The organism is Sphingomonas sp. CFBP 13714, assembly GCF_014842205.1.
Classification (GTDB): domain Bacteria; phylum Pseudomonadota; class Alphaproteobacteria; order Sphingomonadales; family Sphingomonadaceae; genus Sphingomonas; species Sphingomonas aerolata.
Window position 1 is genome coordinate 287,561 of the sequence record NZ_JACYVG010000003.1, and the last position, 230,686, is coordinate 518,246.

The window sequence follows — 230,686 nt, forward strand, 5'->3', positions numbered from 1 at the left end:
GCTAGCGCGTCGTCGATCACGACGTCATACTGTCCGACGATCCCGACATTGTCGGTGTGCCGCCGCCCTGTGAAGACGAACTCCGAAGGGACCGGACTAAGCGTCTGAAATTCCTCACGCTCGACATCGACTGCGGCGGTCAGCCGATGCCGGATGCGATCGGTGCCGAACCGGAAGGCGCTTTCGAACGATCCCTTGTACCGGCGTCCCTTGTTGCCGAAGCTCAAGGCATCGTCGACCAGCGCCCGGCGTGTCGTATCGGCAAACTGGCCGCTGAGCGCATTCGTCCAGCGGCCATCCGCCAGCGCGAGTTCGGCGCGAACCAGCCCGTAATATGCCTCGACCGTGCTGCGCGCGCCTGGCGTATCGACGATCGTGCCGAACTGCGGGCCGCTCAATGCCGTGTCGTTGCTGTCGGCATCGGTATAGCTGTAGCGCCCGACGCCCGTGACCTTCAGCGTGTCGGTCGGCGACCAGCTGAGCTTGCCCGTCGCGCCGACGCTCTTCGCGCCGATGTCGCGCGATCCGCCCCGTGCGGTCGGCGTGCCGTCGGTGAGGTAGGTCGAGCTCGATAGCGCGTAATCGAGATTGCCCGCTACGCCCGCGACCCGGGCGCCTCCCGAAAACGTGCCGAACGATCCCCCTTCGGCCCGTAGTGATACGCCCGGGGCCTCCGCGCCGCTCAGCGTGAGATACTGGATGACGCCGCCGATCGCGTCGGACCCGTACAGCGCCGATTGCTGGCCGCGCAGCACCTCGACCCGTGCCGCCTCGTCGGCAATCAGCGTGCCGAAGTCATATTCGCCCTGATAGGGATCGGACACTTCGATCCCGTCGATCAGCACGAGCACGTGATTGCCCTCCGATCCGCGGATTCGGACCTGCGTCGTCCCCCCGACCGCGCCGGTCCGGCTGACCGCCAGTCCGGGAACGTCGCGCAGCACGTCGGACACGATCCGGGTCTGCCGCTGGTCGAGCGTGGCGGCGTCGAGCACCGTCACCGACGCCCCGAGCTGATCGGCGGGAACCGCGTCCCCCGATCGCGATGCGGTGATCACCAGCTCGGCGCCGCCCCCTGCCGCCTCGCCCGTCGCCGCAGTAACCGGATCAGGCTCGGCCGCGGCCGGCGATGCAAAGGCCGTGGCGGTGGCGAGCGCCACAAGCGAAACGAAAATTCTGGTCATGAAACGATACCCCCGGCGTCACGAGCGACCGGCCGGGGCCTGCCGTCCGATGCTACGGACAGCCGGCGCAACGCTTGGGGTGTACGCCGAACCGCACCCGCCACGCGCACCGATGCGGCCCCCGCCGCATGGTTCGTCGCTCAGACGGAGTACCGTGCCGCAGTCATCCCCTGGACCATGGCAAGAGCGACCGAGCGCCGGCAGGTCTCCTGGCTCGCGGGTCGACGCCCGGTACGCGACCTTCCCGGGCCCTGCGCTTGCGCTCAGGCCTAGTGGTCGTCCCCTCGTGACGAAGGAACATGCGCACCGCACTCACCGCTTACAGTTGCAGGGACAGCCGCGGCATGAGGAGGATCGCCTCCCGCACCGCATTCCCTTTGAAGCCCCGAGGGGCACCGACGCAATCTGCGACCCCGGCCTTCACCGGTCTCGCAGGGCGACGGTAGCGCAGAAATTTCCTGCCGCCAATGGGCCTAGAGCCGCGCGAGGATCGCCCGCGCCTGACGTAAGTGCGGCGCATCGATCATCCGCCCATCAAGCTGCAGCGCGCCCACCTCGGGAGCCGCTGCAAACGCAGCGACGACGGCGTGCGCATGTGCAACGGTCGCCGCATCCGGCGTGAACGCGGCGTTGATCGTGGCGACTTGCGACGGATGAATCGCCATCATGCCGGTAAAGCCGTCACGGCTGCCGCGCGCGGCATAGGCTGCCAGCCCGTCAATGTCCGCGATTGCAGGATAGACCGTCTCGATCGCCGCGACGTCCGCCGCATGCGCGCCGAACAGCAGCAGCGATCGGACGAGCTTATAGGGCTCGGTATAGGACCCGTCGTCCTCCCGACTGGTCGCCGCGCCGATCGCCGCGGGCAGGTCTTCGGCGCCCCAGGTCAGGCCGCATAACCGGCCGTTGACCCGCGCATATTCGCCCAGTGTGAAGATCGCGGCGGGCACTTCGGTCGCGATCGGCAGGATCGGCGGACAGTCATCGCCATAAGCCTCGACCAGCGCGAGGACGGTCGCGGGTCCGGTCGCCTTGGGCAGCATGATCGCATCGGCGCCCCTCGCCGCAGCGATATCGTCGTCCAGCCACCCCGAGTCGACGGGATTGATCCGGACCATCCGCACGACGTCGGTGTGGTCCTGCAACGCGGCCCGGACCGCCTCGCGGGCAACAGCCTTGCGGGAGAGCGAGACCGAATCCTCCAGATCGAGGATGATGGCATCGGCCCCGCTCGCTGCGGCCTTCGCAAAACGCTCGGGCCGGTCTGCGGGCACGAATAGCAGCGAGCGCAACCTCATGCCGACGTCCGCAGCAGCAGCGCCGAGCGAAGGCACTGACAGACGATCTCGTCACGCTGGTTGATCAGCTGGTGCATGAATGTGACGATCCCGGCGTTCGGGCGCGACCGGCTGGGCTTGAGCTCGGCGACCTCGGTCTCGGCGCGCATCGTGTCGCCGATAAAGACGGGTTTTGGATGCACGAGCTTGTCGTAACCGAGATTGGCGACGAGCGTCCCGAGCGTCGTGTCCCCCACCGACAGGCCGACCATCAGCGCGAAGGTGAAGGTGCCGTTGACGAGGATCTGGCCGAATTCGCTCGCCTTCGCCGCCTCCGCATCGAGGTGCAGCGGCTGCGGATTGTGCGTCATCGTCGAAAACAGGAGGTTGTCCGTCTCCGTGACAGTGCGGCGGATCTCATGGACGATCCGGTCGCCGATCGCCCATTGGTCGAAATAGCGGCCGGCCATCAATCATCCTTCTCGATACGTGCGAGCACCATGCCATCGCTCACCTGCCCGCCGTCGATCGCGGTCAGTTCGGCAACCGTCCCGTCGAATGGCGCGACGAGCGAATGCTCCATCTTCATCGCCTCAAGCGTCACGAGCTTCTGCCCCTTTGCGACACGGTCCCCGATAGCCACGTCGACCGCGATGATGCGTCCCGGCATTGGTGACAAGATCGCGCCATCCGCTGCCGCCCCCAGCGCCGCGCCAGACGCACGCCAGGGCCGCAACTGCCAGGTCTGCCCGGCATCGGAAACGAGGGTGGCATCGACCGGTGCATCGACGCCGCGACCGTCGAGATCGATCGTCACCGCGTCGTCGTCGAGCAGGAACCGCGCGGCCTTCAAAGGGGCCGCGTTGAGACGAAAACCCGCCATCGGCTCGGCGCGTACGACCGTGCGCGCGGCGTCGATCAGTGCTTCCTCGCTGGGCTGCGCCGGGGGCATCAGCGCCGCCCCCTCGCGCGCAATCAGCCCGGTATCTAGCGTTGCGGCGACGAAATCCGGGTGATCGAGTGCCTGAACGAGAAACCCCGCATTCGACCGGACCGGCCAGACGACCGCCTTGTCCAGCGCCTCCGCCAACGTCTCGCGCGCGGCTTCACGCGTGTCGCCCCAGGCAATCACCTTGGCGATCATCGGGTCGTAATAGGGCGAAATGTCCGCCCCCTGTTCGACACCCGTATCGACCCGCGTCGCATCACCCAGATCGAACGCCTCGAGCCGCCCGATCGACGGCAGGAACCCCTTGGCGGGATCCTCCGCATAGAGCCGCGCCTCGATCGCCCAGCCGCGGATAGCAAGATCATGCTGCTGCAGCGGCAACGCCTCGCCGCTGGCAATCCGCAGCTGCCACTCGACAAGGTCCTGTCCCGTGATTTCCTCGGTGACGGGATGCTCGACCTGCAACCGGGTGTTCATTTCCATGAACCAGATCCGATCGGCGCGCACGCCTTCGCTCGCATCGGCGATGAACTCGATCGTACCCGCGCCGACATAGTTCACGGCCTGTGCCGCGCGCACCGCCGCCGCGCAGATCGCCGCGCGCGTCGCATCATCCATGCCGGGGGCCGGGGCCTCCTCGATCACCTTCTGATGCCGGCGCTGCAACGAACAGTCGCGTTCGAACAAATGGACGACGTTGCCTTGCCGATCGCCGAACACCTGCACCTCGATATGCCGCGGCGAGAGGATATATTTCTCGATCAGCACGTCGGTATTGCCGAACGACGCAGAGGCTTCGCGCTGGCACGACGCGAGCGCGTCGGCAAAGTCGGCGGACGCATCGACGCGGCGCATACCCTTGCCGCCGCCGCCCGCAACGGCCTTGATCAGGACGGGGTAGCCGATGGCATCCGCCTCGCGCTGGAGCCGATCAGGCGACTGGTCTTCCCCCAGATAGCCCGGTGTCACCGGGACGCCGGCCGCCATCATCCGCTGCTTTGCGGTATCCTTCAGCCCCATCGCGCGGATGCTGTCGGGATCGGGGCCAACCCACAGGATCCCTGCGTCGAGCACCGCCTGCGCGAAGTCCGCATTCTCGGACAGGAACCCGTACCCCGGATGGATGGCCTCAGCGCCGGTTGCGCGCGCGGCGGCGATGATCCGTTCTCCGACCAGATAGCTCTCGCGCGCCGGGCTCGCACCGATATGCACCGCCTCGTCCGCGTGCCGGACATGCAGCGCGCCCGCATCGGCATCGGAATAGACCGCGATCGTGCGGATTCCCAACGCCCGAGCTGTGCGTATGATTCGGCAGGCGATCTCGCCGCGATTGGCGATGAGCAGTGATTCGATCATTGCGCGGGGCATCCGGTGGTCCGCTTGGACCAAGTGATGTTGAGGATCTTCCACCGGCCCGCTTCGCGCACCATGTCGAAATGGTCGATCCCGCAATGCGCGATCCGGCCGTCGATGGTGAAGACATAGGGCGACCATACCATCGCGATATCGCCATCGATATCCACGGCGGGATCCGTCAGGCGTTCCGCATATCGCTCCGGTCCGGGCTTCAGACCGGAGGCGAAGTCGGACCAGGCGGTCCGGCGGATGATGCGCGTGCCGTCGGCCTTTTCTTCCACGGCCGTAGCACCCCCATCGGGGCGCACCTGGGCGAGCAGTGCCTGGCCATCGCGGGCGGCCAACGCGGCGAACATCGCGTCGATCGGCACCATGACGCCGGCCTCCTCAGTCACCACGGCTGGCGGCAGGCCGGTGCCCTTGACGATCGGCTGGACCGGCGTGACCTGACCCGCGGCTAGCAGAAACGATAGCAGGATCATCGGCTTACATCCTGAACACACCGAACGCGGGGCGTTCGGCGATGGGAGCGTTGAGCGTCGCGGCGAGCGCGAGGCCGAGCACGTCGCGGGTCTGCGCGGGATCGATGATCCCGTCGTCCCACAGCCGCGCCGTCGCGTACCAGGGATTCCCCTCGTCCTCATATTTCTGACGAACCGGCGCCTTGAACGCTTCGGCCTCCTCCGCCGTCCAGTCGTCCGCGTCGCGGTGAACGGTGGCGAGGACAGAGGCCGCCTGTTCGCCGCCCATCACGCTGATCCGGCTGTTCGGCCAGCTGAACAGGAAACGTGGCGAATAGGCGCGTCCGCACATGCCGTAATTGCCGGCGCCGAAACTGCCGCCGATCAGCACCGTGATCTTCGGCACGGTCGCGGTCGCGACTGCCGTCACGAGCTTTGCACCATGTTTGGCAATGCCTTCCGCCTCATACTTCCCGCCGACCATGAAACCCGAGATGTTCTGGAGGAACAGCAGCGGTACCTTGCGCTGGCAGGCGAGCTCGATGAAATGCGCCCCCTTCTGAGCGCTTTCGCTGAACAGGACGCCGTTGTTGGCAAGGATCGCGACGGGGATCCCGTGGATATGCGCGAACCCGCACACCAGCGACGTACCATAAAGCGCCTTGAACGCATGGAATTCGCTGCCATCGACCAGCCGTGCGATCACTTCGTGCACGTCATACGGTGCCCGGACGTCGGACGGCACGACACCGTAAAGCCCCTCGGCGTCGTATTTCGGAGGGCGCGCCGGTTGCTGGTTCACCGTGACAGGGACCTGTGGCGGCAAGGTCGAGACGATGTCGCGAACGATCGTCAGCGCGTGGTCGTCCGACTCCGCGACATGATCGACGACGCCAGACCTGCGCCCATGCGTATCCGCACCGCCGAGGTCCTCCGCAGAAATTACCTCGCCCGTCGCCGCCTTGACCAGCGGCGGCCCAGCAAGGAAGATCGTGCCCTGCCCGCGGACGATGATCGTCTCGTCGGACATGGCCGGGACATAGGCGCCGCCCGCGGTGCAGCTTCCCATCACGCAGGCAATCTGCGGAATCCCCAGCGCCGACATCTGCGCCTGGTTGTAGAAAATCCGGCCGAAATGCTCGCGATCGGGAAACACCTCCGCCTGATGGGGCAGGTTCGCCCCGCCACTATCTACGAGATAGATGCACGGCAGGCGATTTTCCTGTGCGATTTCCTGCGCTCGCAGGTGTTTCTTGACAGTCAGCGGGAAATAGGTCCCCCCCTTCACCGTCGCATCATTGCACAGGATCATGCACTGGCGCCCGGCCACGCGGCCGATCCCCGCAATTACCCCTGCGCCGGGCACCGCGTCGTCATACAGGCCATTGGCGACGAGCTGGCCGATCTCGAGAAACGGCGAACCCGGATCGAGCAAGCGCTCGACCCGGTCGCGAGGAAGCAGCTTGCCACGTGCAACGTGCCGGTCGCGCGACCGGGCGTCCCCGCCGAGCGCGACGCGCGCAACGTCGTCGCGCAGGCGCTGGGCGAGTGCACGGTTGTGCGCTGCATTCGCCTGGAACGTCTCGGCGTCGACCGACAGCTTCGTATCGAGGACGGGACCGCTCACCGCTCACCCCGCCCCGATGTAAGCCGCGCGCTCATTGCATCACCTTGGGCGCGGCACCGATCAGTTCGCGTCCGATCAGCATCCGGCGGATCTCGTTCGTTCCCGCGCCGATGTCGAGCAGCTTGGCGTCGCGCATGAAGCGCTCGACCGGCCAGTCCTTGGTATACCCCGCGCCACCCAGGGCCTGGATCGATTCCAGCGAGACCTTCACCGCGCTCTCGCTCGCCAGCAGGATCGCGCCCGCCGCGTCGAACCGCGTCGTCTTGCCCGCATCGCACGACCGCGCGACGGCATAGACATAGGCGCGCGCGGAACTCAACGCGACATACATGTCGGCGACCTTGGCCTGGATCAGCTGGAATTGCCCGATCGCGGTCCCGAACTGCCTGCGTTCACGGACATAGGGGATGACCACGTCGAGACAGGCCTGCATGATGCCGAGCTGAATGCCCGCGAGCACCGCGCGCTCATAGTCGAGGCCCGACATCAGCACGCCGACGCCGCCATTCTCCGGTCCCATCACCGCGTCGAACGGCACGTGGCAATCGGTGAAGACGAGCTCGGCAGTCGGGGAGCCCCGCATGCCCATCTTGTCGATCTTCTGCCCGATCGCGAAACCCGGCATGCCCTTCTCGATCAGGAAGGCGGTGATCCCCTTCGATCCCTCGCCCGTCTTCGCATAGACGACGAGCGTATCCGCATAGGCCGCGTTGGTGATCCAGAACTTGGTGCCGTTCAGGACATAGCCGCTCTCGGTCTTCACCGCCTTCAGCTTCATCGACACGACGTCGGAACCCGCCCCGGCCTCGGACATCGCGAGGCTTCCGACATGCTCGCCCGACACCAGCTTGGGCAGATATTTCGCCTTTTGCTCGGCATTGCCCCAGCGGCGGATCTGATTGACGCACAGATTGGAATGCGCGCCATAGCTCAAGCCGATCGACGCCGATGCGCGCGATACTTCCTCGACCGCGACAACATGCTCGAGATAGCCGAGCCCGAGCCCGCCATACTCTTCCTCGACGGTGATGCCGTGCAGCCCCAGCTCGCCCATCGCCGGCCAGAGCTCGCGGGGAAACCAATCCTCCGCATCGATCTTAGCCGCCAACGGAGCGATCTTCTCCTTCGCAAAACGCTGCGTCGTCTCGCGGATCATGTCCGCGGCTTCGCCCAGCGCGAAGTCGAAATCTGGCGTCACGAAACTCTCCTTATCATTCTATCCCCGTGGCTTGCCGGGCTATTCTCATTATCGTTCGCGCGTGGCGCTCAGCGGGGGTCAGGGACCGCGGCTGTCGCACCAAGCGTCGTGATCACGCCGTCTACGACCGTGATCGGCCAGACCGCAAGCGCTTGCCCCATGCAGGGACCGCCGACGCAGCGGCCATCGTCGATCCTGAACAGTGCGGAATGCCACCCACAGACGATCAGGTCGCCATTCGGGCTCAGATAGTCGTCGAGGGTGCGCGCCAGTGGCAGTCCAGCGTGCGGGCAGCGGTCGACATAGCCGACGACCCCGTCACCGCGCCGAACCGCAAAACCGTGGAACCGCCCCGCGCGCATCTGCACGACATAGCCTCGCGACTGGCCGGGTGCGATCGCCTCGATCGACCCGAGCGCGATACCGGCCGGCGTGGCGAACAGCCGCGCCGATGACGGCGCATCGCTCACGACACTGTCGTCGCCCCGCTGGCCCTGCATGTCCGTCACGATGTCGTCACGCGTCGACCGTGATCACCCCACGCCGGATCTGGTCTAGTTCGATCGATTCGTACAGCGCCTGGAAGTTGCCGTTGCCGAACCCCTCATTGCCCTTGCGCTGGATGACCTCGAAAAAGATCGGCCCGAACAGCGGCTCGGTGAAGATCTGAAGCAGCAGCCCCTCCTCACCGACATTGCCGTCGAGCAGGATCCGGTTACGCCGCAGCCGCTCGAGATCTTCGCCATGGTTCGGCACACGCTTGTCGACCAGTTCGTAATAGGTCTCGATCGTGTCCTGCAACCGGACGCCGCGAGCCCGCAGTTTCTCGACGGTCGTGTAGATATCGTCGGTGGTCAGCGCGAGATGCTGGATGCCTTCGCCGTTGTAATCTCGGATGAACTCCTCGATCTGGCTGTGATCGTCCTGGCTCTCGTTCAGCGGAATCCGGATCGCGCGATCGGGCGCGATCATCGCCTGGCTGAACAGGCCCGTCGCCTTGCCCTTGATGTCGAAATATTTCTGCTCTTCGAACCCGAAAATCTGGCCGTAAAAATTTGACCAGGTCCGCATCTGGCCGCGCTTTACGTTGTGCGTGAGATGGTCGAGCAGATCGAGACCGACCGAATTCTCCGCCTCGGCCTCCGCCGCACCCGGGATCTGATCCCAGGCATCGTACAGGCTGCCAGCGCCGCCATGACGGTCGACAAGATAGAGCAACGATCCGCCGATCCCCTCCAGCGCGTAGCTCTCGTCGCCCAGCGCGCCGCGCGACGCATCGGCCGCCTTCGCGCCGCGTGCCAGCGCAGCGTCGAAGGCCGCCTTGGCGTCCGCAACACGGAACGCCATGCCGTTCGCCGAAGGACCATGGTCAGCGCGGAACGTCGCGGCCTGCCCCGTCGGCTCGGCGTTTAGCAAGAGGTTGATGCGACCCTGTTTGTACCGGGTCACTGCCTTGGTCGGATGCCGGGACGCGGGCACGAAACCCAATTGCTCGAACTGTTTGCCCATCGCCGCCGGATCGGGCGATGTGAACTCGCAGAACTCGAAACCATCCAACCCCATCGGGTTGACGTCCATATGCTCCATGATGCGACAGCCTCTCACAGCTTTATAGTATCGTTGGATACCAACTGCGCGTTTGCGCAGATCGTGTCAACTGATACTATCCCGTGCCATGACCGCTTCATCCGACCGCCCACTGCTGCTCGACGACTTCATCCCATTCCGGCTGTCGTTCACGTCGAACCTCGTCAGCGACACGATCGCGCGCAGCTATGAATCGCTGTTCGGTCTCTCGATCCCCGAATGGCGGCTGGTCGCCGTCATCGCCGAAACCGGCGGCATCACCCAGGCGGAAATCGGTCATCGTACGCGCATGGACAAGGTTACGGTAAGCCGCGCGGCCATCGCGCTGGTCGAGCGCGGCCTTCTCGAACGGCGCGCCAATGCCAGCGACCGTCGCTCGCACCTGTTGATGCTCAGCGATGCCGGGCGCACGCTTTACGCTGCGGTCGCACCCAAGGCACGCGATCTGGAGGCGCGGATCTTTGCACCGTTCGACCCGGCCGAAGTCGCCGCGTTCACGGCGATGCTCCGTCGGATCGACGCGGTGACCAGCGCGCTCGATCAGCCGGCCCAGGGCGGTGACGGTGTCCACAACGTCCGCAAATAGTCGAGCAGCGCGACAACCGACGACGGCACTGCACCGCGCGGGTGCAGCGCGAAGATCCCGACATCCGCGCTCCCCTCGATTGCCGGCAGGACGCGAACGAGCCGCCCCGCCGCCAGATCGCTGCTGACGTCCCACAGCGACCGCAGCGCGATCCCCATGCCCGACAGCGCGAGTTCTCTCACGACCTCGCTCGAATTCGTGCGCACGTGGCTCGCGGCATCGATCGTGAAATCGCCGTCAGACCCCGTCAGCCGCCACGGCATCTGCCCGCGCGCCGCGAGCAGCCGATGGTCACCCAGCGCCGCCGCGCTGCCGGGAATGCCCGCCGTTTCGAGATAAGCGGGTGCGGCGCACAGGACCCGGCGGCTGTCGCCCAGCCGGTGCGCGTCAAAACCCGGCTCTACCGTCGGCGCGATCCGGATCGCAAGGTCGATCCCCTCGCCGAGCAGGTCCGAAAAACCGTCGGACAGATTCAGTTCGAACGCGATGTCAGGGTGCGCGTCAAGAAAGGGCTTGAGCCGGGGTGCGATGTGCAAGCGCCCGAACGACGTCGGTGCGCTGACGCGGAGCGGACCGCTCGGCCCGGCGGCCCGGTCGCCGACCCGCCCCTCGGCCTCCCGGATCGCGGCAAGGATCGCGACCATGTCCGCGTGATACCGTTCCCCTCGCGCCGTCGGCTCGAGCCGCCGTGTCGTACGATTGAGCAGGCGCACCCCGAGCCGCGTCTCGAGCCGGACGATCCGTTTCGATACCATCGCCGGAGAGACGCCGCGCAAGCGGGCAGCTCCGCTCAGGCTTCCGGCCGCGACAACGTCGACGAACAAGGCGGCATCCGGATCCATTCATTCCCCCAGTGATCGACAGCTTCAACACTTGATCGTCTACCGAACAGCCTGGCGGTCGTATAGGATAATCGTCAGATAGGGAGAGAGCGATGACCGCGACGTCAGACGGCATGATCGACAAGGCGGGGCTGCGTGTAGCCGCACCGCTGGCACGGTTTCTCGAAGACCAGGCGCTGCCCGGCACGGGGGTCGACCCGTCCGCCTTCTGGTCCGGAATGGCTGACATCTACGCCCGCTTCGCACCCGAAAATCGCGATCTGCTTGCTCGCCGTGGCGCGCTGCAAGTGAAAATCGACGCCTGGTACGGCGCGCTTGCCGGCCGCCCCGTCGATCCGGACGCACAGGCGCGCTTCCTTCGCGAGATCGGTTATCTCGTCGAGGAGCCTGCGCCGTTCGTCGCGACCTCGACCCGCGTCGATGACGAGGTGGCACGGCTGGCAGGCCCGCAACTCGTCGTGCCGATCCTCAATGCCCGGTTCGTCCTCAACGCCGCAAACGCACGCTGGGGCAGTCTGTACGACGCGCTCTACGGCACCGACGTGATCCCCGGAACGCCGTCGGGTCGGGGTTATGATCCGGACCGCGGTGCACAGGTGATCGCCTGGGCCAAGGCGTTCCTTGATTCGAGCGTGCCGCTTGCGACGGGCTCATGGACCGATTGGGACGGCAGCCCGCCCGTGATGGCACGACCGGAGCAGCTCCGCGGCCATGCCGGCAGCACGATTCTGTTGCGCCACAATGGCCTGCATATCGAACTCGTCATCGATCGCGACCATCCGATCGGCGCATCCGACCCCGCCGGACTTGCCGATGTCCGGCTCGAATCCGCGCTGACGACGATCGTCGACCTCGAGGATTCGGTCGCGGCGGTCGACGCCGACGACAAGGTCGCGGCCTATGCCAATTGGCTGGGCCTGATGAAGGGCGATCTGGAGGCGCAGTTCGGCAAGGGAGGCCAGACGCTGACCCGGTCGCTGGAGCACGACCGGCGCTACACCGCGCAGGATGGTTCCGAAATCGTCCTGCCGGGACGAAGCCTATTGTTCGTCCGCAATGTCGGCCATCTGATGACCACGCCTGCCATCCGTCTGCCCGATGGGACAGAGGCGCCCGAGGGCATTCTCGACGGGATCGTGACCGCACTGATCGCGCTGCACGATCTGAACGGCACCGGCCGCTTCAGGAACAGCCGCCAGGGTTCGATCTACATCGTCAAGCCGAAGATGCACGGCCCCGACGAAGCGGGCTTCACCAATCGGCTGTTCGACGCGGTCGAGGATCTGCTCGGCCTCGACCGCCACACGATCAAGGTCGGCGTGATGGACGAGGAACGCCGCACTTCGGCCAATCTGGCTGCCTGTATCGCCGCGGTGAAGGACCGCATCGTGTTCATCAACACGGGCTTCCTCGATCGCACGGGCGACGAGATGCACACCGCGATGCGCGCCGGACCCATGATCCGCAAGAGCGAGATGAAGGCCAGCGCCTGGATCGCCGCCTATGAGGATCGCAATGTCCAGATCGGCCTCGCCTGTGGCCTCAGCGGTCGCGCTCAGATCGGCAAAGGCATGTGGGCCGCGCCCGATCGCATGGCGGACATGCTCGACCAGAAGATCGCGCACCCGATGACCGGCGCCAACACCGCCTGGGTCCCCTCACCCACCGCGGCGACGCTCCACGCGACGCATTACCACCGCGTTGACGTCTTCGCGCGGCAGGCGGCACGACAGTGCGAGCCCGTCACGCCGCTCGAGAAGCTGCTGACGATCCCGCTGGCACACGGCCATAACTGGTCCCCCGACGAGATCCGCGACGAGCTCGAGAACAATGCGCAGGGCATTCTCGGCTATGTCGTGCGCTGGATCAACCAGGGCGTCGGCTGCTCGAAGGTGCCGGACATTCATGACATCGGCCTGATGGAAGATCGCGCGACTCTGCGGATCAGCTCGCAACATATGGCGAACTGGATGCTCCACGGCATCGCGACGCCCGCCGAGGTCGATGCCGCCTTCGTGAAGATGGCGGCCAAGGTCGATGCGCAGAATGCTTCCGATCCGCACTATCAGCCGATGGCAGGGCGCGACGCGACCAACCTTGCGTATCGCGCCGCGCGCGCGCTCGTCTTCGAAGGGCTTGATCAGCCGAACGGCTATACCGAACCCCTGCTCCACCGCTACCGGCAGGAGGCGAAAGCGGCACAAACTGGTAACAGTTGACACCATATTAGCCGGGGGCCATCGTCCTTCTTGAAACCCCCGGCCCCCGCGGCACGTCGAACAGGGGTGCGCGAGGAGAGTGTTACGATGGCCAATGACCCGGCCGCCACCGGCTATATTTCGGGTTTCGGCAACCATGTCGCGACCGAGGCCGTCGCAGGCGCGCTGCCCGTCGGCCGCAATGCGCCACAACGGCCCCCCTTCGGGCTTTACACCGAGCAGCTGTCAGGCACGGCCTTCACCGCACCGCGTCACGAGAACCGGCGGAGCTGGCTGTACCGCATGCGCCCCACCGCCGAACATCCGCCCTATGTCCGATATGACGGCGCCGCCCGCTTTGCCGCGGGCGCGCAGGACGCTCCACTGGCGCCCAACCGGCTGCGCTGGGATCCGATCGCGCCACCCTCCCCGGGCACCGACCTGATCGACGGCATGACGACGATGCTTGCCACCCGCGATCCTGCGGATCTGGAGGGCGTCGCGGTCCACCTCTATGCCGCCAACCGCGATATGACCGCGCGGGTCTTTGTCGATGCCGATGGCGAATTGCTCTTCATCCCCCAGGCGGGGCGGCTCGAACTCCTGACCGAGCTCGGGCGGATCATGGTCGCGCCCGGCCAGATCGCGCTCATCCCGCGCGGTGTTCGTTTCCGGGCTTTGCTACCCGATGGGCAAGCAACGGGATATGTCGCGGAAAACCATGGCGCGCTGTTCCGTCTGCCCGATCTAGGTCCGATCGGCGCGAACGGGCTAGCCAATCCGCGCGATTTCGAAACGCCGGTCGCCTGGTTCGAGGATCGCGACACGCGGTTCGAGGTGATCCAGAAATTCATGGGCTCGCTGTGGTGCACGACGCTCGGGCACAGTCCGCTCGACGTCGTGGCGTGGCACGGCAATCTGGCGCCGTGGCGCTATGATCTTGCGCGCTTCAACACAATCAACACGGTGAGCTTCGACCATCCCGATCCGTCGATCTTCACCGTCCTGACCTCGCCCTCCGACGTACCCGGTCGCGCCAATGCCGATTTCGTCGTCTTCCCGCCGCGCTGGATGGTCGCCGAGGACACGTTCCGCCCGCCCTGGTTCCACCGCAACGTCATGTCGGAGGCGATGGGTCTGATCCACGGCGCCTATGACGCCAAGGCGGCCGGCTTCACGCCCGGCGGTCTGAGCCTGCACAATCTGATGGCAGGCCACGGCCCCGATCTCGACAGCTGGACCGCCGCAACCAACGCCGATCTCAAGCCGTACAAGATCGACGGGACCATGGCCTTCATGGTCGAGAGCTGCTGGCCCTACCGACCGACGCCGCATGCGCTGGAACATGCCCAGCTCGATTATGACGCTGTCTGGGCCGATTTCCCCAAGGCGGTGCTGCCGGCATGATCCTGCACGGCTATTGGCGGTCGACAACCTCCTACCGCGTGCGGATCGCGCTGAACCTGAAGCAGTGCTCCTATGAGCAGCGCACGCACGATCTCAGGACCGGCGCGCAGCGTGACGCGCGCTATCTCGCGCTTAACCTGCAAGGGCTGGTGCCCGCGCTGGACATTGGCGACGGCACGATCCTGACGCAGTCGCCTGCCATCCTCGAATGGCTCGACGCGACCTATCCAGCGCCGCCGCTATTGCCCGCCGATCCGACCAAGGCCGCGATCGTGCGCGGCATTGCGGCGACGATCGGGTGCGACATTCATCCGGTCAACAACCTGCGGATCCTTGATGCACTCAGGACAGATTTCGCCGCGACGCTCGATCAGGTATCGGCCTGGATCGCGCGGTGGATGACCGCGGGATTCGATGCGATCGAGCCACAGATCGCTCGTCATGGCGGCGGCTATGCCTTTGGCGCCACGCCGACGCTGGCCGACTGCTATCTCGTGCCGCAAGTCTATGCGGCCGGACGCTTCGCCGTCGATCTCTCACGCTACCCCTGTCTGGCCACCGCCGCCGCGAACGCCGCGACCCTGCCGGCCTTCGCCGCTGCACATCCCGACATGCAGTCTGACCGTGACCCGCTATAGTATTGATATAGATTAGCACAAACCCGGTCCGAGTAGCGGACATAAAAGCCGAATTGATGCGTTTCTCACTGAATCGACGCGACTTAGATCGCGATCGCTGGTGAAGGGGTCGGAATGCGAATCGCGATTATTGCGCATCTCAAATATGCCATCCGCGAGCCTTTTGCCGGTGGCCTCGAGATGCATACGCACTTGTTGGCGACCGCGTTACGCCGACGTGGACATGCGGTCACAGTATTCGCATCGATGAAATCCGATCCGGCAATGGGGCTCGAGGCAATCTGCGACGAAACCTCGCTTCTCGAAACCGGCACCGCCGAAGCGCAGGACGTGACGTTCTTTCGCGAACACCATGCCTATCTGCGGCTGATGAGCATGCTGAGAAATCGACGGTTCGACGTCATCCACAACAACTCGCTCCACTATCTTCCCGTCTCGATGGCGGAAACGCTCGATACGCCGATGGTCACGACGCTGCACACACCCCCGTTCTGCTGGCTGGAAAGCGGCATCCGCCTCTGCAAGTCACCATCGATGCGCTTCGTTGCCGTATCCGATACGATCCGCGGTCTGTGGAGCCACGTGACGCCGATCGACCGGACGATCCCGAACGGTATCGACCTTGCGAGTTTCCCCTTCCAACCTGCCGCAAGTCCCGACCGCTATCTCGTTTGGTATGGGCGGATCGTTGCCGAAAAGGGCCTTCATCTGGCGATCGACGCGGCGAGGCTGGCAGGCTATCCGCTCCGCATCGCCGGACCGATCTCCGATCCGGATTACTATGCGGCCGAGATCCTGCCGCGGCTCGGCGCCGACGTCACGCATGTCGGCCATCTCGAGCATGCAGCACTAGGCGCGCTCGTCGGCGGCGCGAGTGCGTTTCTCTGCACGCCCCGCTGGGAGGAGCCGTTCGGGCTGGTGGTCGCCGAAGCCCTCGCGTCGGGGACGCCCGTCGCCGCCTTTGCGCGCGGCGCGATTCCGGCGCTCCTCGACGAGTCCTGTGGCACGCTCGCACGCGCGGACGATGTCGCATCGCTCGCCGATGCCGCGCGGCGGGCGGTGCTGCTCGACCGCCCCGCCTGCCGCCTGCGCGCGGAGGCGATCTGCGACGCCGACGTCATGATCGACCGCTATGAGGATTTATACGAAGAGATGATCCAGCCGACACGCCACGCCGCACGGGGCCGCGCGTCTGACTATCCGATCACGTTGGCGGGGGCGGCATGACGGACGCCCGCTTTTGCGTGTGCGTGCCCGCGCGTGACGAGGCAGACCGCCTGCCAATTCTGCTCGACGCCCTTGCGCGGCAGGACGTAGATGGACCGATCCGCGTCTCGATCTTGATCAATAACACCGTCGATGACAGCGTCGCCGCGGTGGCCCGGGCACAGGCCGCCTGGGGCGAGCGACTGCATCTCGCCGTAGCGTGCCACGATCTTCCGCCCGAGCGTGCGCACGCCGGCACCGCACGACGCCTGGCTATGGAGGCTGGCTTGGCACGCATCGATCCGGATCGCGGCGTTCTCATCTCCACCGATGCCGATACCCGGCCGCCGTCCGACTGGATCTCGGCGATGCTTCGCGCCATCGACGCGGGGCTCGATATCGTTGGCGGCCGGATCGTCGTCGACGATGCCGAACCGCTCGCGGCGGACATGGATGCGATGCAGGTCAAGCTCGACCGCTACTGGGCGTGTGTTCGCGCGATCGAGGACGACATCGATCCGTGCCGCTGGGATCCGGCGCCCCGTCACGGCGATCATACCGGCGCGAGCCTGGCGATTCTTGCCCCGCTCTACCGTGCGGCGGGCGGTGTCCCCGCTATCCCCGCCGGGGAAGACCGCGCACTGGTCGAGGCGGCGGTCGCGGCAGGTGGTCGGCTCGGTCATCCGATAAGTGTGTGGACCCGCGTGTCCGCGCGCACCATCGGTCGCGCGACCGGGGGCATGGCGGACCATATGCAGGCGCTGTCCGATCGCGTGGCGCGCGGCGAGCCCACGTTTCTGCCGTCGTTCGATCAGTGGCGCGCACGCGCGGCGTGGCGACGGATGCGCCGCGACCAGCCGGGTGGTGATGGAGGAGTCGCGCGCGATGAACCCCTGCTCCCGCCGATGCGCTGCGACATGCCGCTGGGGCTCGACCGATGAGTGGCCCGACTGCACGGCCGGCCCCCGCGACGCGGTCCCTCGACCTCGTCGAGACGCTCGCGTCCTGCGGGGAGCGTTATGATGCCGCCCCGATGTTTCCCGCGGACAGCATGGCCGCACTGGTCCGCCACGGCCTGCACCGGCGGTTCGCCCCGCGTGCACTGGGCGGCCAGGCCAATGGTGCGCCGGATGAACTGCTCGATGCGCTGCGGACGGTCGGACGCGGCGACCTCAGCGTCGGGCGGCTGTTCGAAGGCCATGTCAACGCGCTCGCGCTGTTCGACTGGTATGCATCGGCGGATCAACTTGCCTGGCTCGATACCGAACTCGACCGCGGTGCATGGTTCGGCGTCTGGGCGACCGAACCTCCTCCCGGCGTCGCGGTGGTCGACAGTCCCGACGGCCCCGTGCTCGATGGGGCGAAGCACTTCGCAAGCGGTGCCGGGGGTATCGATTACGCGATCGTCACTGCGCGTCCGGCGGCGGGGCAGCGTCCGATCGTCGTCATCCAGGCCAATGATCCCATGCGCACCGACGCGTCCCGCTGGCGCGTGCGCGGCATGCGCGCGAGCATGAGCGGTCGCTACGAATGTTCGGGCTATCCAGCCGGCGCCATGCAGACGCTGGGCGCACCGGGCGACTATGACCGCGAACCCCGGTTCACCGCGGGGGCATGGCGGTTCCTGGCAGTCCAGCTTGGCGGCATGGAGGGGCTGCTGACCGAGACCCGGCGAGCCTTGTCCGATACTGCACGCGGCGATCCCGTCCAGCGTGCGCGCTTCGCCGAGGCGGTCGTTGCCGCGCGCACCGCCTATCTGTGGATCCGCGAGGCTGCGGGACGTGCCGCGCGTGAGGAGGCCGACGCCACGATCTTCGTCCAGATGACTCGCGGGGTCGTCGAACGTGCCGCGCTTGACGTCATGGAAGCCACCGCGCGTCTGCTTGGTACGCGCAGCGCGTTTGATGGTGAGCGTGCGGACAAGATCAGCCGCGACCTTAGCCTCTATCTGCGTCAGGCAGGCCCTGATTATGCGCGCGATCAGGCGGCGCTCGCCTGGCTCGACCGCGACGTCTGGGGCGCGGACGACCGCTTGTGGTGATCGCCGCGACGGCGCTGAGCCGAAGTCCGTGGCGCAGCGCGCGGTGGCTGGTGCTGGCGCCGCACGCCGATGACGAGACGCTCGGTACAGGGGCATTGATCGCGGATACGGCAGCGCGCAATAGCCTTGCCGGTGTGATGATCCTGACCGACGGATCGGGTTCGCATCCCTGCCCGACGCCGGCGGACCGTAGCGCGCTCATCCGGCGACGACGCGGTGAGGCACGGCATGCCGTCGCGCTGCTGACCGGCGAACGGCGGATCGTCCCGCGGTTTCTCGACTGGCACGATGCAAACCCCCACCGCCCCGGAAGCGCCGCGTTCCGTCGGTCCGTCCGGCAACTGGCGGGTGTGTTGCGCCGGTACGCGGTCGACGCGATCGCGACTACGGCGGCAGGCGAGCCGCATTGCGATCATGCCGCGTGCTTCACGCTTGCGGTGCAGGCCGCGCACGCGGCGCGCAGGCCGGTCGCGATCTTCGAATATGCCGTCTGGGGCGAACGCCCCGAAGGGAAGCGCGTCCTCCGCACCGCGGCAATGCCGACCGGCCGGCGCAGCGCCGCGCTCCGCACGCACCGCAGCCAGCTGACCGGATTGATGGGCGACGGCTTTCGCCTGCCGCGCGCGCAGCAGCGGATGCCGGGAACGGACCTCCTCTATCTGGCGAACCGACATGCGACCCGACCATAGCCTCGACGCGCGCTATTTCGACGACGTCTTCACCGGCGACGATGATCCCTGGTCGCTCGCCTCGAGCCCGTATGAAGCCGCAAAGTTCGATGCGACGATCGCCGCGATCGACGATCGGCGCTATCGTTCGGCCTTGGAGATCGGCTGCGCCCACGGCGTGCTGACCGCTCGGCTTGCGCCTTTGTGCGATACCCTGACCTCGATCGACATTAGCCTGCGCGCGGTCGAGCTTGCCCAATCGCGCTGCGCCGCATTGCCCAATGTCACGATCACCCGCTGTAGCTTTCCGGCCGAGTCACCCGACGGCGCGTTCGATCTCGTCGTGCTGTCGGAGGTCGTCTATTACTGGGACGACGCGGATATCGAGCGCGCAGCCGCCGCGATCCACGCCAGCGCTACGCCCGATTGCCGGATCATACTCGTGCATTGGACAGGCGATACCGACTATCCACAGACCGGCGACGCAGCCGTCACCAAGCTACGGGATCGGCTCGGCGGCGTCGCGGTCGAGCGCGCCGAACGAAAAGACGCGTACCGCCTCGACCTGTGGTCCCTGCGATGACGCCGCTCTCCGTCCTGACCCTCGTGAAGGACCGCGAACCCCATCTGATCCAGCTGATCGAGGGCCTGAAACGGAGCGCGGTCGCCCCCGCCGAACTGATCGTCGTCGACATGAGCAGCACCCCGGTCGCGCAGCCGGAGGCGCCCTTCCCCGTCTACGTCCATCGGCTGCAGACCGGCACCCTCGCGCTTGCCGCCGCGCGCAACCTTGCAGCACGGCACGCGACATCCGCACATCTGCTGTTTCTCGACGTCGACTGTATCCCGATGGCGCAGTGCCTCGGCAGGATGGGTGCGGTACTCGATGAGGACGATGCGTTGCTCTGCGCGGATATCCGCTATCTCGGACCCGACGACGCGCGTTCGACGTGGAACGAAGAGGTCCTGCTGGCGACCGGGCGGCGACATCCGGTGCGCAGTTTTCCCGCAACGGGCACGCGGCGCGAAACCAATCCCGGCCTGTTCTGGTCGCTAGCGTTCGCGATCCGCCGGTCGCGGTTCGAGGAACTGGGCGGCTTCGACGAGGCTTTCGTCGGCTATGGCGCGGAAGACACCGATTTCGGCTTTCGTGCCGAACGTGCACAAACCCCGCTGATCTTCGTCGGCGGTGCGATCGCCTGTCATCAATATCACGACAGCTATGATCCGCCCGTCCAGCATCTCGACGACATCGTCCGCAACGCGACGATATTCCATGCGCGCTGGGGCTGGTGGCCGATGCAGGGCTGGCTCGACGCCTTTGTCGCGATGGGGCTGGTCGACTATCGCGACGACGGCATCCGCATCCTGCGCCGTCCAAACGCCGCGGACCTGATCGCCGCGCATGTGGTCTAATCCTAGACGGCAGCACTAATCGGCAATGTGACCGACGCGCAAAGCCCGCCGCCCGCGGCATCGTCGAGGACCAGCACGCCGCCATACAGCGCCGCGAGCTCGCGCGCGATCGCAAGGCCGAACCCATGGCCGTCCTCACGTTCGTCGAGCCGCACGCCAGCGTCCGTCGCCCGCTGACGGTCCGCCAGCGCGATGCCCGGTCCATCGTCGACGATGCTGAGCCGGATCATGCCCTGATCGACCCTCGCGGCGACACGCACCGTCGTTCGCGCATGCCGCGCGGCATTGTCGATTAGATTGCCCGCCATCTCGTCGAGATCCGCGGCATCGACCGCGACGTGCAGCTCGGGATCGATCGCCGCATCGATCACGACGCCGCGTTCCATCCTCAGCCGCCGGATAGTCGACACCAGATCGGCGATCGCGGGGGCGAGTGCGGTGCTGCTCGCATAACCGCCGGCGATGTTGCGTGCCCGGGCAAGATGATGCCGGATCGTTGCGTCGATCCGGGCAAGCTGCGCCGCCTGGGCGGGATCGTCACGCACCGTTAGCGCAAGCGTCGCGACCGGGGTTTTCAGCGCATGCGCCAGATTAGCCGCCGACGCGCGCGCGGTCGCGAGCGCCGACGCGTTGTCCCGCGCGAGTGCGTTCAGTTCGATCGCGAGCGGACGAAGCTCGTCGGGCTGCGCTTCGGACACACTGGTGGCCCCTCTGCGCATCGCGGCTACACCGTCGCGCAACGCGCGCAGCGGTCGCAACCCGATCCGCACCTGCACCAGCGTCGCAACGCCCAGCAGGATGCCAAGGATGCCAAGCGTCGCAAGCAACGGCACCACCGCCGCCTGGATCGGTCGGGCGACGACGTCGCGCGGTGCCGCTGCGGTCAGCACCACAGGCCCCGCGTCCGTCGCGATCGAAATCTGTCGAGCATGGACCCCGTCGCGTCCCTCCAGGGGTTGCGGACGCTCCTCCCCTTCTCTGCGCAGCGCGTCTCGCGGTGCCGGGCCGGGCGTCCGCAGCGCCGGAAACTCGGCGGAACTTACGGTCTGCACCGGGCCGCTGATCTGCCATTGCCAGCCGGGGCCGGCATCGAGCAGGCCACGAAGCCGTGTCAGTCGCACCCGGTCGATCCGCCCATCGCCATCGACCGCACCGGCAAGCAGCGACAATTCGGCATCGAGCCGCTGGTCGAGCCCCTGGGTGACGAACCGCTGCAGCACGCCGGCGATCGCCGCACCCGCGACCAAAAGTGCAACGAGGGTGGCAAGCAGTGAAAGGCCAAGCATCCGCCCATGGATCGACCGCGGGATCAGCGTCATCGGGGTGCCGGCGTCGCGAGCCGGTAACCCCGGCCGCGGACGGTATCGATCAGCGATGCGCCGATCTTCTTGCGCAGGCGACCTACGATCACCTCGAGGCTGTTCGAATCGACGTCCGCATCGCCCTCATAGACACGCTCCATCAGCGCCAGGCGCTCGATCACCGCGTCCTTCGACAGCATCAGCGCCGACAGCACCCGCCATTCGAGCGCAGTCAGCTTGATCGGCAAGCCGTCGAGCTCGAACTGGCCGGTCTGCGTCTCGAACGCGAGCGGACCGCATTCGAGCCGCGTGGCGCCATGCCCCGCCGCCCGGCGCACCAGCGCACGCAGCCGCATGACCAATTCCTCGACGCGGAACGGCTTGGTCATGAAGTCATCGGCCCCCGCCTTGAACCCCGCCACCTTGTCCGACCATCCGTCGCGCGCGGTGAGGATCAGCACGGGAAGGTCGCGCCCCGCCGCCCGCCAGTCCCGCAGGATCGTGACGCCGTCCCGGCCCGGCAGGCCAAGATCCAGCACGGCGGCGTCATAGGCCTCGGTGTCGCCCAGATGCCCCGCATCGACGCCGTTTGCGGCAAGATCGACCGCGCAATTCTCGCCTCGCAAGGCCTTGGCGAGCGCGGGGCCGAGATCGGGATCGTCCTCGACGAGCAATATACGCATGACGACCTCGCTAGCTGTGAACGCTAAACCCAAACTGAACGGGGAAGTTCAGCGGGGCGTGGGGAACCGGCGCCTAGAAGCCGGGCATCGACACGAAGAGGAGACGATGAATGCCCCGTTTGATGGACACACTGAACCGCGGAACGCGGATGAAGCTCGCCGCTGCCGCCCTGCTCGCAGTGGGCGTGGCAGGCGGCGCCGGCGCCGTATCGCTGACGCGGCCCGGCATCGAGATGGCACCCACCACGCCGACCGCGATCGCCCGACTGTCGGCTACCAGCGGCGTGGTGACGGTAAAGGGCCGTGTGGTCGAGATCTTCGGTGACCGCTTCGTCCTTCAGGACGCGACCGGGCGGACGATGATCGATGCGGGTCGCAACGGCGATGGCGTCACCGCCGGTGCGACGATGACGGTACAGGGGCGCTACGACAACGGACAGCTGCGCGCGTCCTATCTGGTCGATCCGAATGGGCGGATCGTCGCCGCCGGCCCCGCGGGCGGGCCGCCGCCGCATGGCCCCGGTGGTCCTCGCGGCCCTGGCGGTCCCGGTGCGCCTGGCCGCGATGGTCCGCCGCCCCCGCCACCGGGCGGCGCGAACTTGGCCCCTCCCGGTGCAATGGCGCCGGCCACGGTTCCCGGCTGCGCCCCATCCGCGAGCGGTGTCACCCCGCCACCGGCACCCGCCGCCCAACCGTCACCCCGCGCACCCGCTGCGGCGGTGAACCGCTAGGATGGTTGCGATCCGCCACGACGTTGGCGGATCGAGCCCTCAGGCTGATCGCTAATGACTGGCACCCTCCGTACCGCTTTCGCCGTCAGGCCGAAGCGGTACGGTGTTCGTCTTTCGAAGGTCGTAGGGCACGCGCCATGCCAAGGATCAGGACGACGGGCCTAAGCATGAACATAGGCGCGACCGACAGCGTGCCGACCATGATGACCGCCGCGATCGAGCCGCCACCCAGAAACCGCACGACGCGTTCGCCGCTGACCGGCGCCCCGCACCGCAGGAACGCCAGCGTCAGCGCGGCGGCGGCGGCGATCCGCAACAGCCGGATCGTCCCGGGCGCGGTGATCCCGAGATCCCGGCGATAGCGAAACGCGGAGGCCGCGAGCAGCATCCAGCCCGCCAGTGTGACGATGATCGTTTCAAGCATGAACCACTCCACGGGCAGGACGTCGTACCGGAGCCGCCGGACGAAGATGCGCGACACGCCATGCTGCCATCCCCAGCACGGTGGCGATCGCGAGCATGGTCAGGTCGAACCCGGCAAATACCGGGTCGTCGCCACGCAATGAGGCCGGCAGACCGCGCGCGGTCGTGACGGCATTGATGACCGGAATTGCGGCAAAGGCGATGGCGCCGATCGCGAAGCCCTCGATCCAAGCGCGCCGCGGCGATCGGGCCAGCTGCATGACTGCGACCGCGCCCCAGGCCCAGAACATCGCGGCGACTTCGCCATCCGCGCGCCCGACTGCATCGGCGGGAAGCACCCGGTTCGCCAGGAGATACGCCGCCATTCCGACCGGCAGCCCGGCAATCACCGCGATGTTCAACCGCTCGACGAGTGTCAGCCCCGGGAACGGCGCCGCGCCCGGCCGCCGCCGCTTGGTCGTCCAGAGCAACAGGCCCGTACCGACCATTGCGGCGCCGGTCAGGCCGAGCAGGCAATAGGCCCAGCGCAGCCCGGTACCCGCATAGCTCGCGACGTGCAGACCGAGCATCACCCCCGCGGTCATCAGCGCGGGCCCGGTGCCGCCCGATCGCTCGAGCAACTGCCCGGTGCTTCCCGAATAGGTCACCGATGGCAGCCGCGCATTGATCGACACGCCGGCATGTCGATAGACGGTCACCGTTGCCGCGCGGTCGTTGGGATGGCGCACCACGACCCGGGTCGCGGGCGCGCCGAGCACCGCTTCGGCCTTCTCGATCATCGGCCCGATCGGCAACAGCGGGGCGGCAATACCGGTCGCGGCGCGTTCGGTCGGAATGCCGAATGCGACCGCCCCGTAGTCGAGCGGCGTCTTGTAATTTACCATCGCCGGCCACGGCATGTACATCGCCACCAGCGTGATCAGCCCGGTATAGGTGATCATCGCGTGATAGGGCAGCGCGAGCACGGCCGAGACGTTATGCGCATCGAGCCAGCTCCGCTGTCCCTTGTTCCAGCGCAGCGTGAAGAAATCGGCAAAGATCCGCTTGTGCGTGATCACCCCCGACACGATCGCTGCCAGCATCACCATCGCACACAGCCCGGCCAGCCAGCGCCCCCAGGGATAGGGCAGCTGAAGCTGGAAGTGGAACCGATAGAAATGCTCGCCGCCGCGCGTTTCGCGCGCACGGACCGGCTCCCCGCTGCGGGGATCGAGCGTGAGTTCGGCGGGACGTGGCGGTGCCGTCGACGTCGGACTCCGCTGCTCGAACACGCGCGTCACCGCCGAGCGGGCATCGGGAAGATAGAGGAACCACTGGACGTCGTCACCCGCGCCGATCCCCTGGAGATAGGTCATCGCGCCTTGCGCGGCCTGCGCGGGCGACACTGTGCTCGCGGGGATTTCCGGTTGCATCCACTGGGTGATCTCGGGCCGGAAATAGCTTGCCGTCCCCGTCAGGAACATCGCGAACAACAGCCATCCCGCGAGCAACCCCAGCCACCCATGGATCCACGCCATGCTCTGCCGTAGCGGCAACGCAGCCGTCATGAGCGGACGCCGAGCAAGGCCAGTACCAGACCGATCGCCACACTGCCGCCCCAGATGCCGAGCATGACGCGCATCACGCGGGGCTCGTGAAAGCTCCAGAGCACGGCGATTGCGTAGACCAGGAACGAGAGGATCATTCCCCAGCTGGTGGCCTCGGCACGGTCCACCGGCAGCAGGCGTGCGATCAGCGTCGCAACCGCGGAGGCCAGGACATAGCCGCCGACCAGCGCGGTCCCGATCCGGGCAATCATCGGCACGACCGCAGGACGCAACCGACGCCGCGGCGACGTTGCCGTTCGCCCTAGGTCCGGCGTGCGCTGCGGGGTGGCCTGCATGGTCATGCCCTACAGAAGTTTGCGAGTGGTTATCAATAGCAAAGTTGTTGGACGATTTCCGGTCAGGTCCGAGAGCAGCAGGTCACAGGGAAATCCGCCGCGGCGATGCGATCCATGGATATAAACGCGCGGTCTATCGCTGAACGGGGCAAGGGTGTGCGCATGCAGGACGCCGCCCGATGAAAGGTCCGCGCATGGAAGCTGCCAACGTCTTCAAGAAGCTTGAGATCGAACTCAAGCCCGATCCTTCGCGAACGGTAATCCGCCCGTTCAGCTTCAGCTATCCCGAGGCATTTGCGGCCGATCGTCCATCGCGCGCGCAAACGGTGGCGCAGCGGGTGATGGCACTCGACCCCGCGCTGCGCAAACGCATGGTCGAACTGCTGGCGAAACCGATGGAGGAGCGGCATCGCAATGCCGATGACGTCTTCCGCCGCCGCTTTGCCGAGGTTCAAGACGAGCTTGATATCGGCGACATCGACGCCGACGAGGCGCTGCTGCTGGGCGCCTATTTCAGTCAGGAATATGCGTTCGAGTCGGCGGCCCTTTTCAATCCGAGCATCGCGCGGATCGACGACGAACCCGCATCGGCCACGGGCAGCGTCAAGTTCGTGCTGTCGTTGCGCGGTATCGGCGAAGGACATATCTCCTCGGTCACGTTCCGCACCGGCGAATGGGGACCCGACGATCGCCTCGTGATCGATCCCGCGAGCCCGCATGGTGTGCCGCCACGAATCGACCGCAACCAAGATGGCTGGGTCCGGCTCTTGTGTGACGACAGCCAGGATGCGTCGGAAACGGTCATCTTTCCCGTCCTGCCCAGCCAGCGCCAGGGGGTCGAGGATCTGCGCCTCGTCAATTTTACCGATCATGACGGTGTTCGCAGCATCATCGGGACCTATACCGCGTTCGACGGACGCAAGGTTCAGCAGGAAATGCTCCGCGGCGTCGACATGCGGACCTTCGAAATGCGCCCCCTCGCCGGCGCCATGACCGGCTACAAGGGCATGGCGCTGTTCCCGCGCCGGATCGATGGCCAGTTCGTGATGCTCGGGCGGCAGGACAGCGAGACGATCTGGCTGCTCCGCTCGGACGATCTTTACACCTGGGAGCGCGGGACGCCGATCATGGCACCGAAATATCCGTGGGAATTCGTGCAGCTCGGCAATTGCGGATCCCCGATCGAGATCGACGAGGGCTGGCTGGTCTTCACCCACGGCGTCGGCATGGTCCGCGGCTATTGCATCGGCGCGTGCCTGCTCGACAAGGCGGACCCCAGCCGCGTGCTGGCGCGCACGCCCTCCCCGCTCCTGTTCCCGAGCGCGGAGCAGCGTGGCGGCTATGTGCCCAACGTCACCTATAGCTGCGGCGGCCTGCTGCAGGGGCGCCGCATCCTGCTGCCCTATGCGATCGGCGACGAATATACCGCGTTCGCCACCGCACAGGTCGATGATATCCTGTCGGTCATGGCACCCGCCTGACGCACAGGCAGGTTCGGGCGCGGCCGCCGAGCGCCGCGCCCGATCTCGTCAGAAGGTAATATTGAAGCGCGCGTAATAATAGCCGCCGTTGATGCCGTAGGGACTGAACGTCAGCGGCCCGTCGAGAACATTGGCGTCGTTGACCAGCGAGTTGGTCGACCCCGGCACCAGCCCGACGGTCGGCGGCCGCTTGTTGAACAGGTTGTTTGCACCGACCGACAGCTTGAGTGCGGCGGTCAGATCGTAGTTGAGTTCGACGTCGCCGATGAACGCCGACCCGACGGTCTGCTTGTAATATGCGCCGCCATCCGGGGTCAGATACGCCGTCGTCTTGCCGTAGACGGTCCCGCGCAGCGTCGCACCGAACTTGTCGAGCGCATAGACGATCGAACCGATCACCTTGGTCTTGGGCGACGCCGTCTCGAGATAGCTGATCGCCTCCTGGTCGAAAAGCGGGATGCCGCCGAGCGTCGCAGGCGCCGCATTCAGCCTGAGAGCCTTGGTCTCGTTATAGTTGCCCGACAGCATCCAGTTCACTTTGCCATAGTCGGCAAGATCGGTGACGTAGCTCGCCACCAGATCGATGCCGCGCGTCCGCGTGTCCGCGCCGTTGGTGAAGATGTTGATCCCGGTCTGATTGACGGTCGGGTCGAGGATGTTGCCGTTCGCCCGAATGGCCGCGGTCACGATCGGGAAGTTGGTCGCACCACCGCTGCCGTACAGAGAGCCGGTCCCGAGGATGCGGTCGCGGATCTTGACCTGATAGGCGTCGAGCGTGATCGTCAGGCGTGGCGCCGGACGCAGCACGGTACCCAGGCTGAAATTGGTCGATTTCTCCGGCTTGAGATTGGCAAACCCCAGGAGCTTGGCCGCGGCGGAATTGGCCGGCACCTGCACGAACGCAGACGTCGGCGAGACATTGGTCGCGGAATAATAGGATTCCGCGAGCGTCGGCGCCCGGAACCCGGTCGAGACCGTGCCGCGAAGTGCGAACGCGTCCGAAAAGTCGTAGCGGCTCGTCCCCTTGTAGATGAACTTGCTGCCGAAATCGGAATAATGTTCATAGCGTCCGGCAACATCGACCTTCAGCCCGTCGATCGGCATCATCGCGACATCGACATAGGCCGCCTGGCTGTTGCGGCCGTTCACGCCTGCATCGGATGGCCGAAACCCGGGATAGGATTGCCCGCCCTCCTTGTAGATCGATGCGGCATCGCCCGAGCCGATCTCGTACACGTTCTTCCGATACTCCGCGCCGAATGCGAGGTTCAGCGGGGCCGCCATGCCCACCGCGATCTCGCGGGTGACATCGGCGTTCGCGGTGAACTCGGTCGCCTTGAAGAAGCCGTTATAGAAGCTCGTCGGCGTAAATCCGGTATCCGCGTAGAGCGAGGCGTTGGCGGAATCGACGGTGTAGATCAGGTTCTTGTCCTGCCCGAAACTGGTCGACAGGTCGTAATTGAAACCGCTCAGCAGTCCGCGAACCCCGCCGGTAAACGCCATGTCGTCCTCGCGGATCTTCTCGCGCGGTGAAAAGCCGTTGACCGGGCTGTCGCCGTCAGGATCGAAATAGGTCGTGACCCCGCCGACCGTCCGCGAGACCCGCGTCGGTACGCGCAGGTTTTCGTACGCGCTGGCGATCCGCTTCGAATAGGTGCCGAAACTGTAAACCTCCGCCGCGCCGAAGTCGTAGGCGCTGTTAAATTGCAGGTTGGTAAGGCGGGATTGCGCATCACCGTTGATCCGATTGACGTACGGGAAGCCCGAAATATTCGGGTAGAGCTGCTGTTGCAGGGGGCTGAGCGCCGGCGACGTCGTGCCGGTCAGCAACTTGCCATCACCGTCCGTCACCCGCCGGTCGAGCCCGCCGACCTGCGTGAAATCGTGATAGCGGTGAAAGGCCGTCACGTTGAGGAACCCGTCCTCGCCGATCTTCGTCGCGAGATGCAGCGTCCCGGCATAGGTCCGCCCGCCCGTCTGGTAGTTCTCGCCCACGGTCGCATAGCCATCGCCGCCCGTATCGCCGTCCTTGAGGATGATGTTGATCACCCCGGCGATCGCATCCGAGCCATATTGGGCCGCCGCGCCGTCTTCCAGAACCTCGATCCGCTTGATCGACGAGGGGCAGATCAGGTCGAGATCCGCGGTCGCGGCCCCCTGATAGGGCCCGCCGAGCACCGCGAGGTTGGCGGTGCCATGCCGGCGCTTGCCGTTGACGAGCACGAGCGTGTGGTTGAGGCTCAACCCGCGCAACCGCGCGGACAGCGTCAGGTTCGCGGTGTCGCCGCCAAATGCCTGCGCGGTGAAGGACGGGACCAGCTGCGTCAGGATCTGGTTCAGATTGGGCTGGCCGACATGGCTCATCATGTCGGCATCAAGCACCTTGATCGGCGCCGCGCTTTCGGCAGCAGTAATGCCGGTCGCACGCGTCCCCGTCACGATGATGTCGTCGGGGATGTCGTCGGACGCATCACTTGTCGGCGGGCTGGCCGATCCTACCGTGGCGGGGTTTGTCGTCTGGGCAAGCTCTTGGGCACTGGCGGAAACATGCCCTCCAGCGGCAAGGGCGACGATCAAGGCGTGACGCGAGATATGATGAGCGATCTTCATTAGGCTACCCCCGAATGGTGAGCGCCTTTTCGGATCCTTCCCCCAAGTCAATCGACGATTTACGTCGTTTGCTCACGCAATACTGGCCGTGCCGAAATCAATCCTTTGTCATGGCCCCGGGATGTTGCCGGGATCCGTTGTGCATGCTCGGGTCTCCAAATTTTGAATGCAACCGATTCAGGGTAACGAGATCGTATTCGCGCGCGTTTTCGGACCGAAAATTCGGACTTGTTACATTTCTGCAACGATCCGGTCAGACCGCTCCCAAGTTGAATTCCGCGATTCCGCCGCGTCACTTGCCGCCGGAACGCGTTGAGGCCTCGACCTTCCCCCCTTTCGAGACCCGGAGACGCCCGATGCCCAAGACCCTGATCGCCGACCTGTTCGTCGAGACGCTCGAGCTTGCCGGTGTCGAGCGCATCTATGGCGTGGTCGGCGATAGCCTGAACGGTCTCACCGAAGCGCTCAGGCGGCGCGGAACGATCGAATGGGTGCACGTCCGCAACGAGGAAGCGGCGGCTTTCGCGGCCGGCGCCGAAGCGCAACTCACCGGCAAGCTCGCCGTCTGCGCCGGCTCCTGCGGGCCGGGCAACCTGCATCTGATCAACGGGCTGTACGACTGCAACCGGACCCGCGTCCCCGTGCTCGCAATTGCGGCGCAGATACCGAGCGCCGAAATCGGCTCCAACTATTTCCAGGAAACCCGTCCCGAAGCGCTGTTCCGCGAATGCAGCGTCTATTGCGAGACGATCTCCGATGCCGATCAGATGCCGCGCACGCTCGATACCGCGATCCGTGCCGCGGTCGGCCATCGTGGCGTCGCGGTCGTCGCGATGCCGGGTGATGTCGCATTGCGCACGACCACGGGCCTTATCGCCCGATCCCGCACCGCGTTGCTGCCCGAAGCGGCCACGATCATCCCCGATCAGGACTCGCTCGCCCGCCTTGCCGCGCTGCTGAACGACGCCGGCAAGGTGACGATCCTCGCGGGTCGCGGCTGTCGGGGGGCGCATGCGCAACTCGTCGCGCTTGCCGGCGTGCTCCAGGCACCGGTTGTCCATGCACTCGGCGGCAAGGAATTCGTCGAATATGACAATCCTTATGATGTCGGCATGACCGGGCTGATCGGTTTCTCGTCGGGGTATGACGCGATGATGGCGTGCGACACGCTGCTGATGCTCGGCACCGATTTTCCCTATCGCCAATTCTATCCGGAGAAGGCGAAGGTGGCGCAGATCGACCTGCGGCCCGAAAATCTCGGGCGCCGTACCGCGATCGACCTCGGCTTGGTCGGCGACGTCGGCGCGACGATCGACCATGTCCTGCCGCTGCTGACACGCGAGCGCGACGGCGCCTTCCTGCGCGACGCACGCGAAGACTACGCCAAGTCGCGCAAGGGCCTGGACGAGCTCGCGACCGGTACCGCAGGCAGCGGCGTGATCCACCCGCAGCATGTCGCACGCATCGTCAGCAACCTGGCAAGCGACGACGCCATCTTCGCGTGCGATGTCGGCACCCCTACCGTCTGGGCAGCGCGCTACCTCGAGATGAACGGCCGCCGCCGGCTGATCGGGTCATTCAACCATGGCTCGATGGCAAACGCCCTGCCTCAGGCGATCGGCGCGCAGGCCGCCTATCCCGGCCGTCAGATCGTCAGCCTGTCGGGCGATGGCGGCCTGGCGATGCTGATGGGTGAATTGCTGACCGTTCGGCAGCTCGGTTTGCCGGTGAAGATCATCGTCTTCAACAACGGCACGCTCGGCTTTGTCGAAATGGAGATGAAGGCGGCGGGGATGATCGAGACCGGCGTCGCGCTCGACAATCCCGATTTCGCCGCGATGGCGCGCGCGATCGGTCTGCACGGGGTTCGCGTCACCGACCCTGGCGACGTCGAAGCCGGCGTACGCGAGGTTCTCGCGCATCCGGGCCCCGCGCTGCTCGATGCCGTTACCGCGCGCACCGAATTGTCGATGCCGCCCAAGATCACGCTCGAACAGATGAAGGGCTTCACGCTCTATATGGCGAAAGCGGTGATGAGTGGTCGTGGGGATTCGATCGTCGAGCTCGGCAAGACCAATGCCGGACTGTTCAAGACGCTGTTCTGAAACAGGTCCGGGGTGCGGCGGCTGCCGCACCCCGGGACTGCTCGATACTACCGTTCAGCCGTGCAGCGAGCGGCGGAACGTCTCGGGCAGGAAGACCAGACCGACCAATGCGGTGACCGCACAGGCCAGGATCGGGTACCAGAGCCCGTAATAGATGTCCCCGGTTGCCGCGACCATCGCAAAGGCCGCAGTCGGCAGGAAGCCGCCGAACCAGCCATTGCCGATATGATAGGGCAGCGACATCGACGTGTAGCGGATCCGCGTCGGGAACAATTCGACCAGCAGCGCGGCGATCGGGCCATAGACCATCGTCACGTACAGCACGAGCAGGACGAGGATCGCGACGACCATCGGCTTGTTGATCTGTGCCGGGTCCGCCTTTTCGGGATAGCCGACCGCGGTCAGTGCGGTCTTCACCTCGGCCCCGAACGCCTTGATCGCTGCAGTACGATCGGCCCCTGTCACGATCGCCGGATTGACGACCGGAATGGTCGCGCCGCCGATATGGATCTGTGCGACCGTCCCCGCCGGTGCGACGACATTGGTGTAGGAAATGCCCGCTTTGGCCAGATACGACTTGGCGATGTCGCACGAGCTGCTGTCGAACTTGTTCTTGCCGACCGGATCGAACTGCACCGAGCATTCGTCGGGGTTGGCGACGACGCTGACTGGCGACGACAGCTGTGCCGCATAGAGTGCGGGGTTGGCTGCCTTCGACAGCGCGTGGAACAGCGGCATATAGGTCAGTGCGGCGAGCGCACAGCCGGTCAGGATGATCCATTTCCTCCCGACCTTGTCCGAAAGCCAGCCGAAGAAGATGAACGCGGGGGTCGCGATCAGCAGCGCGATTGCGATCAGGATGTTCGTCGTCGGCCCGTCGACACGGAGGTTCTTTTCGAGGAAGAACAGCGCGTAGAACTGGCTGGTGTAGAACACGACGCCCTGCCCCACGACCGCACCGAACAGCGCGATCAGCACGATCTTGAGGTTGCCCCATTTGGCGAACGCCTCGGTCAGCGGTGCCTTGGAGGTCTTGCCCTCCTCCTTCATCTTCTGGAACACCGGGCTCTCTTCGAGCTGCATCCGGATCCAGAGCGACACCGCGAGCAGCGCGATCGAGACGATGAACGGGATACGCCAGCCCCAGGCCGCGAACGCCTCCTCGCCGACGAGCGTGCGCACGCCGATGACGATCAGCAGGGCGGCGAACAGACCGAGCGACGCCGTGGTCTGGATGAAGCTGGTGAACAGCCCACGCTTCTTGTCGGGCGCATGCTCGGCGACATAGGTCGCAGCACCGCCATATTCGCCGCCGAGCGCGAGGCCCTGCAGCAGCCGCAGCACGACCAGCGCGATCGGCGCGGCGACGCCGACCGAGGCATAGCTCGGGAGCAGACCGACGAGGAAGGTCGACAGGCCCATGATCGCCATGGTCACGAGGAAGGTGTTCTTGCGCCCGACGACATCGCCGATCCGCCCGAACACCAGCGCACCGAACGGCCGCACTGCGAACCCGGCCGCGAACGCCGCGAGCGCGAAGATGAAACCGGTCGTCTCGTTGACGCCCGAGAAGAACTGCGCGGTGATGATCGTCGCGAGCAGCCCGTACAGATAAAAGTCATACCATTCGAACACCGCGCCGAGCGACGACGCGATAATGATCAGTGGCTGGCTCTGCTTCACGTGACCAAGGGGCGATGCGTCCCCTGTTGTCGTTGCCATGGCGGTATCCTCTCAAGTGGAGCGGTGGTGATTTTGGAACGTCGGGCGATCAGAACCCGTATTTGAAGGCGAATTCCATGCGGTCGAGCGCACCGGTGTCACCCGAGACCAGTTCGCGGACGGCGTGGCGATATTCCACGCCGATGTCGAAGCCCTTGCCGGGCGACCAGAACAGGTTGGCAGCACCGCCATAGGACTTGGCATTGGCCAGCCCCGTGACGATCACGCCGGCCGGATAATCGGCCGATTGGTAGCTGCCCATCAGCGTCGAGTGGATCGCATCGGTCCAGCCGATACGCAGTGCCGCGAAGCCCGCGAAATTGTCGATCCGCTCGAGCTGCGTCGCGGTGCCGCCGTAGATCGCGTCGGGGACATATCCCAATCCCAGATACCGGCCGATGCCCTGGCCGTAGGTCGCCATGAAGCGCAGGTCGTGACGCTTGCCGATCGGGATCTTGCCGGACCCGGAAACACCCCAGCCAAAGGCGGTATCGCCGCGGCCCAGCGTATCGGTGCGCAATTCGCGCGCTATGCCGGCCAGTGCGAAATCGCCCAGTGTCGACTTCCAGTTCAGCCGTGCCACCACGTCAGGCAGGCGGTCGTCATCCGTGTCGACCAGCGCCGCATTGGCGGGCAGCGCCGTTTCCGTTTCGGGATTCTCGACCGCGACCTGCAACGTCAGCCCGGTTCGCAAGGGGATGGAGTAGCGGATCAGCGCCTGACGGTTGAACACCGTGCCGTCCAGCGGGCCGACGAAATCGGTCGTTTCGGGCAGCACCGCGATGTTCTGGAAGGTGGACCATTCCTGCCCGACCAGCAGATTGCCATATTCGATGAAGCCACGGCGGAAAGTGGGCGTGTAGGGGTTGGTCGCGCGCTGGGCACCGACCGGCGCCGTCGCGAGCGCGAAATCGAACTCCACCAGCGTCTTTATGTCGGTACCGTTCATCGGAGTTGCCGTGCTGAACTGCAGGCGGGTCTGGCGCGCCGAGAGCAACAGGTCCTGGCTGGAGAACCCGCCGCCGACCGGGATCTGCTGCGGCAGGAAGAACTCCTTGCCCAGCCCCCCGACCGCGACCTCGCCACCGCTGTAGCGGCTGGCAATGGCGTTGAGGCGAACGAAACCGCCCAGCTTGACCGTCGTGTTCCCCATGCGGAAACCGTCGGTCGGTGCCGAATTTGTCGCGACAGCCTTGGCCTGGGCCACATTGGTCGCGCCGGGCGATCCGCCGGGCGATGCGGCCGGCGCCGTCACCTGCGACGCAGCGACGGCGGTCTGTGGGGGCACAGTCGGGGCCGCGGCGGCGGTTGCACGCGCTGCGGTCAACTCACCGCGAAGGTCCTGGACCGCTGCTTCGAGCGCCTTGAGCCGTGCTTCGAGTTCCGCCTCTCGCGCGGTCTGGCCAAAGGCGGCGCCCGGCATCAGCCCGGCAAGGGCCGTGCCCAGCAGCAACGTCGTGAATACCGATCGTCTCATCCCAACCTCCTGGTTGCTCCACCGGTCTGACGCGTAGATGCAAGCAACACGACGATGGCGGATCGCCCGGGCGGGATCATCCCTGACTTTGGTTGGGGGTGCCGCGTGCCGCGCGACCGTCTAGAACGGCGGCAAAAGGAGAGTGTGATGACCGAGGCCAGCTATCCCGTTCCCGCAGCATGGGCCAAGGACGCACGGATAGATGCCGCCGCCTATGACCGGATGTATGCCGAGGCCGCGAGTGATCCCGATGCCTTCTGGGCGAAAGAGGCGCAGCGGCTCGACTGGCTCGTTTCCCCGACCAAGATCAAGGACACGTCATTCGACGAGGCCGATTTCCGCATCCGCTGGTTCGAGGACGGTCAGCTCAACGTCGCCGCCAATTGCGTCGATCGCCACGCCGATGCACGCCCCGATGCGACCGCGATCCTGTGGGAAGGCGACGACCCCGCCGACTCGCGCACGATCAGCTACGCCGAACTGCGTGACGAAGTGTCCCGGCTCGCCAATGGGCTGAAGGCGCGCGGCGTCGCGAAGGGGGACCGCGTCACGATCTATCTGCCGATGATCCCCGAAGCCGCGTTCGCGATGCTCGCCTGTGCGCGGATCGGCGCGATCCATTCGGTTGTGTTCGGCGGCTTCTCCCCCGACAGCCTGTGCAACCGGATCCACGATTGCGACAGCCGCGTCGTCATCACCGCGGACGAAGGGCTGCGCGGCGGCAAGACGATTCCGCTGAAGGCCAATGTCGATGCCGCGCTCGATCAGGGCGATCTCGGCGTCGAGACGGTCATCGTTGTCCGCCGCACCGGCGGCGACATCGCAATGACCGACGGCCGTGATTGCTGGTATCACGAGTGCGTCGCGGACCAGTCGACCGACTGCGCGCCCGAGCCAATGAACGCCGAGGATCCGCTGTTCATCCTCTACACCAGCGGATCGACCGGCCAGCCCAAGGGCGTGCTCCACACCACCGGCGGCTATCTCGTCTGGGCGTCGATGACGCATGAATATGTGTTCGACTACCGGGAAGGCGACGTCTTCTGGTGCGCCGCCGATGTCGGCTGGGTCACGGGGCACACCTATTCGCTGTACGGCGCGCTCGCCAACGGCGCGACGACGGTGATGTTCGAGGGCGTCCCCAATTACCCCGACCACAGCCGCTTCTGGCAAATCGTCGACAAATATCAGGTCAGCACGCTCTACACAGCACCCACCGCGCTGCGCGCGCTAATGCGCGAGGGCGACGACTGGGTCACGCGGACCAGCCGCAAGTCGCTTCGCCTGCTCGGGTCGGTCGGCGAGCCGATCAACCCGGAGGCCTGGAACTGGTATCACAATGTCGTCGGTGAAGGCCGCTGCCCGATCGTCGACACCTGGTGGCAGACCGAGACCGGCGGACACATGATCAGCCCGCTCCCCGGCGCGACCGCGCTCAAGCCCGGCAGCGCGACCAAGCCGCTGTTTGGCGTGAAGCCTGAACTGGTCGATGCCGACGGCAAGGTGCTCGACGGCGCGGTCGAGGGCAATCTCGTGATCGCCGACAGCTGGCCCGGGCAGATGCGGACCGTGTGGAACGATCATGCGCGCTTCTTCCAGACCTATTTCTCGACCTATCCGGGCAAGTATTTCACCGGTGACGGCTGCCGCCGCGACGCGGATGGCTATTACTGGATCACCGGCCGCGTCGACGACGTGATCAACGTCAGCGGCCACCGCATGGGCACCGCCGAGGTCGAGAGCGCGCTGGTCGCGCATTCGAAGGTTGCCGAAGCCGCGGTCGTCGGCATGCCGCACGACGTGAAGGGCCAAGGCATCTATGCCTATGTCATGCTCAACGCGAATGCCGAACCGAGCGAGGAGCTGCGCAAGGAACTCGTCCAATGGGTCCGCCGCGAGATCGGCCCGATCGCGACGCCTGATGTCCTGCAGTTCGCCCGCGGCCTGCCCAAGACGCGCTCGGGCAAGATCATGCGCCGGATCCTGCGCAAGATCGCCGAGAACCAGCTCGACGGTCTGGGCGATACCTCGACGCTCGCCGACCCGACGGTCGTTGACGCGCTGATCACGGGTCGCGAAAAGGCCACCGCCGCCTTCGCATGACCGCGCGCACGATCCTGATCGCCGACGACCACCCGCTGTTTCGCCAGGCGTTGAAGCTGGCGGTCGGTCGCGCGGCCCCCGATGCGACGATCCTCGAGGCGGGGCAGCTCGGCGAGGCGATCGAGGCGGCGCGCGGCGCCGCCCGCCTCGATCTCATCCTGCTCGATCTGCGGATGCCGGGGTCGGAGGGCTTTGCGGGTGTCGCCCTGCTGCATGCCGAGCGCCCCGACACGCCGATCGTCGTCATCTCGTCCGCCGACGAGGCGGAGGCCGCGCCGCGCGCGCGCGCCTATGGCGCGGTCGGCTTCGTGTCGAAGACCGCCGATCTCGCCACGCTCGAAAATGCGGTCGCGCGCGCGCTGGCGGGCGACCGCGACGCCCCCGTCGCCGCCCTGCCGGCCGATGACATCTCCAATCGCGTCGCCAGCCTGACCCCGACCGAATTGAAGGTATTGCTCGGCGTTCTCGCGGGGCGACTCAACAAGCAGATCGCGTTCGATCTCGGCGTTTCGGAGGCGACCGTAAAGGGCCACATGACCGCGATCCTGCGAAAGCTCGGCGTCCAGAACCGCACCCAGGCGGTGCTTGCCGCGCGCGCGCTCGACATTCGCTTCGCCGACTAACCGACCGCCTCCCACTTGCGAGACCACCCGCACGGCAATCGACGTCTTGCGACACCCTCTTGCGCGGTCTAGGCGACCGTCAATGGCTTCGACGTCCTACCTGTCCGCGTCGAACCGATCGCGCCAGCCGCTCTGGCGGCGCGCGCGTTCATTTTTGCTGGCGATCGCCGCGCATGTCGTCGTCATTCTCCTGCTGCTGCGGCTCGCGCCAACGCCGACCAAGCCCGAGCCGACGCCCCCGCCCAGCAGCTTCCGCCTGTTACCCGACCGCGAGACGAAACCCGAGACCCCGCAACGCCCGGTGATCGAAAAGGCGAAGAAGGTCGCCGGCGGCGCCTCGCCAAGATCGCCCCGCCCGCCATCGACCGCGCCGGCGTCGGACCCGCGCCCCGTCACGCCTGCCCCGGCCTTCCCCAAGATGCTGGCGGGCGGCATGGAGTTGTTCGATTCGGCGGACATATCCAAGATCCCGTCGCACCCGGGCGATCGCCAGGCGGGCGGTTCCGACACCGATGGCGCGGGCGCTGGCAAGGACAGCGGCTCTGCCTACGGCCCGGGCGAAGGTCCAAGCGGCGAGCGGCTCTACAATGCCGAATGGTATACCGAACCGAGCCATGCCGAACTTGCAGGCTATGTTCCCAATGGCGCACCCCCGGGCAGCTGGGCACTGATCGCCTGCCGGACCGCGGAGAACTACAGGGTCGAGAATTGCCGGTCGCTCGGCGAATCCCCGGTCGGCTCGGGGCTGGCCCGCGCAATGCGCCAGGCCGCATGGCAGTTCCGCGTGCTGCCGCCCCGGGTCGGCGGCAAGAAGATGATCGGCGCCTGGGTCCGCATCAAGATCGACTTCACCAGCGCGCCGGCCAAATAGGCGCGCTGGGTCAGCACCTCAAACCGCAGCCGCCGCCGCTGATGCCTGTTCGAGGAATGCCCATAGCTCGCCTGGCACCACCGGCTTGTTCAAGACGGTAATCCCGGCACAGCGCGGATCGTCCGCTGCGCTGCGGTCCGCGGTGACCAGTGCGATCGCGGGCGCCGGCGTCATCGCCGACAGCTGGCTTGCGACATCCAGCCCGTCCTGTGCCACCTCGAGATGGAAATCGATCAGCGCGACGTCGGGCTCCTCGTCCGCCGCCAGCGTCATCGCCTCCTCGATCGTCGCCGCCAGCAGCGGGACGCAGCGCCGCGACCGGAGCGCCGCGTCGAGCGCCGCGAGAATGGCGGCATCATTGTCGAGGCACAGCACGCGCAGCCCCGGCGGCAGGTCGCGCAGGACCGGGGTCGTCCTGGCGCGGTCGGGCAGCGTCGCATGCGCCGCCAGCGGAACGCGGACGGCGAAGGTCGACCCCGCACCCGGCTGCGACCGCAATTCGATCCGCAGGTCGAGCAGTTGCGCGATCCGCTGGACGATCGCCAGCCCCAGTCCGACACCGCCGCCCGCGCTGCCCTTGCTCTCCACCCGCTCGAACTCGGCAAAGATCCGTTCACGGTCACCCGCCGCGATACCCGGTCCGCTGTCCCGCACCTCGACCAAGACGTCACCGCCGCGCCGCCGCGCGCCGATCCAGATCCGCCCCGACGGCGTGTAGCGTACCGCGTTCGACAGGAAGTTCTGCAGGATCGAGCGCAGCAGCGACCGGTCGGTCGCGACGATCTGCGCCCCCGGGTGCGAGGCGAGGATCAACGCGCGTTCGCCGGCAAGCGGCCGGAACTCGGCGGCCAGTTCCTCGATCAGGTCTCCGAGCACGAACTGCTCGATCTTCGGCACGACCCCGCCCGCATCGAGCCGCGACACGTCGAGCAAGGCCCGCAGCAGCGTATCCGCCGACCCGATCGCGCCATCGATTGCGCGGACCAGATCGGCTTGGTGCGGCGCCTTGCCCTCGTCGAGCGCCGCGCAGAAGAGCCGGGCGGCGTGAAGCGGCTGGAGCAGGTCATGGCTTGCCGCGGCAAGGAACCGGGTCTTGTCGCGCGTCGCGGTCTCGGCATGCCGCCGCGCCTCGTCGAGCATCGTATTCGTTTGGGCCAGATCATGCGTCCGCGCCTCGACCCGGGCCTCAAGTTCCGCCTGCGCGGTCTTCTCCGCGGTGATGTCGGTGAAGCTCTGGACATAGCCGCCGCCCGGCATGGCCTGACCCACTGTCTTGATCCACCGCCCCGACGGTCGAAGCCGCTCGAAACTGTGCGGAAGGCCGCGTTCGAGATGTGCGAGCCTGCGCGACACATGCGCTTCGACGCCACCCGGCCCGCATTCGCCGCGCTCGGCATTGTAGCGGATCAGATCGGCGATCGGCCGTCCGGCGATCACATAGTCCTCGGGATAGTCGAACATCTCGACATAGCGCGGATTCCACGCGACCAGCCTCAGATTGGCGTCGATCACGCTGACGCCCGGGTCGATTGTCTCCAGCGTTGCCGACAGCAGCGACCGCGAGAAGCGCAGGCTGCGCCCCCGCTGATCGAGCAGCCGGACGACGTCGCCTACGTCCATCGCCGAACCCGCGAGACTCGACGTCACGATCAGCCGCGCCGAGGGTGCGCCGATCACGCCCGCGATCATCCGTTCCGCCTGACGGGCGGCGCGTCCGTCGATCGGCGCGCCCGGATCGCGTGACAGCGGGTCCAGCCCCTCTGCGGCTTCGGCATCGCCGACGAAGCGCGCAACCAGGATCTTGAGTTCGCCAAAGGTCGTGACGTGATCCAGCACACTGTGCCGCCCCCCGAAGACCCGCCGCCGCGCCGCGTACAGGTGCAGCCCCGCCATCAGCGCGATATTCACGCCCAGGCTCCAGACCGTGCCGTTGACCAGCGGCGATCCGAGCGCGACCCGCATCAGCGCATCGGGGTCGAGCAGTCCCCCGCTGGCTTTCGCAAGACTGGCGCCGAAACCACCCAATACCGAGGGCATCAACAGGCAATAGGCCCAGACGACGACGCCGCCGATCAAGCCGCCGCGTGCCGCCCGGGTATCGGCGAAGCCCCAGCCGACGGTGGCGATCAGCGCTGGCGCGAACTGCGCGACGCCGGCGAACGCGATCAGCCCGATCGATGCGAGCGACAGCTCGTCGCCAATGCTCGTGCCGTACCACAAAGCAGCGGCGACGATCGCGGCGATGATCACGCGTCGGACACGCAGCAGCCGCCGCCCCAGATCGCCCTCCCCGCCATCGGTCTGCCGCCGCAGCAGCAATGGGGCCAGCAGGTCGTTGGTCGCCATCGTCGACAGCGCGATCGTCTCTGCGACGACCATCGCGGTCGCGGCGGAAAACCCGCCGATGAACGCGAGCAATGCCATCGGATCGTTGTCGAGCGCCAGCGGGACCGCCAGCACATAGAGGTCGGGTCGCGTATCGGCGGGCAACACCGCCAGCCCCGCCAGCACGAGCGGCAGGACCATCACCGAGATCACCGCGAGATAGGCGATGAACGGCCAGCGCGCGCGCCGCACCGCCGCCGGGCCGCTCGCTTCGAGGATCCCGACATAGAATTGACGCGGCAGGCACAGGATCGCGCAGGCGGATAACAGCGTGCGGACGAAGAAATCGGGGGTCAGCGCGCCGGGCGCGAAGCCCTCCACGAACCCGGTCAGCGGCGGCGTGATCCGCGCGGCCGGCATCGTCGCAAGCAGCGTCAGCGCGAATCCGCCGAGCGCCACGAAGCACAGCAGCTTGATCAGCGATTCCGCCGCGATCGCCGCGACCACGCCGGTATTGCCCCCCGCCACTTCATAGCGTCGCGCGCCGAAGCTGATCGCGAACGTCGCCAGCAGCAGCGCGACGAGCGGCCCGACCAGCACCGATCCGCCGATCCCGACCAGCGCGCCGAAGCTTAGCGTCACCGATCGCAGCTGCAGCGCGATATAGGGGATCGACGCGACCAGCGCGGTTCCCGCGACGATCGCCGCGGTACTCCGGCTGCGACCATAACGCGCCGAGATGAAGTCGGCGATCGAGCTCGACCCTTCGTCGCGCGCCAGCCGGACGAGCTTGGTCAGGAATCCCGGCGCGAGCAGAAACACCAGCGCCGGGCCGAGATAGATCGACAGATAATCCCAGCCGCGCGTCGCCGCGGTGCCGACGCCGCCGAAGAACGTCCAGCTGCTGCAATAGACGGCCAGCGACAAGGGATAGGCGATCCGTGCCATGCGCGGCGAAAGCCCGCGCCGATCGACGACCCAGGCGATCCCGAACAACGCGGTGCCATAGGCAAGCATCGCGGCGATGACGACGGCGCTGTTGATCGGCTGGCTCCCTAGTTGCCGGATGCCGATACCGTGCAGTCCGGACCGTCCCAGGGCAAGGCCTGCACGGTCAGCGCTTCGATACCACAGCTCATGGCGAAACCCCGCGGCCCGCGTTACAGGGCCCCATGCTCCGCATCACCGAACTCAAGCTGCCGCTCAACCATGCCGACGAAGCGATCCCCGCCGCGGTCTGCAAGCGGCTGCGCATCACCCCCCGCGAACTGATCCGCTACACCGTCGCCCGGCGCGCGCACGACGCGCGCGACAAGCTGGACATCCAGCTCGTCTATTCGATCGACGTCACCGCGAAGAACGAGGCGACGATCCTCGCGCGGTTCCGCAAGGACCGTCACGTCAACACGACCCCCGATACCGGCTATCGCCACGTCGCCAAGGCACCCGAGACGCCGGGCGCGCGTCGCCCGGTCGTCGTGGGAACAGGGCCGTGCGGCCTGTTCGCCGGCCTCATCCTCGCGCAGATGGGCTTCCGCCCGATCATCCTCGACCGCGGCAAGCTGGTCCGCGAACGCACCAAGGACACCTGGGGCCTGTGGCGTCGCAACGTCCTGAACCCTGAATCCAACGTCCAGTTCGGCGAAGGCGGCGCCGGCACCTTCTCCGACGGCAAGCTGTGGAGCCAGATCAAGGATCCGCGCCATCTCGGTCGCAAGGTCATCACCGAGTTCGTCAAGGCGGGCGCTCCCCCCGAGATCCTGACCGAGGCGCATCCGCATATCGGCACGTTCCGGCTGGTGACGATGGTCGAGGCGATGCGCGCGACGATCGAGTCGCTCGGCGGCGAATATCGCTTCGAACACCGCGTCGACGATCTCGACATCGCTGTCGATGCGGACGGCACGCGCCGCATCCGCGGGCTGCACCTGCATACCGGCGACTATCTCGAGGCGGATCATGTCGTGCTCGCGGTGGGGCACAGTGCGCGCGACACCTTCCACATGCTGCACGATCGCGGCGTATTCCTGGAGGCGAAGCCCTTCTCGATCGGCGTGCGCATCGAACATCCGCAATCCTGGATCGACGAGGCGCGGTTCGGCCCCTGTGCCGGCCACCCCGATCTCGGCGCAGCGGCGTACAGCCTGTCGCATCACTGCACGAACGGGCGCACCGTCTACAGCTTCTGCATGTGCCCGGGCGGTACCGTCGTCGCGGCGACGTCCGAGGAAGGCCGCGTCGCCACCAACGGCATGAGCCAATATTCGCGCAACGAGCGCAACGCGAATTCGGGACTCGTCGTCGGCATCGACCCTGCGCGTGACTATCCCGGCAATCCACTGGCGGGCATCGAATTGCAGCGCCACTGGGAGTCGCGCGCCTATGTCGCGGGCGGATCCGATTATAAGGCCCCCGCGCAGCGTCTCGGCGATTTCCTCGCCGGCCGCCCGTCGAGCGCACTCGGCACGGTCATCCCGTCCTACCGCCCCGGCGTCCACCTCACCGACCTCGCCGAATGCCTTCCCGAATTCGCGGTCACCGCGATGCGCGAGGCGCTGCCGGTATTTGGTCGCGACATTCCCGGCTATGATCACCCCGACGCGGTCCTGACCGGCGTCGAGACGCGTACCTCGTCCCCCGTCCGGATCACGCGCGGCGACGATTTTCAGAGCCTGAACACGATCGGCCTGTTCCCCGCCGGCGAGGGCGCGGGCTATGCCGGCGGCATCCTCTCTGCGGGCGTCGACGGCATCAAGGTCGCCGAGGCGGTCGGGCTGAGCCTCGTTGGTGCCACGCCGGGGGCTTAACCACTATCTAACATCCGGGTGGTACGCGCAGGCTTCCTGTCACGACGCGCGATTTACCCCATGCTCAAGAGAACAGTGCTCGGTTTCGCCGCGATCGCCGCCAGTACCTCGTGCGTTCCCCCGTCGACGCGCGTGGCTGCACCGACGGCCAGCGTCCCGGTCCGCGACGCAGCAGAAGCGCGCAGCCTGCTCGCCGGGCTCGCGCTCGAGGCGCCCGCCGAACCGCTCGACCGCGCCTTTGCAGCCTCTGCCGCCTCCGCCGACGACACCCCGCGCGCCATTGCAGCAGCACCCGCCTTTCCCGGCGCCGCGCAGAGTGACGACGACCGCCAGCGCGCAATCGCCTGCCTGACCGCCGCGGTCTATTACGAGGCACGCTCCGAACCGACCGATGGCCAGCGCGCCGTCGCACAGGTCGTGCTCAACCGCGTTCGCGATCGCGCCTTTCCGCACAGCGTCTGCGGCGTCGTCTATCAGGGGTCGACACGGCGCACCGGCTGCCAGTTCAGCTTCACCTGCGACGGTTCGATGAACCACCCCCGCGATGGTGCCGCCTGGGCAAGGGCCGCATCGGTCGCGCGCGCCGCGTTCGACGGCAGCGTCTTCGCGCCGGTCGGCGCCTCGACCTCCTACCACGCCGCTTCGATCCTGCCCTGGTGGGCGCCAAGCCTCAGCCGGGTCGGCGCAGTCGGTGCGCATATCTTCTATCGCTGGCGCGGCGCGATGGAGCGCGCGCTGAGCTTCCGCCAGACCTATGCGGGCGTCGAACCGACCCGCGTTGCGGCGCCCGATACGATCCTCGCCGCGTCCCCGTCCACCTCTACCGAACCCGGTACGGCGGGATCCGGCGTCACCGTCCATCGCGGCCGGACCATGCCGGGGGTGGAGACTGCGATGTCGGCACCATCTGAGTCCTCCGCCGCAACACCACGCGTGCATCTGGCGTCGGGTGTCCGCATTCATATCGGTTCGGCACATGCCGGCCCGGTCCTTGGCGGGGGCGCCCCGCTGCCGGTCGTTTCGATTTCCGAGGAAAGCGATCCGACCTGATCGCCCTTTGGGGGGTGCCACATCGCGACGGGCGCGGTATCGCCGGCCCCATGCTGCTCCACCTGCCCTGCCCAATGACCCGTTTCGGACCCCGATGCTGACCGCCAGCGAATTGCGCGATCGGCTCGTGACGGTGCTGACCCGCGACCATCTCGGCGACCGGCGTCGCTGGCGCATGGCGGTCGGCGAGGTCCGGGTCTATTCGACCGACACGCACGCGCATTGCAACTGGTCGGTCACGCCCTCGGGCAGCGCTGAGGACATCGACCGGATCGAGACGCTCGTCGACCGGTTTCGCGAGGAATTCCCGATCATCCGCTGATTGGCGCGCCGCGCGACCGACAAGCTCGGCTATCCCGGCAAGGACAGCGTCTTCGTTGCACCGCACCATGCAGAAGCTGTATTTCGTTCGGTTCATACGGGACAGCGGCCATGCAGACATTACGGCGATCGTTCGGATTACAGGTTCTGATCGGGATGATCGCCGGGCTCGCGCTCGGCTTCGTCGCGCGCGGGACCGGCGCGGGATCTGGCCTCGCGGAAACGCTGCGCATCGTCGGCGAGATCTTCGTTCAGTTGCTGAAAACTCTTGTCGTCCCGCTCGTCTTCACCGCGATCATCGCGTCGATCGCCGCGCTGCGCGATCTCGACAATGCGCGGCGGCTGGTCATCAGCACGCTCGCCTGGTTCGCAATCACCGCGCTGATCGCGGTGTCGATCGGCATCGTCCTTGCGCTGGTGATCCAGCCCGGCGTGACCGCGGGGGTCAGTGCCGCCAGCGCGGTCGCGCCGACGACCGCCGGGTCGTGGCTCGACTTCCTGCGCGGGCTCGTCCCTGCCAATATTCTCGGGCTCGAGGCGTCGACCAAGCTGACCGACGAGACTGCGCGGACCGCGCTGTCGTTTAACGTCCTGCAAATCATCGTCATCGCGATCACGATCGGAATCGCAGCGGTCCGGATCGGTGATGCGGGCGCGCCGTTCCTCGCCTTCAACGCATCGGCGCTCGCGCTTTTCCGCCGCATCCTGCGCTGGGTGATACGGTTGACGCCGATCGGTACGGGCGCGCTGCTCGGCAACGCGATCGTGCGCTATGGCTGGCAGTCGCTCTCGGCGCTCGGCGCGTTCAGCATCGCGGTCTATGCCGGACTCGCGATTGTCCTTTTCGTGGTCTATCCATTGCTCCTGCTTGCCAACGGGCTCAGCCCGCGGCGGTTCTTCGCCGCTGCCTGGCCCGCAATCCAGCTCGGCTTCGTGTCGCGCTCGTCGATCGCCGCGCTGCCGGTGACCGAGGATGTCGTCGAACGCGGCCTCGGCGTCCCCCGCACCTATGCAGCCTTCGCCGTACCGCTCGCCGCCACGACCAAGATGGACGGGTGCGCCGCGATCTACCCCGCGGTCTCGGCGATCTTCGTCGCGCAATATTACGGTATCCCGCTGCATGCCGCCGACTATGTGCTGATCGTGCTCGTGTCCGTGCTCGGGTCGTCCGCCACCGCAGGGCTAACTGGCGCGGTCGTCATGCTGACGCTCACGCTGTCGACGCTCGGCCTCCCGCTCGAGGGCGCAGGCCTGCTGCTCGCGATTGACCCGATCCTCGACATGGGCCGCACCGCGGTCAACGTTGCCGGGCAGGCGCTTGTCCCGACGATCGTCGCCAAGCGGCAGGGTCTGCTCGATCCGGCACTACACGACGCCGGCACCGCGCAGGCCGCCACGGCATAACAGCGCGCTGTCACAAACGTGACAACGAGACTCAGCCGGACGCAGGAGTTTGACAGCGCGACGCTGTGGCCATCGGTTCGACCCGGGCGATTCGTTGTCATGTTGTGTACCGATCCGTCATCAAATGCGGAACGAGGATGCAGCATGACCTTCCAGACCGACCTTACCCAGATCGACCAGCTGATCGCCGCGCGGAACGGCACCTGGGACGGAATTTCCGCCGAATCGGTCGCCCGGATGCGCGCACAGAACCGCTTCCGCTCGGGTCTCGATATCGCCCGCTACACCGCGGGGATCATGCGTCGCGACATGGCCGCCTATGACGCCGACCCGGCGAACTACACCCAGTCGCTCGGCTGCTGGCACGGATTCATCGCGCAGCAGAAGATGATCAGCATCAAGAAGCATTTCGGCACCACCGACCGCCGTTACCTCTATCTCTCAGGCTGGATGGTTGCCGCGCTCCGGAGCGAATTCGGGCCCCTTCCCGACCAGTCGATGCACGAGAAGACGAGCGTCCCCGCGCTGATCGAAGAGCTCTACACCTTCCTGCGTCAGGCCGATGCGCGCGAGCTCGGCATGCTGTTCCGCGACGTCGATACGGCGCGCGAAGCGGGCAACGCGATCGAGGAAAAGCGCCTGCTCAACGCGATCGAGAACCACCAGACTCACGTCGTCCCCGTCATCGCCGATATCGACGCAGGCTTCGGCAATGCCGAGGCGACATACCTGCTCGCGCGCAAGATGATCGAAGCGGGCGCCTGCGCACTCCAGATCGAGAACCAGGTCAGCGACGAGAAGCAGTGCGGGCATCAGGACGGCAAGGTCACCGTCCCGCACGAGGACTTTCTCGCCAAGGTCCGTGCCTGCCGCTACGCCTTCCTCGAGCTCGGCGTCGAGGACGGCATCATCGTCACGCGCACCGACTCGCTCGGTGCGGGCCTTACCAAGCAGATCGCGGTCAGCAAGACGCCCGGCGATCTCGGCGACCAGTATAACTCCTATCTCGATTGCGAAGAGATCGACCCCGCCACCGCGCAGAATGGCGACGTCATCCTCAACCGCGACGGCAAGCTGCTCCGCCCGAAGCGCCTGCCCTCCAACCTGTTCCAGTTCCGTGCCGGCAGCGGCGAGGATCGCTGCGTCATGGACTGTATCGCAAGCCTGCAGAACGGCGCCGACCTGCTCTGGATCGAGACCGAGAAGCCGCACATCGAACAGATTGCCGGGATGGTCGACCGCATCCGCGAGGTCGTGCCCACCGCGAAGCTTGTCTACAACAACTCACCCAGCTTCAACTGGACGCTGAACTTCCGCCAGCAGGTCTTCGATGCGTGGAGCGAAGCAGGTCGCGACGTGTCGGCCTATGACCGGACGCGCCTGATGAGTGTCGACTATGACGGCACGCCGCTCGGCGACGCGGCGGACGAGCGCATCCGCACCTTCCAGGCGGATTCGGCAAAGCGCGCCGGCATCTTCCACCACCTCATCACGCTGCCGACCTATCACACCGCGGCGCTCTCGACCGACAATCTCGCCAAGGAGTATTTCGGCGATGCAGGCATGCTCGGCTATGTGAAGGGCGTCCAGCGCAAGGAAATCCGAGAGGGCATCGCCTGTGTGAAGCACCAGAACATGTCGGGCTCCGACCTGGGCGACGACCACAAGGAGTATTTCGCCGGCGAGGCGGCGCTGAAGGCCGGCGGCGTCCACAACACGATGAACCAGTTCGCGGCCTGACGCCAAGCCGGAGCGCAAGCTCCGGCGCGGACCAGCGTCAGGCCCGGCCGGCGGGGCCAAAAGCCCCGTCCGACGCCGCGGCTTCGCCGCGGCGCTGGCCTGTTCCAACGCCCAGTAAAGACGCGCATGCCTACCCAAAGACACCTCCCCGGCGAAGGCCGGGGCCCAGTTGGGGGACGGTTATGGCAGGCGTCGCCTTTCGTTACTCCCACCTCTCCAACTGGACCCCGGCCTCCGCCGGGGAGGCGCTATTGAGGGCGCCGCGGGAGCACGCGGCATCGGCCAACCCAAAGCTCACCCCTTCGCAGCCACACCCCCACAAAAACCCGCCCCCAAAACAACCCATGGCAACCCCGCCGCCCTGTCCCCCGGCCCCGCGCCGTGGCATGAGCCTCAGATGCACGACCGCGCCCTCCTCCGCGTCACCGCGCTCGAAAAGTCGGTCTCCGGCGGCCGCCAGCTCTTCCGCGGGCTCGACCTCACCGCGCGCGCCGGCCAGCTGATCGCGATCGTCGGCGAAAGCGGCGTCGGCAAATCGACGCTGCTCAACATCCTTGCCGGGCTCGACGCGCCAGACGCAGGGCATGTCGCGATCGAGGACACGATCCTCGACACACTCGACGAAGCCGCGCTGACCCGGCTGCGCGCGACGCGGATCGGGTTCGTGTTCCAGGCCTTCCACGTCCTGCCCTATCTGACCCTGCGCCAGAACGTCGCGCTCCCGCTCGCGCTGGTGTCCACCGACCGCCGCGCGATCGCCGACCAGGCACAGGCGATGCTTGCGCGGGTCGGGCTCGGCACGCGCGGCGACGGCTATGCGCGCGACCTGTCGGGCGGCGAACTGCAGCGCGTCGCGATCGCGCGCGCGCTCGTCCACCGTCCCGCGCTGATCCTCGCCGACGAGCCGACGGGCAATCTCGACCCCGACACCGCCGCGAAGATCCTGACGCTGTTTTCCGACGCGGTCCGCGAACAGGGCGTCGCCGCGATCATCGTCACCCATTCGGCGGCGGCCGCCGCGATCGCCGACGATGTTCTGACGCTGACCGCAAACGGGCTGGAACACGCGCGATGAGCATCCTGTCGGCGCGGCTTGCGCTGGGCTGGATGATCGGTGGCGAGTGGCGCGCCCATCCCGCGCGGCTCGCCCTCACCGCGATCGCGATCGCCATCGGTGTCGCCCTCGGCTTCGCGGTCCACCTCGTCAACGGATCGGCGCTGTCGTCGTTCGAAGGCGCATTGCGCACCGTCAAGGGTAGCGCGGACCTTCAGGTCAACGCGACCAGCCCGCTCGGCTTCGACGAGGCGCTCTATCCCAGAGTCGCGACCGCGGCCGGAGTCGCGGACGCGAGCCCGGTCGTTATCCTGCGCGCGACGATCGGGAGGCGGCCAGTCACCCTGCTCGGTCTCGACGTGATCCGCGCGGCACAGGTCACGCCGTCGTTGGTCGGCGTCGCCCCCGCCGGGATCGACCGCCGGGGCGACGCGGCGTTCGACGACGCCGCGCTCTATCTGTCCGCCGCGGCGATACGCAACGTGAATGCCCGTCCGGGCGCGATGCTCGTCGTCACCGCGAACGGGCGAACCGCCACGATGCGCGTCGCCGGCCGGTTGCCGGGTGTGGCCGAGGGCGAGGCGATCGGCGTGATCGACATCGCCGCGGCGCAGTGGCGCTTCGACCGGCTCGGCCGCCTCGACCGGATCGACGTGAAACAGCAGGACGGCGCCGCCCCTCTACGCCTTGCCACCATCCTACCGCGCGATGCGACGATCGGCAGCGACGCGAGTGATGCGACCCGTAGCGACGCCCTGTCACGCGCTTATCGCGTCAATCTCGACATGCTCGCGCTGGTCGCATTGCTGACCGGCGGGTTCCTCGTCTTTTCCGCGCAGTCGCTGTCAGTGGCACGCCGGTTGCGGGCCTTTGCGCTTGTCCGCACGCTCGGCCTGCCGCGCAACGGGATCGTCGCAACCGTCGCGCTGGAGGGGCTGGCGATCGGCGTGATTGGCGCCGCGCTCGGTCTGCTGCTCGGCTATGCGCTGGCCTATGCCGCGCTCGCCCGGTTCGGCGCGGACCTTGGCGCAGGCTATTTCGCCGATGGCCGCGTCCGGCTGGCCTTCGCGCCCGCCGCCGCGATCGGCTTCTTCGCGCTCGGCCTGCTGGCCGCGGTTGCGGGCAGCGTCCTGCCGGCGCGGATCGCAGCGCGGGCGGCCCCCGCCGCGGCGCTGCGCAACGCGGGGGACGTCATCGACCCCCGGACCCCCATGCCCGTCCGCCCCGCCGCCATCCTGATGCTGCTCGGCGGTGGCGCGGCGCTGCTCCCGGCGATCGGCGGCCTGCCGCTGTTCGGGTTTGCGAGCATGGCGCTGATACTCGCAGGCGGCATCGCCGGCATGCCCTGGCTCGCGCGCACGCTGCTCGCGCCGCTCAGCCGCGGTGCCGGGCGGTCCGTCCCCGTCGACCTCGCCATCCGCCACCTCCACGGTGCCCCCGCCCAGGCCGCCACCGCGCTGTGCGGGATCGTCGCGAGCACCGCGCTGATGATCGCGATGGCGGTGATGGTCACCAGCTTTCGCGGCGCGGTCGACGAATGGCTGGGTCAGGTCCTCTCGGACGATCTTTATCTCCGGGTCGAGGGTGGCACCGGGCTCGATCCCGCGGCGCAGGCTCGGTTGCGCGCCGTGCCCGGCATCGCGGCGATCGCGTATAGCCGGCAGATCCCGCTGACGCTGGCGCCGGACCGGCCACCCGTCTCGCTGATCGCGCGCCCGGTTGTGACCGATGGACCCGACCCTAGCCTCGTGCTGCTCGAAAGCGGACGCGCCCGCCCCGCCGGCACCGCGCCGATCTGGATTTCGGAACCCGCAGCGCGGCTCTATGGCTGGTCGGTCGGCGACAGCGTCACGTTGCCGATCGCGGGCCGGTACGTCGTCGCAGGGATCTGGCGCGACTATGCCCGCCAGCAGGGCGCGATCATCGTCCGCGACACCGACTATACGCGCGCCACCGGCGACCGCACGCGGACCGAGGCGGCGATCACGCTTGCCCGCGGCGCGGATCCCCGCACCGTCGAGCGCGCGCTGACCGCGGCGGCGCCCCCGGCGCTGACCAGCCTCGTCTCGATCGCGCGCCCGGCCACGCTGCGCCGCTATGCCCTCGAACTCTTCGATCGCAGTTTCGCCGTCACCTATCTGCTCGAGGGGGTGGCGATCCTCGTCGGGCTGGCGGGCGTCGCCGCCACGATGTCCGCGCAGACGATCGCCCGCACGCGCGAATTCGGCATGCTCCGCCATATCGGCGTCGCAAAGCGGCAGATCGTCGCGATGCTGGCGACCGAGGGGGCATTGCTCGGTCTCGTCGGGGGTATCGCCGGGATCACGCTTGGCGGGGTGATGGCACAGGTGCTCGTCCACGTGATCAATCCGCAGTCGTTCAACTGGACGATGGCGACGCGCATACCCTGGGGCAGCGTCGGCGGAGTCGCACTCGCGCTGATCGTTGCTGCGGCGGGTACCGCGGTGCTCGCCGGCCGGCGCGCGATCGCCGCCGATGCGGTCCGCATGGTCAGGGAGGACTGGTGATGCGCCCAGTGTTTACGTTCGCAGCGCTGGCGCTGACCGCCGCGACGCCGGCCGCTACCGGCTATCCCGTCGTCCGTCCGGGACCCTCCTTCACCTTCCCGCGCGAACACGGCGCGCACCCGGCCTTCCGCACCGAATGGTGGTATGTCACCGGTCTGCTGAAGACGCAGGACGGACGCAATCTCGGCTTCCAGATCACCTTCTTCCGGACCACCCCGGGCACCGACGCGGCGAACCCCAGCCGCTTTGCCCCCAAGCAGATCCTGTTCGCGCACGCAGCGCTCTCCGACCCGAAGCTCGGCCATCTTCTGCACGGGGAGCGGGCGGCACGGGCGGGGTTCGGTCTGGCCCAGGCGCGCATCGGCGATACCGACGTCACCCTCAAGGACTGGCATATCCGCAGGCGACCCGACGGCCGGTTCACGACCAGCGTCACCACGGGCGATTTCGCGCTGACGCTGACGCTGACACCGCGCCAGCCGCCCCTGCTTCAGGGCAAGGCCGGTTACAGCCAGAAGGGCCCGAAGCCCGAACAGGCGAGCTATTACTACTCGATCCCGCACCTCGCGGTAACGGGGCAGCTGGTGCGGAACGGCACGCCGCAACGCGTCACCGGACAGGCGTGGCTCGACCGCGAATGGTCGTCCGACTATCTCGGCGGCGGCGCGGTAGGATGGGACTGGACCGGGCTCAATCTCGACGACGGGGGGGCGCTGATGGCGTTCCGCATTCGTGGCCGCGACGGCAAGCCGCTCTGGGCTGGGGGATCGCTGCGCCGCGCGGATGGCCGCGTCGTCCGTTTCGCGCCCGCCGACGTCCGGTTCGATCCGCTCCGCCAGTGGCGTTCGCCGCGCACGGGGGCGCTCTACCCCGTGACGCAACGCCTCACCGTACGCCTCCCGGAAGGCGTCCGCCGCTTCCGCCTCGATCCGCTGTTCGCCGATCAGGAGCTCGACGCGCGGCGCAGCGGTATGCCCGTCTATTGGGAAGGTGCTGTCCGCACGGCGGGCGGCGGCGGCTATCTCGAGCTCACCGGCTATGCCGATCCGCTGCAGATGTGACACCTGCCGGATACCCAGGCTTTGGCATGGCCAAGCTTTGCGGCTATTCCCCACCACTACCGACGCGATAGGGATTACGCGAACCGGAGGGACTGGATGAGACTGAACCGCACGCATATCGGCCTGGCGCTTGCTGCGATCGTCGCGGGCTGCTCGTCGCCCTCGAGCACGGGCAAGGACGGATCGGTCGAGTTGCTCAACGTCAGCTACGATCCGACCCGCGAACTCTACAAGGCGGTGAACACCGCGTTCGCCGCCAAGTGGAAGCAGGACACAGGCCAGACGGTGCGGTTCAACATGAGCCATGGCGGATCGGGCAAGCAGTCGCGCGCGGTGATCGACGGCCTGGGCGCCGACGTCGTCACGCTGGCGCTCGCCTATGATGTCGATGCGATTGCCGAGCGTGCGAAGCTGCTGCCCGCCAACTGGGAAACGCGCCTGCCCGACAACAGCGCGCCCTATACGTCGACGATCGTGTTCCTGGTTCGCAAGGGCAATCCCAAGCAGATCCGCGACTGGAGCGATCTGGTGAAACCCGGCGTCCAGGTGATCACGCCCAACCCGAAGACCAGCGGCGGTGCACGCTGGAATTTCCTCGCGGCCTGGGCCTATGGGAAAAAGGCCGGGGGCGGGTCCGACGCCGCTGCGCAGGCCTATGTCTCGCAGCTCTACGGCCATGTCCCGGTCCTCGATTCGGGCGCACGCGGCGCCACCACCACCTTCGTCGAGCGCGGACTCGGCGACGTGCTGATCGCCTGGGAGAACGAGGCGTTCCTGTCCGAAAAGGAACTCGGCACCGGCAAGTTCGACATCGTCGTGCCGTCGATCTCGGTGCTTGCCGAACCGTCGGTCGCGGTCGTCGATGCCAATGCCAAGGCGCACGGTACCGAGAAGGTCGCTGAGGCCTATCTCCGGTTCCTCTACACGCCCGAGGGCCAGGACATCGTCGCCAAGAACTATTATCGCCCCCGCGATCCTGCGGTGCTCGCGCGCTATGCGACGCTGTTCCCGAAGATCGAGATGCGCACCATCCGCGATTTCGGCGGGTGGAAGGTCGCGCAGGCCCGCTTCTTTGCAGACGGCGGCGTATTCGACCGGATCTATTCGGGTCCGAAGCGCTGATCGGGAATGCGATCGTCCGGATCCCCACCAATGGCTGACGTCGGACGCCCCGGCCCCGGCCCCGGCCCCGGCCGCGCTCGCCGCGCGCGACGGTCGGTCATTCCCGGGTTCGGGCTGACGATGGGGCTGACGATCGTCTGGCTATGCCTGATCGTGCTCATCCCGCTGTCGACGATCTTCCTGCGCGCGGCGGGGCTTGGCTGGGACGGGTTCGTCGCAGTCGGTCTCTCGGCGCGCGCGCTGTCGGCCTACAAGCTCAGCTTCGGCACCGCCCTGCTCGCTGCGTCGGTCAATGCGGTATTCGGCCTGCTGATCGCTTGGATCCTCGCGCGCTACGAATTTCCGGGCAAGAAGTTCGTCGACGCCGCGGTCGACCTGCCCTTTGCACTGCCGACCGCGGTCGCGGGCATCGCGCTGGTGTCGCTCTATGCCGAAAACGGCTGGATCGGGTCGCTGCTGGCACCGCTAGGCATCCGCGTCGCCTACACCCCGCTCGGCGTCGTCGTCGCGCTCATTTTCATCGGCCTGCCGTTCATCGTGCGCTCGGTCCAGCCCGTGCTCGCCGATCTCGGCGCGGATGTCGAGGAGGCCGCCGCGACGCTTGGAGCAACGCGGTGGCAGACGTTCAGCCGGGTGATCCTGCCCGCCATCGCACCCGCGCTCCTGACCGGCTTCGCGCTCGCCTTTGCGCGCGGCGTCGGCGAATATGGCTCGGTCATCTTCATCGCGGGCAACATGCCGTACAAGTCGGAGATCGCGCCGTTGCTGATCGTCACCCAGCTCGAACAGTTCGACTATCCCGGCGCAACCGCGATCGCGTGCGTCATGCTGGTCGCCTCGTTCTCGATGCTGCTGCTCGTCAATCTGCTCCAGGCGTGGCGTGCGAAGCGGAGCGCGAAATGACCCGCGCCGCCTCCAGCGAGAGCCCCGTCGCCCGGCGTATCCTGATCGGCGTCGGTCTCCTCTTCCTCGCGCTCTTCCTCGCGTTGCCGCTCGTCGTCGTGTTCGTTCAGGCCTTTGCCAAGGGCTGGCCGATGTTCGTCGACGCGATCGGCCAGCCCGATGCGCGTGCGGCGATCCGGCTCACCCTGCTGGTTGCGGCGATTTCGGTGCCGCTCAACTGCGTGTTCGGCGTCGTCGCGTCCTGGGCAATCACCAAGTTCGACTTCCGTGGGAAAAGCCTGCTGATCTCGCTCATCGACCTGCCCTTCTCGGTGTCGCCCGTCGTCGCCGGCCTCATTTTCGTGCTGATGTTCGGCGCACAGGGCTGGTTCGGGCCGTGGCTGATCGCGCACAACTGGAAGGTCATCTTCGCGGTGCCGGGCATCGTCCTTGCCACCGTGTTCGTCACCTTCCCGTTCGTCGCGCGCGAGATCATCCCGCTGATGGCCGAGCAGGGCCGCGACGACGAGGAGGCCGCGGTGTCGCTCGGCGCGTCGGGGTGGCAGACCTTCTGGCACGTCACCCTGCCCAATATCCGCTGGGGCCTGCTCTACGGCGTGCTGCTCTGCAACGCGCGCGCGATGGGCGAGTTCGGCGCGGTGTCGGTGGTGTCGGGCCATATCCGCGGCCTGACCAACACCATGCCGCTCCACGTCGAGATCCTGTACAATGAATATGATTTCGTCGGCGCGTTTGCGGTGGCATCGCTGCTCGCGTCGCTCGCGCTCGTCACGCTCGTGCTGAAGAGCCTGCTCGAATGGCGGTTCGGCTATCATCAGGCAAGGAGTGCGCATTGAGTATCGTCATCGACGCCGTATCGAAACGGTTCGGCCAGTTCGCCGCGCTGAACGACGTCAGCCTGGAAGCGCGTCCCGGCGAGTTCCTCGCGCTGCTGGGGCCGTCGGGCTCGGGCAAGACGACGCTGCTCCGCATGATCGCGGGGCTCGACTTCCCCGATAGCGGCCATGTCCTTTTCGACGGTGCCGACATGACCGGGACGCCTGCGGCCGAACGCCAGATCGGCTTCGTGTTCCAGAACTACGCGCTGTTCCGTCACATGACGGTCGCCGACAACATCGCGTTCGGCCTGACTGTCCGTGCCCGCCGCGATCGCCCGGCCAAGGCAGACATCCGCGCGCGCGTCGCCGAGTTGCTCGACCTGATCCAGCTGCCCGATCTGGGCCATCGCTATCCAGCACAACTCTCGGGCGGTCAGCGCCAGCGTGTCGCGCTGGCGCGGGCGCTCGCGGTCGAGCCCCGCCTGCTGCTGCTCGACGAACCCTTTGGCGCGCTCGATGCCAAGGTCCGCAAGGACCTGCGCCGCTGGCTGCGCGAGCTGCACGACCGGCTTGGCCTGACCTCGGTGTTCGTCACGCATGACCAGGAGGAGGCGCTCGAGCTTGCCGACCGCGTCGTCATCATGAACCGCGGTGTCATCGAACAGATCGGGACCCCGCGCGAGGTCTATGACATGCCCGCCACGCCGTTCGTCTCCGAATTCGTCGGCGAGACCAACCGCATCCCGGTGACGGTCGCCGATGGCCGCGTCCTGCATCACGGACAGGCGCTCGACGTTTCGCCGAAGGCGCTCGCCAACGGCCCGGCCGAACTGCATTTCCGCCCGCACGAAGCGCTATTGGGGGATGACACTTCCGGTGCGCTGCCGATCGTCGTCGGCGCCGTGCACAAGCGGGGCGGTACGTGGCGCGTCGAGGCGCGTGTCGACGACATTGCGGTCGAGATCGACACGAGCGGTCCCTTGCCCGAGCATGGCGCTCGTGCGGGGCTTCGCTTCGACGATGTTCAGATATTTCCGGTCGCTTGACTGTGGAGCCGGGCAGGCCTGTTTCGGTCGCCCGGCTTGGTAAGCATTAAAGGTGGTGCGGGTGGCCGGGGTCGAACCGGCACTCCTTTCGGAACAGGATTTTGAGTCCAGCGCGTCTACCAATTCCACCACACCCGCACGGCCGCCCTGCAGGCTTCAAGCCCCGGGCAGCGGCGGTTTCGCTAGACCATGCGATCCACGCCCGCAAGCACGAACCCGCCTCTCCATCGCCGAACGCGCGCATAAAAAAAGGCCCACCGTTTCCGGCGGGCCTTGAGGTGGGGGTACGGGATCAGAACCTGACGGTAGCACCAACCGCCAGGTTGCGACCAAGCGAGTCGTAGCGCTGCGGGATCGTGTTGGTCCGTGCCAGCGCAACATTGTAGGAATCGGGGACGATCGGCGCGCTCTTGTCGAGCAGGTTGTTCGCGATCAGGCGCAGCGAGAATGCCTTGTCGATGGCGAAGTTGAGCGCGAGATCGAAGTAGCTCTTCGGCGAGACGCGGAAATAGCTGGTCCGCTCGCGCTCGGGCGTGCCGCCGATCGCCGGATCACCCGAATTGTCCGCATTCGTCAGCGAACCGACATAGCGCCAGTTGAACGACGCGCTGAACCCCTTGTCGACCGTCGTATAGGTCGCGCGCAGGCCGTGCGACCATTTCGGGATCAACTGACCGCAGCCATTGCCGTAATAGCCTGCACAGTTGCGGGTCGGCTGGACCGGTGAGTCCTGACCACCTGCAAAGGTCGTCAGCGAGCCGTTGAAGTTCCAGTCGATCTTGCCGACGCTGGCAAGATCGAGCGTGTACTGCGCCTGGAAGTCATAGCCGCGGGCGATCGACTTGTAGAAGTTGGTCGTGCCCTGGCGGATGAAGCCGGTCGTCGGGTTGCTCGCCGCGTTCGAGTAGAGCGTGCCGGTGCCGGGATTGCGGACGATGCCCTGACAGAAGAACGCGTCGCCGTTCGAACGCTGACAGCCATCGGTGTAATAGCTGAAATCGTTATAGCCGAGCGAGTCGTCGATCTTGATCTTGTAGCGATCGACCGAGAAGACCAGCCCGGGCACGAAGCGAGGCTTCACGATCAGGCCATAGGTCTGGGTATAGGCCGTTTCGGGATCGGCTTCGAAACCGCCCGAGCGAACCGTACATCCGGTCGCTCCTGTCGACGCATCCCCCGGACAGATCAGCGTCGGGCTGCCGTACAGCGCGTCGGACAGGCCGGTCGCGCGGCAGACCTCACGCGAGGCGACAGGCGTGCCATAGGTCACGCCGCCAGCGGCGTTGGTCGTCACGGTCGGTGCGCAGAAATCGTTGAACGTGCCCGATCCGCCACGGGCGAAATCGACATTGGTCGCCTGCCGGATCTCGGTCACAGTCGGCGCGCGCTGCGCCTTGTTGAACGAGGCGCGGAACGTCAGGTCGCTGACGGGTGCGTAGATGCCCTCGATCTTCCACGTGTTGAAGCTGCTCGAATTGCTGCTGTACTTCGAAACGCGATAGCCACCATTGGCCTGCAGCAGTTCCGCGAACGGCTTGTGCTCGATCAGCGGCGCCTGGACCTCGATATTGGCCTCCCAGACGTCCTGCTTGAGATAGGTGTCATTGCCACCAAGACCGGCGCGGTAGACGCTGTCGGCGGTCGATTTCAGCGTATCCTTGCGATATTCCGTGCCGAGCGCGATTGCGACGCCCTGCTCGGCGAACGGCGAGGTGACACCATACTTGCCGAGATCGCCGGTGATGTTCGCCTGCACGTCATACAGCGTACCGATCGTGGTCGACGTGCCGCGGTCGTAGAGATAGTCGATCAGCGCCGGATTGGTGTTGCCCGCGCTGAACGCGTCGAACGGCACGCAGGCGGCGTCGGTGGTCCCTGCGCAGGTCGGTGCCGCGAGCGTCCCGCCCACGTTCAGCGAATTCCGCAGATTGGCCGCGTTGACGAAGCTCGGCGTGTAGTCCTGCTTGTTGCGCGCGTAGACGCCGCCAATGTCATAGGTCCATGCATCGCCGGCCTTGCCCCGCAGACCGCCGGTCAGGCGCAGACCGGTGTTCAGATAGCTGTCCGGCTGGTCGTTGCCCTCGCCGAGACGATAGCGGATGTCGATCGGCGCAAACGCCGCGGTACCCGCTGCCGCACCGCAGATCGTGCTGGCCTGCGAAGCCGACAGGAACGGATTGTTGCAGTTCACCTGGACGTTGCCGCCCGCGATCGCCGGGTAGTTGTTATACGACTTGTCGCGGAACCAGATGCCCGTTGCATAGACTTCGGCGTCCGGCGCGACGTCGAGGCTGACGAAGCCGCCCGCATTCACGCGCTCGGACGGGCGCTGATAGGCGTAGTTGCTGAAATAGTTCGACGCATTGCCCGCGCCGGTGCCGAACGGCACGAAGGTGCGCGTGCCATTGGGGTTGTTGACATACTGCCCCGTCGCAACGCCCTTGCTGTCGTGCGGCGAAATCAGGCCGCTCGTCGAGCTGCTCGGCGTCAGGCCGCACGAGATCGGCGCGTTGAGGCTCGTCTGCGTGAGGTAGCAGCCCGAGTTCGACCGCTCGGACAGCAGGACCTCGTCCGTATGCTTGTAGTTGACGAAGCCGTTGATCCGCAGCGCACCGTCGAAGAACTTCTTGCCCGCGGTCAGCGTGACGTCGGCACGGCCGCCATCGTTGGTCAGGCCGCGCGGGCTGTTGAAGCCGGCTGCGCGTGCCAGCGACGAGACCACCGTGTCCTTGTTGTTGTGGTTGTAGAAATTATAGTTGCCGTCGAGCTGGATGCCTTCGAAATCCTTCTTCAGGACGAAGTTGACGACGCCGGCGACGGCATCGGACCCGTAGACCGACGACGCACCACCGGTGAGGACGTCGACCCGCTCGAGCAACGACGGCGGGATGATGCCCACGTCCTGCCCGTTCTGCGTGCCGAGGCGCTTGCCGTCGATCAGCACGAGCGTCCGCTCGAACCCGAGGCTGCGCAGCTTGATCCGCTGCCGGCCGTCCGAATCATTATAGGTCTGCTGGCTGTCGGGCGCGACCTGCGGGAGGCGGTTGAGGACGTCCTCGACATTGACCGCAGCCTGGGCGCGGATGTCCTGCGAGGTGACCGAGGTGATCGGTGCGGCGGAGGTCATGTTCGGACGCTGGATGCGCGATCCGGTCACGACGATGTCGCCCCCGCCAGCGCGGTCTTCGGCAGGCGGCGCGTCGATGGCGCTGGTCGCGGTCGCCGCATCCGCCTCGACTTTGGCCTCCGCGGGCGTGGTAGCCTCGGCCTGTGCCGGCGTGACCTGTCCAATCGCCGGGGTCGCGGACACCATCAGTGCCCCCGCAAGCGCCATATAAGACGCCGAATTACGCACGTTCATACTAAAAACCCTTGTTTGGGCCAGCGTTGTCGCCTGCCCCCGTCTCCTTCGTAAGGTTTTGGTCATAATCGGGTCTCAGTCAATACCTTAGTAAGACCACTGTGTAACGTTTCGGACCGGATGTTGTAAAATGGCCATACGACTGGTCGACCGCCGTGACTTGCGATACGACTGGGCGCCAGGGTGACAACAGGGGGCTGCTGATGAAGACGAGACGATCGTTGCTGACCGCGTTTGGTGGTATTGGAGCGACCCTGCCCTTTGTTGCGCCGATCGCCCGCGCGCGCGCCGCAACCGGCGGCGCAGCGCCCGCGCTGATCGTATCGACCTGGGATTTCGGTGCTGCAGCCAATGCCGCGGCCTTTGCCCGCAAACGCGCCGGCGGATCGCTGATCGATTCGGTCGAGGCCGGCGCGATGGTCCCCGAAGCCGATCCGGACAATCACAGCGTCGGCTATTCGGGCTATCCCGACCGCGACGGCCATGTCACGCTCGATGCGGTCATCATGGATGATGCAGGCGGCGTCGGCGCAGTCGCAGCGCTCGAGAACACGATGCACGCGATCTCCGTCGCGCGGCGGGTGATGGAGCGGACACCGCACACCATGCTCGTCGGCGAAGGCGCGACGCGGTTCGCGCGTGACCAGGGCTTTAAGCAACAGTCGTTGCTGACGCCCGAGGCGGAAAAGGCGTGGCGCGACTGGCTGAAGACCGCGGATTATCGCCCCGAAGCCAATAGCGAGAACCGCATCACGCGGACGCCCGGTGGCGCGCTCGACCATGACACGATCGGCCTGCTGATGCGCGATCCGACGGGGCGGATGGCCGGCGCCTGCACCACATCGGGCATGGCGTTCAAGATGCGCGGCCGGGTCGGTGATTCGCCACAGGTCGGATCGGGACTCTATGTAGAGGCCGGCGTCGGCGGCGCGACCTCGACCGGGCTGGGCGAGGAGGTCACGCGTGTCGCAGGGTCGGCGCGCGTCGTCGCATCGATGCGCGCGGGCGCGTCACCGCAACAGGCCTGCGAAGAGGTGGTCCGCCATATCGCGCGGCTGCGCGGCGACGCGATACGCGGCGTGCAGGTCGGTTTCCTCGCGCTCGATACGAAGGGCGCGGTCGGGGCCTTCTGCCTGTTGCCGGGCTTTACCTACGCCGTCACCGACGCGCGCGGCAGCACCACGGTGCTGAAGGCGCGCGCCTTGTTCGCGAGCTGACCACATGATGCGCGACGCCATGACGCTCGAAGTCTGTGTCGAGGATCTCGACGGCATCGATGCCGCGGTGGAGGGCGGCGCCGACCGGATCGAGCTGTGCGCCGCGCTCGCAGTCGGCGGCTTGACGCCGCCTGCGTCGCTGATCCGCGCGGCGGCGCAGGCGCCCCTCCCCGCGCACCTGCTCGTACGCCCGCGTGAGGGCGGCTTCGCCTACACCCCGCGTGAGATCGCGTTGATCGCCGACGATATCGTCACCGCTGCGCACGCCGGTCTCGCGGGCATCGTGATCGGCGCAACCCTGGCCGACCACCGGCTCGATGCGACAACCTTGGCCATGCTGATCGCGCACGCACGGATGCTCGGCAGCGAGCGCGGCAGACCGCTGTCGCTGACGCTGCACCGCGCCTTCGATGTGTGCTCCGATCTTGGCGCCGCGCTCGACACCGCGATCGAACTCGGCTTCGACCGGGTTCTCACCTCGGGTGGGACGCCCAAGGCGATCGACGGGGTCGAGGCAGTGGCTGACCTGCATCGCCAAGCCGCCGGACGCATCGTCATCCTCGCGGGCAGCGGCGTCTCCCCGCAATCGCTGCCTGCACTGCTGCGCACCGGCATCACCGAAGTCCACGCGTCGTGCCGTCAGCCGATCGCCGGCGGTGCCGACCCGGTGGACGTGCGATTCGGTTTCGCCGCGCCGAACCGCACCGCGACCAGTACGGACCGCATCCGCCAGCTGTCACATATGCTTACGCAGAAACACACGCTTGAATAAGACCAATCTATAACTTACGCTTGGCGTAATCCAACGACGAAGGCCGCCATACGGTCACCGTGCAAGATCCTGAGAGCGAGCTGTCATGAACAACGCCCCCCCCGCCCCCTTGGCGGCACGCGACCCGGAAGCCACGCTGATGTTCAGCGAAGCCGCGGAATCGGGTGCCGCGGTTGCCCGGCTGCTCGCGGCCAATGCCGAAGCCTTTGCAACACTCGGCGCAACGCTGCGGGCCGCACCGCCCGCGGTGGTCGTGACCTGCGCCCGCGGATCGTCCGATCATGCCGCGGTTTACGGCAAATACCTGATCTGGACGAAGACCGGCATCCCGGTTGCGGCCGCCGCCCCCTCGGTCGTGTCGCTGTATGGTGCAGAGCTGTCCGCGCAGACGACCCTGTGCATCGCCATTTCGCAGAGCGGCCGCAGCCCCGATCTGCTCGCGACCGTCGCCTCGATGAAAGCGGGCGGCGCGCATGTCGTCGCGCTGGTCAATGACGAGACGTCGCCGCTCGCCGCCGCCGCTGACACGCTGATCGCGCTCAAGGCCGGTCCCGAGCGCTCCGTCGCTGCGACCAAATCCTATATCTGCGCGCTCGCAGCACTGGCGGCACTCACCGCGGAATGGGCCGACGACGATGCGTTGCGCGACGCGGTGGCGGCACTTCCCGCCGACCTAGAGCGCGCCTGGGCGCTCGACTGGTCCAGCGCGATCGCGCCGTTGCGCACTGCTACCAACCTCTTTGTCATCGCGCGCGGACCGGGCTTCGGCATCGCCAACGAGGCGGCGCTGAAGATGAAGGAAACCTGCGCGCTTCACGCCGAAAGCTTCAGCTCGGCCGAGGTGCGCCACGGCCCGATGCAGCTCGTCGAGGACGGTTTTCCCCTGCTCGCGCTGGCGACGTCCGACGCGGCCGGCGACGGCGTGCGCGATGCCGCGGCCGAATTTGCGGGGCGCGGCGCCTGCGTCCTGCTGGCCGATGCCGCACGCGACGCGCAGGCCGGCGACGCGACGCTGCCCGCGCTCACCGCGCATCCGGCGATCGAGCCGGTCCTGATGATCCAGAGCTTCTACAAGCTCGTCAACGCCCTTTCCGTGGCGCGCGGGTTCGATCCCGACGCGCCCTCGCATCTTGCCAAGGTCACGCGCACGCTATGACGACTTTCCGGTTTTCCAACGGCCATATCGTCACGCCGGCCGCTGTCCTCACCGACGCGACGATGGTCGTCGAAGACGGCCGGATCGTCAGCCTCGACGCGGCGCCCGCTACGGGCACGGCCGCGGAAACGATCGACCTCGACGGGGGCTGGATCATGCCCGGCTTCGTCGACACGCAGGTCAATGGCGGCGGCGGCGTGCTGTTCAACGATGCCACCACGGTCGAGGGGATCGCCGCCATCGGTGCGGCGCATGCCCGCTACGGCACGACTGCCTTCATGGTAACACTGATCAGCGACACGCCCGACGTGATCGCGCGTGCGCTTGATGCGGTCGACGAAGCGATCGATGCCGGCGTGCCGGGCGTGGTCGGCATTCATGTCGAGGGTCCGGTCATCAGTGCGGCCCGAAAGGGCATTCATGATGCGTCGCGCTTCCAGGATCTCGACGACGATCTGATGGAATTGATGACGCGTCCCCGTCGCGGCCGCGTCATGCTGACGCTCGCGCCCGAACGCGTCACCGCCGATCAGGTCGCCGCGCTCACCGCCGCCGGGGTGTTGGTCAGCATCGGTCACAGCGATGCGAGCTACGCCACCGCCGCCGCGGGCATCGCTGCGGGCATCACCGGCGTCACGCATCTGTTCAACGCGATGTCGCCGCTGATCCACCGCGCGCCCGGCGTGGTCGGCGCAGCGCTCGACGACCAGTCGGTCTATTGCGGGATCATCGTCGACGGCTTTCACGTCGATGACGCCGCGTTGCGGATCGCATTGCGCAGCCGCCCGCATGACCGGTTCATGCTCGTCTCCGACGCGATGCCCTGTGTCGGCGCGGCGGATAAGTCCTTCACGATCCAGGGGCGGCCGATCCATGTCGAGGATGGCCGCTGCGTTGGCGCGGACGGAACGCTGGCAGGATCGGACCTCGACATGACCGGTGCGGTCCGCAATGCGGTCGCCCGGCTCGACCTCGCCCCAGAGGTCGCAGCGGCGATGGCGTCGACCTATCCGGCCGCGTTTCTCGGCCTGTCGGACACGCGCGGGGCGCTTGCCCCCGGGCAGCGCGCCGACTGGGTGCGCCTGACGCACGATCTCCACCCCCTGGGCACCTGGTTCGGCGGCGTTCCGTCCGCCTGACCGCGCCCCGCTTTACCCCCCTTACGGCACCAAGGACGATCCCATGGCTCCCATCCTCCTGAGCGCGCCGATGCAGGGTTGGGCGCTGCCCATCGACCAGGTTCCCGACGCGGTCTTCGCCGACCGCATGCTGGGGGACGGCGTCGCGATCGATCCGACCGGCGACGGGCTCTACGCGCCCTGTGACGCGACCGTGCTCACGCTGCTCGACAGCGGCCATGCGATCACGCTGCGTACCGCGGAAGGCGCGGAGATCCTGATCCATATCGGGCTCGATACCGTCGCGCTCGGCGGTCGCGGTTTCTCGCCGTGCGTCGCGGTCGGCGACAGGGTCGTCACGGGTGCGCCGCTGATCCGCTTCGATCTCGACCTGCTCGTCCGCGAGGCACGCGCCGTCGTCACGCCGATCATCGTCGTAAACCCCGACCGGTTCGCCATCACGCAGTGCACGACAGACCGGCAGGTCGCGCTCGGCGACCTGCTGATGACGATCGAACCGATTGCCGACATCCGGCCCGACGCAGTCGCAGGTGGCGCGGACGCGGGCGACATCCTGACGCGGACGATCACCGTGCCACTTGCGCACGGGATCCACGCGCGCCCCGCCGCGCGGCTCGGGGCGCTCGCGAAACGCTATACCGCCGACGTCACGGTCACGCGCGACGCGAACACGTCCAGCATCCTCAGCCCGATCGGGCTGCTCGCGCTCGGGGTGCGGTACAACGACCCGATCACGCTGGGTGCGCGAGGCCCCGACGCCGCCGACGCGCTCGACGCGATCGCGGCTTTGATCCTCAGCGGCATGGACGAGGCCGCTCCGGCACCCGCCCCGGCCCCGGCAGCAGCCAGCCCGGCGCGTGCGGCGATCGACGGCGCACTGCTCGGCGTGACCGCTGCACCGGGCCTCGCGGTCGGCAAGGCGCGCTGGTTCCGCCATGCCGAGATCGCGGTCCCCGAACAGGGCCAGGGCATCGCCGTCGAGAATGAGCGGTTCGCGAGCGCGATCACGACGCTCGCCGCGCGGCTCGCCGAGCAGACCCGCCATAGCGTGGGCGCGCAGAAGGCGATCGTCGAGGCGCATGCGGCGATGCTCGACGATCCCGTGCTCCGCGACGGGACGCAGGCGCAGATCGCCGCGGGCAAAAGCGCGGGCCACGCCTGGCGCGCCACGATCCGGCCGCTTGCCGACGCGTTGCGTGCCGGCTCCGATGCACGGCTCGCCGAGCGCGCGGACGACATGCTCGACCTCGAACGCCAGCTGTTGGCGGTCCTCGAAGGCGTCGAGACGACCGTCCCGGTATTTCCGCCTGAGACGATCCTGCTCGCCGACGACCTGCTGCCATCCGACATTCTCGCGCTCGACCGCGCGATGGTCATCGGCCTGTGCGTCGCGCGCGGTGGGCCGACGTCGCATGTCGCCATCCTCGCCGCGACGATCGGCCTGCCCGCTTTGGTCGCGGTCGGCCCCGCGCTTGCCCCGCTGGCGGACGGCACGCCCGTCATCCTCGAGGCGAGCGAAGGGCTCATGCGCGTCGATCCCGACGCGGACACGCTCGTCGCCGCGCAGGTCCGGCTTGCCCAGGCCGAGATGCGCCGCGCCGACATGCTCGCCCGCGCCGGCGAGCTTTGCCGCATGGCCGACGGGACGCGAATCGAGGCGTTCGCCAATCTCGGATCGATCGGCGATGCCCGTCTCGCGCGCGACAATGGGGCGGAGGGCTCCGGCCTTCTCCGCACCGAATTCCTGTTCCTCGAACGCGAGTCCGCGCCGAGCGTTGCCGAACAGAGCGCCGATTACCAGGCGATCGCGGATGCGCTCGACGGTCGCCCGCTGATCGTCCGGCTGCTCGATATCGGCGGTGACAAGCCCGCGCCCTATCTGCCGATGGATGCCGAGGAAAATCCAGCGCTGGGCCTGCGCGGCATCCGCGTCGGGCTCGCCTATCCGCAGATGCTCGAGGATCAGGTTCGCGCGATCCTGTCGGTCCGGCCAAGGGGTCAGTGCCGGATCATGGTGCCGATGATCGCCAGCCTCGACGAGCTGCGCGCAGTCCGTGCCGCGGTCGACCGGATCGCCGCCGAGCTCGACCTGCCCGATCGCGTCCCGGTCGGCGTCATGATCGAGACCCCCGCCGCGGCGGTAACCGCGGACCTGATCGCCACCGAAGCGGACTTCCTGTCGGTCGGCACCAATGATCTGACCCAATATACGCTGGCGATGGACCGCGGAAATCCGGCGGTCGCGTCGGGTATCGACGGGCTCCATCCCGCCGTCCTCCGCCTGATCGCGCAGACCTGCAAGGGTGGCGCGGTCCATGGGCGCTGGACCGGCGTGTGCGGGGGGCTGGCCTCCGAACCACTTGCCGTGCCGATCCTGATCGGCCTCGGCGTCACCGAACTCTCCTGCGCACCGGCGATCATTCCGGAGATCAAGGCGCTGGTCGCCACGCTCGGCATGGAGGCGTGCCGCGCGCACGCGACCGCGTGTCTCGCCTGCACCTCCGCTGCCCAAGTCCGAACGCTCGCCCGGGAGTTTGCCGCATGAAGTCGATACTCGAAGCCCTGCAGCCGCTCGGCCGTGCGCTCATGCTGCCGATCGCGGTGCTGCCGATCGCCGGCCTGTTGCTGCGTCTCGGCCAGCCCGACCTGCTCGACATCGCGTTTTTGAGCGCGGCCGGCGACGCGATCTTCTCGCATCTCGGGCTGTTGTTCGCGATCGGTGTCGCGACCGGCTTCGCACGCGACGGCAATGGGGCGGCCTGTCTCGCGGGTGTCGTATGCTTCCTCGTCGCGACCGAAGCGGGCAAGGTGTTCCTAACCGTCCCCGCCGACGTCGTTGCGGGGATAGCGACCCCGACGCTCGAGATTGTCGCCGCCGCCTGGAAGGCGAAGGCGATCGCGCGGCTCGACGTGCCGATCGGAATCTTGTCCGGCCTCGCCGGCGGGCTGCTCTACAACCGGTACTCGGCGATCAAATTGCCGGAATATCTCGCCTTTTTCGGCGGGCGTCGGTTCGTTCCGATCGTCAGCGGGGTTGCCGGGCTGGTTTTCGCGGTCATCTTCGGCGCGGGCTTCGGTATCCTGAACGCGGGCGTCGATCAGCTCAGCCTGGCGGTCAGCGGCAGCGGTGCGATCGGCCTGTTCCTCTTCGGCCTGTTCAACCGGCTGTTGCTCGTCACCGGGCTGCATCATCTGGTCAACAACATCGTCTGGTTCGTCGCAGGCGATTATCACGGCACGACCGGCGATCTGCGGCGCTTCTTCGCGGGCGATCCGAATGCCGGCGCGTTCATGGCGGGGTTCTTCCCGGTCATGATGTTCGGCCTCCCCGCCGCCTGTCTCGCCATGTACCACGCAGCGCTTCCTGAGCGTCGCAAGGCCGTCGGCGGCATGTTGTTCAGCCTCGCGCTGACCTCCGCGCTGACCGGCGTGACCGAGCCGATCGAGTTCAGCTTCATGTTCCTCGCACCGCTTCTCTATGCGGTCCATGCGGTGCTGACCGGGCTGTCGATGGCGTTGATGAACGCGCTGGGCGTGAAGCTCGGCTTCGGCTTCTCGGCGGGACTGCTCGATTATGTCCTCAACTATGGCAAGGCGACGCGGCCGTTGCTGCTGCTCCCCGTCGGTGCGGTCTATTTCGCGCTGTATTACGGGCTGTTCCGTTTCTTCATCCGCAAGTTCGACCTCGCCACCCCGGGCCGGGAAGCAGAGGCCAGCGTTGCGGCTGCCGCACCGGTAGCAGGCGGTCGTGGCGCGGCATTCGCACAGGCGCTTGGCGGCGGCGCGAACCTGACCACGGTCAGCGCCTGCACCACGCGGCTGCGTCTGATCGTCGTCGATCAATCCGCGGTCGACGACGCGGCTCTCAAGGCGCTCGGCGCGCGCGGAATCCTGCGCCCATCGAACGCCGCGCTGCAGGTCGTGCTCGGCCCGATCGCGGATGTGGTCGCGGTCGAGATCCGCGACGCGCTCGCCCTGGGCGGTCCTGCAGTTGTCGCCAGCGCTGCGCCCGCTGCGACCGCCGCACCCGTGCCAGACACCACCGCGGTGCGGCTGTCGGACGCGGCCTTTGCAGCACTCGGAGGCGAGGATAATATCGTCACCGCGAGCCGCCACCCCGGTCGGGTGCGGATCGAACTGGCCGACGCTGCGGCGATCGACGAACCGCGTCTCGCACGTCTCGGGCTCCGCGCCACCGCACGCCCCGCCGCCGGTCAGTTGCACCTGCTCGGGACCGACGCGACGCTCGCGACGTTGATCCACACGCCCGCCTGACGTCTATTCCGCCCGTCCCTTCGGCATCGGCCGAGGGACGGGCGGCACGGCACCGCCCTTGTTATTGTGCGCGCGGTTCCAGCGTCACGCCGCCGACGAGCCCGGACGCGACGCCGGCCGCCGCCTCGACCAGCACCGCGATCGTCCGCACGCCGCCGCCCGGCGGCACCGCCGCCTCCAACGGTCCGACCGATGCGGCGTCCTTGACGGCAAGCCGCGTGCCGTCGACCCAGAGCTCCGCACGCCCGGCAATCCCGGCGAAGCGGATCACGCCCCCCTCCTGCGCAACCCGCCGCCACGGCGTGACCGTCGTGCGGTAAATTCGCCAGCGGCCCGCGCGATCCGGGTCGACCGGCGTCCCGCTGCGCACGAACGCCCAGCTGTTATTGTCGCCATCGACCGGTGCCAGCGCCGGATCGGGTCGCGTCGCCATGGCCGGCGAACGCCGCCACTCGCGGATCGCCATCGTCGCGGGCGTCACAGCGACCTGCGCAGGCGGCGCAAGACCCGCGCGATCGATCGTCAGCCGCGCCGGCTTCATGCCCGGCGCGGTTGCGGTCATCACGATCCGCCCCCGCCCCTCGCCCGCCTGGACGATGACCTGCGCAAGGCCGTTGAACAGCGACCGGGCATTGCCCTTCTCGCTCTCATGGCTGTTCGGATCGCCATTGCCGATCCCGATGATCGCCGCCCCCTCGACCGCGAACCGCGTCGGCAGGTTGGCGGTCGGCACATGGCGTCCTGCCGCATCGACCGCGTCGATCGTCACCGGTTGCGCATCCTCGCCATCGCCCGCCATCACCGTCCGCGCCGGCGTCAGCCGCAGCGCGACCGGCGGACCGGCGGTCTCGTGCGCCGCGCGTGCCACCGGCGAACCACCGCGCCGCGCGATCACCTCGATCCGCCCGGGGGCATAGGGCACGACGAATTCATTCCCCATGATCCGGTCGACCGCCGCCTCGCCGACGACCCGGCCGTTCAGCCGGACCTCGACGCGCTCGGCATTGCTCATCACCAGCAGCGTGACCGGCTGGCCTTCCCGCCCCGGCCAGGTCCAGTGCGGGGTGATGCTCACCACCGGAGCGGCGTCTACCCAGTGCGCGCGGTGGATGTCGAACGCGGTCTTGGGAAAACCGCACAGGTCGAGGATGCCGAAGAAGCTCGAGATCGTCGGCCATTCGTGCGGGGTCGGCTCGCCGTGATAATCGAACCCCGTCCACACGAAGCCGCCCGCGACGAACGGCCGCTCGGCGATCTTCTTCCAGGTGCCGCGATGCGTATCCCCCCAGCTTGCCGCCTCGACGTCATAGGACGACTGGACATGCCGCGCCGGATCGCTGGCAAAGGCCCCACGCGTCTCATAGGCGCTCGTATCCTCCGAGCTCGTAATCGGCTTGGTCGGGTTGAGCTGGTGGAAGCGATCATAATCGCCCTGATAGTAATTGAACCCCGTCACATCGATTTCGCTCGAGACGTTGACGGGATCGAAAAAGGCACCGTTCATCGCCGCGGTCACCGGCCGGCTGTCGTCGAGCGCGTGCGTCGCATGGACCATCCGGCGGAGCATCTCGACGCCGGCCTCCGTCCCCTGCATCGGCTCCTCGTTGAACACCGACCACAGGATCACGCTCGGATGGTTGCGATCGCGCCGCACCATCCATTCGAGCTGCGCCATATAGTCTGGCGCGGGATTGAACTGGCGGTTCTCGTCCATCACGACGAACCCCATCTCGTCGCACAGGTCGAGCAGCTCGGCCGCCGGGGCATTGTGCGAACAGCGGATCGCGTTGCAGCCCATCGCCTTCAGCCGTTCGAGCCGCCAGCGTACCAGCGCGTCGGGGATCGCGGTGCCGACACCCGCATGATCCTGATGCAGGCACACGCCCTTCAGCTTCACCGGCTGCGCGTTCAGGAAGAAGCCCCTGTCCGCATCGAAGCGGATCGTCCGGAACCCCACGCGTGTCCGCCGCTCGTCAATGACGCTGCCGTCTCGCATCACGCGCGTGAGGACAGTGTAAAGCGTCGGGGTCTCGATCGACCACAAGCGGGGCGCCGCCACCGGCATCGTCAGCGTCGTCACCACCGGATCGAGCGGCGCGACGGTCGCCGCCGCGCGTGCCGTCGCAACCGGCTTGCCGTCCGGGTCGAGCAGGATCGTCTCGATCGTCACGCCAACCGCAGCGCGACCGATGCTGCCGATCGTCACCGCGACCGGCACGTGCCAGCCCCCCGTCGCGTCGCGTCGCGGATCGCAGTGCACGCCGTCGGTGACGATCGCGACCGGCGCGCGCCGGATCAGCCAGACATGCCGGTACAGGCCGGCGCCTTCATACCACCAGCCTTCCATCGCGGTGGCGTCGACCCGCACGACGATCATGTTCAGATCGTCGCTGAACCGGGCGAACGGGGTCAGGTCGATCTCGACGCTGTTATAGGCGGACCAGTTGTGCGCGACGACGCTGCCATTGACCCAGATCGTCGCGTTGCTCGCGATCCCGTCGAACCGCAGCGCGATCGTCTTGCCGCGATCGTCCGCCTCCAGCCGCAGCGTCCGACGGTACCAGCCGATGCCGCGCCGGCGATAGCCCTGCGAGATATTCGCATCGCGCTCGAACGGCTGCGCGGACGCCCAGTCGTGCGGCGACCGGACCGGCGCCCAGTCCGAATCGTCGAACGCCATGGCCGCGGCGCCGAGCGCATTGCCCGCCTTCACGCTCAGATAGGTCGCATTATGCCCCTCGGGCGCGGGCGTCGCGACATCGCCTTCATGAAACACCCAGCCGCGTTCGATCCGGGTGCAGGACGGGTCCTGAACATGCATCGCAGGCGGCAGCGTCCGCGACGGCGCGGGCATCGGCAATGCGCCGGCCTCGCCTGCCTGCCGACCTGGGCCAGCCCCGGCAGCGGCAAAGGCGTCGGTCGGTCGGACGACGACGCCGACACCGGCGCCCGCCGTGCCGATGAGGAGCTGGCGTCGGTTCATGGCAGTCTTTCGGTGTGACGGATCAGATGTCGGCCAGTTCGGCGACGAAGTCATAGGCGTCGCCGCGGTAATAAGAGCGCGTGAATTCCGCCGCGCGTCCGTCGCGCAGGAAGCCGCGGCGTTCGATCAGCAGCCCGGCATGACCGGCATCGACCCCCAGCATTCGCGCATGCTCGCCGCCGAACGGCACCGCCCGCAGCCGCTGCAGCGCGCGCACCGGTCGGCTCCCCGCCGCTTCGAGTGCGGCATAGAGCGAGTCCGTCACGCCATCGACCGAGGTCAGGCAATAGCCCGCGATGGTCGAGAATTCGAGCGCCATCGCCTCCTCGTCGGCATAGCGGATGCGGTTGAAGCGGAACACCGGCGCGCCCGGCGACAGGCCGAGCGCCATCGCCTCTTCGGGGTTCACCTGGCCCGCCGATCGCGAGATCCAGGTGCTGCTCGATGTCCGGCCGCGTGCCGCCATGTCCTCGCTGAACGACGACAGTTTCGAGAAGCTCTTTTCGACGCGACCGGCGACGAACGTGCCCGCACCCCGGCGTCGGGTCAGCAGTCCTTCCTCGACGAGCCCGCCAATCGCCTTGCGCACGGTGATGCGCGAGACGTCATATTCGATCGCCAGATCGCGTTCGGCGGGGATCGCATTGCCCTGGACGAGCAGCTTCTCGCCGATCGCGTTGCGGATCAGATCCTGCAACTGAAGATAGAGCGGCGACGGATTGCCCTTGCGAAAGCGTCCGATATCATCGGAAAACGCCATGTACCCCCCTTTGACTGGCAGCCCGAAGCGCGCCACACCCTGTCCTGGCGCGGGAGGATAGCCAAAGCACAGCCGCGCGGCAACCAGACCGGCGCCAAGGATTATATTGGTATTTTCGTCCAAAACGGTTCGATGCGACCAGATCGGCTGAAACACTGGCAAACTTTGCGGCGGCTCGGGACCTGCTTTCGGGACGCCGCCCAATCAACGGCTTGTGTCTGGACCTATATTGGTTACATTCCCGGACCAGCGGCCGTGAGGAGCCGGTTATCGGGAGCAGAAATCATGCGGTTAAACGCACCCCCCCGTTTCGGATGCGCGCTTATCGCGACCGGCATGATGCTCGGCACCACCAGCGCGGCCGATGCGCAGGACCGCCTGCCGCTGGTCCCGCAACCCGCAGCGATGACGCGCGGGACCGGCGCCGTGACGATCGCGGCGGGCAGCACGGTGTCCGCCGATCCCGGCGATGCCGGCACCACCGCCGCCGCCCGTCTGCTCCTCGCCCATGTGAAGACCGAACGTGGCCTGACGCTGGCGACCGGCGCGCGCGGCGTGATCCGCATCGATCGCGACGCGACGATCAAGGGTGCGGAAGCCTATCGCCTGACGGTCGATGCGTCCGGCGTGCGGATCGCGGCGTCGGGCGATGCCGGGCTCGTCTATGGCGCGATGACCCTGGCGCAGCTGATCAGCCCCGATCGCGCGTTCGGCCAACCCGTCCGGATCCCCGCGGTGACGATCGACGACGCCCCCCGCTTCGGCTGGCGCGGGCTGATGATCGATACCGCGCGGCATTTCCAGTCGCTGCCCTCGCTCTATGCGATCGTCGACCAGATGGCGTCGGTGAAGCTCAACACGCTCCATCTCCACCTCACCGACGATCAGGGCTGGCGGTTCGAGGTCAAGGCCTATCCCCGGCTGACCGCGATCGGCAGCGTCCGGACGTCCCCCTCGACCGGCGAGGCGCCCGGTATACAGGTCGGCGGCTTCTACACGCAGGACGAGCTGCGCAAGCTCGTCGCCTATGCGACCGAGCGCGGCATCGTCATCGTCCCCGAGATCGACCTGCCCGGCCACGCGCAGGCGCTCGTCGCCGCGTATCCGGACCTCGGCGTCCTCGGCGACACACCGAAGGTCAGCAGCGACTGGGGCGTGAATCCCTATCTCTTCAACCCCGGCCCCAAGGGCATCGCCTTCGTCAAGACGGTGCTCGACGAGATCATGGCGGTATTCCCGGGCACCTATGTCCATCTCGGCGGCGACGAGGCGGTCAAGGATCAGTGGGAACGCAGTCCCGAAGTCCAGGCGCAGATGGTCAAGCTCGGGATCAAGGACGAGAACGGGCTGCAGAGCTGGATGATCGACCAGTTCGGCGAATATCTTGCCAGCAAGGGCCGCCGCCTGATCGGCTGGGACGAAATTCTCGAAGGCGGCCTCCCCGCCTCCGCATCGGTGATGTCGTGGCGTGGCGAAAAGGGCGCGGTCGAGGCCGCGAACCAGAACCACGACGTCGTCCTCTCGCCCGCACCAACGCTCTACCTCAACAGCCTGCAAAGCGATCGCAGCGACGAACCGCCGGGGCGGATCGATATCCAGTCGCTCGAGACCGTGTACAAGTATGAGCCGATGCCCGCGGGGATCCCCGCCGACAAGGCGCATCACGTGCTCGGCGCACAGGGCAATCTGTGGAGCGAGTACATCGTCACGCCCTATCAGATGCAGCATCTGATCTTCCCACGCGCCGCCGCGCTCGCCGAGATCACCTGGTCGGGCAAGGACAAGCGCGACTTCGGCAGCTTTCTCGAGCGGGTCCAGCCGCAGATCGGCCGTTGGCGCACATCGGGGATGCAGGTCGCGGACAGCGCGTTCGCAGTCGGCTATACGCTCGCTGGCACACGCGGCGATGCGCTGCGCACCAAAAGCGCCAAAATCTCGCTGGCGACGCAGGCGCCCTATGGCACGATCCGCTACACGCTCGACGGCAAGGCCCCCGGCGCACGGTCGCCCGCCTATACGGCACCGCTGTCGATCAAACCTGGGGTCAAGATCCGCGCCGCCGCGTTTGACGCCGCCGGTCAGCAGATCGCCGAGCCACGCCTGTTCGATACCGGCCGTCAGGCACTGCTGACGCGCACTGCCTCCGACATGGTCGCCTGTCCAAAAGGATCGCTCGCGCTACGCGTGCCGCTGACGCCCGAGGCGCAGGCAAATGCACCGGTCTACAATATCGACCTGTTCGACCTGTGCACCGCCTATCCCGCCGCGCCGATGGATGTCGCCAAGGGCTTCACGATCGATATCGCACGACTGCCGCGTCATTATGCGCTGGCGCATGAAGATACCAAGCTTCGCCGGCACTATAACGTCACCCCGCACGGCGAGCTGATCGTGCTCGTCGGCTGCACCGTGGCGGGTGCCAAGCCGGTCGTCGCCGGCACCTTCCCGCTCCCCAATCCGGCAACCGCCACCACCCGGTTCAGCGTCAGGGGCCGCCTTCCCGCGCTGACCGGCGACCGCGACATCTGCCTGCAATTCACCTCCCCCACGTCCGATCCCTATTATGCGGTCGAGCGGATGCAACTCACGGAGACACGCTGATGCGTCGCTGGTTCCTTCTCCCTCTCCTCGCGCTCGCCTCGCCCGCGATCTCGGCCCCGAAGACGGTGGTCACGCTCGACCGCGACTGGCAGGTGCGGATCGATCCGACCGACACGAGCGCGGTCGCCGCGCACAAGCGCGAGGCGAAATGGCTCGCCGCCACGGTGCCGGGCTCGGTCCAGCAGGACCTGATCGCTGCGCGCCGCGTCCCCGATCCCTACAAGGGCATGAACGAGGCGGCGATCCAGTGGGCCGGGCTGACCCGGTGGCAGTTCCGCCGCGTGCTCGACGTCACGCCGGCGATGCTCGCGCGCGACCATCTCGACCTCGTGTTCGACGGTCTCGACACCTTTGCGACCGTCACCGTCAACGGCACGCCGCTGCTCAAGACCGACAACGCGCACCGTCGCTGGCGGGTGGACGCGAAATCGGCGTTGAAGGCTGGCCGCAACGAGGTTCTGGTGACGATCGCCTCGCCGATCCGCACGCTGCAGCCGATGGTGCTCGCCGAGAAGCATCCGCTTCCCGGCGAATATGACAGCGCGTTCGGCGACGAGCCCAAGGGCAAGCAGACCTCGCCTTATATTCGCAAACCCAAATATCATTACAGCTGGGACTGGGGTCCCCGGATCGTCAATATCGGCATCTGGCGCCCGGTCCGTCTCGAGATCTGGGACGAGGCGCGGATCGAGACGTTCCGGGTCGAGCAGGAGGATCTGAGCGACGCCGAGGCGCGGATCGCGGCGAAGCTCGACATCGTCGCCGACACGCCCGGTCGCACCACCGTCCACGCCGTGGTCACGGGTCCCGACGGCAAGACCGTCACGGTCGACCGTAGCGTCACGCTCGCCGCCGGCAGCAACAGCGTCTCGCTGCCGCTGACGATCGCCGCGCCGCAGCGTTGGCAGCCGATCGGCTATGGCGCGCAGCCGCTCTACACCGTCACCGCCTCGCTCGCCGGCGCGCAAGCGACCGCAGAGGACAGTGTCACGCGGCGGATCGGCCTGCGCACGGTCGAACTGATCCGCAAGGACGGCAGCTTCGGCTTTAAGGTCAACGGCACGCCGATCTTCGCCAAGGGCGCGAACCTCATCCCGTTCGACATGTTCCCGTCGCGCGTCACCCCCGCCTATATGCAGACGATCCTGAAGGGCGCGGCGGACGCCAACATGAACATGATCCGCGTCTGGGGTGGCGGCTATTATCTCGACGACGCGTTCTACGACCTGGCCGACCGCATGGGGCTGATGGTGTGGCAGGACTTCATGTTCGGCGGCAGCGTCACGCCGCCCGACGCCGCATTCCGCGAGAATGTCCGGATCGAGGCCGAGCAGCAGGTCGCCCGGATCGGCTCGCATCCCTCGGTCGTGATCTGGGCCGGCGGCAACGAAGTGCTGTCGGGCTGGGAGAACTGGTCCGATCGCAAGGCGTTCAAGAAGGCGGTCGGCGCGGATGAGCAGGAGCGGATCGGTGCGGGCATGGCGGTGCTGTTCGACCGCGTGCTGCGCCAGGCGGTGACGAAATATTCGCCCGGCACCCCCTATTGGCCCGGCTCCCCCTCGACCGATTATGAGGGCCCGACCGACACCGACAAGAACGGCGATCGCCATTTCTGGGATGTCTGGTCAGGCTCCAAACCGGTCGAACGCTATCTCGACAGCTGCCCGCGCTTCATGTCTGAATATGGGTTCCAGGCGATGCCGGACCTCGCGACGATCCGCGCCTTCGCGGGCAAGGGCCCGCTTGCCGCCGACAGCCCGGTGATGAAGGCGCATCAGAAATTCCTCGCCGGCGAGGGCAATGAGCGCCTGCTGATGTATCTGCGCGATCGCCTGCGCCCGGCGAAAGATTTCGCCGATCTCGTCTATCTCACGCAGGTCAACCAGGCCGAGGCGATCCGCATCGCCGCGCTGCATCACCGTGCGTGCCGCCCGGTGACGATGGGATCGCTCTACTGGCAGCTGAACGACGTCTGGCCGTCGATCAGCTGGGCGAGCATCGATCATGACGGCCAGTGGAAGCTGCTGAACTATGCCGCGCGGCGCTTCTTCGCACCCCAGGCAATCGCCGCGGAGCACAAGGATGGCGCGACGCGGATCTCGCTGATCTCCGACGCGACCACGCCAATCGCCGCGCGCTGGCGGGTGCGCGCGATGGACATGGCAGGCACCGTGCTGAACGACACCACCACGCCCGCGACGCTGCCGCCGCTCTCGTCGACGCTCGCCGCCACGCTCCCCGATGCGACGCTGTTCGGCAGTGCCGCGCCGGGGGCCAGCTATGCGGTCGCCGAGCTGATCGTCGGCGACACGGTCGCCAGCCGTGCGATCATCGAACGCGCGTTGCCCAAGGACATGGCCTATCCCGATCCGGGCCTGAGCGTCACCTGGTCGGGCTCGACCGCGACGATCACCGCCAGCCGCTTCGCCCGCGCGGTCATGCTCGATTTCGGGGACGTGGCGGCGCAGCCCGCCGATGACGGGTTCGATCTTCTGCCGGGCGAGACGCGGACCGTCGCCGTTGCGTCGGACGCGTCGCCTGCCACACTGCGCAAAGCGCTCACCTTGAGGACCCTTGCCCGATGATCTGGCTCCTGCTCGCCTCCGCCGATCCCGTCGCCACCGCGGTCGCCACCATGTCGATGGAAGAGAAGGCCGCGCAGCTGCAGAGCACCGCGCCCGCCGATCCGAAGCTCGGCCTGCCCGCCTATGACTGGTGGAACGAGGGGCTGCACGGTCTCGCGCGCAATGGTCATGCGACCGTGTTCCCGCAGGCGATCGGCATGGCTGCGACCTGGGATCCGGCACTCGTCCGCAAGATCGGCGACGTCGTCGCGACCGAGGCACGCGCGCGCTTCAATGCGAAGCCCGCCAATGCCGATCGCCGCATCTATGAGGGGCTGACGATCTGGTCGCCCAACATCAACATCTTCCGCGATCCGCGCTGGGGGCGCGGGCAGGAAACCTATGGCGAGGACCCGTATCTGACCGGGCGGCTCGGCGTTGCGTTCATCGGCGGCCTCCAGGGCCCCGACCCGCTCCACCCCAAGGTCGTCGCCACGCCGAAGCATTTCGCGGTGCATAGCGGCCCCGAGGCCGGGCGCGACAGCTTCGACGTCGACCCCAGCCCGCAGGATCTGGAAGCAACCTACCTGCCCGCCTTCCGCCAGGCGGTGACCGAGGGCAAGGCACTCTCGCTGATGTGCGCGTACAACTCGATCCACGGCGTGCCCGCCTGCGCGTCGTCGCCGCTGATGGTCGACCGGCTGCGGCGCGACTGGGGCTTTACCGGCTTCACCGTCTCGGATTGCGACGCGGTCGGTAATATCAGCACCTATCACCACTACCGGCTCGACACGCCCGGCGCCGCGGCAGCGGCGATCAGGGGCGGCACCGATCTCAATTGCGGCACCGCCTATGCCGGCCTCCCCGCTGCGGTCCGCCAGGGCCTGGTGAGCGAGGCGGAAGTCGACACCGCGCTGACGCGCGCCTTCCGCGCCCGCCGCGCGCTGGGCATCGCGTTCGGCGGCGACAGCCCGTGGAGCAAGATCGGCACTGATCAGGTCGACACCCCCGCGCACCGTGCGCTCGCGCTCGAGGCGGCGCGCAAGTCGATCGTGCTGCTCAAGAACGACGCCAGCCGCCTGCCGCTCAAATCGGGCAGCCGGATCGCGGTGATCGGCACCAATGCCGACGATATCGGCGTGCTTCAGGGCAATTACCACGGCACCGCGGTCGCCCCGGTCACCCCGCTCGACGGCATCCGCAAGCAGTTCGGTGCCGCCAATGTCCGCTATGCCCAGGGCTCGGTGCTCGCCGACGGCGCGCCGGTGGTGGTGCCCGAAACCGTCTTCCCACAGGGGCTGAAGGCGGAGTATTTCGCCGGAACCGGGACGACCAGCGGCACGCCGGTGCTGACGCGCACTGAACGCCGCATCGATGCGGACCTTAACCGCGTCAGTCCGGCGCCCGGGCTTGGCCGCAGCTTCGGCGTCCGCTGGTCGGGCGTCTTCACTCCACCCGCCGCGGGTGACTATACGCTGGTGATCGACGTCCCGGCGTGCTGGAAGGACTGTTCGGTCCATGACGTCGCACGCCTCTGGATCGGCAACCGCCAGCTCACGGCGGGCGAGATCAAGAAGGGCCGCGTCGAGATCCCGGTCTCCAGCGACGGCAAGCCCGCCGCCTTCCGCCTCGAACTCGATCACCGCAGCGACGACGAGGGTATCCGCCTGCTCTGGACGCCGCCCGCCGCGCCGATGCTCGCCGCCGCCGTCGCCGCCGCAAACGCGTCGGACGTCGTCGTCGCGGTGATGGGCCTGTCGCCCGATCTCGAGGGCGAGGCGCTGTCGGTCAGCGTCCCCGGCTTCGTCGGCGGCGACCGCACCGACATCGGGCTTCCGCTCGCGCAACAGGCGCTGCTCAAAGCACTGCGCGCGACCGGCAAACCCGTCATCCTCGTCCTGACCAGCGGCAGCGCGGTGGCGGTCGATCCGTCGCTCGCCGACGCGATCCTGACCGCCTGGTATCCGGGCCAGGCCGGCGGCACCGCGATCGCCGAGACGCTCGCGGGGCTCAACAACCCCTCGGGTCGCCTCCCCGTCACCGTCTACAAGTCCGCCAGCGATCTGCCCGCCTTCATCGACTATACAATGAAGGAGCGCACCTATCGCTACTTCACCGGCAAGCCGCTCTGGGGCTTCGGCCACGGGCTGAGCTATACCAGTTTCGGCTATGCCGCGGCAAAGCCCGGCCTCACCGTCGCCGCCGGCCAGCCGCTCACGCTCGCGGCGAAGGTCTCGAACACCGGCGCACGCGCGGGCGAGGAAGTGGTTCAAGCCTATCTCGTCCCGACCGCGACAACTGGTGGCGGTCCGACCACCGCGGTGCTCCAACGCCAGCTCGTCGGCTTCGACCGCGTCGCACTCAAGCCCGGCCAGTCGCGCACCGTCTCGTTCGCGCTCGATCCCCGCTCGATGAGCAGCGTCGCGCGCGACGGCACGCGGACGATCCAGCCCGGCGCCTATCGCCTCTATGTCGGCGGCGGCCAGCCCGGCGACGGAGAGGGACAATGGACCGACCTGACGATCACCGGCGCAGCGGTGGGGCTGCCCAAATGATCGATCGCCGTTCGTTGATCGCCGGCGGGCTCGCGCTCGTCGGCACCCCTGCCTTCGCCGCCCGCCCGAACCTGCCCTCCAAGCGCCCCGCCGTCGCCGACCGTCTGTTCAAGAGCCGGGCGGTGGAACGCGAGATCGCCCGCGTCTCGGCCCGGATCGCCGATCCGAAGCTGCGCTGGATGTTCGGCAACTGCTATCCCAACACGCTCGATACGACCGTGCGGATGTCGACCATCGGCGGCGCGCCCGACGCATTCGTCATCACCGGCGACATTCCCTGCCTGTGGCTGCGCGACAGCTCGGCGCAGCTCCGCCCCTATCTCCACCTCGTCCGCAACGATCCCGCACTGCGCACCGTGTTCCGCGGGCTGATCGCCCGCCAGTCGCGCTCGATCCTGCTCGATCCCTATGCCAACGCATTTCTCGAGGATCCCGCCGGCAAGACCGAGCTGAGCTGGGCGTTGCATGACCAGACCGAGATGAAACCGGGTGTCGCCGAGCGTAAATGGGAGATCGACTCGCTCTGCTACCCGATGCGTCTCGCTTATGGCTATTGGCAGGCGACGCGCGACGCGACCCCGTTCGACGCGACCTGGGCGGAGGCAGCGCGCACCAGCCTGCGCACCTATCGCGAGCAGCAGCGTAAGGATGGCCGCGGACCCTATAGCTTCCTGCGCGCCTCGAACCGCAATACCGAGACGATGGCGCTCGAGGGCTGGGGCAATCCCGCCAAGCCGAACGGCCTGATCCAATGCGGTTTTCGTCCGTCCGACGATGCCTGCCTCTATCCCTATCTGATCCCGGCCAATCACTTCGCGGTGACGACGCTGCGTGAACTGGCCGTCGTCGCGAAGGAGGCGCGCAACGACACCGCGCTCGCCGCCGATGCCACCGCGCTCGCGGCCGAGGTCGAGACCGCGCTCAACGCGCATGGCAAGATGCGGCTGCGCGACGGCCGCGAGGTCTGGGCCTATGAGGTCGACGGGTTCGGCAACGCGGTCTTCATGGACGACGCCAACGTGCCGTCGCTGTCCGCGCTCGCCTATATGGGCTGCGTTCCCGCCACCGACCCGCTCTGGCGCCGCACCTCGGACGCGGCCTGGAGCGACGCCAATCCCTATTTCTTCAAGGGCACCAAGGCGGAGGGGATCGGCGGCCCGCATGTCGGGCTCGGCCAGATCTGGCCGATGTCGCTGATCATCCGCGCGCTTGCCGGCGCCGACGACGCGACCGTCCGCACCTGCCTCCGGATGCTGCGCGATACCGATGCCGACACCGGCTTCATGCACGAGGCGTTCGACAAGGACGATCCCACCAAGTTCACGCGCAGATGGTTCGCCTGGACGAACGGACTGTTCGGGGAACTGCTTGTCCATCTTGCCGATACCCGCCCCGCGCTGCTGGCGGCGCCGTTATGAGGCTCACGCGACGTACAGTGCTCGGCTCGACCGGTGCGTTGGCGCTGAGCGGCGCGATGCCGGCCTTTGCCGGCCGGTCGCGCGCGGTGCCCGATCTGTGGATCGGGACCGGCGGTGACGGTCATACCTATCCCGGCGCGACCGTGCCGTTCGGCATGGTCCAGGTCAGTCCCGACACGGATACGGAGAACTGGGCGAACTGCTCGGGCTATCATCGCGGTGACCCGTCGATCATGGGCTTTTCGCACACGCATCTGTCGGGTACCGGCATCGCCGACATGATGGACGTGCTCGTCGTGCCCGCCCGCGGCCCGGTCAAGCTGCGCCCCGGCGCGCCCGACCGTCCCGGCGAAGGCTATCGCCAGACCTATGCACAGGAGAGTGCCGAGCCGGGCTATTATGCCTGCACGCTGGGCAACGGCGTCCGCTCCGAACTCACCGCCGAAGCGCGCGTCGGCTGGCAGCGGCACCGCTTTCCCGCCGGCCCCGGGCATCTCCTGATCGACCTCGGCAATTACCGCGACAGCCGCCCGGGCGAAGGCCCGCTGATCGACGACAGCCGGATCGAACTCGAATCGGACGGCATCCTGATCGGCAGCCGCCGCACCTTCCGCTGGGCCAAGGGGCGCCGCATCCACTTCGCGATGCAGGTCTCGCGCAAGCCCGACCGGATCACGCTCCATGCGGGCGACCAGGTCGTCAACGGCGCGATCGCGACCGCCGACCGCGTCCGCGCGGTATTGCACTACGATGATGCGGGCTCCGCCCCGATCGTCGTGCGCACTGCGGTCTCCGCGGTCGACATGGCGGGCGCACGGACTAACCTCGCCGCCTCGGCCTCGCGCGATTTCGATGCGGCGCGGCGTCAGGCGATCGGCGACTGGGCCGATGCGCTCAAGACCGTTAAGATCGACGGTGGCAGCGACGACCAGCGCGTCGTCATGGCGACTGCGCTCTATCACGCGATGCTCGCGCCGACGTTGTTTTCGGATGTCGACGACCGCTATGTCGGGCTCGACCGGCTGGTCCACAGCGTGCCCAAGGGCGAACAGGCCTACAGCACCTATTCGACCTGGGACACCTACCGGACGCTCCACCCGCTACTGACGCTGGTCGCGCCCGATCGCGCGCGGTCGCTCGTCCGTGACTTGGTCCGCCAGACGCAGCAAAGCGCCTATGGCCCGCCCTGCTGGCCGCTCCAGGGGGTGGAGACCGGCACGATGATCGGCTGGCATTCGGTCGCGATCATGGCGGAGGCCGCGGCCAAGGGCATCGACGCAGACTATGCCGCCGCCTGGCCCGCGATCCGCACGCGTGCTTTCGACGCCAAGGCGCCCGACCTCGTCAACAGCCGCGCGCGCGGCACCTATATCGCGCGCGGCTATCTGCCTGCCGATCAGGTCGACGAGTCGGTCAGCCGGACGCAGGAATATGCCTATGACGACTGGGCGATGGCCGCCCTCGCGGCCAGGGCCGGGGCGACCGACGACGCGGCCCGCCTGCGTGAGCGCAGCCGGAACTATCGCAACGTGCTCGACCCGACGATCGGCCTGGCGCGGCCCAAGCTTGCCGATGGCAGCTGGCTGACGCCCTATGACCCGATCCAGCTCGGCCATATCAAGCGCTACCACGACTTCACCGAAGCCAATGGCTGGCAGACGACCTTCCTCAACCAGCATGACCTCTACGGCCAGATCGCGCATTTCGGTGGCGATGCGAAGTTCGCCGCACGCCTCGACGCGCTGTTCGCCGCGCCCTCGACGCTGCCCAGGGACGCACCGCCCGACATATCGGGGCTGATCGGCCAATATGCGCACGGCAACGAACCCGATCAGCACGTGCCCTATCTCTACGCCTATGTCGGCCAGCCCTGGAAGACGCAGGCGCTGGTGCGCAGGATTCTGACGACGATGTACAAGCGCGCGCCCGACGGGATCATCGGCAATGACGATTGCGGCCAGATGAGCGCCTGGTTCGTGATGTCAGCGCTCGGCCTCTACGCGGTCGATCCGGTCGCGGCGGTCTATGTGTTCGGCTCGCCGCTCTTCACCCGCGCCGAACTCAAGGTCGGGGGCAAGCGCAAGGTCGTGATCGAGGCGCCGGGCAACCGGATCGATACGCCCTATGTCACCGCGGTCACTTGGAACGGCAAGCCCTGGACGAAAAGCTGGATCGCGCATGCCGATCTCCTCGCTGGCGGTACGCTGCGCTTCACCATGTCCGCCACCCCCGATCCGGCGTTCGGCGCGAAGCTCGCTGACCGCCCCCCCTCGTTCGGCCGCCCCGCTGCCTGAATTCCCACGGAGACGTTGATGACCGAAGTTTCCCGCCGCCTCCTGCTCGCCTCGGGCCTTGCCGCAACCGCGACGCCTGCGCTCGCAGCGACCCGCGCGGCCGCCCCCAAGCCATGGGGTGCGACGCCGTCGAAGCGCCAGCTCGCCTGGCATGCGCGCGAGCAATATGCCTTTGTCCATTTCTCGATCAACACCTTCACCGATCGCGAATGGGGCTATGGCGACGAGGATCCCAAGCTCTTCGATCCGACCGATTTCGACCCCGACCAGATCGTTGCGGCGGCCAAGGCAGGCGGCATGCGCGGCATCATCCTGACCGCCAAGCATCATGACGGCTTCTGCCTGTGGCCGACGATGCTGACCGAGCATTGCATCCGCAACAGCCCGTACAAGAACGGCAAGGGCGATGTCGTCGGCGAGATGGAGCGCGCAACCAGGCGGGCCGGGCTCGATTTCGGCCTGTACCTCTCGCCCTGGGATCGCAATCACGCGGAATATGGCCGCCCGGCCTATGTCGAGTATTTCCGTAAGCAGGTGGTCGAGCTCTGCACGCGCTACGGCACGCTGTTCGAATTCTGGTTCGACGGCGCCAATGGCGGCGACGGCTATTATGGCGGCGCGCGCGACACGCGGAAGATCGATGCACCGAAATATTACAACTGGCCGTCGATCGTCGCGCTGGTCCATCAGCATCAGCCGATGGCCTGCACCTTCGATCCGCTCGGCGCCGATGTCCGCTGGGTCGGCAATGAGGACGGCGTCGCGGGCGATCCCTGCTGGCCGACCATGCCGAACCATCCCTATGTCCAGAGCGAGGGCAATTCGGGCGTGCGCGGTGCGCCGCTCTGGTGGCCGGCCGAGACCGACGTCTCGATCCGGCCGGGCTGGTTCTATCACGCGGACGAGGATGCGAAGGTCAAGACGCCCGCGCGGCTGGTAAAGCTGTACGACGAGTCGGTCGGTCGCGGTACCAACCTCAACCTCAACCTGCCACCCGACCGGCGCGGCCGCCTCGCCGATATCGACGTCGCCGTGCTGACATCCTTCGGCACCGCGCAGGCCGCCACCTTCGCGCGCGACCTTGCCCAGGGCGCGGTCGCGACCGCCAGCCACAGTCGCGGCGCAGGCTTTTCGCCGGCAAACGTCCTCGACAGTCGCGCCGACAGCTATTGGTCGACCGCCGACGGGATCACGACGCCCACTCTCGTGCTCGACCTTCCCCCCGGCCGAACCTTCGACCTCATCCGCCTGCGCGAATATCTCCCGCTCGGGCTGCGCGTGACGCGGTTTGCGGTCGATGCCGAAGTGGACGGCCGGTGGCGCGAACTGGCGCAGCACGCCTGCATCGGCGCGCAGCGGATCATCCGCCTGCCCGCACCGGTCACGGCCCGCCGCCTGCGTCTGCACATCCTCGAGGCCCCCGCCTGTCCCGCCATCCGCGAGATCGCGCTTTTCCGCCAGGTCGCGCCCGCCGCGGTCGCCACCGTCGTCGCGTCGGACCCGAGCATCGTCGCCACGACGCGCTGGTCGATCGCTGCCGCCTCCGCCCCCGGCGCACAGGCCCTGCTCGACAACGATACCGCGACGAGCTGGGCGCTGCCCGCCCCCAAAGCCAGCGCCCCCGCCTCGGTGACGATCGACCTCGGCGCGACCGAGACGCTTGCCGGGTTCAGCCTGACGCCGTCGCGCGCGGTGATGGCAGACACCGCGCCGCCAAAGGGCTACCGGATCGAGACGAGCACCGACGGCACCGACTGGCAAGAGGCCGGCAAGGGCGAACTGCCCAACATCGCCTATGCGCTCGCGACTCAGCGGATCGCCTTTGCGAGCCCGGTCACCGCCCGTCTGCTCCGCCTCAGCTTTGCCGAGACCGCGATTCCCGCCCGTCGCCTCGCAATCGCCGGAATCGGCGCGTTCCGACCGCGCAGCGGGTGACGCAATGATACGGCCTGTCCCACGCGTGCAATAAATTGCGGGCATACCTCAGGTCGGATCCGGTGCCGCGACGGTGCCGGTCCGGCCGGGGACACGCCATGACAGCGACCGAAACCAGTGCAACGCCGATGACCAGCATGGCAGGGGCCGCCGCGGACGTTGCAGCCGCTGGGCCGGTGATACGATCCGCCTGGCTTGCACCAGGATTCTACCTCGCATTCCTGTTCGGTGCGCTGTTCCTGTTCGCGATCGGCCTGCTTCTGCTCTGGCGGTCGGCGAAAAAACTCCGGCGATTCCGGGCACCTGCTGGAAACGGACACGGTTCGGCGTGGTCCGGGCAACATCCGTCGCCCACGACCTGATCCCCTAACATGAAGCAGGCCGATTCCTTGCCGCCTGCATGGACCCGGTCTGGTGGATCGCACGTTGAGCCCCCGAACTTCGTCCTCGACAGCAAGGATCCGCAATGAGCGACATCGAACAGCGCAACCCCGGCAACGGTGGTGAGACGCATCAGCAGGCAGGCAGCGACGTCCCCGTCCTGACCACCAACCACGGCGTGCCCGTGTCCGACAACCAGAACAGCCTGAAATCCGGCGCGCGTGGTCCCACGCTGCTCGAGGATTTCGTGCTGCGCGAGAAGATCTTCCACTTCGATCATGAGCGGATCCCCGAGCGGATCGTTCACGCACGCGGATCGGGTGCGCACGGCTATTTCGAGGCGACCGACGACATTTCCGACCTGACCAAGGCAGCAGTGTTCAAGAAGGGCACGAAGACCGAGCTCTTCACGCGCTTCTCGACGGTCGCCGGCGGAGCCGGTTCGGTCGACACCCCGCGCGACGTGCGCGGCTTCGCGGTCAAGTTCTACACGACCGAGGGCAACTGGGATCTCGTCGGCAACAACATTCCGGTGTTCTTCATCCAGGACGCGATCAAGTTTCCCGACCTGATCCATTCAGTGAAGATGGAGGCCGACCGTGCCTATCCGCAGGCGGGTTCGGCGCACGACACCTTCTGGGACTGGGCATCGCTGACCCCGGAGTCGACGCATATGCAGATGTGGGCGATGTCCGACCGCACCCTGCCGCGTTCGCTGCGGATGATGGAAGGCTTCGGCGTCCACACGTTCCAGCTCGTGAACGAGGAAGGCAAGTCGAGCTTCGTCAAGTTCCACTGGAAGCCCAAGCTCGGTCTCCAGTCGACGATCTGGGACGAGACGCTCAAGCTCCAGGCCGCGGACAACGACTATCATCGTCGCGACCTGTGGGAAGCGATCGACACCGGCGACTTCCCCGAATGGGAGCTCGGCATTCAAGTGTTCGACAAGGCGTTCGCCGAGGCGCAGCCTTATGACGTGCTCGATTCGACCAAGCTGATCCCCGAGGAGGACGTTCCCGTCCGGATCATCGGCCGGATGGTGCTCGACCGCAATGTCGACAACTTCTTCGCCGAGACCGAGCAGGTCGCGTTCCTGCCGACGAACATCGTCCCCGGGATCGATTTTTCGAACGATCCGCTGCTTCAGGGCCGGCTGTTCAGCTATCTCGACACGCAGAAGTCGCGCCTCGGCACGACCAACTTCCATCAGATCCCGGTCAACGCACCGCGCAGCCCAGCCGGCAATTTCCAGCGTGACGGCATGATGCAGACCAAGGTGCCCAAGGGGCGTGCCAATTACGAGCCGAACAGCCTGTCGGTTGTCGGCGAAGACGGTGGCCCGCGCGAATCGCCGAACGGCTTCGTGACGACCACGAACCCGACCGGTGCGGACGAGCAGGGCGAGAAGCTGCGGATGCGCGCCGAACTGTTCGGCGATCATTACAGCCAAGCGCGGCTGTTCTGGGTGTCGGCGACCGACAATGAGAAGGCGCATATCGCGTCGGCCTTCACCTTCGAGCTGTCGAAGGTCGGTCTCGCGCATGTTCAGGAGCGCACCGTCGCCAACCTGCGCAACGTAAACGAGGAACTGGCGACGCGCGTTGCCGATGGTCTCGGCATCCCCCTGCCGGCAGCCAATCCGGCGTTCCGCGCGCCGGTCGACATGCCACCCAGCCCGGCACTGTCGATCCAGAAAAACATGAAGGAGACGCTCGAGGGCCGTCAGGTCGGGATCCTGATCGCCGACGGGTCGGATGGCGCGGAGATCGACGCGGTCGTTGCAGCGGTCGAGGGTGCAGGCGGCAAGCCGGTGCTCGTCGCCCCCAAGGTCGGTGGCGCCAAGCTTGCCGATGGCAGCATGAAGAAGGCACAGGGCCAGCTTGCCGGCAGCCCGTCGCAAATCTTCGATGCGGTGGCGGTCGTCCTGTCGGCCGACGGGTGCAAGATGCTCCTGAAGGAAGGCGCGGCGGTCCAGTGGGTCATGGATGCGTTCGGTCATCTGAAGGCGATCGGCGCCAGCGATGCGGCCAAGCCGCTTCTCGACAAGGCCGGCGTAGAGCCCGATGCGGGTGTGGTGGTGCTGGCCGACATCGCGACCGCGGGTGCGAAGCGCTATTGGGATCGTGAACCCGGCGTCCGCACGCTCGCCTGATCGGCGGTAGAATGAGACCACGCCGTTCGCGCGTGGTTTCATTCGTCCAACAGAAGAACGGCCGCCCCGCACATCTTGTGCGGGGCGGCCGTTTCGCGTCTGGCCCAGCTGTACGCGTGGACGGTCTAGGAGCGAACGAGTTCGGCGATCTCGAACGCGTGCGACCGCCAGCCGCGTTGGATCGACGCCTCCTCGGCCGCGACGCGCTTCTTCTTCGCCTCGGCCAATGACTTACTGTGCCCCCAGAACACTTCGGTCTTACCGTTGGCGAGCACCGCGACGATCCGCCAGTAATGCGTGAACGCAGTCGCCGTAGGCCCGATCGTCTTCACATAGCCATCGGGCAGCGTCGCGGTGAGATAATGCTTCTTCGCCAAGTGCGCGTCAGTCCGCCGCTGGCGCGGCCGCGGCATCCGTCCTGGCCGCGAGCATGTACCCGAAGACGACGAAGACCAGCCCGCCGACGGTGTTTCCCGCGGTCACAACAACGAGATTGTGCACCGTGCCCGCCAGATCGATCACCGGATGCGGCGCCATGAGGCCGAGCGTGAGCGCGGTCATGTTGGCGACCGAATGCTCGAAACCAGCAGCAACGAAAGCGAGCAGGATCCAGGCCATCGCAATGCACTTGGCCGCATCGCCCTTCATCCGCGCCGCCGTCCAGATCGCGAGACAGACGAGCCAGTTGCACAGGATCGCCCGCGCGAACAACGCGATCCCGTCCGCCTCGACCTTGTGCTGGACATAGGCGTTGAACATCGTGTCGGCATTGGCGAACACGGCCCCGCCGCCGCCGATCGCGAAGATCGCCGATAACAGGACGCCGCCGACCAGATTGCTGAGCCAGACGACAGCCGCCAGCGTGATTGCTTCACCATAGCTGATGGTCCGCTTCGCCAGGCCGAAGCCAAGATACATGACATAGCCGGTGAACAGCTCGGCGCCGGCGAATACCGTCAGGATCAGGCCGATCCCGAACGTCGCGCCCATCACCAGCGGCCGGACGCCGGGGGGAAGCCCCGCCGCCGCGCTGATCGCCAGGATCATCGCGATCCCGATATAGGTTCCCGCCAGAATCGCGCCCGCAAAGAAGCCAACCGGTGAGCGACGCCACGCCGCGGCCTTGGCCGCCGCGAGCGTCGCATAGGTGTCGATCGTCGGCGCGTATCCCGCGCTCATGCCATCGCGGCCTGGCTCTGGCCGACGACCCCCGCGCGCGCCACGCCGCGCTCCGCACCGACATCTCCGCCGGCCCGCCGCACCGTGACCGGCACCGATTTGTAGGACGGGGTGAAGCTCTGCGGATCATGATCCTCGAGTGCGATCAGCGGCTGCGTCTCGGGATAATAGGACGCGATGCACCCGTCCGGCAGCGCGTAGCGGACCAGGGTCAGCTTCTGCACGACGCGATCAGGATGCGCATATTGCAACGCGGTGGCGACATCGACGACATCGCCCTCCGCATAGCCAAGCCGCGCCATGTCCCGCTTGTTCATGAACAGGATATCGCGACGGCCAAAGACACCGCGATACCGGTCGTCGAGGCTGTATACGGTCGTGTTATACTGATCATGCGCACGCAATGTCGTTAGCCGAAGCACGTCCGGCGCGTTTGCGGTCTCGTCTTCCTCGATCCCCTCGGCGACGATGAAGTTGGCTTTGCCGCTGCTCGTCTTCCAGATCCGCATCGCGGCGGAATTGGGCAGATGGAACCCGCCGGGCTTGCGAATGCGCGTGTTGTAATCGGCGAAATCGGGAAACACCGCCTCGATCTTGTCGCGGATCAGGTCGTAATTGGCGACATAGGCATCCCAATCGATATCGCCCTTGCCCTTGAGCGTCGCCTTGGCGATCTCGCCGACGATCCAGATCTCGGACTTCACATTCTCGCCCGGCGGCATCAGGAAGCCGCGCGACGCGTGGACCATCGACATCGAATCCTCGACGGTGACCGACTGCGGGCCACCGGCCTGCGTGTCGAGCTCGGTCCGCCCCAGGCATGGCAGGATATAGGTGTCCTTCGCCATCAACAGCATCGTGCGGTTGAGCTTGGTGGTGATGTGCACCGCCAGGTCGAGATTGCGGAACCCTTCAGCGCACGCCTGCGGATCGGACGACGCGATGGCGAGGTTGCCGCCCAGGCAGACGATCGCCTTGGCCTTGCCGTCGCGCATCGCGGCGATGCTTTCGACCACCGAATGACCATGCTCGCGCGGCGGCTCGAAGTTGAAGACCTTCTTCATCTGATCGAGCAACAGCGGCATCGGGCGTTCGGTGATGCCGACCGTCCGGTCGCCCTGCACGTTGCTATGCCCGCGCAGAGGACAGATCCCGGCGCCGGGGCGGCCCATATTGCCGCGCAGCAGCAACAGGTTCGCAAGCTGCTGGACGTTGCTGGTACCGGTGCGGTGCTGGGTGATCCCCATGCCGTAACAGGCGATCGTCGCCTTGGACGACGCATAGATCCGCGCGACGTCCTCGAGATCCGCCCGGCGCAAACCACTGGCCTGTTCGATATCGGCCCAGTCAGTCCGTGCGAGATCGGCGATATAGGGTTCGAGCCCGTCGGTATGCTCGGCGATGAAAGCATGGTCGAGCGCGGGTTCGCCGCCGCTCGCGCGCGCCGCCTCGTCGAGCGCCACGAGTGCCTTGGCGATACCCTTGAGCGCCGCGGCGTCACCGCCGACCTTCACCTGCAGATAGGAGCTGGCGATCTGGGTCGCCGACATCGTCGCCATCTCGACCACCGACTGCGGCGATTCGAAGCGTTCGAGCGAGCGCTCCTTCAGCGGATTGAACACGATGATCTTGCCACCGCGGCGCGACACCTCGCGCAGCGTTGCCATCATCCGCGGATGATTCGTCCCGGGATTATGACCGATCGACAGGATCAGGTCGGCATGGTCGAAATCCTCGAGACTGACCGTGCCCTTGCCGATCCCGATCGACTTGGGGAGGCCGACCGACGTCGCCTCGTGGCACATGTTCGAACAGTCGGGAAAATTGTTGGTCCCGTACAGCCGCACGAACAGCTGATAGAGGAACGCTGCCTCGTTCGAGCAGCGGCCCGAGGTATAGAATTCGGCCTGGTTCGGATCCGGCACCGCGGCAAGACCCGCACCGATCGCGGACATCGCCTCCGCCCAAGTCACGACCTCATAATGGTCGGTCGCGGCGTTGTAGCGCAGCGGTTCGGTGACGCGACCCTGATCCTCGATCCAGTGATCGCTCTGCTTCCAGATCTCGGCGACGCTGTGCTTGGCGAAGAAGTCGGCGCCGATCAGCTTCGCCGTGGATTCCCATGCCACCGCCTTGGCGCCATTTTCGCAGAATTCGAACGACGAGGTATGCTTGGGGTCGGGCCAGGCGCAGCTCGGACAGTCGAACCCGTCGGGCTGGTTGGACTTCAGCAGCGTCTGCCCGCCCCGCACGACGATCTGCTGGGCCTTCAGCGACGTGGCAACCGCCTTGAGCGCACCCCAGCCACCGGCCGGGCCCGTATAGTCGACGATCCCGTCGGGACGCTTGTTACGCATACTCAAATCTCCAAATCGGGCGTGTCACCGCGGAAATTGCCCGGGTCCATGCAGCCTTAACGTTTGGAGTCGCGATACCGCGCCGCAGCATAAGTGCCAAAACAGGAAAATCGCAGCCGGTGATCGCCTTTATAGGTCAGTACGGCTTTCATTTGACTAGTAATAAGGTTCGACCATCGCGCGCACGTCGACGCGCGCCTTCAGCCGTGCGGCGAGCAGTGCGGTACCGCTGATCTTGCGCTGCACGAACAGCATGTCGGCCGACGGGATATGCCAGGTCGACCGGTCGCGTGCGATCGCCGCTCCCTCGTCCCGCAGCACCGAGACGAAGCTGCGATCGCCGAAGTCGAAAGGCCCCGTCCGGTTCATCTCTGCCAGGATCACGTCGATCATGCGGTCGATCTGCGGCCGATGCCCCACGACCGCGGCCTCGCCCAGAAAGCCCGCCTGAATGGCGGCGTCGCGGACCGCGTCGCGCTGTCCGGCGAGCCCCGCGGCCAGCAGCCGGCGATACCCGTCTGCCACGACCTGCGGCACCGCACGCGCGGCACCGAAGTCGAGCAGGACGATGCGTCCCGTCTCGGCCTGCCAGCGATAATTCGCGAAATTGGGGTCGGTCTGCATCAGCCGCCAGTCGAGCAGTTCGTGCAGCGTGAGCCCGATCAGCCGCTCCATCGCCGCATCGCGGACGTCCTGGGGTGCGGTCTCGAGGCTCTCGATCGGCGTACAGTCGATATACTCCATCGCCAGCACGCGCGGCGTCGACAATGTCGGCTCGAGTTGCGGGACAACCAGCCCCGCATCGTCGCCCACCAGCGCGCGATAGCGTTCCAGCATCTCGCCCTCGCGGACATAATCCGCCTCGTCGTGCAATTGCTGTTTCGCGTCACCGAGCAGCCGCGTGATGTCGAGCTCCTTGGGCAACAGCCCCGACACGCGCAGCAGCGTCGCAACATTGTCGACATCCGCGTCGATGCTGTCCTTCACGCCCGGATATTGCACCTTGATCGCCAGCACGCGTCCGTCGGGGAGCCGTGCCCGGTGCACCTGGCCGATCGATGCGGCCGCGACCGGATGCGCCTGGAAATGCGCGAAGCGGCGACGCCAGTCCTTTCCCCATTCGGCCGTGAGCACCCGGTCGAGCTGCGCGGGCGGCATGTGATGCGCATCGTTGCGCAGCCTGGCGAGGATCGTCGCCAGTTCGGGCGGCAGCATGTCGCCCGCGTCCATCGACACCATCTGGCCGAGCTTCATCGCCGCACCGCGCAGATGCGAAAGCTGGTCCGCGACCCGCACCGCGTTGGCGGGGGTCAGCAGCAGGTCCGACATGCGCGGACGCTCGCCGCTCGCGAGCCGCCGGGCGCCCTCGGCGACCACCCCGCCCGCGACGCCGCCGGCAAGCCGCCCGAACACGCCGAGCCGCGACAGCCGGCCCCGCGGGATCGACCGCCCGCCACGCGATTGCGATCCCGCGTCGAAGCCGGACTCGTTATCAGCTTGTGGATTTTGTTGAGTGCCCGGCTCCGTGCCGGGCATGACAGGATCTTCGCTCGTCGGTTTATCCTCGGTCTGGAGAGCCCCTTGCGCGAGACCGCTTCTTAGATGGTAAGCTGGGGTGGAGGATCAACCATCGGACCGCCATCCATGACGCCACCTGTTTTCAATACCATCACCCGCCGATCATTGCTCTGCGGCATGGCGACCGCGACGCTCGCCACCGGTCTGCGCGCCGCACCGCCATCGCCGCGCGACGCCCGCGTGCTCGTCGGCACCTATGCGCGCGAGGGCGGCAAGGGTCTGTACACGCTGTCGCATGACCGGGCGCGCAATCGCTGGCAGGTCGAGCCGCCGGTCGCCGGGATCGACGACGCGTCGTTTGCGGTGCGGGCACCCCGCACCGGGCTATGGTATGTCCTGCGCGAGCAGGCGAAAGGGTCGGTGACCGGCTTCACGCCCGACTGGAAAGCCCGCGGCACGATGCCGTCGGGTGGCGCCGATCCCTGCCATGCTGCGTTTGACGACGCGTCCGGCTGCCTCGCCATTGCCAATTATTCGAGCGGCAGCGTCGGCTTCTACCGCATCGATCCCGCGACCGGTGCGCCGGGCGAACCGACGATCTTCCGCCATGAGGGGACCGGTCCAGACAAGAGCCGTCAGGAGGGGCCGCATGCGCACTGGGTCGGGTTCAGCCCCGATCGGCACTGGCTGCATTCGGTCGACCTCGGCGCCGACACGATCTTCGCCTATCGGTTCGATCCGGGAGCGCGCAGCCTTGCCGCACCGGTCCCGGCGTGGCGCGCGCCGCCGGGAACGGGACCGCGCCACCTCGTCTGGCATCCCCGCCTGCCACGCGCCTATGTCGTTGCCGAACTCGCCAACACCGTGACCATGCTCGATGCACAGCCGGACGGGCGCTTCACCACCCGCACGCAGCTGTCCACCCTGCCCGATGGCCATGTCGGGTCGTCCCAGGCCGCACACATCGCGATCGATCGCGCCGGCCGGCATCTCTACGTCTCGAACCGCGGCGCTGACAGTATCGCGGTGTTCGCACTAGATCGCGACGGAGTGCCGACCCTCGTCCAGCACATCGCCGCCGGCGGACACTGGCCGCGCATCTTCCTCCTGCTCGAGGACGAGCGGCAGATGCTCATCGCGAACGAGCGGTCGGGCACGATCGCGGTCATGGCGCTTGGCAAGGACGGCCGTCTCACGCCGACCGATCAGACCCTGCGCGTCCCCGGGGCGGTGTTCCTCGCGCCGACTGGCTGACGATTGGCCCGACCGGTGACGCCCCCGCCTTGCCCTTGCACGGGCCGGGGGATCGGGCATGATCGCACCTCGATCATCGTCAAAGGAGCCGTGCTTGCGCCTCACCCTTGCCCTCGCCCTGTTGTCGGCTGCCCCCGCCGTCGCGCAGCAGCAGCCGATCGCGGCCCCGGCCGACGCCCCGACGCGGCGCTTCACCGGCGCCGACCTGTTCGGCCTGTCGATCGCAGCGGACCCGCAGATCAGCCCTGACGGACGCACGATCGTCTATGTCCGCCGCACCGCCGACGTCATGACCGACCGTGTCCAGTCGTCGCTGTGGCTGATCGACGTCGCGACCGGTCGCCAGTCGCCGTTCGCTGCGCAAGGGTCCGACCCGCGCTGGTCCCCCGACGGCACGCGCGTCGCCTATGCCGCGCGCGACGGCGAGCAGTCGCAACTGTTCGTCCGCTGGAACGCGACCGGCACGAGCGCGCGGGTGACGGGCTTTCCCGGCGATCCGCAGGCGCTCGCCTGGTCGCCCGACGGCACCCGGCTCGCCTATGTCGCGACCGTCGCGGGCGAGGCGACGACGCTCGGCAAGGCACCGCCCAAGCCCGAGGGCGCGAAATGGGCCGAGCCGCTGACGGTGATCGACCGCGTCAATTATCGCAACGATGGCCCCGGCTATGTGAAGCCCGGCCGCGATCATCTGTTCGTCGTCGCGGCGGACGGCGGCGCGCCGCAGCAGCTCACCTTCGGTGCGTTCGATGACGGCGGACCCTTGTCATGGACCCCCGACGGCCGCGGGATCGTGTTCGCCGCGATCCGCGGGCCCGATGCCGAGCGGCAGGTGATGAACTCGGATCTCATCGCGGTCGACACGTCGAGCGGCGCGATGCGGACGCTGACGACCCGCGACGGCCCCGATGCGCAGCCGCGGATTTCCCCCGACGGCACGCGGATCGCGTGGCTCGGCTTCGATGACAAGCGGCGCAGTTACGAGAATACCCAGCTCTACCTCGGCGACCGCAACGCCGGCAGTCCCCGCTCGCTGACCGCTGCGCTCGACCGCGGAATCGAGGATGCGGTGTGGTCCGCCGACGGGCGCAGCCTCTATGCGAGCTATGACGATCACGGCCAGCGCCGGATCGCGCGCATCGGCCTCGACGGCCGGACGACGCCGCTGGTCGACAATGTCGCGGGCGGCGGGCTCGACCGACCCTATACCGGGGGCGAGTTCTCCGTCGCGAGAGGCGGGACGATCGCCTATACCGGCGGCGACGGCAGCGCTCCCGCCGATGTCTGGGTCTCGAGCGGTGGCAAGTCCCGGCGGCTGACGCAACTCAACGCGGTGATGACCGGCGCCAAGACGCTCGCGCCGATCCGCAAGATCGCGGTGACCGCGCCCGATGGCCGCGCGATCGACGCGTGGCTCGCAACGCCCGCCAATCGCACGCCCGGCCAGCGCGTGCCGCTGATCCTGGAAATCCATGGTGGCCCCAACAGCGCCTACGGCCCGGGGTTCGCCACCGACATGCAGCTCTATGCCGCGGCGGGCTATGCCGTGCTGTGGACCAATCCGCGCGGCTCGACCTCGTACGGCGAGGAGTTCGCCAACCTGATCGACAAGAAATACCCGTCCGACGATTATGGCGACCTGATCGCCGCGGTCGACGCGGCGATCGCGGACGGGACCGCGGATGCCGACAATCTGTTCGTCACCGGCGGATCGGGCGGCGGCGTCCTGACCGCCTGGATCGTCGGCAAGACTGACCGGTTCAAGGCCGCGGCGACCCAGAAGCCCGTGATCAACTGGGCGAGCGAGGCGCTGACGATGGACAACACGCTGTTCACCTCGCGCTACTGGTTCACCAAGCTGCCATGGGAGGATCCGATGAGCTACTGGAACCGCTCGCCGCTCAGTCTGGTCGGCAACGTCAAGACGCCGACCCTGGTCGTGGTGGGCAGCGACGATTACCGCACGCCCGTTTCGGAATCCGAGCAATATTACGCCGCGTTGCAGATCCGCGGCATACCGACCGCGCTCGTCAAGGTGCCGGGTGCGAGCCATGGCGGCTTCACCGCACGGCCGTCGCAATCCGCGGCAAAGGCCTCCGCGATCATCGCCTGGTTCGATCGCTATCGCGCCAAGCCGAGCGGATCACGCACCGACTGACCGTCCGGTCGTCACCGCCGGGGCGATGCCCAGAGTGCAGTCTCGTTACTGCCGCACGGATCATGCCGATCCGTGCGGCAGTGCTGGTCACGCCAAGGGGCGTAGCCGGCTCATCGTTCGCCCTCGCCACCCTCGTTTTCGCCACCCTCGCCGCGCTCGTTCTCGCCGCCCTCATATTCGCCTTCGCCGCGCTGGCCACGCTGCTGTTGCGCAGCCCGCGCGCGCCGCGGCGACGTCACCGCATGCCGAGCCTTGCCCGACCGGACGACCCGCCGTCCTTCACCTTCACCTTCACCTTCGCCCTCACCTTCACCCTCACCGACCTGCTGAGCCGGCTGCGACAATGGCTTGGCGGCCGCGTCGCCGATCACGGCTTGGCCCGATTGCGCGATCACAAAGGCGCCGACGCCGATCCATAATTTTGTACGCATACTATCTCCTTGGTCCCGACACGTTGGCCGGGAAGGCACTGAACTGTTAGGGGCGCGTCACCCGGCTTCATGCCGGATTTGCGAGATTTCCCATGATGATCATGATTGCCAACGTCCTGGATGCGGACAATCTCCAGTGGCTGCGAGATAATATGCGCAAGACCCGCTATGTCGACGGCCGACGGACGGCGGGGCGCGAGGCACGAACGGTCAAACGCAACGAGCAGGTCGACCGCGGCGACCCGTTGCTCGCCGAGATGCAGGACCTCGTCGTCGACCGGTTGCTCGACAATGCCCTGTTCCGCATGGCGACGCGGCCGCATGTCGTCCGCCCGCCGCTCTTCAGCCGCTATGATGCGGGCATGGCCTATGGCAGCCATGTCGACGATGCGATCATGGGCGGGATGCGGACCGATGTGTCGGTGACGGTCTTCCTCAGCGAGCCTGAGGATTATGACGGCGGCGAACTGGTGATCGAGTCCGCCGCCGGCGAACAGGACGTCAAGCTGCCCGCGGGCTCGGCGGTCTGCTATCCGACGACCTCGCTGCACCGCGTGGCGCCGGTCGTGTCGGGCGAGCGGCTTGCCGCGGTGACCTGGGTCCGGAGCCTCGTTCGGGACGCGGATGCGCGGGAATTGCTGTTCGATCTAGAAACCGCCCGCCACGCGCTGTTCGAGCGGCTGGGGAAGACGCCCGAACTCGACCTGCTTGCCAAGACACAATCCAACCTGCTCCGGCGCTGGGCCGAGGACTGAACGGCGCGACGCGGATCGTCGTCAGCTTGGTCTGTCGATGAGAGCAAGCGTGGCCGTGTCGCTCGTCCCGGCAAACCAGCGATCGAGCGCGGCACCGAACAGCGGATCCGCCCCCGCCTCGCGGAACAGCGTCAGCGACGATCGCAGCTTCATCGCATCGACCTCACCGAAAACGGCCCGGGCACTCGTCCCCGTCAGCGCGTCGAGCGCTTCCACGCACTGCCGCAGACGCGCCCCGAGCACCGGATGCGCAAGATAGGCCCGCGCTTCCTCGAGTGACACGATCGCATAATGCTGCGCCATCGGGCTTCGTCCGAGCCCGGCAATCTGCGGAAAGATGAACCACATCCAGTGACCACGCTTGGCGCCCCCGCGTATCTCGGCAAGCGCAGACTCGTAGACTGCCGCCTGCGCAGTAACGAACCGTTCGAGATCATAAGGATGGGTCATCACTGCCTGCTTTCACTCAATCCTCGGCTCCCCACATATGGCAGATCCGATAGACGCAGGAAGGACTGGCTGGGGCGGCAGGGTTCGAACCTGCGCATGGCGGCATCAAAAGCCGCTGCCTTACCACTTGGCGACGCCCCAGCAGAGGCGGCCTTATAGCGGCGCGCCCCGACGAGAAAAGCCCTATCGCGTCTTAATCGAGTCGATGGACCCACCCATTGGCATCCGGCGCCAGACCGCGCTGGATCGCGACGAGCGAATCGCGGATCCGCAGCGTCATCGCGCCCGGCTCGCCGCCGCCGATCGTGAAGCGGCCCTCGGGCGACGCGACGGTCCCGATCGGGGTCACGACCGCGGCAGTGCCGCAGGCGAACGCCTCGACAAGCTTGCCGCTCGCCGCGTCGGCGCGCCACTGGTCGATCGCATAGGGTTCCTCGCGCACGGTGATCCCCTGCGCCCGCGCGAGCGTCAGGATCGAATCGCGGGTGATGCCGGGCAGGATCGTGCCCGTGAGCGCGGGGGTCGACAGGCTGCCGTCCGCAAACACGAAGAAGACGTTCATGCCGCCGAGTTCCTCGACCCAGCGACGCTCGACCGCATCGAGGAAGACGACTTGGTCACAGCCCTGGCTGATCGCTTCCTTCTGCGCGAGCAGGCTGGCGGCATAATTGCCGCCGCACTTCGCCGCACCCGTGCCGCCCTGTGCCGCGCGCGTGTAATGCTGGCTGACCCAGATCGAGACCGCGGAGGCACCGCCCTTGAAATAGGCACCGACCGACGAGGCGAGCACCATGTAGAGATATTCGGCGCTCGGCTTGACCCCCAGGAACACCTCGCTCGCGAACATGAACGGCCGGAGATACAGCGCGCCACCGTCGCTGTCGGGAATCCAGTCCTGATCCGTCCTGACCAGCCGCTCGACCGATTCGAGGAACAGCGACTCGGGTAGCTCGGGCATCGCCATCCGGCGCGCCGAATCCTGGAAACGCCGCGCATTGGCTTCGGGCCGGAAGAGCGCGGTGCCGCCATCGGCGAGTCGATAGGCCTTCATCCCCTCGAAGATTTCCTGCGCATAGTGCAGAACCGAGGACGCGGGATCCATCATGATCGGCGCGCGCGTCGTGATCCTGGCATCGTGCCAGCCCTTCGCGTCACTGAAGCGGATCATCGCCATATGGTCGGTGAAGACCCGGCCGAAGCCGGGATCGATCAGGCGCTGCGCACGCTCGTTCGCAGCGACCGGATCGCCACACGGTTCGAACGAAAATGTCATGCTCGCGTCTGGGGACGATGAGGCCTGCGACAACGGAGGATGCATTGAATTTTTCTCTCTTTCCACGGCTTGCCGTCGACTAGGACCGAAGACTAAACCGGTCAACATGGCTGCCTCAGCATCACCCGCTTCACCCCTGTTTCTTCGCGAGCCCGAACTGCGTCGCGGCATGGAACTCCTGTACTTCGGTCAGAGCCATCTGGTCCGGTCGATCGATGCGGGGCTCGCGGAGCAGGGGCTGGGGCGCGCGCACCACCGCGCCCTGTATTTCATCGCCCGCAAACCGGACATGACGGTCAGCGAGCTGCTGTCGCTGCTGGCGATCACCAAACAGTCGCTCGGTCGCGTGCTGAACGAACTCAGCGATCGCGGCTTTATCGAGGTTCGTCCCGGCGATCGTGACCGGCGTCAACGGCTGCTGCGCTTGACGCCGGTCGGCAGCAAGATGGAAAGCGACCTGTTCGAAGCCGCGCGACAGAAGATGTCCGCAGCCTATAATCACGCCGGCCACGGCGCGGTTGCGGGCTATTGGGCGGTGCTCGAAGGCCTGATCCCCGAAGAGGAACGCGAGCAGGTCATAAAGCTGCGCGGCTGACTAGCGCGGCGCGCGGTCGTCGCGGGCGTTTGCCGCCATCTCCGCATTGCGCCGTGCCGACGCCGCCAGGGTGCGAGACAGCAGGGTGACCAGTGCATCGCCGTCGTCGAGCACGTTCAAGCCTTCGCGGGTCGATCCACCCGGGCTCGCGACCCTGTCCGCCAGCACCGCCGGCGAAACGTCCGCGGTGCCGGCCATCCGTGCGGAGCCCTCGAGCGTCGCAAGCGCGAGCCGAGCCGCCTGATCCGCCGGCAGGCCGAGCGCCTGCCCCGCCTTGGCCAGCGCGTCGGCAAAACGAAACACGAATCCCGGCCCGCATCCCGCCAGCGCGGTAACGGCATCGAACTGCGCCTCTGCGGCGATCCACTCGACGAGGCCGAGCGGCGTCATCCACGCCTCCGCGGTCGCACGCGCCGCGCCGTCATCCGTCGCGCCGTGCAGCGCAACCACGCCTTGCCCGATCGCAACCGGCAGGTTGGGCATCGCCCGAACCACCGCCTGCGCCTGGGACAGACGGTCGAGTGCGGCGATCTCGACCCCCGCGAGGATCGAAATCAACAGCTTTGGCGCATAGCGCGCGAACACGGGCGTCTTCAGCGCGCCGAGCTGCTGCGGCTTCAGCGCGAGCATGACGGTTTCAGCGGAAAAGTCGTCGGGGTCGGGCAAAGCGGCGACGACGTGCACACCGGGTGGCATCACGCGCAAACTGGGACTGACGACGGTCACGCTGTCAGGGGAAAGGCCGTCGGCAAGCCAGCGGGCCAGCATCGCCCCGCCCATATTGCCACAGCCGATCATCAGGATCCGCCCGGTCATCGGCACGCCGCGCCCGGGGAAACGCGCGCGATCACGCCTCGCCCTGGGTTTCGATCAATGCCGAGGCAAGCGCATCCGCCGGCGTCTTCCCGCCCCACAGGACGAACTGGAACACCGGATAAAAGCGCTCGCACTCCTCGATCGCCGAGTCGACGAGCAGTTCGGCGGCCGACAGCGACATCGTGCCATCCTCGCCGCCATCGACCATCGCCGCGTGGCGGAACAGCAAGATCCCACTCGTCGACCACAGCTCGAAATGGCCGATCCAGAGCTGCTCGTTGGCGAGCCCGATCGTCTCGTAGACCGCCTGACGCCGTTCGTCGGGCACCTTGATGTCCGGAAACGCCAGGAACTGCAGCACGCTGTCGTCCTCGCGCCACAGGGCGCGCAGTTCGTACGTCGTCCAGCTGCCCTTTACGGTCGCGACGATCTCGTCATCGTGACGTTCATGTTCCCATCCATGCGCAGCATAATAGGCTTCGAGCATGTCGATGGGCGCAGCATCGTCTTGGTCATGGTCGGCGTGGTCGAGCATCATTACGTCCTGGCACTCCCTGTCACGCGACAAAGGGTGCCGGGGCAAAAATGCTCCGACAACCCCGTTCGATCCGAATGCCCAGAAATCTGTGGAAAAGTCAGACGCCGACCTGCATTTTTGCTTCGAGAGCGTCGAGCCGGGCCTTCAGCGCGTCATTTTCGTCACGCGCCGCAGCCGCCATCGACTTGACCGCGTCGAACTCTTCGCGGCTCACGAAATCGAGGCCGCCGAGCCATTCACGGGCACGCTCGCGAACTCCAGACTGCGCTTCGCGGCCGACACCGGCAAAGGTTCCTGCGGCGCCGTTGAGGACCTTCACGAAATCGTCGAACATCCGGTTTTCGGACTGCATTGTCATCATCCTGCTAGTAACTCGCGCCGCGCGCCTCTTCACAACATCTGGGAGGTGCGCGTCGTCGGCACAAGGGTTTCGGCATCGGGGTTGAGCCGGCCTATACCGTATGTGAGCATTCCCGCAAAGCTGATCCACACCATATAGGGAACCATCAGCCACGCCGCCCCGCGCCGGATGCGCGCGAACAGGAATGTCGCCGCGATCGAGAGCAGCAGCATCGCGACGATGACGAGCACCGACGCCCCGATTCGGTGCGCGCCGAAGAACAATGGCGTCCAGGCAAGATTCAACACGAACTGCGCGGCAAACAAGGCGATCGCGCGCCCTCGCCCCCGCGCGCCGCGCGCGTTGAGGATCATTGCGAGAGCCAGACCGAGCAGCACGTAGAGCGTCGACCAGGCGACCGGAAACACCCAGCCTGGCGGAGTGAGCGCCGGCTTCACCAAGCTGGTGTACCAGGCACTTTCGCTCCCCACCGGGACCGCGCGCCCGGCCAGAAAGCCCAGCAGGACGATCAACGGAACGGTCACGATCGCCCAGCGCAGGAACGACATCCTCAGCTGGCCCTTCGAAGCGATGCCTCCCACATACGTCCTTTCAAGACTGATCGGCTTAGTCCTGCCGCGGGAACGCCCTGCCGTAAACCGCAACATGCATGGACCGATCGGGAAGTGTGTCATTCTGCGATGGCCGATCCGGGTCCAGCGCGGGCAGCATCCGGATCCTCAGCCGCGTGGCGCGGCGACCGCATGCGCGGCGATCAGGAACTCGATATTGCCCTCGGGACCGGTGATCGGGCTCTCGACGACGCCCTCGACCTGCCAGCCCTGTGCCTCGAACCAGGCCGCGACCTCGCCGCAGACGCGCGCATGGACGGCCGGATCGCGGATCACGCCGCCCTTTCCGACCTCTTCGCGGCCCGCCTCGAACTGCGGCTTGACGAGCGCGAGGAGTCGCGCGCCGGGACGTGCGAACTGAATCGGGCGCTCGAGCACCTTGGCCAGCCCGATAAAGCTCGCATCGCAGACGATCAGGTCGACCGGTTCGGGGATATGCGCGTCGGTCAGGATGCGCGCGCTGGTCTGTTCATGGACGATCACGCGCGGGTCCTGGCGGAGTTTCCACGCAAGCTGGTTGGTCCCGCTGTCGACGGCATAGACGCGGGCGACCCCGTTGCTGAGCAGCACGTCGGTAAACCCGCCGGTCGACGACCCCACGTCGATCGCCACCGCATCCGTGACCGTCCAGCCGAAATGTGTGAGCCCGTGCGCGAGCTTGATCCCGCCGCGCGACACCCAGGGGTGATCGCGACCCCGCACGTCGAGAACGACGTCGTCCGCCAGCGTCTGCCCCGGCTTGTCGACCTTGCGCGTGCCGGCGAAGACCAGCCCCGCCATGATCAGCGCCTGGGCGCGCGTCCGCGACTCGACCAGTCCCCTGTCGACCAGCATCTGGTCCGCGCGTTGCTTTGCCATACGCCCAGCCTATCGCCCCGGCGTCCGATCATCGCAAGCTGCCTTCCTTTTGCCGCAATGTCTATTGCCCACTGAACTGGTAGGATTATCTTGCGGACAGGGATCGTGATCGGCCGACGTCCCCTAGAGCGTCGATCGATCACGATCCTACCCCCGGGCTCCGGGGGTCTGGAGAAGGAGAGGCGTCGTGGGTTCTTTTGCACCATATGATAGCGTTCAACCGACCATCCTGACGGTCCCCGGGCTCGGCGGATCCGGCCCGTCACACTGGCAGACCCTGTGGGAAGATGCCCGGCCGGATACCGTCCGGGTCGAGCTGGGGATGTGGAACACGCCGCATCGTAACGCCTGGGTCACGCGACTCGACGAGGCGATCCGGCGCGCACAGGCCCCCGTCATCCTTGCCGCGCACAGCCTCGGCTGCCTCGCGGTGGCGTGGTGGGCCGAGCTCAGCCCGCAACCCTATGGCTGGCCCGTCGCCGGTGCGTTGCTCGTCGCGCCCGCCGATGTCGATCGCGGTGGGGCCCAGGCCGAGCTCAAGGGCTTTTCACCGACCCCGCGCGGCCCCCTGCCCTTCCCCTCGATCGTCGTCGCGAGCAGCGACGATCCCTGGGTCACGCCCGACCGCGCGCACAGCATGGCCGCCGACTGGGGCAGTCATTTCGTCGATGCGGGCCCGCAGGGGCATCTCAATGCCGCGAGCGGTATCGGCTGGTGGCGCGAGGGACAGGATCTGCTCGAGCGAGTGATCGCCGCGAGTGGCGACGGTCATGGCCAGGCGCTGCCGCCGAGCCAGGCGCGATCGATCCTCGCCGTCAGCGTAACCGACGCGGCCCAGTCCCACTATCTGGGCAGATAGGCAGGGCGCGCGTCCGGCAGTCGATCCGGATCAGCCGCGCAATGTGTCGTCTGCCGGCATCTGCGACTGCTGATCCTGCTCGTCCGCGGCACGCGCCGCGGCCAGCCCGGCACGCATCCGCCGCCACATGGCGATGTTCAGCGACACCATCACGATCACCGCCAACGCGATGATCACGATGGCTTTGGTCGGCCCGCTCATGCGCGCGCTTCGGCAACCCCGCCCGAATTATGGCGCAGCGCCTTCAGCACGGTTTCCACCAGCGCCGCCGCATCGAGCCCGGCCTCGGCATATTGCGCGTCGGGCTTGTCCTGATCCTGGAAGAGATCCGGCAGACGCAGCGTGCGCAGCTTCAGCCCGCCATCGATCAGCCCCTCGTCGCTGGCCAGCGTCAGCACATGCGCCCCGAAACCGCCGACCGCGCCCTCCTCGATCGTGACCGCAACCTCGTGCGTGGTCAGCAGCTTGCGAATCATCTCGACGTCGAGCGGCTTGGCGAATCGCAGGTCGGCGACGGTGGTTGACAGCCCCTTGGCCTCGAGCACATCGGCCGCCTTCAACGCTTCCTCAAGCCGCGTGCCGAGCGACAGGATCGCCACGGCCTTGCCCTCACGAACGATCCGGCCCTTGCCGATCTCGAGCAGTTGGGGCGTTGTGGGCAGGGCGACGCCCGTGCCGTTGCCGCGCGGGTAGCGCACGGCGATCGGGCCGGTGTCATACTGCGCCGCGGTGTGCGTCATATGGACCAGCTCGGCTTCGTCCGCCGCCGCCATCACGACGAAATTCGGCAGCGTCGCGAGATAGGTCACGTCAAACGATCCGGCGTGCGTCGCGCCATCCGCTCCGACCAGCCCGGCACGATCGATCGCAAAGCGCACCGGCAGGTTCTGGATCGCGACGTCGTGGACGACCTGGTCATAGGCGCGCTGCAGGAACGTCGAGTAGATCGCGCAGAACGGCCGCATTCCCTGTGCGGCGAGTCCGGCCGCGAACGTAACGCCGTGCTGTTCGGCAATGCCGACATCGAAGAAGCGATCCGGATAGGCCTTGGCAAAGGCATCGAGGCCGGTGCCCGACGGCATCGCCGCGGTGATCGCACAGATCCGGTCGTCCTTGGCGGCCTCGGCGACGAGCTGCGCACCGAACACGTTCTGATATTGCGGCGGTCCCGGCGGGGCCTTGGTCTGCACGCCCGAGATCACGTCGAACTTCTGCACGCCGTGATATTTGTCGGCCGCGGCCTCGGCGGGCGCATAGCCCTTGCCCTTCTTGGTCACGACATGGACGAGGATCGGGCCCTCCTCCGCGTCGCGCACATTCTCGAGCACGGGGATCAGATGCTCGAGATTATGCCCGTCGATCGGCCCGACGTAATAAAAGCCGAGCTCCTCGAACAGCGTACCGCCCATCGTCATGCCGCGGGCGAACTCGTCGGTCTTCCGCGCGGCGTTGTGGAACGGCCGCGGCAAGCGGCGCGCAAGCTTCTTGGCAAGCTCGCGAATGCCCAGGAACTCGCGGCTCGACACGATCCGGCTGAGATAGGCCGACAAACCGCCGACCGGCGGCGCGATCGACATGTCGTTGTCGTTCAGGATCACGACGAGGCGATTGCCCGCCTGCTCGGCATTGTTCATCGCCTCATAGGCCATGCCCGCCGACATCGCGCCGTCGCCGATCACGGCGATGCCCTTGCCCGGCGTGCCCGCGATCTTGTTGGCGACCGCGAAGCCGAGCGCGGCCGAGATCGACGTCGAGGAATGCGCAGCGCCGAACGGGTCGTATTCGCTCTCGCTCCGCTTGGTGAAGCCGCTGAGGCCGCCACCCTGGCGCAACGTCCGGATCCGGTCGCGACGGCCGGTCAGGATCTTGTGCGGATAGCATTGATGCCCGACGTCCCAGACGAGACGGTCGCGCGGCGTATCGAACACATAATGGATCGCGGTCGTCAGCTCGACCACGCCGAGCCCCGATCCGAGGTGGCCACCCGTCGTGCCGACGGCCGAGATCGTCTCGGTCCGCAGTTCATCGGCAAGCTGGCGAAGCTGGTCGGGTTTCAGCTTGCGCAGGTCATCGGGGGTCGAAACCGTGTCGAGCAACGGGGTTACAGGAGTATCTGCCATCCCACCGGCTTATCGCAGCACAGGTTTGGTGTCGATTGTTACCGAACGAAACCCCGCCATCCGCGGATATTTCTACGCAGCGACGCCTGATTGGCCTAGGCGTCAGCGCTCTGGCAGCCCTCTTCGATCAGCGCTGCGCCTCGCATGCCGCACACCGGCCGCGGACTTCGATGACCGGGCGGACAGGGACGAAACCGGCCGAAACTGCCGCGTTGCGGACACCGCGGGTGATCACGTCATTGTCGATATGCGTCGTCTGCCCGCACGAATCACACACCAGGAAGATGCAGTCGTGAAGGCAATCGGGATGGGCGTTGGCGACATACGCATTTGCGCTTTCGACCCGTCGCGCGAGATTGGCGCCCACGAACAAGTCGAGAATCCGGTAGACGCTGTTCGCAGCGACGCGCCGCCCTTCCGCCTTCGACACGGCTTCCGCGATGTCATAGGCCGAAGCCGGCTTGTCGAAGCCAGCCAGCGCGGAAAACACGCTGGCGCGCATCGTCGTCCACTGCTCGCCCGATTTTTCCAGCGTTGCCTGGGCGGCAACGTTGAGGTCGGCGCCTTGCGGCTCATGATGCGAATGCGAATGCGTTGCCATTATACCGTGAATCTAGGGTGCCGCAGGAGCCGCGACAAGCAGCGACCGCGCCGGGACGATCCTGCGGCCCGGCTCAGCTGTCGGCGCGGCGGTTCAGATCGTGCCCGAACGCGAGCAACGCGACACCTATGATCGTCCAGAGCGTCTCACCGCTCCCCGAATCATGCGGGAGGGTCATTGCCCCCGCCATGATCCCGAGCCCGAACGCACCCATCGCGGCCGGCATCGCATAGCCATGATGAAGGATCCCGCGCCCCAGTGCGACCGCACCGAATAGGATCGCGATCGTCAGTCCGACTTCGTGGAAGATGGGATCGAGCAGCACCCCACCCGCAGTCGACATCAGCGCAACCAGCACCGACGTTGCCAGACAGTGCACCATGCACAGACCCGACAGCCCGATCGCATAGCGATCCAGGCCTGCGATCCAGGACGGATGCGCATGGGTATGGTGGTGGGCGGTCGTCGACATCGTTCGGCTCAGATAGTCCATCAAAGGAAAGGATACAACATCACATTCGATCGAACGCCCACCAGCCGCTCGGTTTTTTTTTGGCAAATGAAAGCTCTCTAGGCGCCTTGCCTGATCCCGCGGCACCCGCTCTTTCCCAACGCACCGCGCGCGTCTCCCGGCCCGCCAGAAACCCGGCAGCCGATAACCCCTGATACTCGACGCCCCAGTCAGACGGGCGTAGAGCCGTGCGATGCTCCAGCCCAGTGCCGCCTTCCTGTCCACAGCGCGCCCGCGGGCGGTCGCGATCTGGCTTCTTATCGTCGCGGCGATGATCGTCGGGATCGTTATCGTGGGCGGCATAACGCGCCTGACCAATTCGGGCCTCTCGATTACCGAATGGAAGCCGATCACCGGCATCATCCCGCCACTGACGCTTGCGCAGTGGCAGGCGGAATTCGCGAACTACAAACAGATTCCCGAATACAGCCAGCTCAACAGCGGCATGACGCTCGACGGGTTCAAGGCGATCTTCTTCTGGGAATATCTCCACCGCGCGCTGGCACGGACGATCGGCGCGGCGTTCGCGATCCCGCTCCTGTGGTTCGCGCTGCGCCGGGCGATCCCGGTCGGCTATGGCTGGCGACTCGGCGCGCTGCTGGCGCTCGGTGCGCTTCAGGGCGCTGTCGGCTGGTGGATGGTGAAGTCCGGGCTGTCCGTTCGCACCGACGTCAGCCACATTCGTCTGGCGGTCCATCTGATGACCGCGCTCGTCACGCTCGCCGGCATCGTCTGGACGGCGCTGGACCTGATCGCACTCCACCGCTCGAAGCTTGCGGCGCCAGCCCGCCTCATGCCGATCGCGATCACTGCGTTTGCGCTGCTGTTCGTTCAGCTGGTCTATGGCGCGTTCACCGCAGGGCTCGACGCTGGTTATGCCTTTGCAAGCTGGCCGCTGATGGGTGACAGCCTATTCCCGGGCGGCGTCCCGATGCTGTCACCCGGCTGGATCAACGCTGTCGACAACCCGATCGTCGTCCAGTTCATTCACCGGTGGCTCGCCTTCGCCACCGCTGCCGGGCTCGTCTGGCTCGCGGTCCGCGCGACGCAGCATGGTTCGCGCGCCGGCTTCTGGGTGGTCGGGCTCGTCACGCTGCAGGTCTTTCTGGGGATCGCAACGCTCATGACCGGCGTCGCCATCCACGTCGCCGTCGCACATCAGGCCAACGCGGCGCTGTTGCTGATCGCCACGGTATTTGCCGCGCATCGCCTCGGCAATCCGTCCAAGGTATCATAATACCCGCCATGAAACCGGCGGAAAGCTTGACTTAAACACCCCTTTTCGCCATTGCCGCCTCGTTAGCGCCGTCCGTCGTGGCGGCGCATATCGTTTCAGCAAAGGTCTCAGCCCCATGAAGGCGCTCATGAAGACCACCAAGTCGGCCAAGCCGCACGAGGTGGAGAAGAAATGGCATATCGTCGATGCCGAGGATCTGGTGGTCGGTCGCGCAGCGTCGATCATCGCCAACGTCCTGCGCGGCAAGCACAAGACGTCGTTCACCCCGCATGTCGATTGCGGTGACAACGTCGTCGTGATCAACGCCGACAAGATCCGCTTCACCGGCAACAAGGCCGCGAAGAAGGTCTATTACAAGCACACCGGTTATGCCGGCGGCATCAAGGGCATCACTGCCGCCAAGGTTCTCGACGGCCGCTTCCCGGAGCGCGTTCTCGAAAAGGCCGTTGAGCGCATGATCCCGCGCGGCCCGCTTGGCCGTGAGCAGATGCGCAACCTGCGTATCTTCAAGGGTACCGAGCATCCGCATGAGGCACAGAACCCCGAGGTTCTCGACATCGCCAGCATGAATCGCAAGAACAAGGTGGGTGCGTAAATGACCGACAACCGCCAGTCGCTCGCCGATCTCGCGAGCCTGACCAACCAGCCCGCACCGGCTGCTCCGGCCGCACAGTCGCTGCCGACCAGCGAAGGCGACATCGCAGCGCCCGTCTCGAACGAGCCGGTCCGCGAGCCGATGCCGCTCCGCGAGCAGATCCTCGACAAGCAGGGTCGCGCCTATGCGACCGGCCGTCGCAAGGACGCCGTCGCACGCGTCTGGGTCAAGCCCGGCACCGGCAAGATCACTATCAACGGTCGTGACCAGGAAGTGTATTTCGCACGTCCGACGCTGCGTCTCGTCATCAACCAGGTGTTCGGTATCACCGAGCGCGAAGGTCAGTATGACGTCGTCTGCACCGTCAAGGGCGGTGGCCTTTCGGGTCAGGCCGGCGCGGTCAAGCATGGCATCAGCCAGGCGCTGACCCGCTTCGAGCCGGTGCTGCGTGCATCGGTCAAGGCTGCAGGCTTCCTGACGCGCGACAGCCGCGTCGTCGAGCGCAAGAAGTACGGCAAGGCGAAGGCCCGTCGTAGCTTCCAGTTCTCGAAGCGCTAAACGCTTTACCGAGCTACGAACGAGGCGGTCCGGGTTTTCCCGGGCCGCCTTTTTTCATGCCTGCGCTACATCCGTACGACGCGGGTGCCGATCCGTGCGGCCTCGTCGGGGTCGTGGGTCACCATCAGGATCGGCAGGCGCATCGCGTCGCGCAGATGCTCGATCGCACGGACGATCTCCTCGCGGCGCGGTCGGTCGAGCGACGCCAGCGGCTCGTCGAGCAGCAGGAAGCGCGGGTTGCTGAGCAATGCCCGTCCGATCGCCACGCGCTGCGCTTCGCCCCCCGATAGCGACCGCGGCCAGCGGTCGAGCAGATGCCCGATGCCCAGGAAGCCGATCCGCTCCTCGAACCCCGACGTGTCGCGGCCGGCGCCGTAAAGCAGGTTCGCGCGCACCTTCAGATGCGGAAAAAGCCGGGCTTCCTGAAACACATAGCCCGCACGGCGATGTTCCGGTGGCAGGTTGATGCCCTCCCCGAACAGCGTAACGCCATCGACGACGATCCGGCCTTGGTCCGGCGTAAGCAGCCCGGCGACCATCTTCAGGATGCTGGTCTTGCCGACGCCGGACGGTCCGAACAGCACCGTCGCGCCATCGCCCGCCGCCAGCGCCAGCGCGACCTCGGCATCGCCCAGTCGCTTGCGGACGTCGATCTCAAAGGACATGAAGCCCCCTGCCTGCGCGCCGCGTCAGGAGTTCGGACGCGACCAGCGCGATCAGTGACAGCCCGACGGAAATCGCCGACAGCCGCCACACCAGCATCTCCGCGCCCGGCTGCTGAAGCGCCGAATAGATCGCCAGCGGCAGCGTCTGCGTCTCGCCGGGCACGTTGGAGACGAAGGTGATCGTTGCCCCGAATTCGCCGATCGATCGCGCAAAGCCCAGCACCGCGCCCGCGAGCACGCCCGGTACGCTCAGCGGCAGCGTGACCGTCCAGAACACCCGCCAAGGCCCCGCGCCCAGCGTCCGCGCCGCACTTTCGAGCCGTGCATCGACCGCCTCGATCGACAGCCGCATCGCGCGCACCATCAGCGGCAGTGCCATGACCCCCGCCGCGATCGCCGCCCCGGTCCAGCGAAACAGCACACTGACCCCGAACCACGACTGCAGCCACGCCCCGACCGGCCCGTTCGGCGCAAAGGCGAGCAGCAGCAGCCACCCCGTCACGACCGGCGGCACGACAAGCGGCAGATGGATCACCGCATCGACGAGGATCCGCCCGGGAAACCGTACGCGGGCCAGAAGCCAGGCAAATCCGAACGCGATCGGCAGTGTGATCAGCATGGCGACGGCGCCGACCTTCAGCGACAGACCGACGATCCCCCACTCCGCCGGTGTCAGGACGAACCCATCCGTCACTCAGCGCGCCGAAAAGCCGTAACGCACGAAGATCGCCTTGCCCTGACGCGACGTCAGGAACCGGCGGAACGCCTCGGCCTCCGGATTGCGCGACGTCGTCAATCGGGCGATCGGATAGGTGATCGCCGGATGCGTCGATGCGGGAAACACGCCTGCGATCCTGACACGCGTCGATGCCTTGGCGTCGGTCGCATAGACGATCCCCAGGGGTGCCGCGCCGCGCTCAACGAGCGCCAGCGTCGCGCGGACGTTTTCGGCGCGCACGACGCGCGGCGCGACCTGTTTCCACACGCCGAGCGCCTCCAGCGCCTCCTGGCCGTACCGCCCCGCGGGGACGGGCGTATCCGCCATCGCGAGTGGCCCCGCGGTCAGGACCCGCGCGAGCGCTGCAGGCGGGCGTGACGGGATCCGCACCGTCGTCCCCGCCGCCGCCGCGACGACCAGCCGGTTACCCAGGAACGTCACGCGCGACGCAGGCACGATCAGGCGGCGCTTCGCCAGCTCGTTCATCCAGTCCTCGTCCGCGGACACGAACAGGTCTGCTGTCGCGCCGGCCTCGACCTGCCGTGCCAGCGCCGACGAAGCCGCAAACGAAATCGTCGGGCGCACATGCCCCTTCGCCGCCCACGCATCGGCGGCCGCGGTCATCGATTCCTGCAGGCTCGCCGCCGCCAGCACGAGCGGTGCCGCGCGCTGAGCAGCGTCGGCGCCCGTCGCGACGCCGCCGACGGCCAGCATGGCGAGCAATACCGGATACTTCATCATGTCCCCTCAGGCCGCCAACGATCACGGCGCTATAATATGCCGCCCGCTGAACGCCACAACGGACATGGGGTTCATTCCGCCCCGGAGGGCGCCGTCACGCGCCCCGTCCGGGCCAGCTTTCCCCACCCGACCATCGGTCCGCGCAGGGCCTGGGCGAGCGCCTTGAGCACGACATAGTACATGACCTGGCGATAGCCGATCCGCTGCGGAATCAGCAGCCAGAGCAGCCTCCACCGCTCGCGTCGCTCGAGTGCGAACGCGATCGTCGCCGCGAGCAGGTCGATCGCGGTGAAGACCAGCCAATAGGTCAGCATGGTCTGCAGGTCATGGCTGCTCTGTGCCCAGCCATGCGCCGAGACCGCGACATAGGTCGTCGCGACACTGACGAGCAGCGCGAGGTCGATGATCGGCGAGATCGCCGCCAGCAGGATCTGGAACACGATCGCCTGGGGCAGCCCGACCCAGCCAAGTCCGCGCGGCTGGCTGCGGCCGATCGCCGACCGGTGCTTCCACAGGCACTGGAGCGTCCCGAACGCCCAGCGGAAGCGCTGTTTTGCCAGCGCGCGCAGCGTCTCGGGCGCTTCGGTCCAGGCGATCGCGAACTGGTCATACTGGACCGTCCACCCCGCGCGCTGGATCGCGATCGTCAGATCCTGATCCTCGGCCAGCGTATCGTCGGGATAGCCGCCGACTTCGCGGATCGCCGCCAGTCGCCACGCGCCGACCGCGCCCGGCACGACCGTCATCGCGTTCAGCCGCGCGAGCGCGCGACGCTCGAGATTCTGCGCCGTGATATATTCGAGCGCCTGCCAGCGCGTGATCAGATTGACCCGGTTGCCGACCTTCGCATTGCCCGCGACCGCCCCCAGCGCCGGGTCGTCGAACCACCGCGCCAGCCGTGCGATCGTCAACGGCTCGAACTGCGTATCGGCGTCGAGTGCAATCACGATGTCACCGCGAGCCGCGGCCAGCCCGCGGTTCAGCGCCCGCGCCTTGCCGCCATTCGCCAGGGTCATGAGCCGCACCCGCGCATCGCCGGCAAAGGCGGTGGCGACGGCCTGGCTCGTGCCATCGCTCGACCCGTCGTCGATCACGATCACCTCGACCACGACGTCGGTCGAGGCCAGCACGCCCTCGACCGCGCGGACGATGACGCGTTCCTCGTTGAACGCCGGGATCATCACCGTCACGAATCGGGCCGGATCGATCGCCGGGAACACCGTCCGCAATTCGCGGCGTGCCTGGATCAGCGCCAGTGCCGACAGCGCGAGCGCACGAAGGATGCCGATCGTGATCGCGATCCCGAAGATCCAGCGCAGGCCGATTACCAGTCCACCCAGCGTGCTGAACAGCGCAAGATCCGCGACCGCCGCGACCCGGTCGCTCGACGATATCACCGGCATCGCCGCATCGCGCGTCAGCCCGGCCAGCGCCGAGACCGGCACGAAATGATATCCCATCGCCTGCAGCCGGTCGATGATCACCGGCAGCGCCGCGACGGTCTGCGCGCGGTTGCCCCCCGCATCGTGCAGCAGGATGATATTGGCGCTGCGTTCGGGCGATCCTTCCACGACCTGTGCGATCGTGCGGTCGATGATTGCAGCGGTGCCCGGACGCTTCCAGTCGTCGGGATCGACGTGCAGGCCGACCGATACATAGCCGCGCTGCTGCGCTTCTAGTGCGGGCTTGATCTCGTCCGCGGTACTCGGCTCGGCATCGCCGAAATAGGGTGCGCGGAACAGGCGGAGCGATCGCCCGGTGAACGCCTGGAACAGCCGCTGCGTCGTGTTGAGCTCGAACCCGACCTGCCGCCCCGATACGGTAGCCAGATTGGGATGTGTATAGGTGTGGCTGCCGACCTCATGCCCTTCGGCCACCATGCGTTCGAGCAAGCTCCGCTGCGTCAGCGCATTCTCGCCCACCACGAAGAACGTCGCCGGCACGTGCTTGCGCTGGAGGATGTCGAGGATCTGCGGCGTCCATTCGGCGTCGGGCCCATCGTCGAAAGTGAGCGCAAGCGCCCGCGGGCTGTAGCCCGTACGCTGGACGACGTAGGGCGAGGGCATGCGCGTGAAGCGGACGTCCGCGATCGTCCCATCGGCTGCCGCGACCGTATCGCGCAGCCCGGACACCGGCGTCGACCCGATCTTCAGGATCTCGCCATTGCCCTCGATATCGACATTCGTCCCGGCCGGGGTCGTGTTGATCGCACGCAGGTCGGGCAATCGGCGATGGTTGCGCCCGAAGATCGACCAGAGGGCCGGATCCTCCGACCCAAGCCGCCACAGCGCGAAGCTTTGCACCCCCGCTTTTTGAAGAAAAGCCAGTTCGTTGTACGCGCTGGCCGCATCGAGCAGCCAGACCTGATGCCGGGTCCCGCCATCGGCATAGGCGAAGCTGCTGGTGCCGCTGCCCTTATCGAACGTCGGGACGGTGCCCGAGTCAGACGCCGCCTGCCACGCCTCCTCGACGCCCAGCGCATCGCCGCCACGGTCATGCCAATCATAGGCGTAGGAGCCGAACGCGACGACCAGCTTCGAGGGGGCGACGCCGCGCGCGGCATTCGCGACCGACCGCGCGAACCAGCGCTGCGATGCGATCGGCCCGGCCGGTCCGCTCGTCTCATGCTCGTCATAGGCCATCAGGAAGATCTTGTCGGTCACGCGCGCATAGGCACGCATGTTCCAGTCCGCATTCCCAACCGGCGCGGCGATCGCGACGACCCAGCCGCGCGGCGCGAACCGCGCCTTCGCCTCGGCAAGGAATAGGCGGTAGTTCGCCTGCGCACCCGCGGGCAGGCTCTCGAAATCGAAGAAGGCGCCGCCTGCATGGTTCGCCGCGAGGAACGGGACCAGCCGATCGAGAAAGGCGCGCCGGGCAGTCGCATCCGCAAACAGCGCGGCGCTGCCCGCGCCGTCCCAGTCGCCGTCCTTGGCGTTCTGAACCATGGGCAGGATCACCGGGCGGTGGATCGCGCGATTGAGCACCGCGCGGCCCGCGACATCGCGGAACACGGTGATCCGGTGGTCGGCCCCGGTCACCGACACCCAGCCGGGAATGACCCAGTCGAGTTGTTCGACATGCCGGGCAAGGCTCGCCACGCTCGATTCATCCCAGGGCACGTGGAAGGCGATGGCCAGCCGCGGGTTGGTCGCGCGCGGTGCCTGTCCGACGCCCCCCTTCGCACCCGCCTTGCCGGCACCCGCGGTGGGGCCACCGAACAGCGCCTTGCCGTAATAATCGATGCTGCGCTGCGCCCGTCCGATCACGCCGCTATGCGGTGCGGGCAAGCGGTGAAGCCCGGGATGCTCGGGCTCGAACGGCAGCAACGGTGCCGCCGGGACCGCGCCGATCGACACGGCGAACACCGCCACCGACAATAAAACGAGCGCTACGAAGGCGATGACACCCAATGCGAAACGACGACGACGCCGCCCGCTTGCGTCGTAGAAAACAGGATGCAGTGCCATGACCAACGCTATCCGACCCCAGGATCGCGCGCCATGCACTACCATTCATGCCCGCGACCAATCGGGACGATGACAAATCCGTCACGTCAGCCTGAAAGAGAACATCCGATCAGGAGTCGTCGCCCATCCGCAGCGCGGCGATGAATGCCTCCTGCGGGATGCTGACCGACCCATATTCGCGCATCTTCAGCTTGCCCTTCTTCTGCTTTTCCAGAAGCTTCTTCTTGCGGCTCGCGTCGCCGCCATAGCATTTGGCGGTCACGTCCTTGCGCATCGCGCTGATCGTCTCGCGCGCGATCACCTTGCCGCCGATCGCCGCCTGGATCGGGATCTTGAACAGGTGACGCGGGATCAGATCCTTCAGCCGCTCGACCATCCCGCGACCGCGTACCTCGGCGGTGCCGCGGTGGACGATCATGCTCAGCGCGTCGACCGGCTCCTCGTTGACCAGGATGCCCATCTTGACGAGGTCGCCCTCACGATAGCCGATCTGGTGATAGTCGAAGCTCGCATAGCCCTTCGACATCGACTTCAGCCGGTCGTAAAAGTCGAACACGACCTCGTTCAGCGGAAGTTCGTAGGTCGCCTGCGCGCGGCCGCCGACATAGGTCAGGTTCTTCTGGATGCCGCGGCGATCCTGGCACAGCTTGAGCACGCTGCCGAGATATTCGTCGGGGACGTAGATCGTTGCCTCGATCCACGGCTCGCTGATCGTCGCGATCTTGTTCGGCTCGGGCATGTCGGCGGGGTTGTGCAACTCGATATGCGTCGTGCCCGCGGGATCGGGGTGCGTCAGCTCGATCTCGTAGACCACCGACGGCGCGGTGGTGATGAGGTCGAGGTCATATTCGCGCGTCAGGCGCTCCTGGATGATCTCCAGATGGAGCAGGCCCAGGAACCCGCAACGGAAGCCGAAGCCCAGCGCCGCCGACGTCTCCATCTCGAACGAGAAGCTCGCATCGTTGAGGCGCAGCTTGGAGATCGACTCGCGCAGCTTCTCGAACTCGGCCGCATCGACCGGGAACATGCCGCAGAACACCACCGGCTGGACTTCCTTGAAGCCCGCCAGCGCCTCAAGCGCAGGCCGCTTCGCATCGGTGATCGTGTCGCCGACGCGGGTCTGCGCGACCTCTTTGATCTGCGCGGTGATGAAGCCCATCTCGCCCGTGCCCAGCTCGGTCAGCTGCTCGATCTTCGGGCGGAAACAGCCGACCCGGTCGACCAGATGCATCGTCCCGGTCTGCATGAACTTGATCTGCTGGCCCTTCTTCAGAACGCCGTCGATCACGCGGACGAGGATGACGACGCCGAGATACGGATCGTACCAGCTGTCGACGAGCATGGCCTTCAGCGGTGCCTCCGGATCGCCCTTGGGCGGCGGGATCTTCGTGACGATCGCCTCGAGGATGTCCTCGATGCCGATGCCCGACTTGGCCGATGCGAGCACCGCGCCGGACGCGTCGATGCCGATCACGTCCTCGATTTCCTTGCGGACCTTCTCGGGTTCGGCGGCGGGAAGATCGATCTTGTTGATGACCGGCACGATCTCGTGATCATGTTCGATCGACTGATAGACGTTAGCCAAGGTCTGCGCCTCGACGCCCTGCGCCGCGTCAACCACCAGCAGCGCGCCCTCGCACGCGGCGAGGCTGCGGCTCACTTCATAGGCGAAGTCGACATGCCCCGGCGTGTCCATCAGGTTGAGGACGTAATCCTCGCCGTCCTTCGCGCGGTAAGCCAGGCGCACGGTCTGCGCCTTGATCGTGATCCCACGTTCCTTCTCGATGTCCATGTTGTCGAGCACCTGCTCGGACATTTCGCGCGCGGTGAGGCCGCCGGTTTGCTGGATCAGTCGATCGGCGAGCGTCGACTTGCCATGGTCGATATGCGCGATGATGGAGAAGTTGCGGATGCGGGACAATTCGGTCGTCATGCGCGCGCCGTTAGCACCTCGCCGGGCTTATGCCAAAGCTTCCGCATCATCCTAGGCAATCGGGATCATAATCAGCGTCGCTTCCCCTGATGCCGGATGTTCGCCGGACGCCCGCGCCGCTTGATCTCGCGGCCCGGCTTGCGCGCACGTGCCGGCCCCGCGGCCCCCTTCCCCTCGGGCATTTCGAACCGCAACGCGCCCGATACCGGGTTCGCCTCGGCGAGCTTCAGGTCGAGCATCTGCCCCTGCGCATAGACGTCGCCGCTGTCTTCGCCGACCAGCGTCCGCGCCGCCTCGTCGAAGCGGAAATATTCGCCGCCAAGATCGCGGACCGGCATCAGCCCGTCGCCACCGATTCCCTCGACCGTCGCGAAGAATCCGAAATTGGTGACGCCGGTGATCCGTACCTCCATGATCTGACCGACGCGTTCGGACAGGAAGGACGCGACATAGCGGTCGATCGTGTCGCGCTCGGCCTCCATCGCGCGGCGTTCGAGCCGGCTGATCGTCTCGCCGATCGCCTCCATCCCGGCCGCATCCTCAGCGGGCAATCCGCCTGCCCCCAGGCCAAAGGCCGCGACCAGCGATCGATGCACGATCAGATCGGCATAACGGCGGATCGGCGAGGTGAAGTGGGCGTAGCTGCCAAGCCCCAGCCCGAAATGCCCGTGATTGGCGGGGCTGTAATAGGCCTGGGTCTGCGTGCGCAGCACCTGCTCCATCACCTGCGGCCGGAAGTCGGCGTCGCCGATCCGCTCGAGCACATGGTTGAACGTGGCTGGCCGGATGACCTGCCCCAGCGCGAAGGGCACCCCGAACGTCTCGAGATAATCCTTCAGCGCCATCAGCTTCTCGCGGCTCGGCGGCTCGTGGTCGCGGTACATCACCGGCGCCTTCTTGCCCTCCAACGCCTTGGCCGCGGCGACGTTGGCCGCGATCATGTAGTCCTCGATCAGCCGGTGCGCATCGAGCCGTTCGCGCGGTGCGACCGACATGATCCGCCCCTTCTCGTCGAGCACCACCCGCCGCTCGGGGAGGTCGAGGTCGAGCGGCGCGCGCGCATCGCGGGCCTTTGCCAGCGACGCCCAGCATCCCCAGAGCGGCTTCAGCACCGTCTCGGTCATGTCGAGCGCCAGCGTCCCGTCGATCGCGGCCTGCGCCTCCTCATAGGCCAAGTTCGCCGCGATCCGCACGACTGCGCGGGTGAAGCGCCACGACTTGAGCGTCCCGTCCTTGCCGATCACCAGATGACAGGCGAGCGCAGCGCGATCCTCGCCCTCCTTCAGCGAACAGACGTCCGCCGACAGGATTTCGGGCAGCATCGGCACGACGCGGTCGGGAAAATAGACCGAATTGCCGCGCCGCCGCGCCTCGCGGTCGATCTCCGACTTCGGCCGCACGTAGAAGCTGACATCGGCGATCGCGACGATCGCCTTCCAGCCGCCGGCATTGGCCGGATCCTCGTCCGCCTCCGCCCAGACCGCGTCGTCATGATCGCGTGCATCTTCCGGGTCGATCGCGACGATCGGCAGGTGGCGCAGGTCCTCGCGGTCGTCGCCGAGCGGGAGTTGTGCGACGCGCTTGGCCTCGTCGATCGCCTCGACCGCGAAGACGTCGGGGATGCCGTGCTTGTGGATCGCGATCAGCGAGAAACTGCGCGCCGCAAACGGGTCGCCCAGCTTGTTGACGACCCGCGCGGCGATCCGCGGCGGCTTGCCGGCCAATTCGGCCAGCACCAGATCGCCCGGTGCGGCGCCGCCGGCATCGGCAACCGCGAACTCACGCCGCTCGCGCTTGTCGACGCCGGTCAGCCACAGCCGCCCCGCCTCCTCGCGCAGTACGCCGAGCACCTGCTCGGACGCGGGCGCAAGCACTTTCATCGGATGCGCGGTCCAGCCATTGCCGGCTTCCTCGGTCCGCGCGAGGATCCGCTCGCCGACCCCCAGCGCACCGCGCTTGCGTTCGCGCACGCGCAGCCGCGGCGGTGGCACGCCCTCGGCCTCCCAGCGCTCGGGGACCGCCCAGACATTGCCGGCATCGTCGACGTCGGCGATCCGCAGCACGGTGACCTTGGGCACGCCGCCCATCTTGTGGAACGCGCGGCCGGGGGCGCTGTCGATCAGCCCCTCGTCCGCCATGTCCTTCAGCAACGCCTTCAGTCCGATCTTGTCCTGCGCACTCAGGCCGAAGCCCTTGGCGATCTCGCGTTTACCCGCTGGGACGTCCGACGACGCGATGAAGTCCAGGATCTGCTGGCGGGTCGGAAGACCGGCTTTCGGTTTGTACATCCCCACCAGATAGGGTGCGTAGGGCGATGCGTCACCCGTTACCGGCAAGCCTTTGCAACACAGCGAAAATCAATCCTTGCGCCTGAACCCCATGAGCATATCATCACCGGATAAACATAAGGAGAGAGACAGTGACGACGCCGCTACGGCTCGAAGCCGATCCCGAGGACAAGAACCTCGTCATCCTGCAAAGCCTGATCTGCCTGTTGCGCGAGAAGAACATCCTGTCGCGCGCCGACATCGAGGAGCTTTGCGCCACGGTCCAGCGCCGCGCCGCCGAACCGGCCAGCGACCCGATGCCTTGCCAGAACGGCGCAGTGCGCGAAGCGGCGATCGAGGTCGCGCATATCGGCGACTATATCGGCCGTCGCTATGGCGGAAAGCACCGGCGCGCGTTCTGACCACGCGCCGAGCTGTCGCGTTCTAGCCGCCGAGCTCCGCGCGTCGGAAGCACGTCGCTTCATGGTCGTTGACGATGCCTACCGCCTGCATCCAGGCATAGACGATCGTCGGACCGACGAACTTGAACCCACGACTCTTGAGATCGGCTGCGATTTGGGCCGACAATGCCGATTGCGTGACCAGCTTTGCACCGTCGCCGAGCAACACCGCGCCATCGGTAAACGACCAGCAATAGGTCGCGAAATCCAGACCCGCCTCGCGCATCGCGAGGACCGCGCGCGCGCCGCCGATCGTCGACTCGATCTTGGCCCGCGACCGGATGATGCCGGCGTTCCCCATCAGCCGGGCGATGTCCGCCTCGTCGAAGCGCGCGACCTGTTCCGGGTCGAACCCGGCAAAGGCGGCGCGAAACGCCTCGCGCTTGCGCAACACGGTGATCCAGGCGAGTCCCGCCTGGAAGCCGTCGAGCATCAGCTTTTCCCACAGCGCGCATCCGTCGCGTTCGGGAACGCCCCAGTCGGTGTCGTGATAGGCGCACATAAGCGGATCGTGCCCCGCCCAGCCACAGCGCGAAGGGTGCGTCGTCACAGGGCATTCTCCAGGATTTCGTCGAGCGACGCATTGCGCACGCCCAACCGGTCGAGCCGGGTCAGCATCGCCGACCACCAGTCATGGAACGCGCGCAGATCGGCGGCGTCGCGGACATACGGCGTGTTGCCGGGGACGAGCGACGGCGAATGGAACGCGAAGTTGAGCAATTCTACCCCCTCGCCCACCGCGATCGTCACCGCCTCCAGCGCGGCGCCGATCGGCATATCCTCTGGCGTCAAAGCAATCCGCGACAACAGGCCCAGTCGCGACGCGACACCGCGCGCATAGGGCACTCGCCCCAGCGCGCGATACAGTCCCGCACCGTGACCACGCAGCGCGCCGACATACAGCGTCGACAACGGCACGCTGAGAAGCGCGCCCCGGCGGCAGGGACGCGGGTCGCTCGATGAAAAGTCGGGCCCGCCCTCGGCTGAATAGTCATAGCCGGGCCGGACAGAGCTATCGACGCGGTAGCCGAGCGCCGTGAGCGTCGCGAACGTGTCCCGGCCGACCCCGTAGCGACCGGCGCGATACGCGCGCGGGCGTCGACCGAACGCCGTGGCAATCGCGTCGGTGAGAAAGCGGAGCTTCGCGGCTTCGAGGCCTTCGGGAAGATTGCCCGCAAAGCTCATCGCTGGGGTCAGCTGCTCTCCAAAGGGCGGGTTGACCCAGGGGTGCAACTGCGCGCCGATCTCCGACCGGCCATCGGCAACCACGTCGCGCAGGATCTCGACGGCGGCGGGATCGTCGACGATCGGATAATCGACCAGACAGGTCAGCGCGACGCCCTGCTCGCGGAACCGCGCATGCGCCTCGGGGAATGCCGTCATCGCACTCGTCGAATGTCCCGAGCGCTCGAATGGCGCGTTCCAGTCGAACTGCTCCTCGACATCGACGAACAGCGTGTAGCGCGGTCCAAAACCCGGACGCCAGACGGTGGGGTCCGTCGGTGAAGCCAGCCTGTACCGCGCGTCGTTCACCGAAACCGGTCGAGAACGCGCTCCATCCGTTCGGCCGCGACGGCAGGTAGCGTGAGGATGATGTGTTCGGCCTCGAACGCCATGTGCCCACCCAGTTCGACCGCAAAATTCTGCGCCAGCCGCAGCGCAAATCCGGTACCCAGCAACGGGGCGCCATCGCGCTCGTGACCGCGGTCGTTGTCGATGCTCAGCAGGATGTTCGTGTCGTGCACCGCCATCGCGCGAGGCCGGTCAAAGCGCAGCGCCACCGTATCGCCGCAGCACAGGACCGCGACCATCAGCATCTCGTCCGCGCTGCAGGCCGATACGAGGGTCGCCAGCAGGCGCCCCACCAGCCGTTCGACCGCAAGGTCGTCACCGGCGATGTCGCAATGGGCCGCCGACGGATCGATGACGACCTGGGCGCCGCGCAACGCTGCCAGCGGCGCGAGGTCACGCACCACGCCGTCGAGCAACGGCAGGACGGGCACGATCGTCGGGCGCAGCTCGAGCGCATCGCCTTCGATCCGTGCCGCGGTATCCAGATCCTCAATCGCGGCAAGCAGTTCGGACGCCTGGCTCCGGATCATTGCCGCGCGTTCGCGATAGGTTGCAGGGACCGGGCCGAGCAATTCGGTCTCGATCAGTTCGGCGAAGCCCGCAATCGCATTGGTCGGCGTGCGCAACTCGTGCACCAGTTGCCGCAACGAATCGGAAACCGGCGACTTGGGCGCGGCCAATGGCTCCCCGAGCGACGCGACCTCGTCGCGGCGCGGCCGGCGGGCGGTGCCGCGAAACCCGGTAAACCGCCCCGATGCGGGATCGAAGGCCGGAACACCCGAAATACGCCATGCACCGGCAGCGCTCGACAAACCGCCGATCTGGAGCCGCGCCGCGTCGAAGGCGGAGCGCCGCCGGTAGGCGCCTGCCGCGACTCCGTCGATCTGAACCTCACCCTGAACGGCGGCATAGGCCAGCGAGGCGCCGACCAGCGCCGTGCGCGACACGCCGTCGACCCAGCGGATCACGCCCGTCGGATCGGTTTCGTAGCGGAAGCTGTCGGCAACCTCCGCGGCAAAGTCCGTCGCGTCAGGCACGATCCGATCGCGATTGAACGCGTCGATTCGTTTGACGAGGTCAGAAATCTCGAACCGCTCGGGCTTCACGACGGGCTCGGGCGCGGCGTCGGTCGCCGGTACCGCCGCGTGACGCAGCGCTTCGGCCACGACTGGCAGACCGCGCGTAATCGCGCCGAGCGTGACAAAGGGCGACGCGGTGTGCGGCATGGTCGGACAGGACGGCGATACCGCTGGAGCCTCGACGACCGGTGCAGGCACGGCGTCATCGGCCGGAGTCTCCGCTTGCCCGCCGGGGTTGATTACGGGAGCAACGTCGGACGGCGCCGGATGATGCGCAAGGACGAAATCGGTCGATCCGAAACTCTCAAGACCGCGACAGACGGGGTCGGGCAGATCTTTCCGATGCCGCAGAACGGATCGGCCCGCCGGGGTCAACTGAGGCAGCAGAGCAAGCCAGTCATCCGCAGGCAGCATCGCGGTCCGCAACACGGGGGCGGCGATCGCCAAGGTGTCTTCGGCAAAAAACCCTACCAGTGCGACATCGGGCTTCGCGAATGCCAGCGCGCGCGCGCTTGCCGCGCGAACCGTCTCTGGGACCAGCTTGCGCAGCGCCTCCAACCGGGACAGCGACTCAGCATCGGCCGGGCTGCGTCCGCGTCCGATCAGGTCGACCATCTGACGCCACGCCGATTGAGCACCGAAATCCGTGGCCATATCGGCGGATAGCACGGTCTTCAGGCTGTCGTCGAAGCGCACGGAGTTCCCCGAATGGACGCTGCACCGCCTGCGTCATCAAGGTGTCATACCCTGAGGCGGCCTTGGAAGGAACAACAGAATTGGCGTGCATGGTTATGCCTTGGCGATGTGGGACAATTGCGTTTCGCCGCAACAATCTTATCGCTATGGAGGGTCGATCGCCGTGTTTGACGCGTTTCATGGGAGTTACACGTAATGAGTTTTGACCGGATCGATCGTCAGATCCTGTCGCTTCTGCAGGCCGACGGTCGGATGACCAATGTCGACCTCGCAGACCAGGTCGGGCTGACCGCGCCGCCATGCCTGCGCCGCGTCCGCGCGCTGGAGGAAGCGGGCGCGATCCGCGGCTATCATGCCGATCTCGACGCCGGCCGCCTTGGCTTCCCGATCACCGTCTTCGCGATGGTCAGTCTGCGCAGCCAGGCCGAGCATGACCTCGCCGCGTTCGAAACGCACATCGCCGACATCCCCGAGATCCGCGAGTGCCACATGCTCAACGGCGAGATCGACTTCATCCTGAAGATCGTCGCCGCCGACCTGAAGAGCTTCCAGGAAATCCTGACCACGCACCTGACCCCTGCCCCCAATGTCGCCAGCGTGAAGACCTCGCTGACGATCCGCACCGCCAAGGCGCTGTCCGGCATTCCCGTCACGCTCGACTAGGCTCAAGCCCAACGCCGCATCCGCGGCGCCCCCTCCGACGCGGGGCACAAAAAAAGGGGACGGCATCGCTGCCGCCCCCTTTTCCATTCCTGCCACCCGCTCAGGCGGCGGGAGCGTTCATCCAGGCCGTCCAGAGCTGCGCCGTCTCCAGACGCGGCGTGGTCTTCACGGCCGCGAACGAGGTCGCCGCACCAGCCTTGTCGCCCGACTTCGCCTGCGCGATGCCGAGATGCAGGTTGACGTCATCGGCATTCACGCCGCCCTTGCTGAGCGCAAGGCGATAAAGCTCGATCGCCTTGGCGTAGTTATCCTGACCGAGATAGGCATCAGCGGTGCCGGCAGCCAGCTTGCCATCGGCATTGCTCGCGGCCTTCTTCTCGAGCCCGGACAACGGTCCGTCATTGCGGATCGCCGTGCCGGTATCCGCCAGCAGGGTCTTCGCCATGGTGTTGGTCGCAGGGATCTTGCCCGCAGCCATGCCTTCCTTGAGCACGGCCTGCGCCTCGCTCGGCAGACCGCGACGGTTCACGCTGTCGGCATATTCAAGATAGTCGTTCTGATCGGCCAGCGACTTGGTCTGGCGCATCAGCCGGAACAGGTCGATCTTCTGCGTCTCGTCGAGCGTGACGACGCCGTTCTGCTGAAGACCGAACGTCACGATCACGTCGCGCCACGTCTTGGGCGACGGATAGGCGACCGCGTATTTCTGCAACCAGGCGAACGTCTCGGGCTTCAGCTTGGCGGCATTGGCCTTGCTGATCGCATAGCGATAGAAGTCCTCGGGTGCCTTCTGACCGGCCGCGGTCGATGCCGTCACCGACGCGTCGAGATCGGCGAGGCCGCTCTTCACGTCGCCGCTTTCCATCTTCGCCTTGACGATCTGGAGATCGAGGTTGGGATCGGTGAAGCCGAGCGCCTTGGCCTTCTGGAAATACTGGATCGCGACCGGATACTGCTTGCCATTGAACGCGAGCGCGCCGCGACGATAGGTGTAGCGCCCGCGCATGTCGGCAGGCGTGCTCGGATTGGCGATCAGCACGTCGAGCGGCCCCGCCAGGACCGTCTCGTTGATCGGAGCATTGGGGTTGGCGGCCTGTGCGGCAGCCAGCTTCTGCTGTTCCAGATCATAGCGCAGCGCGGCGCCGATATATTTGTCGTCGTCGGTCTTCGCGGCTGCGTCGATCTGCGCGAGCGCGGGCTCTGCGGTGGCGAAATCCTTCGCAGCGATCGCGGGCTGTGCGACCTGCGCAGCCTTCAGGACCTCGGGGCTCAGCTTGAGACCGCCCTTGGCCTCTTCCTTCTTGTCCTTGGCCATGGCCGGAACGCTAAGTGCCATGCCGCTCACCCCGGTGGCGAGCACCGCGGCCAGTGCGAGTTTCGAAATGGTCTTCATGCGGGAACTCTCCTCGTGCGTATCTGCGACTTGGCGCGACGCTATATGGGTGTGGCCGATTGCGTTCAAGCAAGCAGCGGGAATCAGGGTGAAGACACGCCTTATGTGTCTCGCGCACTGAACGCCGATTGAACGCGCCGGGTTGCACGGCTAGGTGACCCGCATGATCGCCGTCCTCTCGCCCGCCAAGACGCTCGACTATGAGACCGCCCTGCCCCCCGTCACCCCCACCCGGCCGCGGTTCGCCGACGAGGCGACGACGCTCGCGCATGCGGCGGCGCATCTGACGCAGAAGCGGCTGAGCGAGCTGATGCACATCTCGCCGGCGCTCGCGAAGCTCAATGCCGACCGGTTCGGTGATTTCGACACGCTGCCCGAACGCCCCGCGCTGTTCGCGTTCGCGGGCGACGTCTATATCGGGCTTGATGCAAAGACGCTCGACGAGGCGGCGGTGGACTATGCGCAGGATCATCTGCGCATGCTGTCGGGTCTCTACGGCTTGCTCCGTCCGCTCGACGCGATGCGCCCCTATCGGCTCGAAATGGGGACGCGCTGGGCGCCCCGTCAGAAGAAGCTGACCGACTGGTGGCGCGACCGGATCGCAAAGCTTCTGGCCGAAGACGTCGCGGCCGAAGGCTCCGGGACGATCCTCAATCTCGCCAGCCAGGAATATTGGGCGGCAGCCGATGGCAAGCTGCCTGCCGGGATCCGCGTCGTCGCGTTCGATTTCCGCGAGGGGGAGGCCCAGAAATTCGTCAGCTTCCACGCCAAAAAGGCGCGCGGGATGGCGGCGCGCTGGATGCTCGAGCACCGCATCGACGATATCGAGGGGATGAAGGGCTTCGACACCGACGGGTATGCCTATGACGCGGCTGGCAGTACCGACGCGCAGTGGCGGTTCGTTCGCCGATGAGCAGCGCTGTCGTCATCGGCGCCTCGGGCGGGATCGGCAAAGCGCTGGAAGAGGCGCTGCGCGACGAGGGCACATTCGATGCCGTCCACGGCTTCTCGCGGTCGGCCGATGGTGATCGCCATCTGGACCTGGAGGATGAAGCGAGCATTGTCGCGGCTGCAACGAAGGTCGGATCGCCGACGCTCGTGATCGTAGCGACGGGCCTGCTCCATGCGGGCGACAAGGGGCCTGAAAAGGCGATGCGCGATCTCGATCCGGCATGGATGGCGCGCAACTTCGCGATCAACGCGATCGGTCCCGCTTTGGTCGCCAAGCATTTCCTGCCGACGATGCCCAAGGCGGGGCGGATCGTGTTCGCGGTGCTCTCGGCGCGGGTCGGGAGCATCGGCGACAACAAGCTCGGCGGCTGGTACGGCTATCGCGCGTCGAAGGCGGCGCTCAACCAGCTCGTCCGGACGATTGCGATCGAGGACAAGCGGCGCAATTCGAGCGGCATCGTCGTCGGGCTTCATCCGGGCACGGTCGACACCGGCCTGTCGCAGCCGTTCCAGGGCAATGTGACGCCCGGCACGCTGTTCAAGCCGGACCGGGCGGCGGTCCAGCTGCTCGACGTGATCGACGGCCTCCGCGCGCCCGACAGCGGGAAGTTGTTCGCCTGGGACGGGGTCGAGATTACCCCCTGACCCGGGCCTTCGCCCGCCCTGAAGTCCGTCACCCCGGCGAAAGCTGGTAAAACGCATCGTGCCGACAACCGGCAACCGCTCGCACATACCGATGAAACCTCTCCTCTCCCCGCGCGTACGCGTGCGCGGGGGTAGTAAGGTGGTCCCCCCTCGGCTAAGGTGTGTCATCGTACCGAAACAAGCCGAAAGCCTTCAGATTTGACCGACGAGACCATGCTCGCCGAACCCACCGGCGGCGAGCCAGCCGGCATTGCCACCATCTCGATCGTCGACGAGATGAAGTCGAGCTATCTCGACTATGCGATGAGCGTGATCGTCGCGCGCGCGCTCCCCGACGTCCGCGACGGCCTGAAACCCGTTCATCGCCGCATCCTTTATGGCGCGCACGAGAGCGGCTTCGTCGCGGGCAAGCCCTATCGCAAGTCGGCGCGTATCGTCGGTGACGTGATGGGTAAATATCACCCGCACGGCGACAGCTCGATCTACGACGCCTTGGCCCGCATGACCCAGGACTGGTCGATGCGCGTGCCGCTGATCGATGGTCAGGGCAACTTCGGCTCGATGGATCCCGATCCGCCCGCAGCGATGCGCTACACCGAGGCCCGCCTCGGCAAGGTCGCCAACGCGCTGCTCGGCGATCTCGACAAGGATACGGTCGACTTCACGCCCAACTATGACGGGTCGGAGCGCGAGCCGTCGGTGCTGCCGGCGCGCTTCCCCAATTTGCTCGTCAACGGCGCCGGCGGCATCGCGGTCGGCATGGCGACCAACATCCCGCCGCACAATCTCGGCGAAGTGATCGCCGCGTGCCTTGCCTATATGGACAATGGCGCGATCACGACCGAGGAACTGTTCGAGATCGTCCCCGGGCCCGACTTCCCGACCGGCGCGATCATCCTCGGCCGTGCGGGCGCCAAGTCCGCCTACGAGACCGGCCGCGGCTCGATCATCGTCCGTTCGCGCCACGTCGTCGAAGAGGGCAAGGGCGATCGCCGCTCGATCGTCCTGACCGAGATCCCGTTCCAGACCGGCAAGAACGGCCTGGTCGAGAAGATCGCCGAAGCCGCCAAGGACAAGCGCATCGAGGGCGTCAGCGACATTCGCGACGAATCGAGCCGCATGGGCGTGCGGATCGTCATCGACCTGAAGCGCGACGCGACCCCCGACGTCGTGCTCAACCAGCTCTGGCGGCACACCCCCGCGCAGTCGAGCTTCCCCGCCAACATGCTCGCGATCCGCGGCGGCCGCCCCGAGCTGCTGAACCTGCGCGACATCATCGGCGCGTTCATCACCTTCCGCGAGCAGGTCATCACCCGCCGCTCGAAGTTCGAGCTCGCCAAGGCTCGCGAGCGCGCGCATCTGTTGCTCGGCCTCGTCATCGCGGTCACCAATCTCGACGAAGTCGTCCGCATCATCCGCGGATCGTCGAGCCCCGCCGAAGCCCGCGGTAAATTGCTCGCACGCGAGTGGCCGGTCGCCGAGATCGCGCCGTACATCGCGCTCGTCGAGGCAGTCGAGGACAAGCAGCAGGAGGGCATCTACAAGCTGTCCGAGCCGCAGGTCCGCGCGATCCTCGACCTCCGTCTCCACCGCCTCACCGCGCTGGGTCGCGACGAGATCGGCGACGAACTCAAGACGCTCGCGGCCTCGATCGCCGAGCTGCTCCACATCCTCGCCGATCGCGCCAAGCTGTACGAAGTGATGCGCGGCGAGCTGATCGCGATCCGCGACGAATTCGCGACCCCGCGCCGGTCCGAGATCGCCGCGGCCGCCAACGGCATCGACGACGAGGATCTGATCGAGCGCGAGGACATGGTCGTCACCGTGACCATGCAGGGCTATATCAAGCGCACCAGCCTCGACACGTTCCGTGCGCAGGCACGTGGCGGCAAGGGCCGTGCGGGCATGTCGACCAAGGACGAGGATGTCGTCACCGAGCTGTTCGTCACGTCGACGCACACGCCGGTGCTGTTCTTCTCGAACCTCGGCAAGGTCTATCGCTACAAGGTCTGGCGCCTGCCCGAGGGTGGCCCAGCAACCCGAGGGCGCCCGATGATCAACCTGCTGCCGCTGGCGCCGGGCGAGACGATCTCGACCGTGCTCCCGTTGCCCGAGGATCTGAGCGAGTGGAGCCGTCTGCACGTGATGTTCGCGACGCAGCGCGGGCTGGTGCGCCGCAACGCGATGGACGCGTTCACCAACGTGCCGTCGAACGGCAAGATCGCGATGCGTTTCGAAGAAGGCTCCGAGGACAAGCTGATCGGCGTCGCGCTGCTCACCGAGCATGACGATGTCCTGCTCGCGACGCGGCTCGGAAAAGCGATCCGCTTTGCCGGCGACGACGTCCGCGAGTTCCAGAGCCGCACCTCGACCGGCGTGCGCGGCGTGACGCTCAAGGGCGACGACGAGGTCATCTCGCTGTCGGTCCTTCACCGCGTCGGCGCGACTCCGGAAGAACGCGAGACGTACCTCAAATTCGCCCCCTGGAAGGGCGAACGCGAGGGCGATCACGGGATGGGCGACGAGCGCTACAACGATCTCAAGGATCGCGAGCAGTTCATCCTGACGGTCTGCGAGAACGGCTATGGCAAGCTGTCGAGCGCGTACGACTATCGCCGCACGGGCCGCGGTGGTCAGGGCATCACCAACATCGACAATATCGGCCGTAACGGTCCGGTTGTGGCGAGCTTTGCTGCGGCCAAGGGCCATCAGCTGATGCTGGTGACCAACCAGGCCAAGCTGATCCGCACGACGCTCGCGTCGCTGCGCGTCATCAGCCGCAACTCGGCGGGCGTGAAGCTGTTCGACGTGGCGAAGGGCGAGCATGTGGTCTCGGCCGCGCGGATCGAGGAGACCGAGGAAGACGCCGAAGTGAACCTGGCCGACGCAACGCCAGAGCTGGCGCCCGACACCGGCGCGACGATCGGCGAGGACACGGCGGCGGGCGATCCGACCGAAGGCCAGGGGGACGGCGAATGAGCCGCGGCCCTATCGCCTACAAGGTGCTGACGGGCGAGCAACTGGCATCGCTGGAAAGCGGCAGCTTCGCCGGGGCGCCGGTCGATCTGGCAGATGGGTATATCCATCTCTCGACCGCCGACCAGCTGACCGAAACGGTCGACAAGCATTTCGCCGGTCAGTCCGACCTGTACGTCGCCGCAGTCGATCTCGAAGCGATCGGCGACGACGTGACATGGGAAGAGTCGCGCGGCGGCCAGCTCTTCCCGCACATCTATAATGGCCCGCTGCTACTCGAGACGGTGCTATCCTACGGCCCGCTCGAACGCGACGATGCCGGCCAGGTTAAGCTGCCCGTAGCCGGCTAAAGCCCTGACCACCCTCTCCCGCAAGGGGGAGGTGGCAGGCAAAGCCTGACGGAGGGGGGCAACGACGCCCGTCGTTTATCCGCCCCCCGCTACCCGATCACGCCGCCAGATCGCGCATCAACGGTGCATGCCGGTCGACCAGCACCGCACTTGCCTGGTTCAGCCCGACGACCTCGACCACCGCACCATGCCGCCGCAGCTTGGCGACCACATCGTCGAGCACGCCGACCGCGGTGACGTCCCAGAGATGCGCGCCCGTCAGGTCGATCCGCACATGCTTGGCCTCCTCGCGCAGGTCGAACCGGTCCGCGAAGATATCCGCGCTGGCAAAGAACACCTGCCCCGTCACGCTGTAGATGCGCGTATCGCTCGCCGCGTCGTACTCGACCGCCACGTCCATCATCCGCGTGACCTTCCACGCGAAGAACACGCCGCTCAGCAGCACGCCGACCCCGACGCCGAGTGACAGGTCGTGGGTCGCGACGGTGACAACGACCGTCGCCAGCATCACGACGCTAGACACCTTGGGATGCCGCACCAGATCGCGCAGCGACCCCCAGGAGAAGGTGCTGATCGACACCATAATCATGATCGCGACCAGGGCCGCGACCGGCACCTGTGCGACCCAAGGACGCAACGGCACCATCACCACGAGCAGGAACACGCCCGCGACCATCGTCGACAGCCGTCCGGTGCCGCCATAGCGGACATTGCCGACCGTCTGGCCGATCATACCGCACCCGGCGATCCCGCCGAACGCGCCCGCGGCGATGTTGGCGAGCCCGAGCCCGGTGCATTCGCGCGCCTTCGAGCTGCGCGTCTCGGTCAGCTCGTCGACGACATTCGCGGTCATCATCGATTCGAGCAGCCCAACCGCCGCCATCGCAAGCGCATAAGGGGCAACGATGCGCAGCGTATCCCAGCTGAGCGGCACGTCGGGCAAGCCGAACGACGGCAGCGAATCGGGCAGCCGCCCGAGATCGCCGACCGTCTTCAGCGGCATCGGAAACCACATCGCGATTGCGGTCAGCACGACGATGCAGATCAGCGGCGACGGGATCGCACTCGAGATCCGCGGCACGAGGTAGATGATCGCAAGCCCGCCCGCGATCATCGCATAGGCCTGCCAGCTGACCCCCACCATCTGCGGCACCTGCGCTGAGAAGATCAGGATCGCGAGTGCGTTGACGAACCCCGCATGCACCGAGCGCGAGACGAACCGCATCAGCACGTCGAGCTTGGCGAGCCCGAACGCGATCTGCAGCATGCCCGCAAGGATCGTCGCGACGAGGAGATATTGAAGCCCGTGCGCATGAACGAGCGCGGCGGCGACCAGCGCGACGGACCCCGCAGCCCCCGATATCATCGCGGGGCGACCGCCCGCAAAGGCGATGACGATGCCGATCACGAACGAGGCGAACAGGCCGACCTCGGGATCGATGCCGGCGACGAAGGAAAAGGCGATGACCTCGGGGATCAGCGCGAAAGTACCCACCATGCCGGCGAGAATGTCACGCCGCGCGGCCGTCGGGCCGCTATACCACTCGGCGCGGTAACGAGAAAAAGCAGAAATTGTCATGGATGTGTCCGCATAGGACGCACGAACCGCGGCGACGCTTTCGGTCGCGGGTGTTCACAATGGCGTCGTTGCGTTGTCCGGCGGATCGGCGGCCGGAATAGCCACCCGGAATTGCACCGGGTCCAAGCGAATGCGGGCCTGCTAGCGGATCAGGTGCTGCATTGCAACACGGTCTGCCACGCTTCCTCCACAACCCCGTCATCCTGACGAAAGTCAGGATCCAGAGTTACTGAAGTTCACCGTTCGTGGCTCTGGATCCTGACTTTCGTCAGGATGACGGAGGGTCAAGCCCGTCGAAAATCACGTAAACAGGTCCACCACCTCGGCCCCCTCGCCCACCGCCTGCAACAACAGGGTTCGGTGGCAATGGCAGGGGTCGCGCTCGTAACACAGCAGCGCGCTCGGCTTCTCCGCCGCGAGCGCGAGCATGATCGCCGCCTGCGCCTGAGCCTCGGGCAATTCGAGCTGTTCGTCATACACCGCGGTCAGTGTCGCCACGTCACCCTTCTTCGCTGCATCGCGCCCGCGCTTCGGCGTCCCGAGCGCCTTCAGATGCGTGTAATCGATCCCCGCCTCGTGCAACGACGCCGCAAGCGACGTCTTCGAGAATCCCGGCCGACGCGACAGCGGCAGCGCGCGGACGTCGATCACCCGCTCGACCCCGGCCTGCGTCAGCGCCGCGAGAAAGTCCGTCATCGTGGTGGCTTCATAGCCGATCGTGAAGATCTTCATGCGGACGAAGTGGGATTGGACCGCTGACACGGCAAGCGTCCGGCGCTATCTGACGGCCATGACCCACGACATCCATGTTATCGGCGGCGGCCTCGCCGGATCCGAAGCCGCCTGGCAGCTCGCCGAAGCCGGCCTCAAGGTCCGCCTCTCCGAAATGCGCGGCAGCGGCGAAGCCACGCCCGCGCACCAGACCGACGGCCTCGCCGAACTCGTCTGTTCGAACAGCTTCCGCTCGGACGATGCCGAGAGCAACGCGGTCGGCCTGCTCCACCAGGAACTCCGCACGCTCGGCTCGCTGATCATGCGCCAGGCCGATATCCACCGCGTCCCCGCCGGCTCCGCGCTCGCGGTCGACCGCGACAATTTCTCGAACAGCGTGACGGAGGCGATCGACCAGCATCCGAACATCACTTTGGTCCGCGAACGCATCGACGCGCTGCCCGACGGCCCGACGATCATCGCCACCGGCCCGCTCACCGCCGCCTCGCTCGCGGCCGGGATTGGCGCCGAGACCGGCCGCGAGGCGCTCGCCTTCTTCGACGCGCTCGCGCCGATCGTCCACCGCGACTCGATCGACATGGAGACCGCGTGGTTCGCCTCGCGCTGGGACAAGGGAGAGGGCAAGGACTACATCAACTGCCCGATGGACAAGGACCAGTATCTCGCCTTCCATCAGGGCCTGGTCGACGGTGAGAAGACGCCGTTCAAGGACTGGGAGAAGGACACGCCCTATTTCGATGGCTGCATGCCAATCGAGGTGATGGCGGAGCGCGGCGTCGACACGCTGCGCTATGGCCCGATGAAGCCCGTCGGGCTCGACAACCCCAAGACCGGGCGCTGGCCCTATGCTGTCGTCCAGCTCCGCCAGGACAATGCGCAGGGGACGCTTTGGAACATCGTCGGCTTCCAGACCAAGCTGAAGCATGCCGATCAGGTCCGGCTGTTCCGGACCATCCCGGGCCTGGAGAATGCCGAGTTCGCCCGGCTGGGTGGCCTGCACCGCAACACCTTCATCCGATCGCCCGAGCTGCTCGACGCGACGCTGCGGCTGAAATCGCGGCCGAACATCCGCTTCGCCGGGCAGATCACGGGCTGCGAGGGTTATATCGAGAGCTGCGGCATCGGCCTGCTCGCGGGCCGGTTCGCCGCCGCCGAGCTGACCGGCCAGACGCTGACGCCGCCGCCCTTTGCGACCGCGCTCGGCGCGTTGCTCGGCCATATCACCGGTGGCGCAGAGGCCGAGACCTATCAGCCGATGAACGTCAATTTCGGGCTGTTCCCGCCGATCCCCGGCCGGACGAAGAAGACCGATCGCAAGCGGATGTACACCGATCGTGGCCGCGCGGCGCTGGCAGCGTGGCTCAACTCTCCTCAGACGACGGCGGAACCGGCGGACAGGCAGCCCGAGACGACGGCTTCCGCCTGACCGCGGTGGTGGCGAATTCGGGCGCGGTCATCGCGCCCGATTTGTCCGCATCCGCACCGGCGAACTTGGTCGTCGCCTTGACCGCCCATTCGTCGAACGACAGCCGCCCGTCACCATCAACGTCGAGCTTCGTATAGGCCTTGCGCCGCGCGACCAGATATTCGTCGCGCGTCACCGCGCCGTCGCGATCCTTATCATACCGCTGAAATCGCCGCTGTTCGCGCGTTGCATCGGTCGCGCGCGGCGCCGTGCGCGGCAAGGGGTCGGTCCCGCCGTCCGCCCCCGCCTGGGTCTGCGCCTGCGCGGTCGGTTGTGGTGCCAGCACTGGCCCGGATCGCACCTTGCCGCCAAAGCCCAGTATCGCCGCACCGATCAGCGCGATCAGCGCCGCGCCACCCGTCAGGTATCGCCACATCCCCGGTCTCCCCCGCCCCCGGACGTCCCCGTCCAGGCGCAAGGCTAGTCTCGCAGCGCGCCGATCTCAAACGAACCGGTCAGTATCCGACCAGTCTGTGCAGCAGCAGACGGCCGACCCGCTTCGGGCTGCCGGCCGGTTGCTCCGGCGCCGAAAGATCGGCCCGCGCAAGCAGTGCGAGTGCGCCGAGCGATCGTGCGCGTCGTGGCCAGCGGCCGTGGAGCGCCGTATCGAGCCGCCCGCGCGCCATCGCGGCCACGCCTGCCGCGCGTGCCGGATCCGACAGCCGCAGCGACAGATCCGCCAGCGCCCATCCCTCACCCGCCGCCGCGATGCGATCGTCTGACGCCGCCAGCAAAGATGCCGCCGCCGCGAACAGCTGCCCGCCGCGCAGGCGGGCAAAGCGTTCGACCGCTGCATCGTCGAGCGGCGTTTCAAGCAGCGCCTCCCACCCCTCGGCGATCGTCGCGATCGTCGCGCCGCCGACCTGCGGCACGACATGGTGTGCGAGCGCCTGCAACACGGGCTCGGCCGGCGGCGGCGCCGTATCGAGCCGGCCGAGCGCCTCATACCACCAGGTCAGCCGCATCTGCCCGACGATCGGCTCGCGCGTCGTCTTGAGGATCGTGCCGAGCGCCGTGTCGAGCGCGAACAGCGCCTCGAGCCCGGGCCGGGTCGAGGCGGGGGCGTAGCTCAGGGCAAGCGCGCGCTCGGGATTGGGTAAGTTGGCAGGGTCGACCATCGCGCTGCCATAGCTGCGAACGCGGCGCAGGGCACGCCCCCCGCTCACGTTAACCATATCTCTTGAGCCGGGCTTACCGGATTGCCGGGCATGGGTGCGCGATCAAGATCCAGTGGGACATTCATGGCCAAGACGATTGCCCCGAAATTTGCAGCGCTGACGTTCCTCGCGCGTCTGCGACGGAACGTCAAAGGCAACACTTTGGTGATCGTCGCCTTCGCGATCATGCCGCTGCTGGCCATGGTCGGGTCCGGGCTGGACATGTCACGCGCCTATGTCGCGCGTGACCGGCTGCAGCAGGCCTGCGACGCGGGCTCGCTGGCGGCGCGGCGCCTGCTGGCGGGCCCGACGCTGACGAGCGACGTTGAAACCGAAGCCAGAAACTATTTTAACTTCAACTTCCCCAGCGGGGCCTTCGACACGACCCCGTTCACTCCCGTGGTCACCGTTCCCGCCGTGGGTACCGTCCGGATCACCGCGACGACCGCGATACCGACCACCGTGATGAAAATCTTCGGGTTCAACACCTTGCCCCTGTCGATCACCTGCGCGGCGACGCAGGATTTCGTCGGCACGGACGTCGTGCTCGTCCTCGACATGTCGGGATCGATGAACTGCCCGACGAGCCGCCCCAATGACGCCTGCGGCGAGATCGAACAATCCGGATCGAAGATGCAGGCGCTGCGCGATGCGTCCGAGTCCCTCTACGACACCCTGGAGTCTGCACAGAACCAGCTGCACAACAACAACCTTAGGCTTCGCTATGGCTTTGTGCCCTATAACGCGACGGTCAATGTCGGCAGGCTCGTCTATGCCAAGGATGCGAGCTATATCCGCAACAGCGCACCCTATCAGACGCGGGCCCGGACCGGCGGACCTGTCTACAGCTCGCTGAACTGGTGCAACGCGTATGACGGCAGCTATTCAAGCTATTGGGGGGTCTGCTCGAACTACTGGACCTACCAGCAGGCGACGCTGAACACCGCGACGTTCAAGACGGGCGCATCGGTACCGACGCCTGGCGGATCGCCCAGCACGGCGACATCGAAATGGGCCGGGTGCATCGAGGAGCGCCAGACCAACAACACGACGATCGACGGCGGATCGCTGACGACGGCACCGTCGGACGCGTGGGACCTCGACATCAACCGGTTGCCGAACTCGGACGCCAGCCGTTGGGCGCCGTGGTGGCCCGAGACGGAATTCGATCCCGACCGGCGCGCCATCTATACCGACCCGAAATACTGCGCCAGCGAAGCCAGCCGCCTGAAGGAATATTACGGCGACAAGGCCGGCTTCATGAAATATCTCAATGACCTGCAACCGCTTGGCGGCACCTATCATGATATCGGCATGATATGGGGCGCCAGGTTTATCTCGTCGGACGGCATCTTCGCATCGGCAACGCCCGAAACGAACAATCAGAGCGATCCGGACAATCCAAGAAAGCTTCGCGGCTTCTCGGTCAGGAAGTTCATGATCTTCATGACCGACGGCGACCTGTCGCCATACCTGGACGTCTATACGACCTATGGCGCGGAGGAGCGCGACAAGCGCGTGCTGGGAACGACGACGGGCAATACCACTCAGCTCGCCGCAGCGCAGCTGTCGCGCCATCTCCAGCGATTTCGCATGGCCTGCAATGCTGCCAGGGCGCAGGGTATCCAGCTGTACGTCATTGCGTTTTCGACCACGCTCACTAACGACATGCGGGATTGCGCGACACAGCCTTCCATGGCGTCAGGCATCACCACCTCCGCCGCGCTCATCCAGAAGTTCAAGGAAATCGGCACCAAGGTCGGATCGCTACGGGTGAGCCAGTGATCGCGCGATTAGCGCCAGCAAGGCGGCGCATTGCGGCAGACGTCGCGGGCGCAACGATCGTCGAATTCGCCCTGATCGTACCGTTGCTGATCGGGTTGCTGATGATGATCCTGGAGGTCGGGTATCAGAATTATGTCGAGGCCATGGTACAGGGCGCGCTCGCAAAGGCATCACGCCTGACCACGGTCGGCAACACGACCGCCGCCAACGTGAGCGCAACGATCAAGGCCGAGGTCCGCGCCGTCATCCCGGCAGAATATGTCACCGTGTCGACGCGCCGCTATTACAACTTCTCGAATGTCGGCAAGCCCGAGAAGATCACGTCGGACACGGACCCGCGCGGCACGTTCAATCTCGGGGACTGTTTCGAAGATGCGAACAACAACGGCATTTACGACGCGACGCCGGGCGATGACGGTGTCGGTAGCGCGGACGACGTCATCTTCTACACAGCGACGGTGAGATACCCCAATCTGACGCCGGTCGGACCGCTGATGGGCTGGACGCGCACCCGGACAGTTACGGAAACGACGCTGGTACGTAACCAGCCCTTTACCTCGCGTGCGGCACCGACGGTCGTATGTACCAAGCCATGACGAGGATCGACAGCACCGCAAGGCCAGGGGTTCTTGCCGACAAGCGCGGCCTCGCAATGATCGAATTTGCGATCGTTGCGCCGTTCCTTCTGACACTGGGTCTCGCCGGTGCCGAACTGACGCACATGTCGATCGCCAAGATGCGCGTCAACCAGATCGCCACGACCGCGTCCGACAACGTCGCACGCGTGCGGGATTCGATCAACGAGGCCGATGTCAACGAGGTCCTACTCAGCCCGAAGTTGCTAGGGACCGATATCGACTTTGCCGATAACGGCCGCGTCGTGATTTCGAGCGTCGAACCCAATGGTCAGACCGGCACGAAGGCGGGACAGTGGATCCGTTGGCAGCGGTGCACGGGGGCGCTGAACACAAGTGCCTCCCAGCCGGCTTATGGCCTGCAGGACAAGGGCAAGGCCGATGCAAGCCTGCAATATATGGGACTGGCCAGTCGCAAGATTACGGCGGTCGCCGGAACCGCGCTGATCTTCATCGAGGTGACCTACAAATATCAGCCGCTCGTCTCGCAGCGGTTTTTCGGCGCTCCGATCCTGCGCGCCGAAGCGGTGTACAATGTGCGAGAACGCAACGATCAGACTTTAGCCGCCGTTGCGGGAGTAACGCCGAGCTTGTGCTCGACCTACGCAGCATGATCGCTCCGACCGGTGCACCCGGTCGGAGCGATCAGCAACAGCTCACTGATTACCGGTACGTCACCTTCTTCGCCGCATCGACGACCTTTGCGACATCGACCAGCATCAGCTTTTCGAGGTTCGCCGCATAGGGCATCGGCACGTCTTCGTTGGTCACGCGCAGCACTGGCGCGTCGAGGTCGTCGAAGCCGTGCTCCATCACCACCGACACGATCTCGGACGCGATCGAGCAGGTTGCCCAGTTTTCCTCAACGATGATCATGCGGTTGGTCTTGGCGAGGCTTTTCAGCACCGTGTCGGTGTCGAGCGGGCGCAGCGTGCGCAGGTCGATGACCTCTGCGTCGATGCCCTCCTCGGCGAGCTTCTCGGCGGCTTCGAGGCTGATGCCCACGCCGATCGAGTAGCTGACGATCGTCACGTCCTTGCCCTCGCGGACGATCCGCGCCTTGCCGATCGGCAGGACATGGTCGTCGAGCTTGGGAACGTCGAAGCTGCGGCCGTACATCAGCTCGTTCTCGAGGAACACGACCGGATCGTCGGTACGGATCGCCGCCTTCAACAGCCCCTTGGCATCCGCGGCATCATAGGGCGCGATCACGATCAGGCCAGGAACGCTCGCATACCAGGCCGCGAAGTTGTGCGAATGCTGTGCACCGACGCGCGACGCGGCACCGTTGGGACCACGGAACACGATCGGGCAACGCATCTGGCCGCCCGACATGTAGTTGGTCTTGGCCGCCGAGTTGATGATGTGATCGATCGCCTGCAACGCGAAGTTGAAGGTCATGAACTCGACGATCGGGCGGAGGCCACCCATCGCCGCGCCTGCACCGATACCGGCAAAGCCGTATTCGGTGATCGGCGTGTCGATCACGCGACGCTCGCCGAACTCGTCGAGCAGCCCCTGCGTGACCTTGTACGCGCCCTGATACTGCGCGACTTCCTCGCCCATCACGAAGACGCGGTCGTCCTCGCGCATTTCCTCGGCCATCGCATCGCGTAGCGCCTCGCGGACGGTCGTCTTGACCATCTCGGTACCCTCCGGGATCGCCGGATCGGTCTTGCCGACCTTCTCCGCCGACGCGACGAGCTGCTGCGTCCCGCTTTCGGCCTTGGCAGGCGACGCGCCTTCGGGAACCGGCGGCGCCTTGTCGTCCGACGGCGTTTCCTTCGGTGCGGCGTTGGCGGCCTCGCCCGCGCGTGCCTCGGTCGGCGCGCTGTCAGCGCTTTCGCCCTCTTCGAGCAGCGTCGCGATGACGGTGCCGACCTTCACATTGTCGGTACCTTCGGCAACCATGATCTTGCCGATCGTGCCTTCGTCGACGGCCTCGAACTCCATCGTCGCCTTGTCGGTCTCGATCTCGGCCATGATGTCGCCGGACTTAACGCTATCGCCTTCCTTGACGAGCCACTTCGCGAGCGTGCCCTCTTCCATCGTCGGGGAGAGCGCGGGCATCTTGATCTCGATCGCCATCAGTACGACTCCACCAGAACGTCGGTGTAGAGCTCGGCGACATCCGGCTCGGGGGTCTGCTCGGCGAAATCGGCGGCTTCGTTCACGGTCTTCCTGATCTCTTGTTCGATGGACTTCAGGTCCGCCTCGGTCACGCCCTGCTCGTCGAGCAGCTTCTTGATGTGATCGATCGGGTCGGACTTGTCGCGGACCGCCTGGACCTCATCCCGCGTACGGTATTTCGCCGGATCGGACATCGAGTGGCCACGATAGCGATAGGTCTTCATCTCGAGGATGACCGGGCCCTTGCCCGCGCGGACCCAGGCGATTGCCTCTTCAGCGGCCCCGCGGCACGCCAGCACGTCCATGCCGTCGACCTGGATGCCGGGAATGCGGAACGATTCGCCGCGGCGATAGAGCTGGTCCTCGGCCGAGGCGCGATTGACGCTCGTGCCCATGGCGTACTGGTTGTTCTCGATCACGAAGATGATCGGGAGCTTCCACAGCTCGGCCATGTTGAAGCTCTCATACACCTGGCCCTGGTTCGCGGCGCCGTCGCCGAAATAGGCCATGCAGATGCCGCCGTCGTTCGAATATTTGTGCTTGAACGCGAGGCCGGTGCCCAGCGACACCTGAGCGCCGACGATGCCGTGCCCGCCGTAGAATTTATGCTCGGTCGAGAACATGTGCATCGACCCGCCCTTGCCCTTCGAGATGCCCGAGCCGCGCCCGGTCAGCTCGGCCATGATCACCTTCGGGTCGATCCCGTAGGCGAGCATGTGGCCGTGGTCGCGATAGCCGGTGATGACCGAATCGGTCTCGCCGTCGAGCGCGGATTGAAGGCCAACTGCGACGGCTTCCTGGCCGATGTACAGGTGGCAGAAGCCGCCGATCAGGCCGAGACCGTAAAGCTGGCCCGCCTTTTCCTCGAAACGCCGGATCAGCAGCATCTGCTTGTAGAAGGCGAGCAGCTCGTCCTTGCTGGCCTCATAAGGCTTGGGTTCGGCCGGCCGTTCACGGTTGGTGATCGGGGGCTCGGCGATTGCACGTGCTGGGGGGGCTTTGGCCACGATGTGGGAAACCTCGTTTTCCGTAGGGGAGTTGCCGCAGCCTATAGGCGCGGACGGGGCCGAACATCAATTCCCGTCTGGGGTATGCGATTTCGCGACTGTCCCGCGAGCCTCGATCCGTCGCGCCCAACTCGCGGGTCGTCGCCCCCGCCCCTATCCCCGCCCCAAGCAAAGCTCCGGTTGCCCTTCCCGCGCCCTACCCCCTAAAGCCCGGGACAATGAACCCGACGATCGACCCGCATCAGCATCCCTTCCGGATCGCCAATTTTCGCGCCTATTGGCTGTCGCGGTTCGCCGGCACGATCGCGGTCAGCGCGATGTCGATCGTCATCGGCTGGCAGGTCTACAACCTCGCGCGCGAGACGATGGACATCCGCCAGGCGGCGTTCATGCTCGGGATGATCGGCTTTGCGCAGTTCGTGCCGCTGTTCCTGCTGACCCCGATCACCGGGCTCGTCGCGGACAGCTTCGACCGGCGCTGGATCGTCCGCGGCACGACCACGCTGCTGGTGCTCACCGCCGCGACGCTCTGGCTGCTGACCTGGTCCGGCCATCTCACGCTCGGCGCACTGTTCGCCGCCGCGGTCGCCTTCGGCGTCGCGCGAGCCTTTTCCGGCCCGGCTTATTCGGCGCTCGCGCCCAATCTCGTGCCCCGGGCTGTGCTCCCCACCGCTATCGCGATAAGCTCGATCGCGTGGCAGGTCGGAACGATCGCAGGCCCCAGCGTCGGTGGGTTGCTCTACGCGATCCATCCCGAGGTCGCTTACGGCGTGGCCACGCTGCTTTTCCTCGTCGCGCTGGTGTTCATGTTCCTGATCGGCCCGGTGGCACAGCCCGCCGCGCAGACCGACCATCGCCCCCTCGCGCGGATCATCGAGGGCTTCACCTATGTCCGCCGCAACCGGCTCGTGCTCGCGACAATCACGCTCGACCTGTTCGCGGTTTTGCTGGCGGGAGCCACGTCGCTGCTGCCCGTCTATGCCCGCGATATTTTGCATGTCGGGTCGCAAGGGCTCGGCGTGCTTGCCGCGGGCATGGGGATCGGTGCCGCGGTCACCGCGATCTGGTTCTCGATTCGACCGATGTCGCGCAATGTCGGGGTCAAGATGCTGATCGCGGTGATCGTGTTCGGTATCGCGATCCTCACCTTCGGGGTCGCGACGCCGATCGTCGAGCTGATCGGGCTCACCCCCGGCACGATTGCGGGGTTCCCCATCCACCCCGCCTTCGTCCTCAGCCTCGTCGCGCTGATCGTCGCGGGCGGTGCGGACATGATCTCGGTCTATGTCCGCCAGTCGCTGATCCAACTGCACACGCCCGACGTGATGCGCGGCCGCGTCAGCGCGGTGTCGCAGCTGACGATCTCGGCCTCGAACGAGCTCGGCGAATTCGAAAGCGGGGTGATGGCGTCGCTGCTCGGCCCCGTCGGCGCAGTGGTGTTCGGCGGGGTTGGTGCTATTGCCGTCACGATCGGCTGGGCGCGCCTGTTCCCGGAACTCGGGGCGGCGAAGACCTTTGATCCCCCCGAGATCCTAGAGACCGAACCACAGCACGGAGAAGCCAAGCCATGAAAGCCTCCTCGATCCTGGACACGATCGGCAACACGCCGCACGTCCGCCTGTCGAAGCTCTTCCCCGATTCCGAAGTCTGGGTGAAATCCGAACGGTCGAATCCTGGCGGTTCGATCAAGGACCGTATTGCGCTGGCGATGATCGAGGCCGCCGAAAAGGCCGGCGACCTCAAGCCCGGCGGCACGATCATCGAACCGACCAGCGGCAACACCGGCGTCGGCCTGGCAATGGTGGCAGCGGTCAAGGGCTACAAGTTGATCCTCGTGATGCCCGAGAGCATGAGCGTCGAACGTCGGCGTCTGATGCTCGCTTATGGTGCGACCTTCGACCTGACCCCGCGCGAGAAGGGCATGAAGGGCGCGATCGAACGCGCGCGCGAGCGCGTCGCCGAAACGCCCGGCGCCTGGATGCCGCAGCAGTTCGAAAATCCTGCGAACATCGACGTGCATGTCCGTACAACAGCACAGGAAATCCTCCAGGATTTCCGGGATACGCCGATCGACGTGATCATCACGGGCGTAGGCACCGGCGGCCACATCACGGGCGTCGCCGAGGCGCTGAAGGCTCACTGGCCCGAGTTGAAGGTCTATGCGGTCGAGCCCGCCGCCTCGCCCGTGATCGCCGGTGGCCAGCCGGGCCCGCATCCGATCCAGGGCATCGGCGCAGGCTTCATCCCCGCCAATCTCCACACCCAGGCGATCGACGGCGTGATCGAGGTCGATGCCGCGGTCGCCAAGGACATGGCACGCCGATCGGCGGCCGAAGAGGGCATGCTGGTCGGGATCAGTTCGGGCGCGACGCTGGCCGCGATCCTGCAGAAGCTCCCTGATCTTCCCGACGACGTCCGCGTCCTCGGCTTCAACTATGATACCGGCGAGCGCTATCTGTCCGTGCCGGACTTCCTTCCGGAGCAGTGACGACGATGACCGATGCGCGTGGCGCCGTTTATCTGCGCGTGTCGGTACTCGCGATCGCGGCTGCGGCGATCGTCGGACCGACGCTTGTCGTGACCAATCCTCCGGCGCTGCCCCACCCGGCGCGCGCCGCGATGCCGAAACAGCGCGTCGTGCCCCAGGCCGAGCTGCCCCCCGTCGAGCCCGTCCGATTCGTCGATCTCGCGCCCGAGGATGCGCGGGCGTTCAACGCCACGGTGCCGTTCTCGACCGATCCGAACCCCGCTGCACGGCCGTTCCGCTTCGCCGGTACCGCAGACGACCTCGCCCGCGCGACCGACTGCCTCGCGGCCGGCACGCTGTACGAGGCGGGGGACGACACGGTCGGCGAACGCGCCGTCGCGCAGGTCGTGCTAAACCGCCTGCGTCATCCCGCCTTTCCGAAGACCGTCTGCGGAGTCGTGTTCGAGGGCGAGACGCGGGCGACGGGATGCCAGTTCAGCTTCAGCTGCGACGGCGCGCTGCTCCGCTGGAAGCCCTCCGAGGACGCATGGCGCCGGGCGCGCAGCGTCGCGACCGCCGCATTGTCGGGCAATGTCTATCGACCGGTCGGCTATGCCACGCATTACCACACCGACTGGGTCGTCCCCTATTGGCAGTCGAGCCTCGACAAGATCGTCGCGGTCGGGTCACACCTGTTCTTCCGCTGGTCGGGCTGGTGGGGCACGCCCCCAGCCTTCCGGCGCGCGCCCGAGCAGGGCGAACCGGTCATCGCGCAGCTCGCGCCTATTTCGGATGCGCACCGCACCGCCGCCGCGCTGTCAGAAGCCGATGCCGCGATTGCCGAGGCATCCGCCGCGCTCGGCTTTGTTTTGGGCGATGACGCGGTCGCCGGTGACCTCGCGAACGCCGCCTCGACGCCTTTCGCGACTGCCGAAGGCGATACGGTGCTGATGACCTTCTCGCCGGGCGTGCTCCCCAACGCCTACCCGACGCTCGCGACGATCGCCTGCGGCGACCGTGCCTTTTGTCGGTTCATGGCATGGGCCGACAAAACCAAGGCCGCAACGTCCACGCCGCTGACGCCGGTGCAGAGCGCGGCAATCACGTTCAGCTATCTGCGCGATCGCTCGGCCGATTACGAAAAGGCGTTGTGGAACTGCCAGCAGGTCCGCCGGCCCGATCCCTCGCAGTGCATGCGCGCGCGACAGACGCTGCGCGCGGCCCCCGCGGCGGCGGACAAGGCCGCACCTGCGGCGGATGCGCCACAGGAGCTCGACGGTGTGCGGCGGAAGCCGCCCACCACGCCAGCGGCGACCGCAGCCCCGGCGTTAAAGCCGGACGTCAGGAAAGCACCGCAAGCGACCGAAATGTAACGGAAAGACCGGCGCATTAGTCGACCACAACAGCCAGATCCAAAAGAAAAGGCCGCGTCCACCCTTCGGTAGACGCGGCCTTTTCCGCTTCAGATCGCGTGGGCGATCAGTAGCGATAGTGATCCGGCTTGAACGGGCCTTCGACGGGCACGCCGATGTAACCGGCCTGCTTCGGGGTAAGCTGCGACAGCTTCACGCCCAGCTTCTCGAGATGCAGCGCTGCGACCTTCTCGTCGAGATGCTTCGGCAGGACATAGACTTCGTTCTTGTAGTTCTCGCCCTTGGTCCAGAGCTCGATCTGCGCGAGCGTCTGGTTGGTGAACGAGGCCGACATCACGAACGACGGATGGCCGGTGGCGCAACCCAGGTTCACGAGGCGACCCTTCGCCAGGATGATGATCTGCTTGCCGTCCGGGAACTTCACCAGATCGGTGCCGGGCTTCACTTCGGTCCAGTCATAGTTCGACAGCGCGGCGATCTGGATCTCCGAGTCGAAGTGACCGATGTTGCAGACGATCGACATCGGCTTCATCGCCTTCATGTGATCGGCAGTGATGACGTCGGCATTGCCGGTCGCGGTGCAGAAGATGTCCGCACGCTTCACGGCGTCTTCCATCGTCACGACCTCGAAGCCCTCCATCGCCGCCTGCAGTGCGCAGATCGGATCGACTTCGGTGACCATCACGCGTGCGCCGCCGTTGCGGAGCGACTGGGCCGAACCCTTGCCGACGTCACCGAAACCGGCGACGCAGGCGACCTTGCCGGCGAGCATGACGTCGGTCGCGCGACGGATCGCGTCGACCAGTGATTCCTTGCAGCCGTAGAGATTGTCGAACTTCGACTTGGTGACCGAGTCGTTGACGTTGATCGCGGGGAACGGCAGCTCGCCCTTCTTGGCGATCTCGTACAGGCGGTGAACACCGGTCGTCGTCTCTTCCGAAACGCCCTTCAGGTTCTTGACGGTCTCGGTCAGATAGCCGGGGTTCTTTGCGACATACGCCTTCAGCGCACGCTGCATCTCGACCTCTTCCTCGTTCTCGGGCTCGGGCATCGTGTGGCCGGCCTCGAGCTTTGCACCCCAGAGTGCGAACATCGTCGCGTCGCCACCGTCATCGAGGATGATGTTGGCGGTCTGGCCCTCGACGTCGCGATCCCACGAGAAGATGTCGCCGACATAGTTCCAGTAGTCGGCGAGCGTCTCGCCCTTGATCGCGAACACCGGCACGCCCGACGCGGCGATCGCGGCGGCGGCATGGTCCTGCGTCGAGAAGATGTTGCACGTCGCCCAGCGGACGTCGGCGCCGAGTGCGGTCAGCGTCTCGATCAGCACCGCGGTCTGGATCGTCATGTGCAGCGAACCGGTGATGCGCGCGCCCTTGAGCGGCTGCGCTGCGCCGAATTCCTCGCGGAGCGACATCAGGCCCGGCATCTCGGTTTCGGCGATGTTGATCTCGGCGCGGCCGAAATCGGCAAGGCTGATGTCGGCTACGACGTAATCGGTCTTGCCGTCCGTCTTCTGGGGCGCGAGCGTGGTGGCCACGAGGATATCTCCTGGAAATCTTTGATCGGCGGGCCTCATGCCCGTGCCGGATGCAGGGCCGCATAGAGGAACGGGCCGCTCAAATCAAATATAAAGATATCTTTATATGATGCCCGAAACGGTCCTCGCCGCGCTAGAATGTCATCTTGACCCGCGGATGCGCGCGGCGATCGTCACGCCGTGCCGGTATCCGCCACCAGCAGCCGCGGGTCGACCCCGGCCCGCTCGAACGCCCTGCTCCAGCGCTCATCCGCGTTCGTGTCGAACACCAGATCGGCAGCGCCGGCGACGTTGAACCAGCCGGGACGTGCGAGTTCGCCCTCGATCTGCCCACTGTCCCATCCCGCATAGCCGAGCGCGACGACCCATTGCGACGGCCCCTTCCCCTCCGCGATCGCGCGGAGCACGTCGATCGTGCTCGACAAGGCCCAGAGCCCTGCGACCTCGATCGTGTCCTGCCCGCCCCAGTCGCACGAATGGATGACGAAGCCGCGGCGGGGTTCGACCGGCCCGCCGAAATGCACCGGGGCATTGGGCGCGTCACCGGGTGCGATCTCGAACTGTTCGAGCAGGTCGTGAAAGCCGAGACCGTCGACGGTGGCGCCGAGACCAATCCCGAGCGCGCCGTTTTCGTCATGACTGCACATCGCGATCACCGCGCGGGCGAACCGCGGATCGCTCATCCCCGGCATTGCCAGAAGGAGTTGCCCGGAAAGAAAAGCCGTCTTGTCCATGCCCTAGACCATAGCGTCGCGACGGCCCCGCCGCCACGCTTGAAATCGCGCGCCTCCCATACGAGGTACCGTCCGCCCGGGACGATCTCGCGGCGACAGGAGAATTTCCATGACGATCAGCGTCGGCGACCGGCTTCCCAACACCACTCTCGTCAAGGCTACCGCGGACGGCCCCGATCAGGTCGAGTCCGAGACCTTCTTCGCGGGCCGCAGGGTCGCGCTCTTCGCGGTCCCCGGCGCCTTCACCCCGACCTGCTCCGCCAAGCACCTGCCGGGCTTCGTCGAAAAGGAAGCCGCGCTGAAGGCCAAGGGCATCGACGAGGTCGCCTGCACATCGGTCAATGACGCGTTCGTGATGGACGCGTGGGGCAAGTCCGCCGGTGCCGGCGACATTACGTTGCTCGCGGACGGCAATGGCGATTTCGCCAAGGCGGTCGGGCTGACGATGGACGGCTCGGGTTTCGGCATGGGCACGCGCAGCCAGCGTTATTCGATGATCGTCAATGATGGCGTCGTCGAGCAGCTGAACGTCGAGGCCCCTGGCGAGTTCAAGGTCAGCTCTGCCGAGCATCTGCTCAGCGAGATCTGATCGCGTCGCGCGCCTGATTGAACGTCGCGCTCCGTCATCCTCGCGCACGCGGGAATGACGGAGTTGGCGTGGCACCCGCGCTAGTCTTGCCTCCGTAATCTCTCCCGCGTAACACTGGGCGATGACAATCGCATCCGACCTGGTCGCCGAACTCGACCGCCTCTACCGCGCCTCCGTTGCGCGGCTCCAGTCCGCTATGAGCGCCTATATCGCCGACGGCACCGTGCCCGATCCGGCAAGCCGCAGCGATGGCTCGTTCGCCTATCCCGAAATCCGGCTGATCTACAAAGGCGGCATCGACCGCCCCACGCCGCTCCGCTCGTTCGGGCGGATGGTGAATCCCGGGGAATACCGGATCAGCGTGACCAAGCCCGCGATCTTCGCCGACTATCTGACCGAACAGCTGACCCTGCTGATCGAAGACTATGACGTCGAGGTCGAGGCCGTCGAAGGGCGGCAGGAGATTCCCTTCCCCTATGTCATCGACCCCGGCCACGCGCTGAGCCTCGACGAGGTCTCCGCGACCGAGCTCGCACGATTCTTTCCCGCCACCGAGCTCGCGCATATCGGTGACGAGATCGCTGACGGGCTGTGGGTGGCGCAGGACGACACCCGTCCGCTCGCGCTGTTCGATGGCTTGCGCACCGATTTTAGTCTCGCACGGCTGCGCCATTACATGGGCACCCCTGCCGAACACGCGCAGCGCTTCGTATTGTTTACGAACTATCACCGCTATGTCGACGAATTCGTTCGCTGGGCCGGGACGCAGCTCGGTGAAGGCAGCCGGTTCACGACGCTGTCGGGCGCGGGCGGGATCACGATCACGTCAGGGGACGATATCGACAAGATCATCTCCGACAGCGCATGGCGGCGGCATCAGATGCCTGCCTATCACCTGATGGCGGACGACCGTACCGGGATCACGCTCGTCAACATCGGTGTCGGCCCGTCCAACGCCAAGACGATCTGCGACCATCTCGCGGTGCTGCGGCCTGAGGCCTGGCTGATGATCGGTCACTGCGGCGGCCTGCGTCCCAGCCAGCGGATCGGCGACTATGTGCTCGCGCATGCCTATCTGCGCGACGACCATGTCCTCGACGACGTGCTCCCGCCCGAAATCCCCGTCCCTGCGATCGCCGAGGTCCAGGTGGCGATGGCCAAGGCCGCCGAGATCGTCTCGGGCCAGTCGGGCGAGGACCTGAAGCGCCGACTGCGGACGGGGACGATCGTCACCACCGACGACCGCAACTGGGAGCTGCGCTATTCGAAATCGGCGCTGCGCTTCTCGCTGTCGCGCGCGGTCGGCATCGACATGGAATCAGCGACGATCGCCGCGCAGGGCTATCGCTTCCGCGTTCCCTACGGCACGCTGCTCTGCGTCTCGGACAAGCCGCTCCATGGCGAGCTGAAACTGCCGGGTCAGGCCAACCGCTTTTATGAACGCGCGATCAGCGAGCATCTACGGATCGGCATCGAGACCTGCGAGCAGCTTCGCCAGGAGGGTGCCAAGCTGCACAGCCGCAAGCTGCGGGCGTTCGATGAGCCGCCGTTCCGGTAAGGCCTACCGCGCGATTTTCGGAGCGCATCGCATGCCGATGCGTTACGCCCGCGGGATCATTTTGTGAGGGAGCATAGCCGTGGCCGACACCGACCCGCCTGAAACGGACGTCAAGAAGCCCGTCGTCACGCGCCGCCGCGCGCCGCGCAAGGCCAGTGCACCCAAGCCGGCAAAGCCAGTGGTTGCGTCGGCCGCGCCGGCACCCGACAAGCCGGCATCCGAAAAGGCGGTCCCCGTCTCGCGCAAGCCCAAACCCGCCCCCAAGCCGCGCTCGACCAAGCGCAGCACGCCGCGGCCGATATCGGCGCGCAAGACGCCGCCGCCCGTCGCCAAGCCGATCGACAAGGTCGGCGGCAAATGGGGTGCCGCGGCGATCGCGGGCGGCGTCGCGGTACTCGGCGCTGCCGCCGCGCTGCTGACGTTGCGCGGCAGCACGCCGAAGACGCCCAAACCCGCTGGCAAGCACGCGCATCAGGCGGACGGTACGGATTCGTCGAAGTCGTTCGAGGCAGGTATTGCCGACGAAGGGACGATCCCGGAATAATCGTCCCTTGCAGGCCGCGTGCTGCCACCACCCCGGCCTTCACCGGGGCGGTATGGCGAAGGCGCCGGCTAACCCCTCACTGTTCCCCCGCGGACGCGGGGGCCCAGCTAAAACCCAGGGCGCTCCCGTATCCCTGGATCCCCGCCTTCGCGGGGAAACAAGACCCAGTCGCTTACAGGCTCACCAGCCGGCCGGCTTGCCCTTGTTCTGCACGTCCAGCCACGCCCTGAGCGGCTTGAAATACTCGACCAGCGCCGCGCCCGACATCTCGCGGCTCCCCGTGAACACCTGCAACGCATCCGGCCAGGGCTTGGACTGCCCCATGCTCAGCATCGCGTTCAGCTTCGTGCCGACCGCCTTGTTGCCGTAGAACGAGCAGCGATGCAGCGGCCCCTTCCACCCCGACTGCTCGCACGCCGCCTTGTAGAACTGGAACTGCAGCACGCGCGCGAGGAAGTAGCGCGTGTAGGGCACCGCCGCCGGGATATGGTATTTCGCGCCCGCGTCGAACTTCGTCTCGTCGCGCGCGACCGGCGGCTTGATCCCCTGATATTGCAGCCGCATCTGGTCCCACGCCGCCTGATAGCCGGTCGTCGGGATCTGTCCCGAGAACACGCCCCAGCGCCATTTGTCGATCAGCAGCCCGAACGGCAGGAACGCGACCTTGTCCATCGCCTGACGCAGCAACAGGCCGATATCCTTGTCCGCGCTCGGCACGCGCGCCTGGTCGAGAAGTCCGATCTTCACCAGATAATCCGGCGTGATCGACAGCGCGACGGTATCCCCGATCGCCTCATGGAAGCCATCGTTCGCGCCGTTCTTGTAGAGCATCGGCTGCGCCTTGTAGGCACGCTGATAGTAATTGTGGCCGAGTTCATGGTGGATCGTGACGAAGTCGTCCGCACTCACCTTGGTGCACATCTTGATGCGGATATCGTCCTGGTTGTCGATATCCCAGGCCGAGGCATGGCAGATCACGTCGCGGTCCGCAGGCTTGGTGATCTGCGAACGCTTCCAGAAGGTCTCGGGGAGCGGCGCAAAGCCCAGCGACGAGTAGAACCCCTCGCCCTGCTTGACCATCTTCACCGCGTCATAGCCCTTGGCCTTCAGCAACTCGCCCGTGTCGAAGCCGAGATCGCCAGCCCCCTTGGGGGCGACGATGTCATAGATATTGCCCCATTCCTGCGCCCACATATTGCCGAGCAGATCGCTGCGGATCGGCCCGGTCTTCGCCTGGACCACGTCGCCATATTTCTCGTTGAGCTTCCACCGCGTATAGGTGTGCAGTGCCATGTAGAGCGGCTCAACCTCTTTCCAGATCTTGTCGGTCAGCGCGGCGAACTGCTCGGGGCTCATGTCGTAGCCCGACCGCCAGAGCGCGCCCACATCCTTGTAACCGAGCTCGCGCGCGCCCTCGTTCGAGATCGCGGTCATCTTGGCATAGTCGCCGCGCATCGGTGCGCCGACCGCGTCGTTCCAGCTCGTCCACATCTCCTGCAGCTTGGCGGGATCACGGCTCTCGCCCATCGCCGCTTCGATGTCGGAGCCGTTGATCGGCTTGCCGTCGAGCGTCCCCATGCCCTTGCCATAGGAGGACGACATCTTGGTCGTCAGCATCGACAGTTCGTCCGATGCGCCCGGCCGCGTCGGGGCGGGCAGCGTCAGCCCCCCGCGGAGCAGGTCGAGCTTGCGCTTGGTGTCGACCGACAGGCCCGGGACATTGGCGTATTTCGCCGCGCCCAGCGCATATTTCACGCCGAGATCGGTCATCTCCGCGCCCGACTTCGCCGCCAGCGCATCGGTATCGTCGGTGATGTAGGTCGCGTTCACCCACGCCACGCGCGAGGCGTCGACCGACTTGGCGGCAAAGACCTTTTCCGCCTCGGCGACGAACGCATCCGCCTGCGCGGCGGTCGGGCTGGGCACAGCAGCGGTGGCCTGAGCACCGGCCACCGACGGCACGGCGCACAGCGCGCCGGCGAGAGCAAACATCGAAACGCTGAACCGAACCATCATCATCCCCTTATCGTGAGGCCCTGATGGATGATCCGCCGCCGGATGGTCAACCCGCTAGCCACGCCCTCCCGTCATCGTGACGAAAGTCAGGACCCAGGGTTACCGGGGACGGCGCTGCTTGGCTGCGGGTCCTGACGTTCGTCAGGATGACGGGGGCTATTCAGCAAGAAAGTCCGCGATCGCCTGGCCAAGCTCGGGCTTCACCACCGCGCTCATATGCCCGCCCGGCGTCGCGACATAACGACCGTGCGGCAGGACTGCGGCGAGGTCCGGTGCCGACCCGTTATCCTCGTCCTCACCACCGCACACCACCAGCGCCGGCTGCTCGATCGCCTTTACCGCCTCGATCGGCGTGTCGGCGAACGTCTCGAGGATCCCGAGCAGTGCGACCGGATCGCCGCCCGTAGTCTTCAGGAACGCCTCGGCCAGCCACTCGGGCGTGCCCTGAACATGCTTGCCCAGATTGGTGAGGATATTGCGGAAATGCCCCGCGCGCCGCGACGTCTCGGTCAGCCCGGCGAGGCCCATTCCCGAAAAGATCACCCGCCTGGGGGTCGCGCCCGTCGCCAGCATCCGCGACGTCGTTCGCGCGCCCAGCGAATAGCCGCCGAGATCATAATCGGTGAGCCCGAGATGATCGACCAGCGCATGGCCGTCGAGCGTCAGCGCATCCGCGGGGTAGAATTCCAGCCCATGCGGCTTGCCGCTCTCGCCGTGCGCGCGCAGGTCGGGCATGATCACGCGGAACCCCTTGGCCGCGATCTTGGCGGCATGGCCGTAGCGGATCCAGTTGGTCTTCGCGTCGGAGAAATAGCCGTGGATCAGCACCACCGGCCGCCCCTCGCCGACCTCGCGCCACGCGATCCGCGTGCCGTCGAAGCTCTCGAAATACTGCGTCTCGGTCGGGGAATATGCCACTGATCCAGATCCCTATAATCCTAGGATGTTGCCGCCCCCGTCCGACACACGACACCGTGCTGTCAACCGCCACGAAGAGACGCGCTCCGAGGAGTATCCGCGACCCACCGCTACGTCATCCTGACGAAAGTCAGGATCCAGAGCCACGGATGCCGCGCTTGGTATCCTGGATCCTGACTTTCGTCAGGATGACGAACGCCCATCGTTATGGCCCTGCCGCACGACGCGATCACAAAAAGGGGTAGTGTGACACGCAAACTCCTTTAGCTAAGGGACAAGGATTGCGTCGAACGATCCATTGAGGATGCGCGAAGGGCCCGACCAAGGACCCGCAATGCCGCCATCTGCCGACGCCACCCTGCCCTCAGCCACCCTTCCCCTGGGACGCCCGCACAGTATCGCGGAGGATTTCTACGCGCTCGTCATCGGCTGCATCCTGCTGGTGATCGGGCTGGTCTTCCTGAAGGCGGCAGGGCTCGTCACCGGCGGGATCGCCGGGATCGCGCTGCTGCTGTCCTATCTGGTGCCCTTGCCGACCGGTGTCCTGTTCACGCTGATCAACCTGCCCTTCTTTCTGTTCGCGCATTACGCGATGGGCCGCCGCTTCGCGATCAAGACGATGCTGGTGAATGCCGGGATCGCCGCCTTCTCGACCTTCGCGAGCGGATCGATGCACGTCGACCAGATGCACCCGTTCTTTGCCGCGATCGTCGGCGGCACGGTGATCGGGCTCGGCATCCTCGTCCTCGCGCGGCATCAGGCCGGGGTCGGCGGCACCGGGGTCGTGACGCTGTGGCTTCAGCGCACGCGTGGCTGGAATGCGGGCCGCACGCAAATCGCGCTCGACGTGGTAATCCTAGCCGCCGCGATCCCTGTCGTCAGCGCGGGTCAGTTCGGCTGGTCGGTCCTAAGCGCGGCCGCGATCAGCCTCATCCTGATCGCTTGGCACCGCCCGGGCCGCTATATCGGCCACTGATCGCCACCGGCCTTCTTCGTCATCCCCGGCCCGACCCGGAACCCAGAGTATCTCGGGCGACAGCTATGGCCCTGGGTCCCGGGTCGAGCCCGGGATGACGGGAGGGCGGCACAGCCTCCCCCCAGATCAGTCCCTTACGCGTCCTTCTTCAGATGCCGTCGCCCGAGCAGCTCGGCGATCTGCACCGCGTTCAGCGCCGCGCCCTTGCGCAGATTATCCGACACGCACCACAGGTTGATGCCGTTCTCGACGGTCGAATCCTCGCGCACGCGGCTGATGAAGGTCGCGAACTCGCCGACGCATTCGATCGGCGTGATGTAGCCGCCATCCTCGCGCTTATCGATCAGCATGACCCCGGGCGCCTCGCGCAGGATGTTCTGCGCCTCCTCGGCCGAAATCTCGTTCTCGAACTCGATGTTGATCGCTTCCGAATGGCCGACGAACACCGGCACGCGGACGCAGGTCGCGGTGACCTTGATCTTCGGGTCGAGAATCTTCTTGGTCTCGACCACCATCTTCCACTCTTCCTTGGTCGACCCGTCGTCGAGGAAGCTGTCGATGTGCGGGATCACGTTGAACGCGATCTGCTTGGTGAACTTCTTGGCCTCGGCCGGGTCACCGACGAAGATGTTCCGGCTCTGCTCGAACAGCTCGTCCATGCCCTGCTTGCCCGCGCCCGACACCGACTGATAGGTCGCGACGACGACGCGCGTGATCTTGGCGGCGTCATGCAGCGGCTTGAGCGCGACGACCATCTGCGCGGTCGAGCAGTTCGGGTTGGCAATGATGTTGCGGACCTTGTAGCCGTCGATCGCGTCCGCATTCACTTCGGGCACGATCAGCGGCACGTCCGGATCCATCCGGTACAGCGACGAATTGTCGATCACGGTGCAGCCCGCCGCAGCGAACTTGGGCGCATAAACCGCAGTCGCCTCCGACCCGATCGCGAACAGCGCCATGTCCCAGCCGGTGGGGTCGAAATTCTCGATATTCTGGCATTTGATCTGCTTGCCGGTGTCACCGAAATCGACCATCTCGCCCTGGCTGCGCGACGATGCGACGCAGGCGATCTCGTCCGCCGGAAATTCACGCTCCGCCAGGATGTTGAGCATTTCGCGCCCGACATTGCCGGTCGCCCCTGCGACCACGATCCGATAACCCATTATGTCGTCCCTTGATGCCGCCGCGAGCCGATCGCGACATTGCTGATTTTCATCCGGGCGCGTCCGTATACGTCTCCGGCGCGCCCTGCCAGATAACTTTATTTCGTCGCGGGCAAGCTTGTCCCCTCGCCGGGAACCGGTTTGTTCTTCACCGTCCGGTCGAGGAAGTTCAGGATCGTCCCCCAGACATGCTCGCTGATCCCCGGCCCGGCGACGCGGTGCGTATAGCCCGGGTAGAACATCATCTCGAACGGCGTCGCAGTCGCCTGCATCTTGGCCGCGACCTTGGTCGAATTGTCGAGGAACACGTTATCGTCCGCCATGCCGTGGATCAGCAGAAGCGGATCCTTGATCAGCGCCGCATCCTCGACCGCGGCCGACGTCGCATAGCTCGCCGGATCGGTCTTGGGATCGCCCAGATACCGCTCGGTATAATGCGTGTCGTAGAGCTGCCAGTCGGTGACCGGCGCGCCCGAGACTGCGGCGGCATAGACTCCCGGCGTCTTCTCCAGCATCTTCAGCGACATGTACCCGCCATAGGACCAGCCATAGGTCGCGATCTTGCTCGGCTCGACGAACGGCAGCGTCTTCAGATACTCCGCCCCGGCCAGCTGGTCCTCGACCTCGACCGTGCCCATCGCGTGATAGATCGCGTCCTCGAACTTCTTACCGCGGTTGTAGGAGCCGCGATTGTCGATCTGGAAGAAGATCCAGCCCTGATCGACCAGATATTGCGGCAGCGGCCCCTGCCAGCCGCGCGTGACCTGCTGGCCGGTGCCCGGGCCGCCATAATGCTGGAAGAAGACGGGATATTTCTTGCCCGGCTCGATCGGCGGGGTGATCATCTCGTAATAGAGCGTCGTGCCGTCCTTGGCCTTCAGCGTGCCGAACTTGGTCTGCTGATGGCTGGCGGCATAGGGATGATAGGGATGCCCCTCCTTCACCGCATTCTCGTTGATCCACGAAATCCGCTTGCCGGTCGCATCCGCCAGATAGACCTGGGTCGGCTGTGACGGGTTCGAGCGCGAGACGATGAACCGCGTGCCGGCACCGTCCATCGACGCGCTGTTCCACCAGCCGCTCTCGGTCAGCTTGGTGATCGCGTTCGGCTTGGCGATATCGACCGAATAGAGCTGCTGCTCCAGCACGTCGTCCTTGTTGCCCGTGAAGAACAACCGCCCCTTGGCCTGGTCGACGCCGACCAGCCCGGTCACGACCCAATCGCCCTTGGTCAGCTGCGTCCAGCGGCCTGCCGCGAACCGGTAGAGATGGCCATAGCCGCTGCGCTCCGACCGCCAGATCAGGCTGCCGTCCTTCAGCACGCGGTAGGCGTCCGACAGGTTCAGCCAGCTCTTCACCCCCGACTTCTCCGTGAACAGGATCGTCGACTTGCCCGTTGCCGGGTCGACGCGCAGCATCTCGAGCAGCTTCTGGTCGCGGCTCTGGCGCTGGACGAGCAGCATCGTCCCGTCGGGCGTCCAGTCGACCCGCGCGAGATAGATGTCGGGATTGGTGCCCAGATCGACCTTCACCTGGCCCGACCCGTCGGGCTTCATCACGTACAGGTCGACCAGTGCGTTGGGCGTGCCCGCGGCGGGATAGCGCTGATCATAGACCTTGGTCCCCGTCGCGCCGATCGAGGCACGCGTGAAGATGCGCACCGGCGCCTCGTCGAACCGCTCGACCGCGACATAGCGCTCGTCGGGCGACCACCAATAGCCCGTGCGGCGATCCATTTCCTCCTGCGCGACGAACTCCGCCTCACCGAAATGGACGGTGCCGCCGCCGCCCTTGGTGACCGCGCGCGCCTCGCCACCCGCAAGCGGCTGGACGACGAGATTCTGGTCGCGGACATAGGATACGAACCCGCCCTTCGGGCTGATCACGGGGTTCAGCTGGCCACCCGGTGCATCGGTCAGCCGCCGGACCTTGCCGTCGAGCGTCGCAATGTACAGGTCGCCGTCGAGCGGCACGAGGATCGACTTGCCATCGGGCGCCCAGTCATAGGCGACGATACCCTTCGACCCGGCGATCCGCGCGCGCTCACGCTGCATCTTTTCGGCTTCGCTCAGCTCGGCGCCGCTGCCTACACTCTTCGAATCGACGAGCATCCGCTCCTGGCCCGTGGCGGTATCGACCGCCCAGAGATCGAACCGCTCCTTCTCGTCCGCCCGGTTGCGCAGCGAGGTCAACAGCGCACCGTCGGGCGACAGCCGTACCGCGCGCGGCTGCGGGCCCGACAGGTCGGGATTGCCGAACACCCGCGCCAGCGTCAGATCGCCGGCCGGGGCTGCAGCCGCCATGGGAGCCGCAGCCGGATCGCTCGGCGTGGCAACGCCGTCGGCGGCGCCTGCCGTTTGCGCGGACGCGCCGTCAGCAGCCATCGCGGCGGTTCCGACCGAAGCAAGTGCAAGCCCAAGCAACCATGTACGCATCCTATAGTCTCCGATGGACGGGCTCCAGCGCGGTGCCGGTGCCGCGCGCGTTATCGCGGCGCGTCCCGCCCCCGTAAAGCCGTAAACCCCGCGTGATGCGCTCGCCCGCGGCCAAGCCGTCAAGCCCAGGCCGACCGGACCCGCCGGCGGATGGTTAGCAGCCGGTTAACGTCATGTGCACGCGGTCTTTACACGTGACGTGCAAGGACCTGCGATCGGACGTCCGCACGCATATGGCGCGCGGGCATCCCAGACATGACCGGGGACTAATGGCTTCGACGACGGCATCCATTGACGAAACACGGCCCGGCGCCTGGGACGTCGTCGCGCGCCTTGGCGCCGTCGACGGTGCTGTCGCGCACCCTCACGCGACGCGACTGATCCAATCCGCCCCCGCCCAGCGCAACCTGTCGGATGCGGTGCATGCGTTCTGCGACGTCTATGGACGGCACCCCGGGATGATCGACGACGCCTTGCTGCGTGGCGCACAGTTGGGTTCGCTGCCCTGGCTCGAAACCGCAGCGACCGGGTTCGCGATCGAACGCGGCTATCTCGCCCAGCTGACCGCAGCCGTAGGGCCGTTGCCCTCGACACCGGGTCAGGCGGCGACCGAGGCCGCCCTCGCCGGCGTGCGCAACGCGCTGGAGATCCTGTCCGGTTCGGAGCGCGCCGGTTGCGCCACGGGGGCGGTGGCCGCGCTGCTCCACGACTGGGCGGTGACGCGCGATGTGCTCGACCTTGCCGCGACCCGCTTCGGCATCGTCGCGCCGCCGCGCGCGCTCCCGCCCGCTGACGTCAGCGCCAAGGCGCTGGCGACGCTGGGTGCGACGCCTGGTACACGGCGCGCCATCACCTTCGGGGCGCAGCAGCTCTACGCCCAGCATCGCGGCCTCTGGTCGCTGCTCGAAGCCCGCGCCAGCGCGCGCGGCGATCTCTGAACGGATTGCACTCGCAGCCTAGGCCAGTATCGTAGCAACTCCCCGGGCAACCTCTGAAAACAACGTCTTGAACTGCGCCTCGGTCGGCGTGCCGCCGCGCGTGTAGACACTGATCATAATCGGCGTGTCGGGATCGCGCCACAACAGCCCGATGTCGCCGGCCGCGTCCTTGCCGTTGTTCCCCGTCTTGTTGCGGATTGCCCATCCGCGCGGCAGACCGGCCCGCAACCGCGCGGCGCCGGTCCGGCATTGCCGGAGCCACAGCATGAGCAGCGCGCGCGACGAGGGCGACAATACCGGACCACGTGTCAGCCGTCCGATCGTCGACGCCATCGCCCTCGGCGTCGTCGTGTTGCGGAACCCACCCGGTGGCGTACGGTTCAGGAACGGCTCGATATCGTCCAGCCGACTGACATCGTCGCCGAGACCCCGCCAATAGGCCGTCAACGCGGCGGGCCCGCCAACTTGCCTCAACAGGATATTGGCGCAGCTATTGTCGCTTTGCTCGACGGCTGCCTGACACATCTCGCCGAGCGACATCTCGCCCCGCGCCAGATTCTGCCGGGCGACGGGCGCGTGCCAGTCCTGAAGGTCGGCAGGAACGAGCGCGATCCTGTCCGCAAGCCGGGCCCGGCCGCGATCGACCCGGCTGAGCACGCACGCGGCGAGCGACGCCTTGAACGTGCTGCACATGACGAACCGCTCATCGGCACGCCAGGCGATCGCCCTCCCCGTCATCAGGTTGCGCGCGTAGAGCCCGACATGGCCGCCGCTCGCGGTCTCATAGTCGGCGACGCCAGGCGGAGGAGCCTCGCTGCGTGCGAAGGCCGGACGCGTGACGAGCGTTGCGGAAACGCCTGACAGGACGGCCCGCCTGTTCAGCATGATGATCGTGATGCCTCCTCCAGCCGCGCCGTTTCGCCGCGCGATCGTTCCGTACACCGTCCGGGCCTTGCCACGAACCCCGATCGCTGTCGGTGTCGCCATCGTCCGGGTTGCGTCGGATACCCAACAGCTTCTATCCGTACCGGGAATTCGATTCTGACGGGAATGGGCATGAAGCGCTTCGAAGGCACGCAGAGCTATGTCGCGACCGACGACCTCAAGGTCGCGGTGAATGCCGCGGTGACGTTACGCCGCCCGCTGCTCATCAAGGGTGAACCCGGCACCGGCAAGACCGTGCTCGCCTATGAGATCGCCAAGGCGCTCGGCGCGCCATTGATAGAATGGAACATCAAGTCGACGACCAAGGCGCAGCAGGGGCTGTACGAATATGACGCGGTCGCCCGCCTGCGCGACGGCCAGCTCGGCGACGAGCGCGTCCACGAAATCGGCAATTATATCCGCAAGGGCAAGCTCTGGGAGGCGTTCACCCAGCCGGCACCGCCCGTCCTGCTGATCGACGAGATCGACAAGGCCGATATCGAGTTCCCGAACGATCTGCTGCAGGAACTCGATCGGATGGAATTCCACGTCTACGAGACCAAAGAAACCGTCCGCGCGGTCGAGCGCCCGATCGTCATCATTACCAGCAACAACGAGAAGGAACTGCCCGACGCGTTCCTGCGGCGCTGCTTCTTCCACTATATCAAGTTTCCCGACCGCGAGACGATGCAGGCGATCGTCGACGTCCATTTCCCCGGGATCCAGCGCATGCTCGTATCGCGCGCGATGGATCTGTTCTACGACGTCCGCGACGTCCCCGGCCTCAAGAAAAAGCCCTCGACCTCCGAACTGCTCGACTGGCTCAAGCTGCTGCTGCACGAGGACATGCCGCTCGAGACGCTGCAGAACCGCGATCCGACCAAGGCGATCCCGCCGCTGCACGGCGCACTGCTGAAGAACGAACAGGACGTGATGCTGTTCGAACGCTTAGCCTTCATGGCCAAGCGGCAGAAGAACCAGGGGTAGCTTCGGGAGCGACGAGACAGCAGCGGCCGGAACGGTCGGCTGGAGCGACGCTGAACATGCGGCCTTAACCAGTTGCGCGCTATTGCTCCGGAGGTGCGTCACCACCTGTCCCTCCCCGCGGCATACGCTCTGCTTGCGATCCTGGGCGTCGCAGTCTGGGTCCGGATCCTATCGGCCCATGGCGGGCTGTGGGTCGACGAGGCGTGGTCTGCGGTGCTGGTGGCGAGGGCGGACACATCCTGGGCCGTGTTCACCTCGATCAACCACGACAACAACCACCATCTGAACAGCCTGTGGATGCACGCGGTCGGCTATGCCGCGCCGCCGCTGGCCCTGCGTGCGCTGTCGATCGTCACCGGCGCCGCCACGGTGCTGGTCGTCGCTGCGATCGGTGCGCGGCGCTCCACGGCGCATGCGCTGGTCGGCGCGGCGCTGTTCGCGCTGTCGCCGATCCTGGTCAATTATGGCAGCGAAGCGCGCGGCTATGCGCCGATGCTGCTCTGCGCGCTGGGCGCGATCCTGGTCGCCGCCCACTGGCTCGACGACCCCGCCCCTTCGCCCCGCCATGCGCCGGGGCTGCTCGCGCTGCTGACCATTCTCGGACACCTGTCACAATTGACGATGCTGTTCTTCGTCGTTGCAATCGCCGGCTGGGTCGCGCTGACGCTGCGCCAGCGGGTTGCCACAGGGACGGCCGCTGCGATGACCGCGCGGCTGATGCTGCCGAGCGTCGTTGCCGTCATGCTCGTCTTCACGCTGGTCTTCGGCGCCGCCGCCGCAAGCCCCGGCGGCATGCAGGTCGGCGACTATGTGCCCTTCTCGTTCGCCAGCCTGGTCAGCGCGCTGCAGGTCATGCTGGCGACGACGCTCGGTGCATCCGCCTTGCCACGTTGGTGGATCGCGGTCCTCGCGCTCACACTATGCGTCGCCGCAATGGTCGCCGTCGCGCATCGACGCCCCATGGCGTGGCTGGCAATGCTCGCAATTGCGGGGCTGCCGATCGCCCTCGCCACGCTTCACGTCGCCAATACGGGAATGCCGCGCTACTTCCTGCTCTCAAGCGTGGCTGTACTGCTGCTCCTGACCGACCTGATCGCCACCGCGCTGACGAAAGGCCCGCGGTCAAGGATGCTGGCCGCGCTCGCCCTCACCCTCCTCGCGATCGGCATGGTCCACGACATCGCGCAGGACATTAAGCGACGACGCGGCGATATCGATGCCGCCATCGCCCGCGTCCGCATCGAAGCACCGGGCGGCGCGCGCGTTCATGTCGATCACCTTCAGCCGGTTGCCCCGCTTCGGGTCGCCGCCTCAGCGGCGCGCTATCCGCTCGTGCTGACAAGCGACTGCCGACCTGTGCAATTCGTCTTCGTCGATCTCGACGACGGCGGCGCAGCGACGGCCACGACGCGACGCTGCGGACGCGTCTATACGCTTCGGACCATGCGCCGCCGGGGGATGCTGTCGGGAACCGACTGGGCGCTTTACGGACTACCGCGCGCGCGCAACGCCTTGTCGACTAATCCATATTGAGGCTGGCGCATCGTCATGCCATTAACCACAGGCGGCAACATGGCGGTCATGGGACGGCCTTTAGGATCACGGGATGAATCGCTTCAGTCGCGCCCTTCTCTCCGCTGTCCTCACGATCGGCGCGGGGTCCGCTGCACAGGCATCGCTGCTCGACTATGTCGGCCAGTGCGTTCCGTTTGCGCGAGCGGCCTCGGGGATCGAGATCTATGGCGATGCCTGGACATGGTGGCGTCAGGCCGATGGCCGGTACGAGCGGACGCACCGACCAAAGACGGGCTCCGTCATCGTCTTCGCCAAGACGGCCCGCCTGCCGATGGGGCATGTCGCGGTCATCAGCCGCGTCGTCGAGAAGCGCGTCGTGATGCTGACCCATGCCAATTGGTCGCGCCAGAACGGCGAACGCGGTCATGCCGAACAGGACGTCACGCTGTTCGACGTCTCGCCAGCCAATGACTGGAGCCGCGTCAAGGTCTGGTACAAGGATGTCGACGGCCTCGGCGGCGGCATCTACCCCGTCTACGGCTTCATCCACGGCGATGCGCGACCCGCGGCCGAACTGACCAGTCGCAATCCCGATTATGTCGGCGCGCTGATCGACGCATACGTCCCGGGCAGCTGACCGCGCATACCCGATCCTCGACTCGCCCCTCGACTTCGCGGGGCTGGAGAGGCAGGATAGGGCGATGTTTCTCAATTTTCTCGACGAGCTGCGTAGCGCGGGCATCCCGGCCAGCCTCAAGGAGCATCTGCTCCTGCTCGAGGCGCTCGACGCCGAGGTGATCGAGCGGACGCCCGAGGAATTCTACTACCTCTCCCGCGCGGTCTATGTGAAGGACGAGGGGATGCTCGACCGCTTCGACCAGGTCTTCGCCAAGGTCTTCCGCGGCCTCGCCACGAGCTATGGCACGACGCCGACCGACATCCCCGAGGATTGGCTGAAGGCGGTCGCCGAGAAATTCCTCACCCCGGACGAGATGGCCGCGATCCAGTCGCTGGGCTCGTGGGACGAGATCATGGAGACGCTCAAGAAGCGGCTCGAGGAACAGCAGGGACGCCATCAGGGCGGCAACAAATGGGTCGGTACCGGCGGCACCTCCCCCTACGGCAATGGCGGCTACAACCCCGAAGGCGTGCGCATCGGCGGCGAGAGCCGGCACAAGCGCGCGCTGAAGGTCTGGGACCAGCGTGAGTTCCGCAATCTCGACAACACCCGCGAACTCGGCACGCGAAACATCAAGATCGCGCTGCGACGCCTGCGCCGGTTCGCACGCGACGGCGCCGCGGACGAACTCGACATCGACGGCACGATCGCCGGCACCGCGCGCCAGGGCTATCTCGACATCGTCATGCGCGCCGAACGCCGCAATGCGATCAAGATGCTGCTGTTCCTCGATGTCGGGGGATCGATGGATCCCTTCGTCAAGCTCTGCGAAGAGCTCTTCTCCGCCGCGACCACCGAATTCAAGAACCTCGAATTCTATTATTTCCACAATTGCCCGTATGAAGGTGTGTGGAAGGACAACACGCGCCGCTTTGCCGAGCGCACGCCCTTGTGGGACGTGCTCCACAAGTTCGGCCATGATTACAAACTGGTGCTGGTCGGTGACGCATCGATGAGCCCGTACGAGATCACCCATCCCGGCGGCTCGGTCGAGCATTTCAACGAGGAGCCGGGCGCAGTCTGGATGCAGCGCCTGACGACGACCTATCCGTCTGCGGCATGGCTCAACCCCGTGCCCGAGGCGCAATGGGGCTATTCGCAATCGGTACGCATCATGCGCGAATTGATGACCGACCGCATGTACCCGCTGACTCTCGCCGGTCTCGACGACGCGATGCGTGAGCTTACCCGCAAGCGCTAAGGCCCCGCCTGCGCGATCCCGTAACGGAACCGTCATGGACCCGGTCGGTTTACCGTGCATCATCCCTGTGCGAGGAATAGCTTATGTCGTCGATCCCGAATTCTGCCATGCCGCATGCCAAGGTCAAGCATGACGACGACGCCGCGCCGGCTCCCGCCGCCAAGGGCGACTGGATGGACGATGCGACGGACGCGGCAAAGGCCGGCATCGCCACCGCCACCGACGCGGTGAAGTCGCACCCGAAGACCGCGATCGCGGTCGGCGCCACGCTGGTCGCCGGCATTGCTGCTGCGATCGCCGCACCTGCGCTCCGCGCAAAGGACGCACCGGAAAAGAAGACTCCGCCAAAGCCCGCGCCCAAGAAGCCCGGCAAGCCGAAGAAGTCCCACTAATCGAAATGCATGGCCCGCCGACAAAGGCGGGCCATCACCTCTGGCATGTTCAGTGGCCTTAAACCGCGTGGACGACCCCGCCAGCCATCGCCGCCGGCACCCCCGTCGTTCCTGGAAAACTGATCGGCAGCCCGCGGAGCGTCCGCACCGCCATATAGGCGAACCCTTCCGCCTCCAGCGCATCGCCGTTCCACCCGAGCGCGTCGGTCGCCTCAACGCCCAGCCCGGTCGCCGCGGCGATCATGGCCAGCATCGTCGGATTATGACGTCCACCGCCCGCGACCAGCAGCCGCATGGGTCGCGCGGGCAGATGCCGGACCGCATCCGCGACCGTCGCTGCGGTAAATGCGGTCAGCGTTGCCGCGCCATCCGCCGCCGACAGCCCGCGTGCCGGCTGTATGGTAAAGTCATTCCGATCGAGCGACTTGGGCGGGGGTGCATCGAAGAACGGGTGATCGAGCATCGCCGTCAGTACCGTCTCGTCGACGCGCCCCGCCGCCGCCAGCGCGCCCCCCTTGTCGTAGCGCGCGCCCGTCTCCGCCTCGACCCAACTGTCGATCAGGCCGTTCGCCGGCCCCGTATCGAACGCGACCAGCGAGTCGTTGCCATTTGTCGCGCCGGGAATGAAGGTGATGTTGCCGACCCCGCCCAGGTTCAGTACCGCGACCGGCCCGTCGAGCGTGGACGCCAGCGCCGCATGATAGACCGGCAGCAGTGGCGCGCCCTGCCCCCCCGCCGCCACATCGGCCGACCGGAAATCGGATACCGTCGTGATCCCCGTGGCGCGTGCCATCGCCGCGCCGTCGCCGATCTGCCAGGTCCAGCCCCGATCGGGTCGATGCGCGATCGTCTGTCCGTGAAACCCGATCACGTCTACTTCCGCTGCGGCGACACCGGCATCCGCCAGCAGCTTGTGCACTGCGAAGACATGCGTACGCGTGATGAGATCGCCCGCGGCGACGATCGGCGGACTAGCGCGCGGCCGATCGAACGTCAGCGCCATACGTGTCGCGTCGGACAGTTCCGCGCGCGCCGCATCCGAAAAGGGCTCCCCACGGAACGCGATGGGGCGGACCATCGCCTCGCCATCGGTCTCGATCAGCGCGGCGTCGATCCCGTCGAGCGACGTCCCCGACATCAATCCAATCGCCAGCATTTTGGGTCCCTTTCCCTGTCCTCAGACCCGGCCATGACGGATCGCATCTCGACCGCCTAGAAAAAACCGAACTTTGCGCCTATGTGCGCGGCTCCCATGGCAACCATACTCCCCACTCCGCCCAAGATCGGCATGGTCTCGCTCGGCTGTCCGAAGAACCTCGTCGACAGCGAGCGGATTCTCACGCAGCTGCGCGGTGACGGCTATCAGATGTCGCCCGACTATGCCGGTGCCGACGTTGTCCTCGTCAATACCTGCGGCTTTCTCGATTCGGCGAAGGAGGAAAGCCTCGAGGCGATCGGCGAAGCCATCGCCGAGAACGGCCGTGTCATCGTCACCGGCTGCATGGGCAAGGAAGCCGAGGCGATCCGTGCGCGCTTCCCGCAGGTGCTCGCGATCACCGGTGCGCATGAATATGAGCAGGTCGTCGGCGCGGTCCACGAAGCCGCCCCGATGCCGCCGTCCGCGTTCCTCAACCTGATCCCGGATGCCGGGCTCAAGCTGACGCCGCGCCACTACAGCTATCTGAAGATCTCGGAAGGCTGCAACCATCGCTGCTCCTTCTGCATCATTCCGAGCCTGCGCGGCGATCTCGTCAGCCGTCGTCCCGACGCGATCCTGCGCGAAGCCGAAAAGCTCGTCGCCGCGGGCACGAAGGAGCTGCTGGTCATCAGCCAGGACACGTCGGCCTACGGCGTCGACCTACGCCACTCGGTCTGGCCGCTGAAGGGTGGCGGCGAGGTTCGTGCGCACATGACCGATCTCGCGCGCGAACTCGGCAAGATCGCGCCGTGGGTGCGGCTGCATTACGTCTACCCCTATCCGCACGTCGACCACGTCATCCCGCTGATGGCGGAGGGCCTCGTGCTGCCGTATCTCGACATTCCGTTCCAGCATGCCGCGCCAGCGGTGCTGCGCCGGATGAAGCGCCCTGGCAATGATGCCAAGGTGCTCCAGCGCATTCACAAATGGCGTGAGATCGCGCCCGACATCACGATTCGCTCGACCTTCGTCGTCGGCTTCCCCGGCGAGACCGAGGAGGATTTTCAGTATCTGCTCGACTGGCTCGACGAGGCGCAGCTCGACCGCGTCGGCGCGTTCCGGTTCGAACCGGTCGAGGGCGCGGCGGCCAACCTGCTGCCGGACCATGTGCCCGAGGAGCTCAAGGAAGAGCGCTACGCCCGGATCATGGAAAAGACCGCGGCGATTTCCGCGGCCAAGTTGCAGGCCAAGATCGGCCGGACGCTCGACGTGATCATCGACGTGGTCGACGACGAGGGGGCGACGGGTCGCTCACAGGCGGATGCGCCCGAGATCGACGGCGAGGTCTTCCTGCGCGATGCGGGTCACCTGACGGTCGGCGATATCGTACCCGTGACGATCGAGGATGCCGACGACCATGATCTGTACGGCGTGCCGGTCTGACGCGCCTGCGTCGGTCTTGACGCAACGATACTACCCCAAGGTGCAGGCGAAAATACCTGCACCTTGGGGCACACGCGTTCAGACGACGTTGCGACCGGTGAACAGCTTCACGAGCACCACGATCACCGCGATCACCAGCAGGATGTGGATCAACCCGCCCGCGACGTGAAAGGCGAAACCGGCAAGCCAGAGGACGAGCAAGATGACGGCGATGGTCCAGAGCATGGCAGTTCCCAATCTGTTGTGATGACGTGATCGATGCCGCTGAAACGTCCCCGCGCTCGAGCGTGTTCCGCCGTTTAACCTGATATGGGTTAAGCTCCTCAGCTGGCTCGACATTAAGTTGCGGCGTTGCGCCGACACCCGCCTTCTGCTTCGATGCCCCCATGCTGTTTCGCCTGTTCACGCTCGCCGCGCTCGCGCTTCCTCTCCCAGCCATCGCCCAGTCGCTCACGCCTGCGGAAAGCGCGCAGATCGATACGCTCGTCGCCGGTTCGCTCCGCGATACGGGCGTTCCCTCCGCGTCGATCGCGATCGTGCGCGGCGGGCGGATCGTGTTCGCCAAAGCCTATGGCAAGCCGTCCGAAACGATCGCGCGCGCGGATCCGGCGCTGCCCTATCAGATCGCGTCGATCTCGAAGCAATTCACCGCCGCCGCGATCCTGCTGCTCGAGGATGAGGGCCGGCTGAGCCTCGACGATACGGTCGCGAAATATGTCCCCGGCGTCACCGGTGGCGACCGCATCACGATCCGCCAGTTGCTCAGCCACACCTCGGGGCTGCAGGACTATTGGCCGCAGGATTACAGCTTTGCGGCAATGGCCACCCCCGTCACGCCGCAGCAGATCGTCGATCGCTGGGGGAAGAAGCCGCTCGATTTCGAGCCGGGCACGCAGTGGCAATATTCCAACACGGGCTATGTCGTCGCGGGCCTGATCGTCGAGAAGGTCGCGAAACAACCGCTGCTCGACTTCCTGCAGCAGCGCATCTTCACGCCGCTCGACATTCGCGCGCTCGATCAGGACAAGGCGATCGGCAGGGGCTTTCCGCAAGGCTATGGCCGTTTCGCGCTCGGGCCCGTCCGTCCCGAGACGCCGAGTGCGCCCGGCTGGCTGTACGCCGCGGGCGAGCTGTCGACGAGTGCGCGGGACCTGGCCAAATGGGACGTCGCGCGCCTTACACGAACCACGCTGCCCGCGGACGACTGGGTGGCGCAGGAGACCCCGGTCAGGCTCGTCGACGGATCGACCAATGGCTATGGCCTCGGCGTCTCGACCGGCACAACCAACGGCCGTCGCTATGTCGAGCACAGCGGCGAGGCGGTCGGCTTCCTGTCCGAGAACATCGTGTATCCCGACGAACAGGCGGCGATCGTCGTGCTGACCAACAGCTGGTTCAGCGATGCCGTCGGCCGGATCTCGAGCGGGATCGCGAAGATCGTCCTGCCACCCGCCGCCGCGAACGCAGAAGATGCCGCCGCCCTGCCCAGGGCACGCGCAGTCTACGATCAGCTCCGCACCGGCACGCTCGACCGTAGCCGCCTGACCGAGGACGCCAATTTCTATTTCAAGCCGGTCGCGCTCGCGGACTATAAGTCGAGCCTCGGCGCGCTCGGCGAACCGACTGGTTTTGCGCAAACCGGCCGCGCCCGCTTGCGCGGCGGCTTCGTCAACCGCACCTATCGCATCACCTATCCCGACCGCACGCTGTCGCTCAGCACCTATGCCGAACCCGGCGCGAACGGCCGGTACGAACAATTCCTCGTGGCTCCCTCTCAGTAACTGGCACGCAATGACCGATTTCGCTTCCCTGCTTCAGCCCGACCGCGGCCAGCCCGCCACGCCGATCCACGTCGTCCGTCCGGAGGAGTTTGCGAGCTGGCTCGGTGCTCAGCCGCCGCGCATCCGCACCGCGATCGCGGCGCATGGCCTGACCGGCAAGCCGGGTGACCGCGCCGTGCTCCCCGGCGACGCCTCCGACACATGGTCGATGCTGCTCGTCTGTGACGAGGCGATGTCGTCGCCGTGGCGGATCGCTTCGCTCGGTGCCTCGCTTCCCGCGGACACCTACCGCCTCGCAGAGGGCGACGTGGGGGGTGCCGGACTTGGCTGGATGCTCGCACAGCATCAGTTCGATCGCTATCGCAAGCCCGCCCGCAAGCCCGCACGCGTGTTGCTGACGAGCGAGGTCGCATCGATCGAGCCGACGATCCGTCTTGCCGAGGCGACCGCGATGGTCCGTGACCTCGTCAACACCGGCGCATCGGATCTCGGCCCCGCCGAACTCGAGGCGGCGGTCGAGACGCTTGCCGCCCGGCATGGCGCAACCGTCACGACGACGCGCGGCGACGCGCTCGCCAGCGGCTATCCGATGATCCACGCGGTCGGCCAGGCAGCATCGGAGGCACGCGCGCCCCGGCTGATCGAGCTTGAATGGGGCAACCCCACGCACCCGCGCGTCGCGCTGGTCGGCAAGGGCGTCTGCTTCGATTCGGGCGGCCTCGACATCAAGCCGTCGGCGGGCATGCGGCTGATGAAGAAGGACATGGGCGGCGCTGCGCACACGCTCGCCCTGGCCGGGCTGGTGATGGGGGCGAAGCTCCCCGTCCGACTCCACCTGCTCATTCCCGCGGTCGAGAACGCGATTGCCGGCAATGCCTTCCGCCCGGGCGACGTGCTCGACACGCGACAGGGCATGACGGTCGAGAATACCAATACCGATGCCGAGGGGCGGCTCGTCCTCGGCGACGCGCTGACGCGCGCGGTCGAGCACCGGCCCGCGCTGATCCTCGACTTCGCCACGCTGACGGGCGCGGCGCGGGTCGCGCTCGGCCCTGATCTACCGCCGCTGTTCACCGACGACGAGACGCTCGCAGCCGAGCTGATCGACGCCAGCCACGCACAGGCCGACCCGCTCTGGCGGATGCCGTTGTGGAACGGGTATGACGACATGCTCAAGTCGGACATCGCCGATCTGGTCAACGCGCCCGACGGGGGTTTTGCCGGCGCGATCACCGCGGCGCTGTTCCTGCGCCGCTTCGTGCCGCCGGGCATTGCCTGGGCGCATCTCGACGTGTTCGCCTGGCGCCCGACTGCGAAGCCCGGCCGCCCCAAGGGGGGCGAGGCCTATGCCCTGCGCGCCGCCTTCGCGATGCTGAGCACGCGGTACGGCACCCCCTGACCAAAGGCCTGACGCGGCACGCCCGACGATAGGGCGTGCCGCGCTCCCGGCGGGTCAGCCGGCGCCGTCGATGCTCGCCGCGGCCTCGATGATCGGGACGAACTTGTCCGCGGTCAGGCTCGCGCCACCGACCAGCGCGCCGTCGACATTCGCGGTCGCTAGGATCGCCGCGGCATTGGCGCCCGTCACCGACCCGCCATAGAGGATCCGCACGCCCGCTGCCGCATCGCCGATCAGCATCCGCAGCTTCGCCCGCGCGATCGCATGGATCGCGGCGATCTCGTCAAGCGTCGGGGTGCGTCCGGTGCCGATCGCCCAGCGCGGCTCATAGGCCAGCGTAAACCAGCTCCCGTCCGCATTGTCGGGCACCGATTTCTCGATCTGCGCCTGCACGACACGTTCGGCCCGGTCGGCATCGCGTTCGGCCTCGGTTTCGCCGCAGCACAGGATGACGCGCAGCCCCTGCCGCCGCGCCGCCGCTGCCTTCGCCCAGGCGTCATGGCTGGTTTCGTGCTGGTCAGCACGACGTTCGGAATGACCGACGATCGTGAAGCAAGCGCCGGCTTCCTTCACCATCCCCGCCGACACACAACCCGTATGCGCGCCCGAATCGGCCTCATGCACATCCTCGGCACCGATCGCGAGCGCCGGCGCGCGATCAGCCGCTGCGGCGATCAGCGTGAAGGGCACGGCAATCTCCACATCGACGTCCGGCGCTGCCGCCGCCGCCGCCGCGATCGCGTCGAGTTCGGCCAGCGCCGCGCGCGACCCGTTCATCTTCCAGTTTCCCGCTACCAACTTGCGCCGCATCGCACTCTCCCGATCATCATCGGTCCCGGATAGCGCCGACACCGAACGGCACAAGCTTGAAGCGCGCCGATGCGCACCGTAAAGCGGAAGGAACTCAGTCCCTGTCGATCGGCCATTCATGCTCAGTTTCTTCCGCCGCCTCACCCAGTCGAGGTTCGGCGTGATCATCACCTTCGGCCTCCTCGGCGTCATCGCACTCGCCTTCGCGGCGGGTGACATGACCGGGTTGGGCGGCGGAACAAGCGGCATCGCTGCGGACGACGTCGCCACGGTCGGCAAGGCGGACGTGACGGCGAACGAGCTTCGCACCCGTGTCCAGACCGAGATGGAAGGCTTCCGCCAGCAGCAGCCGACGCTCGACATGGCGAGCTATGTCCAGCAGGGCGGCTTCGACGGCACGCTCGACCGGATCACGGCGAGCCTCGCGCTCGAGCAGTTCGGCCGGCAGCAGGGCATGGTCGTCAGCAAGCGCTCGGTCGACGGGCAGATTGCCAGCATCCCCGCACTGCAGGGCCCGACGGGCAAGTTTGACCCGTCCCTCTATCAGCGCGTCCTGGTCGAACGGAAGCTGACCGACGCGCAGATCCGCGCCGACATCGTCCGCGACACCTATGCGCAGCAGCTGATCCTGCCGACGCGCGGCGCGTCGCAGGTCCCGAGCCAGCTCGCCCTCCCCTTCGCCTCCTTGCTGCTCGAGAAGCGCAGCGGTCTCGTCGGCTTCATCCCGACCGCCGCGGTGCCGGCCGGCCCTGCGCCGACCGACGCCGAACTGAACGCCTTCTATCATCGCAACGTCGCGCGCTACACGATCCCCGAACGCCGCGTCATCCGCTACGCCGTCGTCGACGCGGCACAGGTCAAGGCGCAGGCCGTCCCGACCGACGCCGAAATCGCTGCCCAGTATCAGCAGGATCGCGCACGCTACGCCCCGACGGAGAAGCGCACGATCACGCAGGTCGTCGTCGCCGATCAGGCGGGCGCCGCTGCGATCGCTGCCAAGGTGAAGGCCGGAACCGCGATCGCCGACGCCGCCCGCGCCGCCGGTCTCGAAGCATCGACCCAGACGGCTGTCGAAAAGGCCGCCTATGCTGGCACGACCAGCCCGCAGGTCGCGGATGCCGTGTTCGCGGCAGCGAATGCCGCGGTCGTCGGCCCCGTCCGTACGCCGCTCGGCTGGACGATCGCTCGCATCGATTCGATCCAGAACGTCCCCGCCAAGACCCTCGACCAGGCACGGGGCGAGATCGCCACAGCACTCAGCGCGCAAAAGGCGCAGGCAGCGCTCGGCAAGATCCATGACGCGATCGACGATGGCCTGTCGGACAATGCGACATTTGACGAGATCATCGCGGACCGCAAGCTGACCGCGATCACCACGCCCGGCCTCGTCGCCAACGGCACCAACCCCGACGCGCCCGGCACGCAGCCCGACGCCGCGCTTGCGCCGATCGTCAGCGCCGCGTTCCAGGCCGCGGAAGGCGATGCACCGCAGATGGTCCAGACCGGGTCGGACGGCAGCTTCGCGGTCGTCGCGCTCGGCCGCGTCGTTCGTGCAGCACCCCGTCCGCTCGCACAGGTCCGTCCTGCCGTGATGCGCGACCTGATGGCCGACCGCGCCAGTCGGGCTGCCCGCAAATATGCCAATGCCGCGCTTGCACGGATCAACAAGGGCATACCGCTGCAGCAGGCGCTGGGGCAGTCGGGCTTCCCCGTCCCGCCCGCGCGCCCTGTCACGGCGTCGCGCGCGCAGATCATGCAGAACCCCGAAAACACCCCGCCCGTGCTGCGCCTGATGTTCAGCATGGCGCAGGGTACCGCCAAGACGATCGCCGGCCCCGATGGCTGGTTCGTGGTCAAGCTCGACAAGATCGATCGGGGCAATGCGACCGGCAACCAGGCGGCAATCCAGGCCGCTCGCGGTTCGATCGCGCGCAGCGTCGGCCGCGAATATGTTGACCAGTTCGTCAAGGCCGTCCGCGCGCAGGTCGGCGTGAAGACCGATCCGAAGGCCGTCGCGCGCGTCCGGGCCGAACTGCTGGCACAGGGTGGTTCCAATAACTGAGCTCGCGCGCGCGGCGCTCGCCGCCGGACGCCCCGCCCTCGTCTGGCGGCGGCAGGTCGCCGACACGGAGACGCCGGTCGCCGCTGCCCTCAAGCTCATCGAGCCGGGGCGTGGCGATTTCCTGCTCGAGTCGGTCGAGGGCGGCGCAACGCGCGGACGGCACAGTCTGATCGGCCTTGCGCCCGACCTGCTGTTCCGTGCCGCGGGTCATCGTGCCGAGATCAACCGTCACTGGTCGACCGATCGCGAGGCGTTCGAGCCCTGTGCGCTGCCCACACTCGATGCCCTGCGCGCTCTGGTCGCCGAATGCCGCAGCGACGTCCCAGCAGAACTGCCGCGCGCGCTCGCCAGTCTGGTCGGCTATTTCGGCTATGAGACGGTCGGTCTGGTCGAGACCCTGCCGCAACCCGACAGCGACCCGCTCGGCCTGCCGGACATGATCTTCGTGCGTCCTTCGGTGGTTCTCGTCTTCGACCGGCTCGCCGACGCGCTGTTTCTCGTCGCCCCCGCCTGGCCGGAACCCGCCATGGATCCCGACACGATCGTCGCGCGTGCCGAGGAGCGGCTCGACGCCGTCGCCGCGAAGCTCACGACCACGCCGGTTCCGGCACCGGTCCGGGCGGCTTCACCCGAGCCGTCCTACACGCCGGCGCTGTCGCCGGACCGCTACGGTGCGATGGTCGCGCGCGCGAAGGACTATATCGTGGCCGGGGACATCTTTCAGGTCGTCCTTGCCCAGCGCTTCAGCACGCCGTTCACGCTCCCGCCGTTCGAACTCTATCGTTCGCTCCGGCGGATCAATCCGTCGCCTTTCCTCTATCACCTCGATCTTCCCGGCTTCGCGCTGATCGGATCCTCACCCGAGATCCTCGTCCGCGTCCGCGACGACGAGGTGACGATCCGCCCGATTGCCGGGACCCGCCCGCGGGGCCGCAGTGCTGCGGAAGACGAGGCGAACCGGACCAGCCTGCTGGCCGATCCGAAGGAACGCGCGGAGCATCTGATGCTGCTCGACCTCGGCCGCAACGATGTCGGACGGGCATCGGCGCCGGGATCGGTCCGCGTCACGGCAAGCTATGGCGTCGAATTCTACAGTCACGTCATGCACATCGTCTCGAACGTCGTCGGGTCGCTCGCGCCCGGCAGCGACGCGCTCGATGCGTTGTTCGCGGGGTTCCCCGCCGGCACGGTCAGCGGCGCGCCCAAGGTCCGCGCGTGCCAGATCATTGCCGAACTCGAACCCGAACGGCGGGGCGCCTATGCCGGCGGCGTCGGCTATTTCTCCCCCGACGGATCGATGGACTCGTGCATCGTGTTGCGAACCGCCGTCGTGAAGGACGGGATGATCCATGCACAGGCCGGGGCGGGAATCGTCGCCGACAGCGATCCCGTGTCCGAACAGCGCGAATGCGAGGCCAAGGCCGGGGCGATCCTCGCCGCCGCCCGCGAAGCGGTCGCGCGCGCCGGCGGGACGTCCTACGGGCAGTAATCCCGCCATCGTTCGACAAACACAATAAAAGGCCGCGGGCGTCAGGTGCCGACCGCGGCCTAGGATCCCGATGGTGCTCGCTGTGGCGTCAGGGATCGATCGCCTGCCCCGCAGCCTGCGCACGACGCTCGGCCGAATAGGCGCGGGCCCGTGCGAGCGCGCATCCCGACTGTCCACCCGTACCGACCGGCGAACAGGTGTCCGGCAGCCCGCCCGCGACGCGGCCGACCTGGTCGACCGTCGCAGCCCGGTTGACCCAGCTCTGGTTCTGCGCGGCGATCGGTGCGGTATCGCGCAGTTCCTTGGGGATACGATAGGGTTGGTCGAGTGTCGAGCAAACGACGATCTCGCCATTGGTCGATGTCGGGCACTTCTGCCCAGCCCCCAGCGTAACGCTGCGGATGCGCTGCGGGGGCTGGCCTTGTTCGGCCGTCTGCTCCTGCGCCGAAGCGAGGGCGGGAAGCGCGATCAGCGCGGCGAGGACGGTGAGACGGAACATTGGTGGGAAACTCCTTGCATACGCACAACGTCTGCCGCCGCAGGTTGCTCCGTGCTGAATAGCATGCCCCGCGCGTTGCCCTGCACCGATTATGGCCGACATAATGTGCAGCGTCGCCCGATGCGCATCCCCGTTGCACCGTCTTCGACTTCGTCTATGGCGAACGCATGATCCTGGTCGTCGACAATTACGACAGCTTCACCTGGAACCTCGTCCATTATCTGATGGAACTGGGTGTCGAGGTGGAGGTCGTCCGCAACGATGCGATCTCCGCTGGACAGGCCCTGTCGTCCGGCGCGGAGGCGTTTCTCATTTCCCCCGGCCCCTGCACGCCGACCGAAGCGGGCGTCAGCCTCGACCTCGTCGCCGCCTGCGCAGATGCCGGCAGGCCGCTGCTCGGCGTCTGCCTCGGCCATCAGGCGATCGGGCAGCATTTCGGCGGCAAGGTCGAACGTGGCGGGCTGATGCACGGCAAGACGTCGCCGGTCGTCCATGACGACACCGGCCTCTACGCCGGCCTCCCTTCGCCGTTTATCGCGACGCGCTATCATTCGCTGATCGTCAACGCGGTTCCCGACACGCTGGTCGTCAACGCGACCGCGCAGGATGGCAGCGTGATGGGGTTCCGCCACGCGACGCTGCCGATCCACGGGGTGCAGTTCCACCCCGAGAGCATCGCGACCGAACACGGCCACGCGATGCTTGCCAATTTCCTGACGCTGGCGGGGATTGCGCATCAGCTGCCCGACCGCCTGCGCGAGGGGCTCGATCAATGACGACCACCGTGCTCCTGCCAGATCCGACGACGCCGCTGTCGCGCGAGACCGCGCGTGCGGCGTTTGCCGACATCCTCGACGCGCGCGCCAGCGAAGACGCGATCGCCGCATTCCTGATCGCCATGTCCGAGCGTGGCGAGACCAGTATCGAGATCGCCGAGGCCGCGCGTGCGCTGCGTGAGCGGATGATCCCGATCGATGCGCCGCCGGGCGCGATCGACGTCTGCGGCACCGGCGGCGATGGCCACCATACGCTCAACGTCTCGACCGCCGTCGCACTCGTCGTCTCGGCCTGCGGCGTGCCGGTTGCCAAGCATGGCAACCGTGCCGCCTCGAGCAAGGCCGGCGCCGCCGACACGCTCGAAGTCCTCGGCCTCGACATGGACCGGGCGGGCGCAACCGCCGAGGCCAGCCTGCGCGACATCGGCATCGCCTTCCTGTTCGCCGCCAATCACCATCCGGCGATGAAGCGGATCACCCCGATCCGTCAGCGTATCGCCAGGCGGACGATCTTCAACCTGATGGGGCCGCTCGCCAATCCCGCGCGAACGACGCGTCAGCTCATCGGCATCGCGCGGCCCGATTATGTCCCGCTCTACGCCGATGCCCTCGGCCAGCTCGGTACCCAGGCCGCACTCGTTGTCTCCGGCGAGGAAGGGCTCGACGAACTGTCCGGCGCGGGCCCCAGCGTCGTTGCGTCCATTGGAGACGTCGTGCTTCCCGCGCGCGTCACGCCCGACGATGCGGCGTTGCCGCGGCATGCGATCACGGCAATTCGCGGCGGTGATGCCGGCCATAATGCAGAGGCGCTCCGCCGCCTGCTGAAGGGCGAGGCGGGCGCCTACCGCGACGCCGTCCTGCTCAACGCCGCCGCGGCCTTGATGGTCGCCGGGACCGTCCCCACCCTTGTCGCAGGCGCAGCGCTCGCCGCCACCGCCCTCGACACCGGCAGCGCCGATGCGCTGCTCGACCGCTGGATCGCCTACTGACATGACCATGCTCGACCGTATCCTCGAGACCAAGCGCGCCGAAGTCGCCGCGCGCAAGGCCACCACCTCGTTGTCAGACATCGATGCCGGCATCGCCCGCATGTCCGCGCCGCGCGGCTTCCGCGCCGCGCTCGATGCGAAGTCCGGCTATGCGCTGGTCGCCGAGGTCAAGAAGGCCAGCCCGTCCAAGGGGCTGATCCGCGCCGATTTCGATCCCCCCGCGCATGCCCGCGCCTATGAGGCGGGCGGTGCCGCCTGCCTCTCGGTGCTGACCGACGAGAAATGGTTTCAGGGCGCGGACGCGTATCTGTCCGCCGCGCGTGACGCCGTGTCGATTCCGGTGCTGCGCAAGGATTTCATGGTCGACCCATGGCAGGCGACCGAGGCGCGCGCGATCGGCGCCGACGCGATCCTGATCATCGTCGCCGCGCTCGACGATATCCAGATGGCGGAGATCGAGGCCTCCGCGCTCGAATGCGGCATGGACGTTCTCGTCGAGATCCACGACGCGCACGAACTCGATCGCGCGCTCAAGCTCAAATCGCGGCTGATCGGGGTCAACAACCGCGACCTGCGCGACTTCACGGTCGATTTTCAGCGGACCTACGACCTGGTCGACAAGGCTCCGCGCGACTGCACCTTCGTCGCCGAAAGTGGGCTGACGACGCGCGCCGACCTCGACGCGATGGCCGAGCGCGGGATCCGGTGTTTCCTGATCGGGGAAGCGCTGATGCGCCAGGACGATGTCGAGGCCGCGACGCGGGCGCTGGTCGGATGAGCCAGCTGACGCATGTCGATGCGGCGGGTGCCGCGCGGATGGTCGATGTCGGCGGCAAGACGCCGACCGCACGCAAGGCGGTCGCGACCGGCCGGATCACCATGTCGGCCGAGGCGGCGCGCGCGATCGCCGAGGGCTCGGCCAAGAAGGGCGACGTCATCGCCGTCGCCCGCGTCGCGGGGATCATGGCCGCGAAGCGGACCAGCGACCTGATTCCGCTCTGCCATCCGCTGCCGCTGACCAAGATCACGCTCGACCTCGACGTCGACGCCAGCGGCGTCACCGCGACCGCAACCGTCGCGACCGACGGCAAGACCGGCGTCGAGATGGAGGCGCTCACCGCGGTCGGCGTTGCACTGCTGACGGTCTACGACATGGCCAAGGCGATCGACAAGGCGATGGAGATCGACGGGATCCGCCTGCTCGAAAAGCGCGGCGGCAAGTCCGGGGACTGGTCCGCACCGCGCTGACGCGGGCAGACCAGTCTCCCGTCGCTACAGCCCGATCTGCAGGCTTGCGCGCAGCGACAATGCGGCGCGGCCCTGCTGCTCCTCGGCGTTGAATTCGCCGCCGAAGCGGAACGCTGCATTGCCGCCGACAGCGCGCAGCTTGCCGACCCAGCCGCTGGTGCGCTCCTCGGGTGTCAGCGTGAACGCGGTCCCGCCGGCAAAGGCCGCGGTCGTCGCACCCAGCCCCCCGCCGACGAGTTCGCGCCGCCCGCCCTCGAGCTCGAAGCGGAACCAGCCTGCGTCCTGGTTCTGCCCCCCGAGATCGAGACCCAGCGCCGCGCTGCCGGTGACCGCCAGTTCGTCGCTGCTGCGCGACTGGACGACCAGATCGATCGCGGTGCCGCCACCGGTTTCGCTGTAGCCGTCCTCCTTCAGCTTGTAATAATCGACCGCGATGATCGGCCGGAACGAGATCTTGCCCAGATCGGCATCATAGGACAGGCCGCCCGACGCCGAGTAGAGCGTGCCGTTCCAGTCCGCGCTCGACACGCGTTGGACCGCCTCGGTCCCCGCAGTGCCGGCGAAGCGCCGCACGCCGTCGAACCCGATCCGCGCACCCGAGGCGCGGGCATTGGCGTTCAGCCCACCCCAGTGCCCACGCCAATAGGCCGCGAGCTCATACTGATTGGAACTGACTTCGTTGCTGGTCCCCTCATCGGCATCGCGGCCGCTGAGATAGGCGAGCGACGCACCGAAATTGCCCAGCCCGGTCTTGTATTCGGCCCCGCCCGAGACGCCCCAGCCGGTCACGTCATAGCCGCCGGTATCGCCGATGCTCTTCGACGTGCCCCAGCCGACCTGGCTGACCCAATAGCCCCACTGCCCCTCATCCTTGAACGGGCCGTGCGGGTCGGCGATCACCCGGGCCGTCGCGCGCGAGCCCATCGTCACGGTCTCGAACGTCCCGCCGGCATGATCGGGAAGCATCTGGCGCAGCGATCCGCGAAATGCGTCGCCGTCATTGATGTTCAGGAACGCCTGCCCGACCTTGGCGTCGGTGCCGAGCGCTGCATAGACTGCGTTGTAGGCGGAGGTCTGCGAGCGGTTGAGGCCGAGTTCGACCGTGGTCTTGCGGACGATGTCGATCGCAACGTCGTTGCCCGTGCCCGTCGCGACGTTCCCCTTGTACAGGAACGGCAACAGCGTGGTCGAGGCGGTCAGGTTTGCCGCGCCGGTCAGGCTCCCCGCGCGCAGGACGGTGTACCGTCCTTCCGCACCGGTGATGCTGGCCAGCTTGAGCGCGAGCTTGGTGTCCTTCTCGAACGATGCCACCCCAGCGACGGTGATCGACGTCCCCGTCCCCCCGGTCTTGTCCAGCGTCACCGCCAGCACGCTGCCCGAACCCATCGCCAGCGACGCGATCGTCGCGGCCTTGGTCAGGTCGAGCGTACCGCCGGCGACCGTCACCGCCAGCCCGCCGCTGTTGGCGAGCGTGCCCGAAAAGCGCGACGTCCCGCCGATGGTCAGCGTGTCCGCCCCGCCACCGAAATCCGCCGCGCCGCTGAACACCGCCGTCCCGGCAAGCGCCATCGCGTCATTGCCGGTGCCGAAGAGCGCCGTTCCCGCATAGGCCGCGTCGCCCGACAGCGCGAGACGGTTCGCGCCGCCGCCGAACCGGGTCGTGCCCGACACGGTGCCATCGGCGATCTCGAACACGTCGTTCCCCGTACCGAAGCGGACGTCGCCGACGATGCTCGGCGCCGTGACGCCCGCCGCGACCGCGGTCTGGCGGACGGTGGCGCCCGCCGTCGCTGCGGACAGGTCGATCGCGACGTTGCGCCCCGACGTCGCGAGTGCGCCGCTGGCGGTGATCGCCCCGCTATTCTCCACCAGCGTCACCCGGCCGGACCGGTCGAGGATCGCGGCGGCGCTGCCATCGGCCGCCTGTGCGCTCGCCTTGATCGTGCCGCTGTTGCGGATCGTGCCGACCGTCGCGCCGGCCTCGACGAGGACCGCGCTCGACAGCGATGCCGTCGTGCCGCCGCCCGCCGCCGCGATCGTCCCGGCATTGCGCAGTTCGGGCGTCGTCGTGCCGCTGCCGATCCGGATCGCGGTCGCACTCGCACGGTTGGCCTGTGCCTGGACCGTGCCGTTGACCGCGATCCCGTTGGCGATCGACACGCTGCCACCAAGGCCACCGATCGACAGCCCGGTCGCGGTGACACCCGCATAGACACCGCTGCCACCGATGCCGCCATCGACGATCAGCCCGAAATTCGTGCCGCTACCCGCGACTGCGCCGATCGCGACCGCATTGGTCGCCGACCCGATCTGGACCGCGGGCGCCGCACCATAGGCGGTCACCGACGCCGATCCTTCCTTGCTGTCGTCGATCCCGTCCTTGTCTTCGTCATTGTCGGTCGTGCTGGCATCCTTTGGCGGCACTGCGAAGATGATCCCGCCCGACACGTTGCCCGCGACGACCAGTGCCGATCCGCCCTGCAACAGGTCGTCGGCATCGAGCTTCGACGGATCCGCCGGTGCGGTCGTGGTGCGGTAGCCCGTCGCGCCGAGCGCCCCCTGCACCACCAGCGCGCCGGTGATCGCGCCGTCTAAACGGACCGCCACGGCCCCCTGCCCGATCGCCGCGACCGTTCCGGCGAGCCGGACGTTGCCGGTGATGTCGCCCGTCCGCACGCCGACGACGTTCGTCCCCGTCACCGCAATCGTGCCCTCGGTCTTGAACGCCCCGGACAGCGGGCCGCCGAGCCAGATCCCTGCGGACTCGTTCCCCTCGACCGTGATCGCGCCCGTATTGGTGATGGCACCGCTATAGGCGCCCCCGGTGCGGATGCCGGTACGGCCGCTGCCCGCCGCGAAGGGGCCGTCGAGATCGCCATCCTTGTCGACATCGGTCGCTTCATAGGTCTCGTCGACGATGATCTTGCCGCTGTTCGTGATACCGCCGCCGGTCCCCGCTACCGCGAGAATGCCCGTGGCATTGTCCGCATTGGTGATCTGGACGGTGCCTTCGTTGGTGACGGCATGCACGCTGTCGATCGTCACCGCCGTGCCGCCGGCAGGGGTCACCGATCCCGCCGTCGTGATCCGGATCGCATCCGGCGCCCCGGCCTTCACGGTCGAGGTCCGCACCGTATCGGTGCGCTTGGTCTCGATCGTGGTCTGCGCATGGGCCGGAACGACCGCCATCAGGCAGGTAGAGGCAAGCAGGATACGACGCATGAACCAGGTCCCTTTTCGAATATGTTTCGAACACAGGACGGAACCATTGCCGCGCAGCCTTGCCGGGCTGCGCAGCTTTTCAGAATGCCGCGTCTATCCCGAGGCGCAACGTGCGGGGACGCAACGGCGTGATCTGGCCGCTGCCGATCTGGAACGGCGTGCCCAGCGCGAAGCGATTGCCGGTGCCATCCGTCAGATTGGTCACGCCGAGCGCGAGGCCCAGTGTCGGCCGGCCGATGCGCATCGTCAGCGCGGTATCGAGATAATCACCCTGCTCCTCCCCGAGCACCGGGCCGATACCGAGCCGGGAGCGACCGACATAACGCGCCCAGCCATAAACCCGCAGATCGAGGTCACCGCGGAGCGGCCGGCTATAGTCAAGCCCCAGCCGCCCTGCGAACCGCGCGATATTGGGAACCTGGCTCATCCGCGCGAACGCCAGGGCATAGGCCTGGCTAGGTTCGGTCACCCGGCTGTCGTTATAGGTCAGCCCGGCGTCGATCGTGAGCCCGGCGACCGGTCGCCAGGCGGCGGCCGCGCTTGCCGACCAGATCCGGCCGTTGCCGATATTGGCGGTACTCGGCAACCCCGACCCGTCGATGAAGTCCGCCTGGATATCGTCCCACAGCGTATGCGACAGCCCGGCCGACACGGATACCGCGTCGATCCCGCTCTGCCCGAACCGTATGCCGCTTTCGATCGTGCGGACCCTGTCGTTGCGGAACCGCCGCACGAAGTCGCTCTCGATCGCGAGCCCGCCTGGGCGGAACCCCTGCTGGTACCGGGCATAGAGCGAGAGCCGCGGCAGCACGGTTGCGATCAGCGATCCGGACGGCAACAGGCTGGTTTCACGACGACTGGCGGTGACCTGCGCCCTTGCCAGCGCGACCGGCGCGAGGGCCTCCGCCAGATCCTGGCCCGTTCCCGACAGCGCGGCCCGCGTCACGCGCGCGCCGCCGGTCGCGATCAATCCAGGGAACAGCGCGACGCTGCCCTCGCCATACAGCGTCGCTTCGTCGATCCGGTTGGTGACGCCCGTCACCGGCACCGGTGCCTCGACTGCGCCGAGCGCGCGCGACAGCCGCGTCCGGTTGTGCGTGAAGCTGCCCCCCACCACCCAGCCGAAGCCGGCGCGCATCGGCCGCCACAGCCGGGTCTCGTTGGTCACCATCGCGGTCGCGTTGCGCTGCACGAACAGCCGCGGATCGCCGTCCACCATGGTGGCGTCATAGCGTTCCGTCAGCGTCTGCCCGACGATCGCCGTCGACGATCGCAGCATCAGGCCGCCAAGCGTGCCCGACACGACCAGATCGCCCATTCGGTAGTCTGCGCCGAAGCCCTGTACGACGGCGCTGTTCCGCGTCCGGGGCGGCGCGTCGCGATCGGTATATTGGCTGTCGTCGCCGCGGGTCCGCTGGTACACGCCGCCCAGATCGAGCGTCCAGTCACGCCCCAGATCGACACGCAGCGTACCCCGCCCGCCGGCGATGCGGGTGCGGTTCACGTCGCTCTGCCCGAGCGTCGGGTTGTCGATATACCCGCCCTCCGTCACCGCATAGCCAACGATACGCAGCGCCATCCGGCCCTCCAACACCGGCAGGTTGAGCGTCGCGCCGATGTCGCCGCCCGGGTCCCCATGCGTCGTCGCGGACACGCCCGTCGCGATGGCGGCCGTCGTGTCATCGATCACCGGTGCATTGGGAACGGTGCGGATGATGCCGCCGAGCGACCCTGCGCCGTACAGGGTTCCCTGTGGCCCCTCGAGCACCTCGACCGAGGCGATGTCGTAGAGACGCAGGTCGGGATCGGGCGCGTTGTAGCTGAGCCGGATGTCGCCGAGATACTGGCCGACAGTCGTCTGCGTCGGCCCGGTGAAGCTCGAATCAGCAATGCCGCGAATGAACAGCTTGTTGCGCCCCGCACCGAGATGCGTCGACGATACGCTCGCCAGCCGCGCCAGCACCGCGTCGCTGCCCCCCGCGCCGCCAAGCGCGAGGTCGATTCCGTCGAGGTGCGCGACCTGCCCGGCAAAATCGCGCAGCCGGGTGTCCCGCTTGCTCGCGGCGACGATGATATCGGTCCCTGCTATGGTCGGGACTGCGGCGTTGGCGGTGCCCGGCGGCGGACGACGCGGCGGCGCACGCAACGGTGCGGCACGTGCGACCAGCCGCCACCCGCCTGCCCCCGCGGGCCGTATCGTCGCCCCCGTCGACCGTGCCAACTTCGCGAGCGCCTGACGGATGGTGAAGCGTCCCCGGATCGCAGGAACGGGCCGCGCCCATAACGCCGGGTCGTCGACGGCGATGCTGACCCCGGCCTGCCGCCCCAGTGCCAGGACGGTGTCGCCCAGGCGGCCCGCGCGCAGGTCGAGCGATACCGGCCCCGCCGCCGCGGACGCAGCGGTCAGCCCGGCGATCGCCACCATAACGACAAAGACCCCGCCCCGCCGGATCACCGTGCCGACATCGTCCAACCCAGGGCGGACCGCCGCATCGTCACGTCGAGCAGTGCGGCGAGCGGCGTGGGATCACGCGCGAGCCCTGCCGTGGCGATCGTCGCACGGACCGGGCGATCGGCGATCTCCGGTGCCACCGCGATCGTGATGCCCAGCGTTCGCGACAGATCCTCGGCGACTTCGGTCATTGGCGCATTTTCGAACGCCAGCCGCCCCTCGCGCCACGATCCGACCGCCGTGGCATCGACCGTGATCCGCATCACACCGCCGCGCGTGGCCACCACACCCTGCCCCGCCGTCATCCGGATCGCGTTCGGACCCGGATCATAGTCGACCGCACCTTCGGACACGGCAACGCGCATGCCGTCGCTGGTCCGCTTGACGTCGAAGGCCGTGCCGACATCGACCAGGCGCGTCTCGCCGACCCGGACCTCGAACGGATCCGCCGCATCATGCGCGACGACGAACATCGCCTCGCCACGATCAAGCGTCGCGATGCGCGCATCACGTCGATCGATCGTCACGAGGGACCCGCCGGCGAGCATGATCCGGCTTCCCTCAGCGAGGAGGATCGTCCGCGCGGCCCCCGGCGCCGCCTCGACGGCATAGGGTTGGGGGCGGCGCTCATAGACCGAAAGGCCGGCGACGACCGCCAGCGATGCGGCGATCGCCCCGCCGGCCCACCGTCCTATCCGCTGCGGCGCGCGTCGTGCCGGCTTGGCGATCGGCTGCGCCACCGCCCCCGCCTGCGGCGCGCGCAACGATGCGACGCCATCATCGATCGCGGCGCTCAGCGCGTGATAGCGCGTGGCATGCGTCGGGTCCGCCTCCATCCACGCCATGAAGCCGGGCCAGTCGTCGAATGCGGGATCGCCCGTCCGCACGATCCAGTCGAGCGCCTGTGCGTCCAATGCGGTGTCGTCCTGCGCCATCATGGCCTCCTGACTGGCTTGACGGAGACGTTCGCCTCAAACCTCATCGAGCCGCCCTTTCAACGCGATCATCGCACGATAGGCCTGCCGCAGGTCGCTTTCGACGGTGCTGAGGCTCACGCCCATCTCGTCCGCGATCGCACGTTGGGCGATCCCGTCGATCCGGTGGCGGCGAAACACCGCCGCGGCGCGTTCGCCGATCGCCTCCAGCGCGCGCGCTGCCATCCGCGCCTCTTCGCGCGCGATCAGCACGCGCTCACCCGACGGCGCATCGGACTGGCCCGCGACCGTGGCGCCGACCGCGTCGCTCCAGTCATTGTCGCGTCGGGCGGCCTGCCGGACCGCGCGATGACGGTCGAGCATGAGATTGTGCGCCGCGCGGTACAGGTAGGCCAGCGGCGCGGCGATCGGTCCGCCGCGCGGCGTCCGCACACGGATCCAGAGCTCGTGCAAAAGGTCTTCCGCTGCATCCCCCGCGCCATGCGCCGACAGAAAGCGGAGCAGCGTATCGCGATTGGCGAGGAAAACGGCCTCCAGACCCTGCGTGTCCATCCGTCGCCTATACCGTAAGAGAAAACGTCACGACCATGGCGGATGCTCGGCCGCAGGCGGCGCGCGTTAGCCCCTCACGGATGCGCGCGTCGCGGCCGCGGTGTCGCCTCAGCCTGCAACGTCGACCGGATGCGTCGCGATGATCGTCGGTCGCGCGGCGGCGAGATCGCGCGAGGCCACGCCCAGCGCCTTGAAATGGTCGGACGCCATGTGCGCCTGAACCGCGGCATCGTCGACATACAGCTCGTTGAACACGAAGCGCCGGTCGCCATCGGCCTCGCGCCACAGATCGTAGTGGAGCACCCCCGGTTCATTCCGCGACGCCGCGGCGCAGATGCGGGCGGCGTCGATGAACGCCTCCTCATGGCCGGGCTTGACGGAAACGAACGCAATGACCTTCACGGGCATATCGACCTCCTGGGCGTGATTTCGCCACAGCCTGTGCGCGCCCGGCGGATGGCGCGCAACCCCGCCAAAGGGTCAGACGCCCAGTTCCGCCATCGTCACGACCCGGTGCTCGCGCGCGCTGATCTCCGCGGCGGTGCCGATCGCGACCGCGCGCAGGCCGTCTTCCGCGGTGACCTGTACCGGTCCCTCGCCGCGCACGGCGGCGGCAAAAGCGGCGTGCTGATAATAGGTTGCGCCTTCGTGCGAGCCCGCGGCCCGGGCCGCCGGATCGACCGAGACATGACTGCGCTCGACCGCCTTGGGGTTGAGAAATCCGACCCGTGGCGAATAGACGAGTTCGCCTGCAGGAATCAGCACGTCGAGCCGCGCCGCATCGCCCGTCGCCGACATCTCCTCCTGATTCTCCGCACCATCGGCGAACATGCTGAGATCGAGCATCGCCCGCACGCCGTTCGCGAAATCGACCGTCGTATAGCTGTTGTCGATGATGTCCGGGCGCTCGCCGTCATAAAGTTCGTCGAGATGGTTCACGTCCATCGCGCCCGAGCAATGGACGCGCACCGCTTCCGACCCGACGATCAGCCGCATCAGATCGAAGAAGTGACAGCATTTCTCCACCATCGTGCCGCCGGTGTTCCGGGCAAACCGGTTCCAGTCGCCGACCTTGGGCAGGAAGGGAAAGCGGTGCTCGCGGATCGACAGCATCTGCAACCGGCCGACCCGGCCCGCCTGGACCTGCTCGATAAAGGCGGCAGCAGGCGGCATGAAGCGATACTCCATCCCGGTCCAGAACGGCTTGGCGTGTGCGGCGGCACGCTCGACGATCCACCGCGCATCGTCGATCGTCGTCGCCAGCGGTTTCTCGCACAGGATCGCGGCGTCCATCGCGAACAGCTGATCGAGCACGTCGCGGTGCGTATTGTTCGGCGACGCGATGACGATCGCATCGACATCGGCCCGCTTTGCAAACGCCTCGACCGAGTCGAACCGCGCGACGCCATCGGCCCGGTCGCCGAGCGCCTCGGTCGCCCAGTCAATCGACGTCGCGACCGGATCCGCGATCGCGACGATCTCTGCACCGGGCAGGATCGCCAGGTTGCGGATGTGTTCGACGCCCATCATGCCCGTTCCGACGACACCGTATCTGATCGTGGCTACCAAGCTGTCTATCCCTATGCCATGAGCCGTCGGCATGACGACGATCCGCCTTTCCAACGACCTTCGCCCGCTCGGCAAGAGCGAAATCCTTGTTTCGCCGATAGCCTGGGGCATGTGGCGGCTGGCCGGAGAAACCGCGCCTGTCCGCGCGATGATCGACGCGGCGCTGGGTGCGGGGATCAACTTCTTCGACACCGCCGACATCTATGGCTGCGACGTCCCGGCGGGTTTCGGCTCGGCAGAGGCGCTGTTCGGTCGCGCGCTGGCCGAGGACCGCAGCCTGCGCGCAAACATGGTGATCGCGACCAAGGCGGGCATCCGTCCCGGCATCCCGTATAATTCCAGTGCACAGTATCTGGCCGACGCCCTCGATGCGTCGCTGACGCGGATGGCGATCGACCAAGTCGACCTGTACCAGATTCACCGCCGCGATTTCATGACCCATCCGCAGGAGGTCGCCGCGGCGCTGACGCGCATGGTCGACGCGGGCAAGGTGCGCAGCATCGGCGTCTCGAACTATAGCGTCCACGAATTTGCCGCGTTGCAGGCGTTTCTCGGCCAGCCGATCGTCAGCACCCAGCCCGAGTTTTCGCCGCTCCAGACCGCGCCCCTGTTCGATGGCACGCTCGATCAGGCGATGGAGCACGACGTCGCCGTGATGGCGTGGTCGCCGCTTGGCGGGGGCCGGCTGGCGCAGGGCGATCATCCGGCGGCAACGCTGCTCGCCGAGCATGGCGCCCGCTACAGCGTCGACGCCGCGACCGCGACCCTCGCCTGGATCATGGCGCATCCGGCGCGGATCATCCCGATCGTCGGCTCGCAGACCCCGGCGCGGATCGCAGCCTCGGCCGATGCGTACAAGGTCGAATGGACCCGCAGCGAATGGTATGCGGTGCTGCAGGCCGGCATGGGTGTCTCGCTGCCATGACCGATCCGTCGGCAAGCCTTCCGCCCTGCGAGATCAGCTGGTTTTCCGCGCTGTGCGATGATGATTACGAATTTCTCGGCGTCCCCGACCCCGCGCTGAAATCGAGCTGGGAGCATTGTCGCGACATCGTGATGCAGGCCGAGACGGCGGGATACGACAATATCCTGCTGCCCTCGGGCTATACGCTCGGCATCGACACGACCGCGTTCGCCGCGGGGATCGCGCCGATGCTCAAGAGATTGCGGTTGCTGATGGCGGTACGGATCGGCGAAAGCTGGCCGCCGCAGCTCGCCCGGCAGATTGCGACGATCGACCAGATGCTCGGCGGTCGGCTGGCGATCAACATCATCTCCAGCGACCTGCCCGGCGAAACGCTCGCAAGCGCGCCACGCTACGCCCGCACGGTCGAGGCGATGCACATCCTGCGCACGCTGCTCGACGGCAAGCCGCTCGACCATGACGGCGACTTCTGGAAGCTGAAGCTCGATCCTCCGCGGACGACCACCGTGTCGGGGCGCTGTCCCGCGCTTTATTTCGGTGGCTTGTCCGAGGCCGCACGGGAGGCCGCGGCGACCAATGCCGACGTCTATCTGATGTGGCCCGATACGATGGACGGCGTCCGTGCGATCATCGCCGACCTGCGCGCCCGCGCCGCACGTCACGGCCGCACGCTGCGCTTCGGCTACCGTGTCCATGTCGTCGTCCGCGAGACCGAGGCGGAAGCCCGCGCCGCGGCCGATCGTCTGCTGTCCAAGCTCGACGATGCCGAAGGCCAGGCGATCCGCGCGCGTTCGCTCGATTCGCAGTCCGCCGGCGTCCGTCGTCAGGCCGAACTGCGCGAGGGATCCGACGACGGCTATGCCGAGGCCAATCTGTGGACCGGGATCGGCCGGGCGCGGTCGGGATGCGGTGCCGCGATCGTCGGCGATCCGGACCAGGTGCTCGCCAAGCTCAACGCCTACCGGGCCGAAGGGATCGATGCGTTCATCCTGTCGGGCTATCCGCATGCCGCCGAAGCCGACCTGTTCGCCCGTCACGTGCTGCCGCGGATCGAGCATGGTCCCTTGGTCGTCTAGGACGCAGGCCTGGCCGCTGCGACCGACTGAAATCAAATAACCGACGCGGACAAGAGAAACTGGCTCGCATCCATCGTCCTCTCGTCCATGCTGGCCCGCTATGACTTTGCCCATCAAGACCGTCGCGCAACTCAGCGCCCGTGGCCGCACATTGCTGTTCGCGCTCGTCGTCACCGCCGGCATCCTCAACCTCGTCGACCGCCAGATCATCGCCGTGCTCAAGCCGACGATCGCCGCCGATCTCGGCTGGAGTGACGATGATTACGGGACGCTCGCCGCTTGGTTCCAGGGCGGCGCGGCGTTCGCGTTCCTGTTCACCGGCTGGATCGTCGACAAGCTCGGGGTGAAATGGGCGAACCCGATCGGTGTCGCCGCGTGGAGCATCGCCGCAATGGCGCATGGCTGGGCGCGATCGATGACCGAGTTCGTGATGATCCGCGTCAGCCTGGGCGCGACCGAGGCGATGGGCACGCCGACCGGAATCAAGACGATCGCGTCGGTGCTGCCCAAGAACTGGCGGTCGAGCGGGTTTGGCGCGACCAATGCTGCCAACAGCATCGGTGCGATCCTGGCGCCGCTGGCCATTCCGGGGGGCGCTCTGCTCGTCGGCTGGCGGGGGACGTTCGTCGTCGCAGGTGCGCTCGGGCTCGCCTGGGCGGCGGTCTGGCTGATCGCGACCCGTCGCCTGCGCTTCACCTCGCAGCCCATGGGCGCCGTCGATGCCGCGGCACCGGTCGGCGACTATGGCCCGATCCTGCGCAACCGCCAGACCTGGGCAATCGCGGTCGCCAAGATCCTGTCCGACGCGACCTGGTGGCTGATGCTCTTCTGGTTGCCCGACTTCTTCCACCGTCAATATGGGCTGAGCGGGGTCGCGCTCGGCGTCCCGCTCGCGATTGCCTATGGTGGCGCGGCGGTCGGCTCGCTGCTCGGCGGCGGCGTGGCGACCCGGTTGCTGAGCCTCGGCTATAGCGTCAACGCCGTCCGCAAGGGCATATTGCTGGTTGCCGCGCTCTGCGTCCTGCCCGTTCCGCTCGTGCTTTACGCCGGCAGCTATCCCGTTACGATCGCGCTGATGGCGCTGACGCTCGCCGCGCACCAGGCGTTCTCGACCAACCTGTTCGCGCTGATCGCCGACGTCGTCCCGCAGGACAAGCTGGGCCGGGTCACCGCGTTCGGCTCGTTCAGCGGTAATGTCGGTGGTATGGTGATCGCGAAAATCGCCGGCCTCGTCCTGACCGCCGGGCTCGGCTATCTGCCGTTGTTCCTGTTCGCCAGCGTCTCCTATCTGCTCGCGGTAAGCTGGATCCAGCTGCTGCTGCCGCGGTTGCGCCCGGTCGAGGGGCACTAAAGCTGATACGATGCCCCTGCATCCAGATCTATATACCCATCGGCTGAATGGGATTTAAAAGACGACATCATCTTCGGGAGGGATATCATGATCGATCCACGCCATGTGGCGCTGCTGGCCGGCACCGCGCTTGCGACCCTGGCCACGCCGGCATTCGCTCAGGACACGGCCGCGGCGCCGACAGCCGCGACGCCCAAGGCGGCGACGCCTGCCGCCGACACCGGCGAAGACGTCGTCGTCACCGCGCGCTTTCGCAACGAAAGCCTGCAGTCCGTACCGATCGCGATCACCGCCGTCAGCGGACAGTCGCTCGCCGAACGCCAGTTGAACACCGTCGAGAACATCGCCGCGACGATCCCCGCGGTCGGCTTTCGCAGCGGTGCGTCGAACAAGGACCGGACGATCTTCATTCGCGGCGTCGGCACGATCACCACTTCGCCGGGCGTCGAGCCGTCGGTGTCGACCGTGCTCGACGGCGTCGTCCTCACCCGCCCCGGCCAGTCGACGCTCGACCTGGGCGAGGTCGAGCGGATCGAGGTGCTGCGTGGCCCACAGGGCACGCTGTTCGGCAAGAACGCGTCCGCGGGCGTCGTCAACATCGTCACCCGCAATCCGACCGACGAATTCCGGATGTTCGGCGAAGCCGGCGTCACGTCAGACGAGGAATACCGGATCAAGGCCGGCATCTCGGGCGCGATCGTGCCCGGCAAGGTCCAGGCGCTGATCGGCGGCCTTTACGACGACTTCAAGGGCAATGTCCGCAATGTTACCCGCAACGACGACGTCAACGGCTATCGGCGCTACGGTGCGCGCGGCAAGCTGGTGATCACGCCGTCGGACGCGCTGAAGTTCACAATCATTGGTGACTATCTCAATTCGCACGATACCACCCCGACCAGCGTCTATGCCAGCACCAGCCGAACCGCCTACCCCACCGGCACCGTCACCAATTCGCCCGACCTGGCCGCCGCGCTCACGGCAAGTGGCATCGGTGCGAACGCCAGCAACCGCCGGACGAACAACGATACGATCACCGACGTGCGCGACGAGAATTACGGCGGCTCGTTCACGGGCGACCTCACGCTCGGCGACTATCACCTCACCTCGATCACCGGCTGGCGGCAATGGCTGAACACGCAGCGTCAGGATTATGACAGCGTCGCCGCGCTATCGACCGCCTTCCCGTCCGGCCAGGATACGGGGCGGGTGAACACCAAGCAGTTCTCGGAGGAGCTGCGCCTCACATCACCGAAGGGCGGGCTGATCGATTACGTGCTCGGCGCCTATTATCTCCACGCCACCACCGACGAGACCTATCAGCGGACGCTGACGTCGCTCGCCGCTGGTGGTGCGCGCAACACGACGACGGGTGCCGCGAACTACGGCATCACCAACGACAATTTCGCGTTGTTCGGCGAGGCCAACGTCAATTTCACCCCGCGCTTCCGTGGTATCGCGGGCTATCGTTCGACCTGGGACAGCCTCGATTTCTACCATGTCCGCACGTCGAGCGCGGATCCGCTCAATACCGGTGCAGCGGCGCTCGATCGCCCCGGCGTGCGCGCCTATCACAATGCCAGCGACGGGCTCGATCGGCGTGGCGACAGCTACCGGCTCGGTCTCCAATATGATCTCGGCGATCATGCGCAGACCTATTTCACCTATTCGCGCGGCTATAAGGGGCCGGCGTATAACGTGTATTTCAACATGCGGTCGCTTAACGCCACGACGCCGCTCGACGAGGTTCCGCTAAGCCCGGAGACGTCGAACTCCTATGAAGTCGGGTTGAAGGGCAGCACCGCGGACCGTGCACTGAGCTACAGCCTTGCCGCATTCACGACGAACTTCGACGGGTATCAGGCCAGCTTCAACGACGTCGTCGCCGGCGCGCAGGTCAGCCGCCTGATCAATGCCGGCTCGGTGCGGTCGCGCGGTGCGGAAGCGGACGTGACGCTGCGCCCGACCAAGGGGCTGACGCTCGACATCTCGGCCGCCTATACCGACGCCACGGTGCGCAATTTCCTCTGCCCGCCGGGTGCGCCGACGAGCTGTAACATCGACGGCCAGCCACTCCCCTATGCGCCGAAGATCAAGCTCTATGAGAATGCGGCCTACCGCTTCGCGCTCAGCGACACGCTAGCGCTCGAACTGCAGAGCGACGTGACGTTCAGCAGCAAGGTGCAATATGCGCTGGCGCAGACACCGAGCACCGTGCAGCCCGCCTATGCGATCTGGAATGCGAGTGTCGCCCTGCTCAGCGACCAGTCGGGCTGGCAGTTGCGCGCCTATGTGAAGAACCTGACGAACACCTCCTATTCGTCGTTCCTCACCGCAGGGACGTTCGCAGGGACGGTCCGGTTCGTCCCGCGTGACGACCAGCGCTACGCCGGGCTGCTGCTGCGCAAGGACTTCTGACCGCCGCTGGCCGCGGCGGACCGGTTGGACGCGCGGTTCATCCGATCAGCCGCGCGGCGGCCTTGCGCGCGGTTGCACCATAGGGGGGCTTCAGGCCAGCCAGTTTGGCGACGTCGAACCGCGCCTGCCGGAAGACCGCGCGGGCATGGCTGAACGTACGGAACCCGTCTGCGCCGTGATAGGCGCCCATGCCCGACGGGCCGATGCCGCCGAACGGCAGATCCTCCATCGAGACATGGAGGATCACGTCGTCGAGGCTGACGCCGCCCGACACGGTTCGATCGAGCAACCGGCGACGCTCGCCCGCATCGCTGCCGAAGTGATAAAGGGCAAGCGGCCGGTCGCGCCGGTTGATCTGGCCGATCGCGTCGTCGATATCGTCATAACGACGGATCGGCAGGACCGGGCCGAAGATCTCCTCCTGCATCACGATCATGTCATCGGTCGCGTCGCGGACGATGTGGAGCGGCATCTTGCGCGTGTTCGCACCGCTGAGGTCCTCGCCCGCCGGATTGACGATCTCGACCCGCGCGCCCTTGGTTCGGGCATCGTCGAGCCAGTCGTTCAACCGCGCCATGTGACGGTCGCTGACCAGCGACGTATAGTCCGGGTTGTCGAGCAATGTCGGATACATCGCGCTCGCCGCCGCGGTCAGTCCGGCCACTACGGCAGGCTCGTCGGCGTCGCGGACCAGCATGTAATCGGGCGCAAGACAGATCTGGCCGGCATTCAGCATCTTGCCGAGCGCCACCCGCTCGGTCGCGCGCGCGATATCCGTCCCCGCACCGATCACCACCGGCGACTTGCCCCCCAGCTCCAGCGTCACGGGGACAAGATTGTCGGCGGCCGCGTGGAGGATATGGCGCCCGATCCCTGTCGCGCCGGTGAAGAGCAGATGGTCGAAAGGCAGGCTGGCAAACGCCTTGCCGACCTCCGGCCCGCCCCCGACAAAGGCGAGCTCGTCCGCCGCGAAATACCGCCCGACGAGCTCCTCGAACAGCGCACCCGTGACCGGGGTATATTCGCTGGTCTTGACGATCGCCCGGTTGCCGGCCGCGAAGATGCCCGCAAGCGGCGCCATGACGAGGTTGACCGGGAAGTTCCACGGCGCGATCACCCCGACCACGCCCTTGGGCTGATATTCGACCCAGGCCTTCGCGCCGAGCAGCCCTAGCGGGAACTGCACCGCACGCCGCTCCGGCTTGGCCCAACGGTCGAGATGCTTGATCGCATGCGTGATCGGCGCGATCGATCCGGCGATGTCGGTGATCATCGATTGCTCGCGGCTCCGGTGCCCGAAATCCTCCGACAGCGCGTCGCAGAACCGCGTGGCGGACTCGCGGATCATCGCCGCAGCCCTTTTCAGCCGGTCCTTGCGGACCGACAGCAGCTCGGGCATCGCCGCCATCGATGCCGCGCGCTGCGCCGCCAGGATCGCCATCATGTCGGTCATCACCATCTCCCATCCGGCGTACCCGCCCGGCCCGGTTACAATACCCGTGTCATGCCGTCTGCGCCTGCCGCTTCGCAAGCGGGTTGCATACCGGCCTCGCGGAGGCTTGGCGTGACATGTCGGCGCAATCTATGTGTCGGCGGATGACGCATATGAATGAGAGCGACCATGCGGCCCCCACGCCGCTTCGCCATCCGGCCGCGCGTGCAGCCGGTCTCGCGCTCAGTGTGGTGGCCGGTCTTGCGCTGTTCGCCAGGCTCGCGGCGAACCGCGTGGAACGCCGGGTACCGGCCGACGGCAGGTTCATCGATATCGACGGGCGACGCGTGCATTATCTCGAACGCGGTACGGGCCCGGCGATCGTGATGATTCACGGGCTTGGCGGGCAGATACGCAACTTCGGCTATGCGTTGCTCGACCGACTGAGTGCGGATCACCGGGTGATCCTGATCGACCGCCCCGGCTCGGGCTATTCGGCGCCAATCGCGCAGGCCAATATCCGTGCACAAGCCGTGCACATCGCGGCGTTCATCACCGCGATGGGGCTCGACCGACCGCTCGTCGTCGGCCACTCGCTGGGCGGCGCGATCGCGCTCGCGCTGGCGCTCGATCATCCGCAGCAGGTCGGCGGGCTCGCGCTGATCGCACCCCTGACTCAGCCACTCGCCACCGTGCCGCAGATCGTCGCAACGCGCGCCATCGCTACGCGCGCGATGCGCAGCGCGCTGGCATGGACGGTCGCCACGCCCGCTGCCTTGCTCGCACGACCCAGCGGCGCGCGCATCGTCTTCGCACCCGATCCGGTACCCGACGATTTCGCCACGCGCGGCGGCGGCGCGCTGATCGGTCGTCCATCGGCCTTTGCCGGAGCGGCGGCAGATCTCGCCGCGGCAAATGCCGATCTGCCGGCCATGGTCGCGCGCTATCCCTCACTGTCCGTTCCGACCGCGATCCTGTTCGGACGCGACGACGCGGTGCTCGATCCGTTGGCGCACGGCCAGGGTCTCGCCGACGCCTATCCCGGCGCAGCGCTCACGCTGGTCGCGGGCGGCCACATGATCCCCGTGACACGACCCGATGACGTGGTCGCATGGCTTTCCACGCTGACCAAGCCGGGAGCCCCCGTCTAAGGCGCTCGCAAACCGTCAGCTGCGATACCGGGCCTCGACGAGGTCGAGCTCACGGACCAGCTTGCGGATCGTCGCACTGCCGATCCGGCGATCGCGCGCGAGGTCGACGATCGTGCTGCGTTCCGCCTGGAGCGCGACGAGCTTGAAGTCCCGCTCGATCCGGTCCTGCACCCGCGCGGCCGCGGACGCCTTGGCAGAACCGCTGCGGCTGTCGATCCGGTCGCGATAGATGTCCATCACCCGGCCACCCGCCGCCGCATAGAAATCGCCATCGCCCATCCGTTCGGCCAGCTCATGCTGCGACCGCTCGACCGCGCGGATCGCCGCTTCCGCCGCCGCAACCCTCGCCGCATCCTCTTCCGCCAGCAGCGACGGCTCGGGCGGCATCGTCAGGCCGTTGAGGAGGATCGGCAAGCCGACGCTCGCCAGCACCAGCGACACGATGATCACCCCTGCGGCGAGGAATATGGCAAGGTCGCGCGCAGGAAACGCGGTGCCGTCGTCGAGCACGAGCGGAATCGTCAGGACACCTGCAAGGGTGATCGCCCCGCGGACCCCCGCCAGCGACATCGCCGCCACCAGCCGCCAGTCCGGGCTGTGGACCGTCACCCCGTCGCGATAGCGTCGGCGCAGCAGCGTCAGCCGCAACGACACCCAGACCCAGACGAACCGCAGGGCGGCGAGTCCGGCGACGATCGCGAGGACATAAGCGGCAAGCCAGCCGGTGCTGTCATGCCCCGTCATCTTGACCGTCGTCCTGGCACCCGCAAGGATCGCCGGCAGCTGTTCGCCGAGCAGCACGAAGATGATGCCGTTGAGCGCGAACTGGATCGTGTCCCACACCGAGTTGCGCCGCATCCGCGTATTGGGCAGCGCCTGACGCGATATCTCGGCATAGGTCATCGTCACGCCCGCCGCGACGGCCGCGAGGATCCCCGACGCGTGAAGATGTTCGGCGAGCAGATACGAACCGAACGGAATCAGCAGACTGACAAGGATCTGCGACCCCGATTCCTCGCCGAACCGCCGCGATACCCATGCTTTGGCGCGCGTGACGGCGAGCGTCACGCCGACGCCCACCACGATGCCTGCGCCGGCAACCCAGACGAAGTTGATCGCGGCGGAGGACGGCGAGAAGGATCCGGTCAGCGCCGCGGCGATCGCGAAGCGCAGACAGACGAGGCCCGACGCGTCGTTCAGCAGCGATTCCCCTTCGAGAATATGCATCATCCGCTTCGGGATCGGGACGCGCGCGGCGATCGCCGAGACCGCGATCGGGTCGGTTGGCGAGACGACCGCGGCCAGCGCGAACGCGACGGCAAGCGGCATCACCGGGATCATCCAGTGGATGAACAGCCCCATGCCGATGACCGTGATCAGCACCAGCCCCAGCGCCAGTTCGACCACGGTCGAAATGTCCTTGAGCAGCTCGTCTTTGGGGATCCGCCAGCCATCGAGGAACAGCAGGGGCGGCAGGAACAGCAGCAGGAAGAGTTCGGGATCGAGCGCGACCCGGTACGACGTCGACAAACCGATGACCGCACCGAGCATGATCTGCACCAGAGGCGTCGGCACCGGCACGGGGAGCATTCGCGAAATGGACCCGCTCAGGACGACCGCGAGCAGCAGGAACAGAACGATCGATACAGCTTCCAAAAGATACTCCCGCTTGGCGTCAGGTCCTTCCTAACCGGCACACGCCACAAACGACACCCCCTTGGACCGAACGATCATCAGTCGACCGTCACGAGGCCGGCGGCAAAGGCGATCCGAAGCGCCTCGGACAGGCTGCGTACGCCGAGCTTGTCCATCAGATTGGCACGGTAGATCTCGACGGTCCGCGGGCTCAGGCTCAGTGCATGCGCAATCACCTTGTTCGGCTGGCCGTCGATCAGTCCCATCAGCACGTCGGTCTCGCGCATCGAGAGCCGCGCGATCCGCTGACGCGCCGCCTGGGTCCGGTCCGCCGCCGCGGTTTCGGTTTCGAGCCGCGCAAAACCTTCGTCGACCGTGCGCAGCAGGATGTGCGGATCGCACGGCTTTTCGAGAAACTCGAGTGCGCCCGCCTTCATCGCCTCGACGGCGAGCTGCACGTCGCCCTGCCCGGTCAGGATGATCGGCGCAAAATGCGGTGCGAACGGCACAAGCTTTCGCAACACCTCGAGCCCGGTGGTTCCGGGCATATGATGGTCGAGCAGCACGATACCCGGGTCGAGGCTGCTGAGCTCGTCCAGAAACGCATCCCCGGAGCGAAAGCCGCGGATCAGCAGGTTCGGCCGGGTCGACAGCAGCCCCTGCACCGATGCACGGACGGCGTCGTCATCGTCGACGACATAGACGGTACGCATCCAGACATCCTTTCACGGCTTATTCCAAACAGACATGCGGCACGGTGAAGCGAAAGCAGGCGCCACCGCCCGGGGCATTGAAGCCGACAAGCTCCCCGCCATGCGCTTCGACGATCCGGCGGCAGATCGACAGGCCGATGCCCATGCCCCCCTCCCCCTTCGATGACGTGAAGGGCGTGAACATCCGCGACAGGATCGCATCGGGCAAGCCGGGACCATTGTCGCAGATGCTGATCTCCACGAGCGCCGCATTGTTCAACCGCGCCTCGATCCGGACGCCGCGCGCGCCGTCGGGCGATGTCGCCAACGCCTCGAACGCGTTGCGGAGCAGGTTGACGACCACCTGCTGCACCTGGATCCGATCCGCGAGCATGAAGTCGGCGTCGGGGGACAGCGCGAAGCTCAGCTCGATATCGGCATGCTGTCCACCGGACGTCAGCAACGTGACGGCCTCACGCAGTGTCGCCTCCACGGGCTCGATCCGCATCTCGGACTCGCGCTTGGCGATGAACTCGCGAAGCCGGTGGATGATGTCTCCTGCCCGCAGGGCCTGCGTGTTCGCTGATATCAACGTGGCCTTGAGCCGGTCGCCATCCATGCCGGCGCCGCTGTCGAGGAGCAATTCAGCGGTCGTGACGAAGTTCGCGATCGCAGCGAGCGGCTGGTTGAGTTCATGCGCGAGCGCCGCAGCCATTTCGCCGACCGCGTTCAACCGGATGACCTGCATCAATTCCCGCCGGACGAGGCTCAGCCGCTCTTCCGCCGCGATCCGTTCCGAAATGTCACGGACGAACCCGGTCAGCACACGTTCGCCATCTACCAGCGCTTCGCCGACGTGCAGTTCTACCGGGAAGCTGCTCCCGTCCGCGCGCCGCGCGGTGGTGAGCCGGCCATGACCAACGCCACGCCGATCGCCCGAGGCCGGATAACGCCGTAAATACCCCTGCTGCCACGCCTCGCGCTCGCCCGGGATCAGGGTCTGCACGTTCAATCCGATCGCCTCGGCGGCGCTATAGCCGAAGATGAGTTCGGCGGCGGCGCTGAAGGAGCGGATGGCGCCGGCCTCGTCGATTACGATCATCGCATCGGGCACGGTTTCGAGGATCGACCGCAGCTGTGCCTCGCGCACCCGAAGCGCCGCCTCGCGCTCTTCATGCCGCGTGATGTCCAACGTGATCCCCGTGGTCCGGACCAACGCGCCTGCCTGATCATAGAAGCAGCGCGCAGAGCCTTCGAGGAAACGCTGCGTGCCGTTGGGCAGTCTCAATCGATAGGTGAAACTGATGCGCGGTGCGCGCATGCCGACGGTTTCGGCGATCGTGCGCTCGACCTCCGCCAGGTCGTCCGGGTCGATCAACGCCGCCCAGCTCGGATAATCGTGCAGGCTTCCCGCGGGCAGCCCCAGACGCTGCTCGGACCCTGCGGTCCAGGTCAGCGCCCCCGTTGCGATTTCCCATTCGAAGACCCCGATCTCGTGCGCACTGCTGGCGAGCGCGAGACGCTCCTCGCTCTTGCGCAGCGCGGCCTCGATCTCGAGCCGGGTGCTGATATCGGTCATCGACAGGACGAGGGCCGGCGCACGGGCCAGCTTCTCGACCCTGCGCGCCTGCTCGATCACGTGCACCGCGCTGCCGTCGCGTCGGCGCTCGATCAGTTCACGCTCGCCATCGGCATGCGGGCAGCCGGTCGCCAAGCTGCCGTCGGCGGTGCACGACGCGAGCAGTACATGCTTCTGCCTGCCGAGCGCCTCGTGCGCACGCCACCCGTATAATTCCTCGCACCCGCGCGACCAGTGGATGATCCGGTCATCGGTATCGACCAGCGCCATCGGTGCGGCGTTCAATGCCTCGGTCAGCTCGGACAACGCGGCGCGATGCCGCGCTGCGCTCCGCACCGTCCAGGTGACGAGCGCGCTGACCACCACGAAATTCAGCGTGACGGTCAGCAGTTCGCCCCAGACCGCAGACACCCCGGCAAGCTCGATGCTCGCCATTTCCACGAGCGGCGCTAGCACCGGTACGACCAGCAGCAGCGGCAGAACAAGTCGCAACATGTGCCATTCGGGCGACCAGGCACCGGGCTCGTCCAGAATATCACTTCGCCAGGCAAGTACCGCCAGGGCCAGCAGCATCGCGCCGATCGCGGATGGCAGGGACGTCGACGACAGATGCCACCCGGTCGCATGCAGGGCCGGGAGCATCGGGATCAACAATAAGGCTGTGCTTGCAGTCACCAAACTGCCGCCTGCGAGTGCCGCCGCCAGCCGTCCATAGGAGCGGGTATTTGCCGCGGCTGCGCCGATCGCGACGGGCAATGCGACGAGTATGAGATCGGCGACAATGCCCGGCCCCGTCATCGCGCGATCAAAGGCTGTCCGGACATCGTCCGCAAACAGCCACCCATCGATTCCATGGCTCCCGGCCGGCAGGACCAGTTGGACGAACAGGCGCTCAAGACCAATGGCGATCGGCACGGCGAGCAGCGGCATGGCTCGGCGACTGGAATGTCCGCGTGACAAAATCAGGGTCGCCGCCGCCATGCAGGCAAAGGCAATGCAGCCGAACGGCGGCATTGGCTCGACCAAACCGAACGTCGTCAGCACGGGAATCCGCAGCATCCATCCGATCAACGGGATCGTCGCGCAGGCAAAGACAGCCGCTATGCACAACCCGGCCACAGTACGGCCCGGCTGGCTCATTGTCGAAACGGAATCGTCTTCTATTGAAGTCTCCATGCTATCCGACAAATATATGCCAATACTGTATTATTACCTAGCTCGTTGGCAAATATATTGACCCATAATGACGGGCATTTCCACCATTATGGTCAGCTACGAAAATGCGTCGATCCCGCGTCTTGGGAACGACGCGGCGATCCGCCCGAGAATAGGCCGGCGCGCCTAAGCATCGGTAAACGTCACCGAATATCAGCCGACGTTCTGGCTCCGCGACGGTCGTGGCCGCGGCCTCAATCCCGTGCTCTGCCGCTTTGACGACAATCAATGCCACGGTTCGCCATGACGGGCAGAGCGATGACCGGAGGAGCCGGCATGACGGACGGGCACGGCACGAAGCAGGACGGCAAGGCGCAGCGCGTCGATCGGGCATCGCGCGACGGCGAGTCGTCCCCGGTTCCAGCGTGTCGTCACTGGCATGTCATCCGCGACGACGATCTTGCGGACCTGTTGTCCGCGCATGCCGATCTGCGAAGCCTGTGCAGCATCCTCGAACATTGCGCAGACTGCTTGCCCGTCAGACCCTCGGCACGCGATGCGGACTGGATTTGTGCGCGACTGGCCTTGGTGACCGAACGGCACGACGATGGCCTCGAGCCGACGCTCGACACGCTGTTCCGGCGAACCCCGTCACAGCCGCTGATCGGCGTGTTGCTCGATCATGTCGCCGCACACCGCGCGACCGACGCCGTCTACGCACAGGATCTCATCGTCGCACTCGATCCGCGTTCGATCGAAGCCGACCGGTTCGCGCCCGACATGCTCGGCTATATGTTGCGATGCTTCTTCGACGGCTGCCGGCATGCCACCGACTTCACCGAACTGGCGATCCTGACCTTGGGACATGCCCGCCTCACGCGCGCCGCCAGGACGCGGCTGACCGACAGCCTGGCACGTAGCGCTTCACCCTGAGCACAGCCTGCTGTGGGTCCCGGCGTCGCTATGCCGGATCGGCGCGCGCCGCGAGAGCGTCGCGGTCGACGATGGTGATGGCTCGTCCGCCGGGCAAGCCGATGACACCGCGGGTCTTCAGCTGCGTCATCTGCCGGCTGACTGTTTCGATCGTCAGCCCCAATATGTCGGCGATCTGCCCCCGCGAAAGCGGGAGGTCGAACGTGACCGGCCCGCTGGGCGTTCCCCTGCAACCGGTCGCCGCGGCACGGGTCGCCATATCGACGAGAAACCCCGCGACCTTCTCGCTCGCCGACTTGCGCGCGAGCGTCAGCATGCGCGACCGCGCCTCGTCGAGTGCGGCAAGCGTGCGTTGCAGCAATAGCCGCTCCATCCGCGCATGATCGGTCAGGACGCGCTCGAACGATGCGCGCGGAAAGATGCACACTTCCGCGTCGGTCAGCGCCGACACGCTGAAATCGGCCTGCCCGGGATAGGGCTGCCCGACAAAATCGGCGGGGTATAGGAGCCCGACGATCTGCTCGCGACCGTCACCGCTCGACGCGACGAGCTTGAGCACGCCCGACAGCAGGTTGGCGCACAGGATATTGTCCTCGCCCGCCCAGATCAGCGTTTCGCCACGCCGCACGATCCGCCGCCGACCCAGCGTGTTGAGCGCATGCAGTTCGCTGTTGGTCAGGCTGCCGCACAGCGACTGATCGCGGACCGCACAGTCGACGCAGATGGTTGCAGCAAGCATGACGGCAGATATAGCGCCCGGTCGCCGAATTGACCGCATCAATTCGGCGCCGACTGGTCAATATCGCCGGACGGGCTGGGCAGGATATGTTGCCGGACACTGTCTACGGCATGTCCGGTACGTCGATTTCGTCATCGGCCGGCAGGGAAAACTCATGCCACATGCCGTTCAGCACTCCGAAGCCCAGCGCAAGGCCGAGGCCCAATACCCAACTGAAATACCACATTATCTATCGTCCTTGGCGCACGGAGTGATCAGTAGAAATCGGGATTGGTCGCGACCTCATGCGCGGTGACGCGGCCCCACATCAGCTTGAAGGCCCATGCGGTGTAGGCAAGGACGATCGGCAGGAAGACGACGGTGACGAACAGCATGATCCCGAGTGTCTTTTCGGACGATGACGCATTCCAGACCGTCAGGCTCGAATGCGCGTCGATGCTCGACGGCAAAATGTAGGGGAACATCGACAGCCCGACGGTCGCAATGATCCCCACCGCTGATGCCGAGGATCCGGCAAATGCCGCACTCTCGATCCGTCGGCGTATGCCAATCAGCGCGACCACCGCGCCGCCGAATCCCAGCAGCGGGGCGATCACCATCCAGGGATGGAGTGCATAGTTCGCCAGCCACGCGCCCGCAGCGATTTCGCTCGTCGTGCGCAGCGGATTGGATGGCCCCGCCGCATCGATGGCCCCGACGATGCGGAACCCGATATCGGTCCAGGCGACGAACGCCCAGCCGGCTGCGAACAGGACCAGCGACAGAATCGCGGCCAAGGTTCCGAACCGCGTCGCGCGGTCATGGACCGGGCCATGCTCGACTTTAATCGCCAGCCACGCGCTGCCGTGCAGGACCAGCATCGCGACCGACAACAGGCCGCAGATCAGCGTAAAGGGCGTGAACAGCCCGAGGAAACTGCCGTCGAAAAAGGCGCGCAGATCGCTGTCGAGCCGGAACGGCGCCCCCGACAGGACATTGCCGACCGCGACCCCGAAGACGAGCGCCGGCACGACACCGCCCACGAACAGCGCCCAGTCCCATCCGGACCGCCACCGCGGATCCGGCCGCTTCGACCGGTACTTGAACCCGACCGGTCGCAGGATCAGCGCCGCGAGCACGAGGAACATCGCGAGGTAAAAGCCCGAAAAGCTGACCGCATAGACGAACGGCCAGGCGGCAAAGATCGCGCCGCCACCCAGGATGAACCAGACCTGGTTCCCCTCCCAGGTCGGACCGACCGAGTTGATCACCATCCGGCGCTCGGAATCGGTCCGTGCGACGAACGGCAGGAGCGTGGCGACCCCGAGGTCGAACCCGTCGGTGAGGGCAAAGGCGATGAGCAACACCCCCATCAGCCCCCACCACAATATGCGCAGCGTCTCATAGTCGAACATCGGATCGTGCCTTTCGGATCAGGCGAAAAGGGGTCAGGCGGGGATCGGATCGGCGGTCACGGGGCGCGCCGCGCCGCGCCCTGCCGGTCCGGCATCGGGAACCGGATAGGCATCCTCGTCATGCTCGAACGGCCCCTTGCGGATCGTCGCGAGGATCAGACGGACCTCGATGACCGCGAGCGTCCCGTAGATTGCGGTGAAACCGATGATCGTCGTCCACAGCACGCCGCGCGTCAGCGAGGATGCGGCGAGGAAGGTCGGCAGCACGCCCTCGATCGCCCAGGGCTGGCGGCCGATCTCGGCGAGCATCCAGCCCAGCTCGATCGCAATCCAGGGTAAGGGAATCGCGATCACCGCGAGTTTCAGGAACCACCGCGTCTGGGTGTGCAGGCGGAGCGACGTCAGGACGAACGCCGCCCCGAACAGCGCGATCATCAGTATCCCGATCGCGGCCATGATCCGGAAGCTCCAGAACATCAGCGGCACGTTCGGCACCACGTCCCACGCGGTCGTGGCGATCAGCGCGGGGCTGGCAGTGCGCGGATCCGCGACATGCCGCTTGAGCAACAGGGCGTAACCGAGGTCACGCTTGTGCGCCTCGAACCGTGCGCGCTGCACGACATTGGCAGGGTCGGTCTTCAGCCGTTCGACCGCGTCATAGGCGACTACACCCGACGTGATCCGCTCCTGCGCCTTGAGCACCAGTTCGGACATCCCGGTGACGGTGCCGTCGAGGCTGCGCGTCGCGATCAGCCCGAGGACCCAGGGGATCTGAACCTCGTACCGGGTTTCCCGGGCGGCGACGTCGGGTACGCCGAACAGCGTCAGACCGGCCGGCGCGGGTGCCGTGTGCCAGGCCGCCTCGATCGCGGCGAGCTTCATCTTCTGGTTGTCGGTCAGGGCATAGCCGCTCTCGTCACCCAGCACGACGACTGACAGCGACGCGGCCAGGCCAAAGGCTGCCGCCACCGTCATCGATCGCCGCGCCACGCCCTTGTAGCGGTCGGTGAGCAACCAGAAGGCGCTGATGCCCAGCACGACCACCGCCGCGCAGACATAACCCGCGCTGACCGTATGGACGAACTTGGCCTGCGCGATCGGGTTGAACAGGACGGCGCCGAAATCGGTCACCTCCATCCGCATCGTTTCCGGATTGAACTTTGCGCCAACCGGATTCTGCATCCAGCCGTTCGCGATCAGGATCCACAGCGCGGACAGGTTGGTGCCCAGCGCCACCATCGCCGTGACGAGCAGATGCCCGAGCTTCGACAGCCGCCCCCAGCCGAAGAACATGATGCCGACGAACGTCGCTTCGAGGAAGAACGCCATCAGCCCCTCGATCGCGAGCGGCGCGCCGAATATGTCCCCGACATAATGCGAGAAATACGACCAGTTCGTGCCGAACTGGAATTCCATCGTCAGCCCGGTGGCCACCCCCAGCACGAAGTTGATCGCGAAGATCCGCCCCCAGAAGCGCGTGATCACGCGCCAGATCGGCCGGTTCGTCATGACATAGACCGATTCCATGATGACCAGCATCATCGACAGGCCCAGCGTCAGCGGCACGAAGAGAAAATGATAGAGCGCGGTGAGCGCAAACTGCAGCCGCGACAGGTCGATGACCCCGAGGTCCATGGAACGGTCTCCCCCCGGCGAACATGCCGGTTTGGTCGGGGCGTAAGTGGCGCGGCCGGTGAGAACATTGACCGCGGTCAAAGACCAGACGAACGGCAATACGCGACAAGCCTGTCCATGACGGCACTATCTTCGAGCGACCTCCCATCCACCGACCCGACGCCCCGCGCGCGTCGCCAGTGGCTCAAGACCATCGCCCAGGGCGGTCGACGCGGCGATGCGGCGGCGGCGTGGCTCATGCTCGACAGCATTGCCGCGATCGGCTTTGCCGGCGGCCTGGCGGGGGCGATCGTCGCAGTTCCAGCTGGCGCCGCCGCGGTCCTACCCTGGGCAATGCTCGTCGTCCTGTCCGGCGGCCTTCGCGGTCTCGTCGTCATGCTCGCGACGCGCACGGGCGCCCGCCAGGCCGAAGACGCCAAGGTGACGTTGCGTCGCCGGATCGTCGCATCGGCGCTGCACCGCGCCCCCGGTGCGCCGACGACCACGGGTGTCCTGATGGCCGCGGTGGTGGACGAGGTGGACGCGCTCGACGGCTATATCGCGCGATTCCTGCCCGCGCGCAAAGCAGCCGCCATCGCACCCTTCCTGATCCTGCTCGCAACCGCGTTGGCCAGCCCCGTCGCCGCGGGCATCCTGGTCGTGACGCTCATACCGTTCGTCGTCGCGATGGCGCTTGCGGGGGGCGCGGCCGCAGACAAATCCCGGCGCCAGTTCACCGCGCTGGCCCGGCTGACCGGGCGGTTCGCGGATCGGGTCCGCGCACTGCCGGTCGTCCTTGCGTTCGGCGCCGGGGACCGCGAGGCCCGCGCGCTCGGGGTCGCCGCGGACGAACTCGCGGCGCGGACGATGGGCGTGCTGCGCGTCGCCTTCCTGTCCTCGGGCGCGCTGGAGTTCTTCGCCGCACTCTCGGTCGCGCTGGTCGCGGTCTATTGCGGGTTCAACCTGCTCCACCTCCTGCCCTTCCCGGTGTCCGAGCAGCTCGATCTCGGCCGCGCCTTCTTCGTGCTGGCACTCGCGCCCGAATTCTACGCGCCGATGCGCCGTCTCGCCGCCGCCTATCACGACAAGCAGGCGGCCGAGACCGCGGCGGATCGCCTGATCGCCCTCCCCGCGCCCGCGCCCGCCTCTCCCATGCCGGCGTCGCTGCCATCGACGCCGCGCGCACTGCGGCTCGAAATGCCCGCTCTGCCCGCACTGGCGTTCAGGTCGGTCGCGATCCGCTATCCCGGCGCGGAACGCTGCGCGGTGTCCGACCTGTCGTTCGACGTTCCGTCCGGCCGCATCGTCGTGCTGATCGGACCATCGGGCAGCGGCAAGACCAGCGCGTTGCACCTGCTGCTCGGCCTCGCGCCGCTGGTCGCGGGCGATGTCCTGATCGACGGCGAGCGACTCCCACCCGGCGGTTCGCTCGCGTCGCGCGCATCCTGGGCTGGCCAGCATCCGTTGATCATCGCCGGAACGATCCGCGAAAACCTGCGGCTTGCCTGCCCCGACGCCACCGACGATGCGATCGACCGCGCCGTGGTGCAGGCCGGTCTTCGGCCGATGCTGATGGCACGCGGCGGCGGTCGGGTGGCCGCCGGTCTCGACACGCGGCTCGATGCGCGGGGCGGCGGGCTGTCCGGTGGCGAGCGGCGGCGGCTTGCCCTGGCGCGCGCCATGCTCAAGCCGGCGCCGATCCTGCTGCTCGACGAGCCGACGGCACATCTCGATGCGCTGTCGGAGACCGCGCTGGTGACGACGATCGCGGCGGCCTGTCGCGGCCGGACGACGCTGATCGCGACGCATAGCGACCGCCTGGCCGGCATCGCCAATCATGTGATCCGGCTTGGAGACCCCGCATGACCGGTCCACTCGACAGGGTGCTGGCGCAGGAGCGACGTGCGCAGCGCCCACTCCTCGCACGCGCCGCGCTGCTCGCCGCGCTCGTTGCGGCGGCATCCGTCCTGCTGCTCCGGCTGTCGGGCTGGTTCATCACCGCCGCCGCGATCGCCGGTCTGGCGGGCCCGGCCGCAGCGCTCGCGTTCAACTACATGCTGCCAAGCGCGGGGATCCGGCTTCTTGCCATCCTGCGGACCGGCGCACGCTACGGCGAGCGCCTCGCCAGCCACGAGGCGGCGTTCGGCGCGCTCGCACGTATACGCCCGGCCATCTTCCGCGCGCTCGCAGCACAGCCCGCTGGTACCGCACTGGCCTTCGGGACGGGCGAGGCGACCGCCCGGCTGATCGGCGACGTCGATGCGATGGAGATGCAGTTCGTACGGCAGTCCGCGCCCTGGGGCGTCGCCGCCGCGCTGATCACGGGGCTCGGGTTCGTGTCGCTCGGCAGCATCGCCGCGGCGGCGGCGACCGCGTGCTGCATGGCGGTGCTCCTGATCGTTGCCGACCGGCTTGCCCGTCGTAGCGCGCCGCTCGGCCAAGCTGTGCAATATGCTGCCGGGGCACTTCGCGAGACGTTCGCGGGCCTCGCCGATGCCGCCCCCGAACTGCGATGCTTCGGGCTCGAGCCCTGGGCGGCTGCGCAGGTCGACGATCGAAGTTGTGCGCTCGCCGCCGCGCAGCGTGCGCAGGCAGAAGCCGTTGGATGGCTGGACCTGCTGCAAGCGACGGCCGTCGGCATCGCCGCCGCCGGCGCCGCGATCCTTTCGGCGGGATCGGGGGCGCCACGGGCTGCACTGGCGGCGCTGGCAGGGGCGATGACGATCGACGCGGGAACGCCGGTGTTGCGCGCGATGATCGAGCGAGGTCGCATGCGCGCCGCACGCGACCGCCTCGACGATATTCTGGAAACGCACGAGAGCGCAGAGACTTACCCGGAGGATGCATCTTCGCGTGCTTTGCCGAACACGGCCGGTCCTAGCCGTGGCGCACTGCACTTCGTCCTGTCGGCGGGGACGTGTCACGTGCGGCGGGGCGATCGGGTCGCGCTGACCGGCCCCTCGGGGATCGGCAAGACGACGCTCGTCGAACGGATGCTGTCGTTGCGGCCGAGCACGCCTGGCGAGATATGGCTGGACGGAGATGATATCGGCCTGATCCCGGCAGAGATATCGCGGCGCAGCTTCGCCTGGGCACCACAGGATGCCGCGCTGCTGTCGGGGACGGTGCGCGACAATCTGATGCTGGCCAACCCGGATGCCGACGATGCCACGCTGTGGCGGGCGCTGCACGACGCGGCGCTCGACGATAAGGTCCGCGCGCTCGATCACGGACTCGACGCGTGGGTCGGTGAAAACGGCGCACGCCTGTCGGGCGGGGAGCGGCGCCGTCTCGCGGTCGCGCGTGCCTATTGCTCGCTCGCGCCGTGGCTCGTGCTCGACGAGCCGAGCGAGGGGCTGGACCGCACGACCGAAAAGCTGCTCGCGGCCCGGCTGGTACAGCGCCTCGACACGACCGGACAGGGGCTGATTCTTGTGAGCCACCGCCCGGCGCTCGTCGCCCTCTGCCCCCGGCGTTTCGACCTGACACAGGCGGGATCGGACCGGCGCAGCGCCGCCTAGCAGCGGCTCCGGCGGCTGTCGCTCAGCCTGCCGCGGCCCGCGCGAGCTGCGCCCGATCGAGGATGATGACGCCGCGCCCGCCCGGCAGGGCAACGACCCCGCGGCGTTTCAAGGATGTCATCTGCCGGCTGACGGTCTCGATCGTCATCCCCAGCAACGCGCCGACCTCCGACCGGCTCATCGGCAGGTCGAAGCGGGCCGGGCCCGGCTGACCCATCCGCCGTGCCATTTCCAGCAGGAACGTGGCGATCCGCGCGCCCGCGGCCTTGCGTCCCAGCATCAACATCCACATCCGCGCGTCGTCGAGCGCACCGAGCGCGCGGTGCAGCAACAGGCGTTCCATCGCCGGATGCGCGTCGAGCATGTTTTGCAGCGCCGCGCGCGGGTACACGCACAGCTCCGCATCGGTGATCACCCGGATCGTCTCGTTCGCGGTGTCGGCAAACAGGTCGCCGACGAAATCACCGGCAAAGGCGAGGCCGACAATGTGTTCGCGACCCTCCGGCCCCGCGCGCATCGCCTTCAGCACCCCCGACACGACGGTGGCGCAGATCGCGTTCGGATCCCCGCCCCAGACCAGCACCTGCCCTGCCGGCATCGTCCGCCGTCGGCCGATCCCGTGCAGCGCGACCAGGCCCGCGTCTTCGAGCGTCGCACACAGCGCATCGTCGCGTACGTTGCAGGCGGCACAGCGCGGCGGCAGCGTCACGACCGCCCCGCCAGCCGCGCTAGACCGCATGGCTGAACCGTGCCGAGGCGGTCTGCCGGTACGCGTCCAGCCTGCTCGCAATGACGCGCGCATAGGGAAGCGCGTCTTCGCTCAGGCGCAGCACGCTTCCCTCCCAGGCGATCAGCCCGTACCGTTCGAACGGCGTCAGCCGCCTGCGGATGTCCGCCCCGTCACTCAGTGCAGTCAGATTGGCCGTGCCCCGGGTCAGGATCGTCTCGATCGCCCGGCCGCGCAGCCTGTCCTCCGGAGTGCGCCGAAGCCCGCGACAGGTTGCCAGTGTTCCAGCATCAATCCGCATGCCGTAGCGCCCCGTATTCTTCTCGGTCTGCAGGATCCGGTCGGGGAAATCGCTGATCGCGCTGGCGCCCAGACCGATCAGGATCTCCGCCGGGTCTTCGGTGAATCCCTGGAAGTTGCGGCACAGGCCGCCGCTCGCCGCCGCCTGCGCGAGCGCATCGCCCGGTCGGGCGAAATGGTCGAACCCGACCGGATCATAGCCGGCATCGACCAGCATGCGATGCGCCAGAGCCGCCTGCGCAAAGCGCTCCGCCGTCCCCGCCAGCCCGTCCGCGACGATGCGTCGCTGGCGCGGTACGAGGTGCGGGACGTGCGCATAGCCGAACACCGCAAGCCGGTCGGGGGCCATCGCGATGCTCTCGACGATGCTGGCGCGCAGGCTCTGCTCGGACTGTTGCGGCAGGCCATACATGAGATCGAAATTGATCGACCCGACACCGGCGTCGCGCAGGAGCGCGGTCGTGCGACGGATATCCTCCGACGGCTGCACGCGCCCGATCGCCGCCTGGACCTGGGGGTCGAGCGTCTGGACGCCGAGGCTGACCCGCGACACCCCTGCCCGCCCGATCGCCCCCGCCCAGTCGCGATCAAAGCCACGCGGATCGACCTCGACCGATAGTATCGCACCGGTGCAGTCGAACGCCGTCCTGACGCTTTCGACGAGCCGGAGAAACGCCGCCGGCAGAATCGCGTTCGGACTGCCGCCACCAAACGCGATCCGTCCCACGCGGACGCCAGTCACCCGCTGCGCAACGAGTGCGATCTCGCGTTCGAGCCGTTCGACATAGGTGGCGAGCCGCGCGGCGCGGTTCGCCGCCCCCGTGTTGCATCCGCAATACCAGCATATGTCCCGGCAATAGGGGATGTGCAGATACAGCGAGACGACCGTCCCCGGCACCATGCCCCCCAGCGCCTCCTCCATGTCGGCCGGGCCGACATCGTCGCCGAATTCGGCAGCGGTCGGATAGCTGGTGTAGCGCGGCACGGGTGTCGCGAGCAGTTCGGGGTGATAGGTCCACATGCGATGATGGGTGCGATGTCCCCTTCGGCGGGTCTTTGATCGGCATCAAATCCGCGTTTGGCCGTGATCAACGCCCCCGCCTCGCCGTACGCCTAGCCCGAACGCATCCCAATCAGGAGTCGGGCAATGAAGCATCTTTCCATCGGCGTAGTTCTAGCCGCCGCCGGCCTCGGCATCGCCACGCCGGCCATGGCGCAGGACCCGGCACCGCGCACCGGTATCCAGGCGGGCGACGTGCTCGTCCGCCTGCGCGCGATCGTCGTCGCGCCGAACGAACGCTCGGGCGGGATCCTCCCGACCTTCCCCGGCGAGCGCGTCAGCGTCGACAACAGCGCGATGCCCGAGGTCGACGTCACCTATATGGCCACCGACCAGATCGGCTTCGAACTGATCGCCGCGACGACCAAGCACAGCGCCAGCGGGCGTAGCGGGACGACCGGATCGATCGGCAAGCTGGCCTCGACCTGGGTGCTGCCCCCGACGCTGACCGCGCAATATCACCTCAACCCGCGCGGCTCGATCCGTCCCTATGTTGGAGCCGGACTGAACTACACGATGTTCTGGAACGAGGATGCCTCGGCGGGTCTCGAAAAGGCGGTCGGGCGGACGCGGGTGCGTATGAAGGACAGCTTCGGCTGGGCGGCGCAGGCCGGGGTCGACGTCGACATCACGCCGAAGGTCTTTCTCAACCTCGACGTCAAATATATCGACATCGACACGAGCGCTCGACTGCGCACGACGGCAATCGGTACGCAGAACGTGAAGATCAATCTCGATCCGCTCGTGTTCGGCGTCGGTCTCGGCCTGAGGCTTTAACCCCGCGGCCGAACTGGACCGCGGGTCATCGCGCCCGCGGTCCTAGTCGTCGAACGCCGCGACCGAGACGCGGGTGCCGCGCAGGAACGCGTCGGCGACGAGCGTGAAGGGGGTCGTGTCGACCTCGCTGCGCCCGTCGCGGACCAAGGCGGCGAAACGCGCGTAGAGCCCGGCATATTCGGCATCGTCATGCTCGCTGCTGCCCTCGGGCAGTGTGAGCACCGCGCCCCCTCTGGCGAGACGGAGCGTACCGGCGTCGGTGTCGACGACGATGTCCCAGCTTTGCGGGCCGGTCTGACGCCAGTCGAGATCCATCGTGATCGGCGTGCCCGACGCACTGCGGAAGGCGAGATCGGCGGCGATCGGCGCGGCACGATTGGCCGGTGTCGACAGCGTCGCGGACGCGAGGAAGAACGGCTCGGGCAGGATCTCCGTCGCGATCGACAAGGCATTGATGCCAGGATCGAACACGCCAAGCCCGCCCGGCTCCCAGATCCACGCCTGGCCAGGATGCCAGACGCGGACGTCTTCGCGCCAGACGATCGACACGCGGTCGATGCGACGGTCGGCAAGCCAGGCCTTGGCGGGTGCGACACCCGCCGCGAACCGCGAATGCCAGCCGGCGAACAGCGTCGCGCCGGTCCGTGCGGCCTGAGCCTCGAGCGCATCCACCTCGGCGAGTGTCGCGCCCGGCGGCTTTTCAAGGAACACGTGCAGCCGCTTGGCGAGCGCCATCGTGGCGAGCGAATAGCGCACCTGCGGCGGCGTGCAGAGCGCGATCGCGTCGATCGCCGGACCGTCGGTGAGCAGCGCCTCGAGCGACCTGAAGTTGGCGACGCCCTCGACGCCCGGATCCCGCGGGCTGACGCTGGCGACGAGCTCGAATTCGGCGTTGCCGGCGATCGACGGGAGATGCTGGTCGCGCGCGATCTTGCCCATGCCGACGACGGCGATGCGAATGGCTGCCATGCTCAGAGCGCCTTTACCGAGACCGACCGCGGCGCGGCCCTGGTCAGCGTGTTGCGCAGCGGGAGCGTGAAGGGCGCAGCCTCGATTTCGAATACGTCGCCTTCACGCGTCGTCACGCCCTCGGCGAACGACAGCGTCGCGGTGCCGAAGAAATGGACATGAATGTCGCCCGGGCGGCGGAACAGGTCATATTTGAAATGATGCGCCTCGAGATTGGCGATGCTGTGCGACATGTTCGCCTCGCCCGACAGGAACGGCTTCTCCCACAGGACGGCGCCGTCGCGGTGAATCCGGCTCATTCCCTCGACATGCTCGGGCAGCGTGCCGACCAGCAGCTCCGGGCCCAGCGACGCCTGGCGCAGCTTGGAATGCGCGAGCCACAGATAATTGTGCCGCTCGGTCACATGATCGCTGAACTCGTTGGCCAGACACAGGCCGAGCCGGAATGGCGTGCCGTCAGCCCCGATCAGGTAGATCCCGGCAAGCTCGGGCTCCTCGCCGCCATCCTCGGCAAAATCAGGCATCTCCAGCGCGGCACCCGGCGCGACGAGCCCCGAACCGTCGCCCTTGTAGAACCATTCGGGCTGCTGGCCGCGCTCGCCCGGCCCCGGCTTGCCGCGCTCGACGCCCTCCAGGAACATCCGCATCGAATCGGTCTGCTTTTCGGCATCCGCCGCGGCACGATGCATCTTGTCGCGCCCCTCGGCCGAGCCGAGATGCGTCAGCCCGGTACCCGTCATGACGACATGCGCCGGATCGACATGATCGATCGGTGACATCAGCCGACCGGCCGCCAGTTCGGCCGCGATGTCGACGCTGGCGCCCGTCCCATACGCCGCAACCGCGCCGGCGAGATCGGTGCCATCGGCGATCGCGCGCTCGGCAAGCGCACGGACGCTATCTACTCCGGGAACGAAAGCCGCCCCAGCGCTGGTGGCCGCGATCACCGATCGCGTGCCGTCGACGCCAACATGCTGCAACAGGCGCAAGCTCATCATCCTCTCCTTTCCGGGTGCCGCTGTTACGGTTCGCCCGGACGTCATCATGCTGGAATTGGCGGGTCAGCCGGCGACGACGCCGTCGATCAGCCGCGGCGCGTCCGTGTCGTCACGTACACAGGCAGGCAACAATTCCGGCAGTAGGTTCTGATAGGATACCGGCCGCAGGAAGCGGTCGATTGCCAGGCTGCCGACCGAGGTCGTGCGACCGTCCGACGTCGCCGGGAACGGCCCGCCATGGACCATAGCATGCGCGACCTCGACACCCGTCGGCCAGCCATTGGCCAGGATCCGCCCCGCCTTGCGCTCGAGCAGCGGGATCAGGCGCGACGCCATCCCGGCATCGCCCGCGTCCATCTGAATCGTCGCGGTCAGCTGACCTTCCGCGGCGCGCAGCACGGCATGGAGCTCGTTCTCGTCTGCGCAGCGCACCAGCAGCGACGACGCCCCGAACACCTCATGCCCCAGCGCCGCGTCGCTCAGGAACTGCGCGGCGGTGGTTTCGAAGAACGCCGCCTGCCCCTGTGCGACACCTTCGCCGACCTTGCCCTGTGCGATCGTCTTGACCGCGTCATGGCCCGCGAGCGCCTCGACGCCCTTCTGGTACGCGGCATGGATGCCGCCGGTGAGCATGGTCGCCGCCGGTGCGTCGGGAAGCGCGGTCGCCGCTGCGGCGACAAACGCATCGAGCCCGTCGCCCTCGATCGCGAGGACCAGCCCGGGATTGGTGCAGAACTGCCCCGCGCCCATCGTCAGCGAACCGACGAACGCCGTACCCAGCGCCGCGCCGCGCGCTTTCAGCGCCTCGGGCAACAGCACGACGGGATTGATGCTCGACATCTCGGCATAGACCGGGATCGGCACGTCGCGCGCCTGCGCCAGCTTGACGAGTGCCAGGCCGCCAGCGCGCGACCCGGTGAAGCCGACCGCAGCGATCCGCGGATCCTGGACCAGCGTGCTGCCCAGATCATTGCCGGGGCCGACCAGATGCGAGAACACGCCCTTTGGCAGGCCGCAGGCAGCAACCGCCGCCGCGATCGCGCCCGCGACCATCGCGCCGGTGGCGGGGTGCGCCGGATGACCCTTGACGACGACGGGGCAGCCCGCAGCGAGCGCGGAGGCGGTATCACCACCCGCGGTCGAGAAGGCGAGCGGGAAATTGCTCGCCCCGAACACCGCGACCGGGCCGAGCGGGATCATCCGCAGCCGCAGGTCGGGACGCGGCAAGGGTGCGCGGTCGGGCAGCGCCGGGTCGATCCGGACACCCATCCAGCCGCCGCGTCGCACGACGCCTGCGAACAGCTTCAGCTGCCCGACGGTACGACCCCGCTCGCCCTCGAGCCGCGCGCGCGGCAAGCCGCTTTCGCGCATCGCAGTGACGATCAGCGTGTCGCCGAGCGCGACGATCTCTTCGCCGATCCGTTCGAGAAAGTCCGCGCGGGCTGCATTGTCGGTCGCGCGATACGCATCGAATGCCGCGTCGGCGGCAGCACAGGCCGTCGCAACGTCATCAGCGCCGTGGACCGCAAAGGCCTCGCCGGTCGCGAGCCCCGTCGCCGCGTCGATCGAACGGAACGCGTCGTTGCCGGCCGTCTCGGCCGTCTGGATATCAGTCATGGATAGTAGCTCCCTTATACTCAGACTTATGCGCAATGGCCCGATTTAGCAATCTTTTGGCGTTCCTTGATGGCACGCGGACTGTTACGCCGTGATGATGGAGCAGGCGCTATGACGATCAACGACGACGATCCACAGGAGATTGTGACCGACGCCGGAACAGCACGCAGCCCCCGGGGGACCGGCCGCCGCCTACACGGCGCGGTGGCGCACAAGCTGGGCACCGCGATCCTGTCGGGCGAATATGCGCCCGGCGACACGCTGGCCGGGGAAGTCGATTTCTCCAAGACGCTCGACGTGTCGCGAAGCGCGTACCGCGAGGCCGTGCAGGTGCTGACCGCCAAGGGGCTGGTCGAGAGCCGGCCCAAGATCGGCACGCGCGTCCTGCCCCGCAGCCGTTGGAACCTGCTTGATCCCGACGTGCTCGCCTGGGCATTCGCGGCCGAGCCCGACATCATGTTCGTGCGCGACCTGTTCGAACTGCGCGCAATCGTCGAACCGGCCGCCGCCGCGCTGGCGGCCGAGCGCCGCGACCGCGCCGATCTGAAGATCATGAAGGACGCGCTCACCGCGATGCGTCGCCACACGCTCGCGACCGAGGCGGGCCGCGCGGCGGATCGCGAATTCCATGACGCCGTGCTGACCGCGACGCGGAACGACGCGCTGATCGTGCTGAGCGCCAGCATCGGCGCGGCGGTCAACTGGACCACCCAGTACAAGCAACGCGCCCGCGCGCTGCCCCGCAACCCGATCCCCGATCATGTGCTGGTCTATGACGCGGTCGCAGCCGGCGATGCCGCGGCGGCAAGTGCCGCGATGCGCACGCTGGTCGACCTGGCACTGGAAGATACGAAGGCAGCGATGCAGCGCTGAACGCGCCGCATCGCCGATATCCGGATCATCCGACCGCGACCGGCTCGGGCAGCGCATGCGTCACGCGCGATCCCCAGAGCGCGTAGAACAGGATGTAGAGTTCACACGCCGCGGTCAGCAGGAACGAGATCTGCAGGCCATAACGGTCCGCAAGCCAGCCCTGCACGATCACCAGCGCACCACCCGCGATCGCCATGATCAACAGCCCTGACCCCTCTTCCGTCAGCGGTCCTAGCCCGCGGATGCCGAGCGTGAAGATCGTCGGGAACATGATCGAATGGAACAGCCCGACCGAGATCAGCGCCCACATCGCGACATGCCCGGTGGTGAAGGTGGCGACCAGCATCACGACGAACGCGCCGATGCTGGCCAGCGCCAGGACGTGCTCGGCGGGCACGCTGCGCATGATGACGCTGCCGACCAGCCGCCCGACCATCATCCCGCCCCACAGGATGAACAGATAGTGCGAGGCCTGCTCGTGCGTCAGATTGCCGATCTGCGGCTGGCTGACGAAATTGATGAACAGGTTGGCGACGCCGATCTCGGCGATCAGATAGATGAAGATTGCCGGGATGCCGAGGACGAGGTTGCGATGCGACCAGAGCGACAGGCCCTTGCGATCGGCCTTTGCCGAACGCTGCGTCGCCGCCCCCATTGCCGGCAGCGGGAAGCGTGCGATGACGACCGCGAGCACGACCAGCACGCCCGCGACGATGAGATAGGGCAGCACGACCGACTGCGCGTCGGCAAGCCGCTCGGCGGGGGTCAGTACCGCGGTGGATCCGGCGACCGCCGTACCCGAGGTCGAGCGGCCGAGGATCAGATAGCCGCCGAACAAGGGCGCGAGCGTCGCACCCGCCGAATTGAATGCCTGGACCAGGTTGAGCCGTGACGAGGCGGTCTCGGGCGGGCCAACGACCGCGACATAGGGGTTCGCCGCGACCTGAAGCAGCGTGATGCCGCTGGCGATCACGAACAGTGCGAACAGCGTCACGCCATAAGACGGCAGCCGCGCGGCGGGCACCATCATCAATGCGCCCGCGGCCATCAAGCCGAGCCCGAACACCATCGCGCGCTGATAGCCGACGCGCTCGATCAGCTTGGCGGACGGGATCGACGCGAAGAAATAGGCGATGAACCAGACGCTCTCGATCAGCGTGGTCTGTGTGTAGCTGAGGTCGAACACGCTGCGCAGATGCGGCAGCAGCGTGTTGTTGATGACCGTGATGAAGCCCCACATGAAGAACAGGCTGGCCAGCAAGGTCAGCGCGGATCGGTAGCTCGGCCCCTCCGCACTGCCCCCCGTCCCCGGTGCAGCGCCTGCGATCGTCCCGTGCGTCTGTATCGGCATCGCCATAATCGTCCATCCTCCGTGCCATGTCGGCGACTGAACATCAGTCTTTTCCCGCATGGCTTGCTCAGAAATATATTGTCCGACTATATACCCCCATAAGGCGCGTCAACGGCGTCAGAGGATCAGGATAGGAACCGGAATGAGCGGAATCGGAAAAACGGGGATCATCTTGGCAACTCTCTTAGCCGCCCTGGCAGCGCCGGCGGCGAACGCGGCCGAGGCCAGGCGCACCCCCGCGGGTACGCTGCGCGACGGCACGGCGATCGAGGCGATCACGCTCAGCAACGCGCACGGCGTCTCCGCGCGCATCCTGTCCTATGGCGCGACGCTGCAATCGCTGATGGCGCCCGACCGGGCCGGCAAGGTCGCCGACGTCGTGCTCGGCTATGACGACCTCGCCTCCTATGTCGACCATCCCAATTTCTTCGGCGTGACGGTCGGGCGCTTCGCCAACCGCATCGCCGGCGGCCGCTTCACGCTCGACGGCAAGGCCTATCAGCTTCCGCTCAACGACAAGGTCAATTCGCTGCACGGCGGCGGCGAGGGTTTCGACAAGGTCGCGTGGAAAGTCCTGTCAATGAAGGACGGCCCGACCGCGACGCTCGTGCTCGGCCACCGCAGCGCGGATGGCGAGTCCGGCTATCCGGGCAACCTCGACGTCACCGTCACCTACACGCTCGACGAAGCGGGCAATCTGGGCATCGCCTATGATGCCAGGACCGACAAGCCGACGATCGTGAACATGACCAATCACGCGATCTTCGATCTTGGTGGCGAGGGATCGCCGATGGGCGCGAACGGCCACCGACTGACCATCCCCGCCAAGGCGATCACGCCGGTCGACGACAAGCTGATCCCGACTGGCGCGTTGCAGCCCGTCCAGGGAACCGTGTTCGACTTCCGCAACGGCCGGATCGTCGGCGAAGGGCTTCGCGACGGCCGCGACCAGCAGATCCGCTACGGCCACGGTTACGATCACAATTTCGCGCTCGACAAGGGCGTCACCGCCAAGCCCGAGCTGGCCGCGCGGCTTGAGGATCCTGCCTCGGGACGCGTGCTCGAAGTCCTGTCGACAGAGCCCGGCGTGCAATTCTACACCGGCAATTTTCTTGACGGGACGTTCATCGGCAAGCACGGCCATCTCTACCGGATGGGCGACGGTATCGCGCTGGAACCGCAGAAATTTCCGGACGCACCGAACAAGCCGAATTTCGTCTCCGCGCGCGTCGATCCGGGCAAGCCCTATCATCACGCCATGATCTACCGCGTCTCCGTCGCTCGCTGATATTCGACCTGCTTACCCCGGAAAGCCTCTCATGACCGACTTGCCCAAACTCCGCAGCCGCGCGTGGTTCGACAATCCCGAGAATATCGACATGACCGCGCTCTATCTGGAGCGCTATCTGAACTTCGGATTGAGCCTGGAGGAACTGCGCTCGGGCAAGCCGATCATCGGCATCGCGCAGACCGGCAGCGACCTCAGCCCCTGCAACCGTCATCACCTCGTGCTCGCCGAACGCCTGCGCGAAGGCATTCGCGAGGCGGGCGGGATCGCGCTCGAATTCCCGGTCCACCCGATCCAGGAAACCGGCAAGCGCCCGACCGCGGGGCTCGACCGCAACCTCGCCTATCTGGCGCTGGTCGAGGTGCTTTACGGCTATCCGCTCGACGGCGTCGTGCTGACGATTGGTTGCGACAAGACGACGCCCGCCTGCCTGATGGCGGCGGCCACGGTCAATATTCCCGCGATCGCGCTGTCGGTCGGGCCGATGCTCAACGGCTGGCACAAGGGTGAGCGGACCGGCTCGGGCACGATCGTGTGGAAGGCGCGCGAGCTGCTCGCGACCGGCGCGATCGACGATGAAGGCTTCATCAAGCTCGTCGCTTCGTCGGCGCCCTCGACCGGCTATTGCAACACGATGGGCACCGCGACGACGATGAATTCGCTCGCCGAGGCGATCGGCATGCAGCTGCCCGGCTCGGCCGCGATCCCCGCGCCCTACCGCGACCGCCAAGAGGTCGCGTACAAGACCGGCAAGCGCATCGTCGACATGGTCGCCGAGGATCTGAAGCCCAGCGACATCCTGACCAAGGAGGCGTTCCACAACGCGATCGTCGTCAATTCGGCGATCGGCGGATCGACCAACTCGCCGATCCACCTCGCCGCGATCGCGCGCCATATCGGCGTCGACCTGCCGATCGACGACTGGCAGACGCACGGCCACAAGGTCCCGCTGATGGTCAACCTTCAGCCCGCCGGCGAGTATCTCGGCGAGGATTATTACCATGCCGGCGGGGTGCCAGCGGTGGTCGCCGAGCTGATGAAGCAGGGCCTGATCCACGAAGACGCGATGACTGCCAACGGCAAGAGCATCGGCGACAATTGCCGCACCGCGACGATCGAGGACGAGCGCGTCATCCGCCCGTTCGCGAACCCGCTGCTGGAGGATGCCGGCTTCATCGTGCTCCGCGGCAATTTGTTCGACAGCGCGATCATGAAGACGAGCGTCATCTCGCCGGAATTCCGCGAACGCTATCTCAGCAATCCGGACGATCCCGAGGCGTTCGAAGGCCCCGCGGTCGTGTTCGACGGCCCCGAGGACTATCATCACCGGATTGACGATCCGTCGCTCGGCATCACCACCGATACGCTGCTCTTCATGCGCGGTGCCGGCCCGATCGGCTATCCGGGTGCCGCCGAAGTCGTCAACATGCGTCCGCCCGCTTATCTCATCCGCGAAGGCGTTCACGCGCTTCCCTGCATCGGCGAAGGTCGCCAATCGGGCACGTCAGGCTCGCCCTCGATCCTCAACGCCAGCCCCGAGGCGGCGGCAATGGGCGGCCTCGCGCTGATCCGCACCGGCGACCGTATTCGCATCGATCTCGGCAAGGGCAGCGCCGATGTCCTGATCTCCGATGAGGACCTCGCCGAGCGGCGCCGCACGCTGACTGCGGCGGGCGGCTATGCCTTCCCGCGCTCGCAGACGCCGTGGCAGGAAATTCAGCGCGCCACGGTCGGCCAGATGGAAACCGGTGCCATCCTCGAAGGTGCGGAGAAATATCAACGCATCGCCCAGACGATGGGCCTGCCGCGCGACAACCACTAGGTCCGGACTGCCGGGCCGCGCACGTCGCGCGGCCCGGCGGGCGCGAACAAATTCCTCGCATGGCCCGCTATTTTGCATTGCAGCATGGGCCAACATGATTACTTAGCACGCTAATGACCTCCCCCCGCGCCGTGCTTGAATCATCCTACGCCCGAACCCTCCTGCCGCTCGCGCGCAGCTGGCGGCAGGCGGCCGACCATGCGCTCCGCGACATGGGGGTGTCGGCATCGACCGGCTGGGCGCTGGTTCAGGTCGGACGGCTGGGCGACGATGTGCGGCAGATCGATCTCGCCTGTGAACTCGACGTGACACAGGCATCGCTGGTGCGCTCGATCGACCAGATGACCGCCGCCGGGCTCGTCGAGCGCCACCGCGATCCCGCCGATGCGCGGGTCAGCCGAATCCGCCTGACGCCGCACGGACGAAAGCTCGTCACCACGATCGAGGCGAAGTTCGCGGCGCTGCGCCATGCGATGCTCGAGGGTGTGCCGGACGACGATCTCGCCACCGCGCTACGCGTCGCGGAACGGCTTGGTGCGCGGTTTGTAGCAGATCGCGGACGATGACGCTGTCCCGGTTCGGGGGGAAGGAGGCGCTCTTCTCGGTCAAATGCTTCGTCGCCGCGATCCTCGCTTATTACATCGCGCTGCGGATCGGTCTGACGCGGCCCTATTGGGCGGTGACGACGTCCTATATCGTCGCGCAGCCGCTGGCCGGCGCGGTGTTGTCCAAGGCGGTGTTCCGGGTCGCGGGGACGGTGCTCGGCGCGATTGCCGCGGTCGTGCTCGTACCGAACCTCGTCAACGCGCCCGAACTCCTGTCGCTCGGCCTCGCGCTGTGGCTCGGGCTGTGCCTCTACATCTCGCTGCTCGACCGGACGCCGCGGGCCTATGTGTTCCTGCTCGCGGGCTATACCGCCAGCATCATCGGCTTTCCATCGGTTGCGGCGCCGGGCGCGGTCTTCACCATCGCTGCGCTGCGGGTGCAGGAGATCACGATCGGTATCCTGTGCGGCAGTCTGATCCACGGCCTCGTCTTCCCGCAGACCGTCACCGCCGTGCTGCTCGGCCGGATCGACGCGATCCTCGCCGACGCGGAGCGCTGGTCGCGCGATTCGCTTGCGGGGGAAAGCGATGCCGCGCTCGACCGGGACCGGCGGCGGCTGGCGCTCGATATCAACGAGCTGCACCAGCTTTCCATTCACTTGCCGTTCGACACCGCCCGGCTCCTGCCGCGTGTCCGGACGCTTCGCGCACTCCAGGCGGAACTGTCGATGCTGTTGCCGCTGGCGAGCGCGATCGACGACCGGATCGTCGAGCTCAAGCGGGGCGCCGACAGGCCGCGCCCCGAGGCGCTCGCGCTGATCGAGGACGTTCGCGAATGGCTGCGCGATCCCTCTTCGGCATCGGAGCGCGGCGCGCACGCCGATGAGCTGATCGCCCGGGCCCGCGCGCTCGAACCCGCGCCCGGCAGCGGGCTGATCTGGCGTGACGCGTTGCGGCTAAGCCTGGTGGCGCGGCTCGGGGAACTGGTCGAGGCGCATCGCAACGTGCGCGACCTGCGCGATCAGATGCGATCGCCGTCGCGCGCGCCCGTCACCCCCGCCGTCGCGCGGCTGCTCGCACGCTCCGCCCGCAGACCGCTCCACCGCGATCGCGGCATCGCGCTGCGCGCGGCCGCGGGCACGGTGATGACGATCCTGCTGGGCTGCGCCTTCTGGATCGGGACCGCATGGACCGACGGTGCGGGCGCGGTGCTGATTGCGGGAGTGTGCTGCGCCTTGTTCGGCAACAGCGACAACCCGGCGCCGGCTATCAAGGCATTCTTCTATGGCACGATCCTCGGCCTGGTCGTGTCGGCCGTCTATGCGTTTGCGATCCTGCCACGCGTGACCGACTTCGTGACGCTCGCCGCGGTGCTCGCGCCGCCGATGCTGATCGGGGGAATGTTCCTCGCGCGGCCGGCAACCTTGCTCGTCACGCTCGGTGCACTGCTTGGCGGACTCAACACGGTCGGGCTGAACGACCGGTTCGGCGGCGGGTTCGACCAGTTTATGAACGGCGCGATCGCGCAATTGATCGGGACGTTGTTCGCGGTCGTCACGGTCGGCCTGTTCCAGACGATCGGCGCGCAGACCAGCGCGCGACGGTTGCTCCGTGCCGGCTGGCGCGAACTGGCGACGCGCGCGGATTCGACCGGCCGGCCCGATACGGCGGGCTGGATCGCGCGGATGCTCGACCGGATCGGACTGCTCGCACCGCGGCTTGCACTGCAGGGCGAGGATCCCGGCAAGCCGCTGCTCGATGCGCTGACCGACCTGCGCGTCGGTGTGGCGGTCGGCGAGCTGCGCCAGCTCCGGATCGACGGTCCGGTCGACGAGGCGGCGATGATCACGCCGGTGCTGCGCGGGGTCGGGACGCATTACCGCGCACTACGCCCCAACCAGCCGGCGCCCCCCGAACCCGATCTGCTCGCGGGGATCGACCGGGCGCTGGCCGGCTTCGCGTCGAGCATGCCCGAGCGACACCGCACGAGCGTGCTCGCGCTCACCTCGCTGCGCCGCAACCTCTTTCCCTCGGCCCCCGCCTATGCGGGCGGTCCGGAGATGCCCGCATGACCGGCGAGATCTCGATCGGCGGTGTCTATCTGCCGACCCTCCTCCTGCTTGCGGTTGCCGCGGTCGTGCTCACGGGCGTCGCTACCCGCCTGCTCGCCTTTGCCGGGGTGTACCGTGCGGTGACCTATCGTCCGCTGGTCGACCTGGCGCTGTTCATCCTCATCCTCGGGCTACTTGCCCTGCTCACCGGACCCTCCGCATGACCTCGCCCCGTCTCAAGTCCCTGCTGGCCCCGCTCGGCCGTTCCGCCGTCACCTTGGTCATCGTCGCGCTCGCGGTGGTCGTCGCGCTGTGGCTGTGGAAGCGCTACGAGAGCGATCCGTGGACGCGCGACGGGCATATCCGCGCCGACATCGTTCGCGTCACCCCCGATGTCGCGGGTCTCGTCACGCGCGTCGCGGTACAGGACAACCAGACGGTCAAGCCCGGCGACGTGCTGTTCGTGGTCGATCGTCCGCGTTTCGAACTGACGCTTGCGCAATCTGACGCCTCGATCGCGAGCGCGCGCGCGACCCTGCTGCAGGCGCGGCGCGAGGCGCAACGCGACCTCGCGCTGGGCGATCTGGTCGCCAAGGAAACGCACGAACAGAATGTCGCGCGCGTCGCCACCGCCTCGGCGACGCTCGCGCAGGCCCGGAGCGCGCGATCGACCGCGGCGCTGAACCTCGCGCGGACAACGGTGCGGGCGACCGTGCACGGCATCGTCACCAATCTCGACCTGCACCCCGGCGACTATATCGCGGCGGGCGCACAGGCGATGGCGCTGATCGACACGGACTCGCTTCGCGTCGAGGGCTATTTCGAGGAAACCAAGCTCGGCAGCATCCATCTCGGCGACCCGGTAACCGTGCATCTGATGGGCGAAGCGCAGGCGTTGCACGGCCGCGTCGACAGCATCGCCGCGGGCATCAACGACAGCGAGCGGACGAACACGACCAACCTGCTGCCCAATGTGAACCCGACCTTCAACTGGGTCCGCCTCGCACAGCGCATCCCCGTGCGTGTGAAGCTGGTGCAGGTGCCGAAGGGTGTCCCGCTTATCGTCGGGCGGACGGCGACAGTGACGGTGGAACCCAAACTTCAGTCGGGAGCGCCGGCGTGATGCGCACGCGTCTCTCGCCAATCAGCCGTTCCCCCACCCGCCGCGGTCTCGCCACGAGTATCCTCGCGCTCGGCCTCGTCGCCTGCACCACCGCCGGCCCGGACTATGCGCGCCCCGACCGCGCCGTCGCCGCGATGCCCGCCGCGCAGGGCGCGTTTGACAGCGGTCACGATGCCGCGTTCGTCGATGCCCCCCTCCCCGATCGCTGGTGGCAGCTCTATGGCGATCCCCGGCTCGACGCGTTCGTCGCCGAGGCGCTGGCGGCGAACACCGATCTGCGGGCGGCCGATGCCAATCTCCGCCGCGCCGACGCGGTCGTTGCGGAGGTTGCCGCCGGGCGGACGCTGTCGACCGCGATCGGCGGCGGTACGTCGATCGACCGGCCCTATGCGAGCCGCGGCAATCTGCCCGGCACGCTTGACGCCAATCTCGGCATCACCCTCGCCTACCCGCTCGACCTGTCGGGGCGCATTCGGCGAGCGATCGAAGCCGCGCAGGGCGATGCGCAGGCGGTCGCCGCCGCGCGCGACGACGTCCGCGTGACCGTCGCGGCCGAAACCGCGCGCAGCTATGCCGCGGTGTGCACGGCAAACATGGTGCTCGCCGCGAACAGCCGCGTTCTGGCCCTGCAGCGCCAGACGCTCGACGTCACGCGCCGCTTGCAGCGCGGCGGGCGCGGCACGGCGTTCGACGTCACGCGGGCAAGGACCGCGGTCGACCAGAGCGAGGCGTTGATCCCGTCGCAGGTCGCGACGCGCACCGCCGCGCTCTACCGGCTGGCGACGCTGATGGGTCGCGCACCCGCCGCCTATCCCGCCGAGGTCGCGACCTGCGCGAAGCCTCCCGCGCTGACCCGGCCGCTGCCGATCGGCGACGGCGCCGCACTGATCCGCCGCCGGCCCGATATTCGTCAGGCCGAACGCGCACTGGTAGCGGCGACCGCGCGGATCGGCGTCGCCACCGCCGACCTGTATCCGCAGGTCAGCCTGGGGGGATCCGCCGGGTTCACCGGGCCGGTCTCGACGCTGGGATCCACCAGCGCATTCCACCTGGGGCTCGGCCCGCTCATCAGCTGGAGCTTTCCGAACCGCCCGGTCGTCCGTGCACGGATAGCGCAGGCCGGCGCTTCGGCGGATCAGGCGCTGGCGCAGTTCGATTCGACGACGCTGGAGGCGTTGCGCGAGACCGAGACCGCGCTGTCCGCCTATGCGCGCGAAGGCGACCGCAACGCCGCGCTGTCGCGGGCGCAGGCGAGCGCCGCGACCGCCGCCGGCCAGGCGGGCACGCTCTATCGCTTTGGCCGAACCGATTTCCTGTCGCTGCTGACCGCGCAGGCGGCGCTGACCACGGCCCAGGCCAACCTCGCCGCGTCCGACGCATTGTTGATCGATCGCCAGGTCGACGTCTTCAAGGCGCTGGGCGGCGGGTGGCAGGCATGAGGCTTCGCCGGCGGGGGCTCGCCGCGATCAACAGCGAAGTCCGCGACGGCATCGTCCCGGCCGCCGACGCGATCGCGCGGGTCCCGCGCGACGCCGGAGCGCCTGCGCACACGTCGAGCAACTACCGCGTCACCGCACTGATCATCGCCTGCGCGCTGTTCATGGAGCAGATGGATTCCACCGTGCTCGCGACGGCGTTGCCGACCATGGCGCGCGATTTCGGCGTGCCCGCGACGAGCATGGGATCGGCACTTACCTCCTATCTGCTGGCGCTGGCGATCTTCATCCCGGCAAGCGGGCGGCTTGCCGACCGGTTCGGATCGCGCACCGTGTTCCGGGCCGCGATCCTGTTTTTCGTCGGCGGTTCGATCCTGTGCGGTCAGGCGACCAGCCTGTCGTTCATGATGGGCGCGCGGTTCCTGCAGGGTCTGGGCGGCGCGATGATGATCCCGATCGGGCGTCTCGTCCTGCTTCGCAGCGTGGCCAAGGAAGACATGGTGCAGGCCATGTCGTGGCTGATCATGCCTGCGCTGATCGGTCCGATCCTGGGGCCACCGGTCGGGGGCGCGATCGTCACCTATCTGGACTGGCGCTGGATCTTCTACCTCAACATCCCGATCGGCATGCTCGGCGTGGTGCTCGTCACCCGCTATATCGGTGATGTGCGCGAGGATCGCCCGGCACGGTTCGACGTCCCCGGCTTCATCCTGTCAGGCGTGTCGCTCGGCTGCCTGTTGTTCGGGTTCGAGATGACCAGCCGCACGGGCGAATTAACGCAGGCCGTCGCGCTCATCGCAGTCGGCCTGGTCGCGGGCGTCGCCTATATCCGCCACGCCAGACGCCGCAGCGATCCGATCCTCGACCTGTCGCTGATGCGGATCCCGACCTTCCGCCTGTCGGTGATCGGCGGATCGCTGACGCGGATCACGCAAGGCGCTCAGCCGTTCCTGTTGCCGATGATGCTCCAGCTCGGCTTCGGCATGACCGCGGCGGCGAGCGGCGCGATCACGATCGCCGGGGCGATCGGGTCGCTGATGATGAAGAGCCTCGCCCCCCGCGTGCTGCGACGGTGCGGATTCCGCAACAGTCTGATCGTCGGCGGCCTGTGTTCGAGCGGCGGCTATGCGGTGTGCGGGCTGTTCCGCCCCGACTGGCCCATCCCCGTCATCTTCGGCGTCCTGATGCTCTCGGGCTTCTTCATGTCGTTCCAGTTCTCGGCCTACAACACGATCGCCTACGACGAAATTCCGTCGTCACGGATGAGCAGCGCGACGAGCTTCTACGCGACGTTCCAGCAACTCATGCTCTCGCTCGGCATCTGCGTCGGCGCGGCCGCGTTGCATGTCGGCATGCTCGGATCGGGCACGACACGCCCGGTGCTCGCCAATTTCACCCTCGCCTTCCTGGTCGTGACGGCGGTGTCGGCGGCCGCGACGATCTGGAACCGCCGTTTTGCCGTCGATGCCGGATCCGATCTCAGCGGACACCGCCAAGTGCCTGCCCAACCCGGGATGGCAGCGGGTCGATAACCCCTCCCGGCACACCGGCGCGGCGATCAGCCCCGGAGGCGTTCCGCGAGAAAGTCGACGAACACCCGGACACGCGCCGGCGTGTTGCTACCGCCGACGAAGAGCGCGTGGATATGTTCGACGTCGCCCGGATTATAGGCCTCGAAGAGTGGGACGAGACGGCCCGCGGCGATATCGTCGACGACGCTGAACGCACCGACGCGCGCGATCCCGACGCCCGCGGCGGCCAGCTGCCCCAGTGTTTCGCCGTTATTGGCTTCGATATTGCCGGTCACGACGAGCGCCATGTCTACCCCATCGACACGGAACGGCCAGACGGGTTCGACCCGACGGAAGTTGAAATTTAGGCAGTTGTGCCGGTGCAAGTCCTCGGGCTTGGTCGGGGTACCACGCCGCGCCAGATAGTCGGGTGCCGCGACGATCACCCGCCGGCTCTCGCCGAGTTTTCTGGCGGTCAACAGGCTGTCGACCAGCGGACCGAAGCGGATCGCGACGTCCGCCTGCCCCGCCGCGACGTCGACGATCGTGTCGGTCAACGCGATATCGACGAGGATATGTGGATAGGCCTCGGCAAATGCGCCGAGCAGTGGGACGACGCACAACCGCCCATGCGACAGCGCGGCACTGATCCGCAGCCGTCCCCGGGGCGCGCCCTGATCGGCAATCTGCTGTTCGGCATCGTCGAGGTCGGCCAGGATTCGACGCGCCGTCTGGAGATAGGCCTGCCCTTCGGCCGTCGGGGTCAGCGCACGGGTCGACCGCAGGAGCAGCCGGACGCCGAGCCGAGCCTCGATCCGATCGATCGCCCGCGCCACCGCGGACGGCGTAAGTCCGAGCACGCGGCCCGCCCCCGAGAGGCTTCCCTCGCGCATGACCACGGCGAAGATCTCGAGCGCGCGGGCCCGATCCGCCCCCATTCCCGTCTTTGCGTTCAAGTCAAAGGTCCTTCGTCACATCGCCCCCTAATAACGCCGAGCGCGTTGCCCTATTTATGCCTCGAAATCGAAGCCGGGTTAAGTCGCGATCGGGATCATCGGGCTGCAGATCCAGCCATGCCTGCCGCCCAATCGTCAGCGAGAGCTTTACGCCCGGCTAAGTCCGTCGACGGTCCGAACCGCCCAAATCATTAGGAATACAGCGATGAAATTGAACCCCGGGCTTCTGGCCCTGTCCGTCGGCGCGTTCGGCATCGGCGTGACCGAATTCGCCCCCATGGGGCTGCTCCCCGTCATCGCCGGCGATCTCGGCGTTTCGATCCCGACCGCGGGCCTGCTCATCAGTGCCTATGCGCTCGGCGTGGTCATCGGCGCGCCGCTGATGACGCTGACGACCGGGCGCGTGCCGCGCCGGACGCTGCTGATCGTGCTCGCGGGCATCTTCACGATCGGCAACCTGCTCGCCGCGATGTCCACGGGGTACGGCATGCTGATGGCCGCGCGGATCCTGACGTCGTTCAACCACGGCGCGTTCTTTGGGGTCGGGGCGATCGTCGCCGCCAGCCTCGTCGCGCCCGAACGCCGGGCCGGCGCGGTCGCGGCGATGTTCATGGGGCTGACCATCGCCAATGTCGTCGGCGTTCCGCTCGCGACATGGGCGGGCGATCACCTCGGCTGGCGCGCGTCGTTCTGGGGTATTTCGGTGCTGGGCTTAGCGACGATGGCGGCGCTGCGGCTGACGCTTCCCGTGCTGCCCGCGCCGACCGGCACGGACCCGAAGGCCGAACTGCGCGTCCTCACGCGCGGGCCCGTGCTGGGTGCGCTTGGCCTGACGGTCGTCGGCGCCAGCGCGATGTTCACCGTCTTCACCTATATCACGCCGATCCTGCGCGAGGTGACGCAGGCGTCGCTCGGCTATGTCACCGCGATGCTGGTGACCTACGGCGTCGGCCTGACGGTCGGCAACTGGCTCGGCGGGCGGTTCGCCGATCGCTCGGTCGACCGGACGCTGATCGTGACGCTTGCGCTGCTCACCGCGATCCTGGTCGGCTTCGCCGTGCTGATGCCGTTCAAGGTCCCGACCGCGATCCTCATCTTCCTGTGGGGCGTCGCCAGCTTCGCGCTCGTCCCCCCGCTTCAGGTCCGTGTCATGCACGCCGCCGCCGACGCGCCGAACCTCGCCTCGGCGATGAACATCGGTGCGTTCAACCTGGGCAACGCGATCGGCGCGGCGCTTGGCGGCGGCGTCATCGCGGCAGGCCTCGGCTATCCGATGGTCGCGCTTGCGGGTGCCGGGGCGTCAGCGCTGGGGCTGGTCGCGGTCCTGATCAGCGTCCGGCGCCGCGCGAGAGCCCCCGCGCCGTCGACTATTTCCCCCGGCTGTCGAGCGTCTGCGCCGGCAGATGCACGGTGACCGTCTGCGCGATGCTCGCCGCCGAGTCGGCCAGCATGACCTGATAGTCGCCCTCCGCGATCTTCCACGTCGCGGTCGCCGTGTCGAAGGTCGCGAGCAGGCGCGGGTCGATCATCGTCGCCACCGACTGGCTCGCCCCTGGTGCCAGATCGACCTTCTTGAACGCGCCGAGCCGTTTGGGCGCTTCCCAGCCCGGCGCCGCGACATAGACCTGAGCGACGGTCTTGCCCGCGACCGGCCCGGTGTTGCGGACCGCAAACGTCGCCGCGATGCCCTTGCCCTTCGCTTCAGCCTTCAGACCGTCGAGCGCGAACCGGGTATAGGACAGGCCGTAGCCGAACGGGAACAACGGCTTGCGGCCGGTCTTGTCGAACCACTTGTAACCGATGGCGGCGCCTTCGATGTCGTAATTGCCCATCGGATGCGCGTCGCGGTCGAGCTTAGGGTCGCCTTCCAGCACCGGGCGCGGCAGTTGCGACAGCGACGCGGGGAAGGTCGCGGGAAGCCGGCCCGACGGATTGACCTCGCCGGTCAGGATGCGCGCGATCGCCTCGCCGCCTGCTGTGCCCGGATACCAGGCCTCGATCACCGCGCCGACCTTCGACAGCCAGGGCATGACGACCGGCCCGCCCGTCTCGAGCACGACGACGGTCTTGCGGTTAGCGCGGGCGACCGCGTCGATCAGCGCATTCTGCGCATCGGGTAACGCCAGGTCGGGGACGTCGATCGACTCCCCCGTCCACTGTTCGCCAAAGACGATCACGATATCGGCCTTGCGCGCCGCCGTCGCCGCCGCGCGGGGATCCTTGCCGTCGAGATAGGTGACGCGGGCGCCGGTGCGGGCCTGCAGCGCGGTCATCGGCGACGATGCGTGATAGGTCTTGGGGCCGGGAAAGCCCTTGTTGAACTCGTCCGGCACGATCAGGCCGCTGGTCGGCGCGTTGTGAGAATAGACCTGCGACGATCCGCCGCCCGACAACACGCCGACATCGGCATGCGCACCGATGAGCAGGATCGACTTCGCCGTTTTCGCCAGGGGCAGCAGATTGGCGTCGTTCTTCAGCAGGACGATGCCCTCCTCGGCATCGCTCCGCGTGACCGCCGCGTGTGCGGCATAGTCGATCGTCGCCGCGCGATCGCCGCGGATAGGCGTGTCGAATGCGCCCACCGAGAACATCCCCCACAGCACGCGCCGGGCCATGTCGTTCGCGCGCGCCGTGCTGACATGGCCGTTATTGACCGCCTCGCGCAGCGCTTCGGAGAAATAGGGCGACCGATCGAACGCCCAGCCCGATTGCTGGTCGAGCCCGGCATTGGCGGCTTCCGTCGTCGAATGGGCGGCCCCCCAGTCCGACATCACATAGCCTTTGAACCCCCAGTCCTTCTTCAGCACCCTGTTCAGCAGCCAGTCGTTCTCGCACGCATAGTGACCGTTGACGCGGTTGTACGAGCACATCACCGAACCCGGCTGACCGATCTCGTTGGCGATCTGGAACGCCAGCAGATCCGACTGGCGCGCCGCCTGTTCGCCGATGCGGTGATCGATCGTGAAGCGGTTGGTTTCCTGCCCGTTGAACGCGTAATGCTTCATCGTCGAGACGACGTGCTCGGACTGGATTCCCTTGATCGCATGCCCGGTCATGACGCCAGCGAGCAGCGGATCCTCGCCGCCATATTCGAAATTCCGGCCGTTACGGGGTTCGCGCAGCAGGTTCATGCCGCCCGCCAGTTGCACGTTGAAGCCCGACAGGAACGCCTCGTTGCCGATCATCGCGCCACCGGCTTCGGCGAGCGCCGGGTTCCACGTCGCCGCGGTCAAGATTCCCGATGGCAACGACGTCCGCAG

Annotated in this window: 189 protein-coding genes, 2 tRNA genes, 1 riboswitch and 1 other annotated feature (2 of these 193 cut by a window edge); of the genes, 103 read left to right on the forward strand and 88 right to left on the reverse strand. The window is 67.0% G+C overall.

Going from position 1 to position 230,686, the window contains the following annotated elements:
* From IFT54_RS09160 to hppD, 9 genes are all read right to left on the reverse strand, one after another.
* Positions 1 to 1,184, reverse strand: the 5' portion of a protein-coding gene (locus IFT54_RS09160; RefSeq protein ID WP_192070389.1) for a TonB-dependent receptor plug domain-containing protein. The gene continues 775 nt to the left of window position 1, outside the view; only the first 1,184 of its 1,959 coding nucleotides appear in the window; the start codon lies at positions 1,182 to 1,184; its stop codon lies beyond the left edge, outside the window.
* Positions 1,185 to 1,366: 182 nt separating this feature from the next.
* Positions 1,367 to 1,599: riboswitch (cobalamin riboswitch) on the reverse strand.
* A 58-nt stretch (positions 1,600 to 1,657) separates the two neighbouring features.
* Positions 1,658 to 2,482, reverse strand: a complete 825-nt coding sequence (locus tag IFT54_RS09165; RefSeq protein ID WP_192070390.1) for an HpcH/HpaI aldolase/citrate lyase family protein — start codon at positions 2,480 to 2,482, stop codon at positions 1,658 to 1,660.
* Positions 2,479 to 2,931, reverse strand: coding sequence for a MaoC family dehydratase (locus IFT54_RS09170; RefSeq protein ID WP_192070391.1), 453 nt, complete (start codon positions 2,929 to 2,931; stop codon positions 2,479 to 2,481). The genes IFT54_RS09165 and IFT54_RS09170 overlap by 4 nt, the downstream gene beginning before the upstream one ends.
* Positions 2,931 to 4,766, reverse strand: coding sequence for an acetyl/propionyl/methylcrotonyl-CoA carboxylase subunit alpha (locus IFT54_RS09175; RefSeq protein ID WP_192070392.1), 1,836 nt, complete (start codon positions 4,764 to 4,766; stop codon positions 2,931 to 2,933). Before IFT54_RS09175 ends, IFT54_RS09170 begins: the two co-directional genes overlap by 1 nt.
* Positions 4,763 to 5,248, reverse strand: coding sequence for a hypothetical protein (locus tag IFT54_RS09180; RefSeq protein ID WP_192070393.1), 486 nt, complete (start codon positions 5,246 to 5,248; stop codon positions 4,763 to 4,765). The genes IFT54_RS09175 and IFT54_RS09180 overlap by 4 nt, the downstream gene beginning before the upstream one ends.
* Before the next feature lie 4 nt (positions 5,249 to 5,252).
* Entirely contained in the window at positions 5,253 to 6,854 is a 1,602-nt protein-coding gene (locus IFT54_RS09185) for a carboxyl transferase domain-containing protein (protein ID WP_192070394.1), read from the reverse strand.
* A gap of 31 nt (positions 6,855 to 6,885) precedes the next feature.
* On the reverse strand, positions 6,886 to 8,052 hold the full coding sequence (locus IFT54_RS09190) for an isovaleryl-CoA dehydrogenase (RefSeq protein WP_342354796.1): 1,167 nt from the start codon (positions 8,050 to 8,052) through the stop codon (positions 6,886 to 6,888).
* A 68-nt stretch (positions 8,053 to 8,120) separates the two neighbouring features.
* A complete protein-coding gene (locus tag IFT54_RS09195) occupies positions 8,121 to 8,552 on the reverse strand; it encodes a Rieske (2Fe-2S) protein (RefSeq protein WP_197984641.1) in 432 nt (143 codons plus the stop codon).
* A 16-nt stretch (positions 8,553 to 8,568) separates the two neighbouring features.
* A complete protein-coding gene (gene hppD, locus IFT54_RS09200) occupies positions 8,569 to 9,639 on the reverse strand; it encodes a 4-hydroxyphenylpyruvate dioxygenase (RefSeq protein ID WP_192070395.1) in 1,071 nt (356 codons plus the stop codon).
* Positions 9,640 to 9,727: 88 nt separating this feature from the next.
* On the opposite strand from hppD, the gene IFT54_RS09205 reads away from it, so the two are divergent.
* The gene (locus IFT54_RS09205; protein WP_192070396.1) at positions 9,728 to 10,225 is read left to right on the forward strand and encodes a MarR family winged helix-turn-helix transcriptional regulator; all 498 of its coding nucleotides are present in this window, start codon (positions 9,728 to 9,730) and stop codon (positions 10,223 to 10,225) included.
* Here the strand turns inward: IFT54_RS09205 and IFT54_RS09210 are convergent.
* Positions 10,180 to 11,067 (reverse strand): LysR family transcriptional regulator, encoded by an 888-nt coding sequence (locus IFT54_RS09210; protein ID WP_192070397.1) that lies wholly within the window; start codon positions 11,065 to 11,067, stop codon positions 10,180 to 10,182. The genes IFT54_RS09205 and IFT54_RS09210 overlap by 46 nt on opposite strands.
* 92 nt (positions 11,068 to 11,159) lie before the next feature.
* On the opposite strand from IFT54_RS09210, the gene IFT54_RS09215 reads away from it, so the two are divergent.
* From IFT54_RS09215 to IFT54_RS09255, 9 genes are all read left to right on the forward strand, one after another.
* Positions 11,160 to 13,286 (forward strand): malate synthase G, encoded by a 2,127-nt coding sequence (locus IFT54_RS09215; protein ID WP_244648753.1) that lies wholly within the window; start codon positions 11,160 to 11,162, stop codon positions 13,284 to 13,286.
* Positions 13,287 to 13,373: 87 nt separating this feature from the next.
* Complete coding sequence (hmgA, locus tag IFT54_RS09220; RefSeq protein ID WP_192070398.1) at positions 13,374 to 14,672, forward strand: homogentisate 1,2-dioxygenase; 1,299 nt, start codon at positions 13,374 to 13,376, stop codon at positions 14,670 to 14,672.
* Positions 14,669 to 15,310 (forward strand): maleylacetoacetate isomerase, encoded by a 642-nt coding sequence (gene maiA, locus IFT54_RS09225; RefSeq protein ID WP_192070399.1) that lies wholly within the window; start codon positions 14,669 to 14,671, stop codon positions 15,308 to 15,310. The genes hmgA and maiA overlap by 4 nt, the downstream gene beginning before the upstream one ends.
* A 114-nt stretch (positions 15,311 to 15,424) precedes the next feature.
* Complete coding sequence (locus IFT54_RS09230; protein ID WP_192070400.1) at positions 15,425 to 16,537, forward strand: glycosyltransferase family 4 protein; 1,113 nt, start codon at positions 15,425 to 15,427, stop codon at positions 16,535 to 16,537.
* Complete coding sequence (locus tag IFT54_RS09235; RefSeq protein WP_192070401.1) at positions 16,534 to 17,457, forward strand: glycosyltransferase; 924 nt, start codon at positions 16,534 to 16,536, stop codon at positions 17,455 to 17,457. Before IFT54_RS09230 ends, IFT54_RS09235 begins: the two co-directional genes overlap by 4 nt.
* The gene (locus IFT54_RS09240; RefSeq protein WP_192070402.1) at positions 17,454 to 18,557 is read left to right on the forward strand and encodes an acyl-CoA dehydrogenase family protein; all 1,104 of its coding nucleotides are present in this window, start codon (positions 17,454 to 17,456) and stop codon (positions 18,555 to 18,557) included. Before IFT54_RS09235 ends, IFT54_RS09240 begins: the two co-directional genes overlap by 4 nt.
* On the forward strand, positions 18,554 to 19,246 hold the full coding sequence (locus IFT54_RS09245) for a PIG-L deacetylase family protein (RefSeq protein ID WP_342354797.1): 693 nt from the start codon (positions 18,554 to 18,556) through the stop codon (positions 19,244 to 19,246). Before IFT54_RS09240 ends, IFT54_RS09245 begins: the two co-directional genes overlap by 4 nt.
* Entirely contained in the window at positions 19,230 to 19,808 is a 579-nt protein-coding gene (locus tag IFT54_RS09250; protein WP_192070403.1) for an SAM-dependent methyltransferase, read from the forward strand. The genes IFT54_RS09245 and IFT54_RS09250 overlap by 17 nt, the downstream gene beginning before the upstream one ends.
* On the forward strand, positions 19,805 to 20,641 hold the full coding sequence (locus IFT54_RS09255) for a glycosyltransferase family 2 protein (RefSeq protein WP_192070404.1): 837 nt from the start codon (positions 19,805 to 19,807) through the stop codon (positions 20,639 to 20,641). Before IFT54_RS09250 ends, IFT54_RS09255 begins: the two co-directional genes overlap by 4 nt.
* Before the next feature lie 2 nt (positions 20,642 to 20,643).
* On the opposite strand, the gene IFT54_RS09260 is transcribed toward IFT54_RS09255, so the two are convergent.
* Together IFT54_RS09260 and IFT54_RS09265 are read right to left on the reverse strand one after the other, a co-directional pair.
* Positions 20,644 to 21,960 (reverse strand): sensor histidine kinase, encoded by a 1,317-nt coding sequence (locus IFT54_RS09260; protein ID WP_244648763.1) that lies wholly within the window; start codon positions 21,958 to 21,960, stop codon positions 20,644 to 20,646.
* The gene (locus tag IFT54_RS09265) at positions 21,957 to 22,625 is read right to left on the reverse strand and encodes a response regulator (protein ID WP_192070405.1); all 669 of its coding nucleotides are present in this window, start codon (positions 22,623 to 22,625) and stop codon (positions 21,957 to 21,959) included. The genes IFT54_RS09260 and IFT54_RS09265 overlap by 4 nt, the downstream gene beginning before the upstream one ends.
* A gap of 122 nt (positions 22,626 to 22,747) precedes the next feature.
* Between IFT54_RS09265 and IFT54_RS09270 the strand changes: the two genes are divergently transcribed.
* Complete coding sequence (locus IFT54_RS09270; RefSeq protein WP_192070406.1) at positions 22,748 to 23,356, forward strand: hypothetical protein; 609 nt, start codon at positions 22,748 to 22,750, stop codon at positions 23,354 to 23,356.
* 85 nt (positions 23,357 to 23,441) lie between these two features.
* On the opposite strand, the gene IFT54_RS09275 is transcribed toward IFT54_RS09270, so the two are convergent.
* Genes IFT54_RS09275 through IFT54_RS09285 form a run of 3 tightly spaced genes read right to left on the reverse strand, consistent with a single transcriptional unit; the run spans position 23,442 to position 25,667 of the window.
* A complete protein-coding gene (locus tag IFT54_RS09275) occupies positions 23,442 to 23,780 on the reverse strand; it encodes a hypothetical protein (RefSeq protein ID WP_159510748.1) in 339 nt (112 codons plus the stop codon).
* A complete protein-coding gene (locus tag IFT54_RS09280) occupies positions 23,773 to 25,296 on the reverse strand; it encodes a PepSY-associated TM helix domain-containing protein (protein ID WP_244648765.1) in 1,524 nt (507 codons plus the stop codon). Before IFT54_RS09280 ends, IFT54_RS09275 begins: the two co-directional genes overlap by 8 nt.
* A 26-nt stretch (positions 25,297 to 25,322) precedes the next feature.
* Positions 25,323 to 25,667, reverse strand: a complete 345-nt coding sequence (locus IFT54_RS09285) for an iron transporter (protein WP_192070408.1) — start codon at positions 25,665 to 25,667, stop codon at positions 25,323 to 25,325.
* Positions 25,668 to 25,855: 188 nt separating this feature from the next.
* On the opposite strand from IFT54_RS09285, the gene IFT54_RS09290 reads away from it, so the two are divergent.
* The gene (locus IFT54_RS09290; protein WP_192070555.1) at positions 25,856 to 27,142 is read left to right on the forward strand and encodes a glycoside hydrolase family 130 protein; all 1,287 of its coding nucleotides are present in this window, start codon (positions 25,856 to 25,858) and stop codon (positions 27,140 to 27,142) included.
* A 48-nt stretch (positions 27,143 to 27,190) separates the two neighbouring features.
* Here IFT54_RS09290 and IFT54_RS09295 read toward each other — a convergent pair whose 3' ends face one another.
* Positions 27,191 to 29,752, reverse strand: a complete 2,562-nt coding sequence (locus IFT54_RS09295; protein ID WP_192070409.1) for a TonB-dependent receptor plug domain-containing protein — start codon at positions 29,750 to 29,752, stop codon at positions 27,191 to 27,193.
* Between the two features lie 356 nt (positions 29,753 to 30,108).
* Between IFT54_RS09295 and poxB the strand changes: the two genes are divergently transcribed.
* Entirely contained in the window at positions 30,109 to 31,857 is a 1,749-nt protein-coding gene (gene poxB / locus IFT54_RS09300; RefSeq protein WP_192070410.1) for a ubiquinone-dependent pyruvate dehydrogenase, read from the forward strand.
* 54 nt (positions 31,858 to 31,911) lie between these two features.
* Here poxB and IFT54_RS09305 read toward each other — a convergent pair whose 3' ends face one another.
* Both IFT54_RS09305 and IFT54_RS09310 read right to left on the reverse strand, forming a co-directional pair.
* Positions 31,912 to 33,579, reverse strand: a complete 1,668-nt coding sequence (locus IFT54_RS09305; RefSeq protein WP_031395000.1) for an MFS transporter — start codon at positions 33,577 to 33,579, stop codon at positions 31,912 to 31,914.
* Between the two features lie 49 nt (positions 33,580 to 33,628).
* Positions 33,629 to 35,056 carry a DcaP family trimeric outer membrane transporter gene (locus IFT54_RS09310; protein ID WP_192070411.1) on the reverse strand — a complete coding sequence of 476 codons (1,428 nt, stop codon included), beginning with the start codon at positions 35,054 to 35,056 and terminating at the stop codon, positions 33,629 to 33,631.
* Between the two features lie 147 nt (positions 35,057 to 35,203).
* Here IFT54_RS09310 and acs point away from each other — a divergent pair, with 147 nt between their 5' ends.
* The 3 genes from acs to IFT54_RS09325 all read left to right on the forward strand — a co-directional run bounded on the left by acs (position 35,204) and on the right by IFT54_RS09325 (position 38,653).
* Entirely contained in the window at positions 35,204 to 37,159 is a 1,956-nt protein-coding gene (gene acs / locus IFT54_RS09315; protein ID WP_192070412.1) for an acetate--CoA ligase, read from the forward strand.
* On the forward strand, positions 37,156 to 37,782 hold the full coding sequence (locus tag IFT54_RS09320) for a response regulator transcription factor (RefSeq protein ID WP_192070413.1): 627 nt from the start codon (positions 37,156 to 37,158) through the stop codon (positions 37,780 to 37,782). The genes acs and IFT54_RS09320 overlap by 4 nt, the downstream gene beginning before the upstream one ends.
* Positions 37,783 to 37,864: 82 nt before the next feature.
* Positions 37,865 to 38,653: a hypothetical protein gene (locus tag IFT54_RS09325; protein WP_107045886.1), complete on the forward strand. Its 789-nt coding sequence runs from the start codon at positions 37,865 to 37,867 to the stop codon at positions 38,651 to 38,653.
* Positions 38,654 to 38,671: 18 nt separating this feature from the next.
* Here IFT54_RS09325 and IFT54_RS09330 read toward each other — a convergent pair whose 3' ends face one another.
* A complete protein-coding gene (locus IFT54_RS09330; protein ID WP_192070414.1) occupies positions 38,672 to 41,995 on the reverse strand; it encodes a hybrid sensor histidine kinase/response regulator in 3,324 nt (1,107 codons plus the stop codon).
* 155 nt (positions 41,996 to 42,150) lie between these two features.
* On the opposite strand from IFT54_RS09330, the gene IFT54_RS09335 reads away from it, so the two are divergent.
* The 12 genes from IFT54_RS09335 (at position 42,151) to IFT54_RS09390 (ending at position 56,832) form a co-directional block, all read left to right on the forward strand.
* On the forward strand, positions 42,151 to 43,785 hold the full coding sequence (locus IFT54_RS09335) for an NAD(P)/FAD-dependent oxidoreductase (protein WP_192070415.1): 1,635 nt from the start codon (positions 42,151 to 42,153) through the stop codon (positions 43,783 to 43,785).
* A gap of 132 nt (positions 43,786 to 43,917) precedes the next feature.
* Positions 43,918 to 44,835, forward strand: a complete 918-nt coding sequence (locus tag IFT54_RS09340) for a cell wall hydrolase (RefSeq protein WP_342354799.1) — start codon at positions 43,918 to 43,920, stop codon at positions 44,833 to 44,835.
* Positions 44,836 to 44,929: 94 nt separating this feature from the next.
* Positions 44,930 to 45,157, forward strand: coding sequence for a hypothetical protein (locus IFT54_RS09345; RefSeq protein ID WP_051916613.1), 228 nt, complete (start codon positions 44,930 to 44,932; stop codon positions 45,155 to 45,157).
* 110 nt (positions 45,158 to 45,267) lie between these two features.
* Complete coding sequence (locus IFT54_RS09350; RefSeq protein WP_056407749.1) at positions 45,268 to 46,560, forward strand: dicarboxylate/amino acid:cation symporter; 1,293 nt, start codon at positions 45,268 to 45,270, stop codon at positions 46,558 to 46,560.
* Positions 46,561 to 46,704: 144 nt separating this feature from the next.
* Complete coding sequence (locus tag IFT54_RS09355; RefSeq protein ID WP_192070417.1) at positions 46,705 to 48,300, forward strand: isocitrate lyase; 1,596 nt, start codon at positions 46,705 to 46,707, stop codon at positions 48,298 to 48,300.
* Between the two features lie 397 nt (positions 48,301 to 48,697).
* Complete coding sequence (locus tag IFT54_RS09360) at positions 48,698 to 49,375, forward strand: ABC transporter ATP-binding protein (protein ID WP_192070418.1); 678 nt, start codon at positions 48,698 to 48,700, stop codon at positions 49,373 to 49,375.
* On the forward strand, positions 49,372 to 51,882 hold the full coding sequence (locus tag IFT54_RS09365) for an FtsX-like permease family protein (protein ID WP_192070419.1): 2,511 nt from the start codon (positions 49,372 to 49,374) through the stop codon (positions 51,880 to 51,882). Before IFT54_RS09360 ends, IFT54_RS09365 begins: the two co-directional genes overlap by 4 nt.
* Positions 51,882 to 52,943 (forward strand): lipocalin-like domain-containing protein, encoded by a 1,062-nt coding sequence (locus IFT54_RS09370; RefSeq protein ID WP_192070420.1) that lies wholly within the window; start codon positions 51,882 to 51,884, stop codon positions 52,941 to 52,943. Before IFT54_RS09365 ends, IFT54_RS09370 begins: the two co-directional genes overlap by 1 nt.
* Positions 52,944 to 53,039: 96 nt before the next feature.
* A complete protein-coding gene (locus IFT54_RS09375) occupies positions 53,040 to 54,065 on the forward strand; it encodes a sulfate ABC transporter substrate-binding protein (RefSeq protein WP_107933150.1) in 1,026 nt (341 codons plus the stop codon).
* A 30-nt stretch (positions 54,066 to 54,095) separates the two neighbouring features.
* Positions 54,096 to 54,968, forward strand: coding sequence for a sulfate ABC transporter permease subunit CysT (gene cysT / locus IFT54_RS09380; RefSeq protein ID WP_192070421.1), 873 nt, complete (start codon positions 54,096 to 54,098; stop codon positions 54,966 to 54,968).
* Positions 54,965 to 55,804: a sulfate ABC transporter permease subunit CysW gene (gene cysW, locus IFT54_RS09385; RefSeq protein WP_031395573.1), complete on the forward strand. Its 840-nt coding sequence runs from the start codon at positions 54,965 to 54,967 to the stop codon at positions 55,802 to 55,804. The genes cysT and cysW overlap by 4 nt, the downstream gene beginning before the upstream one ends.
* Positions 55,801 to 56,832, forward strand: a complete 1,032-nt coding sequence (locus IFT54_RS09390; protein WP_197984626.1) for a sulfate/molybdate ABC transporter ATP-binding protein — start codon at positions 55,801 to 55,803, stop codon at positions 56,830 to 56,832. Before cysW ends, IFT54_RS09390 begins: the two co-directional genes overlap by 4 nt.
* Before the next feature lie 53 nt (positions 56,833 to 56,885).
* Here IFT54_RS09390 and IFT54_RS09395 read toward each other — a convergent pair.
* A tRNA-Leu gene (locus tag IFT54_RS09395) sits at positions 56,886 to 56,970 on the reverse strand.
* Positions 56,971 to 57,124: 154 nt separating this feature from the next.
* Positions 57,125 to 60,193, reverse strand: coding sequence for a TonB-dependent receptor domain-containing protein (locus IFT54_RS09400; RefSeq protein ID WP_192070423.1), 3,069 nt, complete (start codon positions 60,191 to 60,193; stop codon positions 57,125 to 57,127).
* 203 nt (positions 60,194 to 60,396) lie between these two features.
* Here IFT54_RS09400 and IFT54_RS09405 point away from each other — a divergent pair, with 203 nt between their 5' ends.
* The 6 genes from IFT54_RS09405 (at position 60,397) to nagE (ending at position 68,752) form a co-directional block, all read left to right on the forward strand.
* Entirely contained in the window at positions 60,397 to 61,410 is a 1,014-nt protein-coding gene (locus IFT54_RS09405) for a N(4)-(beta-N-acetylglucosaminyl)-L-asparaginase (RefSeq protein ID WP_192070424.1), read from the forward strand.
* Positions 61,411 to 61,414: 4 nt separating this feature from the next.
* Entirely contained in the window at positions 61,415 to 62,182 is a 768-nt protein-coding gene (locus IFT54_RS09410) for a copper homeostasis protein CutC (protein WP_244648767.1), read from the forward strand.
* Positions 62,183 to 62,267: 85 nt separating this feature from the next.
* Positions 62,268 to 63,338, forward strand: a complete 1,071-nt coding sequence (locus IFT54_RS09415) for an SIS domain-containing protein (protein WP_192070425.1) — start codon at positions 62,268 to 62,270, stop codon at positions 63,336 to 63,338.
* Positions 63,335 to 64,477, forward strand: a complete 1,143-nt coding sequence (gene nagA, locus IFT54_RS09420) for an N-acetylglucosamine-6-phosphate deacetylase (protein WP_192070426.1) — start codon at positions 63,335 to 63,337, stop codon at positions 64,475 to 64,477. The genes IFT54_RS09415 and nagA overlap by 4 nt, the downstream gene beginning before the upstream one ends.
* A gap of 43 nt (positions 64,478 to 64,520) precedes the next feature.
* Positions 64,521 to 67,022, forward strand: coding sequence for a phosphoenolpyruvate--protein phosphotransferase (gene ptsP / locus IFT54_RS09425; protein ID WP_192070427.1), 2,502 nt, complete (start codon positions 64,521 to 64,523; stop codon positions 67,020 to 67,022).
* The gene (gene nagE / locus IFT54_RS09430) at positions 67,019 to 68,752 is read left to right on the forward strand and encodes an N-acetylglucosamine-specific PTS transporter subunit IIBC (RefSeq protein WP_192070428.1); all 1,734 of its coding nucleotides are present in this window, start codon (positions 67,019 to 67,021) and stop codon (positions 68,750 to 68,752) included. The genes ptsP and nagE overlap by 4 nt, the downstream gene beginning before the upstream one ends.
* Before the next feature lie 61 nt (positions 68,753 to 68,813).
* On the opposite strand, the gene galA is transcribed toward nagE, so the two are convergent.
* Both galA and IFT54_RS09440 read right to left on the reverse strand, forming a co-directional pair.
* A complete protein-coding gene (galA, locus tag IFT54_RS09435) occupies positions 68,814 to 71,735 on the reverse strand; it encodes a beta-galactosidase GalA (protein WP_192070429.1) in 2,922 nt (973 codons plus the stop codon).
* Positions 71,736 to 71,757: 22 nt separating this feature from the next.
* Positions 71,758 to 72,495 carry a GntR family transcriptional regulator gene (locus IFT54_RS09440; protein ID WP_031396151.1) on the reverse strand — a complete coding sequence of 246 codons (738 nt, stop codon included), beginning with the start codon at positions 72,493 to 72,495 and terminating at the stop codon, positions 71,758 to 71,760.
* A gap of 285 nt (positions 72,496 to 72,780) precedes the next feature.
* Between IFT54_RS09440 and IFT54_RS09445 the strand changes: the two genes are divergently transcribed.
* From IFT54_RS09445 to IFT54_RS09480, 8 genes are all read left to right on the forward strand, one after another.
* Entirely contained in the window at positions 72,781 to 75,096 is a 2,316-nt protein-coding gene (locus IFT54_RS09445; protein WP_192070430.1) for a beta-N-acetylhexosaminidase, read from the forward strand.
* Positions 75,096 to 77,681, forward strand: a complete 2,586-nt coding sequence (locus IFT54_RS09450; protein WP_192070431.1) for a beta-mannosidase — start codon at positions 75,096 to 75,098, stop codon at positions 77,679 to 77,681. Before IFT54_RS09445 ends, IFT54_RS09450 begins: the two co-directional genes overlap by 1 nt.
* Positions 77,678 to 80,215 carry a glycoside hydrolase family 3 C-terminal domain-containing protein gene (locus IFT54_RS09455; protein ID WP_192070432.1) on the forward strand — a complete coding sequence of 846 codons (2,538 nt, stop codon included), beginning with the start codon at positions 77,678 to 77,680 and terminating at the stop codon, positions 80,213 to 80,215. Before IFT54_RS09450 ends, IFT54_RS09455 begins: the two co-directional genes overlap by 4 nt.
* Positions 80,212 to 81,633, forward strand: coding sequence for a glycoside hydrolase family 125 protein (locus IFT54_RS09460; protein WP_192070433.1), 1,422 nt, complete (start codon positions 80,212 to 80,214; stop codon positions 81,631 to 81,633). Before IFT54_RS09455 ends, IFT54_RS09460 begins: the two co-directional genes overlap by 4 nt.
* Positions 81,630 to 83,927, forward strand: coding sequence for a GH92 family glycosyl hydrolase (locus tag IFT54_RS09465; protein WP_192070434.1), 2,298 nt, complete (start codon positions 81,630 to 81,632; stop codon positions 83,925 to 83,927). Before IFT54_RS09460 ends, IFT54_RS09465 begins: the two co-directional genes overlap by 4 nt.
* Positions 83,928 to 83,945: 18 nt before the next feature.
* Complete coding sequence (locus IFT54_RS09470; protein WP_192070435.1) at positions 83,946 to 85,862, forward strand: alpha-L-fucosidase; 1,917 nt, start codon at positions 83,946 to 83,948, stop codon at positions 85,860 to 85,862.
* Between the two features lie 98 nt (positions 85,863 to 85,960).
* Positions 85,961 to 86,224: a hypothetical protein gene (locus IFT54_RS09475; RefSeq protein WP_192070436.1), complete on the forward strand. Its 264-nt coding sequence runs from the start codon at positions 85,961 to 85,963 to the stop codon at positions 86,222 to 86,224.
* 104 nt (positions 86,225 to 86,328) lie between these two features.
* A complete protein-coding gene (locus IFT54_RS09480; protein WP_192070437.1) occupies positions 86,329 to 88,395 on the forward strand; it encodes a catalase in 2,067 nt (688 codons plus the stop codon).
* A gap of 125 nt (positions 88,396 to 88,520) precedes the next feature.
* On the opposite strand, the gene IFT54_RS09485 is transcribed toward IFT54_RS09480, so the two are convergent.
* The 4 genes from IFT54_RS09485 to IFT54_RS09500 all read right to left on the reverse strand — a co-directional run bounded on the left by IFT54_RS09485 (position 88,521) and on the right by IFT54_RS09500 (position 93,467).
* Positions 88,521 to 88,808 (reverse strand): hypothetical protein, encoded by a 288-nt coding sequence (locus IFT54_RS09485; RefSeq protein WP_192070438.1) that lies wholly within the window; start codon positions 88,806 to 88,808, stop codon positions 88,521 to 88,523.
* The gene (locus IFT54_RS09490) at positions 88,780 to 89,574 is read right to left on the reverse strand and encodes a formate/nitrite transporter family protein (RefSeq protein WP_192070439.1); all 795 of its coding nucleotides are present in this window, start codon (positions 89,572 to 89,574) and stop codon (positions 88,780 to 88,782) included. Before IFT54_RS09490 ends, IFT54_RS09485 begins: the two co-directional genes overlap by 29 nt.
* Complete coding sequence (locus IFT54_RS09495; protein WP_192070440.1) at positions 89,571 to 91,931, reverse strand: FdhF/YdeP family oxidoreductase; 2,361 nt, start codon at positions 91,929 to 91,931, stop codon at positions 89,571 to 89,573. Before IFT54_RS09495 ends, IFT54_RS09490 begins: the two co-directional genes overlap by 4 nt.
* A 156-nt stretch (positions 91,932 to 92,087) precedes the next feature.
* Positions 92,088 to 93,467: an ABC1 kinase family protein gene (locus IFT54_RS09500; protein ID WP_192070441.1), complete on the reverse strand. Its 1,380-nt coding sequence runs from the start codon at positions 93,465 to 93,467 to the stop codon at positions 92,088 to 92,090.
* Between the two features lie 108 nt (positions 93,468 to 93,575).
* Here IFT54_RS09500 and IFT54_RS09505 point away from each other — a divergent pair, with 108 nt between their 5' ends.
* The 4 genes from IFT54_RS09505 to IFT54_RS09520 all read left to right on the forward strand — a co-directional run bounded on the left by IFT54_RS09505 (position 93,576) and on the right by IFT54_RS09520 (position 98,044).
* Entirely contained in the window at positions 93,576 to 94,703 is a 1,128-nt protein-coding gene (locus IFT54_RS09505) for a lactonase family protein (RefSeq protein ID WP_192070442.1), read from the forward strand.
* 58 nt (positions 94,704 to 94,761) lie between these two features.
* Positions 94,762 to 96,858, forward strand: coding sequence for an alpha/beta hydrolase family protein (locus IFT54_RS09510; RefSeq protein ID WP_192070443.1), 2,097 nt, complete (start codon positions 94,762 to 94,764; stop codon positions 96,856 to 96,858).
* A gap of 62 nt (positions 96,859 to 96,920) precedes the next feature.
* Positions 96,921 to 97,277 carry a hypothetical protein gene (locus IFT54_RS09515; protein ID WP_192070444.1) on the forward strand — a complete coding sequence of 119 codons (357 nt, stop codon included), beginning with the start codon at positions 96,921 to 96,923 and terminating at the stop codon, positions 97,275 to 97,277.
* 104 nt (positions 97,278 to 97,381) lie between these two features.
* Positions 97,382 to 98,044, forward strand: a complete 663-nt coding sequence (locus IFT54_RS09520) for a Fe2+-dependent dioxygenase (protein WP_183935667.1) — start codon at positions 97,382 to 97,384, stop codon at positions 98,042 to 98,044.
* A gap of 21 nt (positions 98,045 to 98,065) precedes the next feature.
* Here the strand turns inward: IFT54_RS09520 and IFT54_RS09525 are convergent, their stop codons facing one another.
* The 3 genes from IFT54_RS09525 to IFT54_RS09535 form a co-directional block, all read right to left on the reverse strand.
* The gene (locus IFT54_RS09525; protein WP_192070445.1) at positions 98,066 to 98,494 is read right to left on the reverse strand and encodes a DUF1810 domain-containing protein; all 429 of its coding nucleotides are present in this window, start codon (positions 98,492 to 98,494) and stop codon (positions 98,066 to 98,068) included.
* 66 nt (positions 98,495 to 98,560) lie between these two features.
* Positions 98,561 to 98,635, reverse strand: a tRNA-Gln gene (locus IFT54_RS09530).
* Positions 98,636 to 98,687: 52 nt separating this feature from the next.
* Positions 98,688 to 99,767 (reverse strand): branched-chain amino acid aminotransferase, encoded by a 1,080-nt coding sequence (locus IFT54_RS09535; RefSeq protein WP_031395653.1) that lies wholly within the window; start codon positions 99,765 to 99,767, stop codon positions 98,688 to 98,690.
* A 106-nt stretch (positions 99,768 to 99,873) separates the two neighbouring features.
* On the opposite strand from IFT54_RS09535, the gene IFT54_RS09540 reads away from it, so the two are divergent.
* The gene (locus tag IFT54_RS09540) at positions 99,874 to 100,362 is read left to right on the forward strand and encodes a MarR family transcriptional regulator (protein WP_031395654.1); all 489 of its coding nucleotides are present in this window, start codon (positions 99,874 to 99,876) and stop codon (positions 100,360 to 100,362) included.
* Here the strand turns inward: IFT54_RS09540 and IFT54_RS09545 are convergent, their stop codons facing one another.
* From IFT54_RS09545 to IFT54_RS09565, 5 genes are all read right to left on the reverse strand, one after another.
* Complete coding sequence (locus IFT54_RS09545; protein ID WP_192070446.1) at positions 100,363 to 101,178, reverse strand: pyrroline-5-carboxylate reductase family protein; 816 nt, start codon at positions 101,176 to 101,178, stop codon at positions 100,363 to 100,365. It lies immediately after the preceding gene.
* A 31-nt stretch (positions 101,179 to 101,209) separates the two neighbouring features.
* On the reverse strand, positions 101,210 to 101,716 hold the full coding sequence (locus tag IFT54_RS09550) for a YbjN domain-containing protein (protein WP_446740666.1): 507 nt from the start codon (positions 101,714 to 101,716) through the stop codon (positions 101,210 to 101,212).
* Between the two features lie 97 nt (positions 101,717 to 101,813).
* Positions 101,814 to 102,068: an accessory factor UbiK family protein gene (locus tag IFT54_RS09555; protein ID WP_031395657.1), complete on the reverse strand. Its 255-nt coding sequence runs from the start codon at positions 102,066 to 102,068 to the stop codon at positions 101,814 to 101,816.
* 38 nt (positions 102,069 to 102,106) lie between these two features.
* Positions 102,107 to 102,625, reverse strand: a complete 519-nt coding sequence (locus IFT54_RS09560; protein WP_031395658.1) for a TspO/MBR family protein — start codon at positions 102,623 to 102,625, stop codon at positions 102,107 to 102,109.
* A 171-nt stretch (positions 102,626 to 102,796) separates the two neighbouring features.
* The gene (locus tag IFT54_RS09565) at positions 102,797 to 103,546 is read right to left on the reverse strand and encodes a TlyA family RNA methyltransferase (protein ID WP_192070447.1); all 750 of its coding nucleotides are present in this window, start codon (positions 103,544 to 103,546) and stop codon (positions 102,797 to 102,799) included.
* A 187-nt stretch (positions 103,547 to 103,733) separates the two neighbouring features.
* Here IFT54_RS09565 and IFT54_RS09570 point away from each other — a divergent pair, with 187 nt between their 5' ends.
* Positions 103,734 to 104,405, forward strand: a complete 672-nt coding sequence (locus IFT54_RS09570) for an alpha/beta hydrolase (protein ID WP_192070448.1) — start codon at positions 103,734 to 103,736, stop codon at positions 104,403 to 104,405.
* Between the two features lie 30 nt (positions 104,406 to 104,435).
* Here the strand turns inward: IFT54_RS09570 and IFT54_RS09575 are convergent, their stop codons facing one another.
* The 4 genes from IFT54_RS09575 to IFT54_RS09590 all read right to left on the reverse strand — a co-directional run bounded on the left by IFT54_RS09575 (position 104,436) and on the right by IFT54_RS09590 (position 107,598).
* A complete protein-coding gene (locus IFT54_RS09575; protein ID WP_192070449.1) occupies positions 104,436 to 104,606 on the reverse strand; it encodes a hypothetical protein in 171 nt (56 codons plus the stop codon).
* Positions 104,603 to 106,525, reverse strand: coding sequence for a 1-deoxy-D-xylulose-5-phosphate synthase (dxs, locus tag IFT54_RS09580; RefSeq protein ID WP_031395662.1), 1,923 nt, complete (start codon positions 106,523 to 106,525; stop codon positions 104,603 to 104,605). Before dxs ends, IFT54_RS09575 begins: the two co-directional genes overlap by 4 nt.
* 127 nt (positions 106,526 to 106,652) lie before the next feature.
* Positions 106,653 to 107,126: a Fur family transcriptional regulator gene (locus IFT54_RS09585; protein ID WP_107933086.1), complete on the reverse strand. Its 474-nt coding sequence runs from the start codon at positions 107,124 to 107,126 to the stop codon at positions 106,653 to 106,655.
* Between the two features lie 73 nt (positions 107,127 to 107,199).
* Complete coding sequence (locus IFT54_RS09590; RefSeq protein ID WP_051916566.1) at positions 107,200 to 107,598, reverse strand: MerC domain-containing protein; 399 nt, start codon at positions 107,596 to 107,598, stop codon at positions 107,200 to 107,202.
* 232 nt (positions 107,599 to 107,830) lie between these two features.
* On the opposite strand from IFT54_RS09590, the gene IFT54_RS09595 reads away from it, so the two are divergent.
* From IFT54_RS09595 to rpsI, 3 genes are all read left to right on the forward strand, one after another.
* On the forward strand, positions 107,831 to 108,874 hold the full coding sequence (locus IFT54_RS09595) for a COX15/CtaA family protein (RefSeq protein ID WP_192070451.1): 1,044 nt from the start codon (positions 107,831 to 107,833) through the stop codon (positions 108,872 to 108,874).
* A 115-nt stretch (positions 108,875 to 108,989) separates the two neighbouring features.
* Entirely contained in the window at positions 108,990 to 109,469 is a 480-nt protein-coding gene (gene rplM, locus IFT54_RS09600; RefSeq protein ID WP_037530138.1) for a 50S ribosomal protein L13, read from the forward strand.
* On the forward strand, positions 109,470 to 110,027 hold the full coding sequence (gene rpsI / locus IFT54_RS09605; protein WP_043157976.1) for a 30S ribosomal protein S9: 558 nt from the start codon (positions 109,470 to 109,472) through the stop codon (positions 110,025 to 110,027). It begins immediately after the preceding gene.
* A 65-nt stretch (positions 110,028 to 110,092) separates the two neighbouring features.
* Here rpsI and IFT54_RS09610 read toward each other — a convergent pair whose 3' ends face one another.
* The 6 genes from IFT54_RS09610 to IFT54_RS09635 form a co-directional block, all read right to left on the reverse strand.
* Positions 110,093 to 110,692: an ATP-binding cassette domain-containing protein gene (locus IFT54_RS09610; RefSeq protein ID WP_192070452.1), complete on the reverse strand. Its 600-nt coding sequence runs from the start codon at positions 110,690 to 110,692 to the stop codon at positions 110,093 to 110,095.
* The gene (gene modB / locus IFT54_RS09615) at positions 110,682 to 111,386 is read right to left on the reverse strand and encodes a molybdate ABC transporter permease subunit (RefSeq protein ID WP_166747900.1); all 705 of its coding nucleotides are present in this window, start codon (positions 111,384 to 111,386) and stop codon (positions 110,682 to 110,684) included. The genes IFT54_RS09610 and modB overlap by 11 nt, the downstream gene beginning before the upstream one ends.
* Positions 111,387 to 112,148, reverse strand: coding sequence for a molybdate ABC transporter substrate-binding protein (modA, locus tag IFT54_RS09620; RefSeq protein ID WP_107934202.1), 762 nt, complete (start codon positions 112,146 to 112,148; stop codon positions 111,387 to 111,389).
* A 74-nt stretch (positions 112,149 to 112,222) separates the two neighbouring features.
* Complete coding sequence (locus IFT54_RS09625; protein ID WP_192070453.1) at positions 112,223 to 115,621, reverse strand: polysaccharide deacetylase family protein; 3,399 nt, start codon at positions 115,619 to 115,621, stop codon at positions 112,223 to 112,225.
* Between the two features lie 109 nt (positions 115,622 to 115,730).
* Entirely contained in the window at positions 115,731 to 117,554 is a 1,824-nt protein-coding gene (gene lepA, locus IFT54_RS09630; RefSeq protein WP_031395119.1) for a translation elongation factor 4, read from the reverse strand.
* A gap of 71 nt (positions 117,555 to 117,625) precedes the next feature.
* Positions 117,626 to 119,842, reverse strand: coding sequence for a ribonuclease R family protein (locus tag IFT54_RS09635; RefSeq protein ID WP_192070454.1), 2,217 nt, complete (start codon positions 119,840 to 119,842; stop codon positions 117,626 to 117,628).
* Positions 119,843 to 119,973: 131 nt separating this feature from the next.
* Between IFT54_RS09635 and IFT54_RS09640 the strand changes: the two genes are divergently transcribed.
* Positions 119,974 to 120,243, forward strand: coding sequence for a hypothetical protein (locus IFT54_RS09640; protein ID WP_031439915.1), 270 nt, complete (start codon positions 119,974 to 119,976; stop codon positions 120,241 to 120,243).
* A gap of 22 nt (positions 120,244 to 120,265) precedes the next feature.
* On the opposite strand, the gene IFT54_RS09645 is transcribed toward IFT54_RS09640, so the two are convergent.
* Genes IFT54_RS09645 through IFT54_RS09655 form a run of 3 tightly spaced genes read right to left on the reverse strand, consistent with a single transcriptional unit; the run spans position 120,266 to position 123,587 of the window.
* On the reverse strand, positions 120,266 to 120,784 hold the full coding sequence (locus IFT54_RS09645; protein ID WP_197984645.1) for a DNA-3-methyladenine glycosylase I: 519 nt from the start codon (positions 120,782 to 120,784) through the stop codon (positions 120,266 to 120,268).
* Between the two features lie 44 nt (positions 120,785 to 120,828).
* The gene (locus IFT54_RS09650) at positions 120,829 to 121,815 is read right to left on the reverse strand and encodes a polysaccharide deacetylase family protein (protein ID WP_192070456.1); all 987 of its coding nucleotides are present in this window, start codon (positions 121,813 to 121,815) and stop codon (positions 120,829 to 120,831) included.
* Entirely contained in the window at positions 121,812 to 123,587 is a 1,776-nt protein-coding gene (locus IFT54_RS09655) for a sensor histidine kinase (RefSeq protein WP_192070457.1), read from the reverse strand. The genes IFT54_RS09650 and IFT54_RS09655 overlap by 4 nt, the downstream gene beginning before the upstream one ends.
* A 237-nt stretch (positions 123,588 to 123,824) precedes the next feature.
* Here IFT54_RS09655 and IFT54_RS09660 point away from each other — a divergent pair, with 237 nt between their 5' ends.
* Positions 123,825 to 124,292, forward strand: coding sequence for an Lrp/AsnC family transcriptional regulator (locus IFT54_RS09660; RefSeq protein ID WP_031393257.1), 468 nt, complete (start codon positions 123,825 to 123,827; stop codon positions 124,290 to 124,292).
* 100 nt (positions 124,293 to 124,392) lie between these two features.
* Here IFT54_RS09660 and IFT54_RS09665 read toward each other — a convergent pair whose 3' ends face one another.
* Complete coding sequence (locus IFT54_RS09665) at positions 124,393 to 125,685, reverse strand: hypothetical protein (RefSeq protein WP_031439911.1); 1,293 nt, start codon at positions 125,683 to 125,685, stop codon at positions 124,393 to 124,395.
* Positions 125,686 to 125,848: 163 nt separating this feature from the next.
* Between IFT54_RS09665 and yaaA the strand changes: the two genes are divergently transcribed.
* From yaaA to IFT54_RS09685, 4 genes are all read left to right on the forward strand, one after another.
* The gene (yaaA, locus tag IFT54_RS09670; protein WP_192070458.1) at positions 125,849 to 126,598 is read left to right on the forward strand and encodes a peroxide stress protein YaaA; all 750 of its coding nucleotides are present in this window, start codon (positions 125,849 to 125,851) and stop codon (positions 126,596 to 126,598) included.
* The gene (locus IFT54_RS09675) at positions 126,595 to 127,281 is read left to right on the forward strand and encodes an SDR family NAD(P)-dependent oxidoreductase (RefSeq protein WP_192070459.1); all 687 of its coding nucleotides are present in this window, start codon (positions 126,595 to 126,597) and stop codon (positions 127,279 to 127,281) included. The genes yaaA and IFT54_RS09675 overlap by 4 nt, the downstream gene beginning before the upstream one ends.
* A 198-nt stretch (positions 127,282 to 127,479) precedes the next feature.
* A complete protein-coding gene (gene gyrA, locus IFT54_RS09680) occupies positions 127,480 to 130,260 on the forward strand; it encodes a DNA gyrase subunit A (protein WP_107933066.1) in 2,781 nt (926 codons plus the stop codon).
* Positions 130,257 to 130,607 carry a DUF952 domain-containing protein gene (locus IFT54_RS09685; protein WP_192070460.1) on the forward strand — a complete coding sequence of 117 codons (351 nt, stop codon included), beginning with the start codon at positions 130,257 to 130,259 and terminating at the stop codon, positions 130,605 to 130,607. Before gyrA ends, IFT54_RS09685 begins: the two co-directional genes overlap by 4 nt.
* Before the next feature lie 97 nt (positions 130,608 to 130,704).
* Here the strand turns inward: IFT54_RS09685 and IFT54_RS09690 are convergent, their stop codons facing one another.
* Together IFT54_RS09690 and IFT54_RS09695 are read right to left on the reverse strand one after the other, a co-directional pair.
* Complete coding sequence (locus IFT54_RS09690; RefSeq protein WP_166747890.1) at positions 130,705 to 132,186, reverse strand: SulP family inorganic anion transporter; 1,482 nt, start codon at positions 132,184 to 132,186, stop codon at positions 130,705 to 130,707.
* 71 nt (positions 132,187 to 132,257) lie between these two features.
* Positions 132,258 to 132,313: a sequence feature (sul1 is cis-regulatory element that is thought to sense ions involved in sulfur or methionine metabolism; They are found in Alphaproteobacteria), on the reverse strand.
* A 173-nt stretch (positions 132,314 to 132,486) separates the two neighbouring features.
* Entirely contained in the window at positions 132,487 to 132,918 is a 432-nt protein-coding gene (locus IFT54_RS09695; RefSeq protein WP_192070461.1) for a DUF488 domain-containing protein, read from the reverse strand.
* 58 nt (positions 132,919 to 132,976) lie between these two features.
* On the opposite strand from IFT54_RS09695, the gene trmFO reads away from it, so the two are divergent.
* Positions 132,977 to 134,344, forward strand: coding sequence for a methylenetetrahydrofolate--tRNA-(uracil(54)-C(5))-methyltransferase (FADH(2)-oxidizing) TrmFO (gene trmFO / locus IFT54_RS09700; RefSeq protein ID WP_031439904.1), 1,368 nt, complete (start codon positions 132,977 to 132,979; stop codon positions 134,342 to 134,344).
* Here trmFO and IFT54_RS09705 read toward each other — a convergent pair.
* Both IFT54_RS09705 and IFT54_RS09710 read right to left on the reverse strand, forming a co-directional pair.
* Positions 134,280 to 134,759: an EF-hand domain-containing protein gene (locus tag IFT54_RS09705; protein WP_192070462.1), complete on the reverse strand. Its 480-nt coding sequence runs from the start codon at positions 134,757 to 134,759 to the stop codon at positions 134,280 to 134,282. The two genes, trmFO and IFT54_RS09705, sit on opposite strands and share 65 nt — an antisense overlap.
* Positions 134,760 to 134,838: 79 nt before the next feature.
* Positions 134,839 to 135,558, reverse strand: coding sequence for a squalene/phytoene synthase family protein (locus IFT54_RS09710; RefSeq protein WP_244648771.1), 720 nt, complete (start codon positions 135,556 to 135,558; stop codon positions 134,839 to 134,841).
* A 66-nt stretch (positions 135,559 to 135,624) separates the two neighbouring features.
* On the opposite strand from IFT54_RS09710, the gene IFT54_RS09715 reads away from it, so the two are divergent.
* The 3 genes from IFT54_RS09715 to IFT54_RS09725 are packed head-to-tail and all read left to right on the forward strand — an operon-like array spanning position 135,625 to position 138,574.
* A complete protein-coding gene (locus IFT54_RS09715) occupies positions 135,625 to 137,325 on the forward strand; it encodes a TadE/TadG family type IV pilus assembly protein (RefSeq protein WP_183935691.1) in 1,701 nt (566 codons plus the stop codon).
* On the forward strand, positions 137,322 to 137,921 hold the full coding sequence (locus tag IFT54_RS09720; protein ID WP_192070463.1) for a TadE/TadG family type IV pilus assembly protein: 600 nt from the start codon (positions 137,322 to 137,324) through the stop codon (positions 137,919 to 137,921). Before IFT54_RS09715 ends, IFT54_RS09720 begins: the two co-directional genes overlap by 4 nt.
* A gap of 56 nt (positions 137,922 to 137,977) precedes the next feature.
* Complete coding sequence (locus tag IFT54_RS09725) at positions 137,978 to 138,574, forward strand: TadE/TadG family type IV pilus assembly protein (RefSeq protein WP_209567247.1); 597 nt, start codon at positions 137,978 to 137,980, stop codon at positions 138,572 to 138,574.
* A 49-nt stretch (positions 138,575 to 138,623) separates the two neighbouring features.
* Here the strand turns inward: IFT54_RS09725 and IFT54_RS09730 are convergent, their stop codons facing one another.
* Both IFT54_RS09730 and pdhA read right to left on the reverse strand, forming a co-directional pair.
* Positions 138,624 to 140,048 (reverse strand): pyruvate dehydrogenase complex E1 component subunit beta, encoded by a 1,425-nt coding sequence (locus IFT54_RS09730; RefSeq protein WP_056407660.1) that lies wholly within the window; start codon positions 140,046 to 140,048, stop codon positions 138,624 to 138,626.
* Positions 140,048 to 141,097 carry a pyruvate dehydrogenase (acetyl-transferring) E1 component subunit alpha gene (gene pdhA, locus IFT54_RS09735; RefSeq protein ID WP_031394777.1) on the reverse strand — a complete coding sequence of 350 codons (1,050 nt, stop codon included), beginning with the start codon at positions 141,095 to 141,097 and terminating at the stop codon, positions 140,048 to 140,050. Before pdhA ends, IFT54_RS09730 begins: the two co-directional genes overlap by 1 nt.
* A gap of 218 nt (positions 141,098 to 141,315) precedes the next feature.
* Between pdhA and IFT54_RS09740 the strand changes: the two genes are divergently transcribed.
* From IFT54_RS09740 to IFT54_RS09750, 3 genes are read left to right on the forward strand one after another with little or no spacing between them, the layout of a single operon-like run.
* The gene (locus IFT54_RS09740) at positions 141,316 to 142,668 is read left to right on the forward strand and encodes an MFS transporter (protein ID WP_192070465.1); all 1,353 of its coding nucleotides are present in this window, start codon (positions 141,316 to 141,318) and stop codon (positions 142,666 to 142,668) included.
* Positions 142,665 to 143,585, forward strand: a complete 921-nt coding sequence (cysK, locus tag IFT54_RS09745) for a cysteine synthase A (RefSeq protein ID WP_031394778.1) — start codon at positions 142,665 to 142,667, stop codon at positions 143,583 to 143,585. The genes IFT54_RS09740 and cysK overlap by 4 nt, the downstream gene beginning before the upstream one ends.
* A 5-nt stretch (positions 143,586 to 143,590) precedes the next feature.
* On the forward strand, positions 143,591 to 144,937 hold the full coding sequence (locus IFT54_RS09750; RefSeq protein ID WP_192070466.1) for a cell wall hydrolase: 1,347 nt from the start codon (positions 143,591 to 143,593) through the stop codon (positions 144,935 to 144,937).
* A gap of 106 nt (positions 144,938 to 145,043) precedes the next feature.
* Here IFT54_RS09750 and ahcY read toward each other — a convergent pair whose 3' ends face one another.
* Entirely contained in the window at positions 145,044 to 146,477 is a 1,434-nt protein-coding gene (gene ahcY, locus IFT54_RS09755) for an adenosylhomocysteinase (RefSeq protein WP_037530116.1), read from the reverse strand.
* Positions 146,478 to 146,650: 173 nt separating this feature from the next.
* On the reverse strand, positions 146,651 to 147,211 hold the full coding sequence (locus IFT54_RS09760; RefSeq protein ID WP_056407654.1) for a YqgE/AlgH family protein: 561 nt from the start codon (positions 147,209 to 147,211) through the stop codon (positions 146,651 to 146,653).
* Positions 147,212 to 147,320: 109 nt separating this feature from the next.
* On the opposite strand from IFT54_RS09760, the gene IFT54_RS09765 reads away from it, so the two are divergent.
* The 3 genes from IFT54_RS09765 to IFT54_RS20455 all read left to right on the forward strand — a co-directional run bounded on the left by IFT54_RS09765 (position 147,321) and on the right by IFT54_RS20455 (position 149,902).
* Complete coding sequence (locus IFT54_RS09765; protein ID WP_031394784.1) at positions 147,321 to 147,800, forward strand: peroxiredoxin; 480 nt, start codon at positions 147,321 to 147,323, stop codon at positions 147,798 to 147,800.
* A 121-nt stretch (positions 147,801 to 147,921) separates the two neighbouring features.
* On the forward strand, positions 147,922 to 149,358 hold the full coding sequence (locus tag IFT54_RS09770) for an AMP nucleosidase (RefSeq protein ID WP_166747879.1): 1,437 nt from the start codon (positions 147,922 to 147,924) through the stop codon (positions 149,356 to 149,358).
* Positions 149,359 to 149,437: 79 nt separating this feature from the next.
* Positions 149,438 to 149,902 (forward strand): hypothetical protein, encoded by a 465-nt coding sequence (locus tag IFT54_RS20455; RefSeq protein ID WP_192070467.1) that lies wholly within the window; start codon positions 149,438 to 149,440, stop codon positions 149,900 to 149,902.
* A gap of 180 nt (positions 149,903 to 150,082) precedes the next feature.
* Here IFT54_RS20455 and IFT54_RS09780 read toward each other — a convergent pair whose 3' ends face one another.
* Together IFT54_RS09780 and IFT54_RS09785 are read right to left on the reverse strand one after the other, a co-directional pair.
* A complete protein-coding gene (locus IFT54_RS09780) occupies positions 150,083 to 151,915 on the reverse strand; it encodes a M2 family metallopeptidase (protein ID WP_192070560.1) in 1,833 nt (610 codons plus the stop codon).
* A 159-nt stretch (positions 151,916 to 152,074) separates the two neighbouring features.
* Positions 152,075 to 152,836, reverse strand: a complete 762-nt coding sequence (locus tag IFT54_RS09785) for an alpha/beta fold hydrolase (RefSeq protein ID WP_192070468.1) — start codon at positions 152,834 to 152,836, stop codon at positions 152,075 to 152,077.
* A gap of 334 nt (positions 152,837 to 153,170) precedes the next feature.
* On the opposite strand from IFT54_RS09785, the gene IFT54_RS09790 reads away from it, so the two are divergent.
* Positions 153,171 to 153,812 carry a YitT family protein gene (locus IFT54_RS09790; protein WP_192070469.1) on the forward strand — a complete coding sequence of 214 codons (642 nt, stop codon included), beginning with the start codon at positions 153,171 to 153,173 and terminating at the stop codon, positions 153,810 to 153,812.
* A 134-nt stretch (positions 153,813 to 153,946) separates the two neighbouring features.
* Here IFT54_RS09790 and IFT54_RS09795 read toward each other — a convergent pair whose 3' ends face one another.
* Entirely contained in the window at positions 153,947 to 154,975 is a 1,029-nt protein-coding gene (locus IFT54_RS09795) for an aspartate-semialdehyde dehydrogenase (RefSeq protein ID WP_031394463.1), read from the reverse strand.
* A 98-nt stretch (positions 154,976 to 155,073) separates the two neighbouring features.
* On the reverse strand, positions 155,074 to 157,278 hold the full coding sequence (locus tag IFT54_RS09800) for a S9 family peptidase (RefSeq protein WP_244648818.1): 2,205 nt from the start codon (positions 157,276 to 157,278) through the stop codon (positions 155,074 to 155,076).
* A 401-nt stretch (positions 157,279 to 157,679) separates the two neighbouring features.
* Here IFT54_RS09800 and IFT54_RS09805 point away from each other — a divergent pair, with 401 nt between their 5' ends.
* On the forward strand, positions 157,680 to 158,348 hold the full coding sequence (locus IFT54_RS09805) for a DUF6975 family protein (protein WP_192008601.1): 669 nt from the start codon (positions 157,680 to 157,682) through the stop codon (positions 158,346 to 158,348).
* Between the two features lie 18 nt (positions 158,349 to 158,366).
* On the opposite strand, the gene bla is transcribed toward IFT54_RS09805, so the two are convergent.
* Positions 158,367 to 159,335, reverse strand: a complete 969-nt coding sequence (bla, locus tag IFT54_RS09810) for a class A beta-lactamase (protein WP_244648775.1) — start codon at positions 159,333 to 159,335, stop codon at positions 158,367 to 158,369.
* 69 nt (positions 159,336 to 159,404) lie between these two features.
* Here bla and IFT54_RS09815 point away from each other — a divergent pair, with 69 nt between their 5' ends.
* The 5 genes from IFT54_RS09815 (at position 159,405) to IFT54_RS09835 (ending at position 164,046) form a co-directional block, all read left to right on the forward strand.
* Complete coding sequence (locus IFT54_RS09815) at positions 159,405 to 160,259, forward strand: AAA family ATPase (protein WP_166747874.1); 855 nt, start codon at positions 159,405 to 159,407, stop codon at positions 160,257 to 160,259.
* Positions 160,260 to 160,352: 93 nt separating this feature from the next.
* On the forward strand, positions 160,353 to 161,792 hold the full coding sequence (locus IFT54_RS09820) for a hypothetical protein (protein WP_192070471.1): 1,440 nt from the start codon (positions 160,353 to 160,355) through the stop codon (positions 161,790 to 161,792).
* Between the two features lie 73 nt (positions 161,793 to 161,865).
* Positions 161,866 to 162,411: a CHAP domain-containing protein gene (locus tag IFT54_RS09825; RefSeq protein ID WP_031394952.1), complete on the forward strand. Its 546-nt coding sequence runs from the start codon at positions 161,866 to 161,868 to the stop codon at positions 162,409 to 162,411.
* A 64-nt stretch (positions 162,412 to 162,475) separates the two neighbouring features.
* Positions 162,476 to 163,654, forward strand: coding sequence for a vWA domain-containing protein (locus tag IFT54_RS09830; RefSeq protein WP_031394953.1), 1,179 nt, complete (start codon positions 162,476 to 162,478; stop codon positions 163,652 to 163,654).
* An 83-nt stretch (positions 163,655 to 163,737) separates the two neighbouring features.
* Positions 163,738 to 164,046 (forward strand): hypothetical protein, encoded by a 309-nt coding sequence (locus IFT54_RS09835; protein WP_192070472.1) that lies wholly within the window; start codon positions 163,738 to 163,740, stop codon positions 164,044 to 164,046.
* A gap of 58 nt (positions 164,047 to 164,104) precedes the next feature.
* Here the strand turns inward: IFT54_RS09835 and IFT54_RS09840 are convergent, their stop codons facing one another.
* Entirely contained in the window at positions 164,105 to 165,202 is a 1,098-nt protein-coding gene (locus IFT54_RS09840; protein ID WP_192070473.1) for an anhydro-N-acetylmuramic acid kinase, read from the reverse strand.
* A gap of 96 nt (positions 165,203 to 165,298) precedes the next feature.
* Between IFT54_RS09840 and rimO the strand changes: the two genes are divergently transcribed.
* On the forward strand, positions 165,299 to 166,627 hold the full coding sequence (gene rimO / locus IFT54_RS09845; RefSeq protein ID WP_107933027.1) for a 30S ribosomal protein S12 methylthiotransferase RimO: 1,329 nt from the start codon (positions 165,299 to 165,301) through the stop codon (positions 166,625 to 166,627).
* A gap of 78 nt (positions 166,628 to 166,705) precedes the next feature.
* Here the strand turns inward: rimO and IFT54_RS09850 are convergent, their stop codons facing one another.
* The gene (locus IFT54_RS09850; RefSeq protein ID WP_107045915.1) at positions 166,706 to 166,852 is read right to left on the reverse strand and encodes a lmo0937 family membrane protein; all 147 of its coding nucleotides are present in this window, start codon (positions 166,850 to 166,852) and stop codon (positions 166,706 to 166,708) included.
* A 161-nt stretch (positions 166,853 to 167,013) separates the two neighbouring features.
* Between IFT54_RS09850 and IFT54_RS09855 the strand changes: the two genes are divergently transcribed.
* A complete protein-coding gene (locus IFT54_RS09855; RefSeq protein ID WP_192070474.1) occupies positions 167,014 to 168,408 on the forward strand; it encodes a serine hydrolase domain-containing protein in 1,395 nt (464 codons plus the stop codon).
* Positions 168,409 to 168,418: 10 nt separating this feature from the next.
* Positions 168,419 to 169,807 carry a leucyl aminopeptidase family protein gene (locus IFT54_RS09860; RefSeq protein WP_192070475.1) on the forward strand — a complete coding sequence of 463 codons (1,389 nt, stop codon included), beginning with the start codon at positions 168,419 to 168,421 and terminating at the stop codon, positions 169,805 to 169,807.
* A 54-nt stretch (positions 169,808 to 169,861) separates the two neighbouring features.
* Here IFT54_RS09860 and tpiA read toward each other — a convergent pair whose 3' ends face one another.
* Complete coding sequence (tpiA, locus tag IFT54_RS09865; RefSeq protein ID WP_107933018.1) at positions 169,862 to 170,617, reverse strand: triose-phosphate isomerase; 756 nt, start codon at positions 170,615 to 170,617, stop codon at positions 169,862 to 169,864.
* Between the two features lie 118 nt (positions 170,618 to 170,735).
* Here tpiA and IFT54_RS09870 point away from each other — a divergent pair, with 118 nt between their 5' ends.
* Entirely contained in the window at positions 170,736 to 172,679 is a 1,944-nt protein-coding gene (locus IFT54_RS09870) for a peptidylprolyl isomerase (protein ID WP_192070476.1), read from the forward strand.
* Positions 172,663 to 174,168, forward strand: coding sequence for an anthranilate synthase component I (gene trpE / locus IFT54_RS09875; protein ID WP_192070477.1), 1,506 nt, complete (start codon positions 172,663 to 172,665; stop codon positions 174,166 to 174,168). The genes IFT54_RS09870 and trpE overlap by 17 nt, the downstream gene beginning before the upstream one ends.
* Positions 174,169 to 174,256: 88 nt before the next feature.
* Here trpE and IFT54_RS09880 read toward each other — a convergent pair whose 3' ends face one another.
* Complete coding sequence (locus tag IFT54_RS09880) at positions 174,257 to 174,667, reverse strand: hypothetical protein (RefSeq protein ID WP_031440380.1); 411 nt, start codon at positions 174,665 to 174,667, stop codon at positions 174,257 to 174,259.
* 167 nt (positions 174,668 to 174,834) lie between these two features.
* Here IFT54_RS09880 and IFT54_RS09885 point away from each other — a divergent pair, with 167 nt between their 5' ends.
* From IFT54_RS09885 to moaC, 4 genes are read left to right on the forward strand one after another with little or no spacing between them, the layout of a single operon-like run.
* Positions 174,835 to 175,443, forward strand: a complete 609-nt coding sequence (locus tag IFT54_RS09885; protein WP_166747863.1) for an anthranilate synthase component II — start codon at positions 174,835 to 174,837, stop codon at positions 175,441 to 175,443.
* Positions 175,440 to 176,432, forward strand: coding sequence for an anthranilate phosphoribosyltransferase (gene trpD, locus IFT54_RS09890; protein WP_192070478.1), 993 nt, complete (start codon positions 175,440 to 175,442; stop codon positions 176,430 to 176,432). Before IFT54_RS09885 ends, trpD begins: the two co-directional genes overlap by 4 nt.
* A 1-nt stretch (position 176,433) precedes the next feature.
* Positions 176,434 to 177,210 (forward strand): indole-3-glycerol phosphate synthase TrpC, encoded by a 777-nt coding sequence (gene trpC, locus IFT54_RS09895; RefSeq protein WP_031440383.1) that lies wholly within the window; start codon positions 176,434 to 176,436, stop codon positions 177,208 to 177,210.
* Positions 177,207 to 177,680 carry a cyclic pyranopterin monophosphate synthase MoaC gene (moaC, locus tag IFT54_RS09900; RefSeq protein WP_192070479.1) on the forward strand — a complete coding sequence of 158 codons (474 nt, stop codon included), beginning with the start codon at positions 177,207 to 177,209 and terminating at the stop codon, positions 177,678 to 177,680. The genes trpC and moaC overlap by 4 nt, the downstream gene beginning before the upstream one ends.
* Positions 177,681 to 177,704: 24 nt before the next feature.
* Here the strand turns inward: moaC and IFT54_RS09905 are convergent, their stop codons facing one another.
* The 6 genes from IFT54_RS09905 to IFT54_RS09930 all read right to left on the reverse strand — a co-directional run bounded on the left by IFT54_RS09905 (position 177,705) and on the right by IFT54_RS09930 (position 186,398).
* A complete protein-coding gene (locus IFT54_RS09905) occupies positions 177,705 to 180,902 on the reverse strand; it encodes an autotransporter outer membrane beta-barrel domain-containing protein (RefSeq protein WP_192070480.1) in 3,198 nt (1,065 codons plus the stop codon).
* Positions 180,903 to 180,981: 79 nt separating this feature from the next.
* On the reverse strand, positions 180,982 to 183,327 hold the full coding sequence (locus IFT54_RS09910) for a TonB-dependent receptor domain-containing protein (protein ID WP_192070481.1): 2,346 nt from the start codon (positions 183,325 to 183,327) through the stop codon (positions 180,982 to 180,984).
* 26 nt (positions 183,328 to 183,353) lie between these two features.
* Positions 183,354 to 184,292: a FecR family protein gene (locus IFT54_RS09915; protein WP_192070482.1), complete on the reverse strand. Its 939-nt coding sequence runs from the start codon at positions 184,290 to 184,292 to the stop codon at positions 183,354 to 183,356.
* Positions 184,293 to 184,325: 33 nt separating this feature from the next.
* Positions 184,326 to 184,841, reverse strand: a complete 516-nt coding sequence (locus tag IFT54_RS09920; RefSeq protein ID WP_192070483.1) for an RNA polymerase sigma factor — start codon at positions 184,839 to 184,841, stop codon at positions 184,326 to 184,328.
* Between the two features lie 108 nt (positions 184,842 to 184,949).
* Complete coding sequence (locus IFT54_RS09925; RefSeq protein ID WP_031394383.1) at positions 184,950 to 185,249, reverse strand: putative quinol monooxygenase; 300 nt, start codon at positions 185,247 to 185,249, stop codon at positions 184,950 to 184,952.
* A gap of 72 nt (positions 185,250 to 185,321) precedes the next feature.
* Entirely contained in the window at positions 185,322 to 186,398 is a 1,077-nt protein-coding gene (locus IFT54_RS09930; protein ID WP_192070562.1) for a Gfo/Idh/MocA family oxidoreductase, read from the reverse strand.
* 43 nt (positions 186,399 to 186,441) lie between these two features.
* Here IFT54_RS09930 and IFT54_RS09935 point away from each other — a divergent pair, with 43 nt between their 5' ends.
* The 4 genes from IFT54_RS09935 to IFT54_RS09950 all read left to right on the forward strand — a co-directional run bounded on the left by IFT54_RS09935 (position 186,442) and on the right by IFT54_RS09950 (position 192,177).
* Positions 186,442 to 187,335, forward strand: coding sequence for an aldo/keto reductase (locus IFT54_RS09935; protein WP_192070484.1), 894 nt, complete (start codon positions 186,442 to 186,444; stop codon positions 187,333 to 187,335).
* Entirely contained in the window at positions 187,332 to 188,411 is a 1,080-nt protein-coding gene (locus IFT54_RS09940) for an LLM class flavin-dependent oxidoreductase (protein WP_192070485.1), read from the forward strand. The genes IFT54_RS09935 and IFT54_RS09940 overlap by 4 nt, the downstream gene beginning before the upstream one ends.
* 100 nt (positions 188,412 to 188,511) lie before the next feature.
* A complete protein-coding gene (locus IFT54_RS09945) occupies positions 188,512 to 189,762 on the forward strand; it encodes an MFS transporter (protein ID WP_192070486.1) in 1,251 nt (416 codons plus the stop codon).
* Positions 189,763 to 189,849: 87 nt separating this feature from the next.
* Positions 189,850 to 192,177 carry a TonB-dependent receptor gene (locus IFT54_RS09950; RefSeq protein ID WP_192070487.1) on the forward strand — a complete coding sequence of 776 codons (2,328 nt, stop codon included), beginning with the start codon at positions 189,850 to 189,852 and terminating at the stop codon, positions 192,175 to 192,177.
* A gap of 37 nt (positions 192,178 to 192,214) precedes the next feature.
* Here the strand turns inward: IFT54_RS09950 and IFT54_RS09955 are convergent, their stop codons facing one another.
* A complete protein-coding gene (locus tag IFT54_RS09955; RefSeq protein ID WP_443029547.1) occupies positions 192,215 to 193,621 on the reverse strand; it encodes a coniferyl aldehyde dehydrogenase in 1,407 nt (468 codons plus the stop codon).
* A gap of 152 nt (positions 193,622 to 193,773) precedes the next feature.
* Here IFT54_RS09955 and IFT54_RS09960 point away from each other — a divergent pair, with 152 nt between their 5' ends.
* Complete coding sequence (locus IFT54_RS09960; RefSeq protein ID WP_244648779.1) at positions 193,774 to 194,760, forward strand: alpha/beta fold hydrolase; 987 nt, start codon at positions 193,774 to 193,776, stop codon at positions 194,758 to 194,760.
* 15 nt (positions 194,761 to 194,775) lie between these two features.
* Here IFT54_RS09960 and IFT54_RS09965 read toward each other — a convergent pair whose 3' ends face one another.
* The 3 genes from IFT54_RS09965 to IFT54_RS09975 form a co-directional block, all read right to left on the reverse strand.
* The gene (locus IFT54_RS09965; RefSeq protein WP_192070488.1) at positions 194,776 to 196,416 is read right to left on the reverse strand and encodes a Na+/H+ antiporter; all 1,641 of its coding nucleotides are present in this window, start codon (positions 196,414 to 196,416) and stop codon (positions 194,776 to 194,778) included.
* A 77-nt stretch (positions 196,417 to 196,493) separates the two neighbouring features.
* Complete coding sequence (locus IFT54_RS09970) at positions 196,494 to 197,108, reverse strand: response regulator transcription factor (RefSeq protein ID WP_031394397.1); 615 nt, start codon at positions 197,106 to 197,108, stop codon at positions 196,494 to 196,496.
* A gap of 19 nt (positions 197,109 to 197,127) precedes the next feature.
* Entirely contained in the window at positions 197,128 to 199,596 is a 2,469-nt protein-coding gene (locus tag IFT54_RS09975; protein WP_192070489.1) for a PAS domain S-box protein, read from the reverse strand.
* Between IFT54_RS09975 and IFT54_RS09980 the strand changes: the two genes are divergently transcribed.
* On the forward strand, positions 199,568 to 199,903 hold the full coding sequence (locus IFT54_RS09980; protein WP_166747851.1) for a hypothetical protein: 336 nt from the start codon (positions 199,568 to 199,570) through the stop codon (positions 199,901 to 199,903). The genes IFT54_RS09975 and IFT54_RS09980 overlap by 29 nt on opposite strands.
* 254 nt (positions 199,904 to 200,157) lie before the next feature.
* Positions 200,158 to 200,754 carry a hypothetical protein gene (locus IFT54_RS09985; protein ID WP_192070490.1) on the forward strand — a complete coding sequence of 199 codons (597 nt, stop codon included), beginning with the start codon at positions 200,158 to 200,160 and terminating at the stop codon, positions 200,752 to 200,754.
* 28 nt (positions 200,755 to 200,782) lie between these two features.
* Here IFT54_RS09985 and IFT54_RS09990 read toward each other — a convergent pair whose 3' ends face one another.
* The 4 genes from IFT54_RS09990 to IFT54_RS10005 form a co-directional block, all read right to left on the reverse strand.
* The gene (locus IFT54_RS09990) at positions 200,783 to 201,493 is read right to left on the reverse strand and encodes a Crp/Fnr family transcriptional regulator (protein WP_037529129.1); all 711 of its coding nucleotides are present in this window, start codon (positions 201,491 to 201,493) and stop codon (positions 200,783 to 200,785) included.
* Positions 201,494 to 201,596: 103 nt separating this feature from the next.
* Positions 201,597 to 201,719, reverse strand: coding sequence for a cytochrome bd-I oxidase subunit CydX (gene cydX, locus IFT54_RS09995; protein WP_031440400.1), 123 nt, complete (start codon positions 201,717 to 201,719; stop codon positions 201,597 to 201,599).
* Positions 201,720 to 201,747: 28 nt separating this feature from the next.
* A complete protein-coding gene (gene cydB / locus IFT54_RS10000; protein ID WP_192070491.1) occupies positions 201,748 to 202,887 on the reverse strand; it encodes a cytochrome d ubiquinol oxidase subunit II in 1,140 nt (379 codons plus the stop codon).
* 33 nt (positions 202,888 to 202,920) lie between these two features.
* The gene (locus tag IFT54_RS10005) at positions 202,921 to 204,522 is read right to left on the reverse strand and encodes a cytochrome ubiquinol oxidase subunit I (protein ID WP_192070492.1); all 1,602 of its coding nucleotides are present in this window, start codon (positions 204,520 to 204,522) and stop codon (positions 202,921 to 202,923) included.
* 117 nt (positions 204,523 to 204,639) lie between these two features.
* Between IFT54_RS10005 and cydD the strand changes: the two genes are divergently transcribed.
* Positions 204,640 to 206,367 (forward strand): thiol reductant ABC exporter subunit CydD, encoded by a 1,728-nt coding sequence (cydD, locus tag IFT54_RS10010; RefSeq protein WP_192070493.1) that lies wholly within the window; start codon positions 204,640 to 204,642, stop codon positions 206,365 to 206,367.
* Positions 206,364 to 208,022, forward strand: coding sequence for an amino acid ABC transporter ATP-binding/permease protein (locus tag IFT54_RS10015; RefSeq protein WP_192070494.1), 1,659 nt, complete (start codon positions 206,364 to 206,366; stop codon positions 208,020 to 208,022). The genes cydD and IFT54_RS10015 overlap by 4 nt, the downstream gene beginning before the upstream one ends.
* A gap of 22 nt (positions 208,023 to 208,044) precedes the next feature.
* Here IFT54_RS10015 and IFT54_RS10020 read toward each other — a convergent pair whose 3' ends face one another.
* Both IFT54_RS10020 and IFT54_RS10025 read right to left on the reverse strand, forming a co-directional pair.
* The gene (locus tag IFT54_RS10020) at positions 208,045 to 208,761 is read right to left on the reverse strand and encodes a Crp/Fnr family transcriptional regulator (RefSeq protein WP_192070495.1); all 717 of its coding nucleotides are present in this window, start codon (positions 208,759 to 208,761) and stop codon (positions 208,045 to 208,047) included.
* Positions 208,751 to 210,070 carry a radical SAM protein gene (locus tag IFT54_RS10025; protein WP_192070496.1) on the reverse strand — a complete coding sequence of 440 codons (1,320 nt, stop codon included), beginning with the start codon at positions 210,068 to 210,070 and terminating at the stop codon, positions 208,751 to 208,753. Before IFT54_RS10025 ends, IFT54_RS10020 begins: the two co-directional genes overlap by 11 nt.
* A gap of 126 nt (positions 210,071 to 210,196) precedes the next feature.
* Between IFT54_RS10025 and IFT54_RS10030 the strand changes: the two genes are divergently transcribed.
* On the forward strand, positions 210,197 to 210,886 hold the full coding sequence (locus IFT54_RS10030) for an OmpW/AlkL family protein (RefSeq protein ID WP_192070497.1): 690 nt from the start codon (positions 210,197 to 210,199) through the stop codon (positions 210,884 to 210,886).
* A 42-nt stretch (positions 210,887 to 210,928) separates the two neighbouring features.
* On the opposite strand, the gene IFT54_RS10035 is transcribed toward IFT54_RS10030, so the two are convergent.
* The 3 genes from IFT54_RS10035 to IFT54_RS10045 form a co-directional block, all read right to left on the reverse strand.
* The gene (locus IFT54_RS10035; RefSeq protein ID WP_192070498.1) at positions 210,929 to 211,855 is read right to left on the reverse strand and encodes a Gfo/Idh/MocA family protein; all 927 of its coding nucleotides are present in this window, start codon (positions 211,853 to 211,855) and stop codon (positions 210,929 to 210,931) included.
* Positions 211,856 to 211,857: 2 nt separating this feature from the next.
* Positions 211,858 to 212,850 carry an AraD1 family protein gene (gene araD1, locus IFT54_RS10040; protein WP_192070564.1) on the reverse strand — a complete coding sequence of 331 codons (993 nt, stop codon included), beginning with the start codon at positions 212,848 to 212,850 and terminating at the stop codon, positions 211,858 to 211,860.
* Between the two features lie 66 nt (positions 212,851 to 212,916).
* A complete protein-coding gene (locus IFT54_RS10045) occupies positions 212,917 to 214,470 on the reverse strand; it encodes an aldehyde dehydrogenase (NADP(+)) (RefSeq protein WP_192070499.1) in 1,554 nt (517 codons plus the stop codon).
* A gap of 111 nt (positions 214,471 to 214,581) precedes the next feature.
* Here IFT54_RS10045 and IFT54_RS10050 point away from each other — a divergent pair, with 111 nt between their 5' ends.
* On the forward strand, positions 214,582 to 215,343 hold the full coding sequence (locus IFT54_RS10050; RefSeq protein ID WP_244648781.1) for a FadR/GntR family transcriptional regulator: 762 nt from the start codon (positions 214,582 to 214,584) through the stop codon (positions 215,341 to 215,343).
* Between the two features lie 25 nt (positions 215,344 to 215,368).
* Here the strand turns inward: IFT54_RS10050 and IFT54_RS10055 are convergent, their stop codons facing one another.
* Positions 215,369 to 216,700, reverse strand: coding sequence for a sugar MFS transporter (locus tag IFT54_RS10055; protein ID WP_192070501.1), 1,332 nt, complete (start codon positions 216,698 to 216,700; stop codon positions 215,369 to 215,371).
* Between the two features lie 136 nt (positions 216,701 to 216,836).
* On the opposite strand from IFT54_RS10055, the gene IFT54_RS10060 reads away from it, so the two are divergent.
* The 8 genes from IFT54_RS10060 to IFT54_RS10095 all read left to right on the forward strand — a co-directional run bounded on the left by IFT54_RS10060 (position 216,837) and on the right by IFT54_RS10095 (position 226,491).
* Complete coding sequence (locus tag IFT54_RS10060; RefSeq protein WP_192070502.1) at positions 216,837 to 217,982, forward strand: aldose epimerase family protein; 1,146 nt, start codon at positions 216,837 to 216,839, stop codon at positions 217,980 to 217,982.
* Between the two features lie 31 nt (positions 217,983 to 218,013).
* Positions 218,014 to 219,804, forward strand: a complete 1,791-nt coding sequence (locus IFT54_RS10065) for an IlvD/Edd family dehydratase (protein ID WP_192070503.1) — start codon at positions 218,014 to 218,016, stop codon at positions 219,802 to 219,804.
* Positions 219,805 to 219,917: 113 nt separating this feature from the next.
* Positions 219,918 to 220,370 (forward strand): MarR family winged helix-turn-helix transcriptional regulator, encoded by a 453-nt coding sequence (locus tag IFT54_RS10070; protein WP_031396199.1) that lies wholly within the window; start codon positions 219,918 to 219,920, stop codon positions 220,368 to 220,370.
* On the forward strand, positions 220,367 to 222,421 hold the full coding sequence (locus tag IFT54_RS10075; RefSeq protein WP_192070504.1) for an FUSC family protein: 2,055 nt from the start codon (positions 220,367 to 220,369) through the stop codon (positions 222,419 to 222,421). The genes IFT54_RS10070 and IFT54_RS10075 overlap by 4 nt, the downstream gene beginning before the upstream one ends.
* Positions 222,418 to 222,624, forward strand: coding sequence for a DUF1656 domain-containing protein (locus IFT54_RS10080; protein ID WP_031394920.1), 207 nt, complete (start codon positions 222,418 to 222,420; stop codon positions 222,622 to 222,624). Before IFT54_RS10075 ends, IFT54_RS10080 begins: the two co-directional genes overlap by 4 nt.
* Positions 222,621 to 223,523 (forward strand): efflux RND transporter periplasmic adaptor subunit, encoded by a 903-nt coding sequence (locus tag IFT54_RS10085; protein WP_183935743.1) that lies wholly within the window; start codon positions 222,621 to 222,623, stop codon positions 223,521 to 223,523. The genes IFT54_RS10080 and IFT54_RS10085 overlap by 4 nt, the downstream gene beginning before the upstream one ends.
* Complete coding sequence (locus IFT54_RS10090) at positions 223,523 to 224,962, forward strand: efflux transporter outer membrane subunit (RefSeq protein ID WP_192070565.1); 1,440 nt, start codon at positions 223,523 to 223,525, stop codon at positions 224,960 to 224,962. Before IFT54_RS10085 ends, IFT54_RS10090 begins: the two co-directional genes overlap by 1 nt.
* The gene (locus IFT54_RS10095) at positions 224,959 to 226,491 is read left to right on the forward strand and encodes an MFS transporter (protein WP_192070505.1); all 1,533 of its coding nucleotides are present in this window, start codon (positions 224,959 to 224,961) and stop codon (positions 226,489 to 226,491) included. The genes IFT54_RS10090 and IFT54_RS10095 overlap by 4 nt, the downstream gene beginning before the upstream one ends.
* A gap of 26 nt (positions 226,492 to 226,517) precedes the next feature.
* On the opposite strand, the gene IFT54_RS10100 is transcribed toward IFT54_RS10095, so the two are convergent.
* On the reverse strand, positions 226,518 to 227,408 hold the full coding sequence (locus IFT54_RS10100; protein WP_192070566.1) for a LysR family transcriptional regulator: 891 nt from the start codon (positions 227,406 to 227,408) through the stop codon (positions 226,518 to 226,520).
* Positions 227,409 to 227,631: 223 nt separating this feature from the next.
* Here IFT54_RS10100 and IFT54_RS10105 point away from each other — a divergent pair, with 223 nt between their 5' ends.
* Entirely contained in the window at positions 227,632 to 228,840 is a 1,209-nt protein-coding gene (locus tag IFT54_RS10105; protein WP_192070506.1) for an MFS transporter, read from the forward strand.
* On the opposite strand, the gene IFT54_RS10110 is transcribed toward IFT54_RS10105, so the two are convergent.
* On the reverse strand, positions 228,794 to 230,686 hold the 3' portion of the coding sequence (locus IFT54_RS10110) for a glycoside hydrolase family 3 C-terminal domain-containing protein (protein WP_192070507.1). 420 nt of this gene lie beyond the right edge of the window; the window shows 1,893 of its 2,313 coding nt (coding positions 421–2,313); the start codon falls outside the window, past its right edge; it ends in the stop codon at positions 228,794 to 228,796. The genes IFT54_RS10105 and IFT54_RS10110 overlap by 47 nt on opposite strands.

Bases quoted from the DNA above. Each gene is read 5' to 3' on its own strand.
- IFT54_RS09165 (WP_192070390.1), bottom strand. From the start codon at position 2,482: ATGAGGTTGCGCTCGCTGCTATTCGTGCCCGCAGACCGGCCCGAGCGT.
- IFT54_RS09170 (WP_192070391.1), bottom strand. From the start codon at position 2,931: ATGGCCGGCCGCTATTTCGACCAATGGGCGATCGGCGACCGGATCGTC.
- IFT54_RS09175 (WP_192070392.1), bottom strand. From the start codon at position 4,766: ATGATCGAATCACTGCTCATCGCCAATCGCGGCGAGATCGCCTGCCGA.
- IFT54_RS09180 (WP_192070393.1), bottom strand. From the start codon at position 5,248: ATGATCCTGCTATCGTTTCTGCTAGCCGCGGGTCAGGTCACGCCGGTC.
- IFT54_RS09195 (WP_197984641.1), bottom strand. From the start codon at position 8,552: ATGCAGGGCCAGCGGGGCGACGACAGTGTCGTGAGCGATGCGCCGTCA.
- hppD (WP_192070395.1), bottom strand. From the start codon at position 9,639: ATGGAGCATATGGACGTCAACCCGATGGGGTTGGATGGTTTCGAGTTC.
- IFT54_RS09205 (WP_192070396.1), top strand. From the start codon at position 9,728: ATGACCGCTTCATCCGACCGCCCACTGCTGCTCGACGACTTCATCCCA.
- IFT54_RS09210 (WP_192070397.1), bottom strand. From the start codon at position 11,067: ATGGATCCGGATGCCGCCTTGTTCGTCGACGTTGTCGCGGCCGGAAGC.
- IFT54_RS09215 (WP_244648753.1), top strand. From the start codon at position 11,160: ATGACCGCGACGTCAGACGGCATGATCGACAAGGCGGGGCTGCGTGTA.
- hmgA (WP_192070398.1), top strand. From the start codon at position 13,374: ATGGCCAATGACCCGGCCGCCACCGGCTATATTTCGGGTTTCGGCAAC.
- maiA (WP_192070399.1), top strand. From the start codon at position 14,669: ATGATCCTGCACGGCTATTGGCGGTCGACAACCTCCTACCGCGTGCGG.
- IFT54_RS09230 (WP_192070400.1), top strand. From the start codon at position 15,425: ATGCGAATCGCGATTATTGCGCATCTCAAATATGCCATCCGCGAGCCT.
- IFT54_RS09235 (WP_192070401.1), top strand. From the start codon at position 16,534: ATGACGGACGCCCGCTTTTGCGTGTGCGTGCCCGCGCGTGACGAGGCA.
- IFT54_RS09240 (WP_192070402.1), top strand. From the start codon at position 17,454: ATGAGTGGCCCGACTGCACGGCCGGCCCCCGCGACGCGGTCCCTCGAC.
- IFT54_RS09250 (WP_192070403.1), top strand. From the start codon at position 19,230: ATGCGACCCGACCATAGCCTCGACGCGCGCTATTTCGACGACGTCTTC.
- IFT54_RS09255 (WP_192070404.1), top strand. From the start codon at position 19,805: ATGACGCCGCTCTCCGTCCTGACCCTCGTGAAGGACCGCGAACCCCAT.
- IFT54_RS09260 (WP_244648763.1), bottom strand. From the start codon at position 21,960: ATGACGCTGATCCCGCGGTCGATCCATGGGCGGATGCTTGGCCTTTCA.
- IFT54_RS09265 (WP_192070405.1), bottom strand. From the start codon at position 22,625: ATGCGTATATTGCTCGTCGAGGACGATCCCGATCTCGGCCCCGCGCTC.
- IFT54_RS09270 (WP_192070406.1), top strand. From the start codon at position 22,748: ATGGACACACTGAACCGCGGAACGCGGATGAAGCTCGCCGCTGCCGCC.
- IFT54_RS09275 (WP_159510748.1), bottom strand. From the start codon at position 23,780: ATGCTTGAAACGATCATCGTCACACTGGCGGGCTGGATGCTGCTCGCG.
- IFT54_RS09280 (WP_244648765.1), bottom strand. From the start codon at position 25,296: ATGGCGTGGATCCATGGGTGGCTGGGGTTGCTCGCGGGATGGCTGTTG.
- IFT54_RS09285 (WP_192070408.1), bottom strand. From the start codon at position 25,667: ATGACCATGCAGGCCACCCCGCAGCGCACGCCGGACCTAGGGCGAACG.
- IFT54_RS09290 (WP_192070555.1), top strand. From the start codon at position 25,856: ATGGAAGCTGCCAACGTCTTCAAGAAGCTTGAGATCGAACTCAAGCCC.
- IFT54_RS09295 (WP_192070409.1), bottom strand. From the start codon at position 29,752: ATGAAGATCGCTCATCATATCTCGCGTCACGCCTTGATCGTCGCCCTT.
- poxB (WP_192070410.1), top strand. From the start codon at position 30,109: ATGCCCAAGACCCTGATCGCCGACCTGTTCGTCGAGACGCTCGAGCTT.
- IFT54_RS09305 (WP_031395000.1), bottom strand. From the start codon at position 33,579: ATGGCAACGACAACAGGGGACGCATCGCCCCTTGGTCACGTGAAGCAG.
- IFT54_RS09310 (WP_192070411.1), bottom strand. From the start codon at position 35,056: ATGAGACGATCGGTATTCACGACGTTGCTGCTGGGCACGGCCCTTGCC.
- acs (WP_192070412.1), top strand. From the start codon at position 35,204: ATGACCGAGGCCAGCTATCCCGTTCCCGCAGCATGGGCCAAGGACGCA.
- IFT54_RS09320 (WP_192070413.1), top strand. From the start codon at position 37,156: ATGACCGCGCGCACGATCCTGATCGCCGACGACCACCCGCTGTTTCGC.
- IFT54_RS09325 (WP_107045886.1), top strand. From the start codon at position 37,865: ATGGCTTCGACGTCCTACCTGTCCGCGTCGAACCGATCGCGCCAGCCG.
- IFT54_RS09330 (WP_192070414.1), bottom strand. From the start codon at position 41,995: ATGCTTGCCTATGGCACCGCGTTGTTCGGGATCGCCTGGGTCGTCGAT.
- IFT54_RS09335 (WP_192070415.1), top strand. From the start codon at position 42,151: ATGCTCCGCATCACCGAACTCAAGCTGCCGCTCAACCATGCCGACGAA.
- IFT54_RS09345 (WP_051916613.1), top strand. From the start codon at position 44,930: ATGCTGACCGCCAGCGAATTGCGCGATCGGCTCGTGACGGTGCTGACC.
- IFT54_RS09350 (WP_056407749.1), top strand. From the start codon at position 45,268: ATGCAGACATTACGGCGATCGTTCGGATTACAGGTTCTGATCGGGATG.
- IFT54_RS09355 (WP_192070417.1), top strand. From the start codon at position 46,705: ATGACCTTCCAGACCGACCTTACCCAGATCGACCAGCTGATCGCCGCG.
- IFT54_RS09360 (WP_192070418.1), top strand. From the start codon at position 48,698: ATGCACGACCGCGCCCTCCTCCGCGTCACCGCGCTCGAAAAGTCGGTC.
- IFT54_RS09365 (WP_192070419.1), top strand. From the start codon at position 49,372: ATGAGCATCCTGTCGGCGCGGCTTGCGCTGGGCTGGATGATCGGTGGC.
- IFT54_RS09370 (WP_192070420.1), top strand. From the start codon at position 51,882: ATGCGCCCAGTGTTTACGTTCGCAGCGCTGGCGCTGACCGCCGCGACG.
- IFT54_RS09375 (WP_107933150.1), top strand. From the start codon at position 53,040: ATGAGACTGAACCGCACGCATATCGGCCTGGCGCTTGCTGCGATCGTC.
- cysT (WP_192070421.1), top strand. From the start codon at position 54,096: ATGGCTGACGTCGGACGCCCCGGCCCCGGCCCCGGCCCCGGCCGCGCT.
- cysW (WP_031395573.1), top strand. From the start codon at position 54,965: ATGACCCGCGCCGCCTCCAGCGAGAGCCCCGTCGCCCGGCGTATCCTG.
- IFT54_RS09400 (WP_192070423.1), bottom strand. From the start codon at position 60,193: ATGAACGTGCGTAATTCGGCGTCTTATATGGCGCTTGCGGGGGCACTG.
- IFT54_RS09405 (WP_192070424.1), top strand. From the start codon at position 60,397: ATGAAGACGAGACGATCGTTGCTGACCGCGTTTGGTGGTATTGGAGCG.
- IFT54_RS09410 (WP_244648767.1), top strand. From the start codon at position 61,415: ATGATGCGCGACGCCATGACGCTCGAAGTCTGTGTCGAGGATCTCGAC.
- IFT54_RS09415 (WP_192070425.1), top strand. From the start codon at position 62,268: ATGAACAACGCCCCCCCCGCCCCCTTGGCGGCACGCGACCCGGAAGCC.
- nagA (WP_192070426.1), top strand. From the start codon at position 63,335: ATGACGACTTTCCGGTTTTCCAACGGCCATATCGTCACGCCGGCCGCT.
- ptsP (WP_192070427.1), top strand. From the start codon at position 64,521: ATGGCTCCCATCCTCCTGAGCGCGCCGATGCAGGGTTGGGCGCTGCCC.
- nagE (WP_192070428.1), top strand. From the start codon at position 67,019: ATGAAGTCGATACTCGAAGCCCTGCAGCCGCTCGGCCGTGCGCTCATG.
- galA (WP_192070429.1), bottom strand. From the start codon at position 71,735: ATGAACCGACGCCAGCTCCTCATCGGCACGGCGGGCGCCGGTGTCGGC.
- IFT54_RS09440 (WP_031396151.1), bottom strand. From the start codon at position 72,495: ATGGCGTTTTCCGATGATATCGGACGCTTTCGCAAGGGCAATCCGTCG.
- IFT54_RS09445 (WP_192070430.1), top strand. From the start codon at position 72,781: ATGCGGTTAAACGCACCCCCCCGTTTCGGATGCGCGCTTATCGCGACC.
- IFT54_RS09450 (WP_192070431.1), top strand. From the start codon at position 75,096: ATGCGTCGCTGGTTCCTTCTCCCTCTCCTCGCGCTCGCCTCGCCCGCG.
- IFT54_RS09455 (WP_192070432.1), top strand. From the start codon at position 77,678: ATGATCTGGCTCCTGCTCGCCTCCGCCGATCCCGTCGCCACCGCGGTC.
- IFT54_RS09460 (WP_192070433.1), top strand. From the start codon at position 80,212: ATGATCGATCGCCGTTCGTTGATCGCCGGCGGGCTCGCGCTCGTCGGC.
- IFT54_RS09465 (WP_192070434.1), top strand. From the start codon at position 81,630: ATGAGGCTCACGCGACGTACAGTGCTCGGCTCGACCGGTGCGTTGGCG.
- IFT54_RS09470 (WP_192070435.1), top strand. From the start codon at position 83,946: ATGACCGAAGTTTCCCGCCGCCTCCTGCTCGCCTCGGGCCTTGCCGCA.
- IFT54_RS09475 (WP_192070436.1), top strand. From the start codon at position 85,961: ATGACAGCGACCGAAACCAGTGCAACGCCGATGACCAGCATGGCAGGG.
- IFT54_RS09480 (WP_192070437.1), top strand. From the start codon at position 86,329: ATGAGCGACATCGAACAGCGCAACCCCGGCAACGGTGGTGAGACGCAT.
- IFT54_RS09485 (WP_192070438.1), bottom strand. From the start codon at position 88,808: ATGCCGCGGCCGCGCCAGCGGCGGACTGACGCGCACTTGGCGAAGAAG.
- IFT54_RS09490 (WP_192070439.1), bottom strand. From the start codon at position 89,574: ATGAGCGCGGGATACGCGCCGACGATCGACACCTATGCGACGCTCGCG.
- IFT54_RS09495 (WP_192070440.1), bottom strand. From the start codon at position 91,931: ATGCGTAACAAGCGTCCCGACGGGATCGTCGACTATACGGGCCCGGCC.
- IFT54_RS09500 (WP_192070441.1), bottom strand. From the start codon at position 93,467: ATGCCCGGCACGGAGCCGGGCACTCAACAAAATCCACAAGCTGATAAC.
- IFT54_RS09505 (WP_192070442.1), top strand. From the start codon at position 93,576: ATGACGCCACCTGTTTTCAATACCATCACCCGCCGATCATTGCTCTGC.
- IFT54_RS09510 (WP_192070443.1), top strand. From the start codon at position 94,762: ATGATCGCACCTCGATCATCGTCAAAGGAGCCGTGCTTGCGCCTCACC.
- IFT54_RS09515 (WP_192070444.1), top strand. From the start codon at position 96,921: ATGCCGATCCGTGCGGCAGTGCTGGTCACGCCAAGGGGCGTAGCCGGC.
- IFT54_RS09520 (WP_183935667.1), top strand. From the start codon at position 97,382: ATGATGATCATGATTGCCAACGTCCTGGATGCGGACAATCTCCAGTGG.
- IFT54_RS09525 (WP_192070445.1), bottom strand. From the start codon at position 98,494: ATGACCCATCCTTATGATCTCGAACGGTTCGTTACTGCGCAGGCGGCA.
- IFT54_RS09535 (WP_031395653.1), bottom strand. From the start codon at position 99,767: ATGACATTTTCGTTCGAACCGTGTGGCGATCCGGTCGCTGCGAACGAG.
- IFT54_RS09540 (WP_031395654.1), top strand. From the start codon at position 99,874: ATGGCTGCCTCAGCATCACCCGCTTCACCCCTGTTTCTTCGCGAGCCC.
- IFT54_RS09545 (WP_192070446.1), bottom strand. From the start codon at position 101,178: ATGACCGGGCGGATCCTGATGATCGGCTGTGGCAATATGGGCGGGGCG.
- IFT54_RS09550 (WP_446740666.1), bottom strand. From the start codon at position 101,716: ATGATGCTCGACCACGCCGACCATGACCAAGACGATGCTGCGCCCATC.
- IFT54_RS09555 (WP_031395657.1), bottom strand. From the start codon at position 102,068: ATGCAGTCCGAAAACCGGATGTTCGACGATTTCGTGAAGGTCCTCAAC.
- IFT54_RS09560 (WP_031395658.1), bottom strand. From the start codon at position 102,625: ATGTCGTTCCTGCGCTGGGCGATCGTGACCGTTCCGTTGATCGTCCTG.
- IFT54_RS09565 (WP_192070447.1), bottom strand. From the start codon at position 103,546: ATGGCAAAGCAACGCGCGGACCAGATGCTGGTCGACAGGGGACTGGTC.
- IFT54_RS09575 (WP_192070449.1), bottom strand. From the start codon at position 104,606: ATGAGCGGGCCGACCAAAGCCATCGTGATCATCGCGTTGGCGGTGATC.
- dxs (WP_031395662.1), bottom strand. From the start codon at position 106,525: ATGGCAGATACTCCTGTAACCCCGTTGCTCGACACGGTTTCGACCCCC.
- IFT54_RS09585 (WP_107933086.1), bottom strand. From the start codon at position 107,126: ATGGCAACGCATTCGCATTCGCATCATGAGCCGCAAGGCGCCGACCTC.
- IFT54_RS09590 (WP_051916566.1), bottom strand. From the start codon at position 107,598: ATGTCGACGACCGCCCACCACCATACCCATGCGCATCCGTCCTGGATC.
- IFT54_RS09595 (WP_192070451.1), top strand. From the start codon at position 107,831: ATGCTCCAGCCCAGTGCCGCCTTCCTGTCCACAGCGCGCCCGCGGGCG.
- rplM (WP_037530138.1), top strand. From the start codon at position 108,990: ATGAAGGCGCTCATGAAGACCACCAAGTCGGCCAAGCCGCACGAGGTG.
- rpsI (WP_043157976.1), top strand. From the start codon at position 109,470: ATGACCGACAACCGCCAGTCGCTCGCCGATCTCGCGAGCCTGACCAAC.
- IFT54_RS09610 (WP_192070452.1), bottom strand. From the start codon at position 110,692: ATGTCCTTTGAGATCGACGTCCGCAAGCGACTGGGCGATGCCGAGGTC.
- modA (WP_107934202.1), bottom strand. From the start codon at position 112,148: ATGAAGTATCCGGTATTGCTCGCCATGCTGGCCGTCGGCGGCGTCGCG.
- IFT54_RS09625 (WP_192070453.1), bottom strand. From the start codon at position 115,621: ATGGCACTGCATCCTGTTTTCTACGACGCAAGCGGGCGGCGTCGTCGT.
- lepA (WP_031395119.1), bottom strand. From the start codon at position 117,554: ATGACGACCGAATTGTCCCGCATCCGCAACTTCTCCATCATCGCGCAT.
- IFT54_RS09635 (WP_192070454.1), bottom strand. From the start codon at position 119,842: ATGTACAAACCGAAAGCCGGTCTTCCGACCCGCCAGCAGATCCTGGAC.
- IFT54_RS09645 (WP_197984645.1), bottom strand. From the start codon at position 120,784: ATGTGCGCCTATCACGACACCGACTGGGGCGTTCCCGAACGCGACGGA.
- IFT54_RS09655 (WP_192070457.1), bottom strand. From the start codon at position 123,587: ATGGCCACGGATTTCGGTGCTCAATCGGCGTGGCGTCAGATGGTCGAC.
- IFT54_RS09660 (WP_031393257.1), top strand. From the start codon at position 123,825: ATGAGTTTTGACCGGATCGATCGTCAGATCCTGTCGCTTCTGCAGGCC.
- IFT54_RS09665 (WP_031439911.1), bottom strand. From the start codon at position 125,685: ATGAAGACCATTTCGAAACTCGCACTGGCCGCGGTGCTCGCCACCGGG.
- yaaA (WP_192070458.1), top strand. From the start codon at position 125,849: ATGATCGCCGTCCTCTCGCCCGCCAAGACGCTCGACTATGAGACCGCC.
- IFT54_RS09675 (WP_192070459.1), top strand. From the start codon at position 126,595: ATGAGCAGCGCTGTCGTCATCGGCGCCTCGGGCGGGATCGGCAAAGCG.
- IFT54_RS09685 (WP_192070460.1), top strand. From the start codon at position 130,257: ATGAGCCGCGGCCCTATCGCCTACAAGGTGCTGACGGGCGAGCAACTG.
- IFT54_RS09690 (WP_166747890.1), bottom strand. From the start codon at position 132,186: ATGACAATTTCTGCTTTTTCTCGTTACCGCGCCGAGTGGTATAGCGGC.
- IFT54_RS09695 (WP_192070461.1), bottom strand. From the start codon at position 132,918: ATGAAGATCTTCACGATCGGCTATGAAGCCACCACGATGACGGACTTT.
- trmFO (WP_031439904.1), top strand. From the start codon at position 132,977: ATGACCCACGACATCCATGTTATCGGCGGCGGCCTCGCCGGATCCGAA.
- IFT54_RS09705 (WP_192070462.1), bottom strand. From the start codon at position 134,759: ATGTGGCGATACCTGACGGGTGGCGCGGCGCTGATCGCGCTGATCGGT.
- IFT54_RS09710 (WP_244648771.1), bottom strand. From the start codon at position 135,558: ATGGTTAACGTGAGCGGGGGGCGTGCCCTGCGCCGCGTTCGCAGCTAT.
- IFT54_RS09715 (WP_183935691.1), top strand. From the start codon at position 135,625: ATGGCCAAGACGATTGCCCCGAAATTTGCAGCGCTGACGTTCCTCGCG.
- IFT54_RS09725 (WP_209567247.1), top strand. From the start codon at position 137,978: ATGATCGAATTTGCGATCGTTGCGCCGTTCCTTCTGACACTGGGTCTC.
- IFT54_RS09730 (WP_056407660.1), bottom strand. From the start codon at position 140,048: ATGGCGATCGAGATCAAGATGCCCGCGCTCTCCCCGACGATGGAAGAG.
- IFT54_RS09740 (WP_192070465.1), top strand. From the start codon at position 141,316: ATGAACCCGACGATCGACCCGCATCAGCATCCCTTCCGGATCGCCAAT.
- cysK (WP_031394778.1), top strand. From the start codon at position 142,665: ATGAAAGCCTCCTCGATCCTGGACACGATCGGCAACACGCCGCACGTC.
- IFT54_RS09750 (WP_192070466.1), top strand. From the start codon at position 143,591: ATGACCGATGCGCGTGGCGCCGTTTATCTGCGCGTGTCGGTACTCGCG.
- IFT54_RS09760 (WP_056407654.1), bottom strand. From the start codon at position 147,211: ATGGACAAGACGGCTTTTCTTTCCGGGCAACTCCTTCTGGCAATGCCG.
- IFT54_RS09765 (WP_031394784.1), top strand. From the start codon at position 147,321: ATGACGATCAGCGTCGGCGACCGGCTTCCCAACACCACTCTCGTCAAG.
- IFT54_RS09770 (WP_166747879.1), top strand. From the start codon at position 147,922: ATGACAATCGCATCCGACCTGGTCGCCGAACTCGACCGCCTCTACCGC.
- IFT54_RS09780 (WP_192070560.1), bottom strand. From the start codon at position 151,915: ATGGTTCGGTTCAGCGTTTCGATGTTTGCTCTCGCCGGCGCGCTGTGC.
- IFT54_RS09790 (WP_192070469.1), top strand. From the start codon at position 153,171: ATGCCGCCATCTGCCGACGCCACCCTGCCCTCAGCCACCCTTCCCCTG.
- IFT54_RS09795 (WP_031394463.1), bottom strand. From the start codon at position 154,975: ATGGGTTATCGGATCGTGGTCGCAGGGGCGACCGGCAATGTCGGGCGC.
- IFT54_RS09800 (WP_244648818.1), bottom strand. From the start codon at position 157,278: ATGGCGGCTGCAGCCCCGGCCGGCGATCTGACGCTGGCGCGGGTGTTC.
- IFT54_RS09805 (WP_192008601.1), top strand. From the start codon at position 157,680: ATGGCTTCGACGACGGCATCCATTGACGAAACACGGCCCGGCGCCTGG.
- bla (WP_244648775.1), bottom strand. From the start codon at position 159,335: ATGGCGACACCGACAGCGATCGGGGTTCGTGGCAAGGCCCGGACGGTG.
- IFT54_RS09815 (WP_166747874.1), top strand. From the start codon at position 159,405: ATGAAGCGCTTCGAAGGCACGCAGAGCTATGTCGCGACCGACGACCTC.
- IFT54_RS09825 (WP_031394952.1), top strand. From the start codon at position 161,866: ATGAATCGCTTCAGTCGCGCCCTTCTCTCCGCTGTCCTCACGATCGGC.
- IFT54_RS09830 (WP_031394953.1), top strand. From the start codon at position 162,476: ATGTTTCTCAATTTTCTCGACGAGCTGCGTAGCGCGGGCATCCCGGCC.
- IFT54_RS09835 (WP_192070472.1), top strand. From the start codon at position 163,738: ATGTCGTCGATCCCGAATTCTGCCATGCCGCATGCCAAGGTCAAGCAT.
- IFT54_RS09840 (WP_192070473.1), bottom strand. From the start codon at position 165,202: ATGCTGGCGATTGGATTGATGTCGGGGACGTCGCTCGACGGGATCGAC.
- rimO (WP_107933027.1), top strand. From the start codon at position 165,299: ATGGCAACCATACTCCCCACTCCGCCCAAGATCGGCATGGTCTCGCTC.
- IFT54_RS09850 (WP_107045915.1), bottom strand. From the start codon at position 166,852: ATGCTCTGGACCATCGCCGTCATCTTGCTCGTCCTCTGGCTTGCCGGT.
- IFT54_RS09855 (WP_192070474.1), top strand. From the start codon at position 167,014: ATGCTGTTTCGCCTGTTCACGCTCGCCGCGCTCGCGCTTCCTCTCCCA.
- IFT54_RS09860 (WP_192070475.1), top strand. From the start codon at position 168,419: ATGACCGATTTCGCTTCCCTGCTTCAGCCCGACCGCGGCCAGCCCGCC.
- tpiA (WP_107933018.1), bottom strand. From the start codon at position 170,617: ATGCGGCGCAAGTTGGTAGCGGGAAACTGGAAGATGAACGGGTCGCGC.
- IFT54_RS09870 (WP_192070476.1), top strand. From the start codon at position 170,736: ATGCTCAGTTTCTTCCGCCGCCTCACCCAGTCGAGGTTCGGCGTGATC.
- IFT54_RS09880 (WP_031440380.1), bottom strand. From the start codon at position 174,667: ATGTTCCGTCTCACCGTCCTCGCCGCGCTGATCGCGCTTCCCGCCCTC.
- IFT54_RS09885 (WP_166747863.1), top strand. From the start codon at position 174,835: ATGATCCTGGTCGTCGACAATTACGACAGCTTCACCTGGAACCTCGTC.
- trpD (WP_192070478.1), top strand. From the start codon at position 175,440: ATGACGACCACCGTGCTCCTGCCAGATCCGACGACGCCGCTGTCGCGC.
- trpC (WP_031440383.1), top strand. From the start codon at position 176,434: ATGACCATGCTCGACCGTATCCTCGAGACCAAGCGCGCCGAAGTCGCC.
- moaC (WP_192070479.1), top strand. From the start codon at position 177,207: ATGAGCCAGCTGACGCATGTCGATGCGGCGGGTGCCGCGCGGATGGTC.
- IFT54_RS09905 (WP_192070480.1), bottom strand. From the start codon at position 180,902: ATGCGTCGTATCCTGCTTGCCTCTACCTGCCTGATGGCGGTCGTTCCG.
- IFT54_RS09910 (WP_192070481.1), bottom strand. From the start codon at position 183,327: ATGGTGGCGATCGCCGGGCTGACCGCTGCGTCCGCGGCGGCGGGGCCG.
- IFT54_RS09915 (WP_192070482.1), bottom strand. From the start codon at position 184,292: ATGATGGCGCAGGACGACACCGCATTGGACGCACAGGCGCTCGACTGG.
- IFT54_RS09920 (WP_192070483.1), bottom strand. From the start codon at position 184,841: ATGGACACGCAGGGTCTGGAGGCCGTTTTCCTCGCCAATCGCGATACG.
- IFT54_RS09925 (WP_031394383.1), bottom strand. From the start codon at position 185,249: ATGCCCGTGAAGGTCATTGCGTTCGTTTCCGTCAAGCCCGGCCATGAG.
- IFT54_RS09935 (WP_192070484.1), top strand. From the start codon at position 186,442: ATGACGACGATCCGCCTTTCCAACGACCTTCGCCCGCTCGGCAAGAGC.
- IFT54_RS09940 (WP_192070485.1), top strand. From the start codon at position 187,332: ATGACCGATCCGTCGGCAAGCCTTCCGCCCTGCGAGATCAGCTGGTTT.
- IFT54_RS09945 (WP_192070486.1), top strand. From the start codon at position 188,512: ATGACTTTGCCCATCAAGACCGTCGCGCAACTCAGCGCCCGTGGCCGC.
- IFT54_RS09950 (WP_192070487.1), top strand. From the start codon at position 189,850: ATGATCGATCCACGCCATGTGGCGCTGCTGGCCGGCACCGCGCTTGCG.
- IFT54_RS09955 (WP_443029547.1), bottom strand. From the start codon at position 193,621: ATGATGGCGATCCTGGCGGCGCAGCGCGCGGCATCGATGGCGGCGATG.
- IFT54_RS09960 (WP_244648779.1), top strand. From the start codon at position 193,774: ATGACGCATATGAATGAGAGCGACCATGCGGCCCCCACGCCGCTTCGC.
- IFT54_RS09970 (WP_031394397.1), bottom strand. From the start codon at position 197,108: ATGCGTACCGTCTATGTCGTCGACGATGACGACGCCGTCCGTGCATCG.
- IFT54_RS09980 (WP_166747851.1), top strand. From the start codon at position 199,568: ATGGCGATCGGCACGGCGAGCAGCGGCATGGCTCGGCGACTGGAATGT.
- IFT54_RS09975 (WP_192070489.1), bottom strand. From the start codon at position 199,596: ATGCCGCTGCTCGCCGTGCCGATCGCCATTGGTCTTGAGCGCCTGTTC.
- IFT54_RS09985 (WP_192070490.1), top strand. From the start codon at position 200,158: ATGACGGACGGGCACGGCACGAAGCAGGACGGCAAGGCGCAGCGCGTC.
- IFT54_RS09990 (WP_037529129.1), bottom strand. From the start codon at position 201,493: ATGCTTGCTGCAACCATCTGCGTCGACTGTGCGGTCCGCGATCAGTCG.
- cydX (WP_031440400.1), bottom strand. From the start codon at position 201,719: ATGTGGTATTTCAGTTGGGTATTGGGCCTCGGCCTTGCGCTGGGCTTC.
- cydB (WP_192070491.1), bottom strand. From the start codon at position 202,887: ATGTTCGACTATGAGACGCTGCGCATATTGTGGTGGGGGCTGATGGGG.
- IFT54_RS10005 (WP_192070492.1), bottom strand. From the start codon at position 204,522: ATGGACCTCGGGGTCATCGACCTGTCGCGGCTGCAGTTTGCGCTCACC.
- cydD (WP_192070493.1), top strand. From the start codon at position 204,640: ATGACGGCACTATCTTCGAGCGACCTCCCATCCACCGACCCGACGCCC.
- IFT54_RS10015 (WP_192070494.1), top strand. From the start codon at position 206,364: ATGACCGGTCCACTCGACAGGGTGCTGGCGCAGGAGCGACGTGCGCAG.
- IFT54_RS10020 (WP_192070495.1), bottom strand. From the start codon at position 208,761: ATGCGGTCTAGCGCGGCTGGCGGGGCGGTCGTGACGCTGCCGCCGCGC.
- IFT54_RS10025 (WP_192070496.1), bottom strand. From the start codon at position 210,070: ATGTGGACCTATCACCCCGAACTGCTCGCGACACCCGTGCCGCGCTAC.
- IFT54_RS10030 (WP_192070497.1), top strand. From the start codon at position 210,197: ATGAAGCATCTTTCCATCGGCGTAGTTCTAGCCGCCGCCGGCCTCGGC.
- IFT54_RS10035 (WP_192070498.1), bottom strand. From the start codon at position 211,855: ATGGCAGCCATTCGCATCGCCGTCGTCGGCATGGGCAAGATCGCGCGC.
- araD1 (WP_192070564.1), bottom strand. From the start codon at position 212,850: ATGAGCTTGCGCCTGTTGCAGCATGTTGGCGTCGACGGCACGCGATCG.
- IFT54_RS10045 (WP_192070499.1), bottom strand. From the start codon at position 214,470: ATGACTGATATCCAGACGGCCGAGACGGCCGGCAACGACGCGTTCCGT.
- IFT54_RS10050 (WP_244648781.1), top strand. From the start codon at position 214,582: ATGACGATCAACGACGACGATCCACAGGAGATTGTGACCGACGCCGGA.
- IFT54_RS10055 (WP_192070501.1), bottom strand. From the start codon at position 216,700: ATGGCGATGCCGATACAGACGCACGGGACGATCGCAGGCGCTGCACCG.
- IFT54_RS10060 (WP_192070502.1), top strand. From the start codon at position 216,837: ATGAGCGGAATCGGAAAAACGGGGATCATCTTGGCAACTCTCTTAGCC.
- IFT54_RS10065 (WP_192070503.1), top strand. From the start codon at position 218,014: ATGACCGACTTGCCCAAACTCCGCAGCCGCGCGTGGTTCGACAATCCC.
- IFT54_RS10070 (WP_031396199.1), top strand. From the start codon at position 219,918: ATGACCTCCCCCCGCGCCGTGCTTGAATCATCCTACGCCCGAACCCTC.
- IFT54_RS10075 (WP_192070504.1), top strand. From the start codon at position 220,367: ATGACGCTGTCCCGGTTCGGGGGGAAGGAGGCGCTCTTCTCGGTCAAA.
- IFT54_RS10080 (WP_031394920.1), top strand. From the start codon at position 222,418: ATGACCGGCGAGATCTCGATCGGCGGTGTCTATCTGCCGACCCTCCTC.
- IFT54_RS10085 (WP_183935743.1), top strand. From the start codon at position 222,621: ATGACCTCGCCCCGTCTCAAGTCCCTGCTGGCCCCGCTCGGCCGTTCC.
- IFT54_RS10090 (WP_192070565.1), top strand. From the start codon at position 223,523: ATGCGCACGCGTCTCTCGCCAATCAGCCGTTCCCCCACCCGCCGCGGT.
- IFT54_RS10095 (WP_192070505.1), top strand. From the start codon at position 224,959: ATGAGGCTTCGCCGGCGGGGGCTCGCCGCGATCAACAGCGAAGTCCGC.
- IFT54_RS10100 (WP_192070566.1), bottom strand. From the start codon at position 227,408: ATGGGGGCGGATCGGGCCCGCGCGCTCGAGATCTTCGCCGTGGTCATG.
- IFT54_RS10105 (WP_192070506.1), top strand. From the start codon at position 227,632: ATGAAATTGAACCCCGGGCTTCTGGCCCTGTCCGTCGGCGCGTTCGGC.